The organism is Desulfobaculum sp. SPO524 (assembly GCF_044987625.1).
Lineage (GTDB): Bacteria > Desulfobacterota > Desulfovibrionia > Desulfovibrionales > Desulfovibrionaceae > Desulfobaculum.
In genome coordinates, this window is record NZ_JBJDSB010000004.1 from 115,344 (window position 1) to 287,745 (window position 172,402).

At 62.6% G+C, this 172,402-nt stretch carries 147 protein-coding genes; 59 read left to right on the top strand and 88 right to left on the bottom strand.

Annotation, left to right across the window (positions count from 1 at the left end):
• Positions 1-465: 465 nt before the first annotated feature.
• Complete coding sequence (locus ACI3L3_RS13585; RefSeq protein ID WP_404845681.1) at positions 466-1,671, bottom strand: PhoH family protein; 1,206 nt, start codon at positions 1,669-1,671, stop codon at positions 466-468.
• Positions 1,672-1,894: 223 nt separating this feature from the next.
• Positions 1,895-3,493 (bottom strand): DNA repair protein RecN, encoded by a 1,599-nt coding sequence (locus ACI3L3_RS13590; protein WP_404845682.1) that lies wholly within the window; start codon positions 3,491-3,493, stop codon positions 1,895-1,897.
• 239 nt (positions 3,494-3,732) lie between these two features.
• Between ACI3L3_RS13590 and ACI3L3_RS13595 the strand changes: the two genes are divergently transcribed.
• The 3 genes from ACI3L3_RS13595 (at position 3,733) to rbr (ending at position 7,799) form a co-directional block, all read left to right on the top strand.
• Complete coding sequence (locus ACI3L3_RS13595) at positions 3,733-5,385, top strand: FAD-dependent oxidoreductase (protein ID WP_404845683.1); 1,653 nt, start codon at positions 3,733-3,735, stop codon at positions 5,383-5,385.
• A 1,309-nt stretch (positions 5,386-6,694) separates the two neighbouring features.
• Positions 6,695-7,141, top strand: a complete 447-nt coding sequence (locus ACI3L3_RS13600; RefSeq protein WP_404845684.1) for a transcriptional repressor — start codon at positions 6,695-6,697, stop codon at positions 7,139-7,141.
• Positions 7,142-7,223: 82 nt separating this feature from the next.
• Positions 7,224-7,799, top strand: a complete 576-nt coding sequence (gene rbr / locus ACI3L3_RS13605) for a rubrerythrin (RefSeq protein ID WP_404845685.1) — start codon at positions 7,224-7,226, stop codon at positions 7,797-7,799.
• A gap of 99 nt (positions 7,800-7,898) precedes the next feature.
• Here the strand turns inward: rbr and ACI3L3_RS13610 are convergent, their stop codons facing one another.
• Entirely contained in the window at positions 7,899-8,303 is a 405-nt protein-coding gene (locus tag ACI3L3_RS13610) for a hypothetical protein (protein ID WP_404845686.1), read from the bottom strand.
• A 277-nt stretch (positions 8,304-8,580) separates the two neighbouring features.
• Here ACI3L3_RS13610 and ACI3L3_RS13615 point away from each other — a divergent pair, with 277 nt between their 5' ends.
• Positions 8,581-8,931: a hypothetical protein gene (locus tag ACI3L3_RS13615; protein ID WP_404845687.1), complete on the top strand. Its 351-nt coding sequence runs from the start codon at positions 8,581-8,583 to the stop codon at positions 8,929-8,931.
• A gap of 120 nt (positions 8,932-9,051) precedes the next feature.
• Here the strand turns inward: ACI3L3_RS13615 and ACI3L3_RS13620 are convergent, their stop codons facing one another.
• Both ACI3L3_RS13620 and ACI3L3_RS13625 read right to left on the bottom strand, forming a co-directional pair.
• Positions 9,052-9,711: a precorrin-8X methylmutase gene (locus tag ACI3L3_RS13620; RefSeq protein WP_404845688.1), complete on the bottom strand. Its 660-nt coding sequence runs from the start codon at positions 9,709-9,711 to the stop codon at positions 9,052-9,054.
• Positions 9,708-11,459 carry a radical SAM protein gene (locus ACI3L3_RS13625; RefSeq protein ID WP_404845689.1) on the bottom strand — a complete coding sequence of 584 codons (1,752 nt, stop codon included), beginning with the start codon at positions 11,457-11,459 and terminating at the stop codon, positions 9,708-9,710. Before ACI3L3_RS13625 ends, ACI3L3_RS13620 begins: the two co-directional genes overlap by 4 nt.
• 357 nt (positions 11,460-11,816) lie before the next feature.
• On the opposite strand from ACI3L3_RS13625, the gene ACI3L3_RS13630 reads away from it, so the two are divergent.
• The 8 genes from ACI3L3_RS13630 (at position 11,817) to ACI3L3_RS13665 (ending at position 21,868) form a co-directional block, all read left to right on the top strand.
• Positions 11,817-12,389, top strand: a complete 573-nt coding sequence (locus ACI3L3_RS13630; protein ID WP_404845690.1) for an RsbRD N-terminal domain-containing protein — start codon at positions 11,817-11,819, stop codon at positions 12,387-12,389.
• Between the two features lie 33 nt (positions 12,390-12,422).
• Complete coding sequence (gene dsrM, locus ACI3L3_RS13635) at positions 12,423-13,466, top strand: sulfate reduction electron transfer complex DsrMKJOP subunit DsrM (protein WP_404845691.1); 1,044 nt, start codon at positions 12,423-12,425, stop codon at positions 13,464-13,466.
• A gap of 15 nt (positions 13,467-13,481) precedes the next feature.
• Positions 13,482-15,098: a sulfate reduction electron transfer complex DsrMKJOP subunit DsrK gene (gene dsrK, locus ACI3L3_RS13640; RefSeq protein ID WP_404845825.1), complete on the top strand. Its 1,617-nt coding sequence runs from the start codon at positions 13,482-13,484 to the stop codon at positions 15,096-15,098.
• Positions 15,099-15,112: 14 nt separating this feature from the next.
• On the top strand, positions 15,113-15,496 hold the full coding sequence (gene dsrJ / locus ACI3L3_RS13645) for a sulfate reduction electron transfer complex DsrMKJOP subunit DsrJ (RefSeq protein WP_404845692.1): 384 nt from the start codon (positions 15,113-15,115) through the stop codon (positions 15,494-15,496).
• A 1-nt stretch (position 15,497) separates the two neighbouring features.
• On the top strand, positions 15,498-16,271 hold the full coding sequence (gene dsrO / locus ACI3L3_RS13650; protein WP_404845693.1) for a sulfate reduction electron transfer complex DsrMKJOP subunit DsrO: 774 nt from the start codon (positions 15,498-15,500) through the stop codon (positions 16,269-16,271).
• Positions 16,272-16,282: 11 nt separating this feature from the next.
• Complete coding sequence (dsrP, locus tag ACI3L3_RS13655; RefSeq protein WP_404845694.1) at positions 16,283-17,440, top strand: sulfate reduction electron transfer complex DsrMKJOP subunit DsrP; 1,158 nt, start codon at positions 16,283-16,285, stop codon at positions 17,438-17,440.
• Positions 17,441-18,299: 859 nt separating this feature from the next.
• Positions 18,300-20,636, top strand: coding sequence for a glycosyltransferase (locus ACI3L3_RS13660; protein WP_404845695.1), 2,337 nt, complete (start codon positions 18,300-18,302; stop codon positions 20,634-20,636).
• Positions 20,633-21,868: a glycosyltransferase family 2 protein gene (locus ACI3L3_RS13665; RefSeq protein ID WP_404845696.1), complete on the top strand. Its 1,236-nt coding sequence runs from the start codon at positions 20,633-20,635 to the stop codon at positions 21,866-21,868. Before ACI3L3_RS13660 ends, ACI3L3_RS13665 begins: the two co-directional genes overlap by 4 nt.
• A 63-nt stretch (positions 21,869-21,931) precedes the next feature.
• On the opposite strand, the gene uxx1 is transcribed toward ACI3L3_RS13665, so the two are convergent.
• Both uxx1 and ACI3L3_RS13675 read right to left on the bottom strand, forming a co-directional pair.
• Positions 21,932-22,129, bottom strand: a complete 198-nt coding sequence (gene uxx1, locus ACI3L3_RS13670; RefSeq protein WP_404845697.1) for a UXX-star selenoprotein family 1 — start codon at positions 22,127-22,129, stop codon at positions 21,932-21,934.
• A 55-nt stretch (positions 22,130-22,184) separates the two neighbouring features.
• Positions 22,185-25,130, bottom strand: a complete 2,946-nt coding sequence (locus ACI3L3_RS13675) for an EAL domain-containing protein (protein WP_404845698.1) — start codon at positions 25,128-25,130, stop codon at positions 22,185-22,187.
• Positions 25,131-25,443: 313 nt separating this feature from the next.
• Here ACI3L3_RS13675 and ACI3L3_RS13680 point away from each other — a divergent pair, with 313 nt between their 5' ends.
• Together ACI3L3_RS13680 and ACI3L3_RS13685 are read left to right on the top strand one after the other, a co-directional pair.
• Positions 25,444-26,535, top strand: a complete 1,092-nt coding sequence (locus ACI3L3_RS13680) for a hypothetical protein (RefSeq protein WP_404845699.1) — start codon at positions 25,444-25,446, stop codon at positions 26,533-26,535.
• A 27-nt stretch (positions 26,536-26,562) separates the two neighbouring features.
• Positions 26,563-27,537, top strand: coding sequence for a D-2-hydroxyacid dehydrogenase (locus ACI3L3_RS13685; RefSeq protein ID WP_404845700.1), 975 nt, complete (start codon positions 26,563-26,565; stop codon positions 27,535-27,537).
• Between the two features lie 120 nt (positions 27,538-27,657).
• Here the strand turns inward: ACI3L3_RS13685 and ACI3L3_RS13690 are convergent, their stop codons facing one another.
• The 10 genes from ACI3L3_RS13690 to ACI3L3_RS13735 form a co-directional block, all read right to left on the bottom strand.
• Positions 27,658-28,080: a VanZ family protein gene (locus tag ACI3L3_RS13690; RefSeq protein WP_404845701.1), complete on the bottom strand. Its 423-nt coding sequence runs from the start codon at positions 28,078-28,080 to the stop codon at positions 27,658-27,660.
• Positions 28,081-28,087: 7 nt separating this feature from the next.
• Complete coding sequence (locus ACI3L3_RS13695) at positions 28,088-28,252, bottom strand: hypothetical protein (protein ID WP_404845702.1); 165 nt, start codon at positions 28,250-28,252, stop codon at positions 28,088-28,090.
• A gap of 113 nt (positions 28,253-28,365) precedes the next feature.
• Positions 28,366-29,502 carry a DUF3179 domain-containing protein gene (locus tag ACI3L3_RS13700; protein WP_404845703.1) on the bottom strand — a complete coding sequence of 379 codons (1,137 nt, stop codon included), beginning with the start codon at positions 29,500-29,502 and terminating at the stop codon, positions 28,366-28,368.
• A 200-nt stretch (positions 29,503-29,702) separates the two neighbouring features.
• Positions 29,703-30,278 carry a hypothetical protein gene (locus ACI3L3_RS13705; protein ID WP_404845704.1) on the bottom strand — a complete coding sequence of 192 codons (576 nt, stop codon included), beginning with the start codon at positions 30,276-30,278 and terminating at the stop codon, positions 29,703-29,705.
• A 150-nt stretch (positions 30,279-30,428) separates the two neighbouring features.
• Positions 30,429-32,138: a Na+/H+ antiporter NhaC family protein gene (locus tag ACI3L3_RS13710; protein WP_404845705.1), complete on the bottom strand. Its 1,710-nt coding sequence runs from the start codon at positions 32,136-32,138 to the stop codon at positions 30,429-30,431.
• A gap of 214 nt (positions 32,139-32,352) precedes the next feature.
• Positions 32,353-33,663, bottom strand: a complete 1,311-nt coding sequence (locus ACI3L3_RS13715) for a Na+/H+ antiporter NhaC family protein (RefSeq protein WP_404845706.1) — start codon at positions 33,661-33,663, stop codon at positions 32,353-32,355.
• Positions 33,664-33,948: 285 nt separating this feature from the next.
• On the bottom strand, positions 33,949-35,484 hold the full coding sequence (locus tag ACI3L3_RS13720) for a BCCT family transporter (protein ID WP_404845707.1): 1,536 nt from the start codon (positions 35,482-35,484) through the stop codon (positions 33,949-33,951).
• Positions 35,481-36,350, bottom strand: a complete 870-nt coding sequence (locus ACI3L3_RS13725) for a universal stress protein (protein WP_404845708.1) — start codon at positions 36,348-36,350, stop codon at positions 35,481-35,483. The genes ACI3L3_RS13720 and ACI3L3_RS13725 overlap by 4 nt, the downstream gene beginning before the upstream one ends.
• Before the next feature lie 210 nt (positions 36,351-36,560).
• Positions 36,561-37,025: a hypothetical protein gene (locus tag ACI3L3_RS13730; RefSeq protein WP_404845709.1), complete on the bottom strand. Its 465-nt coding sequence runs from the start codon at positions 37,023-37,025 to the stop codon at positions 36,561-36,563.
• Positions 37,026-37,027: 2 nt separating this feature from the next.
• Positions 37,028-37,990 (bottom strand): ABC transporter ATP-binding protein, encoded by a 963-nt coding sequence (locus tag ACI3L3_RS13735; protein ID WP_404845710.1) that lies wholly within the window; start codon positions 37,988-37,990, stop codon positions 37,028-37,030.
• A gap of 230 nt (positions 37,991-38,220) precedes the next feature.
• Here ACI3L3_RS13735 and trmFO point away from each other — a divergent pair, with 230 nt between their 5' ends.
• Genes trmFO through ACI3L3_RS13750 form a run of 3 tightly spaced genes read left to right on the top strand, consistent with a single transcriptional unit; the run spans position 38,221 to position 40,353 of the window.
• The gene (gene trmFO, locus ACI3L3_RS13740; RefSeq protein WP_404845711.1) at positions 38,221-39,567 is read left to right on the top strand and encodes a methylenetetrahydrofolate--tRNA-(uracil(54)-C(5))-methyltransferase (FADH(2)-oxidizing) TrmFO; all 1,347 of its coding nucleotides are present in this window, start codon (positions 38,221-38,223) and stop codon (positions 39,565-39,567) included.
• Between the two features lie 40 nt (positions 39,568-39,607).
• Positions 39,608-40,096 carry an EVE domain-containing protein gene (locus ACI3L3_RS13745; protein WP_404845712.1) on the top strand — a complete coding sequence of 163 codons (489 nt, stop codon included), beginning with the start codon at positions 39,608-39,610 and terminating at the stop codon, positions 40,094-40,096.
• Positions 40,097-40,137: 41 nt separating this feature from the next.
• On the top strand, positions 40,138-40,353 hold the full coding sequence (locus ACI3L3_RS13750) for a SlyX family protein (RefSeq protein WP_404845713.1): 216 nt from the start codon (positions 40,138-40,140) through the stop codon (positions 40,351-40,353).
• A gap of 1 nt (position 40,354) precedes the next feature.
• Here ACI3L3_RS13750 and ACI3L3_RS13755 read toward each other — a convergent pair whose 3' ends face one another.
• Entirely contained in the window at positions 40,355-42,601 is a 2,247-nt protein-coding gene (locus ACI3L3_RS13755; protein ID WP_404845714.1) for a DUF3536 domain-containing protein, read from the bottom strand.
• A gap of 160 nt (positions 42,602-42,761) precedes the next feature.
• Between ACI3L3_RS13755 and ACI3L3_RS13760 the strand changes: the two genes are divergently transcribed.
• On the top strand, positions 42,762-43,028 hold the full coding sequence (locus tag ACI3L3_RS13760; protein WP_404845715.1) for a hypothetical protein: 267 nt from the start codon (positions 42,762-42,764) through the stop codon (positions 43,026-43,028).
• A gap of 136 nt (positions 43,029-43,164) precedes the next feature.
• On the opposite strand, the gene lon is transcribed toward ACI3L3_RS13760, so the two are convergent.
• The 21 genes from lon to ACI3L3_RS13865 form a co-directional block, all read right to left on the bottom strand.
• Positions 43,165-45,594: an endopeptidase La gene (gene lon / locus ACI3L3_RS13765; RefSeq protein WP_404845716.1), complete on the bottom strand. Its 2,430-nt coding sequence runs from the start codon at positions 45,592-45,594 to the stop codon at positions 43,165-43,167.
• A gap of 134 nt (positions 45,595-45,728) precedes the next feature.
• The gene (locus ACI3L3_RS13770; protein WP_404845717.1) at positions 45,729-46,004 is read right to left on the bottom strand and encodes an acylphosphatase; all 276 of its coding nucleotides are present in this window, start codon (positions 46,002-46,004) and stop codon (positions 45,729-45,731) included.
• Between the two features lie 44 nt (positions 46,005-46,048).
• Positions 46,049-46,726, bottom strand: coding sequence for a DNA repair protein RadC (radC, locus tag ACI3L3_RS13775; RefSeq protein WP_404845718.1), 678 nt, complete (start codon positions 46,724-46,726; stop codon positions 46,049-46,051).
• A 100-nt stretch (positions 46,727-46,826) separates the two neighbouring features.
• Entirely contained in the window at positions 46,827-47,828 is a 1,002-nt protein-coding gene (gene holA, locus ACI3L3_RS13780) for a DNA polymerase III subunit delta (RefSeq protein WP_404845719.1), read from the bottom strand.
• An 87-nt stretch (positions 47,829-47,915) separates the two neighbouring features.
• Positions 47,916-48,413, bottom strand: coding sequence for an LPS assembly lipoprotein LptE (gene lptE / locus ACI3L3_RS13785; RefSeq protein WP_404845720.1), 498 nt, complete (start codon positions 48,411-48,413; stop codon positions 47,916-47,918).
• The gene (gene leuS, locus ACI3L3_RS13790) at positions 48,414-50,894 is read right to left on the bottom strand and encodes a leucine--tRNA ligase (RefSeq protein ID WP_404845721.1); all 2,481 of its coding nucleotides are present in this window, start codon (positions 50,892-50,894) and stop codon (positions 48,414-48,416) included.
• A 10-nt stretch (positions 50,895-50,904) separates the two neighbouring features.
• The gene (locus ACI3L3_RS13795) at positions 50,905-51,447 is read right to left on the bottom strand and encodes a hypothetical protein (RefSeq protein WP_404845722.1); all 543 of its coding nucleotides are present in this window, start codon (positions 51,445-51,447) and stop codon (positions 50,905-50,907) included.
• Positions 51,425-51,892, bottom strand: coding sequence for a transcription antitermination factor NusB (gene nusB, locus ACI3L3_RS13800; RefSeq protein WP_404845723.1), 468 nt, complete (start codon positions 51,890-51,892; stop codon positions 51,425-51,427). Before nusB ends, ACI3L3_RS13795 begins: the two co-directional genes overlap by 23 nt.
• Positions 51,893-51,895: 3 nt before the next feature.
• On the bottom strand, positions 51,896-52,366 hold the full coding sequence (gene ribE, locus ACI3L3_RS13805; RefSeq protein WP_404845724.1) for a 6,7-dimethyl-8-ribityllumazine synthase: 471 nt from the start codon (positions 52,364-52,366) through the stop codon (positions 51,896-51,898).
• 63 nt (positions 52,367-52,429) lie between these two features.
• Complete coding sequence (locus tag ACI3L3_RS13810) at positions 52,430-53,647, bottom strand: bifunctional 3,4-dihydroxy-2-butanone-4-phosphate synthase/GTP cyclohydrolase II (RefSeq protein ID WP_404845725.1); 1,218 nt, start codon at positions 53,645-53,647, stop codon at positions 52,430-52,432.
• Positions 53,648-53,739: 92 nt separating this feature from the next.
• On the bottom strand, positions 53,740-54,405 hold the full coding sequence (locus ACI3L3_RS13815; protein WP_404845726.1) for a riboflavin synthase: 666 nt from the start codon (positions 54,403-54,405) through the stop codon (positions 53,740-53,742).
• A 1-nt stretch (position 54,406) separates the two neighbouring features.
• Entirely contained in the window at positions 54,407-55,507 is a 1,101-nt protein-coding gene (gene ribD / locus ACI3L3_RS13820; RefSeq protein WP_404845826.1) for a bifunctional diaminohydroxyphosphoribosylaminopyrimidine deaminase/5-amino-6-(5-phosphoribosylamino)uracil reductase RibD, read from the bottom strand.
• A 16-nt stretch (positions 55,508-55,523) separates the two neighbouring features.
• The gene (locus ACI3L3_RS13825) at positions 55,524-55,979 is read right to left on the bottom strand and encodes a deoxycytidylate deaminase (RefSeq protein ID WP_404845727.1); all 456 of its coding nucleotides are present in this window, start codon (positions 55,977-55,979) and stop codon (positions 55,524-55,526) included.
• Between the two features lie 145 nt (positions 55,980-56,124).
• Positions 56,125-57,363 carry a serine hydroxymethyltransferase gene (gene glyA, locus ACI3L3_RS13830; protein WP_404845728.1) on the bottom strand — a complete coding sequence of 413 codons (1,239 nt, stop codon included), beginning with the start codon at positions 57,361-57,363 and terminating at the stop codon, positions 56,125-56,127.
• Between the two features lie 68 nt (positions 57,364-57,431).
• A complete protein-coding gene (fabF, locus tag ACI3L3_RS13835; protein ID WP_404845729.1) occupies positions 57,432-58,676 on the bottom strand; it encodes a beta-ketoacyl-ACP synthase II in 1,245 nt (414 codons plus the stop codon).
• A 127-nt stretch (positions 58,677-58,803) separates the two neighbouring features.
• A complete protein-coding gene (gene acpP, locus ACI3L3_RS13840) occupies positions 58,804-59,034 on the bottom strand; it encodes an acyl carrier protein (protein ID WP_404845730.1) in 231 nt (76 codons plus the stop codon).
• Positions 59,035-59,105: 71 nt separating this feature from the next.
• Positions 59,106-59,849, bottom strand: a complete 744-nt coding sequence (gene fabG / locus ACI3L3_RS13845) for a 3-oxoacyl-[acyl-carrier-protein] reductase (protein ID WP_404845731.1) — start codon at positions 59,847-59,849, stop codon at positions 59,106-59,108.
• A 161-nt stretch (positions 59,850-60,010) separates the two neighbouring features.
• Positions 60,011-61,000, bottom strand: coding sequence for a beta-ketoacyl-ACP synthase III (locus tag ACI3L3_RS13850; protein ID WP_404845732.1), 990 nt, complete (start codon positions 60,998-61,000; stop codon positions 60,011-60,013).
• Positions 61,001-61,078: 78 nt separating this feature from the next.
• Positions 61,079-62,107, bottom strand: a complete 1,029-nt coding sequence (gene plsX, locus ACI3L3_RS13855; protein WP_404845733.1) for a phosphate acyltransferase PlsX — start codon at positions 62,105-62,107, stop codon at positions 61,079-61,081.
• The gene (gene rpmF, locus ACI3L3_RS13860) at positions 62,097-62,276 is read right to left on the bottom strand and encodes a 50S ribosomal protein L32 (RefSeq protein ID WP_404845734.1); all 180 of its coding nucleotides are present in this window, start codon (positions 62,274-62,276) and stop codon (positions 62,097-62,099) included. Before rpmF ends, plsX begins: the two co-directional genes overlap by 11 nt.
• Before the next feature lie 65 nt (positions 62,277-62,341).
• Positions 62,342-62,863 carry a YceD family protein gene (locus tag ACI3L3_RS13865; protein ID WP_404845735.1) on the bottom strand — a complete coding sequence of 174 codons (522 nt, stop codon included), beginning with the start codon at positions 62,861-62,863 and terminating at the stop codon, positions 62,342-62,344.
• A gap of 223 nt (positions 62,864-63,086) precedes the next feature.
• Here ACI3L3_RS13865 and rpmB point away from each other — a divergent pair, with 223 nt between their 5' ends.
• Entirely contained in the window at positions 63,087-63,284 is a 198-nt protein-coding gene (gene rpmB / locus ACI3L3_RS13870) for a 50S ribosomal protein L28 (RefSeq protein ID WP_404845736.1), read from the top strand.
• A gap of 237 nt (positions 63,285-63,521) precedes the next feature.
• Here the strand turns inward: rpmB and ACI3L3_RS13875 are convergent, their stop codons facing one another.
• The 3 genes from ACI3L3_RS13875 to ACI3L3_RS13885 all read right to left on the bottom strand — a co-directional run bounded on the left by ACI3L3_RS13875 (position 63,522) and on the right by ACI3L3_RS13885 (position 66,099).
• Positions 63,522-64,115, bottom strand: a complete 594-nt coding sequence (locus ACI3L3_RS13875) for a CbrC family protein (protein ID WP_404845737.1) — start codon at positions 64,113-64,115, stop codon at positions 63,522-63,524.
• A 239-nt stretch (positions 64,116-64,354) separates the two neighbouring features.
• Complete coding sequence (gene gltX / locus ACI3L3_RS13880) at positions 64,355-65,746, bottom strand: glutamate--tRNA ligase (protein ID WP_404845738.1); 1,392 nt, start codon at positions 65,744-65,746, stop codon at positions 64,355-64,357.
• A 131-nt stretch (positions 65,747-65,877) separates the two neighbouring features.
• Positions 65,878-66,099 (bottom strand): NifU family protein, encoded by a 222-nt coding sequence (locus ACI3L3_RS13885; RefSeq protein WP_404845739.1) that lies wholly within the window; start codon positions 66,097-66,099, stop codon positions 65,878-65,880.
• Positions 66,100-66,308: 209 nt separating this feature from the next.
• Between ACI3L3_RS13885 and ACI3L3_RS13890 the strand changes: the two genes are divergently transcribed.
• The 3 genes from ACI3L3_RS13890 to ACI3L3_RS13900 all read left to right on the top strand — a co-directional run bounded on the left by ACI3L3_RS13890 (position 66,309) and on the right by ACI3L3_RS13900 (position 70,214).
• A complete protein-coding gene (locus ACI3L3_RS13890; RefSeq protein ID WP_404845740.1) occupies positions 66,309-67,487 on the top strand; it encodes a UDP-N-acetyl glucosamine 2-epimerase in 1,179 nt (392 codons plus the stop codon).
• 217 nt (positions 67,488-67,704) lie between these two features.
• Positions 67,705-68,859 (top strand): AI-2E family transporter, encoded by a 1,155-nt coding sequence (locus ACI3L3_RS13895; RefSeq protein ID WP_404845741.1) that lies wholly within the window; start codon positions 67,705-67,707, stop codon positions 68,857-68,859.
• Positions 68,860-68,915: 56 nt separating this feature from the next.
• A complete protein-coding gene (locus tag ACI3L3_RS13900) occupies positions 68,916-70,214 on the top strand; it encodes a glycosyltransferase (protein WP_404845742.1) in 1,299 nt (432 codons plus the stop codon).
• 93 nt (positions 70,215-70,307) lie between these two features.
• Here ACI3L3_RS13900 and ACI3L3_RS13905 read toward each other — a convergent pair whose 3' ends face one another.
• Positions 70,308-72,074, bottom strand: a complete 1,767-nt coding sequence (locus ACI3L3_RS13905; protein ID WP_404845743.1) for an SLC13 family permease — start codon at positions 72,072-72,074, stop codon at positions 70,308-70,310.
• 290 nt (positions 72,075-72,364) lie between these two features.
• Positions 72,365-72,958 (bottom strand): VOC family protein, encoded by a 594-nt coding sequence (locus tag ACI3L3_RS13910; protein WP_404845744.1) that lies wholly within the window; start codon positions 72,956-72,958, stop codon positions 72,365-72,367.
• Positions 72,959-73,162: 204 nt separating this feature from the next.
• Between ACI3L3_RS13910 and rdgC the strand changes: the two genes are divergently transcribed.
• The 3 genes from rdgC (at position 73,163) to lgt (ending at position 75,200) form a co-directional block, all read left to right on the top strand.
• Positions 73,163-73,777, top strand: a complete 615-nt coding sequence (rdgC, locus tag ACI3L3_RS13915; RefSeq protein WP_404845745.1) for a recombination-associated protein RdgC — start codon at positions 73,163-73,165, stop codon at positions 73,775-73,777.
• A gap of 15 nt (positions 73,778-73,792) precedes the next feature.
• Entirely contained in the window at positions 73,793-74,323 is a 531-nt protein-coding gene (locus ACI3L3_RS13920) for a hypothetical protein (RefSeq protein ID WP_404845746.1), read from the top strand.
• An 82-nt stretch (positions 74,324-74,405) separates the two neighbouring features.
• Complete coding sequence (gene lgt / locus ACI3L3_RS13925) at positions 74,406-75,200, top strand: prolipoprotein diacylglyceryl transferase (RefSeq protein WP_404845747.1); 795 nt, start codon at positions 74,406-74,408, stop codon at positions 75,198-75,200.
• A 94-nt stretch (positions 75,201-75,294) separates the two neighbouring features.
• Here the strand turns inward: lgt and tsaA are convergent, their stop codons facing one another.
• Positions 75,295-76,287, bottom strand: a complete 993-nt coding sequence (gene tsaA, locus ACI3L3_RS13930; protein WP_404845748.1) for a tRNA (N6-threonylcarbamoyladenosine(37)-N6)-methyltransferase TrmO — start codon at positions 76,285-76,287, stop codon at positions 75,295-75,297.
• A gap of 11 nt (positions 76,288-76,298) precedes the next feature.
• Positions 76,299-77,288: a thiamine-phosphate kinase gene (gene thiL, locus ACI3L3_RS13935; protein WP_404845749.1), complete on the bottom strand. Its 990-nt coding sequence runs from the start codon at positions 77,286-77,288 to the stop codon at positions 76,299-76,301.
• A 218-nt stretch (positions 77,289-77,506) separates the two neighbouring features.
• On the opposite strand from thiL, the gene ACI3L3_RS13940 reads away from it, so the two are divergent.
• From ACI3L3_RS13940 to ACI3L3_RS13965, 6 genes are all read left to right on the top strand, one after another.
• A complete protein-coding gene (locus ACI3L3_RS13940) occupies positions 77,507-78,847 on the top strand; it encodes a tetratricopeptide repeat protein (protein ID WP_404845827.1) in 1,341 nt (446 codons plus the stop codon).
• A gap of 115 nt (positions 78,848-78,962) precedes the next feature.
• On the top strand, positions 78,963-80,885 hold the full coding sequence (gene glgB / locus ACI3L3_RS13945; RefSeq protein ID WP_404845750.1) for a 1,4-alpha-glucan branching protein GlgB: 1,923 nt from the start codon (positions 78,963-78,965) through the stop codon (positions 80,883-80,885).
• A gap of 21 nt (positions 80,886-80,906) precedes the next feature.
• Positions 80,907-82,421, top strand: a complete 1,515-nt coding sequence (malQ, locus tag ACI3L3_RS13950) for a 4-alpha-glucanotransferase (RefSeq protein WP_404845751.1) — start codon at positions 80,907-80,909, stop codon at positions 82,419-82,421.
• A 145-nt stretch (positions 82,422-82,566) separates the two neighbouring features.
• On the top strand, positions 82,567-83,892 hold the full coding sequence (locus ACI3L3_RS13955; protein ID WP_404845752.1) for a TolC family protein: 1,326 nt from the start codon (positions 82,567-82,569) through the stop codon (positions 83,890-83,892).
• Between the two features lie 422 nt (positions 83,893-84,314).
• Positions 84,315-86,003: a Gfo/Idh/MocA family oxidoreductase gene (locus tag ACI3L3_RS13960; protein ID WP_404845753.1), complete on the top strand. Its 1,689-nt coding sequence runs from the start codon at positions 84,315-84,317 to the stop codon at positions 86,001-86,003.
• A complete protein-coding gene (locus ACI3L3_RS13965; RefSeq protein ID WP_404845754.1) occupies positions 86,000-87,160 on the top strand; it encodes a DegT/DnrJ/EryC1/StrS family aminotransferase in 1,161 nt (386 codons plus the stop codon). Before ACI3L3_RS13960 ends, ACI3L3_RS13965 begins: the two co-directional genes overlap by 4 nt.
• Positions 87,161-87,225: 65 nt before the next feature.
• Here ACI3L3_RS13965 and ACI3L3_RS13970 read toward each other — a convergent pair whose 3' ends face one another.
• The 3 genes from ACI3L3_RS13970 to ACI3L3_RS13980 all read right to left on the bottom strand — a co-directional run bounded on the left by ACI3L3_RS13970 (position 87,226) and on the right by ACI3L3_RS13980 (position 93,204).
• The gene (locus ACI3L3_RS13970) at positions 87,226-91,083 is read right to left on the bottom strand and encodes a class I adenylate cyclase (RefSeq protein WP_404845755.1); all 3,858 of its coding nucleotides are present in this window, start codon (positions 91,081-91,083) and stop codon (positions 87,226-87,228) included.
• 16 nt (positions 91,084-91,099) lie between these two features.
• Positions 91,100-92,374 carry an HD-GYP domain-containing protein gene (locus tag ACI3L3_RS13975; RefSeq protein ID WP_404845756.1) on the bottom strand — a complete coding sequence of 425 codons (1,275 nt, stop codon included), beginning with the start codon at positions 92,372-92,374 and terminating at the stop codon, positions 91,100-91,102.
• Positions 92,375-92,802: 428 nt separating this feature from the next.
• Entirely contained in the window at positions 92,803-93,204 is a 402-nt protein-coding gene (locus ACI3L3_RS13980) for a winged helix-turn-helix transcriptional regulator (RefSeq protein WP_404845757.1), read from the bottom strand.
• Positions 93,205-93,331: 127 nt separating this feature from the next.
• Here ACI3L3_RS13980 and ACI3L3_RS13985 point away from each other — a divergent pair, with 127 nt between their 5' ends.
• The 5 genes from ACI3L3_RS13985 to ACI3L3_RS14005 all read left to right on the top strand — a co-directional run bounded on the left by ACI3L3_RS13985 (position 93,332) and on the right by ACI3L3_RS14005 (position 97,966).
• A complete protein-coding gene (locus ACI3L3_RS13985) occupies positions 93,332-93,844 on the top strand; it encodes a nitroreductase family protein (RefSeq protein WP_404845758.1) in 513 nt (170 codons plus the stop codon).
• A gap of 94 nt (positions 93,845-93,938) precedes the next feature.
• A complete protein-coding gene (locus ACI3L3_RS13990; RefSeq protein WP_404845759.1) occupies positions 93,939-95,084 on the top strand; it encodes an NADH:flavin oxidoreductase in 1,146 nt (381 codons plus the stop codon).
• A gap of 33 nt (positions 95,085-95,117) precedes the next feature.
• A complete protein-coding gene (locus tag ACI3L3_RS13995) occupies positions 95,118-95,687 on the top strand; it encodes a flavin reductase family protein (RefSeq protein WP_404845760.1) in 570 nt (189 codons plus the stop codon).
• A 38-nt stretch (positions 95,688-95,725) separates the two neighbouring features.
• Positions 95,726-96,295, top strand: coding sequence for a flavin reductase family protein (locus tag ACI3L3_RS14000; RefSeq protein WP_404845761.1), 570 nt, complete (start codon positions 95,726-95,728; stop codon positions 96,293-96,295).
• Between the two features lie 213 nt (positions 96,296-96,508).
• On the top strand, positions 96,509-97,966 hold the full coding sequence (locus tag ACI3L3_RS14005) for an SH3 domain-containing protein (RefSeq protein ID WP_404845762.1): 1,458 nt from the start codon (positions 96,509-96,511) through the stop codon (positions 97,964-97,966).
• A gap of 367 nt (positions 97,967-98,333) precedes the next feature.
• On the opposite strand, the gene jag is transcribed toward ACI3L3_RS14005, so the two are convergent.
• The 5 genes from jag to rpmH form a co-directional block, all read right to left on the bottom strand.
• The gene (jag, locus tag ACI3L3_RS14010) at positions 98,334-99,431 is read right to left on the bottom strand and encodes an RNA-binding cell elongation regulator Jag/EloR (protein WP_404845763.1); all 1,098 of its coding nucleotides are present in this window, start codon (positions 99,429-99,431) and stop codon (positions 98,334-98,336) included.
• A gap of 93 nt (positions 99,432-99,524) precedes the next feature.
• Entirely contained in the window at positions 99,525-101,141 is a 1,617-nt protein-coding gene (gene yidC / locus ACI3L3_RS14015; protein WP_404845764.1) for a membrane protein insertase YidC, read from the bottom strand.
• Complete coding sequence (yidD, locus tag ACI3L3_RS14020) at positions 101,134-101,409, bottom strand: membrane protein insertion efficiency factor YidD (protein ID WP_404845765.1); 276 nt, start codon at positions 101,407-101,409, stop codon at positions 101,134-101,136. Before yidD ends, yidC begins: the two co-directional genes overlap by 8 nt.
• Positions 101,410-101,413: 4 nt before the next feature.
• A complete protein-coding gene (rnpA, locus tag ACI3L3_RS14025; RefSeq protein ID WP_404845828.1) occupies positions 101,414-101,809 on the bottom strand; it encodes a ribonuclease P protein component in 396 nt (131 codons plus the stop codon).
• Positions 101,797-101,931 (bottom strand): 50S ribosomal protein L34, encoded by a 135-nt coding sequence (gene rpmH, locus ACI3L3_RS14030; protein ID WP_404845829.1) that lies wholly within the window; start codon positions 101,929-101,931, stop codon positions 101,797-101,799. Before rpmH ends, rnpA begins: the two co-directional genes overlap by 13 nt.
• A 1,153-nt stretch (positions 101,932-103,084) precedes the next feature.
• Here rpmH and ACI3L3_RS14035 point away from each other — a divergent pair.
• Both ACI3L3_RS14035 and ACI3L3_RS14040 read left to right on the top strand, forming a co-directional pair.
• A complete protein-coding gene (locus tag ACI3L3_RS14035; RefSeq protein WP_404845766.1) occupies positions 103,085-103,744 on the top strand; it encodes a lactate utilization protein in 660 nt (219 codons plus the stop codon).
• 12 nt (positions 103,745-103,756) lie between these two features.
• Positions 103,757-104,401 carry a phosphatase PAP2 family protein gene (locus ACI3L3_RS14040; protein WP_404845767.1) on the top strand — a complete coding sequence of 215 codons (645 nt, stop codon included), beginning with the start codon at positions 103,757-103,759 and terminating at the stop codon, positions 104,399-104,401.
• Between the two features lie 93 nt (positions 104,402-104,494).
• On the opposite strand, the gene ACI3L3_RS14045 is transcribed toward ACI3L3_RS14040, so the two are convergent.
• From ACI3L3_RS14045 to ACI3L3_RS14065, 5 genes are all read right to left on the bottom strand, one after another.
• The gene (locus ACI3L3_RS14045) at positions 104,495-107,086 is read right to left on the bottom strand and encodes a M16 family metallopeptidase (RefSeq protein ID WP_404845768.1); all 2,592 of its coding nucleotides are present in this window, start codon (positions 107,084-107,086) and stop codon (positions 104,495-104,497) included.
• 293 nt (positions 107,087-107,379) lie between these two features.
• Positions 107,380-107,649, bottom strand: a complete 270-nt coding sequence (locus ACI3L3_RS14050) for a hypothetical protein (protein WP_404845769.1) — start codon at positions 107,647-107,649, stop codon at positions 107,380-107,382.
• Positions 107,650-107,752: 103 nt separating this feature from the next.
• Positions 107,753-108,337, bottom strand: coding sequence for a DUF1318 domain-containing protein (locus ACI3L3_RS14055; protein WP_404845770.1), 585 nt, complete (start codon positions 108,335-108,337; stop codon positions 107,753-107,755).
• On the bottom strand, positions 108,334-111,555 hold the full coding sequence (locus ACI3L3_RS14060) for a hypothetical protein (RefSeq protein ID WP_404845771.1): 3,222 nt from the start codon (positions 111,553-111,555) through the stop codon (positions 108,334-108,336). Before ACI3L3_RS14060 ends, ACI3L3_RS14055 begins: the two co-directional genes overlap by 4 nt.
• 152 nt (positions 111,556-111,707) lie before the next feature.
• Complete coding sequence (locus tag ACI3L3_RS14065; RefSeq protein ID WP_404845772.1) at positions 111,708-111,947, bottom strand: hypothetical protein; 240 nt, start codon at positions 111,945-111,947, stop codon at positions 111,708-111,710.
• 495 nt (positions 111,948-112,442) lie between these two features.
• Here ACI3L3_RS14065 and ACI3L3_RS14070 point away from each other — a divergent pair, with 495 nt between their 5' ends.
• Positions 112,443-112,859 carry a MucR family transcriptional regulator gene (locus ACI3L3_RS14070; protein WP_404845830.1) on the top strand — a complete coding sequence of 139 codons (417 nt, stop codon included), beginning with the start codon at positions 112,443-112,445 and terminating at the stop codon, positions 112,857-112,859.
• 451 nt (positions 112,860-113,310) lie between these two features.
• Here the strand turns inward: ACI3L3_RS14070 and ACI3L3_RS14075 are convergent, their stop codons facing one another.
• The 10 genes from ACI3L3_RS14075 to ACI3L3_RS14120 form a co-directional block, all read right to left on the bottom strand.
• On the bottom strand, positions 113,311-114,249 hold the full coding sequence (locus ACI3L3_RS14075) for a GDP-L-fucose synthase family protein (RefSeq protein WP_404845773.1): 939 nt from the start codon (positions 114,247-114,249) through the stop codon (positions 113,311-113,313).
• A 96-nt stretch (positions 114,250-114,345) separates the two neighbouring features.
• Positions 114,346-114,603 carry a DUF6899 family protein gene (locus tag ACI3L3_RS14080; protein ID WP_404845774.1) on the bottom strand — a complete coding sequence of 86 codons (258 nt, stop codon included), beginning with the start codon at positions 114,601-114,603 and terminating at the stop codon, positions 114,346-114,348.
• A gap of 8 nt (positions 114,604-114,611) precedes the next feature.
• A complete protein-coding gene (locus ACI3L3_RS14085; RefSeq protein WP_404845775.1) occupies positions 114,612-118,112 on the bottom strand; it encodes an AAA family ATPase in 3,501 nt (1,166 codons plus the stop codon).
• On the bottom strand, positions 118,112-119,377 hold the full coding sequence (locus ACI3L3_RS14090; protein ID WP_404845776.1) for an exonuclease SbcCD subunit D: 1,266 nt from the start codon (positions 119,375-119,377) through the stop codon (positions 118,112-118,114). The genes ACI3L3_RS14085 and ACI3L3_RS14090 overlap by 1 nt, the downstream gene beginning before the upstream one ends.
• A 614-nt stretch (positions 119,378-119,991) precedes the next feature.
• Positions 119,992-121,095: an SO_0444 family Cu/Zn efflux transporter gene (locus tag ACI3L3_RS14095; protein ID WP_404845777.1), complete on the bottom strand. Its 1,104-nt coding sequence runs from the start codon at positions 121,093-121,095 to the stop codon at positions 119,992-119,994.
• A 77-nt stretch (positions 121,096-121,172) separates the two neighbouring features.
• Complete coding sequence (locus ACI3L3_RS14100) at positions 121,173-121,538, bottom strand: ArsR/SmtB family transcription factor (RefSeq protein WP_404845778.1); 366 nt, start codon at positions 121,536-121,538, stop codon at positions 121,173-121,175.
• Positions 121,539-121,983: 445 nt separating this feature from the next.
• Positions 121,984-122,955: a deoxyhypusine synthase family protein gene (locus tag ACI3L3_RS14105; RefSeq protein WP_404845779.1), complete on the bottom strand. Its 972-nt coding sequence runs from the start codon at positions 122,953-122,955 to the stop codon at positions 121,984-121,986.
• Positions 122,956-123,005: 50 nt separating this feature from the next.
• Positions 123,006-123,905 (bottom strand): DMT family transporter, encoded by a 900-nt coding sequence (locus ACI3L3_RS14110; RefSeq protein WP_404845780.1) that lies wholly within the window; start codon positions 123,903-123,905, stop codon positions 123,006-123,008.
• Positions 123,906-124,108: 203 nt separating this feature from the next.
• Positions 124,109-124,513, bottom strand: a complete 405-nt coding sequence (locus ACI3L3_RS14115) for a hypothetical protein (protein ID WP_404845781.1) — start codon at positions 124,511-124,513, stop codon at positions 124,109-124,111.
• Positions 124,514-124,525: 12 nt separating this feature from the next.
• The gene (locus ACI3L3_RS14120; protein WP_404845782.1) at positions 124,526-124,708 is read right to left on the bottom strand and encodes a hypothetical protein; all 183 of its coding nucleotides are present in this window, start codon (positions 124,706-124,708) and stop codon (positions 124,526-124,528) included.
• A gap of 374 nt (positions 124,709-125,082) precedes the next feature.
• Here ACI3L3_RS14120 and ACI3L3_RS14125 point away from each other — a divergent pair, with 374 nt between their 5' ends.
• Positions 125,083-127,473, top strand: a complete 2,391-nt coding sequence (locus ACI3L3_RS14125; RefSeq protein WP_404845783.1) for a diguanylate cyclase — start codon at positions 125,083-125,085, stop codon at positions 127,471-127,473.
• 86 nt (positions 127,474-127,559) lie between these two features.
• Here the strand turns inward: ACI3L3_RS14125 and ACI3L3_RS14130 are convergent, their stop codons facing one another.
• The 10 genes from ACI3L3_RS14130 to ACI3L3_RS14175 all read right to left on the bottom strand — a co-directional run bounded on the left by ACI3L3_RS14130 (position 127,560) and on the right by ACI3L3_RS14175 (position 140,386).
• A complete protein-coding gene (locus ACI3L3_RS14130; protein ID WP_404845784.1) occupies positions 127,560-128,441 on the bottom strand; it encodes a serine O-acetyltransferase in 882 nt (293 codons plus the stop codon).
• Positions 128,442-128,454: 13 nt separating this feature from the next.
• The gene (gene cysK / locus ACI3L3_RS14135) at positions 128,455-129,393 is read right to left on the bottom strand and encodes a cysteine synthase A (protein ID WP_404845785.1); all 939 of its coding nucleotides are present in this window, start codon (positions 129,391-129,393) and stop codon (positions 128,455-128,457) included.
• Between the two features lie 122 nt (positions 129,394-129,515).
• Positions 129,516-130,706, bottom strand: a complete 1,191-nt coding sequence (nifS, locus tag ACI3L3_RS14140) for a cysteine desulfurase NifS (RefSeq protein WP_404845786.1) — start codon at positions 130,704-130,706, stop codon at positions 129,516-129,518.
• A complete protein-coding gene (nifU, locus tag ACI3L3_RS14145; protein ID WP_404845787.1) occupies positions 130,703-131,548 on the bottom strand; it encodes a Fe-S cluster assembly protein NifU in 846 nt (281 codons plus the stop codon). The genes nifS and nifU overlap by 4 nt, the downstream gene beginning before the upstream one ends.
• A gap of 135 nt (positions 131,549-131,683) precedes the next feature.
• The gene (locus ACI3L3_RS14150; RefSeq protein WP_404845831.1) at positions 131,684-132,841 is read right to left on the bottom strand and encodes a glycosyltransferase; all 1,158 of its coding nucleotides are present in this window, start codon (positions 132,839-132,841) and stop codon (positions 131,684-131,686) included.
• Positions 132,841-134,739: an asparagine synthase (glutamine-hydrolyzing) gene (asnB, locus tag ACI3L3_RS14155; protein WP_404845788.1), complete on the bottom strand. Its 1,899-nt coding sequence runs from the start codon at positions 134,737-134,739 to the stop codon at positions 132,841-132,843. The genes ACI3L3_RS14150 and asnB overlap by 1 nt, the downstream gene beginning before the upstream one ends.
• A 4-nt stretch (positions 134,740-134,743) precedes the next feature.
• Positions 134,744-135,460 (bottom strand): class I SAM-dependent methyltransferase, encoded by a 717-nt coding sequence (locus ACI3L3_RS14160; RefSeq protein ID WP_404845789.1) that lies wholly within the window; start codon positions 135,458-135,460, stop codon positions 134,744-134,746.
• Complete coding sequence (murJ, locus tag ACI3L3_RS14165) at positions 135,457-136,791, bottom strand: murein biosynthesis integral membrane protein MurJ (RefSeq protein ID WP_404845790.1); 1,335 nt, start codon at positions 136,789-136,791, stop codon at positions 135,457-135,459. Before murJ ends, ACI3L3_RS14160 begins: the two co-directional genes overlap by 4 nt.
• Before the next feature lie 228 nt (positions 136,792-137,019).
• On the bottom strand, positions 137,020-138,918 hold the full coding sequence (gene htpG, locus ACI3L3_RS14170; RefSeq protein WP_404845792.1) for a molecular chaperone HtpG: 1,899 nt from the start codon (positions 138,916-138,918) through the stop codon (positions 137,020-137,022).
• 220 nt (positions 138,919-139,138) lie between these two features.
• Positions 139,139-140,386 carry a glycosyltransferase family 2 protein gene (locus tag ACI3L3_RS14175; RefSeq protein WP_404845793.1) on the bottom strand — a complete coding sequence of 416 codons (1,248 nt, stop codon included), beginning with the start codon at positions 140,384-140,386 and terminating at the stop codon, positions 139,139-139,141.
• Positions 140,387-140,689: 303 nt separating this feature from the next.
• Between ACI3L3_RS14175 and ACI3L3_RS14180 the strand changes: the two genes are divergently transcribed.
• The 3 genes from ACI3L3_RS14180 to ACI3L3_RS14190 are packed head-to-tail and all read left to right on the top strand — an operon-like array spanning position 140,690 to position 145,518.
• Entirely contained in the window at positions 140,690-141,154 is a 465-nt protein-coding gene (locus ACI3L3_RS14180) for a MarR family winged helix-turn-helix transcriptional regulator (protein ID WP_404845794.1), read from the top strand.
• Between the two features lie 35 nt (positions 141,155-141,189).
• Positions 141,190-142,272 (top strand): efflux RND transporter periplasmic adaptor subunit, encoded by a 1,083-nt coding sequence (locus tag ACI3L3_RS14185; RefSeq protein WP_404845795.1) that lies wholly within the window; start codon positions 141,190-141,192, stop codon positions 142,270-142,272.
• Between the two features lie 54 nt (positions 142,273-142,326).
• Positions 142,327-145,518 (top strand): efflux RND transporter permease subunit, encoded by a 3,192-nt coding sequence (locus ACI3L3_RS14190; protein WP_404845796.1) that lies wholly within the window; start codon positions 142,327-142,329, stop codon positions 145,516-145,518.
• A gap of 79 nt (positions 145,519-145,597) precedes the next feature.
• On the opposite strand, the gene ACI3L3_RS14195 is transcribed toward ACI3L3_RS14190, so the two are convergent.
• The gene (locus ACI3L3_RS14195) at positions 145,598-147,595 is read right to left on the bottom strand and encodes a methyl-accepting chemotaxis protein (RefSeq protein WP_404845797.1); all 1,998 of its coding nucleotides are present in this window, start codon (positions 147,593-147,595) and stop codon (positions 145,598-145,600) included.
• A gap of 440 nt (positions 147,596-148,035) precedes the next feature.
• On the opposite strand from ACI3L3_RS14195, the gene ACI3L3_RS14200 reads away from it, so the two are divergent.
• The 3 genes from ACI3L3_RS14200 (at position 148,036) to ACI3L3_RS14210 (ending at position 152,243) form a co-directional block, all read left to right on the top strand.
• A complete protein-coding gene (locus tag ACI3L3_RS14200) occupies positions 148,036-148,845 on the top strand; it encodes a hypothetical protein (RefSeq protein ID WP_404845798.1) in 810 nt (269 codons plus the stop codon).
• 239 nt (positions 148,846-149,084) lie between these two features.
• Positions 149,085-149,432, top strand: coding sequence for a hypothetical protein (locus tag ACI3L3_RS14205; RefSeq protein ID WP_404845799.1), 348 nt, complete (start codon positions 149,085-149,087; stop codon positions 149,430-149,432).
• 138 nt (positions 149,433-149,570) lie between these two features.
• On the top strand, positions 149,571-152,243 hold the full coding sequence (locus ACI3L3_RS14210; protein ID WP_404845800.1) for a TIGR03960 family B12-binding radical SAM protein: 2,673 nt from the start codon (positions 149,571-149,573) through the stop codon (positions 152,241-152,243).
• Between the two features lie 115 nt (positions 152,244-152,358).
• Here the strand turns inward: ACI3L3_RS14210 and ACI3L3_RS14215 are convergent, their stop codons facing one another.
• Both ACI3L3_RS14215 and ACI3L3_RS14220 read right to left on the bottom strand, forming a co-directional pair.
• On the bottom strand, positions 152,359-154,719 hold the full coding sequence (locus ACI3L3_RS14215; protein WP_404845801.1) for a tetratricopeptide repeat protein: 2,361 nt from the start codon (positions 154,717-154,719) through the stop codon (positions 152,359-152,361).
• Between the two features lie 66 nt (positions 154,720-154,785).
• A complete protein-coding gene (locus tag ACI3L3_RS14220) occupies positions 154,786-155,496 on the bottom strand; it encodes a molybdopterin-dependent oxidoreductase (protein WP_404845802.1) in 711 nt (236 codons plus the stop codon).
• 159 nt (positions 155,497-155,655) lie between these two features.
• On the opposite strand from ACI3L3_RS14220, the gene ACI3L3_RS14225 reads away from it, so the two are divergent.
• From ACI3L3_RS14225 to proB, 9 genes are all read left to right on the top strand, one after another.
• Positions 155,656-156,177: a nitroreductase family protein gene (locus ACI3L3_RS14225; protein ID WP_404845803.1), complete on the top strand. Its 522-nt coding sequence runs from the start codon at positions 155,656-155,658 to the stop codon at positions 156,175-156,177.
• Entirely contained in the window at positions 156,177-156,815 is a 639-nt protein-coding gene (locus ACI3L3_RS14230) for an MBL fold metallo-hydrolase (protein ID WP_404845804.1), read from the top strand. The genes ACI3L3_RS14225 and ACI3L3_RS14230 overlap by 1 nt, the downstream gene beginning before the upstream one ends.
• Positions 156,816-157,120: 305 nt before the next feature.
• Complete coding sequence (locus ACI3L3_RS14235; protein ID WP_404845805.1) at positions 157,121-157,759, top strand: flavodoxin family protein; 639 nt, start codon at positions 157,121-157,123, stop codon at positions 157,757-157,759.
• Complete coding sequence (locus tag ACI3L3_RS14240) at positions 157,760-158,488, top strand: ComF family protein (protein WP_404845806.1); 729 nt, start codon at positions 157,760-157,762, stop codon at positions 158,486-158,488.
• Between the two features lie 138 nt (positions 158,489-158,626).
• Entirely contained in the window at positions 158,627-159,646 is a 1,020-nt protein-coding gene (locus ACI3L3_RS14245; RefSeq protein ID WP_404845807.1) for a GGDEF domain-containing protein, read from the top strand.
• An 80-nt stretch (positions 159,647-159,726) separates the two neighbouring features.
• Positions 159,727-160,038, top strand: a complete 312-nt coding sequence (rplU, locus tag ACI3L3_RS14250) for a 50S ribosomal protein L21 (protein ID WP_404845808.1) — start codon at positions 159,727-159,729, stop codon at positions 160,036-160,038.
• Between the two features lie 21 nt (positions 160,039-160,059).
• The gene (gene rpmA, locus ACI3L3_RS14255) at positions 160,060-160,329 is read left to right on the top strand and encodes a 50S ribosomal protein L27 (protein ID WP_404845809.1); all 270 of its coding nucleotides are present in this window, start codon (positions 160,060-160,062) and stop codon (positions 160,327-160,329) included.
• A gap of 93 nt (positions 160,330-160,422) precedes the next feature.
• The gene (gene obgE, locus ACI3L3_RS14260) at positions 160,423-161,439 is read left to right on the top strand and encodes a GTPase ObgE (RefSeq protein ID WP_404845810.1); all 1,017 of its coding nucleotides are present in this window, start codon (positions 160,423-160,425) and stop codon (positions 161,437-161,439) included.
• A gap of 47 nt (positions 161,440-161,486) precedes the next feature.
• The gene (proB, locus tag ACI3L3_RS14265; RefSeq protein ID WP_404845811.1) at positions 161,487-162,629 is read left to right on the top strand and encodes a glutamate 5-kinase; all 1,143 of its coding nucleotides are present in this window, start codon (positions 161,487-161,489) and stop codon (positions 162,627-162,629) included.
• A gap of 224 nt (positions 162,630-162,853) precedes the next feature.
• Here the strand turns inward: proB and ACI3L3_RS14270 are convergent, their stop codons facing one another.
• Positions 162,854-163,441 carry a dienelactone hydrolase family protein gene (locus ACI3L3_RS14270; protein ID WP_404845812.1) on the bottom strand — a complete coding sequence of 196 codons (588 nt, stop codon included), beginning with the start codon at positions 163,439-163,441 and terminating at the stop codon, positions 162,854-162,856.
• 267 nt (positions 163,442-163,708) lie between these two features.
• Here ACI3L3_RS14270 and ACI3L3_RS14275 point away from each other — a divergent pair, with 267 nt between their 5' ends.
• Both ACI3L3_RS14275 and ACI3L3_RS14280 read left to right on the top strand, forming a co-directional pair.
• Positions 163,709-164,665, top strand: coding sequence for a chemotaxis protein (locus ACI3L3_RS14275; protein WP_404845813.1), 957 nt, complete (start codon positions 163,709-163,711; stop codon positions 164,663-164,665).
• Positions 164,666-164,668: 3 nt separating this feature from the next.
• Positions 164,669-165,082, top strand: coding sequence for an Hpt domain-containing protein (locus ACI3L3_RS14280; RefSeq protein WP_404845814.1), 414 nt, complete (start codon positions 164,669-164,671; stop codon positions 165,080-165,082).
• Here ACI3L3_RS14280 and ACI3L3_RS14285 read toward each other — a convergent pair.
• The 4 genes from ACI3L3_RS14285 to ACI3L3_RS14300 all read right to left on the bottom strand — a co-directional run bounded on the left by ACI3L3_RS14285 (position 165,079) and on the right by ACI3L3_RS14300 (position 168,649).
• The gene (locus ACI3L3_RS14285; protein ID WP_404845815.1) at positions 165,079-166,512 is read right to left on the bottom strand and encodes a DNA integrity scanning protein DisA nucleotide-binding domain protein; all 1,434 of its coding nucleotides are present in this window, start codon (positions 166,510-166,512) and stop codon (positions 165,079-165,081) included. The two genes, ACI3L3_RS14280 and ACI3L3_RS14285, sit on opposite strands and share 4 nt — an antisense overlap.
• Positions 166,513-166,636: 124 nt before the next feature.
• Positions 166,637-167,050: a peptide-methionine (R)-S-oxide reductase MsrB gene (msrB, locus tag ACI3L3_RS14290; RefSeq protein WP_404845816.1), complete on the bottom strand. Its 414-nt coding sequence runs from the start codon at positions 167,048-167,050 to the stop codon at positions 166,637-166,639.
• 79 nt (positions 167,051-167,129) lie between these two features.
• Positions 167,130-167,633 (bottom strand): GNAT family N-acetyltransferase, encoded by a 504-nt coding sequence (locus ACI3L3_RS14295; RefSeq protein WP_404845817.1) that lies wholly within the window; start codon positions 167,631-167,633, stop codon positions 167,130-167,132.
• Positions 167,634-167,662: 29 nt separating this feature from the next.
• Positions 167,663-168,649: a YheT family hydrolase gene (locus ACI3L3_RS14300; RefSeq protein ID WP_404845818.1), complete on the bottom strand. Its 987-nt coding sequence runs from the start codon at positions 168,647-168,649 to the stop codon at positions 167,663-167,665.
• 205 nt (positions 168,650-168,854) lie between these two features.
• Between ACI3L3_RS14300 and ACI3L3_RS14305 the strand changes: the two genes are divergently transcribed.
• Positions 168,855-169,337, top strand: coding sequence for an adenosine-specific kinase (locus ACI3L3_RS14305; RefSeq protein WP_404845819.1), 483 nt, complete (start codon positions 168,855-168,857; stop codon positions 169,335-169,337).
• A 175-nt stretch (positions 169,338-169,512) separates the two neighbouring features.
• On the opposite strand, the gene ACI3L3_RS14310 is transcribed toward ACI3L3_RS14305, so the two are convergent.
• Positions 169,513-170,115: a YceI family protein gene (locus tag ACI3L3_RS14310; protein WP_404845820.1), complete on the bottom strand. Its 603-nt coding sequence runs from the start codon at positions 170,113-170,115 to the stop codon at positions 169,513-169,515.
• A 175-nt stretch (positions 170,116-170,290) separates the two neighbouring features.
• Between ACI3L3_RS14310 and ACI3L3_RS14315 the strand changes: the two genes are divergently transcribed.
• Positions 170,291-171,958: a YcaO-like family protein gene (locus ACI3L3_RS14315; protein WP_404845821.1), complete on the top strand. Its 1,668-nt coding sequence runs from the start codon at positions 170,291-170,293 to the stop codon at positions 171,956-171,958.
• The last annotated feature ends 444 nt before the right edge of the window (positions 171,959-172,402 follow it).

Genomic DNA, 172,402 nt, shown 5'->3' on the forward strand with positions numbered 1-172,402 from the left:
GGACTTCGTTCTAATCGGCTGGGATCGTGGACTTTTTTGCCTGCGGCGCAGGAGTGGAAGAGGGCCTCCGGCGGGTTAAGGGAATGATTCCCTTAACAATCCCCAGGATTTTTCGGGCGGAAACCGCCCGAAAAATAGGGGTGGGTGGGCGGGTTCTTCTGCCTTCTCTCTTCGTATTCTTGCGCATTCCGAACAGGGATTCTCACCGCCCTTCACGCACCACCAACGCCCCCAAAAAAAATCTCTCCACATAAACACGGACGAGAGCAGTCAGGGGTGACGACTGTGCCCACCAAGAGCACCCGGTCTGTGCGCACATGGGATTCCAAAGGGCCCGCGGCCCTTTGGCCTGCGGAGCAAAAAAGCATCGGCCCACTCTCCCGCCGCATCTCCCCACAACGAAAAGGCCGCCGCAATCTGCGACGGCCGCTGTGGTGCCTGCGCGCTGGCGCGCGGGCGCCCGTGTTAGAGCTTGGCTTTCAGCACGAGGTCGGTGATGGGGCCTCTGGAGCGTTCGCCTTTAAGGACGAGATGGGCGTAGTTGTCGGCGCCTTTGCACTTGCGCACGACCCAGTTGAGACCGTTGTTGGCGACGCTGAGATAGGGGTTATCGACCTGGCTTGTATCGCCGAGGCAGATGCACTTGACGTTTTCCCCCATGCGGGTGAGCAGGGCGCGGATTTCCACGCGCGAGAGATTTTGTGTTTCGTCGATGATGACGCAGGCGTTTTCGATGTTCATGCCGCGGATGTAGGCGAGGGGGAGGATTTCGAATTTTTTGGGATTGAAGCGCAGGGGTTCGGCTTTGGGGTCGATGAACAGGCGGTTTGCCGGGCGTGCGGTGTGCAGCTTGAGCAACAGGTCCTTGATGTAGCGGACGTAGGGCTGCATTTTTTCTTCGATGTCGCCGGGCAGAAAGCCCATCTTGGCGCCGAGTTCGATGGTTGGTTTAAGGAGAATGATGCGGTTGAAGCGTTTTTGTTCCAGCACTTGGTAGAGGCTGGCGGCGAGGGCGAGATAGGTCTTGCCGAATCCGGCTTCGCCTTGGACGGAGACGAGGTCGATGTCGGCGTTGAGCATGAGTTCCAGCGCGAGGTTCTGATACACGGAGCGGGGGCGGGTGTTCCAGACGTCGTGCTGGTAGGTGATGGGCTTGTCGCCTTTTGGGGAGTGCAGCACGGGTTTGCCGTCCTGCCATGTAAAGCTGTTGGGGAGCGGGGCGTCGGCGTCGGAGAAGCCGGTGTAGAGCTGTGATTCGGATTCGAAGGGCTTTGAGTCCCGAAACTCCTCGCTGGCGATATCCAGCATGGAGGCTTGCAGGCGGAGGATGCGGTCGTTGGTGACGAGGATGGGGTCTTTGATGTCCGTGGAGGACTGAATTTCCTTGAGGATGTAGTTGTCGACGAGCTCGTCCGTAAAGCGGGAGGTGCTGGAGCCGTTGCGGATGAAGCGGATGTTGTCCTTGTGCTCCAGCAGTTGGTCTATGACCTTGGCGATGATGTGCCGCAGGCGCGGGTTGGTCTTGAGTTGGTTCAGTTCAATGAGGACGTGATAGGGAATGTAGATGTTGTTGTCGCTGCCGTTTCGCAGGTTAATGATGGATTGGGGATTTTCGATGAGGACGTTCGTATCAACCACATAGTTCTTGGGCGCGCTGTGCTGTGTGGACACGTCCTTTCCTTTGGGCTGGGGGTTCAGGCCCGGGCGCGGGCCTTTGTGACAGGCCTCGACCACATGCAACGATCCGGGGGACGATGGGCCCGGATTTGCTAAAAGGATATGACAGCGGAGGAATTGTGTAAACAGAGTCCAGAAAGAGACTGGACTTTTTCATAGTCCCGTCACCAGATTGTCATACAAAACATGACGCACTGGTGACGGAAGGCAAAGATGCTTAGGAGGAGGTGAGTTGGCGCGCCATGGCTTCGCCTTGTGCGCCGCCGCCCGCCATGCGGACGAGTTCGGCAAAGACTTCGGCGTCGTCAAGGCGCTGGCAGGTGACGTGCGTGGCGCCGTCCATGATGTGCTTGGAGACCTGAAAATGCCGCGCGGCGCGGGATGCGAGCTGCGGCCAGTGCGTGATGAGAATGACCTGCCGGTTGCCGGCAAGGGCGGCGATGCGGTCGGCCACGGCGTTGAGGGTCAGGCCGCCGATGCCGGCGTCTACTTCATCAAAGATGAGTGTGGGGATGCGCTCGCGCGTCATGAGGCCTACAAGGGCGAGCAAAAAGCGCGAAAGCTCACCGCCGGAGGCGATTTTGTCCAGCGGCTGTGGATGCTGGCCGGGGTTGGGAATCCACAGCAGGCGCGGGCGGTCCTCAAACAGGCCGGGGGCGACTTCCGTGGGCACAAATTCAAACTCCACGTCAACGGCTTCGTTGAAACCGAGGCCGCGCAGGTCCGTGGCGAGGGCTGCCGCAAGCTCCACGGCCGCGCTTCGGCGCGCGCTGTTCAGCTTTTCCAGCACGCCGCCGAGTTCAGCGGACAGTTCGTCCTGCTTCTTTTCCAGCTGCTTGAGGTCCAGCGTGCAGGAGTCGAGAAAAGAAATGTTGTTGTCGATTTCGGTTCTGAAGTCGACGATCTCTTCAAGGGTGCGGTTGAGCTTGCGCTTAAGCTGGGCGATTTCGAACAGGCGCGCCTCAATCTGCTCAATGTCGGCGTCCCCGCCATTCCCCCGGTCTGCGCCGCGTAGGCGGTTTTCCAGGTCCCTGAGGCGCAGGCGGATTTCCTCGGCGGATTCGGCGTCTTCGCGCCAGTCTTCGTCAAGGTCCGCAAGGTGCTCCAGCTCGCGCGAGAGAAAGGCGATGCGGTCCACAAGGCCGCCGTCCTCGCCGTAGAAGACGGACAGCGCGCCCTCAATGGCTTGCTCGGCCTGTGCGGATTCCTGATGCGACTGCTTGCTGGCGAGAAGCTCGTCCTCTTCGCCGGGCTGCGGGTCCACCTTCTCGATTTCCGCCAGTTGAAATTCCAGAAATTCGCGCTTGTCGGACAGCTCGCGGATGCGCTGCGTGAGGTGCTCGCGCTCCTTGATGAGGGCGGTCATTGCGCCAAGCAGGCGGTCTTTTTCCTCCACAAGGGAGCGGTCGGGCAGGAAGGTGTCCAGCACCTTGCCCTGATAGGACGGGGCCAGCAGGCGCTGCTGGCCGTGCTGGCTGGTGTGCAGCAGCAGGCTGGGGCGCAGTTCGCGAACCACGGACTGCGAGCTGAGTTTGTCGTCCACAAACTGGCGGCTGCGGCCCGTTTCGGCGGAAAGCTCGCGGCGCAGGATGCGTTCCTCGCCGTCCACATTAAAGACGGCTTCCACCACGGCTTTGTCCTTGCCGGGGCGCACCATGTCGCGGCCCAGCTTGTCGCCGGTAAGGAAGTTGATGGCGCGCAGGATGAAACTTTTGCCAGCGCCAGTCTCACCCGTGAGCACGTTCAGCCCGCGGGAAAAGTCCAACTCAAGATCATCTATGAGTGCAAGATGTTGTATGCGAAGGTATTCTAGCATGATTTCACCCGGAGCGGACTGTACCTTGGGGATGTGATTTTGCCAATCCCTATTCCCCGGGTAGCCGTGCCCGGCGAAAACAAAAGTGCGCCTGCGAGTGGCGCCGCAGTCAGCCGGAAAGGCTTGTGCGGTCCTGTGCCGGGTGATAGTCTGGGGAGGATATGGGGTTTACGCCCCGGCATGTGGAGATTTCGTGAACTCCCAGAAGAACCGGCCACTTATGCAAAGGGAGAATGCTAATGACTGCACCAGAAGACTACTCCGCCGACTCCGGCGATTGGTTCATTCCCGAGGAAAGCCGCAAGCACCTTGAAGAAGCCTTTGCCGACCTGAAGGGCGACGTGGCCATCGAGGTCTTTACCCGCAAAGGCGAGAACGATCCCTATAATGACGCCACAATCGGCTTTTGCCGCGACCTTGGACGGCTCTCAGACAAAATTGCCGTCACCTTTCACGATTGCGATTCCGACCATGCGAAAGAGCGCGACGTCATGCGTTCCCCCACCGTGGTCATGCAGCCGGACGCTGTGCGCCTGCGCTACATCGGCGCGCCCCTTGGTGAGGAGGCCCGCACGTTCATCGAAGCGGTCATGCTGCTGTCTTTTGGCGAGAGCCGCCTCTCGGATGTGTCCGCCGACCTTATGAAAGAGTTGGACGAAGAGCGCGCGGTGAAGGTGTTCGTCAGCCCCACGTGCCCGTACTGTCCCGGACAGGTGAGTAATGCCTTCCGCGCCGCCATGCACCGTCCGGACCTCGTCTCCGCTGAGTGCATAGAGACAGGCGAGAACCCAGACCTCGCCGAAAAATATAGCGCCAACGCCCTGCCCAAGACCATCATCAACGAAACTTTCGAGCAGCGTGGGCTTTACCCCGAGGAGCGATTCGTTGCCGAGCTGGTGGCCCTGAAGGCCGCTGATGAGTTGCAACAGGCCATGGCCGAGCCAAAGGACGACAACGTCAAGAAGGTGGACGTGGTCATTGTCGGCGGGGGACCGGCGGGACTCACCGCAGCCATCTACGCCGAGCGCGCGGGGCTCTCCAGTGTTGTGCTGGAGAAGGGCGTGGTCGGCGGGCAGGTTGCCCTCACGCCGGAGGTGGAGAACTATCCCGGTTTCAAGAAAGTGGGCGGCATTCAGCTTATGGACCTCATCGGCGAGCAGGCACGTGAATACGGCCTCGTCAAAGAGGGCGAAGAGGCGCGCGAGGTCAAGGTCGGACGCGATATTGAAGTGTTCACGGACCGCACTCACTACGTGGCCAGAGCGCTCATTCTCGCCACGGGCGCGTCCTCAAAGCGCCTTGGCGTCCCCGGCGAGGACGAACTGTTCGGGCGCGGCGTCTCGGTGTGCGCCAGCTGCGACGGCTGGGCCTACAAGGGCAAAGAGGTGCTCATGATCGGCGGCGGCTCCTCCGCCCTCACCGAAGCTCTGCACCTGCACAACATGGGCATAGGCGTCACCATCGTCCATCGCCGCGACAGCTTCCGCGCCGAGAAGCATCTGCAGCAAAGCGTGGAGCGCGAGGGCATCCCTGTGCTGTGGAACACCGTGGTGGAGGAATTTGTCGGTGACGACAACGGCCTCAAGACCGTGCGCTTGAAGAATATTCAAGATGGCACCCAAACCGAAGTCGATGTCCCCGGCGCATTCGTCGCCATCGGCTGGCGCCCCGAAACCACCATCGCCCAGATGCTCGGCGTCAAAACCGACGACTACGGCTACATCGTCGCCGACCGCCACATGCGTACGAACATCCCAAGGATTTACGCCTGCGGCGACGTCATCGGCGGCGTCCAGCAAATCGTCACCGCCGTCGGCGAAGGCTCCACCGCAGCCCTCTCCGTCTTCGAAGACATCGCCAACCCCTACTGGAAAAAGCCAGAAGGCGAGTAGAGCAGTCGCGAGGAGGGATGTCGGCGGCACCATCCTGCATGAAAGAGCGCCCCGGAGACGGGGCGCTTTTTTTGTGTGGCGGTGGAAGGGGGGCAGGACAGAGGGGCGATGAGAAGAAGAGCGAGGCAGGGAGGAGGGAAGAGAAGAAGTGCCTCCGGCGGTTTAAGGGCCATCGGCCCTTAAAAATCCCAAGTGCGCACATGCCGGGTGCGCGTGGATGGGACTGTCGTCACCCCTGTGTGGCTCCCGTTTGTGTTGACGGGGAAATGATTTTTTTTGGGGTGTTGGCGTGTCCGGATGGTCGGTGAGAATCCCTGTCGAATGAGGATTTAAACGGGCGAAGCTCCCTTGGGGGCGTTGATAAGGATAAGCCCCGTCATGCCTTGAGGTCTCGGGTCTGCCTTCTTCGTTCGTGTCCATCGACCATAACCACAACCCAAACTTCCCGCGCGAAGCACAGAAGCACCAAAGCATTCGGACGCTTTGAAGCGTCCAGAGCGGCCCAGCACGTGCCGTGCGCCCACACCCGTCCACCACCAACGCCCGCGCACAGCACCCGGCCAGCCCGCCACTATTCACCCCCTTTCCCAACCTCAGTCCCACCCCTCCCCAACCACCAACCTCAGCGCGAAGCAAGGAATCCCAAAGCATTCGGACGCTTCTAAGCGTCCAGAGCGGCCTCGCCCGTGCCGCGCGCCCACACCCGCCCACCACCAACACCCGCGCATAGCACCCGGCCAGCCCGCCAGCCAAAGCCTAAAAACCACGCCCGAGACCGCCCCGCGGACGCCTCCATCATTCATCCGGCTCCGGCTGGAGGGGGGCGGGTGTCCAGAGGGTGCGGGGGGAATCCTGCAAGGTTCCCCCATCACCCTTTGGCCGTCGGAGACACGGCGACAACATACAGAAATACCACCGAAAGCATATCTCGGCCCCGCCAACATGGCGCACCTCTACCAAAGGTGCTTTCGCTATAACAGCTAAAGCATCTCTCGGCCCCGCCACCACAACGTACCACCACCAAGGCCTCTTTCTCCCCACCACCAATGCCGCATTGTCCTCGACACCGAAAGCACCTCTTGGCCCACGCCAACAAAATGCACCGCCACCGCCATCATCCCTCTCTTCTCTTCCCGTCCCCCTCTCCCCTCCACACACCCAACCCCACACTCCGCAACCTTTCCAACACGAAACCCAACATCGCGCTCTCCCCATCCACCCCTTGCCATTCCGACAAAAAAACGCAAAATTCCTCTTGACGAAAACGCTTAACGATAATAGTTCCTATTTGTGTAAGGAGGGTGTCGATATGGAAGCAAAGAGTCCCAAGAGGATGACGAAGCAACGGCGAATCATCCTGGAGGAGCTCCGCAAGCTCACAAGTCATCCAACTGCTGACGAGTTGTATGAAATTGTGCGGGAGCGGCTCCCAAGGGTGAGTCTTGGAACTGTTTACCGCAACTTGGAGGTCCTCTCCGAGAGCGGAGAGATACTGAAGCTGGAATCGGCCGGAAGCCAGAAGCGCTTTGACGGCAATCCTATGGATCACCACCACGTGCGGTGCATGGGATGTGGCCGTGTGGGCGATGTTGAGGTGGTCGGCGACGCAACGCTGCCCGCCCTAGAAAATTTTCGGTGCGACGGGTTTTCCATTACGCGGGGCACGCTTGAGTTTACGGGCCTGTGCGACGCGTGCAAGGACAAGCTGGACGAAGAGGGCGCCATGCCCGAAGCCGCAACCCAGACCAGACAGTAGTCTCCCCCTCTTGACTGAGAAGACTTCTGACATATCCTCTACAATAACGAACTGTTAAACATACTCGAACGGAGAATCCCACATGAAATCCATCAAGGGTACGCAGACTGAAAAGAACATTCTCACTGCTTTTGCTGGCGAATCTCAGGCACGCAACCGCTACACCTACTGGGCCAGCGTTGCCAAGAAGGAAGGCTACGTTCAGATTTCCGCCATCTTCACCGAGACCGCTGATCAGGAAAAGGAACACGCAAAGCGCCTGTTCAAGCTCCTTGAGGGCGGCGAGGTCGAGATTGGTGCGGCGTTCCCGGCCGGCACCATCGGTTCCACCCTTGAGAACCTGAAGGCCGCTGCCGCTGGCGAGCAGGAAGAGCACGAGCACATGTACCCCTCTTTCGCCAAGGTCGCCCGCGAGGAAGGCTTTGACGAAATCGCCGCTATTTTCGAGGCCATTGCCAAGGCCGAGCAGTTCCACGACGAGCGCTACCGCGACCTCGCCGCGAACATCGAAAACGGCACCGTGTTCAAGAAGGGTGACACCATCGTGTGGCGTTGCCGCAACTGTGGCTACATCCACGAGGGCACCGAAGCTGTGAAGCTGTGTCCCGCTTGCGCGCACCCTCAGGCGCACTTCGAAGTGCTGACCAAGAACTGGTAGCCCCTGAGTGGTCGCGGCCAGCCGCGATATGAGAAAAGACAGCCCCCGGCGCATGCGTCGGGGGCTGTTGTTTTTTGGGATGGTGCCGCTTGGGGCGGACTAGATGTCTGGCGCGGACGACCGGGCCGGGGACTTCTCCACCAAGTCGCACAGGAGCAGGGCCGCGGTCAGGTCGCTGGCGTTGTCCTGCGTCATGGACGTCATGATGTATTCTTTGAGGGCGTGGCAGGTCTCCACCAGGAGCTGGCTTTTGGCGGCCTCGAAATGGTAGGCCACGTCCAGCAGACAGAGCAGGTGATACTGCCATTCCTCATTGTCCTTCACGTGGTAGCGCAAAATCTCGCGAATTTTCAAAACGGCGAAGACCACGCTTTCCAGTTGTGAATAGTTCCGTGCGAATATCTGCCCGTCGTTGATGACGGGCGGTGGGTACGGTGTGAGCGGTGGTGATGCGACCGCCGCCTTGCGCGCCCTGAAGGCGTCAAGGGATACGACCTGCGGCATGCTCGGCCTCCATCTGTTGCAAATTCACGTGGGCCAGAGACGTCCAAAAGCGTCTCCGCTACACCTCTTTTCGGCGGCGGGGGCCAAAACATTAGGCCCCACCGTCAATTTCCCGCCTTGCTGCATCCGTGAGTCATGGCCGCAGGCCCTGCGCGGCGTGCACAGGCGCGGCGCCGCGGGACCTTCCACGGTATGGACTGCTTTTTGCTTTTGCCCTTGAAGCGCATCCCGCGCGAGCGAAACCCGTCGCCGATGGCGGCACAGGAGCAGGGCAGCCATGAAATACGACTTCGGATTTGGCGAAAAAGGTGCGGCGCTTCGGGCAAACACCGCAGAACAGACCATGCGGGTGGCCTTTCTTGAGGACATGCGCGAAGGCGGCATCTGTGACAGAATGATTCGCGAATACGGCGAGCTGGCATCGGCCATGAGCCAGATGCTGGGAATGCTGAATGAAAAAGGCTTTGAAGACGGCCTGCGCGGCGCGGACCGCGAGCGCTACCAGCGCATCATGGCGCGGATGACCACCTCCGCCAAACGCGCGCGGGGCGTCATTGACGAATCGTCCGAGCTGGAGATGGAATCCCATCTCGTCCTGAGTGGCACTGAAAGCACAATGATGAATTAGCCGCCGCCCGCGGCCTCCGGTTGAGGCAGCGGCGGTGTTTTGACGCAGAGACAGGCACAGGGCCGATTCCGCGAGGGATCGGCCCTGTGCCTGTTTTTGATGGATGGGGGGCGCGGTGGACTATTCGCCTGCGGCGGCGAGGGCGATGTCCGCCAAGGCGTTGACGCATGCCGCCGCAAGGGGGGAGCCGCCTTTGCGGCCCGCAATGGTAATAAAAGGAACATCCGTGCGCTGGGCCAGCAGAGCTTTGGATTCTGCGGCGTTCACGAATCCGACGGGCATGCCCACCACAAGGGCGGGGCGGATGGCCCCGGCGTCGATGTGCTCCATAAGGCGGAGCAGGGCGGTAGGCGCGTTGCCGATGACGAAAATGGCGGGCTGGAGGCGCGCCACGGCGGTGTCCACGGCCATGCGGGCACGGGTGTGGCCGGTGGCCTTGGCCTGGGCCATAACGTCCGGGTCATTCATGAGACAGGCGACGCTGCACCCAAGGGGCGTCATGCGCCGCATAGGGATGCCCATGCGCGCCATTTCGGTGTCCGTGACAATGGCGCACCCCGCAGACAGGGCGGCCACGCCGGAACGCACAGCGCCGGGGGAAAAGCGCACAAGGTCCAGCATCTCAAAGTCCGCGCTGGTGTGGATGAGACGGCGGACAACGTTCCACCTGTGGCCGGTAAAGGGGCGCGGCTCGGGCACTTCCGCGTCGATGATGGCCATGGACGAGGCTTCTATGCCGTGCGGCGAAAAGGCGGTGTGGAGTTTTGGGGTGTCGCTCATGCGGACTGCTCCGTCAGGTTGGCAAGCTGGAAGCGCAGGGTTTCGGCGTCCATGTGGTTGCCGAGGTTCTGGTGGCAAACCATGCGCAGATGCAGGGCCTGTGGCGTTTCGGTAAACGGTTCGGCCAGCGCGAGGGCCTTTTCAAAGTCGCCGCAGTTCATGAGGCTGACGGCAAGGGCAAGGCTGATGCGCTCATGCCCTGGGTTGCCGGTCAGCCCAAGGGCGAGAACGCGGATGGACTCGGGGTATTCCCGGCGCTTTTGCAGCATCATGCCAAGGCCAAGGGCCGCTGTGGCGTCAGGATGGTAGGCGAGGGCGCGACGGAACAGCTTCTCCGCGATGTCCGGCGAGTCCAGCACGTGCAGATTGGACGCGTAGTCGCCGTGGGCGAAGGTCATGCCAAGGCGCGCGAGGAAGTCCGCGTGCAGCGGCGCGAATTCGGGGTCGTCCACCAGTTCGATGGCGTCCACGAATTCCGGCAGCCACGAATAGTAGGTCTCCCGCAGGCGCGCGCCGTAGGCCTCGACCGTGGCGAGGTCCAGAGTGTCGTCCATTTCAAAGTATTTGATGTCCTCAACCGGGGCGTTCCAGACGTCGTCGGTGGCGCCAGTCTTCTCTTTGTACATCTCGTAGAGCTTTGTGCCCGGAAAGATGGACAGAATAAAGAAATGCACAATAAGGGGGCGAATGTCGCGGATGAGGTCAAGGGACGCGGTAATGGTCTCTTCGGTCTCGCCGGGGCTGCCGTAGATGAAATAGGCGCGGGCAAGGATGCCGTAGCGCGTGGTGAGGTCAAAGGCGCGTTTGATGTCCTCTGTGCGGACATTTTTGTTCAGAAACTCGCGGATGTCCTCGCTGCCGGATTCCACGCCGTAGCTGATTTGGATGCAGCCAGCCCGGCGCATCCACGAGAGGATGTCCTCGTCCACGCGGTCCACACGCGAGATGGCCGCCCACTCGATGTTCAGCCCCCGGCGCAGGATTTCCTGACACACGGCGATGACGCGTTTTTTGTCCATGGTGAACGTGTCGTCGGAAACATAAAAGAATGTTTCGCCGCGCTTGGTGAGCAGTTCCAGTTCATCCACAAAATGTTCCGGGCTGCGGAAGCGGACCTTGGCGCCCCACAGGGAGGGGGAACCGCAAAAAGTGCAGCGCCCCGGGCATCCGCGCGAAAGGGCAACGTGCTGGTACGAGAAGTGCCGTGCAGGAATAGGCAGGGCGTCCAGGTCTCGGATGCGTTCGCGCTGCGGGGTGTGGATGATGTTTCCGGCCTTGTCGCGTCGTGCAAGCCCGTGTATGTGGGAGAAGTCTGTTTCAGTATTGGCAAGGGCTTGGGCGATCTCCAGCATGGTGTATTCGCCTTCGCCAATGACGCAGCAGTCCACATTGTCCGATGAGGCAAGGAAAAAGTCCGAAAGAGTCGTGGAGCCGACACCTCCGAAAACATTTATAACTTTGGGGTTCACCTGTTTGGCGATTTCGGCTATTTCAAGCGCGCCGAACCTGTTGGCCTGGAGCACGGAAAAACCGATGAGATCGGGCTTCTTTGCTTCCAGCTCGGCGCGGATGTCATCACCGCAGCCGACTTTGTCGTGCCAGTTGCAGACCTCCACATCAAAGCCGTGCTCCTTGAGCATGGCGGCGATCCAGTAGACCCCGATGGGAACACTGACAACGTCTTCGGTGTGGGTGCGCTCTTCGAGCCAATAGGGATAGATGAGCAGAATGCTGAGTCTGTGAGGCATGGTCGTTGTGTTACGTCCTTGACGGTTGGCAATTGGTTGCGGACCGTTCCGCTCCAGCGGGTGTACCCGAAGCGGAGGTCGACTTCCAGGGAAAACCGGGTAGGCTGCCCGAGGCAGATCTTCACGGTCGTGAAAAAATGAACGATAGGTTTGACGAAGTGGCCTAACATTCATTATATGCTGACCAAGTTTCAACCATGAGCGGATGTCTGAATAAGGGGGGCATCCGCCTGTCCGTGCATGGTTGAAATTGATTATCACGTGTTTACAAAATCTGCGGGATATTTCAGTAAAACGCGAAACATCCTGCAGACCAAGCACGCAAATCTCCCTTCTTCCAACAGAGTGTTGTCTTCCATGAAGCTAGCAGAACTGCTTACGACCCGGCGCGACGATATTCTCGAACGGTGGTTCGACCTCATCGTGAAGACCTATCCCGGTCTGAGCTCCATCTTTTTGAAAAAGGACCACCCCTGGGGCAACCCGGTTGGGGTGAACATCAAGACAGCCATCTCTGGCATCTACGACGAACTTCTTCAGGACGAGGCCTCCGACCGCCTTGCTCCGCTTATCGACACCGTGGTCCGCATCCGTGCGGTGCAGGAGTATTCTCCCTCCGAAGCCACGGCCATATTCATGCTTCTCAAACATGTCGTGCGCGAGGCCGCATCGAAAGAGGTTGAGGAATCCGGCGAAGCGCTTTCGCAGGAATGCATCCAAGACCTGTGGGACTTCGAGTCCAATGTGGACACCGTGGTACTCATTGCGTTCGACATTTATACCAAATGCCGCGAAAAACTCTTTGAGCTTCGGCTGAATGACTCAAAGCAGCGTTTTTCTGGTCTCTTGAGGAGAGCCGGCTTGGTTTGTGACTTCTCGGAGTGGGCCGAAAAAAAGGACGATGATGCTCCGGAGTCCGGTGACGGGTAACTGGCACTGCAACTTTAATCGAGGTAGGGGCTTATGAACGCTTTGTATTCACTGTTCACAGTCTTCGCACTCATCCTGATCGCTCTGTTGGGTGCGGGGGCGCTGGGAATGCATACCCTTTTTGGGATCGTCATTCCCTATTTGGCGATCGCTCTGTTCTTTGTGGGCGTCGTCATGAAGGTGATCGGATGGGCCAAATCGCCCGTCCCGTTTCGCATTCCAACAACTGCGGGACAGCAGCTTTCCCATAGCTGGATCAAACATGACAAGTACGACAACCCCGCCACTGGCTGGCAGGTGTTCGTACGCATGGCAATGGAAGTGCTGTTCTTCCGTTCCCTGTTCCGCAATCTGGCTGTGCAGCGCTTTGGAAGCACCGAGGACGGAGTGGACATGAAGGTCCGCTATGCTTCCGCCAAGTGGCTGTGGCTGTTTGCGCTGATTTTCCATTATTCTTTCCTGATTGTGTTTGTGCGGCACTTCCGTCTGTTTACGAACCCCGTTCCCGCCTTCCTTACCGGCATTGAGTGGGTGGACGGATTCCTGCAGATTGGCGCGCCCACCTTGTACATCACGGACGTCACCTTGGTGCTCGGCGTTACGCTGCTCCTGCTGCGCCGTATCCTGCTGCCGCAGGTTCGCTACATCTCCATGGTGAATGATTTCTTCCCGCTGTTCCTCATCATGGCTGTCGCCTGTTCCGGCATCCTGCTGCGCTTCTTTGCCAAGACGGACGTCATGGGCATTAAGGAGATCACCATGGGCCTGTTCAGCTTCGCGCCCCCGGCGCAGCTGCCTGAGGTTGGCGTGGTGTTCTATGTCCATCTCTTCTTGGTCTGTGTGCTGATCGCGTATTTCCCGTTCAGCAAGCTGATGCACATGGGCGGTGTTTTCCTGTGCCCCACCAGGAACCTGGCCAACAACAGCAGGGCGAAGCGGCACGTGAATCCCTGGAACGATCCTTCCATCAAGGCGCACAGCTACGCCGCCTACGAGGACGAGTTCCGCGAAAAGATGATCGATGCCGGTCTGCCCGTGGAAAAGACCGTCGAACAGGCCGAAACCGAGGCCCAGTAGCCCAAGGAGATAATGATGGCTTGGAATGTGAAACCAGAAGAACTTTTGCAGTACGACTACAAAGTTCCTTCAAAGAATTGGATGGATGTTCCGCCCGAGTTCCATCCGGGCAACTGGTGCTACCCCGGCAAGCCCGATGTGGTGAACTATCTCAATGACGCCACCAAGGGCCAGTTCCCCCATGCCAGGGAGTGGACCCCCACCGATGAAGACTGGAAGCTGCCCGAGAACTGGCGCGAAATCGTCAAGAACGCTTTCCGCGAGCGCCTCGATAAGTATCGCTCCTTCAAGGTCTTCATGGACATCTGTGTGCGTTGCGGCGCCTGCGCCGACAAGTGCCACTTCTACATCGGTGGCGGCGACCCCAAGAACATGCCCGTGCTCCGCGCCGAGCTGCTGCGCTCCATCTACCGCGGCGAGTTTACGCTGGCCGGGAAGATTCTTGGCAAGCTCGCCGGCGCCCGGAAGCTGGAAGAGGACGTCATCAAGGAATGGTTCCTCTACTTCTACCAGTGTACTGAGTGCCGCCGCTGCTCGCTGTTTTGCCCCTACGGCATCGACACAGCGGAAATCACCATGATGGCGCGTGAAATCCTCCATGAGCTGGGCCTGAACATCAACTGGATCCTTGAGCCTGCGGCCAACTCGAACCGCACCGGCAACCACATGGGTATCCAGCCTCATGCCTATTACGACATGATGGAGTTCATGGTTGAGGATATCGAGGACATCACCGGTGTGAAGGTGAACTGCCCCGTGAACGAAAAGGGCCACGAAGTCCTCTTCATCACTCCCTCCGGCGACATCTTCGCCGACCCGGGCACCTACACCTACATGGGCTACCTCATGCTCTTCCATGAGATTGGCCTCGACTACACCTGGTCCACCTACGCTTCGGAAGGCGGCAACTTCGGTCTGTTCACCTCCGATTCCATGATGAAAAAGCTCAACGCCAAAATGTACGCCGAAGCCCAGCGACTGGGCGTGAAGTACATCATCGGCGGTGAGTGCGGCCACATGTGGCGCGTCATCAACCAGTACATGGACACCATGAACGGTCCCTCCGGTCTGGAAACCCCGGTCAGCCCCATCACGGGAACGCGCTTCGAGAACTCCGCGTCTACCGGCATGATCCACATCACCGAGTTCACCTCGGACCTGATCAAGCACGACAAGCTGAACCTGGACCCCAGCCGTAACGACCATCTGCGGGTTACCTTCCATGACTCGTGCAACCCGGCTCGCGCCATGGGTCTGCTCGACGAGCCTCGGGAAATCATCAAGAGTGTGTGTAACAACTTCTATGAGATGCCCGAGGATACCATCCGCGAGAAGACTTTCTGCTGCGCTGGCGGCTCCGGTCTGAACACGGACGAGTTCATGGAGATGCGCATGCGTGGCGGTCTGCCCCGAGGCAACGCCCTGCGCCACGTGCAGGAAAAGCACGACGTGAACATGCTCGCCACCATCTGCGCCATCGACCGTGCGACCCTGCCGCCGCTGGCGAACTACTGGGCACCCGGTGTTGACGTAACCGGTGTGCACGAGCTTGTGGCCAATGCCCTTGTTATGAAGGGTGAAGGAAAGCGCGAGACTGACCTGCGCGGTGAAGACCTGCCCAACGTGGAGTAATGGAGGGTACCTAAATGTATGACGGTGGAAAAATCATAGCCGGAATCATTGTGTTCCTCGGCTTGATGACGTTCCCGTTCTGGTACAACGTGGGCCAGGCGGCGTATGAAACGCCCGAGCTGCAGAAGCCCACGAAGGCCAAGGAATGCATCGAGGATGCACAGTGGATGAAGGCAGAACATATGCATCTGCTCAACGAATGGCGCGATGAAGTCGTTCGTATGAACAATCGTATCTACACCAGCAAGAAGACCGGCAAGCACTTCGAGATGAGCCTGCAGAAAACCTGCATGGACTGCCACTCCTCCAAGGAGAAGTTCTGCGACAAGTGCCATGACGCCGCTGCAGTCAGCCCGTACTGCTGGGACTGCCATATCGCTCCCAAGGAGGGTATGTAGGATGAAAAACACTCGACGCAACTTCCTGAAGGTCGCGGGCATCACGGCGCTTGGTGTGGCCGCTGGTGCAGGTAAGGCTGCTGCCAGCTACCTGCCCCATTACGACCACATGACCCCCAGCCCCGAGGCGCGCACCGCGAAGCGTTGGGGTATGGTCATCGATACCCGCAAGTTCCACTCTGCGGACGACTACAAGCCCCTCATCGAGGCCTGCCACAGCTACCACAACGTTCCTGAGTTCGACGGACCGCAGGAAATCAAGTGGATGTGGCTGGAGAGCTTCCACCACACCTTCCCCAATTCTCATGCTGAGTACTTGTCCGAAGATGTGGAGCATCGTCCCTTCCCGCTGCTGTGCAACCACTGCGAAGAGCCGCCCTGCGTGCGCGTTTGTCCTACGCAGGCCACCTTCAAGCGTGAAGAAGACGGCATCGTGATGATGGACATGCACCGCTGCATCGGCTGTCGTTTCTGCATGGCTGGCTGCCCCTACGGCTCGCGTAGCTTCAACTTCCAGGATCCCCGCAAGGGCCTGAAAAAAGAGAATCCCGAGTACCCCACACGCACCAAGGGTGTGGTGGAAAAATGCGACTTCTGCGTTGAACGTCTGGCTCAGGGCAAAATGCCCGCCTGCGTCGAAGCAGCAGAAGGCAAGATCCTCTTTGGCGACCTGGAAGACAAGAACTCCGAGGTCAGGCGAGCCCTGGCGGAAAACTACACCATCCGCCGCAAACCGGACCTGGGCACGAGCCCCAGCGTCTTCTACATCATCTAAGGTGGTGAGCCATGCTGGAAAAAGCGCTTACTGGAGATAAGAGATACTGGAGCTGGATAGGCTTCCTGCTGGTTCTCATCGCCATAGGCTTCGGCGCCTATGTGGTGCAGTTCCAGGAGGGACTGGCTGTCACCGGCATGAGCCGTGACGTGTCTTGGGCATTCTACATTGCCCAGTTGACCTATCTGGTTGGTGTGGCAGCCTCCGGCGTTATGCTGGTGCTGCCCTATTACCTGCACGATTATAAAAAGTTCGGCAATTTGGTCGTCTTCGGCGAGTTTATGGCTATCGGCGCTATCATCATGTGCCTGCTGTTCGTCATCGTCGACCTTGGCCAGCCCCAGAGGCTGTTCAACCTGCTGATCCACCCCACGCCGAACTCCATCCTGTTCTGGGACGCCATGGTTCTGAATGGATACATGCTCCTGAACATCATCGTGGGCTGGGCCTCCCTTGAAGCCCAGAAAAAAGGCGTCCCCTACGCGAACTGGGTGCGCGCGCTGGCAATCCTCTCGATTCCCTTCGCGTTCTCCATCCATACCGTGACGGCGTTCCTGTACGCCGGTATTCCGGGCCGCCACTTCTGGCTGACCGCTATCATGGCTGCACGCTTTCTGGCCTCTGCGTTCTGCGCTGGTCCGGCCATCATGCTGCTGCTGCTCATGATCGTGGAGAAGGTCGCGGACTTCAAGATCGGCAAAGAAGCCGTGCGCACCCTGGCGAAGATCATTACCTACGCCATGGCCGCCAACGTGTTCTTCTTCATGCTCGAGCTGTTCACCGCGTTCTACTCCAACATTCCGGGACACAAGGCGTCCATCGTCTACCTGTTCTCCGGTCTGGAAGGTCACACCGAGATGGTGCCCTACTTCTGGACGGCGGCCGTGTTCGCCATCCTGTCGCTGGTGCTGCTCATCCCGTCCAAGACCCGTAACTGCAAGCCGGTGCTCATCTTCGCCCTCATCATCCTCGTTATCGCAACCTGGATCGACAAGGGCCTCGGCCTCGTCGTGGCTGGTTTCATCCCGAATATGTTCGAGGGTGTTACCCCATACATGCCCACCGGCATCGAGCTGACCATCTCCATGGGCATCTACGCCCTCGGCGCGCTCATCGTGACCGTGCTGTGGAAGATCGCCGTCAGCGTCAAGAAGGAAGCCGCCTCCTAAACGCGCGCTCCGCTTCATGACACCATAAGGCCCGCTCCCCAAAAGGAGCGGGCCTTTTTTGTCGCGCCCGCCGCGGCGTCGGGAAGAGAAAAAGCATGCCTCCGGCGGCTCAAGGAAATGATTTCCTTGAGAATCCTCATAATTTTCGGGGCGGAAGCCGCCCCGAAAATAAGGATGGGTAGGGTCGTCTGTCTCTTTTTTGCTTCACACACTCCCACAGGGATTCTCACCGCCCAGCCACACCCTCCAAGCCCCCCAAAAAAGTCCACACGCCCGAGAGCCATACAGGGGTGACGACCGCCCAATCCACACGCACCCGGCCTGTGCGCACGCAGGATTCTTAAGGACGGTAGTCCTTAAGCCGCCGGAGGCACAATAAGCCCGCGCACAAGCACCACCCCCCAGCCAAAAGGCACCCCAAAGAAACCCGAGAGCCATACAGGGGTGACGACTGCCCAATCTACACGCACCCGGCCTGTGCGCACGTAGGATTCTTAAGGACGGTAGTCCTTAAGCCGCCGGAGGCCAACTAAGCCAGCGCACAAGCACCACCCGTCAGCCAAAGAGCGACCAAAAGAAATATCTCCCACGGTTCCAATCTGTTGTGCTTTGAGCTGTGTGGTGAGCTGTGCTGTTGGCAGGGGAGTTGCTTGTTTTGGTTGTGAATACTGCATTTTCTTGTCGTGTTCTCCTGCGCTTTTGCGTTCGTAATCCATTCCAATGATTTGCGCAGATGCAGTTGTCTGACCGTGGCATGACGCGCCGTGTCGAAAGACTGACACGGGCATTTGTCGTTGCAGCGTGTATCGACGGCTGGGGCTGATGCCTTGGCTGGTGGAAGCGTGAATTGGAGGGGACGATGACGCATTGGGATGATGTTGGGCTTGGGTGCGTGTTGGTTGTGGATGAGCGAACGCTGGTCCAGTCGTTGGTGACGCTGGAGTCGGTGCGCTGGAGGGGGCGTGCTGGGTTGGTGTGCGTGTTCGGCATTGGCGACAGCGTGACGGCGGTGCTGGGGGCGCTGCACTTTCCGGGGATGCGGGTGGTGAACTGCGCTGATGTGCTGGAGAATATTCCGGATGGGGCGACTCCGGCGGACCTTGCCCCGGCGTGTGCGCTGTGGCTGCTGAAGGCGGCCCCGCAGCTTCTGGGAGTGGCGATGCTGTCGCACGAGACGGTGCTGTGCCGCCCGGTGGATGAGCTGTACGCGTCGGCGGCGGAGGACGCGGCGCTGTTTACGTTGCGTGGTGGGCGCGCTCCGGGAACAGGCGCTGATGGCGCGCCGCCGTTTGTGGGCGTGCCCCGATGCCGCGCGGGCTACCAGACGCTGACGCGCTGGACGCGTGCGGCGTTGGAGGGCCGCGCTGACGATGTGGATGACATTATGCGCGGCATTGCGAAACGCGGGGATTGTGCTGTGGTTGCGCCGTGGACTATGGACGCGCCGTTGTCAGGGAAGCTGGATGGCGAGGAGCCGTTGCTGCTGGATGAATGCCTTGTTGGCCTGTGCTGGTTTTGGAAACCGGTGATTATGGAACCGAACACGTTTGTGCCGTGCTTTGATGAATCGTGGCAGCCGGGCCTTGAGGCGCTGGAGCGGGTGGTGCTGCCCATGGTGCGCCGCCTTGCGGCGCTGACGGCGTTGGTGCGCAGTGTGGCGCCGGACTTTGACTGGCGGGTGCCAGTGTCGGCCAAAGCGGTTGGGGCGCGGCATGTGCTGGTGACGTGGCACGAGCCGGGAATGCCGCGCCTGCGGGCGCCGCACCTGCCTGTGCGCTTTGACGGCGATATCGTGGTGTACCTGCCGCCGGAGATGGTGGCGGCCAGCCCGGTGCTGCGCCCTGCGGAAGGGGGCGAGTGCCTGTGGCATATGGATGACCTGCGCGGCGCGCCCCATGACGAGGCGGTGCACGCGGTGGAACATTTGTGCAGCGGGGCGACGGTGCTTGCGGAATTTGCGCAGAATCTGCGCGAGCAGCGCGAGACATTCCCGCGTCATGGGGAGCTTCTTGGGCGCGAGGCCGCATTGCTGGCGGCGTCCGGACAGGGCGAGGCCGCCTGCGAGCGATACCTTGAGGCGTGCGCGGCGGACCCCTTTGATGAAGATATGACGCGAAAGGCGGCGGGGTGCCTGCTGGAATTCGGGCGCGAACAAGAGGCCTTTGCCCTGCTTGGAAACTGGCTGGATGCGTCGCCGGATTCCACAGAACTCTTTGCCCTGCACCAGCGGCTGATGCGGGCACGCATCGCACGATGCATTCAGGAGTGCGACGTGGACGAGACATGGTACGAGCGGCGGCAGTATACGCTGAGCGTTCTGGTGTCCTCCTACGCGGCTGAGGCCTTTATGCGGGAGTGTCTGAGTGATGTGATGAACCAGACCGTGGCCGATGAGCTGGAGGTGCTGGTGGTTGATGCGGCGTCGCCGGAGAATGAAGGGGCGATTGTCCGCGAATTTGCGCAGAAGTATGGAAACATCAGATACATCCGCGCCCCGCGCCGCATTACGGTGTACGAGGCGTGGAACGTGGCGGTGATGCTGGCGCGCGGGCAATTTCTGACGCCGTTTAGCACCAACGACCGCTTGCACAGCGCGGCGTATGAGCGCCTGCTTGCGGCCATCCGCGAAGACCCGGCCATTATGCTGGTCTTTGGCAACACGCGCCTGACGGATGCGCCGCACGGCACGTTTGAGCACCATTCGCCAAGCCCGGAGAGCGGCGGCTATTGGGAATGGCCGGACTATAGCTTTGCGTACAATCTGGATAAACCGACCGTTGGGCCGCACCCGGTGTGGCGGGCCAGCGTGCATGATTCGGTGGGGTACTTTGATGAGCGGTACGAGCGGGTTGGCGATCAGGATTTCTTCCTGCGTGTGGGGCGCGCGCACCGCGTGGTGAACATCCCGGACTTTACGGGGCTGGCGTGGCTGGACCCGGACGCGGTGTCGCGAAATATCGCGGCTGTGCGGGAATTTGGGAGCATCCAGCGTCGGTATAAGCGCCGCGCGTATGCGGACATTGTGGAGAACGTCATTGCGCAGAATGCGGTGTCGCTGGCCGAGGATACCCTGCGCGCGGGCGGCAGGGGCGCTGGAGTACCTTTGGCGGGGCGCTTGGTGCATGGCTTGCCGGATACGGCGCTGGTGCGCGGCATGCGCAAGCTCATAGCCCGCATGGAGGAGCGCGCCCTATGAGTGCTGTCAGCGTGTGCATCCCCGTGTACGGACGGCAGGAGCTGACCCTGCGGTGCCTTGAGGCGCTGTGCCGCCATAGTCCGGCGCGGGCGCTGGAGGTTGTGGTGGTGGATAATGGCTCGCTGGATGGGACGCCCCAGCGTGTGCCGCAGCGCGGGGCGGAACTCTTTGGGGAGCGGTTCCTGTACGTGCGCCGGGAGCGCAACGACGGGTTTGCCATTGCCTGCAACGAGGCCGCGCGGCATGCCACAACGCCCATGCTGTTCTTTTTGAATAACGACGCGGAGGTCTGCGAGGGGTGGCTTGAGCCGCTGCTCAAGGTGTTCCGCGAGGAGCGGCGCATTGGCGCGGCTGGGCCTGTGCTGACGTACCCGGAGACGGGGCGCGTGCAGCACTGCGGCATTGCCTTTGATCCGTTTTTGCATCCTGTGCACCTGTACGAGCACTTTCCGCCGGACCATCCGGTGGTGCGGCATCGCCGGCGGGTGCAGGCCTTGACCGCGGCGGCGCTGATGGTACCGGGACAGGTTTTTGCAGATGTTGGTGGCTTTGATGAGGGATACGTCAACGGGTATGAGGATATGGACCTGTGCCTGCGGCTTCGCGGTGCGGGGTGGCGGCTTGTGTGTGTGCCGGAAAGCCGCGCCGAGCATGCCACCAGCTGTACCCCAGGACGGTTTGCCAACGAGGACGCCAACGTCCGGCGCTTTCGCGAGCGCTGCGGAGAGGCCCTTGTGCCCGACGCGCACCGTATCTACGAGGCGGACGGCTTTTTGCCGCGGTTTAACGACTGGCTGTCGCTGTATGTGGCAATGCCGGGGGAGACGCGTGTGGCGCTGGACGCGGGAGTGTGGACGGAGCGCAAGGCTGTGGAACAGACCCTGAAGCGCCACCCGTTGTGGGAGAACGGCTACCTGTTCTGGCACGACATTGCGGAGCGTGAAGGGTGCGCAGACACGGCATTTCTCGCGCGGTTCTTGCGGGCGGCGCTGTTTCCGGGCCGGGAGAGTTTTATTGATTTTGCGCAGGCGGCGGGAAATACGGGTGATGTGATCACCCAGCGCATTGCCATGGCCCGCCTGAAGCAGGCCGAGGCGCGCCAGCGCGACGGCGAGGGGCTTCGGGCGCGCGCCGATGCCATTGCCGACGCCGCCGAACGCAGCGGCGACGACGTGGCCCTGCGGATGTGCGTGCAGTGGTTCCGGGGCGAGGGGCGCGGCGGGGCGCGCTGAAAGGGTGGCAGCCTGTGTGACCGCTAAAAGGGGTGCTGGCGCACGGCCAGCGTGCTAAACGCCTCAGGTCCCGCCGTAGCCGACAGTGACGGCGCCGTCCTGCACTATGACCGGGACAAGGCGCTTGCCGCTGGAATGCTCCAGCATCTCGCGCATTTTGTCCGGGTTCTGTTTGACGTCATGGTATGCTGCGCCGGGGTGGGCCGACCTGGCCTTTTCCGTATAGGGTCAACCAGCTTTGCCGTAGATGATGATGCTCATGGCGTCTCCTCGGATAGGTGGTTTCGATAGATAGTCCGTGAAGACGCGGTGGTTGTCAATGTGTGCGTAGGTTCGCGGCGGCGAGGAGGCTTTCGGCCTCCCGCGCGGGCACGGGCTGGGAGAAGTAGAAGCCCTGCGCGCAGGGGCAATCGTACCCGCGCAATTTGTCCGCCTGCTCGGGAATTTCCACACCTTCGGCCACGGCGCTAAAGCCAAGATTCTGCGCCAACCCAACAATGGAGCGGACAATGGTGCCGCAGTCCGCGTCCGTGCAAATGCGCGAGACAAGGCTGCGGTCGATTTTTATGACATCAATGGGGAATTCCACCAGATAGCTGAACAGCGAATACCCGGTGCCGAAGTCGTCCATGCTAATGAGAATGCCCATTTCCCGCAGGCGGCCCAGTGTTTCCACGGCCACGGGGGCGTTTTGCATCAGCACGGTTTCGGTGATTTCAAACTTTAAGAGATGCGGCGGCGCGCCGGTGTCGCGCAGAATGTCGCGCACGTCCCCCAGCAGGGTGGGCATCATGAATTGCCGCGCGGAGAGATTGACGCTGACGGGGATGCTGAGGCCGCAGGCGTCGTGCCACTGGCGGACCTGACGGCAGACTTCGGTGAGCACCCATGCCCCAAGGGGAATGATGAGGCCGGTGTCCTCGGCAATGGGGATGAAGTCGTCGGGAGAGATGCGCCCAAGCTCCGGGTGATTCCAGCGGATGAGCGCCTCCAGCCCGGACATGTGCCCGGTGCCGAGGTCCACGATGGGCTGGTAGTATAGCTCAAAGTCCTGCTGGTCGAGGGAGCGGCGCAGGTCGGTCTCCAGCTTGAGTTGCCGTACGGCGTGGCAGTGCATTTTGTTGTTGAAGACCTTGAAGCGGCCACGTCCTTGCTCCTTGGCGCGGTACATGGCGGTGTCCGCGTCGCGCAGGATGGATTCCGCGTCCGCGTAGTCCTCGGAGATGAAGACAATGCCGATGCTGGCGGCGGTGAAGACCTCGCACCCGCCAAGGCGAGTGGGGCGGGTGATGGTGTGCAGAATGCGTTTGGCTACCTTGATGCTTTCGCGCGGGGCGCTTACGTCGTCCAGCAGTACGGCGAATTCGTCGCCGCCGAAGCGGGCGACGGTGTCCACGTCGCGTACGCAGGTGGTCAGGGTCTTGGCCACATGCGTCAGCAGCAGGTCGCCCACGGTGTGCCCGAGGCTGTCGTTGATGACTTTAAAGCGGTCAAGGTCCAGATACAGCACGGCGAACAGCGTTTCGGGCGAGCGCTTTTTGCGCCGCATGGACATGTCCAGATGATTGAGGAACAGACTGCGGTTGGGCAGGCTGGTCAGGGGATCGTGAAAGGCTTGGTGCTTGAGCTGGGCCTCGTATTCCTTGCGGCGGGTGATGTCGTCCACCGAGCCTTCAAAGTGCAGAATCTCGCCGCGCTTGTTGCGCACACACCGCGCATTGAAAGCCACCCAGATGATTTGTCCATCCCGGCGGCGGGCGCGGGTTTCGTGGTTGGAGACACTCCAGTTGGTGAGCAGTTTGCGCATGAAGGGGCGGTCGTCGCCTTCCTCAAGCAGCGGCGACGCGCCAAGGGCGCTGAAGGCCGTGAGCAGCTCCGCTGGCGTGTCGTAGCCAAAGATGCGCGCCATGGCGGGGTTGGCGTCGGTGTAGGTACCGTTTGGCGCAATGCGGAAGATGCCCTCCGTGGCGTTTTCGAAAATGCTGCGGTAGTCGGCTTCGGCCTCGCGCAGGGCATTTTCGGCAATTTCGCGCTCCAGAATTTCCGCCTTGAGCTTGGCGTTGGCCTGCTCCAGTTCGGCGGTGCGCTCGCAGACGCGGCGTTCCAACCTGTCGTGGGCCTCGCGCAGTTGTTCTTCCACGAATTTGCGTTCCGTGATGTCGCGGATGATGAAGACGACGTCCGCGTCTGCTCCGCGCGGAATGACGGAGACCGAAAGCTCTATAGGGAATTCCAAATCGCCGAGAACGGTTTCGAACTCCGCCGTGCCCCGGCGAGTGGCGGCTGGGGCGTCGGCGCGGGCGGAGAGGGAGATGCCCGTCAGCGTGGCAATGTCGTCCATGGACTTATGGAGCAGGTCGCAGATGGTTCGGCTGCGCAGTTCCTGTTCGGACAGGAGGAACATATCCAGCAGCGCGGGGTTGGAGGAACGGATGACGCCCATGCGGTTGGTAACCACAATGCCATCCGCCGTGGTGTTCATGATGGCGGTGAATGTGGACTGCGTGTCGGACAGTCGCGTTGTGGCGTCGTCCGCGGACTTTTTGAGCGAGGCGATGGACCCTGCAAGCTCGCGGGTGGTGGAGCGGATGGCGCGGGCGGCGTCGCCTACTTCATCGTCGGAGGTGATGCGCAGGTCGGCGGTAAAGTCGTGCCCGCGAACTTTGCGCGCATACTCTGCCAGATGCCGCAGCGGACGTGTTAGCCTGTTGGTGTAGACCCATGCGGCAAGGGCAAACAGCGCGAAGAAAGCCAGCGCAAGAATTTGGTGGTCCAGAATGGAGCTGTGCAGGGCGCTTTGGACCGGGCGGTGGTCCATGCCCACGTGCACGGTTAGGTCCGTGCCTGCCACAGGGCAGGAGCCGTCAAGGTAGCTCTGGGACTGTGCGGCGGAGATGCGGCGGATGCCGGTGGCGCTGGCCTGCATGGTGGCGGTCAGGAGCGGCTGTGGCACCTCGCCTGTAAAGGTATGGGCCACAGGGCGGCCCGCACTGTCGGTGACGAGCACATAGGACACGCCGTCAATAGTATCGATATGGCCCAAAAGCCCATCCAACGGCTCGGCCGCGCCGTTGGCCTGCGTGACGTCGCGCGCGAGGTTGGCGGCAAGGGTTTGGGCGATGGCGAGGGCTTTGCCCTCGTGCTCTGTGGTGAGGCGGGTGGACAGGCGCCACGCGGAGTATCCGCCGGAGGCGAGAGCCAGCGCGCCGAAAGCAATGATGAGAAAGACGAGAACGCGGAGAAAGATGCGCGGTGATGGCATGTTACATTCCTCCGGGGGGCAGGGCGGACATGACGCCGCGTCCGGGGCGTAGGGGCGCAGAAGCGACGCGCGGGAAAAAGGCACGATGGCCGGTGTGCACAGTGACGGAGCGTGGTGGCGGCAACGGGAAAGGAGATGTGAGCGTCATGCAGGCTCCGGATATGCGTTATGGTGTGGAATGTATTGACGGTGCATATCACTTTATCTATTGCTGTTCAATGCTTGTGCAATAGTCTGTTTTTCTTGTGCGTGGTGTTGGCTGTTTGTTGCGCCGTTTTTGTTGACGCAATGTATGCTTTTGCAGCGGGAGTGCATGCAGGTGAAGAGACGCCAATTTCTGCAGATGGCAGGGCTTATCCCGGCTTTGACGCTGGCGCGGCCTCGGCAGGTTCTTGGGGCGGTCGCAGGGCGGACGCGTTGGCGCATGGGTGTGCAGTGGACGGCGGACATGCCGCTTTTGACGCGCGGGGCCTTTGCCTTTGCGCGCGAGGTTGCCCTTGTGTCCGAATCGCGCCTGGCCATTGATGTGAACGTGGCGGGCGAGGGAGCACCGCCCGGAGGCATCCTTGCGCAGGTGGCGGCGGGCGAGTTGGACTGCGGGCACGTGCTTTTTAGCCACCAGCAGGGCACTGGCGCGGCGCTGGAGGTGTTTGCTTCGGTCCCCTTTGGGCTGGATGCAGCGGGCATGAATGCGTGGCTGTATCATGGCGGCGGGCTGCCACTGCTGCGCGAGGCGGCGCTGGAGCGCGGCGTTTTTGCCCTCCCCATGGGCGATACTGGCGGCGGACCCTTTGCATGGACGCGTGGCGTCGATGTCGCCACGGATGGCGTGAGCGGGCTGCGACTGCCGGCGCGCGGGCTCGGCGCCCGTGTGCTGGCCGCCGCCGGGGCGCAAGTGCCGGAGGGGCTGCCCGCAACCGGTGCGGCGATGAAGGCGGCATTTGCCTCACAGCACCTTGATGGGGCATGGTGGCATGGGCTCGCCTGCGAAATGGCCCTTGGTCTGGACGCGGCGGCGGACGCCGTGCTGTTGCCGGGATGGCTGCGGCCCTCGGAGCGCCTTGTCTTGATACTGAATAAGGCCGCGTATGAGGCGCTTCCCGCCGTGGTGCGGCATATGCTGGACGTGTGCGCCGCGCAGGCGGACCTGCGCATTCAGGCCGCGTGCCGCCACGCCGCCGCGGCGGGCTGGGCGGACCTGTTGCGGCGCAGGCCCGATATGCCACGATATTTCCCGGCGCGGCAGCTTCGGAGGTTGCATGACGCGGCGGATGATGTTTTACAGACTGTGGCGGCCGGGGACGGATTGGCGTCCAAGGTGCTTGGGCAGTACCGTGCGGCGCTCCCGCGCGCGGGGCGTGGTGGCCGGTGGCCAGGAAACGGCGGGACCCGTGGGACCGCATGACTCGAATTCTTACAAGGATGACAACAGATGAAGATCGTCGTTTTGGATGGACAGACGCTGAATCCGGGTGACAACCCGTGGCTTCCCATAGAAGAGTTGGGTGATGTGACCGTCTACCCCCGCACCGAGCCGGAGGACATCGTGGAGCGCGCTCAGGGCGCGCGCATGGTGCTCACCAACAAATCGGCGCTGACGGCGGATGTTATCGCCCAACTGCCGGACATGCGCTACATCGGCGTACTGGCCACAGGCTTTGACATGGTGGACCTTGAGGCCGCCGGACGGCGCGGCATACCCGTGTGCAACGTCCCCGGCTACGGCACCAACGCCGTGGCGCAGTTTGTGTTTGCCATGATTTTGGAGCTGAACCACCGCGTGCGCGACCATGACCTCAGCGTCAAGGACGGCGACTGGGCGCGCAGTGAGGACTGGTGCTACTGGCGCTCGCCGCAGGTGGAATTGACGGGCCAGACCATGGGCGTTGTGGGCTTTGGCGCCATCGGCAGCCGCGTGTGCGAGCTTGCCCACGCCTTCGGCATGCGCGTGCTGGTGAATACCCGCACCCCCAAGCCCGTGCCGGACTACGCGCCCTTCAGCTACGCCTCCATCGAGCAGGTGTTTGAGCAGTCCGACGTGGTCAGCCTGCACTGCCCGCTGACGCCGGAGAATGAAGGCTTTGTGGATGAGGCGCTGCTTTCGCGCATGCGTCCGGACGCGCTGCTGGTGAATACCTCGCGCGGGCGGCTTATCAATGAACCTGACCTTGCCGCCGCACTGCATGCGCACAACCTTCGCGGCGCGGCGCTGGACGTGGTCTCCCACGAGCCCATCGCCCCGGACAATCCGCTCCTCACCGCGCCGGGCTGCCTGTTGACCCCGCACATCGCGTGGGCGTCGCTGACCGCGCGGCAGAACCTGATGCGTCAGGCCGCCGCCAATATTCACGCCTTTCAGCAGGGCCGCCCCATTAACGTGGTCAACGGCGACCTGCTTGTGGGCTAGTTCGCTCCCACGCGTTTTCAGCTCTTCCCGAGGGCAAGTGATACGAAAAAAGCCCCCGCATATGCGGGGGCTTTTTTCGTGGGCATCTGGCGCCGGCCACCTCGTTTGGGGCAGACCGGCTTAGTGCGCGGGGCTGCGCCGCGGCGCTTTGGCCGGGAGCGGCTCCACAAAGCGCAGGCGCAGGAAAAATCCAAAGCCGCCGCCAAGGGCGATGCCCAGCATATTGGCCGCTGCATCCGCCAGCGTGCACCGGCGGTTTGGCAAAAAATTCTGCCAAAATTCAAGGGAAAAGCCGAGGAGCAACAGCACCAGAAGGGCGGCAAGGGCCACAGTGCGGGTGCGGAAGGCTGGCGCAGCCACGGTTGCCAGCATGGCGAAGGCCATGAAGTGGAGGACGTTGTCAAGCGAAACAGAGAAGAACAGCGTCTTGTACGGCGGCATAAACCCGGAAAACAGGCTCACGGCCACCAGCGTGCAGATGCCAAGCACAAAAAGCAGGAAAAAGGCGCGCCGCAACAGCTCGCCATTGTGGGTATCATCCATGCGGGAGTTAGCGGTCCTTTCTGCGTGTGATGAGGTAGCGCGTCAGACCGGCCAGCAGGCCGCCGGTCACGCCAAGGAAAAATGCCCGGGGCGGGTCGAAGTGGAAGGCGAATGTGGCGATGACCCCAAGGGCTCCGCCAATGAGCACGCCGCGAAACAAGGCTTCCTTCATGAGTCGTCCTGTGGCTTTTGAGGTTTTTGGTGCAAGGCACCATACCTGTTTGTCCCGGCTTACGGAAGGGGGAAAGTTGGCGCTCCATCCCCCGGATTGGCGGCCGGCGGGGGCTAATAGGGGTAAAGGGTTTCGCCGTCCCAGTACTGGGTGTGGTTGTGGAAGGCTTTCCACGCAAACCACATGCAGTCCATGCCGGGCATGGGCGCAAGGCGCGTTTCCCGCAGGCGGCCCTGCACGGCCACGCCGTGGTGGTTCCACTGGGTGTGAGTTTCTGTGTCGCGGATAACGCCGTCCACCAGCTCGAAATGCAGGGGCCTGTCATTTACTGTGGCGGCAAAGGTGCGCACCGTGTCCAGTTGCGGGTCGTAGAAGGCGGCGACGGGATTGAGGCCGAACCCGAGGGTGACGGCCGTGGCGGCTTTCACGGCGTCCTTGTTGATGGCAAGGGCGGAGCCGCCATGGTCGGCAAGGCCTATGACGCGCGTTTTGGGGTGCACGCGGGTGTCCGTGTGCAGCAGGGGATAGTACGACCCCCCGGTGTCGTAGTAGGTGCCGCTGCGGCGGTAGGAGCCATACGGGTCGCGGCTGTAATTGACGTTCGGTCCGGAGCGAGGGCGCGAGAGCACCTGCGCGTCGGGGTAGACTTCCCGCGCGCGTTCCCATGTGGTCCACAGCAGGCCGAACCGCTGAAGGAATTCGCCCTTTACCGGGCCGTCGATGGCTTGGCCCAGAATCTGCGGCCAGCGCGCGCCGGTGGAGCGGTCGTAGAGGATGCGGTTGGAGTTGAGGAGCTGGTTGGTGGTGCCAAGGCTGGTGGCGTCGCCTTCAATGCGGCCAATGTAGCCGATGAGGCTGCCCGTGAAGGGGCAGTAGGTAACGCAGCGGAACTGCTCATCGCCCGCAATGTTGACCACCTCGTGCCGCAGCAGGACGAGGCGGGGATAGATGCGGACCTCGCCGTCCGGGGCTTCCTCCACAAAGACGACTTCGTCGCGCTCCAGCACCAGCGAGGCGTTGGCTACGGAGATAAAGCGCGGACGGTCTACAGGACGGACAAGGTCGCGGGCTTGGTCGTCGCCGACGGTGTAGGCCTCAAAGGCCTTGAGGCGTTCCTCGGTGAGGGGGCGTGCGGTGGCGCAGGCGGGGTACAGCACCGCCGCCACGGCGAGTGCGGCAAGGGCGGCTGGGAAAAAACGCAGCATTGCAAGGGGGATGAGTCTGTTTCGCATGGTGTTCTCTTCGGCCATAACAGACTCCGACTTTAGCCGTGGGCGGCGTTTCGCGCAAGGCGCAGGGCAAAAATCGCCGCGCAGAGGGCAGATGCGGCACAGGCGACCCCCGCAGGGCGTACGCGGCGGGGCGTTATGTGCACGAGGCGGCGCGGCTCCGCCACCGGGGCGCGGATGGATGCATCAGGGCCAACGCCGGGCTGGCCCTGATACATAGGCTAGTTCCAGAACGTCTGCATGGACGTGGCGGAACCGGACAGCAGCATCTGGAAGGAGCCGCCGAACATATCGTCGCCGGTCTGGGCAAGGTAGGCGGCAAGGCCCGTGCGGGCGCGCATCACCTGCGGATTGTGGGCGGTCTTGAAGCCCATTTCCGTCATCTCGGCAATCTGGTTGTAGGCCTTAACCAACTGCGGATCGTCCTTGAAGAGCTGTTCGATGGCGTCGGCGTGCTCGTGGTCGCCGGCCACGACAATATTGCCCTCTTCATCCTGGCGCAGGGAAAAATCTTCAATCTCCGAAAGGCCTTCGTCTTCCAGCCGCTTGTTCACGGTGTTCAGGAACACCTCGCGCATGCTCTGCATCTGGGCCTGCAGGTCGTCGAGCACGTTGGTGGTGGGGCTGGTGCGGACCATGGCGCTGAGACGGTCACCCATGGAGGAGAAGGTCACGTCGTCAAGAGTGCGTTCCTCTTTGCCGCTCTGTTTGCGCGCGGCGGCTTCCTTGGATTCCTCGTCGCCGATTTTAACGGACATTTGGTTGGTCAGGCTGTTGTAGACGCCACTGATGGCCATATGCGTATCTCCTTCTTCTTTTGGTGGTAAAAGTTGCCGCTGTGGCGGCTTAAGGGGGTGAAATGCATAAGGCGGGCCAATGTGCGCCGCCCATAAAAAAGGCCACCCCCGAAGGGGTGGCCAAAGAGCCTGTGGTGTTTGCGGAGCGGGTTAGGCTTCGACCCGTTTACCAGCCACCCGCACCAACACAACGATGGCGACAAGGCCGGCAGGCAGCACGATCTCGATAGGCAGGCCAAGGCCAGCCGGGATGTAGCCAAAGAGGATGGTCACGGAGGCGACGGAAAGCGCGTAGACAATCTGCGTTCTGACGTGGTCCAGATGGTCGCACGCCGAACCCATGGAGGACAGGATGGTGGTGTCCGAGATGGGCGAGCAGTGGTCGCCGAAGATGGCGCCGGTCAGCACCGCGCCAATGTTCATGATGACGTAGCTGTGTTCGGGGTTGATGGCGTAGGCCAGCGGAATGGCCAGCGGCATCAGAATGCCCATGGTGCCGTAGGACGTGCCCGTGGCAAAGGAGATGAACGACCCCAAGATGAAGATGATGGACGAGAGCAAAAACGCCGGAATGGCGTCCGACAGCACCTGCACAAGGTAGGTGGCGGTGCCCAGCTCCTTGATGATGGCGGACAGCGACCACGCCAGCAGCAGGATAACGGCGGTGATGTTTAGCGACTTCACGCCCTGCACCCAAATGGACACGGCCTGTTCCAGCTTCAGGATGCCCCGGCAGATGCCGATAAGCACGGCAAGAATGCCCGCGATGAGCGCCGCCTGGAAGAGCACCACAGAGGCGTCGGATGCGCCGAAGCACTCCTGAATCACGCGGAAGGACAGGGGCGACTCCTTCACCATGGCGATGATTGCGGCGTCGCTCCCGGCCATGATGACATCGCGGCCGTTGAAGTAGAAGCCAAGGAAGGCTGCCACGATAAGCGTGCCAATGGGGATGATGGCGTACCAGATGCTGGGCGTGATGTTGGGGTCGGGCTCCAGTCCGGTGGCTTCATCGGCAACCATGGGCTTGGCGTCGTCGCCGAGCACCTTGCCGGATGTGCGGGCGCGCATCTCGGCCTTGCGCATGGGACCAAACTCGCGCAGCAGGAAGATGGTGGCGATGATAAAGCACAGGATGAAGATATTGTAGAAGCGGTAGGGGATGGTCTCCACAAACGCGCCGTAGGCGTTGGCTTCAATGCCAACGGCCTGGAAGCCGTCGCGGATGAGGCCAATCTCGTAGGCCACCCAGGTGGAAATGAGGGCAATGCCCGCGATGGGCGCGGCGGTGGCGTCGATGATAAAGGCCAGCTTCTCGCGCGAGACCTTCATCTTGTCCGTAACCGGACGCATGATGGGGCCAACGGTCAGGGAGTTGGCGTAGTCGTCAAAGAAGATGAGGATGCCAAGAATCCACGTCACAAACTGCGAGCTGCGCGGGGAGTTGGCGCGGCGGGCGAGGGCTTCGGCAATGGCCTTGGCGCCGCCCATTTTGGACACAACGGCAATCATGCCGCCGATGGCAAGGCACTGCAGGACGATGCCCGCGTTCCACGGGTCCGCCAGCGAGGCAAGAATCTCGTTGGACAGGCGCAGGAAGCCATGAACAATGCCGTTGTAGATGTTAAATCCCTTGCTCTCCAGCATGAAACAGCCGGAAAAGACGCCAATGAACAGGGAGAAGATGACGTTCTTCGTCATGAAGGCCAACACGATGGCGACAAACGGGGGGATAAGCGTCCACGCCCCGTAGTATTTCGCGTTGACCGGGCCGAGGCTGGCGTCAGCGGCGAAGGCGTATCCGGAAAGCAGTGTGACAAGTGCCACGGCCAGCGCCATGACGGTGGGAATCCTGTGCATCAGTCTTTGTCCCATTGGAAATGAACCTCTCTTAAGCTCTTGAGCGTGCTGTGCGCGTATGTGCGCGGTCATAATGAAACCATTGTGCAAACACCACGGGGCAATAGCCCAAAAGCGCGGCCCGGAGGGGTACTCCGGACCACGCTGATCGGCTGGCTCTTCTTAGCGGGGCGCCGCGCGTGTCAGACGCGGCGCAGTACGCATAGCCTTTCGGCTACCGTTTTCGAGATTTGGGAAAGCCGAGCAGGATGCTCAGCACGGCTGCTGCTGCGAGAATGAAGCAGTAGTACATGTTCCCCACGATATCGAGGGGAGAGATGGCGGCGATGGAGCCGGCGAGGAGGATCTGCGCGCTGTAGGGAATAAGCCCCTGAACCACGCAGGAGAAGATGTCGAGAAGGCTGGCGCTGCGGCGCACGTCAAGGTCCGTCTTGGTGGCGATTTCCTTGGCGACACCGCCGGTGACAATGATAGCCACGGTGTTGTTGGCGGTGCAGCAGTTCACAAGGGAGACCAGAGCGCTGATGGACAGCTCTCCGGCGCGCTTGCTGCGGCTGCCCTTGGTCAGGCGCTCGATAAAGTTCAAGATGGCCGTAATGCCGCCACCCTTCTTGATGAGCGCGCTCAGGCCGCCAATCATCAGCGACAGCACAAGAATCTCATGCATGCCGGTAAAGCCGCTGTAAATGTCCTTGGACAGCTGCAGCAGGGAGTAGGCGTCCATGTACAGCAGGCCCACACCACCAGCCAGCGCAATGCCAACGGACAGAACGATAAAGACGTTCATGCCGCTCAGCGCAAGGCCAAGCACCGCAATGTAGGGCAGGACCTTGACGAGCTCATAGCTGCCCTCGGAGTGCACGTGGCCGCTCACGCCAAGCACAGCGAAGATGATAACGCTGATGATGGCGGCGGGCAGGGCGATGAGGAAGTTCATCTTGAACTTGTCCTGCATGTTGCAGCCCTGTGTGCGGGTGGCGGCGATGGTGGTGTCGGATATCATGGAAAGGTTGTCGCCGAACATGGCGCCGCCAACAACGGCGCCCATCAGCATAGCAAGGGAGATGTCTGTTTTGGCGGCCACGCCAACGGCGATGGGTGCTACGGCCGCAATGGTCCCCATGGATGTGCCCATGGCGGTTGAAATAAACGCGCCAATAACGAAAAGACCGGGCAGAACCATGGTAGCCGGAACGATGGAAAGACCAAGATTCACCGTGGACTCAACGCCGCCAACAGCGCTGGCGACGGAGGCGAAGGCACCCGCAAGCAGGTAGATCATGCACATGGTGACGATGCTGTACTCGCCTGCGCCTTCGATGAATGTGCCGATACTTTCGGACGTCTTTTCCCGAGCCAACAGGACCGCGAGAACAATGGCCGGTAAAATGGCCACCGTCGCAGACACCTGATAAAAGGCCATCTCCGTACCCGAAATGGTCAACCAGACCCCGGTACCGATGAAGATGACCAGAAATACCGCCAGCGGTAGCAGCGCCAGCGCATTCCCCTTGCCTGAATTCATTGGAAAAACCTTCCCTTGATGCAGACCCCGCATGCGCGGGGGCTAAACGTGAAAATTGCTGTGTCAAGACCCAAAAGACGACATGAGTACGCCGAGATTCTGTAAAATGCAAGTGCGCTCCGTTGCAGAAAGCGCGGTGGCACTGTCGGCAGTCGCGAGGTGCGGGCGTAGTGCATTTCTGCCGGGTCGTGCGGGCAAATCCGGGCCGTGGATGCAAAAGCGCGCCGGATGCAACGGCAGTTGCCATCCGGCGCGCTGTGTTTTGCGTGGTTTTCCTCCGCCGCGTCAGCTGGCGTCGCGCTCCGCGTCCGTGCCGGGCAGGGGCGTCTTATTCCGCTCGTAGCGGAACTCGTAGCGCAGGCCGGAGAGCAGGCACAGGCATAGGAGGAGCATAATGGCCGAGAACGGCAGCGCCGCGGCAATAGCCATGCGCTGCAGTCCCTCAAGCCCGCCCGTAAAGAGCAGAACGCTGGCCGTGGCCGACACCGTCAGGCCCCAGATAATCTTTTTGCTGGTGGGCGGATTGTCCTGCCCGCCGGATGTCATCATGGCCAGCACGAAGGTGGCGGAGTCCGCCGAGGTGATAAAGAACACCACCAGCAGGACAATGGTCAGCACCGTGAGCACGCCGCTGAGGGGGTAGTGGGCATAGAGCTGAAACAGGCCGGTGGAGACGTCCTCGGCGACGGCGGCGGCAATGCCTGCGCCCTGATGCAGTTCCAGTTCAAAGGCCGCGCCGCCAAAGACGCTGAACCAGACAAAGGTCAGCAGGGTGGGCACCAACAGCGCGCCGGTGACGAACTCGCGGATGGTCCGCCCGCGCGAGATGGACGCCACAAACAGCCCCACAAAGGGCGACCAGGAAATCCACCACGCCCAGTAGAACAGCGTCCAGCTTTGGGTCCACTCCAGTCCGCGGAAGGGGTTGGTGGACAGGCTCATGGTGAACAGCGATGAGGCGTAGTCCGCCAGCGTGCTGATGAAGATGTTCATAATCATGGTGCTGGGTCCGACCACCAGCATAAAGGCGAGGATGGTGATGGCCAGCATGACGTTGGCCTTGCTGAGCAGTTGGATGCCCTTGTCCAGCCCGGTCATGCTGGAGATGATGAACAGCACCGTCACCACGCCGATGATGGCAAGGGTGCTGGTGAACGTCGCCTCAAAGGGCAGCACGCTGGCAAGGCCGGTATTGATCTGCATGGCGCCAAGGCCCAGCGAGGTCACAATACCGAACACCGTGGCGAAGACGGCGAGGATGTCGATGGTGTAGCCCGCAGGGCCGAAGATGCGCTTGCCCAGCAGCGGGTAGAAGCAACTGGAGAGCAGCGGGCGCATGCCGCGCCGGAAGGAAAAGTAGGCGATGGACATGCTCATGACGATGTAGATGGCCCACGGGTGCACGCCCCAGTGGAAAAAGCTGTAGCGCATGGCGAACTTGGCGGCCTCGGGCGAGGCATCGTCAATGTAGGCCGGCGGGTTCAGGTAGTGGCTCATGGGTTCGGCCACGCCCCAGAAGATGAGGCCAATGCCCATGCCTGCGGCAAAGAGCATGCTGAACCAGCCAAAATAGGAAAAGCGCGGTTTTTCGTGGTCGTGCCCCAGCTTGATGTCGCCGTAGCGGCTGAAGGCCATAAAGATGCAAAACGCCAGAAACAAAAAGGCCGAGAGCAAATACGTCCAGCCAAAGTGGGTGATGATGTTGGTGTGCATGAGGGCGGTCCACCCATCAAGGCGCTCCGGCGCCACAATGCCCACAAGCACGAGAATGAGGACGATAAGCAGGGATATGCTGAAAACAATGTTTTTGTCGTGTCTCACGCTGAGGATCCTTCTTCCTTGGCAATCTGGCGGGCCACCGGGTGCTGGTCCGGCAGAAGGCACAGGTTCGGAATGATGAAGACGCTGCACGGGGCCTTGTGCAGCAGCATCTCCGCCGTGGACCCCACGATGCGCGTCATGGCGTCGGGGTCATCGGACTTGCCTACCACGATGAGGTTTGCGCCCTTGGCGCGCGCCTGCTTGACGATGGTCTTGGTCACCATGCCGATGGATTCTATGACCTCCAGCGTGTCGTAGGCGTGGGCGCATTCGGCCGCAAGGCGCTGCAGACCGGCGCGCAGGGTTTCGCGCCGTTGCTGTTCCGTCTCCGGGTCCGGGGCGCGGCGGCCGACGTGCAGCAGATAGAGCGTATGCGCGCGGAAGCGGCTGTCGCGCAGGTAGGGCATCACCGTGGCGTCGGTGTGCTGCAGGTCGGTGGCGTACATCACGCGTTCAATTTTGGGGGATTCGCCGATGAGGGCGGGCTTGTAGAGGAACGTCGGCATATTGCTCAGGCGCAGGATGTCCGAGTCAATGCTGCCCAGCAGGGCCTGGCGCAGCAGGGCTTTCGGCTCCCACAGGATGGCGATGTACGCCGCGCCCGTCTCCTCCGCCACGCGGATGATTTCCGTTGGCGCGTGGCCGTTGCGGATGGAGTAGTCCACCGCCAGTCCCATGTCCTCAATAGCCGGGACCAGCCGGTCCATCTGCTCCTCCGCCGATTCCCGGTCGCGGTAGCTGGAACGGGTGCGTATGTGTACGAGGTGGACGTGCGTGGTGCCGAAGTGCTTGAGCTGGGCAATCATCTCAAGCAGTTTTCGGCGTGGTTCGTTCAGGCTTGTTTTGACCGCCGCTTTGTGCAGCACTCTTGGCTCCTTGGGTCTGTTGTGTTCGCGTTGCGCCGTGTTGTTGACGGGCACGCGTTATGCGATTGAATTTCTTATGATGCACACTCTAGAGTCTGTCGTGAATGTGACACCACTGTTTCGCAGTGGGTATATGGTGCACGGCTACAGATATAGTGCCTATCATTAGAGCGCGCCGCACGCAAATACAGCAGAGGGGCGCGCTGGGAGCTAGCGGCGCAGGGCGCGGGGCAGGGAGGGCAGCCAGCCTAGATGGTGGACGGCCCACAGCCCCACGAGGATGGCTTCGGCGGCGTCATGGCGCAGGGAGGTGGGGCGTTTGGCCCCAAAGTGGTCGATGACCGCGCGGGCGAGGGTGCCCGCGGCGAGTTTGGCCTGTTTGGCGTTGCGCAGCAGGCTTGGCCGCAGAAAGTCCGCGCGCCATGTTTCGGCGGCCAGCATGGTAACGGCAAGGCCTTGGCGCTGGGCCTGCTTGCTCCAGATGTCCGCGATGGACCCGCCGCCCTCAAGGGCGATGTCGGTGAGGCCTTCGCAGCGGTGCAGGATGCCGGGCGCGCCGCGCCGCAGGCGGGTGTGGGAGCCAAAGTTGTGCGAGCGGTACCAGATGAGGCGACCGCTCACGTCATAGAAGGCAAGCCCCGTGCGGATGCCAAGGTCCACGGCAAGCAGCGACACGGTCAGCCACCATGCAGCCAGCAGCGCACGCGGCGGCCCTGTCCCATATCCAAAAGGGGCGGGTGCTCCGCGCGGCAGCGGTCAAAGGCGTGGGGACAGCGCGGGGAGAAATGGCACCCCTGGGGCAGGTCGTACAGGCTGGGAACAATGCCGGAGATGGGGACCAGCCGCTCTGTGGCGTCAATGCGCGGCACCGAGCGCATAAGGCCCATGGTGTAGGGGTGCAGCGGCTCGCGGTACAGCTCGCGCACCGGGGATTCCTCCACGATTTTACCGGCGTACATCACGGCCACGCGCGAGCAGGTTTGGGCAACCACGCCAAGGTCATGCGTAATGAACACAATGGCCGCATCGCGCCGTTTTTTCAGGTCCAGCATCAGGTCCAGAATTTGCGCCTGAATGGTGACGTCGAGGGCTGTTGTCGGCTCATCGGCAAGGACGAGGCGCGGGTCGCAGGCAAGGGCCATGGCAATGACCACGCGCTGGCGCATGCCGCCGCTCATCTCGTGCGGATAGCTGCGGGCGCGGCGCGCTGGTTCGGGGATGCCGACCTGATGCAGGGCCTCCACGGCGGCGTCCATGGCGGCCTTGGCGTCCAGATGCTGGTGCAGGCGCACGGCCTCGGCAATCTGTTCGCCCACGCGGAAGACCGGGTTCAGGCTGGTCATAGGCTCCTGAAAAATCATGGAGATGTCGTTGCCGCGTATGGCGCGCATGCGCTCCTCGGGCAGGGCCAGCAGGTCCGTGCCGTCAAAATGGATGCTGCCGGCGGCAATACGTCCGGGGGGCGACGGCACCAGCCGCAGAACGGACAGGGCGAGCATGGTTTTGCCACAGCCGGATTCGCCGACGACGGCCACGGTTTCGCCGCGCGCAACGTCAAGGTCCACGGCGTCCACGGCGTGCGCGGTGCCCTGTGCGGTGTCAAAGGAGGTTTGCAGGCCCCGGATGCTGAGCAAGTGCATGAAGAGTTTGCCTCGTGGTGGGAATTGTGAAAGATACCGTTGCCAAGCTGCATTGTGCGGCGCGGGAGGAAGAAATGTCAACGTGCGTGGCTGGCGCGGAACGTGTGGGGGCTTGCCCCGGAGCGCGTCCGTGCCTATCCTCGGACAAGACAAGGGCGCATGGCGCGCCATGCATGACATGAAGGCGGCGATCCGCAGGGCGGGGCCGTACAAACATATACGAGGACAGTGTGAGCAAACCAAGAGTAGCCATCATCGGCGGCGGACTGGCCGGATGTGAATGCGCGTGGCGCCTTGCCAGTGCCGGTGTGCCGTGCGTGATATTTGAGATGAAGCCCGAAAAGTATTCCCCGGCGCATGTGGAGCCGGGGCTGGCGGAGCTGGTGTGTTCCAATTCCCTGCGCAGTGACGAGCCGACCACCGCCGTGGGTCAGCTCAAGCGCGAAATGCGCGACGCGGGCAGCCTTGTGCTGGCGACCGCGGACGACACCTGCGTGCCCGCAGGCAAGGCCCTTGCCGTGGACCGCGAGCGCTTCTCCAAGGCCATCACCGAGCGCATTGAAGGCCACGAGCTTATCACCGTGGAGCGCCGCGAGATTACCAGCATCGACGCGCCGGACCTTGCGGACTACGAGGTTGTGGTCGTCTCCGCCGGTCCGCTGGCCAGCGACGAGCTTGCCGTCAGCCTTGCCAGCGCCGTTGGCGAGGAGCGCCTGTATTTCTATGACGCCATCGCCCCTATCATCGCCGCGGACTCTGTGGATATGAACAAGGCGTTTTGGGGTTCGCGCTGGCGGCCCGAGGATGACGACTACCTCAACTGCCCCATGACCGAAGACGAGTACATGACCCTGTACAACGAGCTTTTGGCGGCAGATAAGGTGAAGCCCCACGACTTTGAGACGGAAATCCACTTCGAGGGCTGCCTGCCCGTGGAGGCCATGGCCGAGCGTGGCCCGCAGACCCTGACCTTTGGCCCGCTCAAGCCCGTAGGCCTGACGGACCCGCGCACCGGCGAACGCCCCTTCGCCGTGGTGCAGCTGCGCGCCGAGAACAAGGAAAAGACCCGCTTCAATATGGTGGGCTTTCAGACCAAGCTCACCTACCCCGAGCAGAAGCGCGTGTTCCGGATGATTCCGGGGCTGGAGAACGCCGAGTTTGAGCGTATGGGCAGCATCCACCGCAACACCTACGTGAATGCCCCCCACGCCCTGACCCCGAACCTGCGTCTGAAAACGCGCGAGAATGTCTACCTTGCGGGGCAGATTACGGGCGTTGAGGGCTATGTGGAGTCCGCCGCGTGCGGCCTGTGGCTGGGCATGCACCTTGCCGCGCGCCTGACGGGCGGCGAGCTGTCCCTGCCCCCGCGCGACACGGCCCTTGGCGCGCTCCTTGGGCATCTGCAGGAGGAGAGCAAGGACTTTCAGCCCTCCAATGTGCAGTTTGGCCTGATGCCGCCGCTTAACGTGCGCGCGGGCAAAAAGCGCCGCAAGGAACTCTACGCCCAGCGCGCCGAGAAAAGCTGGGCCGCATGGCGCGGGCAGGACGCCCCAGAAGCCCCGGACGCCGACGCATAGCAGAGCGGACCACCACCGCCACACACCATAAGGAGCCACTATGTCCACGCAGTATTGGCTGATGAAGACGGAACCCGGAGCCTATTCCATCGACGACCTTGCGGCGGAAGCTGACCAGAGAACAAGCTGGGACGGGGTGCGGAATTATCAGGCCCGGAACTTCATGCGCGACGACATGCGCGTGGGGGACAAGGTGCTCTTTTATCACAGCGTGAAGAATCCGGGCGTGGTGGGCGTTGCCGAGGTGGTGCGCGAGTCCTACCCCGACCACACCGCCTGGGACCCGGAAAGCCGCTACTACGACAGCCGCAGCACGCCGGACAAGCCGCTGTGGTTTATGGTGGACATTCGCCTTGAACGCATATTCGATGTGCCTTTGTCCCTGAAGTACTTGCGAACGGTGGCGGGACTTGAGAACATGGAACTGCTCCGGAAAGGCTCCCGGCTGTCCGTCCAGCCCGTACGTCCCGAGGAGTTCCGGATCATATTGGACCACGCCGGGGAACGTTCCCCGGAACACGACGCGTAGCGCGGCTTTCGCCGCGCCCGCGCCATACAAAGGAGGGTGCCATGCCGAAGACTATGGAAGATCGGGTGATCAGACTGGAAAGTGACGTGGCCCTGAACCTGAAGGTCATCGACGACTTGAACGACGTCATCACGGATCAGCAGAAGCAGATTGACCGCCTTGAGCGGCGTCTGGACCTTATGGCCGGCAAGCTGGCCGCACTGGACGTGCAGTCCGGAAACGGCCTGTCCGACGATCCGCCGCCGCCCCACTACTAGGTTATGATACAGCGCCCGGTGCAAAGCCAAGAAGCTCTACAAGAGACTCCGAGGCCGCGTACCGGGCGCTCTGGTTCCATACGCTGTTTTGGATGGACCACAGGTCCAGCTCCGGATCAAGCTCCACCGCGCGCTGGATGATGCCGATAATGGTGTCTTCTGGCGCGTTGTCGTCCATAAGGCGCAGTACCTCGGCCCGAACGCGGTGCGAGAAGGCCGCGCGTTCGGGCTGGCCTGCGGGCTGGGCCTGCAAAAAGTCCATGAGGTTCTGCGGGGCGTTTGGCTCTATGGCCACGGTCCACGCCAGCGGCGCCCAGAAGCGCCCCCAGTGCCACGCCATATTCTGTGTGGCCTGCGATTCCGTCCACGGTTGGATGAGATGCAGGCCCGACTGCACCCCCACCAGTTGCCGGTTCCACACGGCGTCTTCGCTGGCTGCGGCCCATTCAAGGGCGATGGCTTGACGCTTGTTCCACGGCAGGTCGCGCGGCAGGAAGCTGGCTTCCTCATCCTCAAAATGCACCGTGACGGTGCTCTCCAGCGGATTTTCCGTGGTGGAGCGCTGCCACGTCCATGTGTAGCGCTGGTCGCGTCCGCGTCCTCGGTGAATGGTGGCCGTGCCTTGAAGCGTGCCGCTGCCGGGGACACTCTCAAAGGTGAAGTCGATGCTGGCTCCGGGCCAGCCCATGCGCGTCTCCTGCGGCATATTGTGGCGCAGGCCGCGCGCCCACAGGATAACCAGCCCCTGCGCAATGAGGCTCTGGGGCGTTTCGCTTTTTGGGCGTACGCGCTGGATGTACAGCTCCCGCCCCGAGGACTGCGGCGGCTGGTTCGCCACGGCTTCGGCAAGGATGGCTTGATAGTCCCGCGCAAGGGCCGTGGTCTCCATTCCCGTGTCGCGGGCAAGTTCCAGCGCGCGGCGGGTGTAGGTCATGGCTCCGAGCGGTTCAATGCGGTCAAGGTCGTCAAAGAACCACGCGCAACTGGCCATGGAGGCCAGCGACCACTGTTCCATTTCCAGCAGGTCCCACGCGGTGGTGGCGTCCTCGTCCGAGAGGTGTGCGGCAAAGTGTGTGGCGCGGAAGGCCTCGGGGTCTGCGCCGCCAAAGCGCACCGAGCCGTAGGCCAACAGGGCGTCCGCGGGCTGCGGAAAATACTGCGGGGCCGTGGCGGTGAAGTGCTTATGCACGGCGCTGCGGGCGTGGTCCTGCGCGCGCCGCAAAGGATCGCGCCAGCGCTGGGTCCAGTGGGGATGCCCGCCCGTGTTGCAGCCGCAGTCCGCCTTCCAGCGCTCCACGCCGTGGGCGCAGCTCCACGAGGACGGCTCGTGCAGGCGCACGCGGTGGGTGGGCGGATGCGCGGCAAGGTAGGCCGCGTAGTTGGTCAGCGACAGGTCCGGGGCGTCCTCGGCCTGCATGAGCATATAGGCCAGCGCCATTTCACCGAAGGTGAAGTGGTGCCCGTAGGTTTCGCCGTCCGTTGCCAGAGATAAAAGCCCCGGCGTGGTGGCGTCCTTGACGCGGGACCAGAACGCGCCGCCGTCGCGCAGGAGCTGCTCAAAGGCGACGGCTTGCGAGAGCGCGCCGTGGTAGAAAAAGACACTGATGGTGCGCCCGGAGGGCAATTCCACAAGGTAGGGCTGCGTGATGTCCAGCCCGCCTTCGTCCACGTTGTGCCAGTCGTCGCGGCCCGTGGGGGCGACGGCGGCGGCTTGGCGCGGGGCCAGAATGGTAAAGGCGATGCCCGCCTCGGCAAGGGCCTCAAGGGAAGCGCTGTCCACGGCGGTCTCGGACAGCCACATGCCGTCGGGTTGGCGGCCGAAGCGCGCCTCAAAGTCCTGCATGGCCCAGGCGGTTTCGATTTTCTTGTCCTCTTCGCTGGCAAGGGGCATGATGACGTGGTGACATATCTGGCCGAGGGCGTTGCCGAAACCAAGGCGCGAGCGCGAAGCCTTGTCCGCATCCAGAATGCGGTGGTAGGTTTCGGGATCGCTCTTTTCCATCCACGAGAAGAGCGTTGGCCCAAAGTTGAAGCTGAGGTATTCATACACGTTGACGATGCGGGCGATGCGCCCTTTGTCGTCAAGCAGGCGCGCCCACGCGAGGGGGGCGTAGCTTTCGCGGGCGATGCGTTCGTTCCAGTTGAGGCCCGGTGCGGCGCTGCCCTCGGGCAGGACGGTGCGCAGCCACGGGTCCTCGCGCGGCGGCTGGTAGAAGTGGCCGTGAATGCAAAGGTGCTTCTCCATCATATCCCCCATGGTTTGCCGGAGTGCGGCGCTTGGTGGTGGTCCCTCGTCTGGTTTTAACAGATTCCGCCGCGCATGCGATAGTCCAAGTTGTAGACAGACGGGCTGGTGATATGTACAGAGGGCGGCACAACGCAGGTGCGCAGGCACAAGGAGACACGTTATGGCACATGATGAACGCGCCGAGCTTGAGGCGCTGTCGCATGAAGAGCTGCTCGACTGCTTCGAGGGGGCGCTTTTCGAGCATGTAACCGAGGGCAAGGAATTCCCGGAGATGGTGGAGATGACCATCGCGCTGGGGATCCGTAATTTTGTGGCAACGCGGCTGGCACCGCAGAAGGATGCCGACATTATCGACCTGTTCCTTGACGGCGACCGCGCCGTGGTGGAACTGGTGGACCACGCCGCCGAGCTTGGCCTTTTGGAATAAAAGGCCGCACGACACCGCAAAAGGCGCGTCGGCAGGCATTGCGCCCTGCCGACGCGTAGAAAAAAGGCCCGCATCATCGTGAGATGATGCGGGCCTTTCGTTGTGTGTGATGGCAACCCGTGGGCTGCGGTGGACGTTAGTCCTTCTTCACGCAGACCTGCGGCCAGATTTCGTCGATGAGCTCAACGGGCGTCACCGTAATCTTGCGGCGCAGTTCGGCGGGCACGTCCACAAGGTCGCGCTCGTTCTGCTTGGGGATGAAGACCTGCCGCATGCCGTTGGCCACGGCGGCGAGGATTTTTTCCTTGATGCCGCCAACGGGCAGTACGCGGCCGCGCAGGGATATTTCACCCGTCATGCACACGTCGGCGCACACCGGGGTGTCCGTGAGTGCGGAGATGACGGCGGTCACCAGCGTCACGCCGGCCGAGGGGCCGTCCTTGGGCGTTGCGCCTGCGGGCACATGGACGTGCAGGTCCACGTTTTCCGTGAACTCGGGGTCCAGCCCAAAGACGTCGGCGCGGCTGCGGGCGTAGGACAGGGCCGCCTGTGCGGACTCCTTCATCACGTCGCCCAGCTTGCCGGTGAGGGTCAGCTTGCCCTTGCCCTTCATGGGCGTCACCTCAATATGGAGGATTTCGCCACCAAAGGGCGTCCAGGCCAGACCAAGTGCCACGCCGGGGGGCAGGGTCTTTTCCATCTCGTCGTCGCGGTAGTACGCGGGGCCAAGGAACTTCTCCAGCACCTTGGGCGTGACCCTGTAAGGGCCTTTGTCGCCCTCGGCCTTTCTGCGCGCCAGCTTGCGGCAGATGGAGCCGATTTGGCGTTCCAGATTACGCAGGCCGGCCTCGCGGGTGTACTCGCGCACGGTCTGGCCGATGACGGCGTCGGAAATCTGCATTTCCTTCAGCTTGATGCCGTTGTCCTCGGCCTGACGCGGCAGCAGGTAGCGGCGCGCGATTTTGACCTTTTCATGCTCCGTGTAGCCGGGGATGCGGATGGTCTCCATGCGGTCAAGCAGCGGCGCGGGTACGGTGTCCAGCGTGTTGGCCGTGCAGATGAACATGATTTTGGACAGGTCAAAGGGCACGTTGAGGTAGTGGTCCGAGAAGGAGTTGTTCTGCTCGGGGTCCAGCACCTCAAGAAGGGCAGACGACGGGTCGCCGCGGAAGTCCGCGCCCAGCTTGTCGATTTCGTCCATCATGAACACGGGGTTGTTGGTGCCCACCTGCTTGAGGCCCTGAATGATGCGGCCGGGCATGGCGCCGATATAGGTGCGGCGGTGGCCGCGGATTTCGGCCTCGTCACGCATGCCGCCAAGGGAAATGCGCATAAACTTGCGGCCAAGGGCGCGCGCGATGGACCGCCCGAGGGAGGTCTTGCCAACGCCCGGAGGGCCAACAAAGCACAGAATCGGTCCCTTCATCTTGGGATTGAGCTTGCGCACGGAGAGGTACTCAAGGATGCGTTCCTTGACCTTCTCCAGATTGTAGTGGTCCTCGTTGAGAATTTTCTGCGCCTTGCGGATGTCCAGCCTGTCGCGCGAGGCCTTGTTCCACGGCAGTTCGGAAATCCAGTCCAGATAGGTGCGGATGACCGTTGCCTCGGAGGAATCCGGGTGCATGCTGGCGAGGCGCTTGAGCTGCTTGTCGGCTTCCTTGCGCACGTCCTTGGGCGGGTTGGCCTTGTCCAGCGCGGTGGCGATTTCTTCCAACTCTTCATTCTGCTCGTCGGCTTCGCCAAGCTCGCGGCGGATGGCCTTGAGCTGTTCGCGCAGGAAGAAGTCGCGCTGGGCCTTATCCATGCCTTCCTTGGCCATGGACTGGATTTTCACCTGCATGGAGGCCACTTCGATTTCGCGGGCCAGCAGGGTGTTGATCAGTTCCAGCCGTTCGATGGGGTCGAAGGTTTCAAGGATGGACTGGGCGTCCTCCACGCGCAGGCGCAGGTTGGACGCGATAAGGTCGGCAAGGCGGCCGGGCTCGTCCACGCTGTTGAGCACGCCCATGATGTCCTGCGAGGAGATGCCCTTCAGGCTCATGAGTTTTTCGCTCTGGTCCTTGGCCGCGCGGATCATGGCCTCGGTGGTGGGGGTGAGTTCGGTGGTGTCCTCGTCCTTGATCAGCTCCACGGTGGCGGTGTGGTAGGGCGAGTCGCCGGTGAAGTCCTTGACCCGCGCGCGGGAAACGCCCTGTACCAGCACCTTCAGGCGGCCGTCGGGCATTTTGAGCATACGCATGATCATGCCCACGGTGCCGATGGTGTACAGGTCCTCTGCGCTGGGGTCGTCCACCTTTTCGTCGCGCTGGGACAGGATGAGGATGTGGCGCTTGTCGGCCAGTGCGGCTTCCACGGCGGCCACGGATTTTTCCCGGCCCACAAAGAGCGGGAGGATCATGTAATTGAAGACCACAATATCGCGGACCGGCAGAACGGGCAGTTCTTCCGGAATTTCGGGCGCGGTGGCCTGTTCATCGTCGGAGGGAAGCTCCGTGATGGTTCCGGCGGACGCTGGGTCGTCACTATCTGCGATGACGAGAAGGGAGTCGAGAAGCTCGTCCGTCATAAGTATTCCTTTGGCGTACAGTTGTGCGAATCGGACGGCGCGGGGCATCATGCCCGGGGGCAGATGCACGGCGTCTGTCTAGGCTCTTTGGTCCGCCGTTGCGGACGAAAGGCATCCTGTCGGTGCAGGGTGCGTCAGGACCGGATATGGAACTCGTCGTGTTCCGTATCGTAGTCGATCCATTTGCACTGCACATTTTCAACCTTAGCGAGCGAAGGGCCGGCCAAAAGCCGCCGCTTGAGCGTATTCACCGCTTCGTCATCGCCTTGCGCCAAGACCTCGACGGTGCCGTCGGCAAGATTGCGAATCCAGCCGGTAACACCAAGGTTATGAGCCTGGTCGTGGGTCCATACTCGAAATGCGACCCCTTGAACCGTTCCAGTGATAAGGCACTGAAGGCTTCGAACCATGACCGCCTCCTAGGTTGAGGTTGGCGCGCTGGGGAAAATCTGTTCTACAGCATCCCCCTGGACTGGAAGCTGAAATATTCGCCGCCGCTCACGACCAAGTGGTCAAGCACACGCATGCCAAGGTCGCGCGCGGCGCGGCAAATGCGGGCGGTCACTTCCTCATCCTGCGCCGATGGCCGAAGGTTGCCCCCCGGATGGTTGTGGATGAGGATAATGGAACTCGCCTCGCGTTCCAGCGCTAGGGAGAGCACTTCGCGGACGTAGACCGGAGACTGGTCGACCGTCCCCTGACTGAGTTGCTCCCAGCTCAGCAGCCTGTTGCGCGTGTCGAGCAGGGCAACCCAGAACTCTTCCTTCACGGCATGCCCCAGACGGGAAATGGCCATTTGCGCCACGGCCTGCGGGGTGCCAAGCACCTCGCGTTCACGCACGCGTGATTCCCCCATGCGGGCCCACGTTTCGCGCCACAGGTGCCAGAACTCCTCCAGCTTGGGGCCAAACCCCTTTACCTGACGCAATTCCGCGGGACGGGCCGCAAACACACCATACAGGGAACCAAAGCGCGACAAGAGGTCCTTGGCGAGGGGCTTGGTATCCTGCCGGACTATGACCTGACCGAGAAGCAGCTCCAGGACTTCATAATCGGCCAGCTCGCGCGGGTTGTGTTTCAGGCGGTTTCGCAGGCGTTGCCTGTGGCCCAGATAATGCCGGTTATCGCTCATAATAGGTCTTCGTCGCGAGGCGGGCAAGGGGGCCGCCCGGATTTTTTGGGGTGGCCGTGCGTGGAGGCGGTGAATGCATCCTGCCGGATTCAAGGAAGATTTATCGCATTCCGGCGGGTTTTGCATCCTGAAAAACGGTGTACAGGCCGCCGACAATGGCTTCAAAAGCCTGTTCCGGCGTGCGCTCACCGCTCTTGATGCCGAATTCCGCCTCCATGGTGAGGTCCCAGATGCGGGACAGGCGGGCCGGACCAAGACGCTTGGCCGTGGTGGTCATGGCGCGCTGGCGGGATTGGGGCACCCATGCGGAGGGTTTCTCGCCGTGGGCAAGCTCCCACATGATGCGTGCGTCGCGCTGGAGCAGCGCGAGGAAGGAGAACAAAATATTGTCCGACGAGCTGACCATGCGGTTGTCGAAAACCTTTTTCCACACGCGCTCGGGCGTTGCGCCGGACTGGAGCATGGAGATGAATTCAAAGACGTCCATGTCCGCCTCGGCGGCGATGACGGTGAGATGGTCGCGTGTGACGGTGCCTGCGTCCCCGGCGGCAAGGGCCAGCTTGTCCAGCTCGCTGCGCGCGCCAAGGGCGTCGGTGGGCAGGGCGTCGGTCAGGGCGCGCAGGACGTCCGGGGAAATGTCCATGCCGTTTCGCTTGGCGTAGCTGCGGACAAAGTCCGGCAGGGTGCGGCGCGTCAGACCGGGGGACGACCAGACCCAACCGCGTTTTTCGGCCACGGCCCAGTATTTTTGCTTGGTCAGTGTCTTGGGAACCTTGGGGCTGCCCTTTTTGTCCAGAGCGCCCTCAAGGCAGAAGATGGGCCAGATGGTGCTGCCCGCGCTGGCGAGGGCGGTTTCCAGCTTGTTCCACGTATCCACCAGAAAGGTGTTGGCGCGCCGAATGATAACAAGGCGCGAGGTGCCCATAAGGTCCGGGATAGTCAGGTCCTGCCAGAACGAGCCGGGCAGGTCGCCGTCGTCGGCCCAGTAGACGCGGCGCACCCATGTGGCGCCGTCGCCGTAGGTGGCGACGAGGTGGTCCATCTCCTGCCGCAGCAGTTCGACGTCGGGGCAGATGAGGAATGAAAATCCGGGACGGGACATGGTTCTCCTTACCGTGGCGTTGATGCATGAAGCCGCACCGGCGCGCTCTGCGCGCCGGTGCGGCTTGAATCCGTCTGGCAATAGGGCCTAGTAGGCCTGGGACAGCCTGTCTGCAAGGCGGCGGACGGCCAAGGAGACCACCCGGCGCTCTGCGGCGTCCCTGTTGGTGGTGAAGGACTGGCTGGCGCTGACGGTACCGGAGTTCCACAGCTCCGAGCCATCGGCCCTGCTCACGATTCGTGCCTGCATGTTGATGTTGGCGCTGGACTTCACGGTCTCATCGTCGGAGTCCGTCAGCGATGCATCGGAACGGAAGGACGAGACAGTGATGTGCATGTCTGCCGTGGCGTCCTTGGCGGACGTCCACACGATGCTGCCGCGGCGGGTCAGTTCGTCGCGCACTTCTGCGCGGAGCAGGCTTTCCAGCCACGGTTTCAGCGTGGGGTTCTCCACACTGCGGATGCACAGGGCGCGGTGCGAGGCATCAAGCACAAGGGGCGCCTCGTCATCGGGCAGGCGGTAGCCGCAGCCCGAAAGGACGAGAGCCAGAACAACAGCCGGGAGAATCGCGCGCAGGTATCGCATTTATCCCACCACAATGTTGACCAGTTTACCGGGCACCACAATCACCTTGCGCACGGTTTTACCCTCAATGTGCTTGGCGACGTTTTGCTCGGCGAGGGCGGCCTTTTCCACTTCGTCCTTGGGGGCGGAGGTGGACACCGTCAGGCGGCCGCGGAGCTTGCCGTTGACCTGAACCACGACGGTGACTTCGTCGCGGGCCAGTGCCTTTTCATCGTGCTCGGGCCAGGGCTGGACGGCAAGGTGCGTGGTGTAGCCCATCTGCTGCCACAGTTCCTCGCACACGTGCGGGGCAACAGGGGAGAGCAGGGTCAGGGCGGTGCTCACGGCGGAGGAAAGCGCTTTTGCGCCCTCTTCGGTGCCGACCAGCTCGTCCCGGAGCTGATACATGGTGTTCACCAGCTCCATCACAGCGGCGATGGCGGTGTTGAACTGGAAGTGCGTCACCACGTCGTGGGTGACCTTCTTGACGGTCTCGTGTTCCTTGCGGCGCAGCTCCTTGGCCTTGCCGGACACGTCCAGCGCGGCGCAGGGACCAACCGGGGAGAGGGACCCGCCAAGGTCTTCCACCAGACGCCACACGCGCTTGATGAAGCGGGCGGAGCCTTCAATGCCGGTGTCGCTCCATTCCAGATCCTTTTCCGGCGGCGCGGCAAACAGGCAGAACAGGCGCACGGTGTCCGCACCGTACTTGGCGATCATCTCGTCGGGGTCCACGATGTTGCCCTTGGACTTGGACATCTTGGACCCATCAAGGAGCACCATGCCCTGCGTCAGCAGGTTGTCAAAAGGCTCGTCGATGTCGATGAGGTTTTCATCGCGCAGCGCCTTCACGTAGAAGCGCGAGTAGAGCAGATGCAAAATGGCGTGCTCAATGCCGCCGATGTACTGGTCCACGGGCAGCCAGTATTTGACGGCCTCGCGGTCCAGACCCTGCTCGTCGTCGCGGGGGCAGGCGTAGCGCAGGAAGTACCACGACGATTCCATGAAGGTATCCATGGTGTCGGTTTCGCGGTGCGCCTTGCCGCCGCATACGGGGCAGGTGGTGTCGAAGAATTCGGGCGTCTCGGGCAGCGGGCTGCGGCCGTCGGGGCGCGTTTGCACGTCCTCGGGCAGGGTCACCGGCAGCTGGTCCTCGGGAACGGGGACAATGCCGCAGGTGTCGCAGTAAATCATGGGGATGGGGGCGCCCCAGAAGCGCTGACGCGAGATGTTCCAGTCGCGCAGGCGGTAGTTCACGGTCTTGCGGCCGCGGCCCGTCTCCGCGAGGTAATCGGTAATGGCCAGCTTGGCGTCCTCGTTGGGCATGCCGTCGAAGCGCTCGGAGTTCACAAGGAGTCCGGGCTCGGTGTACGCCTCGGTCATGGCGGCCGGGTCGAGGGTTTCGCCCTCGGGCTGGATGACCACGGTCATGGGCAGGTCGTACTTGCGGGCAAACTCAAAGTCGCGCTGGTCGTGGGCGGGCACGGCCATAACCGCGCCGGTGCCGTAGTCCATGAGCACGAAGTTGGCCACGTAGATGGGCACGCGCTTGCCGGTGACCGGATTCACGCAGTATGCGCCGGTGAAGACGCCTTCCTTTTCGAGGTCGTCGGAGCCGCGGTGGATTTTGTCCATGCCGCGGACCTTTTCCACAAAGGCGCGCACGGCGTCCGCTTCGGGCTTGCCCTCGATGAGCTGCTCCACCATGGGATGCTCGGCGGCAAGGCTCATGAAGGTGGAGCCGTAGAGGGTGTCGGGGCGGGTGGTGAACACGGCGATGCGTTCCTCCAGGCCCTCCACCTCAAACTCCAGCTCGGAGCCGTAGCTCTTGCCGATCCAGTTGCGCTGCATGGTCTTGACGCGCTCGGGCCAGCCGGGGAGCTTTTCCAGGTATTCCAGCAGCTCGTCGGCGTAGTCCGTAATCTTGAGGAACCACTGGGACAGCTCGCGGTTTTCCACCACGGAGTCGCAGCGCCAGCACAGGCCTTCTTCCACCTGCTCGTTGGCGAGCACGGTGTTGCAGGTGGGGCACCAGTTGACGGGCGCCTTTTTGCGGTAGACGAGGCCCTTTTCAAACAGCTTGATGAAGAACTGCTGTTCCCACTTGTAGTACTTGGGATGACAGGTGGCCACCTCGCGGTCCCAGTCGTAGGAATAGCCCAGCCGTTTCAGCTGGGTGCGCATGGTGGCGATGTTCTCATAGGTCCACTTGGCGGGGTGGGTGCCGTGCTTCATGGCCGCGTTTTCAGCGGGCAGGCCAAAGGCGTCCCAGCCCATGGGGTGCAGCACGTTAAAGCCCTGCATGCGCTTGAAGCGGGCAACCACGTCGCCGATGGAGTAGTTGCGCACGTGCCCCATATGGATGCGGCCGGACGGGTAGGGGAACATCTCAAGGCAGTAGTACTTCGGCTTGTCGTGGTCGATGTCGGTCTTGAAGATGTTCTCGTCGGCCCAGAGCTTTTGCCATTTGGACTCGATGGATTCCGGAGCGTAGTCAGCCATTGAATTTCCTTTACAATCTTTCGCGGATGCGGGTGAACAGGCCGGCCATGCGCTCGGGCAACGTGGCGTTGCGCCGGGCTTCGGCCTCTTGCCGTTCCCGCAGGTCGATGTCGTAGCTGCTGTCAAAGACAACATGGGGGAACGCCTTTTGCCATGCGCGCACGCTCTCGTAGGCGGTTTCGCGCATGGTGTCGCCTATCTTGATGTAGACGACGCTGTCCGCCGTGTAGTGCGGCCAGAAGGCCTTGCCCCAAAGGACAAGGGCATCCGTGACGGAGTGGCCGAGGGCGGTGGAAAAGGACCCGGGGTCCAGCCACCACTCGTTCCAGCCAAGGTCGCGGATGGAGTCCGCCATGCTTTTGCTCCAATCGGCCACGCGCTCGGCGCTTGCCGGAACCTCCCAGCACAGCTCATAGCGCTGCGTGGCGCGGTCCGACCATGCACAGATGGTTGGGCGTGCCTCATGAAGCGATGCGCCCGCGCGCCTGAGGTAGACGCGCGGCGTATCGGCAGGGCGCTGTTTGGCGTCCCTAATGAACCCTAAGTTGACCATTTTCAACAGCTTTGGCAACGGCGTCGAGGATGCCGTTGACGAAGTTCTTGGAATTGTCGTCACCGAAGCGTTTGGCCAGCTCTACGGCCTCGTTGATGGCCACCTTGAGGGGCACATCGGCAAGGTAGAGCATTTCGTACATGGCCAGACGCAGGATCGTCAGTTCGATCCGGGCAATCCGCGATAGCTTCCAGTGCTGGGAATACTCGTCAATGCGCTTGTCGATGTCTTCTTTATTCTTCCAGACACCGGAGACGAGCTCCCATGCAAATTCCTTCCTGCCGGTCGCGTTGCGTTCGGCTGCTTCTTCAGAGGGCGCCGGGGCCAGGGTGAAGGCGCGTTCCAATTGGTCCATGGCCGTCACTTCATTGAAGTTGAGGCTATAGAGGACTTCAAACGCGCGCCTGCGGCCACCCCGCCGGCTGCCTTTTTTGGTATCGGACATGGATTAAATCTGCTCCAGAACGCGGACCATCTCGAGGGTGGCGGAAGCGGCTTCCACGCCCTTGTTGCCAGCTTTGCTGCCGGCACGTTCGATGGCCTGTTCGAGGGTATCGGTGGTCAGGAGGCCGAAGCCGATGGGCACGTTGGTCTCCAGGGAAGCCTGGGCCACGCCCTTGGCGCATTCGGCGCACACGTAGTCAAAGTGGGGCGTTGCGCCGCGGATGACAGCGCCAAGACAGATCACGCCGTCATACTTGCCGGACGCCGCCAGCTTGCGGGCCACGAGGGGCATCTCGTAGGCGCCGGGCACCTTGACGAGGGTCAGGTCGTCCTTGGATCCGCCGTTGCGGCCGATGTAGTCCACCGCGCCGCCGATGAGGCGGTCCACGATGAAGTCGTTGAAGCGGCTGGCCACGATGGCGAACTTGAGGCCCTGTGCCTGATACTGCCCTTCAATGGTCTTGATGTGGTACATGTGCATCTCCTTGCGAAATGGAAAATATGATGGAGGGTGGCCCCGCTGGGGGGCCACCGGCCGTTATTCCTCGTCGTCGAGATGGAGCATGTGCCCCATCTTCTGCTTTTTGGTCTCCAGATAGTGGTAGTTCCACTGGCAGGACTTCATCTCGATGGGCACACGGTCCACAACCTCAAGCCCGTAGCCTTCAAGGCCCACGATCTTTTTGGGGTTGTTGGTCATGAGCTTCATCTTGGTCACGCCAAGGCTTACCAGAATCTGCGCGCCGATGCCGTAGTCCCGAAGGTCGGGCTTAAAGCCCAGCTTCTGGTTGGCTTCGACGGTGTCATAGCCTTCGTCCTGCAGGGCGTAGGCTTTGATTTTATTGCACAGGCCGATACCGCGGCCCTCCTGACGCATGTACAGCAGCACGCCCTTGCCCTCTTCGGCGATCATATTCATCGCCGTTTGGAGCTGGCCGCCGCAGTCGCAGCGCATGGAGCCGAGGGTATCGCCGGTGAGGCATTCGGAGTGCACGCGCACAAGCACGGGCTCGCCGGGTTCGATGTCGCCCTTCACCAGTGCCAGATGCTCCTTCTTGTCCACTTCGGAGTAGAAGGCCACGGCGCGGAATTCCCCGCCGAAGCAGGTGGGCATTTTGGCCTCGGCCACGCGGTCTACGGCAAGGTTGCCGAACTTCATGCGGTATTCGATGAGGTCGCGGATGGTGGCGATTTTGAGGTCGTGTTTTTTGGCGAATTCCTTGAGGTCGGGCATGCGGGCCATGTTGCCGTCCTCGCGCATGATTTCGCAAATCACGCCAGCGGGCTTAAGGCCGGCAAGGCGGGCGAGGTCCACACTGCCTTCGGTCTGTCCGGCACGCACCAGCACCCCACCGGGGTTGGCGCGCAGGGGGAAGACGTGGCCGGGGGTGACGATGTCGCCGGGGGTGACGTCGTCGCGGATGGCCGTCAGGATGGTGGTGGAGCGGTCATATGCGGAGATGCCGGTGGTCACGCCTTGGCGGGCTTCGATGGACACCGTGAAGGGCGTCTCAAAGCCGGACTCGTTTTTCTGGGTCATCATGGGCAGGTCCAGACGGTCCACCATCTCTTCGGCCATGGACAGGCAGATGAGACCACGGCCATGGGTGGCCATGAAGTTGATGACTTCGGGCGTGGCAAATTCGGCGGCGATGGTCAGGTCGCCTTCATTCTCGCGGTCCTCGTCGTCGACGAGGATGATCATTTTGCCTTTTCGGATTTCTTCAATGGCTTCTTCAGCCGTGCAAATGGGCATGGTTCCTACCTCTTTGGAATATATCGCGGGACGCCGTGGCGTCTCGGCAGACGGGCACACATGGACGCCATGCGGCACCGTGGGTGGTGTCGCTAAAAGCCGTTCATGCGGAGGAATTCCTCTGTGATGCCCCCGTCAGCGGAATCCGGGGGCGTGTCATCGCCGGTCCAGGGGGCGACCATACGACGCACGTACTTGCCTATCAAGTCCGTTTCCATGTTGACACTATAGCCGGATTTCCATTTGGCAATGGTTGTGGCGCGCTGGGTTTCAGGAATGATGTTCACTTCCAGCCAGTCCGCGCCGCAGGCATTCACCGTCAGGCTGATGCCGTCGAGGGTCACGGAGCCTTTTTCGATAACGTAGACGCCATGTTCCGAAGGGAAGGAGAGGCGGTAGATGCGCGACTGGCCTGCGGGGGTGACGGCTGACACGCTGGCAAGGCAATCCACATGCCCGCTGACGAGATGGCCGCCCAGCCGGTCGCCGAGGGCGAGGGCGCGTTCGAGATTGGCGATGCTGCCTGTGGTCAGCTCGCCGAGATTGGTGCGAGAGAGGGTTTCGGCGGAAGCGTAAGCCGTAAACCAGTTCTGCCCAAAGGTCTCCACGGTGAGGCATGCGCCGTTGACGGCAATGCTTTCGCCAAGGACCAAGTTGGGCAGCGAGTCGGCGGGAATCTCAACGCGAAGGCGCGATTCGCCGCCCCGCGCTTCGATGGAGCGGATGGTTCCAGTGGTCTGGACAAGTCCGGTAAACATGTCAGTCCGCCTCCCGACGGTAAATAATGAGCGTGTCCGCGCCGCAAGGGCGGGATTCGGCCGTGCGCAGGGTGATGGCTTCATCCATGGTCTGCGGGCTGCGGCCGGTGAACAGGTGCCGCGCCTCTGCGTCGCCCAGAATCTTGGGCGCGAGGAAGAGGCGGAACTCGTCAATACGGTCAGACGCGAGGAAACTCAAGGCCAAACCTCCGCCGCCTTCGCACAGCACCCGCAAACAGCGGGCTTCGCTGCGCAGGCGGACGAGCCCGGCGTCCACGTTGATGCCGCTGTCGTCCGTGGGCAATCCCCAGACGCGAGCGCCCCTTGCGCGCAGGTCGTCGGCGGCGCTGGACGCTGCGGCGGCCTCGGTGGTCCAGAAAATCGTCTCGGATGCGCGCCGTGTGGTGAGGGAAAATTTTTCTGGGTCAGCGGGCAGGGTTCGCGTCACAACCACGGCCAGCGGCTGGCGCAGTCCCTCCGGGGCGTCGTCCAGGCGCACGTCGAGGCCCGGGTTGTCCTCGCGGAAGGTGCCGCCGCCCACGATGACGGCGTCCACGCGCGAGCGCAGCTCATGCACGGCGCGGCGCGACTCCGGGCCGCTCACCCACTGGGAGTGCCCGGTGCGGGTTGCGATTTTACCGTCGATGGTGGCGGCCATCTTGAGGATGACGTAGGGGCGGAGCGTGGTCTGCCAGGTGCGGAAGTCTGCGATAAGGTCCTCGCAGGCGCGGGTTTCAATGCCGGTGTGCACGTCAAGGCCGTGCTCGCGCAGCAGGGCGGCGCCGCCCTTGGCGATGGGGTTGGGGTCCAGCGCGCCAACAAACAGCGTGCGGATACCCGCCTCAAGGATGGCGTCGGAGCAGGGCGGGGTTTTGCCGTGATGGGTGCACGGCTCCAGCGTGACGAACATGGCGCACTGGGCCGGGTCCACGCCCTTGGCGCGGGCGTCGGCAAGGCACTCGCGCTCGGCATGCAGGCCGCCGAATTTCCGGTGCCAGCCCTCGGCCACAATGCGGCCGTCTTGAACCAGCACGGCGCCGACGGTGGGGTTGGGGGCGGTGTGCCGCCGCCCGCGCTTGGCGCAGGCGATGGCGCGGCGCATAAAGCGCGCCGCGTCTTTAGCGGTGATAGTCGAGACGCTCAAGGCGCACCCCCGCTTCGGCAAACATATTTTCGGACAGTTCGTCCGGGTAGCCTTCGGCAAAGAAGATGGTCTTTACGCCGCAGTTGATGAGCATTTTGGCGCAAATGAGGCAGGGCTGGGTGGTGCAGTAAATGTCCGCACCGGCGATGCTGACGCCGTGGATGGCGGCCTGGACGATAACGTTCTGCTCCGCATGCAGGCCGCGGCAGATTTCGTGGCGCTGGCCGGAGGGAACGCCGAGTTCCTCGCGCAGGCAGCCCACGTCGAGACAATGGGAGATGTTTGCGGGCGCACCGTTGTATCCGGTGGCAAGGATGCGCTTGTCCCGCACGGCAATGGCGCCGACTTTGCGGCGGGTGCAGGTGGAGCGTTCGGCAACCATGTAGGTTATTCCCATGAAATATTCGGGCCAGGGGATTCGGTTTTCCATGCGCGCATCCGGATGGCGGCGGTGTGCCGCCGAGTCGAGTTTTCAAATTGGGCGTCAGTCGCCCACGCGTGCCGCAGGGCGGCAGTGGTGTCGGGTCAAATTCAAGAGGGCGGGAGACTGGCTCCCGCCCGGAATGCCGTCGGTGTTACCACGCGTAAAGCGGGAACTGGCGGGAGAAGGTCTCCACGTCCTTGCGGATTTCGTCAAGGCGCGTGTCGTTCTCAATGTTCTGCAGAACGTCCACAATCCAGCCGCCCACCTTGGCGATGTCGGCTTCCTTCATGCCTCGGGTGGTCAAGGCGGGGGTGCCCAGACGGATGCCGGAGGTCACGAAGGGAGAGCGGGTCTCGAACGGGACGGTGTTCTTGTTGCAGGTGATGCCTGCCTTGTCCAGCGCGATTTCCGCGTCCTTGCCGGTGATGTCCTTGCTGGTGAGGTCCACGAGGATGAGGTGGTTGTCCGTGCCGCCGGAGACAAGGTCGTACCCGGCGTCCATCAGCGTGGTGCCGAGGGCGGCGCAGTTTTTCAGCGTCTGGGCCTGATAGTCCTTGAAGCCGGGCTTCAGGGCTTCGGCAAAGGCCACAGCCTTGGCCGCGATGACGTGCATTAGCGGGCCGCCCTGAATGCCGGGGAAAATCTGGGAGTTGAGCTTTTTGCCGTACTCCTCGGTGGAGAGGATCATGCCGCCACGGGGACCGCGCAGGGTCTTGTGCGTGGTCGTGGTGGTGATGTGCGCATGGCCGATGGGCGAGGGGTGCAGACCGGCGGCAATGGGACCGGCAATGTGGGCCATGTCCACCATGAGCTTGGCACCGACGGCATCGGCAATGGCGCGGAAGCGGGCAAAGTCGATGACGCGGGGGTAGGCGCTGGCACCGGCGATGATGAGCTTGGGGGAGTTTTCGCGGGCGATGCGCTCCACCTCGTCATAATTGATGGTGCCGGTTTCCTTGTCCACGCCGTAGGAGACGACCTTGTACAGCTTGCCGGAGAAGCTGACCGGGGAACCGTGGGTCAGGTGACCGCCGTGGGAGAGGTCCATGCCCATGATGGTGTCGCCGGGTTCGAGAAAACCGAAATAGGCCGCCATGTTGGCCTGAGAGCCGGAGTGCGGCTGCACGTTGGCATATTCCGCCCCAAAGATTTCCTTGGCGCGGTCGCGGGCGAGGTCTTCGACCATGTCGACGAATTCGCAGCCGCCGTAGTAGCGCTTGCCGGGGTAGCCCTCAGCGTACTTGTGCGTGAGGACGCTGCCCATGGCCTGTCGGACTGCCGGGGAGGTGAAGTTCTCGGAGGCGATGAGTTCCAGCTTGCTGGTCTGACGATCGATTTCCAGGTTAAGCGCCTTGGCGATTTCCCGGTCCTGAAGCAGCAGTTCTTCCATTGGGACGACCCTTCCGGTTTATGGTGGTGTGGCGGGCCGGGGGCAGGTGCCGCCCGGCCAGCGCCATATTAATCGGTGAACTTCTTGAAGATGATGCTGGCGTTGGTGCCGCCGAAGCCGAAGGAGTTGGACATGGCGTATTCGCACTGCCGCTCCACGGAGCCGTTGGCGGTGTAGTCCAGATCGCACTCTTCACCGGGGTTCTCGAGGTTGGTGGTGCCGGGCACCACGCCGTGATGCAGGGCCAGCACCGAGAACACGCCCTCAACGCCGCCAGCGGCACCCAGCAGGTGGCCGATCATGGACTTGTTGGCGGAGATGGCGATGTTTTTGGCGTGCTCGCCAAAGGTCTGCTTGATGGCGCGGGTTTCGCACAGGTCGTTCAAGTGCGTGGAGGTGCCGTGGGCGTTGATGTGGTCCACGTCCTCGGGGGCGATCCCTGCGTCGTCCAGCGCGGCCCGCATGGCGATGGCCATGCCGGAGCCGTCCTCTTCCGGGGCGGTCATGTGGAAGGCATCGCCGGAGGCGCCAAAGCCGACGATTTCGGCGTAGATCTTGGCGCCACGCGCCTTGGCGTGGTCGTAGTCTTCCAGCAGCAGCATGCCGCAGCCCTCACCCATGACAAAGCCGTCGCGGTCCGCGTCGAAGGGACGGGAGGCTTTTTCCGGCTCGTCGTTGCGGGTGCTCAGCGCCTTGAGGGAGCAGAAGCCGCCAAAGCCCAAACGGGTGATGGTGGATTCCACGCCGCCGCAGATCATGGCGTCCGCGCGGCCCAGCAGAATTTCGCTGAAGGCGTAGCCGATGCCGTGCGTGCCGGAGGCGCATGCGGAAGTGGACGCAAGGTTGGGGCCCTTTGCGCCGACTTCGATGGACACCATGCCCGGAGCCATGTTGGCGATGACAATGGGGATGAAGAAGGGGGAAACCTTGCGGGGGCCGCCCTTCAGCAACTTTTCATGAGTGGTCTCGATGGTGTGCAGACCGCCAAGGCCACAGCCGAGATTGACGCCAACCCTGTGGGCCTCGTCCTCGGGGATGCTCCAATCGGCGTCCTGCAGCAGCTGCTGGGAAGCAGCCACGGCAAACTGCGTGAACCGCTCCATCCGGCGCGCCTGCTTCGCGGGCATGAACTCTTTGGGATCGAATCCCTTCACTTCGCCAGCGATGCGCGTGGCGTAGTCCGTGGCGTCAAACTGGGTGACGGGGCAGATGCCCGACACGCCGGCCACGAGGTTCTCCCAGCTGGAGTGGACGTCGTTGCCGATGGGAGTAATGGCCGACAGGCCAGTTACGACAACTCTTTTTCTTTTCATTGCTCCTCGCCTCATATCGGTCGGGGATGCGCCGATGGCGCGCTTGTGGGAAAAGCCAAAGCGCCTTGAGGCCCACAAGGAGCCGCAAGACGCTTCGGTGTCGATATCGGAAGCAGCAGGGCAGGGCCTACTGATGCTTGGAGATGTAGTCGATGGCGTCCTGCACCTTGACGAGCTTCTGGGCTTCGTCGTCGTCGATCTCGGTGCCGAATTCCTCTTCCATGGCCATGATGAGCTCGGTGAGGTCGAGGGAGTCGGCGCCCAGGTCTTCCACGAAGGAAGCTTCGTTCTTTACTTCGTCGGCGGAAACGCCCAGCTGGTCAACGATGATTTCTTTGATCTTTGCTTCAACGGACATATTGCCCTCCAATGAGTTTGTTTGCCCGATGGGCAGTGAGTTCGTGTTTGGGGTAGCTGTGTATCAGCCAACTACATGTGCATTCCGCCGTTCACGGACAGAACCTGACCCGTGATGTAAGACGCATCGTCCGACACCAGGAAGGCGACAGCGCCAGCGATGTCCTCGGCGGAGCCGGGACGCTGCATGGGAATCTGCGTCTTGAAGGATTCGAGGACCTGTTCGGGAAGGTCGGCCGTCATATCCGTGGTGACAAAACCGGGGGCGACGGCGTTGACCGTCACACCGCGGGGGGCCAGCTCCTGTGCGGCGGTTTTGGTCAGGCCAATGAGGCCCGCCTTGGACGCCACATAGTTGGCCTGCCCGGCATTACCGGCAAGGCCTACCACGGAAGCCATGTTGACGATACGGCCAGAGCGCTGGCGGACCATGATTTTGGCCGCTTCGCGCAGGCAGGTGAATGCACCGGTGAGATTGACGTCCAGCACGCGGTCCCAGTCCGCATCCTTCATGCGGATGAGCAGACCGTCGCGGGTGAGACCGGCGTTGTTCACCAGCGCCGCAAGGTCCACCTGGCCTTTGATGTTCTCTTTAAAGAACGCGGCCACGGCGTCGCGGTCGGAGCTGTCGAGCTGGAACGCCCGGGCGGAGGAGCCGCCCGCCTTGATCTCGCTGACGACGGCTTCGGCTTCTTCAGGACGGCTGACGTACGTCAGGTACACCTGATAGCCTTCGCGGGCCAGACGCAAGGCGCAGGCCTTGCCAATTCCGCGCGAGCCGCCGGTGACGAGCGCTGTTTTTATGAGATCGCTCATGCTTTCAATCTTCCTCTTGTTCCGGGTTGGGAACCGAACCTGAGTATGTAGCTCAATTCCGTCTGGACTTCAACCTTGAGGCTCTCGAAGAAAGCCCCGCGATTCAAGGGGGTTGGCTTCCGAATTGCGTACGCACTCTTTTGTAGGAAAAAAAGTGCGGCCTAGAACCGCAACAGGAATGCCGCCCAAGTAAAACCGCCGCCAAAGGTGGTGACGAGCACGGTTTGCCCTGGGGTGATATCGCCGTTGTCCACGGCTTCGGCAAGGGCGATGCCCACACTGGCTGCGGACGTATTGCCGTAGTTTTGGACGTTGAAGTACACGCGCTCGCGCTCGATGCCCAGCTTTTTGCCCACGGCTTCGATGATGCGGCTGTTGGCCTGGTGGGGCACAAGCAGGTCCACGTCGTCGGTGGTGAGGTCATTCTGGGCCAAGAGGCGCTGGCAGACGTCCGTCATGCTGCGCACGGCAACCTTGAACACTTCGCGGCCCTGCATGCGGATGAAATGGCTGTCATCCACCGTGTGGCCGAGGGTGTACGGGTTGCTGGAGCCGCCGCCGGAGATGGTGAGCAGGTCACCATACTGGCCGTCGGACTCAAGCAGTGCGTCCACAAGTTCGACGCCGTCGTCGCCCTTGTCGGCAGTGATGACCGCCGCGCCCGCACCGTCGCCGAACAGCACACAGGTGGTGCGGTCCTGCCAGTTGACGCGCGAGGTCATGACCTCGGCGGCGCAGGCAAGCACCTTGGCCTCGGGGTCGAGGGCCAGCATGGCGCGGGAGGTTTGCAGGGCGTACAGAAAGCCGGAGCAGGCCGCGTTGACGTCAAAGGCCATGCAGCCTGCCGCGCCAATTTTGTGCTCCAGTTGGGTGGCCGCGCTGGGGCAGTAGGCGTCGGGGGTGCAGGAGGCGCAGATAACGTGGGTGAGGTCTTCGGCGGCAACGCCGGCCTTGGCCAGCGCCGTGCGCGAAGCCTCGGCGGCAAGGTCGGATGCGCACTCGCCTTCGGCAACGACGTGGCGCTGCCGGATGCCGGTGCGCGAAGTGATCCATTCGTCGGATGTATCGACGATGTGTTCCATGTCCGCGTTGGTTAGAACCTTTTCGGGGACGTGGAAGCCGAGTCCGTGGATATATGCTTTGGTGGTCATTGCTCTATCAATCGTTGAGTGTGCCGCGTGATCGCCGCAATACCGGGCCATGGCCGGGTGCTGCGAGGAAGGGGGATGCTAGGCGCAGGCGCCAAAGTCGCTATTGGACTGCAATTCTTCCTTGATATGGTCGTTGGCGCCGCTGGAGACGAACTGGCCGGCCATCTTTACCGCATTGGTGATGGCCTTTTCGTTGGAGGCGCCGTGGCAGACGATGACGATGCCGTTGAGCCCAAGGATGGGGGCACCGCCATATTCGGCGTAGTCCACGAACTTGGCGAAGCGGCGCAGGCGGCCCTTGGCCAAAAAGGCGCCAAGGCGGCCCAGCCAGCTGCCGAGCAGTTCGCGTTTGAGGACTTTGCCAAGGCTTATGGCAAGCCCTTCCGAAAGCTTCAGCGCAACATTGCCGACGAAGCCGTCGCAAACCACGACGTCCACGTCGCCGGTGAAGACGTCGCGTCCTTCCACATTGCCCTGAAAGGCCATGGAAGTGGCCTTGAGCATGTCGTAGGTCTCTTTGACCTGCGTGTTGCCTTTGCCTTCCTCCTCGCCAATGGACATCAGGCCCACCCGCGGCTTGCCGTAGCCCAGCACGTCGCGGGCGAAGACTTCGCCCATGATGCCAAACTGGAACAGGTGCAGCGGTTTGGAGTCCACATTTGCCCCAACGTCCAGCAGGACCATGGGCTTTTTGACGGTGGGAAGGACGCTGGCGAAGGCCGGACGCTTCACGCCCCGCACACGCCCAATGACAAACATGCCGCAGGCGGAGGTGGCGCCGGAATGTCCGGCACTGACTACGCCATCGGCTTCGCCATCCTTGACGAGGCGGCAGGCCACCTGAATGGAGGTGTCCTTCTTGCGTCGGAGGATTTCGGAGGGCTTTTCATGCATCTCAGCGACGTCCCCGGCGTGGACGACGGTAACGTCCAGTCCGGAGGTATCGAGTCGGTACAGCTCATTGCTGATGGTCGACTCGTCGCCAACGAGGATGACGGCAAGGTCATGTTCCCTCGCGGCCCGGACAGCGCCGGGGACGACGATGCTGGGTCCGTTGTCGCCGCCCATGGCGTCAACGGCGATGCGCGGCTTGATGTTAGGCTTCATCCTTAAAGAGCATCTGCTTGCCTTTGTAGGCGCCGCACTTGTTGCATGCACGGTGGGGCAGAGCCGGCTCACCGCACTCGCAGTAAATTACGTTAGGAACGGAAACCTTGTCGTGAGAGCGACGCATGCCGCGCTTGGACTTGGACGTTTTCTTTTTGGGGACTGCCATTTTCGTCTACCTCGTTTTGTGTGATGTATGTTCGCCGCCCTGAAGGGGGCGGTGACATCCGTGTATTATTGCTTGTTCCGGTCCGGGACCTTCAGGCCGCGCAGGGCAGCCATGCGGGGGTCGCCGCTTTCGCTTTCGCAGGTGCACTCGCCGGTGTTGAGGTTTATGCCGCACTGGGGGCACAGACCTTGGCACTCGGGCGAGCACAGGGGCTTGACCGGAAGGGCAAGCACGAATTGTTCCCAGAGGATGGCCCCCGCGTCAAGGACAACGATGCCGCCCTCCTCGCGCATGCGGGGTTCGTCCGTTTCGTCCGTGTCGCCGATTTCTTCATAGATGTCGAAATCCTGCTCCACGTCCACCACGGCTTGCTCCATGCAGCGGTCGCACGGGATGGATACCCGGCCGGTAACGCTGCCCTGAATGACACAGGACTTGGGACCTTGCGGGAGAACCCGCAGCCGACCTTCCAAAGGCTCCACCACGGCAACCTTCATGCCGCAGGCTTCCCATTGCCCGGACCACAGTGTAGGGTCCGTGAAAGTAAATTCCCGGCCCTCGGCCGGGATGTCGACTGTATTGATCATAAACTTGCTCATGTATTCCTCACAAGGGGCATTCTCTATATGTGAATATTTCACGTTGTCAAGGCTAAAGCGCTTGCATTTTGCCACGGGAAGGGATAAAGGGGCAAATTCCGTGTGAGTGAATCGTACTCGCTCCTGCGGTAGAAATCGAGTAAGATCACTTGGGCGGTGCGAATTATCTGCGCTAACCGCCGAGAAATAGTGGATTTTGAGGAGGTCTCCCATGAGTCAGTTTTGTGAAGTCTGCGGCAAGAAGCCCCAGGTTGGAAACAATGTGAGCCACGCGCACAACAAGACCAAGCGTCGCTTCAATCCCAACCTGCAGAAAGTCCGTGTCCAGCTCGACAGCGGCGAAGTCAAGCGCGCCAACGTGTGCACCCGTTGCATCCGTTCCGGCAAAGTGACCAAGCCCGTGAAGTAGCGCGGATTGCCTGGTGCGTGCCGCGCACAGGAATTTTGCGGAAAAGCCCCGGCAGTGTGCCGGGGCTTTTTGTTTTGGTGCAGACCGGAAAGGCCCGCCAACGCTCCGGCGCGCCGGAGCATTCAATTGGGCCACCGCGCGCCCATGCCAGCGCCGCACCACGCAGGCCGCAGCGCCAACGAACCCGCCCCCGCAGGACGTGTCCTGCGGGGGCGGGTTTTGTGTGCTGGGCAATCGTTACGTGAAATCCATGTAGTACAAGAGTTTTCCGCATTTGCGGCACTTGAACTTATAGACAGCAGGATCCATGACCGGTTGGTAGACGGAAACATATCCTGCCCAGTCTTCGTGGCTCATGCAGTAGGTTTTGAGGAATGTTTCGAGGTCTTCGCCGTTAAAGGCGAGCAGGTCCTCACGTGTGGCATCGCCGTAGCATTCACATGCATCCGCGCAATGGTAGAGCCAGTCGTTGTCCTGCCATGTTTCCAAGTGGGGTGTCCGTTCCTCAACGTGGCGAAGAACCTCGGGTGGCACGTCCTCGGGGATGTCGGTCCCGCAGGAATTGAAGGTGCCTTTATACTTTTGCGCCGCGGAGCCGTCAGCGATGCACCATGGGCAAAACTGAACCCCATCTGGTGCAATTGCGGAGTATATAACGCCGCTGTGCCGATAGTCGCTGTGTTTGCCACAGCAGTCGCAGATGCCGGGGTTCAATTCGATGGATTTGGTGTGGATGGGGTCGGGGTAGTAGGGGAAGTAGGGAAATTCGATGCCGTATTTCTCTTTGATGAAGGCGCTGATTTGGACGCCCTGTCGCTGGTCTGTACTCATTGTGCTTTTCCTCTGGTTTATAGAACCGGGCACATCGCACATAGAGGAAAAGGCGTATCGTTTCAACTGCGCCAAATTTTTGGCGATAATGGATGGATCGGCCCAGCGCTATGCTGGGCAGGGCGTCTGAACTGCGGCGTCTGGTTTCAGCCGCGTTATGAAAGCCGGGAAACGAACCCGCCCCCGCAGGACGTGTCCTGCGGGGGCGGGTTTTTGTGTGCTGAAAGGCGGGGGAGGGGCTACAGGGCCAGGGCGCGGTCCATGCGGGCCAGCGTCTTGTCCTTGCCGAGCACGAAGAGGGTTTCGTGCAGGCCCGGGCTGAAGGTGCGGCCGGTGACGGCCACGCGGATGGGCTGGGCGATTTTGCCGAACTTGATTTCCTTCTGCTCCACGAAGCCATTCAGGGCGGCGTCGAGAGCCTCTTCGGTGAATTCGGGCAGGTCGGCCAGCATGGCGCGGACTTCGGCCAGCAGCTCGCGCGCGGCGGGCTTCAGGTGCTTTTTCACGGCCTTTTCGTCGTACTCCAGCGTGTCGTCATCCACGAGGAAGAAGGCGCACTGTTCGGCCATGTCGGCCATGGTGACGGCGCGCGGCTGGTACAGGGGCACGATTTGGGCCAGCGTGTCGTGGCTTGCCGTGATGCCGAGGTCCTTGAGGTGGCGGTCCAGAAGGCCCACCAGACGCTCTACGTCCGCTTCCTTGATGTAGTGGGCGTTGACGCTTTCCAGCTTCTTCACGTCGAACATGGCGGGGGAGCTGTTCAGGCCGTCGGTGGAGAAGACCTTGAGCAGTTCGTCCATGGTGAAGAATTCGTCGTCGCCGTGGCCCCAGCCGAGGCGCACCAGATAGTTGCGCACGGCCTCGGGCAGAAAGCCCATCTTTTCGTATTCCATGACGCTCATGGCGCCGTGGCGCTTGGAGAGCTTCTTCTTGTCGTTGCCGAAGATCATGGGCACGTGGCCAAAGCGCGGCACGGTAAAGCCCAGCGCCTCGTACAGGGCAATCTGCTTGGGCGTGTTGGACAGGTGGTCCTCGCCGCGCAGAATGTGGGTCATGCCCATGTCGGCGTCGTCAACGACCACGGCAAGGTTGTACATGGGGGAGCCGTCGGCGCGGCGAATGATGAAGTCGTCCACCATTTCCTCGTACTCCATAGCCATGTCACCCTTGACCATATCCTTCCACGCGCAGGTGCCGGAGGGCGCCTTGAAGCGCACCACGCGGCCTTCGCCGGGGGCGAGGTTCTTGGCGCGGCACGAGCCGTCGTACTTGGGCTTGCGGCCTTCCTGACGGGCCTTTTCGCGCATGGCGTCCACCTCTTCGGTGGAGCATTCGCAGTAGTAGGCGCGGCCGGAAGCGATGAGCTGTTCAATGGCCTCGTTGTAGCGCTCCGTGCGCTGGCTCTGGAAGTAGGGGCCTTCGTCCCAATCCAGACCGAGCCACGTCATGCCGTCGAGGATGGCCTGGGTCATCTCCTCGGTGGAGCGGGCCTTGTCGGTATCCTCAATGCGCAGGACAAAGTGCCCGCCGTTGGCACGGGCGAGCAGCCAGTTGAACAGGGCGGTGCGGGCGCCGCCGATGTGCAGAAATCCCGTAGGACTCGGGGGAAAACGTGTAACCATTGCGCTCATTGGTTTCTCCTGAAATGCGAATATATTGGGCGGCGTCCGTGGAGCGCCGTGAGAAATAATGCTATACGACAAATGCCCCGCAGCCGTCACGGAGGCGGCGCGGGGCGGGAACGGCGAATGGGGCGGGCCTGTTAAACAGCCTCAACGCCCTTGATTTCGGGGACTTCCTTGAGGATGAACCGTTCGATGCCGTGCTTGAGGGTCATCTGGGACATGGGACAGCCCTTGCAGGCGCCCTGAAGGCGGACCTTGACGATGCCGTCGTCGGTGACTTCGACGAGTTCCACGTCGCCGCCGTCGGCTTGGAGTGCGGGCCGGACTTGTTCCAGCGCCGCTTCAATCTTTTCCCGCATGGCAATCCTCCTTGCGCGGTGGTTTGCCTTGGGCGTGTAGCGCCAACGCCCCGCGCTTGTCAATTTCCCAGCCCACGATGGACCGGGCGTGTTCTTGACAAGACTGTACGCGAAACCGTAGGCCCGTGCATCCATTATACACCTGCCCGGCCCGGCGTGCCGGGCGGCATGATAACCGCCAACCACCGTTATTTATGGAGTCTCAGCCCATGCGTGTCACCCTTGTGGTCGGAGCCCGGCCCCAGTTCGTCAAGGCCGCTGTTTTGGAGCGCGCCCTTGTGGCCGCCGGAATCGAGGTCCGGCTTCTGCACACCGGTCAGCACTACGATGACCTGATGTCGTCCATATTTTTTAAGGAATTGGGCCTGTCCGAGCCGCAGGTGAACCTTGGCGCAGGCTCCGGCAGCCATGGCGAGCAGACCGCCGCCATGCTGGCGGGCATTGAGGCGGACCTGATGGACCAGCGGCCGGACGCCGTCATTGTTCCGGGCGATACGAATTCCACTCTGGCGGGGGCCCTTGCCGCCGCCAAGCTGGGCATTCCGGTTATGCATGTGGAGGCGGGGCTGCGTTCCTTTAACCGCGCCATGCCCGAGGAGCACAACCGCGTGCTCACGGACCATCTGGCCGATGTGCTCTTCGCCACCACGCCCACCGCCGTGGCGAACCTGCGCCGCGAGGGCAAGGACAATGTGGCGGCGGACGGCGCGCTGGTGCAGGCAGGCGATGTGGCGGACCTGCCCCTTGGCGGCGGCGCGCCGCTGGTGGTGAACGTTGGCGACGTGATGTTTGACGCGGCGACCCGCTACGGCGCACAGGCCGAGGAGCAGGGCCGCACGCTGGACAGGCTGGCCCTGAAGCCGGGCGAATACGTGCTGGCAACGGTGCACCGGGCCGAGAATACGGGCGTTGGCCGCAGGCTGTCCTTTATTTTCCGCGGCCTTGCGGAGATTGCGCGCCGGGTGCCTGTGGTGCTGCCCCTGCATCCGCGCACGGGCAATGCCATCAACTCCGCCATTACCGGGCGCTGGCCCATCCCAATGGCTGGCATGACCGTGATTGAGCCGCAGGGCTACATGGATATGCTCCAGTTGGTGAAAAATGCCCGCGCCGTGTGCACGGACTCCGGCGGCCTGCAAAAGGAGGCCTACTTCTTCGGCAAGCCCTGCGTAACCCTGCGCGATGAAACCGAATGGACGGAGCTGGTGGACTGCGGCGCCAATGTGGTGGCCGGGGCCGACCCCGACACCATCCCCGAAGCCTACGAGGCTGTGCGCGATGCCGTCATTGAGCCGTCCGGCGGCGTCTTCGGCACCGGCAAGGCTGGCGAAGCCGTGGCCGCTGTGGTACGTCAATTTTTGGAAAAGCAGGCATCCCAAAAGGGATAAGCGCTTGCGGCGGCGCGCGGATTGACCGCGTTGCCCCGCCCCACGGTGCTTTTTCGCGGCGCGGACAGTTGTCTGCGCCGCTTGCGCAAGAAGGCCCGGACGGGTTGTGACCGCCTGCGCCTTTTCAGCGCGCGGCTTTTCCGTCATCATACAATCAAGCTGGAACCGCTCCGCATGGGGCGGCCCATGGCGGAGACCACTTCCGCCGGAGGACGATATGACGCAGGACTCTCGGCCCGGGATTTCATGGCCCGCGCCTCGGGGCAGCCGCTACTATTCGCTGTTCCTGTTCACCCTCATCCTTTTCGCCCTGTATCTGGCGTACAGGGTATTTAGCCCATTTCTTCATCCCATCATTTTTTCCGGCGTGTTGGCGGCCATTTGTACGCCCATGTTCACCCGCATCTCCAGCCGCCTTGGCGGGCACGAGAATGTCGCCGCTGGTATTGTGGTCTTGTTGGTGACGGTGTGCGTGTTCATCCCCGCGTTCTTTTTTCTGACGGGGCTGGCCACTCAGGGCGCGCAGTCCATTGCCGCCGTGACCGACTGGATACGGCATACGGACTTTGACGCGCTGCTGGGGCAAAGCCGCTTTGACGCCGTGAGCGCGTGGCTGAGCGACAAGCTCCCCTACATCCATCTGGAGGACATCGACATCCAGTCCGGTCTGCTGCGCTTTTCGCGGCAGGTGGGCGAAACGTCCATCCAACTGGGCACGGGCCTGCTGACGGATGCGTTCAGCGTGCTGCTGGACTTTTTCATCATGCTGTTCATCCTGTTCTTTTTGTTGCGCGATGGACGGCGCATTGTCGCCACGGTGAAGTATCTCTCTCCTCTGCGTGAGGAGCAGGAGGACTCTATCATCTACAGCCTGCGCCGCGTGTCGCGCTCCGTGCTTGTGGGGGGCCTGCTGGTGGCGATGCTGCAGGGTTTGGCCGGCGGCGTTGGTCTGGCGGCCGTGGACATCCCCGCGCTGTTTTGGGGCACGATGATGGGCTTTTCCTCGCTTATTCCGGTGCTGGGCACGGGCCTTGTGTGGGTGCCGGCCTCGGGATACCTGCTCATTGTGGGCAAGTGGAAGGCCGCGGTGTTTCTGATGCTGTGGTGCGGGTTGTTGGTGACCAGCATTGATACGTTCCTGCGGCCGTACTTTATGCGCGGTGCGTCGGGGATGCCGCTGATTTATATTTTCCTTTCCGTTATTGGCGGGCTTCAGGCCTTTGGCCCGCCCGGCCTCCTGTACGGGCCGCTCATTCTCTCCTTTGCCATGGTGATGCTGCGCATCTACGGCGAGGAGTACCGGGACGTGCTGATGGAAAAGGAATTCATCGGGCCGAAGCCCGAGGATTCCACCACGACACACGACGACTAAACAGCGCGCCGCACCGGCAGGACCGGGGCGGCGCGTTTTTTCTGGCAGGAGGCGCTGTGAAGGTTGTGCATATCATCACCGGGCTCGGCGTTGGCGGGGCAGAGACCAGCCTTGCGCGTCTGGCCCCGCGCCTTGCGCGGCGCGGGGTGGTGCAGCAGGTGGTGAGTCTGCTGCCGCCCGGTCCCCTTGCCGCGCCCCTTGAGGCGGCGGGCGTTCCCGTTGCCAGCCTGCATCTGCGGCGCGGTGCGCCGTCCCCCGCCGCGCTGTGGCGGCTTGTCCGGCTGCTGCGGCGCGAGAATCCGGACGTGGTGCAGACGTGGCTCTACCACGCGGACCTGCTGGGCCTTGTGGCCGCAGGGCTTGCGCGCCGGGGGCAGGTGGTGTGGAACATCCGCTGCGCGGACATGGACCTGTCGCGCTACGCCCGGACCACGGCGTGGACCGTGGCGGCCTGCGCACGGCTGTCCGGCCGCCCCGCCGCTGTGGTGACCAACTCCGGCCGCGCCGCGTGGTACCACACGCACAAGCTGGGCTACCACCCGCGCCGGGTGGAGGTCATCCCCAACGGTTTTGACGGCGAGGTCTTCCGCCCCGAGTCGCCCCCAACCTCTCCCCCCAGCCATTCGTCAGAGCATTCCCCGGAGCATCTGCCACAACAGTCCTCAGACCTGCCCCAAAACCAATTTATCAATCCGTCCCTGGAGTCTTCCTTAAAGCAAGCTCCGGAGGGCCATGTGGAGCATGCGCAGGACGGCGGCCTCGCACCGGGCGCGCGCCGTCGGCGCGAGGCGTGGGGTATTGGGCCGGAGGCGTTCGTCATCGGCATGGCCGCCCGCTTTGACCCCATGAAGGGGCACGACGTCCTTGCGCAGGCGCTGGGCCGCCTTGGGCCGGAATCCGGCGTGGTGTGCGTGCTGTGCGGTGAGGGCATGGAGGCGTCGAACGCGGAGCTTGTGGCCCTGCTGGACAGCGCAGGTGCATCGGCCATGGTGCGCCTTGTGGGGCGGCAGGAGGATATGCCGGGCTTCTATACGGCGCTGGATGTGGCCGTGACGGCCTCGCACACCGAGAGTTTTCCCAATGCCGTGGGCGAGGCCATGGCCTGCGGCGTGCCCTGTGTGGTGACCGATGTTGGCGATGCGGCGGAGATTGTGGCGGAAACGGGGCTGGTGGTGGCCCCCGGTGCGCCGGAGGATCTGGCCCGCGCCATCCGCGCCATGCGCGACATGCCCCGGCAGGATCGCCAGCGCCGCGGAGCCGTGGCGCGCGAGCGCGTGCTCCTGTGCTACGGCGTGGACGTGATGACCGAAAAGTACATGCGCCTGTACCAGAGCCTTGTGGCCCCCGAGGGCTGATGGTGTCCCGTCTCGCCGCCCTCGGCCGCGCCGTTTCTCGCCACTGTTGGGCCCGCGAATCCGCGCACGAGCCGCGCTGTAGCGTCCGTGGGGCTAGAAGGGCCAAAACGTGGGAATAAACAAGGCGGCCCCGCCGCAGGAGATGATGACCATGGGCAGGCCGAGCCGGAGAAAGTCCAGGAAGGTGTATCCGCCGGGACCGTAGACGATGAGGTTGGTTTGATAGCCGATGGGTGTGGCGAAACAGGCCGAAGCGCCAAAGGCGATGCCGATGATGAATGGCCGGGCGTCCACCCCGAGGGAGGCCGCCGTGGCGATGCCTACCGGAACGAGAAGGACAGCCGTGGAGTTGTTGGACAGAAAGTGGGAAAGAAGACTGGTCAGCACAATGAATCCGGCCAGAATCACCTGCGGGCTTGCCCCGCCGAACAGCCCGAGAAAGGCCTTGGCGTACACCATGTCCGCACCGGAGGTCTGCATGGCCAGCCCTAGGGCGATTGTGCCGATGATGAGCATAAGGATTTTAACGTCCACCGCCCTGTAGGCCTCTTTAAGGCTCAGGCAGCCTGTCAGGATCATGGCGAAGGCTCCGGCAAACGCGCCGGTGAGGATGTTGGCCAGCCCCGAGACCACGGCGGCAATCATCAACACAAAGATGCCAATGGCAAGGGGCGCCCGGCGGCGGTTGACAATGTCTTTGACCACGTTGTCGTTGAGGACGATGAAGTTTTCTTCCTTGCGGATGCGGTCCAATGCGTGGGGTTTGAGTTGGACCAAAATAACGTCGCCCACCCGCAGTTTCATGGAGTGAGCCTTTGTCCAGGAGTAATGGGAGTGGCGCCGCAGCAAGCCGATGATGCAGTTTTCCTGATCGTCGGCCAGAAAGAGATCGTCCAGCGTAACGCCGCGCGCGTCGGAGCCTGACGGGACAAGCAGCTCCACGAGCTGGGTGTCGCTGAGGTGGGGGCACGCGAAACCGGGGTTGCCGGCATCCTCGCTGTTCAGGATGGCTGTCAGGTCGTCGGCTGAACCTTTTGCCAGAATGCGGTCGTCGGCCTGCAGCACGACGTTGTCGGTATTGACGTCGTAGATTTCTTCCCCGCGGAACACCTCGTATATTGTGAGGGATTCATATTTTTGGGGCATGCCCTGCGCTGGGTTGATGCCCACAAGGCTACTGTTCGGATAGACCGTAAGCTCCGACAAATACAGGTCTGCCGCCGAGTTTTCGTGCGAGAAGGGAAAGGCGTGCTCCGGGAGGAGGACGTCCGCAAAAAAATACATGAACACCGCGCCGCAAATGGCAATGGGCACGCCCAGTACCGAAAGCTCAAACATGCCGATGGGACTGGCCCCCAAGCTGAACGCCGTATCACTCACCAAAATGTTGGTCGAGGTGCCGATGAGGGTACAGGTGCCCGCCAGAATGGAGATGTAGGACAGGGGGATAAGCAGTTTGGACGGCGCGAACCCGAACCGGCTGCACGCGGCCATGATGATGGACATAAACAGGATGACCACAGGGGTGTTGTTGAGGAAGGCCGATAAGGTGCCCACCAGCAACAAGCTGACAAGAAGAAGCCGCTTGCGGCTGCCTGCTGTAAATTTGATGGTGGTTCTGGTGATGAAGTTCAGAGCGCCTGTGCGGACCAGCCCACGGCTGACCACAAAGAGCGCCCCCACCGCAAGGGGAGCCGGATTGGCAAAGCCCGATACGGCCTGAACCGGGGTGAGTTGACCGGCCACCATCAATACGACCACAAGGCCCAGACCGGTCAGGTCGACCGGGAGCTTTTCGGTGACCAGCAAAACGATGGCAATGACGAGAATGGAGCTGACGATAATGATGTCTGGAGTCATGTGAGATCCTTTGGGATGCTGTCACACTGGTTCTCTTATTCATCAAGAATCAGGAAGCCATGCAAAAAAGTCAAGATGATGTATGCACGACAGAGCGCCATCCTCATGGCGTCCTTACGCAAGACGTGCGATGCCGCCCCCGTGCTTTTTCGCAGGCTCGAAAGGTGATTGCCCACGGCCGAAACGCGCCACGGTGTGCCGCTGTGGTATGGCGCAAACGCCAGCGGCGCGGCCGGGGTGAGAAGCGGCCAAGGCGCCAGAGCCGGAGCGTTCCGGCGCCCGGAGGCGGCCTACTTCCGCCACTTGTTGCGGTGCGGCTCCTGCAATTCTTGCCCCTCGCCGGGGTATTCGGCGCGTTGGTCCTGCGGGGTGGGCACGGGGCGCGGCCAGTGCCCGGGCTGCGGCTCCGGGCCTTCCAGCGCCACATCCGAGGGCCGCGAATCCGCAAGGGCGGGGTGCGTACGCGGGTCTGCATCCGCAACGGGCAGGGAGAATTCAATGGGGATGCCGTTGGGGTCGAAGCAGTACACGGACTTGATGAACCCGTGGTCCACAACCTCCGAAGGCATGCAGCCCATGGCGTCCAGCTTGTCCTTGACCTCCCACAGGTCCTCCATGGTTGCCACGCCAAAGGAGACATGATCGAAGATAAAAGGGCCCTTGACGGGGTAGCCGTGGTCCTTTTCGGCGACGGGCTTGGTCTCCGGCCACTCGAAAAAGGCAATCATGTCGTCATCGGAAATTTGGAAAAAGTAGTGCCGGTAGCCCGGATGCCCCAGCCCCGCGACAAGGCGCATGCCAAGCAGGTCGCGCCAGAAGCGGATGGTGGCGTCCATGTCGCCCGTGGCCATGGCGAGGTGATTGATGCCGGTGTATGTGGGCATGGCGTCCTCCGGTGGTGCGCAGTTGCGGTGTCGGAAAATGGAGCGTTCTGGACGCTTGGGCTGGAGCATACCTGAGGCCGCGCGCCGCTTCAACAGCCCGGAGGAAGCGGGTTACCCCTTGCCCCCGATGGCGGTGGGCGTTATCAAGTGCCCTTGATGTTCGGCGGCATGCGCCGCTGCCCCTACAGCGATAAGGAGAACACAGTGGGATTTATATCCGCCAGTGCGACGTTTACGCGATACCGCCTGCTTGAGGAGGTGCCGGAGTCTCTGTGGGCAGAGATACCGGACCGCCTGAAGCGCAACGCGTTTATGGACATAGACGATACCGCCGACGAGCGGTCTTTTGGTTGGGTGTGCTTTGACGATATGCTCGATACTCAGTGGGCCACTGCGCCGCCGGAAAAGGGCCATTATCTGACCTTTGGCCTGCGCCTCGACACCCGCCGCATGAGCGCGGCCGTGGTGAAAAAGCACTTCCAGATTGCGCTCAATCAGGAGATGGACCGCATCCGCGAGCAGGGCAAAAAGTTTGTCTCGCGCGACAGGAAGAAGGAGCTTAAGGAGCAGGTCACCCTGCGCCTTCGCGCCCGTACGCTGCCGGTTCCCGCGCAGTTTGACGTGGTGTGGAACATTCAGGACAACATTGTGTACCTCGCGTCCACGCAGTCCAAGCTGCGCAGCCTGTTCGAGGACATGTTCACCCTGACCTTCGACCTGCATCTGGAACCGCTGACGCCGTACTACAAGGCCGTTGAGCTCCTCGGCGAGGACAGGGCCAAGGCGTTGGATGACATCGAAGCCGAGCACTTCGCCTAGCCAAAGGACAAGCATATGGAAGACGCATATCTCGGACAGGCCAAGGATATCGTCCTTGGTCAGGATTTTCTGACGTGGCTCTGGTACAAGAGCGAAGCCACCGGCGGCATCTTCACCATGCCGGACGGCGAAAACTTTGCCCTGTTCATGGAACAGCGCATCTCCGTGCAGGGCGGCGAAGGGGATTCCAAGGAGACCACCTCCGTCACCGGCCTGATGAGCGAAATGCGCGAGGCCAAGCTCGGCCTTGCCATGGGCAAAAAGGTCACCAAGGCCCAGTTCCGCGTGGAGGTCGACTCCGACGCGTGGCAGTTCACCATCAAGGCCGAGGACTTCGCCTTCAACGGCTTCAAAACCCCCAAAGTGGACACCAAGCGCGACGATGACGACGACCCGGATGGCATCTTCCTTGAGAAGATGTACCTCATTGAACGCGGGCTGTCCTTTGTGGACCACCTGTACTTTGAGTTCCTGAAGCTGCGCATGTCTCCCGACTGGGAGGAGGAGCGCATGAGCGTTGGCGTGTGGCTGAGCAAGCAGTCCTAACGCGGGGCGACGCAGCGCGGCGGCCCCTCGGGAGAGACCGGCGCGTGGTGCTTTTCGTCCTCTCCCGGCTGAGGAGCCGTACATGATCACCTATCCGCATATCGACCCTGTGGCGCTGCACCTTGGTCCGCTGTCCGTGCGCTGGTACGGGCTGATGTATCTGGTGGGCTTTTGCGCCGCGTGGGGGCTGGGGCGTCTTCGCGCCTCGCGCCCCGGGTCCGGCTGGACCGGCGAAGAGGTGGACGACCTCATCGCGTGGGGCATGCTCGGGGTCATCCTTGGCGCGCGCCTTGGGTACATCCTGTTCTACGACTTTGGCGCCTACCTCGATAACCCTCTGGAGATGCTTAAAATCTGGAAGGGCGGGATGTCCTTCCATGGCGGGCTGGTGGGCGTTTTGACCTGCGTGTTCATCTTTGCCCGCAGAACCGGGAAGACCTTTTTTCAGGTCACGGACTTCATTGCCCCCTTTGCGCCCATTGGCCTGTGCGCCGGGCGCATCGGTAACTTTATCAATGGCGAGTTGTGGGGCCGCGTCAGCGACGTGCCGTGGGCAATGATTTTCCCCGGTTACGAGGCCGGACCGTTCCCCCGCCACCCCTCACAGCTCTACGAGGCCGCCCTTGAGGGCGTTGTGCTCTTTATTGTGCTGTTTTGGTTCTCGTCCCGGCCCCGTCCGCGCCGTGCGGTATCCGGGCTGTTTGCCCTTGGGTACGCGTGCGCGCGCATTTTCGTGGAGTTTTTCCGTGAGCCGGACGCGCAGCTAGGCTTCCTGTTTGGCGACTGGTTGACCATGGGCATGCTGCTCTCCTTGCCCCTTGGCGTGCTGGGCATATGGCTCATCTGGAGCGCCTACCGGGGCGAGGCCGCGCGTTAGCGGCGGCATTCTCCCCCTGTGTTGAAAAAGAAAAAGCCCCCGGCGAGATGCTCGCCGGGGGCTTTTTGCGTGCAGTGGGTGGGCGTTTGGGGCGTTATTTCGCGCCGCCAGCCAGCAGGGCAAGGCGGGCGAGGGTGTCGATTTCCTCATTGAGGGCCAGGGCGTGGGTGAGGTCGCTCCCCCACGTGACAAGGCCGTGGTTGGTCATGAAGATGGCCTTGTGCGTGCGCGCGGCGTCGCCAACGGCCACGCCAAGCTCCGGGGTTCCCGGCTGCATGGCGGCGACGGTGGTCAGCATCTCCTGATACACGCCGGCTTCAAACAGCGGCAGGCCTGTGTCCACGTTGCCTGTGGCGATGCCGTAGGCCAACAGGTGCGGCGGATGCGTGTGCACCACGGCGCGCGCCTCGGGCTGGTTGCGGTAGATTTCCAGATGCACTGGCGCTTCGGTGGACGCCGCGCCAGCGCCGGTCACTTTGCCGGTGTCGAGGTCCAGCGTGGTCAGGTCGCCGGGGCGCAGAAAGCCCTTGGCCGAACCGGACCGGGTGATGACCACGCTCCCGCCGATGCGCACGGAAACGTTGCCGTTAAGGCCGGAGAGCAGGCCCCGCTCCCAGCCCGCGCGGCAGATGGCTTGCAGTTCGTGCCCAACGGCCGGGGTGATGCCGGAGCCCCAGTTTTCCCGCCCCGGCGTCTCGTTGGCAATGGGTTTGATGTCCACAATGGGGGTGCCGTCCAGCACCTCCAGCCGGTCCACGGTGAGGGTCAGGCCGTCAATGGCCAGCAGCCGGACGTGGTGCAGGCCAATGGGGTTTGGCCTGTCGGGGGAGCGGGTGTTGAAGACGCCCTTCTTGGGAATGTCGCGGTTGCCGCGCGGGTGCACCTTGAGCACGCGGCGTGTGGACTGGTGCAGCCATGTAAAGAGCAACAGGTCCTGTCCCGGAGTGAGTGTGGACAGGCCTTCGGCGTATTCCGGCGCAATGGTGACCTGCGCCTGCGGCGCGCCCTCGGAATACTGCTTGGGGCAGGAGGAAAGGTCCTTGAGCGGGGACGAAACGGTGCCGATGATGGAAAGCGTGGTGTCCATGGCGCGTCTCCTTAGGATGAGGTGGAGAAATGGTCGAAACCGGCGTGGCCAAAGGGCGTTTGCCCAAGGAAGAGGCCCGGGGATTCAGTGACGGTACCGATGATGGTGGCGTCCGGTACGGCTTGCGTCAGGGCCGGGACCTGTTCCGGGGCCACGGCGCCAAGCAGGGCGTAGTCTTCGCCGCCGAGGATGGCGAATTCTTCCGGCGACAGCCCCTCGCGCTGGCAATAGGCCGTGACGTCGCGGTGCAGGTGCTGCGGGGCTAGGGCAAGCCGCGCGCCACGTTGCGGCCCGGTCAGGCGTGGCAGGTCGCGGGCAAGGCCGTCGGAAAGGTCCATGAGTGCGGTTACGCCCGGCAGTCCCGCAAGGGCCAGTCCCTCGGCGACGCGCGGGCGTGGGCGCAGGTGCGCGGCAACAGCGTCAGGGTAGCGCGCGGGCGCGTCGCCGGGGTCGGCCTCAAGGGCCAGCAGTCCCGCCCGCGCCAGACCAATGCCGCCGCTGATGAAGATGGCGTCGCCAGGGGCGCAGGTCTCGCGCGTGAGGATGCGCCCCGTGGGACCGGGGGCGCCCCATATGGTCACGGAAAAGCCGAGGCAGGGGCCTTTGGACAGGTCGCCCCCCGTGAGGGGGATGCCGTGCTCCTCGGCCAGGGCGCTCATGCCGGAAAAGAGACCGTCCCAAAAGGAAGCCTCAAGGGCGGGGGACGCACTGTGCGGAATGATGAGGCCGAGGCTGAAGCCCTCGGGGCGGCAGCCCATGCCCGCGATGTCGGAAATATTGACGGCAAGGGCCTTGTGGCCGATGTCCGCCGCGCTGAAGTAACTGCGCCGGAAGTGGACATCCTCCAGAAAGAGGTCCGTGGTCATGACGGTTTCCGGGCCGTCCATGGTCAGGATGGCGCAGTCGTCACCGCGGCCAAGGCGCATGTGCGGATGCGCGGTGGGAAAATGGGCGTCTATCAGGTGCAGGAAATCCTGCTCGGAAGCTGGGGTTTTGGGCATTGGTCCTCATGTGTCCGGCAACGGCCGGGCTGGTGTGGCGTTGGCGCCGCAAGGGCCCGGAAACGATAGAACAAAAGCCAGCCAAAAGGAAGAAGCCCCCACAGCCACGGTGGCTCGCGGAGAATCCCTTGCCGGAGGGCGGCACATCCGGCATACTCGGGGTTGACTCGGGGAGAGTGTCAACACATTAGAACACGGCGAGGAAGTGACGCGTGTCCATGAAAAATGCCATACGTATGAAGCAATACGAGCGTGCCATTGTTGACTTTGTGGCCAAAGAGGATGGCTGCTTTTTCATACTGAGTCATGACAATACGTTCCTCAAAATGGTGCGGACCACCCTGAATAAGGAACTGGTCATCGGCACCGACCGCATCCGGACGCTGGCCGAGGAGGCGCATGTCCTGCGCGAGCTCAAAACCCCGGCCTTCAAGGACAAGCGGGTGGTCCTGCTGGTGGAGCGGCTGCTCAATAACCGCAACACCCTGCCCTTCATTAAAGACCTCAAGACCCTGTTCCCGGAAATGTACATCGTTGTCCTCACCGCCGAGGTGGAGCGGCAGGTGCTTATCCTGCTGCACGAGATTGGCGTGGGCAACTTTATTACCAAGCCGGTGTCCATGGCGACCCTCATCGAGAAGATTGCCTTCACCATCAAGCCGCAGGGCAAGATTGGCCAGTATATCGACCGCGCCAAGGCCTATCTGGAGAAGGGTAAGTACGAGGAAGCCACCGCCATTGCCGACAAAATTTTGGAGATGAAGCCCGGCAGCGCCGCCGCGCTGATGATCAAGGGCGACGCTTTTAAGGCCACGGGGGACTTGGACGCCGCAGGCAGCGCCTACGAGGAAGCCCACGACGGCGCAACCTTGTATCTGGAGCCGCTCAAGAAGCTGGCGGAGCTGTACAAGGAAAGTGGCGACATGGAAAAGCAGCTGGAATACCTTGAAAAGCTGGACCGCCTGTCGCCGCTGAATGTGGAGCGTAAAATTGCCATGGGCGAAATCCACATGGAGTCCGGCAATGCCGAAAAGGCGACGGAGCTTTTTGAGCAGGCCGTGGAAAACGCCCGCAAGGAAGCCATGAGCATGATTGAAGAGGTCAAACGCTCCATCGCGGAAAAGTGTATCGAGAGCGCGCCCGACCTTTCCGAAAAATTCTTCCGCTCCATCCTCGACTCCAAGGCTGGCGGACTCAAAAAGTCCGACATTGAGACCTTCAACCGCCTTGGCATGGCGCTGCGGCGGCAGGGCCGCTGGAAGGACGCCATCGGCGAGTATGAGCAGGCGCTCAAGATCAATCCCAAGGACGAGAACCTCTACTTCAACGTCGCCATCGCCTACTCCGAAGGCCGGGACCATAAAAAGGCCGTGGAGAACGTGGAAAAGGCGCTGCAGCAGAATCCGGACCTGTGCCTCCTCTCCAGCGTGCTCTGCTTCAACATCGCGGTGATGTACTCCAACGCGGGCCAGCGCAGTAAGGCCATCACCTATCTGAAAAAGACGCTGGAAGTGGACCCCGATCATCAGGGAGCCAAAAAGCTGCTGTCCGCCATGTAGCCGGATGCGGGATGCCGGAAACGTCCGGGCGGATGCTTTACACACCGCCCCGGGCGTGTAGTATGCGAGAGGAGAGTCCGACCACGTAATCCGCATCCTCGGGGAGTAGTCGCACATGGCTTCAGCATCCACGGTTCGCTACGGCGTCAGTAAATTTACCGACCACGATATCTATCTGTTCCGCGAGGGACGGCATTTTCGCCTGTATGAGAAGCTCGGCGCGCACGTCATGACACATGACGGCGAGCCGGGCGTTCTTTTTGCCGTCTGGGCGCCAAACGCCACCAGCGTGTCCGTCATTGGGACTTTTAACGACTGGGACCCCACGGCGCACTATCTGTCTGCCCGGCATGACAGTTCCGGCATTTGGGAGGGGTTCATTCCCGGCGCCGCCGAAGGGGCGTTGTACAAATATCACATCCGCTCCGCGGCCGGAGGCGGCTTTGAGGGCAACAAGAGCGACCCCTTTGCCCTGCACGGCGAGGCCCCGCCCCAGTCCGCGTCCATCGTCCGCGACCTTGACTACGGCTGGAGCGATGGCGAATGGATGACCGGGCGTGGCGCGCGTAATGCGCTGGACGCGCCCATGTCCGTGTATGAGGTACACCTCGGCTCGTGGATGCGCTCCGAGGAGGGCTACACCCTCAACTATACCGACCTTGCCCGCGACCTGCCCGGCTACCTCAGCGACCTTGGCTTCACCCATGTGGAATTCCTGCCGGTGATGGAGCATCCGTTTTTCGGGTCGTGGGGGTATCAGACCACGGGGTATTTTTGCCCGTCGTCACGCCTTGGATCGCCGCAGGAATTCATGGATCTTGTCAACGCCCTGCACCGCGCGGGTATTGGCGTTATTCTCGACTGGGTGCCCTCGCACTTTCCCGGCGATGAGCACGCGCTGTTCCGCTTTGACGGCACGCACCTGTACGAACACGCCGACCCCCGGCAGGGCTTCCACCCGGATTGGGATTCGTACATTTTCAATCTGGGCCGCTATGAGGTGTGCTCGTTTCTTATCTCCAGCGCGCTGTTTTGGCTGGACCGCTATCATATTGACGGCCTGCGCGTGGACGCCGTGGCCTCTATGCTCTACCTCGACTACTCGCGCGAGGGCGGGGAGTGGATGCCCAACAAGTACGGCGGCAATGAGAACATTGAGTCCATTGAGTTTCTGCGCGCCCTGAACGAGACGGTCTACCGCGAGTATCCGGACGTGCAGACCATTGCCGAGGAGTCCACATCGTGGCCCATGGTGTCGCGGCCCGCGTACCTTGGCGGCCTTGGCTTCGGCATGAAGTGGAACATGGGCTGGATGCACGACACGCTGGAGTATTTTAGCCACGACCCGGTGTACCGCAAATACCATCACGACAAGCTGACTTTTAACCTGTGGTACGCCTTTACCGAAAATTTCATGTTGCCCCTGTCCCATGACGAGGTGGTGCACGGCAAAGGCTCGCTGTATGGCAAAATGCCCGGTGACGACTGGCAAAAGCGCGCGGAGCTGCGGCTTTTGTACGCCTACATGTACGCCATGCCGGGCAAGAAATTGTTGTTTATGGGGGCGGAGATTGGCCAGCACGGCGAATGGAGCCACGACGGACAGGTGCAGTGGGACCTGCTCCAAACCGAGGGCGGCGCAGGCCTGCACCGCTTTATGAAGGACTTAAACCGCGTGATGGTCGAAACCCCGGCCCTGTACGAGCGCGACTTTTCGCCCGAAGGCTTCGAGTGGGTGGACTTTCACGATGCGGAGTCCAGCATTATCTCCTTCCTGCGTAAGGACGGCGCAGGCCGCCCGGTGCTGGCGGTGTTCAATTTCACCCCGGTCCCGCGCGAGGGTTACGCCGTTGGCGTACCCAGCGGCGGCTACTGGCAGGAGCTTCTCAACAGCGACGCCGAGTGGTACGGCGGCAGCGGGTGGGGCAATTATGGCGGACTGCCCACGCAAAACGTAGTATCCCATGGCCGGCCCCAGAGCCTGTGCATCAATCTGCCGCCCCTTGGCATGGTGCTCTTCCGTCCGCTGGATGAGTAGATGCGGTAAGGAGACTGCGCGATGATGGAGCAGATGAAACAGCGCGGAAGCGGCGTGCTCTTGCACGTGACGTCCTTGCCGTCGTCCTACGGCATTGGCGATATGGGCTCCGGCGCGCGGGCGTTCATCAACTTTTTGGCGCAGGCGGGGCAGCGCTATTGGCAGATTTTGCCCCTGACGCCGACATCAACCTTCCTCGGCAATTCGCCGTATTCCAGCTTTTCCGCCTTTGCGGGCAATCCGCTGCTCATCAGCCCGGAGCGCCTTGCGGCGGACGGGTGGGTGCGGCTGGCGGACATCCAGCAGGGCGCCAGCCCCACCTTGGACCGCGTGGACTACGAGGCCGCAGAGGCCTTGAAGCGGCGGCTGCTTGATGTGGCGTGGGAGCGCTCCAAGGATGCGCTGGACGGGGACGCGGGGTTTGCGGCCTTTGTGCGGCGGCACGGGGAGGCGTGGCTGAACGCCTTTGCGGCGTTTAGCGTCCTGAAGGAGCGCTTTGGCGGCGCGGCGTGGAATACGTGGCCCCGCGAGTACCGCGACCGCGAGGGGGACGCGCTTCGCGCCCTGCGCGCTGAGGCCGGCCCGGCCCTGCGCAAGGTGTGCTTTGAGCAGTATGTGTTCTTTTCGCAGTGGGACGCCCTGCGGGAGTATTGCCGGGGCAAGGGCGTCTCCATCATTGGCGACCTGCCGTTCTATCCCACCTACGATTCCGCCGATGTGTGGGAGCACCGCGACATTTTCCAACTGGATGAACGGGGGGAGCCGCTCAAGGTGGCGGGGGTGCCGCCGGATTATTTCAGCGAAACCGGGCAGCGCTGGGGCAACCCGGTGTACGACTGGGGCGTTTTGATGCGTAGCGGCTACGCGTGGTGGGTGGAGCGCATCCGCCATAACCTGCTGCTGGCGGATATTGTGCGGCTGGACCACTTCCGGGCCTTTGCCGGGTACTGGGTGGTGCCGCCCGAGGAGGAGACCGCCATGAACGGGGAGTGGGAAACCGGCCCCGGCGAGTCGTTTTTCTCCGTCCTTCGTGAGAGCCTGCACGACTTGCCCATCATTGCCGAGGACCTTGGTCTCATCACGCAGGACGTCATCGACCTGCGCCTTGCCTTTGATATGCCGGGCATGCGCGTGCTGCAATTTTCCTTTGGGCCGGATACCGGCGAGAGCGTGAATTCGCTGCATAACCACTGCGTGAACAGCGTGGTCTACACCGGGACCCACGATAACAACACCACCCTGGGCTGGTACGAGGATGACCTTGGCGACGAGGGGCGTGCGCGGCTTGGCGAGTATGCCGGGCACCCTGTTGGCGCGCGGGATGTGGTGCGGCAGATGATGCGCCTTGCCCTGATGTCGCCCGCGCGCATTTGCATTATGCCCATGCAGGACGTCCTTGGCCTTGGCGCGGCGGCGCGCATGAATACTCCCTCCATGCCGCAGGGAAACTGGGGCTGGCGGGTGCCGCCACGGAAACTTTCGCCCCGCGTCGCCGATGGACTGCGGCGCATGTGCGCCCTGTATGGCAGATGCTGAGCCGCACGCGTTGTGCAGTGGCCGGAAACCCGCCTGCACTATTGACTGTTCTGGGGTTTCGGGGCAATGTGCAGCCTTGATGCCGTGGGGGCATCTTTCCTTTTATGAGGGGAATGGTGGTAACAGGATACAAAGGACGATTCATATGAGAACGCCGAACCTGAAATTGACTTTCGCCCTTGTCATGGTCGCCCTTTTGGCGGCTGTTCCGGCAATGGCGGAAACCACCGTTTACAACATGGAACAGGCTGTCGAGCGCGCCTTGACGGCCAATCCCAGCGTCCAGTCGGCCATGCATTCGCAGCAGGGCGCCGAAGAGGGACGCAAGTCCGCACGTGGGTCCTTTGGACCGTCCGTGTCCGGCAGCTACGGCTACACCAGCCGTGACCATGCCAAGCCCACCGAGGACAACCCGACCAGCGAGAAGGACCTCTTCTCCGCTGGCGTGACTGTGCATCAGGACCTGTTTACGGGCTGGAATATCCTGTCCACGTACCAGAAGGCCGCCCTGTCCAAGGACAAGGCCGACGCCTCCCTGCGCAACGTGGAGCTTACCGTCACCGGACTGGTGCAGGAAAACTTCCTCAAGCTCCTTCAGGCGCGTGAAAATGTCCGCGCCGCTAAGGATTCCTTGGCCCGTTTGCAGGAACAGCTCAAGGTCACCACGGCCTTTTATGATGTGGGCCTCAAGCCCCGTCTGGACGTGTTGCAGGCCGAAGTGGACCTTGCCAAGGCAGAGGACGGCCTCATTGAGGCGCAGAACTTTGTCGCCACGCAGGAAGCGCGCCTCAATACGCTGCTGAACCTGCCGCTGGACGCGGATGTGGACTACGCGGGAACCCTCGACTACGTGCCGTTCTCCCTGTCCATAGACGAGGTCATGAAGCGCGCCTACAAGGGCCGCCCGGACCTCGACATTGCCGCCAAGAGTGTGGACATCGCCATCAAGGACGAGGACATCGTCAAGAGTGCCTTCTACCCGCAGGTGGGAGCCGACTTTAAGTGGACCTCCACCGGCGACGATATGTCCGCCTCCGGCAGTGACCTTATGGACACCGAATTCAGCGAGTGGTCCGTGGGCGTCAGCGCCAACTGGACCCTGTGGGAGTGGGGCAAGACCTACTACGCCGTCAAGCAGGCCAAGCAGAACGTTCGCAGCCTCATTGCCGAGGCCGAGAACACCAAGCAGGAAGCCACCTTTGACGTGAAGTCCAGCCACCTGAGCATCCGCAAGGCCGCGGAAAGCATCAAGGTGAATCGCAAGGCCGTTGAGGCGGCGCAGGAAGGCTACCGCATGGCCGTGGCGCGCTATCAGGCGCAGGTGGGTACCAACACCGACGTGCTGGACGCGCAGGAGCGTTTGACCACCGCCGAGGCCGGGCTCATCACCGCGCTGGCGGATTACCGCATTGCGCTGTCCAAGATGTTTGTTGCCATGGGCGAGCAAAACCCCGCCCTCAAGAGCTTCTAAGGCGTTACCAAGCCAATCAAGGCCGCAACCCACCGGGTTGCGGCCTTTTTCATGCGCAGGCGGCGGGCGGATGTGCCCGTCAGGGGCTGAATTCCTCCTCTCCGCTGCGGTCCTGTCGCCGCGGTGGGCGCGCAGAAAGGGTTGACACGGCGCGCCACTGGCAGGAAGACAGACCGGTGCCGCCGTGTCTTTTTCGGTGTTTCCCTAGCGTGCGGAGTAGGCTCGCCCTCGCGGGCGCGGGTGATTTCTGTTAGGGTTTCCGGGGGACTGAGGCAGAGTGTTCTTTGATTTGTGCCCGGCGCATCCGGCGCGGGCTGCCTGCCCCCTCCTCTCGTTATCTTGGAATCCCTCGCGCCGCGGATGCGGCGCGGCATCGACAGTGCGTGCGCGCCAGCGCCCCAGCCGCTGGCAAAGGAGATGACATGAGCCACACGCCCCGCCATGGCGTCGCGGTTGTCGGGTCCGGCTATTGGGGACGCAACCTTGTCCGCAACTTCCACGCCCTTGGCGCGCTGGAGCGCATTTGCGATACGGACGCGGAGGTGTTGCGGCGGTTTCGGGAGCAGTATCCGGGCGTGCGGACCTGTATGTCCCTGACGGATGTGCTGGCGGACGACGGAGTGCGGGGGGTGGTTATCGCCACGCCGGCGGAAAAGCATTTTACGCAAGCGCGCGAGGCGCTTTTGTCCGGACGGGACGTGTACGTGGAAAAGCCCCTTGCCCTTGCGGCGGCGGAGGGGCGCGAGCTGGTCCGCCTTGCGCAGGCCGAGGGGCGGGTGCTGATGGTGGGGCACCTGCTGCACTATCATCCGGCGTTCTTGGAACTGATGCGGCTGGTGGAATCCGGCGAGCTGGGGCGCATCAACTATATGTACTCCCAGCGCCTGAACCTGGGCAAAATCCGGCGCGAGGAGAACTCCCTGTGGTCCTTCGCGCCGCACGATATTTCCATACTGCTGGCCCTTGCCGGGGAGACGCCGGAGCGCGTGCGCGCCGTTGGCGGCAACTATCTGCACCAGCGCATCGCGGATGTGACCGTGACGCATTTGGACTTTCCGTCCGGGCTTAAGGCGCATATCTTCGTCTCGTGGCTGCACCCCTTTAAGGAGCAGCGGCTGGTGGTGGTGGGCGACCGCAAGATGGCCGTCCTTGATGACACGCGCCCGTGGCCGGAAAAGCTGGCCACCTACGCCCACCGCATTGACTGGGAGGGGCATATGCCCATCCCCACCCGCGCGGATGAGGCGTTTCATCCCGTAGCGGAGGACGAACCTCTGCGGCGCGAGTGCCAGCACTTTCTGGAGTGCATGGACCAGCGCAGCGCCCCCCGCACCGGCGGGGAAGAGGGTGTGCGTGTGCTGGACGTTCTTGGCGCGGCCCAGCGCTCGCTGGAGAGCGGGGGCGCGCCGCAGTGCGCCGCTTCTGGCCGCGAGACTGCGCCAACTGCTGCGCCCGAAAGCGAACCCGGCGGGGCGGCGGGCCATGCGCCAGACGCAGGCTCCATTCCCGGCGTCAGCGTGCACGAGAGCGCCTACGTGGACGACGGCGTGCGCATCGGGCAGGGAACGAAAATTTGGCATTTTTCGCACATCATGCGAGGCTCGGACATCGGCCGCGACTGCCGCATTGGGCAAAGCGTGGTCATCGGGCCGGATGTGCGCATTGGAGACGGGTGCAAAGTGCAAAACAACGTCAGCATCTACAGCGGCGTCACGCTGGAGGATGGCGTGTTTTGTGGCCCGTCCATGGTGTTCACCAACGTCCGCAATCCGCGGTGCCACATACCGCGCATGCACGAAGCGCTGCCCACGCTGGTGCGCGCCGGGGCCACCCTTGGCGCCAACTGCACCATCGTCTGCGGGCACACCATTGGCCGCTCCGCCTTTGTTGGCGCGGGCGCTGTGGTTACGAAGGACGTCCCGGACCACGCCCTTGTGTTGGGCAATCCGGCGCGGCGCACCGGGTGGATGTGCGCCTGCGGCGAACAACTTGACGATACCTTGACCTGCCCCGTTTGCGGCGCGCACCACGAAATGCGCGGCCCCGGGCTGGTCAGTCTGGACCAGACGAATCCCCGCGCAGAGCGCGGTACATATGGAGATGAAGTATGAAGATTCCCTTTATTGACCTGAAAGCGCAGTACCGCACTATTGAAGACGATGTGCGCAGCCGCATCAATGCCGTGCTGGAGCATGGGCAGTACGTTATGGGCCCCGAGGTCCACGAGCTGAATGAAAAGCTGGCGGAATTCGCCGGAACCAAGCACGCCATTGCCTGTTCCAGCGGCACGGATGCCCTGCTGATGGCGCTGATGGCCCACGGCGTCGGCCCCGGTGACGCCATCTTCACCACGCCCTTTACCTTTGTGGCCACGGCGGAAGTCATCGCCCTCACCGGCGCGACTCCGGTGTTCGTGGATATTGACCCCGTGACCTTCAACATCGACGTGGAGTCCCTGCGCCGCGCCATCGCCGCCATGAAGTCCGGCGAACGCACCGGCTGCCGCCTGCCCCGCTGCGCCAAGGACTTGAAGCCCCGCGGCATCATCCCTGTGGACCTCTTTGGCCTGCCCGCCGACTACGACCCCATCATGGACGTGGCGCAGAAGCACGGCCTGTTTGTGCTGTCCGACACCGCGCAGGGTTTTGGCAGCGTGTACAAGGGCAAGCGCTCCGGCTCCCTCGGCCATGTGGCCGCCACCAGCTTCTTCCCGGCCAAGCCGCTGGGCTGCTATGGCGACGGCGGCGCCGTGTTCACCGATGATGATGAACTCAGCGAACTCATGCAGTCCGTGATGATCCACGGCATGGGCGAAAACCGCTACGAGAACGTGCGCATCGGCATCAATGGCCGCCTTGATTCCATGCAGGCCGCTGTGCTCCTTGCCAAGCTGAATATCTTCCCCGGCGAACTGGAACAGCGCCAGCGCGTGGCCGATGCCTACACCGAGCAACTGGCCGGCATCCCCGGTCTGGTGACGCCCACCATCCCCGAGGGCTACAAGAGCGCGTGGGCGCAGTACTCCGTGCTGGCCGACGACCGCAACCTCATCCAGAAGGCTCTGCGCGACGCGGAAATTCCCACCGCCATCTACTACCCCCTGCCCCTGCACCTGCAGAAGGCCTTTGCCTCGCTGGGCTACAAGGAAGGGGACATGCCTGTCTCCGAGGACTGCGCAGGCCGCATCTTCAGCCTGCCCATGCATCCCTACCTCACCAACGAGCAGGTGGCCGAGATTACCGGCGTCATCCGCGACGCTGTCAGCTAACGCGCCCCGTGCCTTCCAGCATATTCAGGCCGCTCCGCTTTTGCGGGGCGGCCTTTTTTTGCGCGCTATGAGGGGGCAGGTGCGGCGGATGGGCCGCGAAGATTGGGCTTTGGCGCAAGGGCCTTTTTGGGGAGCCAGCAGGCAAGGGTTGTGGCGCTGTCCACGGCGGCGGTGGTGTTGGCGGCCACAAAGTCACGCGGGGCGGTTTGGAGGAGGTTTATGCGCTTTGGCGTGGTGGTGCAGAACAGCTCGCCCCAATTGTTGGTGTAGGCCAGCACCACGTCGCGGTAGGCGGGGTCGTCGCGCTCGGTCATCAGGTTCACCACAATGGCCGCGTGGGTGACGCGCTCAGCGGTCATGGTTTCCTCAATGCTGGTTTCGAAGACGTTGGCCTTGCGGAAGGCGCGGTGCAACGTATCCAGCAGGTCCACGATATTGGGCTGGCTGACCGGGGCCAGCAGGTCACTGCCGCTCACGCTCATGCCCGGTGTGTATAGCCCGTTGGCCACCAGCCACAGGAGCAGGTGGGCAAGGCTTTTGTGCCGCCGGATTTCCTCGGTCTGCTTCTTTTTGCTCCCCGGCTGGGCGGGCAGTTCGCCGGTGGCAATCCAATCCACCGGGGTGCCGGGGATGCCCACGGAGGAGATATGCACGCCCGTGAAAATCCCGTGGGGAGAATTCATGAAGGGGATGTGCAGAATCTTGTCCTGCCGGGGCTGGAAGTGGGCAAAAATCTTCCGGCCAAGGCGCGTTACATCGTCCTGCGTGATGAGCACGCCTTGCGCGCCCGCGCTTTTTTGAATGTTCTCATAGGTGGAAAAGAGAAAGGACGCCACGCGCTTCCCCAGCTGCATCTGCTGCGCAAAGCTGGCGGCGTTGTCGTCACGGCTTATGTGCTCCAGCCCGGCGCCGGAGGGGAGCTGGGACGAGACGTAGGGGTAGACGAATTCCAGCCCTGTGTAGCCGCGCGTTTGCCCTTCCAGCACGGAGAGCCCCTCGCGCCGGGTAAAGCCGGTGCGGCTGTCAAAGGCCAGGTCCAAGAGGTGCAGGGCGTCCATGCGTCCTGTGGCGCGAAAGTGCTCATGCGCGCATTTGTAGAGCAGGGCGTATGGGTCCAGCCGCCAAAAGTCCTGCGTGTGGGTGGTGACGCTGGCCTTGACGGTTTCGCACAGCAGGGTGCGTTTGGCGGTGGGGCCGGTGTAGGTATCCAGCAGGGCAAACTTGAGGATGGACTTGAACGGACTCTTGAGCGCCTTGACGATTTGCCACAGCGACGCGCCAAAAAATTCCTCCGGCGGAATCTGTGGCAGGTGCCCAAGATCGATAAAATGCCCGCGCGGCAAGATGCCCGAGGCCGCAACGCGGGCGAGGGCGGCGTCCGTTTCGTCTGCGCCTGCGCCGGGCGGCGCGCACCACCATGCCGGGGGCCGTCCGGCCAGCACAACGGCGGTGCGGTAGAATTCCTCCTTGAGCAGCAGTGCCTGACTGGACCCCACGCTTTCCGCGTCGCTAAAGCCAAAGTTGTTGTTTTGGATAGCAGTGTGGTCCATGACAAAGAAGTGCACTTCCAGCCCATGGGCGTCGTCCGCCCATTCTTCAATGGCGCGGAGCTTGGCCCGGAAGGCGTCGGCTTTTTCCGCCTCGGCCGCGTCTTCCTTCCAGCAGACCCAGATGTCGATGTCCGAGCGTCCGGTTTGCACAATGGTGCCGATGCTGCCGATGGAGCACACGGATTCGACGGCGATGGGCGCGGCGTCGCGGTCCGTGGCGGCCAGGGTTTCTTCGCCCAGGATTTCACGGGCGCGGTGCAGGGCGGCCAGGGTCGGTACAAAACCGCTGATGCGCGCTCCCGGAGCCGGTGAGCCGTCCGCAGGCAGGGCCGGGGCTTCCATGAGGATGGGGATGAGGGCTTCAATATCCGGCGCGGTGGAGCCGAGTTTGACGCCGGACCAGTCGAGCCGCAGGCGGTTGGCGTGCAGCCAGCCCCGCATGGCGCATGCGGCGTCGCGCTGGGTGGCGGCGCGCTCCAGCGCGGCAAGCAGGACCTTGGGCGCGGCCTTCGGAGCGGGGGCGACGTCATCGTTCGTTGCGGCAACGGCCTCAATGCGCCGCAGCGTCCAGTCGTCCTGCGCCGCAAGCAGGGCGGCTTCGTCGGAGGTGACGCCGCGCACTGCGGTGCCCAAAACGCGCAGGCCGTGGCAGGGACAAAGCATAAAGCTACCGCCGGTTATGGCCGCGCGGGCGAGCAGCACGTCCCGAAACGCCGTCCCTGCGCAGTCTGCATTGGTCCACACGGAGAGCGTAGCGTCCACATGCAGCAGCGTACAGGAGCGCATGCGGCAGTCTGTGAACTGCGTTCCGGCAAGGCTGGTGCGCGCCAGGGTGGAGACGCCAAAGCCGCAGCCGTCACAGCGCGCGCCATCAAACAGGCATCCCGTAAATGTGCAGTCCACAAAGGTGCAGGCCTTAAGGCGCGAAAAAGAAAACCGCACTCCCCGGAAGGTACAGCCAGAGAAGGTCACCTTGGTCATGGCGGCCCAGGTGATGTCCGTGTTGTGGAACTGGCAGTCCGTGAAGCTGGTTTTTCGGACCGAGGCCGCGATGAGGGTGACGTTTTTGATGGTGCACCCTTTGACGGTGACGCTCTGCAGGCGCGCGGCGCGGGCAACGCCGCCTTGAATGGTCTGGCCCTCCAGCGTCCTCCCCTTGCCCAGCGCGGCGAGAGGGTGGGGTGGCGCAGCGGTCTTTGCCGTACTCTTGCCGCCCATAAGGTCCTTCATGCGGCCCATGAGGCCGCTTGAAGGCTCGGGTGGCGGCGTTTGGTCCGGGTCGGGCTTGGGCTGAGGCACGGGCGGGATGGCGACTTCCGGCGGGTTGGGCGCGGGCACGCGCGGCGCAACACCCGCTTTGGCGAAAATTTTGGGCGCGGCGTGGGCCGCGAGTTGGGCCAGCACGCCAAGGGCCGCCACCCGCTCAGCCGGGGCCAGATGGCGTAGCGCGTTCTTTTGCGCCGCCCATGGACTGCTAAGGAGGACGACGGCAATGTCCGCGCGCTGCTCGCCCGCTTCGGTGAACAGGCGTGCGGCCTCGGCGGGAAATTCTGGCGCATCAATGCGGCGCAGTAGGCGCAGGGCGGCAAGGCGTACGGCGGGCGAGGAATGGTGCACCGCGCGTAGGGCGGTCTTGTGGGCGGCGGGGTTGTCCCCGGTATTGGGGGCCAGCGCGCCAAGGCTGCCCAGCAAGGGCACAATAACGCTGACGGACGCGCCAGCCAGCAGACGGGCCAACTTGGGCGCCAGCTCAGGCGCATGCAAGCGGCTGATGGTGCGCGCCATGTAGCGCCGCTGCTGCTCGTCAAGGTCCATGGCCAGGAGTTCCTCCAGCCACAGGCGAAAGCGCCCCCGCAGCAGAGCATGTTGGATGGGAAAGGCCACGGGGGCGTCCGCGGCGGTTTGCGTCGCCAAAAACATGAGCACTGCGTCCGGGTCGGTCTTTTGGATGGCGGCGAGGCGCTCGTCCATCACGGCGGTGATGGCGCGCGGCAAGCGCCGGGGAAACATGAAGTAGAGATTGATCTGGGCGAGCTGGCGGTGGTGGGGCAGATGCTCCAGAAGCGTGCGCAGCTTTTCCGGGTGCAGTCCTTCGCGCAGGAGCAGGCCGGAAAGGGCGTTTTCCCCAGCGGCGCCAAGCTCGGACAGGGCGCTCAGGAGCGGCTGCGCGTCCTCTGGCGAGGCGTCTTCGGCTATGAGAGCGATGAAGCGGGCGGCGGCACTGGCCGCGCGCTGGATGTCCGGGTCGTCAAGGTCTGCGCCGCGAAAGTGCCCCATGGCTTCGGCCACGGCGGTGTCCACTCCGCTCCGGGCGGAGCGCAGGGCGGCAAGTTGGTCAACAACGCCGCAAAGCAGGACAGCAGTGGCATCCATGAGCGCTTCGTCCCCCCTAGGGCGCGCCTGTGGCGGCTTCGGCAAAGTAGTTGGTCTGCGGGCTGGGGCTGAGGTAGGCGAAGACGTCGCGCGGCAGATTTTCGGGCTTGCGCGTACCGAGAATGTCCAGCCCGTCCTCAATGCCAAGGTCCACCATCAGGGCTTCCGCTTTGGGGATGTCCGGGTGGTGCATGAGCACAACGGGCCGCGCCGCCGTGGCCGGCGTGGAGGACAGCACCATGGCAAAGTGGCCGTTGGACAGCTCCACAATGGTGCCGGGTGGATAGACGCCCATGTTGTGGATGAAGCTGGACAGAATGCGGGCGTCGAACTGGTGGCGCATGACGGCGTACATGTGCTTGAGGGCCTCGTGCGGGGTTTGGCGCGTTGCGCCGTCGTTGATGAGGTTTTCAAAGGCGTTGACCACGGCCACAATGCGCGCCAGCGCGGAAATGGTGTTGCCGGAGCGTCCCTCGGGATAGCCGGAGCCGTTCATGGCCTCGTGGTGTTGGCGGACGACATCCACGGCGGCTTGAGGATAGTCGGCAAAGTCCTCCACCAGCCGTGCGCCGAGGATGGGGTGCTCGCGTTGAAATTTGGCGATGGCGCGGTTCATGGAGGTGCCGCCCTTGCCGCTGGCGATGTGCATGGGCAGGCGGCCCTTGCCGATGTCGTGAAACAGGGCGCCCATGCCAAGGGCGGTCATGGCCTTGTGCGGCAGGCCGATGTCCTTGCCCACCATCAGGGCCAGTACGGTGACATTGAGGGCGTGGTAGTTTTTTGTTTCCTCACGCGGGGGGTCGCCCATTAGGGTGAGCATGGTCTCGCGCTGGTCCAAAAAGGTATCCACAAGGCTGGCGACAATGGCCCCGGCCTGTTCGGCCGCATCGCTGGAGCGGGCCGAGGCGCGGCGAATAAGGGCCACCACACCGGACATGGTGGTCTCGTAGCGCTTTTCGCATTGCTTGTAGGAGCGCCGGCGCTCGCGGTTGCGCTCCACGGTTTGCTGGCGCAGGCCAAGAAGCTCCGCAGAGACGGGAGTGGGCGGCGTGGGCTGGGCCTTGTGGGGCGGGGCCGCAGTCTCATCCGCCTGCGGCAGGGGCATCCGGTCTGAGCGCTCAAGGATGCAGATAATGGTTTCCACCCCGGCGGCGCGGATGGCGGCAATGTCCGACTCCCCGGCAATCTTGAACTCCTGCCTTTTCCAAAGCCCCTTGCCGACCTTGCGGTCGAGACGCACGTACAGCCCTGCAACGAGCTGATCGGGGGATATGATGTATTGCGTCTCCACGGCTCTGTCCTCCGGCGCGGGAGTGGGTCATACGTACGGCGAAAAGACGGGGCATATCACTATTTGAGTACGTTGTGGCGGTGGTGGTGTCAATGTGGGCGCGACTGCGGGCAGGGCGTCGCCGCGGACCGTGAAGTCGGATTTTTTCTTGTGAGGCAGGGGCTTATGGTGAGCGGGGACGGCGCTGGAATGCGCGAGAGGCTGGCGCGCGGTGGGCTGGAGGGGCGGTTCGCCCAGCCTCTGGCCGTTGTCGCAGGGAGCGCACTGGCGCTTTGGGAGCGGGGAGGGGACGTCACCTTAGTGCGGCGTTGGACTGGGCCTGAGGCGGCGAGGCAGGGACGCGGTGTAAAGTGGCAGCACGCCGTCGCGCATAGCGTGACCGCTGGGTGAGAAACGGCCCGGTTGGCGCGGCGGTGCGCGGCGGCGGGTTAGCCCTCCGCCGCGGCGGCCATGTCTGTGTCGTGTGAGGGAAAGGCGTTTTCGTACACTTTGCCCCATTCGTACAGCTGTTCAAGGATGGGGATAATGCTGCGGCCAAGGTCTGTCAGAGAGTATTCCACGCGCGGGGGCACCTGCGGGTAGACCTTGCGGTGCAGCATGCCGTCGGCTTCCAGCTCGCGCAGCTGGCGGGTGAGCATTTTTTGCGTGATGGAGGGCATGCTCCGGCGCAACTCGCCAAAGCGCATGACGCCGCCGTCCTGCTGATGCAGGTGATAGAGGATAATGGGCTTCCACTTGCCGCCGATGACTTGGAGCGACAGCTCAAAGTGGCAGTAGTATTCCTTGTCGCCAAGGCGGCGCAGGGGGCACTGGGGGGAGTCCGTAGGCATGGGCGCTCCGGTGTGGGTTACAGTATCAAAAAGGGTACTACATGACATATGGGTACCTACTTGCCTTTTGGAAACTTTTAGCCGACAAGATGACATCTGTAAATCACAACCACAAAGGAGAACCACAATGGATATCATGGAAGCCATGCACACCCGCCGCAGCATCCGCAAGTTTACCGACGCCCCCGTCACGGACGAGCAGCTGGAGACCATCCTCAAGGCCGCCATGGTCGCCCCCAGCGCGGGCAATGCCCAGCCATGGCAATTCATCGTGGTGACCGACCGTGAGATGCTGGACGCCATCCCCGAGTGGCAGCAGTACGCCAAAGCCTGCCACACCGCGCAGGCCGCCATTGTCGTGTGCGGCGACTTGTCCCTTGAAAAGTACGAGGGCTTCTGGGTGCAGGACTGCTCCGCCGCCACCATGAACATTCTGCACGCTGTGCACGGCCTTGGCCTTGGCGCGGTGTGGTGCGGCATTGCCCCGGTTCAGGAGCGCGTGGCCGCAGCGCAGAAGCAGTTTGGTCTGCCGGACAACGTTATCCCTCTGTCCGTTATCCCCATTGGCGTGCCGGACCAGAAAGCCGGAACCGTTGACCGCTACCGCGAGGACCGCATCCACCGCAACACGTGGAAGTAGGTGGCTGAAAAAACGGGCATTTCCCTTGAAAAAAATGCGCACTCAGAGCAATGTACCGTGAAAATTGGATGGCGTATAACCGTAAGGAGACAATATGGCAGATGTGTTTGATACGGCGCAGATAGGCTCACTCACGGTACCCAACCGCTTTGTCCGCTCTGCAACCTATGAAGGTATTGCAGCGCCGGACGGCGCAACCACCCACGGCCTGAATGCCATGATGCGGCATCTGGCGACTGGTGGTGTAGGCCTTATCATCACCGGGCACGCCTTTGTGCATCCGCAGGGGCGCGCTGGTGGACGCCAGCTTGGCATCCATGACGACGCCATGATTCCCGGCCTGAAGGAGATGACGGACGGTGTGCACGAAGCTGGCGGCACCATCTGTCTGCAGCTCGCCCATGCCGGTCTGCACGCGCTTACCTCGGTGACGGGGCAGCCCGCTCTCGGGCCGTCATCCCACGACGAAAAGGGCACGGAGCGCGGCACTGCCATGACCGAGGCCGACATCGCCGAGGTGGTGCGCTGCTTTGGCGAGGGCGCGGCACGGGCCAAGGCCGCGGGCTTTGACGCGGTGCAGATTCACGCCGCCCACGGCTACCTGCTGTCGCAGTTCCTCTCCCCGTTCTTTAACCGGCGTCAGGACGCTTGGGGCGGCAGCCGCGAAGGGCGCGAGCGCATCGTGATGGATGTGTACGCCGCTGTGCGCGAGGCTGTGGGGCCGGACTATCCCGTGCTCATCAAAATCAACGCCCATGATTATATGATGGCCGCCAAAGAGTGCTACGAGGACGACGACATGCTCCACGTATGCGGGCGTCTGCAGGAAGCGGGCATCACCGCTGTGGAACTCTCCGGCGGCACCATTTACGACTCCGGCAAATACGGCCCCTCGCGCATGGGTATGATACGCGAGGCGCGCGAGGGCTACTTCCGCGCCCCGGCCCAGCGCTTTAAGGAGCAACTGAGCCTGCCGCTTATCCTCGTTGGCGGCATCCGTTCCCTTGAGCGCGCCGAGCACTTTGTGGACACCGGCCTGTGCGACTTTATCTCCATGTGTCGGCCCTTCATCTGCGAACCAGATCTCGTGAACCGATGGAAATCAGGAAACAGGGAGAAATCCGCGTGTTTTTCTGATAATATGTGCCGCCGTCCCCTGATGGAAGGGGAGGGAGTGTACTGCGTGCTGAAAAAAAAGCGCAATCGCAACGCGAGAGAAAACGCGGAAGAAGTGAGCTAGAACGGAAGAGAACATCGCGAAGGAGGCCGTCGCATGAGAGAATCGCTTGGACCCCTGAATGCCCTGTACCCGTCCTTGACCGTTTTGGTCGGGGCCGTCGTGGATGGACGTGAGAACTTTATCACCGTGGCCCACGTCGGCATCATGAACCATGGCAAGGTGCCCTATCTGTCCATAAGTCTGTCCAAGGACCACTACACCACCAAGGGGATACACGCGCACAACGCGTTCAGTATCAACATCCCCTCGGAGGACATGGTGGACAAGGTGGACTACTGCGGGCTGGTCAGCGGCAAATCAACGGACAAGAAGGACCTCTTCGACGTCTTCTACGGCGATACGGACTTTGCCCCCATGGCGCGGCTGTGCCCGGTGTGCATGGAATGCCGCGTGTATCAGGTGGTGGATTTTAAAACGCATGATGTGTTCATCGGCGAGGTGGTGCGCACCCATGCGGATGACGCCTGCCTTGTGGATGGCAAGATTGATATTACCAAGGTCCGGCCACTGCTGTTTGACATGGCCTCAAAAAAGTACTGGGGACTGGGCCGCCCCGTGGCGGACTGCTGGAAGGTCGGCAAGACCCTCAAGCAGGAAGCCTGAAGGAGCCGCACACGCGGCGTAAGTAAGGAGTTGAATCGATGAAGAAGTCCCTCGGGGCGAAAGTTTTGGCATTTCCCACGCCCGCATGGGCTGTGGGCACGTATGATAAGGACGGCAAGCCCAACGCCATGCTGGCCGCATGGGCTGGCCTGTGCTGCTCCAAGCCGCCGTGCGTTTCCGTTTCGCTGCGCGCGGCCACGTATTCCCATGCCGCCATCGTGGAGCGGCAGGCATTTACCGTCAATGTGCCCTCCGAGGCGCAGGTGAAGGTGGCGGACTATCTGGGCATCGCCTCCGGTCGCAACGTGGACAAGCTGGCCAAAGCCGGACTGACCACCACCGCCAGCGAGCTGGTGGACGCGCCCATCATCAATGAATTCCCCATGGTGCTGGAGTGCAAGCTGGTCCACACGGCCGAGCTTGGCCTGCATACCCAGTTCGTGGGTGAGATTCTGGACGTGAAGGTTGCCGAAGAGGCCCTGAACGAGCGCGGCGAGCTGGATACCGACAAGCTGCGCCCCGTGGTCTTTGGTCCCGGAACGCGCCATTACTACGGCGTTGGCGACGTGCTGGGCAAGGCCTTCTCCATCGGCAAGGACATCGGCTAACGTTCTTTTTCCCCGCGTGGGCGGTCCGCTGTGCGTGGCGCGGTGGACCGACCGCGTGGTGTCTTCTTTTTCGCCGGGCTGCCAGCGGACCGGGGAGGCTTCCCCTGCGCTGGCAGTTTCCTTTTCTGCCCTGTCAGACTGCGCCCCGCGTGCGGTGCGGGCGCGTTCGCGTGGCGGTTGCCTTTTGCCGGGACGCCGCGTAACCATCTTTTCATGCAGGTATTTCAGAACATCATCTCGCGCGGGTGCTGGCGTCAGCAGTGCGCCGCGTTGCTCGTGCTTGCCGCCATGCTGTGCGGCGGGTGCGCGTCTATGGTTTCGCCCCCGGCAGCGCCGGGCGGTCCCGCCATCCGCGATGAGGCGGCCCTTGTGCAGCGCGCGAGCGCCTACGTGGACGCGGCACGCGCTGGGGCGCCGCTCATGCCGCCGGATGTGGCCAAGAAGCAGGCCGCGTATTTTCTGGAGCGCTGGTTTGCGCCGTGGCACCGCAGCGCGCCGGAGACCCCGGCGGAGAAGGTGTTTGCCTATCTCCACAGCGCCGATCCGGGCGCGCTGTACGGCGAGGACACCCGCGTGCGCGGGGCGCGCTGGCTGAGCGCCATGCGCCACCGGAGCGCCGTGGAGGAGTATCCCAACGCCGGATACGCGGCCATTATGGTCCGCGCGGCGTCCATGCGCGTGCTGCCCACGGCCCGGCCCGCTTACCATAACCCCGCGCAGGCCGGGCAGGGCTGGCCCTTTGACACCTTGCAGAACAGCGCGGTGTGGGCGCAGACCCCGGTGTACGTGAGCCATATTTCCCGCAACGGCGCGTGGGTGTTTGTGGAAGCGCCCTTTGCCTACGGCTGGGTGCCGGCGTCCTCGGTGGTGCCTGTGGACGGGGCGACGTGCGAGGGCATTGAAAATGGCCCGCATATGGCCATTGTGCGCGACGAGGTACCCATTCGCGGCACGGGCGGGCTGGCGTCCATGATGGGGCGCATTGGGATGATACTCCCCGTGGTGCACGACGCTGAGGGCCGCGCTATTTTGGGCATTATCCGTTCCGGCGCGGTGGGGCAGGGCGTGCTGACATGGGGCGTGGTGGATGCGGACGCCATAGCGCCGTTTCCGCTCACGGCCACCCCGCAGGCTGTGGCCCGCATTGCGGACCAGATGCTGGGCGACGCCTACGGCTGGGGCGGCGTGTACGCCAACCGCGACTGCTCGTCCACGATGATGGATCTTTTCGCGCCCTTTGGCCTCCGCTTGCCGCGCAATTCGTTGCGGCAGGCGGAGGCCGGGCGTTTTGTCTCCTTTGAGGGACTGGACCGGGCCGGCAAGCGCCGGCGCATTGCCGAGACCGCGCGCCCATGGATGACTCTGCTGTGGCAGCCCGGACATATCATGCTCTACATCGGCACGGCGGAAAATGGCGAGGCCGTGATGCTCCATAATATGTGGGGCCTTCGCACCCGCGAGGCTTCCGGCGCTGAGGGCCGCCACGTGGTGGGGCGCTGTGTGATCACCACCCTCACTCCCGGAGCCGAGGTGCCGGGGCTGGTGACGCCGCAGGGTCTGCTTTTGGAGCGCATGGGCGGCATGAGCCTGTTGCCGACGGTTGTGCCGGAGCCGCGTGAGGATGTGGCCGAGGGAGCACCTGCTTGCGGCCACAGGGCCAGCACGCAGTAAGGGCCTCGCCGCGTCCTGCACAGTAAGGCTGGTGGTGCGCCAGTTCGGGGGGGACTCGGATTGATGTTGGGCTGGTGTGTGGCTGGCCCTGAGGAATCTGTCTCCACGGCAGGGAGCGGGTGCACGCGGGCTGGGCCTCAGCGTATATGCCATAGCGCCGCAGGATGAACTCTCCCGCGAATCCCGGAAGTCATCGCGTTTGCGAGAGTCTTTTCGCCCAGAATAACGCCGCATACGCCACCGCACATGTGAGCCGTATGTCCACATGACGCGGGGCCGGATACGAAAAGCCCGGCATCCTTACTGAGGATGCCGGGCTTTGTGTGTCGAGACTTCTCCGCCCCATGGGCGGGTGCTGGCGCTGGGGCTAGCGGTCGCGCCGGGGGAAGATGAGCACGCGTTTGAGCGGGCCGTCTCCCTTGGAGCGGGTCTGGATGGTGTCGTCGTCCTGCAGGGCAAGGTGGACGAGGCGGCGGTGATAGGACGAGAGCGGTTTTGTGCTCTGGGTGCGTCCCTGCGCCTTGGCCTTGTCCGCCAGATGCAGGGCCATACGGCGGAGGTTGTCGTCCTGCTTGTCGCGGTAGTCCCCGGCATCCAGGTGGATGCGGATGGCGGACTCGAACCGGCGCGATACGATGCGGTTGGCAAGGTACTGCAGGGCGGAAATGGTTTGGCCTTCGCGGCCGATGATAAGCCCGGAGTTGGCGTCGTCCTCAATGCGGACCTTCACGCGGCCGGGTTCATGGGACAGCGTCAGGGTAGGCTGGTCGCCCGCGATGGGCTTCAGAAGCTCGGCCATGACTTCACGGACCACGGCGTCCAGCTCGTCCTGCGGGGGCGCGGGGCGGGAGGACTGTTCGGCGCGGGCGGGCTGGCGCGCGGGGCCACCGCCACGCTGGGGCGTGTGGGGCTGCTGCGCGGGCTTGCTGCGCGGTGCTTCCGGACGGCGCTCGGGACGCGGGGCTGATTTCTCGGGCTGTTTTGCGGCGTCCTGTGCGGGCTGCTCTGGCGCACTGGTTTGGGGCGCGGGCTTGGCCGGGGCACTGTGCGGTTTTTGAGGCTGGTCCGTCGGGGTTTTGGGCTGGGCCTTGGGCTGTGCCTTTGGTGCGGCCTGTGGGGCGCTCTTGGGGGAGGCATCCCTCGGCGCACTTGGGGCTGCGCTGGCGCTGTCAGTTGGCGCGGCGGAGGCAGAAGAATCGGAAGAAGGGGACGGCTCGCCCTGCTTGTGGCTGGGGCGGCGCAGTTCCTTTTTGAAGAAGTCGTCTTCAAGGATGCCGCGCTCGGGGGTGAAGGAGCGGCGGCGGGCCGAAATGCGGGCCTGTTTTTTGCCAAGCCCAAAGATGCCACGGGTTCCGCCGTGGAGGATTTCGACCTCGAGTTTTTCGCGTTCTACGCCGAAATGGCGGCAGGCCACGGCAATGGCCTCGTCTACAGTATTACCCTCAAACTCCTTAAAATCCGTCATGTGGTCTCCTGGTATGGGCGACCGGTCGCATCAGCGTAAGCCGCGCCGGAAGGAGGCGTTGGTGCTCCCTTCCGGCGCGGAGTGCAGGCTGATTTAGGCTTTGCGCAACATCATCCACTGCTGGGCAATGGAGAGAACGTTGTTCACGAGCCAGTAGACGACCAGTCCAGCGGGGAAGTTCAGGAACAGGAACGTGAAGATCACCGGCATGAAGAGCATCATCTTCGCCTGGGTGGGATCACCCGGAGAAGGCGTCATCTTCTGCTGGAGGAACATGGTCGCGCCCATGATCACGGGAGTCACGTAGAACGGGTCTTTGGCCGAAAGGTCGGCCAGCCAGATCAGGTCCGTGAAGGGAACATGGGCAATAAACGGCGCGTGGCGGAGCTCAATGGCACCCAGCAGCGCCTGGTACAGACCGAGGAAGACAGGAATCTGGAGGAGCATGGGCAGACAGCCGCCCGCAGGATTCACCTTGTACGTTTTGTACAGGCGCATCATCTCCTCGTTCATCTTCTGGCGGTCGTCCTTGTACTGCTCGCGGACTTTGGCCATCAGGGGCTGAATCTTCTTCATCTGGTTCATGGACTTGTAGCTCTTGTGCGACAGCGGCCAGAACACAATTTTGATGACGATGGTCAGCAGGATGATGGCGAGGCCCCAGTTGCCCACGAAGCCGTGGAACAGGTGCAGCAGCTTGAGCAGCGGCTTGGACAGGACGTCAAAGAAGCCGTAGGTGACAAGCTGGTCCAGATTATTGGGGGCCGTTTCAAGATATTGGTCCATCACCGGGCCAAAGTAGTAGCTGGTGGCGACCTTCTGCATTGTATCGGGGGCGATGTTGATGGCTTGTTTGTCCATCTGCAGGCGGAAGAGGCCGTCCTGATAGTTGGTACGCAGCGCCACGTCGCCCGCTTCAGGCGCGATGGCCAGAGCGAAATAGTTGTTCTGAATAGCGCCCCACTGCACGCCGTTATTCAGCTGCATGCCCTTGCCGAGGTCGTCGCGGTCGTTTTCGTCGTCCACGCCGTCTGCGGTGAGGTAGGACACGCGCATAGGGTTATAGCGGCTTTCCTTGGTGGTCAGGTCGCCGGAAGCGATGGACACGCCAAGGCGGCCGGAAATCGGAAGTCCGCCCATATTGAGAAGTTCGACGGACTCGTCGATGCGGTACGTCTCGGGGTGGAAGGTGAGCGTGCGCTTGATGAGGAGGTCGCCCATGGCACCAAGGAAGGTGAGGCTGTCCTCGCCGCCTTCATTGGTCACGATGACGTCCTTCGTGGTGGGCACGTTCCAGGTATCGCTGCGCCACGTTCCCTGTCCATTCCAGATGAGGCCGAGGGGACCACGGTTCATGCTCTGCTGGGGAATCAGGTTCACGCGGGCGGAATCGCGCTGGATGGTTTCGTGGTACTCCTTCAGCTCAAAAGAGGTGAGGATGCCGCCGGCGGAGTTGAAGACGGCTTTGTAGAGCGGAGTCTCCACAACAATGTCACGTCCGGCCCCTGCCTTGAATGCAGGCGCTGCGGGTGCGGAAGCCTGCTCCATGGTGGTGTTGGCGGCCTGAGACTGTGTCTGCTGCTGGGCCGTTTGGGTCTGGTTTGTCTGGCTGGGCTGCTGCTGCGGCTGTTGGGGAGCAAAGAAATAGCTCCAACCCAAGAGCACGAGCATGGACAGGCCCACGGCAAGGATGACTCGCTTGTTATCCATGAGAAGTACCTGCTAATCGGTGTCGTTTGAGTGAAAGGGGTCCAGACTGCTTTTTCTTGGGCGGGACGGGGTCGTAACCGCCCTTGCAGAAGGGATGACAGCGCAGGATGCGCCAAAGGGCAAGGAGAGAACCTTTGAAAATGCCGTGTCGGCGCAGGGCCTCAATGGCATACGAAGAGCATGTGGGCACGAACCTGCAAGTCGGGGGGAAAAGCGGGGAAATAAGGCGCTGATACGCGCGGATGAGCAAAATAAGGAGGTTGCGCATGCTCTTATTGTTTACGGGGCTTCCTCCCCGCCACGGAACCTGAGGCTTTCTGGGCTTTGACCAGCAGCGCGAGCAGTTCGTCCTGAACAGTAGACATGGACAGCGTGTTGGCGTCCACGTGCCGTTTGGGAACGACGACATAATCGTGTGCGGTCAGGATCCGGTCCTGATGCAGACGAAAGAACTCGCGCAGCAAGCGCTTGATGCGATTACGCCTGACGGCAGAGCCCACTTTCTTGCTTACGGCGAAGCCGGCGCGCCATACCCCATCGGCAGAGCCGGTGGGTAGCGCGAAAAGTAAAAAGTGCCGGGAATGGTATCGCCGGCCTCGCTCGTAGCAAGCCAGGAATTCCGGGCGCCTGGTCAGGCGGTGCGTACGCGGGAAACTTAGACTGCTAATCTTTTGCGTCCCTTGGCACGTCTGCGGCGCAGCACGGCACGGCCGTTCTTGGTGCGGGAACGGACGAGAAAGCCGTGGGTTCTTTTCCTGCGGGTGTTGCTCGGCTGATATGTTCTCTTCATGGTGAATTCTCCTTGGCAAAGCTAAACGATAGTAAGTACCCCCAAGGTCATCAAAAGTCAAGGACGCACGGCAACCGCGCGCCCTCGGACCGTCTCGCTCCAGCGCTGGGGATGCGGTCTGGAGCGGTAAGCGCATCGCTGCATGACGCAGGATGCAAGAGGCGCTATGTGCCTCAACGCGAAGGTGATGTCAAGGGGATGCAACAGGTGTGGGTCATGTACGGCTTAAGAGCAGGAAAAGGGCCATGGAGGGGAGCGCGCTGTTTGACAGCGGCGCGGCGACTGCATCGGTGACTGCGATATTGGGGGTGATGCACGGCCCGCCGGGGCATCCGGGAAAAGGTGTTGAGTCCGCGCCATGTTTCGTGCCGGGATACTCTTTTGAGAGGCTGTCAGTAAAAAGATGTGCCGCCTGATGGTGGTGGCGCGCGCATCCGGAGCAGGTGCGGCCCGCCGGGCCTTGGGGCGCAGCGTGTGGGGCGCCGGGCGCTGGCGGCGCAAGGGGGTGCGGTTTGCTCTGGAGTTCCTGTGTTTCGGTGTGTTGTGGGCGGTGGGGCAATTCCGACCAAATAACACAGGATTCCTTGACGCCGCCGCATGGCGTTACTACCTCAGGTTCTAGCGAAGTGAGCCCTGCGTCGCCTTCATCCAGTCCGGCGCGGGCGCATGTTGCCGCGCCGCACAGCCGCTCAAGCATGGCGTGCGCTGCGCCGCATGTTGGCTGGCCCGCCGCAAGGCACCGCAGGGCGTCAGTATGCCCGCGTAGCCGCAGGGAGATGAGGGCAATATCGCACGGGGTGAGGTGACATGGAGCCGTTAGCTGCGCGCTGTCTGTAAAAATGCTTATCCCGCTGGCAAGACGCGCCGAGGAATTGACCACGGCGGCGAATGCTGCGCCGATGGTGCATGATGGTGGGGCGTGGAAAATTGTCTGTTCATCCGAAGGCATGCGTCCTCCCGGACTGCTGTGCTTCGCGCCGTTGCCATGGTATGCGTGATGCTTACCTTGTCTTATCGGCATTCTGCACCTGCGTCTTGAGGCGTCTGCGGCGGAAAAACATCAGGGATATCCTGCCGTGGCGGGCGTTAAGAGCGTTTCGTCCGTAAAGCTGGCAGGTTGCATTCATACCGAAAACACCAAGGAGAGTCGGAAATGTCCGAACCCGTCGACCAGTACTATGAACTGCGTCTGGAACAGACCAGAAAGGCCCTTGAGAAGAACGGATTCGCCGCCCATGTGGTCAAGGATAAGGACGCGGCCCGCCAGCTTGTGATGGACGAGATTATCCCCGGCCTTATCGAGGAAAAGGGCGCCAAGGTCGTTGGTCTTGGTGGCTCCATGACCATTACGGCCAGCGGCATTTATGACGCGGTGAAGGCCGACGGACGCCTTGAGCTTATCGACTCCTACGGCGGCGACCCGGCGCAGTCCCTTGAACTGCGCCGCAAGGCCCTGCTCTCCGATATTTTCCTCACCGGCACCAACGCCGTTGTGGAAGACGGCTGTTTGGTGAATCTGGACGGACTGGGCAACCGCGTGGCGGCCATGGCCTTTGGTCCGGAAAATGTCATCGTGGTTGTGGGCCGCAATAAGCTGTGCCCCGATGTGGACACCGCCATGTCCCGCATCAAGGAATTTGCCGCGCCGGCCAACTCCATCCGGCTGGACCGCAAAACCCCCTGTACCAAGACCGGCTCCTGCGCCGACTGTAGCGCGCCGGGCCGCATCTGCAATTCGTGGCTCATCACTGAAAAGTCCGCGCCGAAGCACCGCATCCATGTTGTGCTTATCGGCGAGGACCTCGGCCTGTAGGCGGGAGGAGCGATGCCCTTTGCAACTCCGGCTTGGGATTTGGCCCTGTTTAATGCGCTGCATTTCGGCCTGCGGGGTACCGTCCTTGATGTGCTGATGCCGCTGGTTTCGTCGCCGCTGCTCTTGTGGGCGGTGGTGGGCGGCGGTTTGGTCCTTGGTCTGCGCCATGTGTCGTGGCAGCGGCGGGCCGTTGTGCTCATCGCCTTGCTGGCGACGCTGGGGCTGACCGACGGTGGGACCAATATCGTGAAGCACAGCGTGGGCCGGGTGCGTCCGCTCAACGCCCTTGCCGGGGTGCATTACCACGAGGATGGCGCATGGCAACAGCGCCCCGCCGACTATGTGCAGACCAAGGAGCGCGGCAATTCCTATCCCTCGGCCCATGCGGCAAGTTCCATGGCCGTGGCGTGCCTGCTGGCGTTCTTTTGGCCGCGCGTGCGGCGCAGCATTTGGCTGCTGCCCCTTGTGGTGGGCTTCTCGCGCGTGTATCTCGCCAAGCATTATCCCCTCGACGTCGGCATGGGGTGGCTCTTTGGCATTGGCGCGGCCCTCGCGACCTGCGCTGTGCTCCTTGCCCTCGGTCACGGCGCGTCCGTTGGCGCGGACCCGTCCCATGACGAGACGTCACCCGAAGACGGGGCGGCGCCGGGCGCGTAATCCGGCCACGCTCCAAACGGCGCCCTATATCATCAAAAAGCCCCCGGCAGAATGTTTTGCCGGGGGCTTTCGTTTGTGCATGCGCGGGGCGGGTTATGGCTCCACGGTGAGGATGTAGGCCTTGTCCCAGTTGAGGTAGGTCTTGGCGACGTTTTGAATGTCCTTGCCCGTCAGGTGCTGGGCCTTTTCGATGATGTCCTGCTCGTAGTGCAGTGGCTCATCGAGCATGACGTTATGCGCAGCCTCACGCGCGCGGGCGGACAGGCTTTGGTTCTGGCGGTAGTAGGAGCCGCGCATCAGGTTCTGGGCGCGGCTGATGGTGGCCTCAGGCAGGGGCGCTTCCTTGAGCTGGGCCACGGTGTTGTGGAAGCCCTGCAGGGCCTTTTCCAGCTTGTTTTTGTTGGTGCCGATGTAAAAGGCGAGGAAGCCGGTTTTCGGAGCCTGCCACAACAGGGCGGTGACGGAGTAGCCCAGCCCCTGCTTGTCGCGCAGGTCGCTGAAAAGCAGTCCGCTCTGCCCGGCGAGGATGTCGCGCAGCAGGTCCAACTCGGCCCGGTGTTCACCGAGTTCGCCGGGAACGGGGAAGATGGCGAGCAGGTGCGCCTGATTGCGCTCGGCAAGGTTCAGTTTCAGCTCGCGGTCCGTGTTCCAGTCCGGCGTGTTGTAGCCAAAGGGTTCGCCGGGCTGGGCCTTGGCGAAGGACTCCGCCATGTCGATGATGGCGTCTCGGTCGTACGTGCCGCAGACGGCCAGCGTCCAGCGCTGCTTGCGCTGGCGCTCCCAGTAGGACAGCACGTCGTCCCGCGTGATCTCGGCTACATCTTCCACGGTGCCAAGCTGCGAGAGGCGGTAGGGCGTGTTCGCATACAGGAAGGGGAACATGTGCTGCAGGGCAAGGCCAAGGGGCTGGTCCTGCAACTGCTTTACCTGCGCAATTTGCTCCTTGCGGGCGCGGTCGATTTCCTTTTCGGCAAAGGCTGGGGACTGCAACGTCTCGCGGAAGAGCGGCAGCATCTCGTCCTCGTACCGGGTGGGATACCGCGTGGACAAGACGAAGAAGTCGCTCCCCGCACTGGCGGAGATGGACGCCGCGCGTCCGGAGAGAGCCTTGCGGAATTCCGGCGCGCTCAGGCGTGTGGTGCCCTTGGTCAGGGCTTTGGCCGTAAGCGAGGAAACGCCTTCTTCGCCGGGGAAGATGAGCGCGTTGCCGCCACGGAAGGCCATGGTCATGGCCGTGTAGGGCAGGGTATCGTCGGGCTGGAGCACCAGCGAATGGCCGCCGGGCAGGTCGATAACTTCCGTTGTGGCGTCATCCTGCGCGGTGCGCTCGACGGATTGCGTCTCCTGCGCGGGCCAGACGTCCTGCATGGTGCTCTTCATGGCCGCGGTGACGGCTTCCGGCTCATCTGAGGATTTATCAAGCTCCACGGCAACGCGTGCGGCGCCGGGCTGGATGTAGGTATCAATCAGGCGCTGGAGTTCCTTGGCATTCACGGCGTCCAGGCGCGAGGCGTAGCGGTCTTCGGCCTTGGTGCTGCCTTCAAAGAACTGGAAGTAGCCCAGCTTGGAGGTCAGCCCGCCGATGGTTTCGCGGCTGGAATAGAGCGAGTCCTGAATGTTCAAGACGGCACTCTCGTAGTCCTTGTCCGTGAAGGAGTCGCCCGAGAGTCCGGCAAGGGTGGATTGCAGTTCCTTCCAGAAGGCGGGGAGCTTGTCGCCGTCCAGCGTGGCGCTGATGTACAGCATGCCGACCTGATCCAGGGTCATGCTGTACGCGGAGATTTGGTCCACAAGGCCCTTGTCGTATTTGAGGTGGCGGTACAGCAGCGAGGTGTTGTCGCCGCCCAGCATGTGGGCCAAAAGGTCCAGCCCTGCGATGTCGTCGGAATGCAGGCTGGGGATGGGGAAGGCCACGGCCAGATAGGTTTTGTTCCATGGGCCCTTGGATACGGCAAAGTGCGGACCGTCGGCTTCGGGCAGCGGCAGGGGGCGTTTGGGCTTCAGGGTACGGGTGTTGGTCAGGGAGCCGAAGTGCTTCTGCACCAGCGCTGTGGCCTCGTCCATGTCCACATCGCCGCACACCACGGCCAGCATGGACTGCGGCTGGTAGTAGGTGTCGATGTAGTCCTTGATGTCCTGTCTGGTGATGTTTGTGACCGTTTCTCGGTTGCCGATGATGGGCCACTGGTAGGGCGTACCGCCCCACAGCATGGGCTGCATGGCTTTAAACACGCGGCTGGCGGCGGCGTCCTCGCCGCGTTCCAGTTCGGAGATGACGACCTTTTTCTCGCGCTCAAGTTCCTCGGGGTCGAGGGTGGCGCCAAAGGCCATGTCTTTAATAACGTCGACGCCAAGGGCAAGATGCTCGGCGGGGACGTCTACCTTGTAGACGGTATAGTCAAAGCTGGTGGCGGCGTTCAGCGAGCCGCCAACGCTCTCCACGTCCGCGGCGATGTCGCCGGCGGCGCGGGAGTCGGACCCCTTGAAGACCATGTGCTCCAGCAGGTGGCTGATGCCCGCCTGCTCGCGCGTTTCGTAGGCCGAACCGGCGTGCACGTAGAGGCGCAGGGAGACAAGGGGAAAACGCGTGTCGCGCTGGACAAGAACGTTCAGCCCGTTGGGCAGGACGGTCAGGCTCTGGTCTGCCGCGGCAAAGGCTGGCGCGGCATTAAGCGAAGTGGCCATACCGAGCACTCCGATGAAAAAAAGTAATTTGCGCAGCATAGTGCACTCCATGTTTCTCCTTCGTATGAACCGCCTTGCGGCGTGTGGCCGGGCAAGGCGGCATGACAGGGGCGGCATTGGGTCGCGTCCGGACGGGCGAAAAAAAGCGCGTCCGTCCGGAAGATGGTAGTTCCGAATGGAAAAAAAACAAGGGGGAAGACGCAGATGGCGCGTGTGGTAAGCCCCGGCCCGGAAGAGCGTCATGGGCGGAACCCGCGCGGCGCGCGGGATGGCGCGCCGCGCGGGGGGCGTATTCAGGTGAGGCAGGCTCCGCCGCCAAGGCAGTAGTTCTCCACAAAGGTGCCGATCTGCACGCCAAGGTGAACGCATTTGGTGCCGTCAATGCAGTCGGCGGCGTCCTGCTCGCTGATGTGCGTGCTGAGGCTGTGTTCGCCGTTGTCTATGGAGATGAGCCAGTCGCCGGTCTGTTTGTCCTTGGTCACGGTTACACCAAGGCTGTGCTTGCCAATTTCCGGGTACAGCGTGCGGATTTTCTCTTCAAGACTGCGTGCATCAATCGTCATGGGCGGACCTCCTCGTGGTCTTGCCTGTGTAGTTCATTGCACTTGCATTACGCTAGCATATGGCGCGCGGCGTCGCAAAAGGTAGCCGCAGCCGTCTCTTCTTTTACTTTTTGCGCCATGCGCCCGATGGGTCCTGAATCCACCAGCCTCCGGGCGCTTTGCTTTGCCATGTGCGGGCAAAGACGTCCTGCACCTTGTGGGTTTCTGATGTCTCCAGCGCTTTGGCCACCTCGGCATAGAGGGTGTGGCGCAGTTCATTGTCCGCGCGGACCAGCCGTTTGAGGTCGGCAAAGCTCTTCATGGACAGCCCGCCCTTGTCGCGGATGACCACATCGCCGTTTTTGGCAATGCCGATAACGCCCGAGGCGTAGTGCGGGGCAAGGCGGGCGTGGTTCTGCTCAAGCTGGGCCTTGATGCCACGGATGGCGGCGTTGCTGACTGTGGCCGCACTTTGGGCGTGGGCCGTGGACGGGCCAAGGGCGGCAAGGAAGGTGCGGAGCATGCTCTCGCCGTTGGTGGCGGGCTGTTGCTCCTGCTCGCCGCCATCAGGGGTGTAGATGTCCTCCACAAGGGTGTCGGCGGCCTGCCGGACCTCGGCGGCGGGGAAATAGATATTCACCGTGACGCATGCGCCAAGCATGGTCAGGGCGGTGAGCCAAAACAGGGTGCGTGTGACGCGGCGGGTCATGGAGCCTCCTTGCCGGATTGCGGCGATGTTGTGGTGACGCGCTGAATGCGCTGCATCATGTCCGAAAAGGCAATCCTGTTCTGCGGCGTGCGGTTGATGACATTGATGCCGAAGAGCAGGGGCTTCTTGATCAAATACTCTATCCCGCCTTCGCGGAGCAAGCCCCGCACGGAAAAGATGTCATCGTCCAGGTGGCAGTGGATGCCGATGCTGTCGTACCCAAATTCCTTAAACATGGACGCAAAAGCCCCCGCTCCAAGCCCGGCCAACCCCTGCCCCGTACCGATAACGGAGATGGTGTTCACCGCCTTGAGGCTGACGCGCTTTGACACGCCCGGTGCGTTTGTGGAGCGCAGGGTGAGGTCCATGCCGACGGGCTGGCCGTAGGCCACCAGCACGCCCTGCGCCGTCAGGTTGAGCCGTCCGGTGATGCGGCCAACCTCCAGCGCGGCGCTGAGGGGTTCAAGATCAATGTCCGAAATGGTGATGGCGTCCACGCCCGCCACCCGAGCGCCGGAGAAGGGATGCCGCATGCCGATGCCGCGTATGTCCCCCGTGCCGCCAAAGAATGCGACGCCAAGGGTGCCCGTGGTCGTCAGGGCGTCTTCATTGAGGACGATGTGCCCGAGGGAGCCGGAAATGCTCCCCTCAAGCGGAACGCCTGTGTCCAGCGCCGCAAGGTCCACGCCGTCCACCCGGCCGGTGCAGCGCAGGGTGGCAGCCGGGGAAAACGGCGCGTCCACGAGGATGCCGCGCAGGGTAAGGGTGCCGCCGTAGAGGGACAGGGGGAGGTCGCCGCGCGTGCGGCAATGGTTCGGCTCCAGCCGGACCCGAAGGCCGATGTCCGGAGTGGTTCCCGTCGGCAGGGTGAGGGTGCGCGCCGTAAGGCGTCCCCAGTCTGCGGGAACCGGGAAGCGCCGTGGCGGACGGGCTTCGGCGATGGAAAAGGGCAGAGTCAGCGACAGGTCCGTGGCGGCTATCTCCAGCTGGGGCGCGGTAGCTGTGAGGGTTGGAACGCGGAGTGTGCCGGTGGCGGCAAAGCCCGCCCGCGACGCCGCAATGTCCGCGCGCAGGCTGGCGCGGCCCGTGAGCGTGGCGTCCGCAATGGATGGGACGATCGGCGCCAGCGGCTCCCTGATGAAGCGGGAAAAGAGCGGGCCGAGGGCGGCGATGTCAATGCGTGTGGCCCCGGCAAGGCGCGGGCTGGTGCGCAGTGCGTCCACGCGCCCTTGCGTCAGGGCAAAGGTGGCGGCGCTACCCACGGTCAGGGTGCCGTTAAGATTACGCAGGCGGTCCGCGCTGGGGCGCTGGCAAGCGGCATCCAAGACAAAAGGCATGTCTGCAAAGTTCATATACAGCGTGGTGTAGAGGAGTTCGCCGCTCTCGCAGACCACAGTGCCCCGCAGTTCTTGCCCGGCGCTTTCTGCCGCAAGTTGGAGGTGCATGCCATCAACGAGCAGGCTGTCGTCCTGTGAGGCCATGGCGATATCGCGTAGGTCCGCATTCAGGCGGTAGCGCGGGCCGCGCGGGGTGTGGTCCAGCATGAGCGCAATGTCTGCCGCGCCCGTCGCGGGCGGCATAACCTGCGGGAGCATATCAAAGGCGCGGAAGAACCCCAGCGCGCCGGAAAGCGTGGCATCCGGAGCGCGCAGACGCAGGGAAAAGCGATTCGGGGTGTCCAGCGGGATGGCGGCGGAGCCTGTGATGCGCCCAAGGGGCGCGGTGGCGGCGCTGAAGGATTCAATGGTCACGGCGTTGTTCTCCTGCCTCACAATGGCCTGCGCCGTGATGGGGCCAAAGGGCAAGGGGCTGCCGGCAACACGCAGGGCATCCTTGGGAATGCGCAGGTCATGGATGGATGCCACAGGCGCGAGCGGTGTTCCGGACAGGGCAATTTCCGCCTGCGCTTCTGCGAGGGAGAATGGCGCGTCTGCGTCCACCGCTGCGTAGCGCAGGCCAAGATGCATTTTGCCATCGAGGTTAATCTCTTCAAGGGAATCCGGTGGGAGCAGGAGCGTCGCGCCCATGGTTCCGGACCAGTCAAGGCGTGTTGGGCCTTGCGGCCAAGTGACGGAGAGCCCTTCTGTGGTGATGGCGGCGCGCACTGGGGCCGTACCTGTGTCTCCGGGCGGGCGGTCCAGCGCGCAGGTGAAGTGCACAGCGCCGTCAAGCTGTGGGCGCGCGCCCTGCGGCAACAGCATCCCGAAAAACGGGGCAAGGCGCTTTGTCTCGGGGATGATGCCCCGCAGGTCCAGCGCCTGGACGCCCTTTGGGGTGAGCGTTCCCGAGCCTTCGGTGTGCAGAACGTTGTCCACCGTTATGGACAGGGACTGCACACGCAGAGTGTCGTCGGCAGTGAGCAATGCGCCGGTCCCCCGCACATCGACGGATGATATTGGAATCAACCGTTGGCGCTCTGGCAGGATGAGCGAGCGGGCCGTCAGTTCAACGGAGCGGACATGCAGGGTTGCCGCGTCCCACAGCACCTGCGCCGTGAAGGCCGCATCACCCGTGAGTTTGGAGCTGGTGAAATGGATATTCGGCATGGTGACAAGGCCGTCCACAGCGCCGTCCGGCAGGATGCTGCCGGATGAACGCAGTGTGGCCGTGGCGGTCGCCGACCCGTGTTTCTCACGGGCGAAGGAGAGGGTCGCGTCGGAAATCCACCGCATGGCTTGCCCGTCACGCGCTGCCGTTACGGACAGATGCCGCAGCAGCGCATTGCCCTGCGGTGAGGTGATGCGCAGTTGCCCATCATGGATGCTCAAGTGCTCCGCAAGGATTGGCAGAGGCGTCGGAGTCGGGGCGGTGTGCGCGTCTTGTGCTGCGGTGTCCGGGCCCTTGCCCGCCGCGAGCACAAGCAGCGGGCGATCGATTTCAATGCGGGAGAGAACAGGGCCGGGGCCAAATATGCCGCCCGGTGCAAAGGTGACGGTGCCTTTTGGAAGGCTGATGGTCATCCCCGGCGCGGAGGCCTTGGCGCGAAGCACCGTCAGGCGCGGCGGAGTGAGCGATAGGGCAATATGGTCGATATGCAGGGCGATATCCGCCGCAGTGGCCGCGCGCTGTGCAAGGGGGATGAGCAGGCGGGGAGAGGTGACAAGCGCCGTGGCCAGCGCAATGACCACAAGGAGTCCGGCCGCGCAGGCAAGCCCCGTACGGCGCAGGAAAAGCCGCCGCCGTTTTGGGGGCGGCTGCGGGGAGGTGTGGACCTTCATGTGGGTGGCTCCAATGACATGAGCCAATCATAGCAGAACAGCCGCCTTGTGCCGAGAGCCATTCCCGCCGTGCAGGCCGCAGCCACGGAACGACAAAACGCCCCCCGGAGTGGTCCGGAGGGCGTTTCTCTCTCTTTCCCGAAGGAGTGCGGTCAGCCTTCAGCGGGGTTCAAATTTTGCTGGATGATGGCGGCATCGCCTTCCTCGGCCTGAGCGCCAAGGGCTTTGGATGCGCCGTGACAGATGATGGTTTCCCCCGTCATCTCAACGTATCCGGCGGAAAGCACCGTGGAATAGGGCAGCTGCTCCCGCATCTCCTCGTGGCGAATCTTGTCGGAGAAGAGCACGGGGCTCGGCTGGCCGGAGAAATCTTCAAAAAGGATGTACTTCATGGGTCCTCCTGCTGGCAAAAGCCGGACGTGCGCCGTCCAGTCGTGGTGGATGTATAAAGCCAATCGTCCGCCTTGTAAATCCGTAACATGCCGGACAGGAAGAGGAAAGCCGCAAGGCCCCCCAGCAGCGCGCCTGCGACTGTGACAGCAGGCGAAAAGACGCGCACAAAACGTCCAGTGCCGCGATGAAGTTGCAGTGTCCGGGAAAACGCCAACACAGGTGGTCGACACCGATGTAAAGAAGCAGACAGAAAAAGAAAAGAGGCAGAACTTATGGAAACTGATGCACGGGTGTGAAACATCAGTTCCGTGGTGTGGCTATTTTGATGATGTGGTGAAGTTTGTTGGCAAAGGGGGTTGATTCAATGTGATAATTGTGCAAGATACTATGTACAGTCTACTCGAATGTTGTGAGCGGGAGTTTCCACATTCAGTTCTGGCGGAGTGCATGGAACGAAAGGATTCCTCGCCGGGAGTAAAAAAGGAGATGCTATGATGGACGATTACTTGAAAGAAGCACTTGAGATCGTCAAGGCACAGGCGAGTGTCCGCACATTGACGGAAGAAGAGATAACGTCAATGGTCCAGAAGTTGGCTACCGGCATTAAGGGTATCGCCGAAGGCACCCCCCGCGCCGAAGAAAAGCAAGAACCACCCGTCGATCCCAAGAAAGCCATCCGTGAGAAGTCCATCATCAACCTTGAAGATGGCAAGCCTTATAAGATCCTCACCAAGAAAAACCTCGCCAAGTTTGACCTGACTCCCGACGAATACCGCGAGAAATGGGGCTACAAAAAGGGCACCCCCCTTATCTGTAAAGCACTGCAGCGTGAACGCCGCAAAAAGATGAAAGACATGCGCCTGTGGGAAAAAAGAAAAGAAGCCCGCAAAAAAGCCAAACAAAAGAAATAGCCTCCCACAATCGCGTCCTCCCTGTACGACCACAAAAGCCCCGCCAACCGCGGGGCTTTTTGGTGTCGTGTGGGGTGGAGCTGGGCGTAGGATTATTTATATGCTCCGCAGGTTTAAGGGCCGCGGGCCCTTAAAAATCCCAAGTGCGCACAAGCCGGTTGCCCTTGTATGACACTGCCGTCACCCCTGACGGCTCTCGTCCGTGAGAATTCTTTTTGGGGCGTTGGCGCGTTGGATGGGCGGAGAGCATCCCTGCCAAGCTAGGCGAAAAGAATACGAAAGCCCCCCACACACGACACCTCACACCACCTCACTTTTCTGGGCGGCCCCCGCCCAGAAAAGTATAAGGATTCTTAAGGAAATTATTTCCTTAAGTCGCCGAAGGCCCTCTTCCCTTCTCTTCTCAAAGACACCGGCCGGGCATAAAAAATGCCCGGCCGGTGTTGGTGTTTTACATCCGTCTATCTTCTGTAGACAGGTACCACTGGTAGGTTTCGGCGAGGCCTTGGCGCAGGGTGCGGGTTGGGGTCCAGCCGAGGGCGGTGAGGCGGGTGGTGTCCAGCAGTTTTTGGGGCGTTCCGTCGGGGCGGGAGGTATCGAAGGTGATGTCGCCGGAGTAGCCCACGGTGTCGCGGATGCATTCGGCGAGTTCACGGATGGTCATATCCTTGCCGACGCCGACGTTGACGATGTCTTCGCCGGTGTAGTGTTGCATCAGGTGCAGGCTGGCGTCGGCCATGTCGTCCACGTGCAGGAATTCACGGCGTGGGGAGCCGGAGCCCCAGACGGTGACGCTGGGCGCGCCGTCGAGTTTGGCCTCGTGAAACTTGCGCAGCAGGGCGGGGACGACGTGGGAGGATTCCAGATCGAAGTTGTCGCCGGGGCCGTAGAGGTTGGTGGGCATGAGGCTGATGGCGTCAAACCCGTGCTGACGGCGGTAGGCTTGGCACATCTTGATGCCCGCAATCTTGGCGATGGCGTACCACTCATTGGTGGGTTCCAGTCCGCCGGTGAGGAGGTGTTCTTCCTTCATGGGCTGGGGCGCAAACTTGGGATAGATGCACGAGGAGCCGAGGAACAGGAATTTTGTGACGCCGGAGCGCCACGCCTCATGAATGATGTTGGTCTGCATGGCGAGGTTGTCGCGGATGAAATCCGCAGGGCGCGAGGCATTGGCAAGGATGCCGCCGACGCGCGCTGCGGCCATGAAAATGTAGTCCGGCTTGCGCTCTGCCATAAAGTCGCGCACGGCCTGTTGTTCGGTGAGGTCGCAGTCCTTGTGCGTGGCGGTGATGATGTTCGTAAAACCGGCGCGCTGGAGGCTGCGGACGATGGCGGAGCCGACAAGGCCGCGGTGACCGGCGACGTAGATGCGGGAATCAGGATGCATGTTCAGTCTCGTATGGTTGCTGAGAGAAGGCGCACGCAGACGCCGCCGCAGGGTGCTGGGCGGCGCGTTGTGCGTCATGAAATATGTGCGAAAGGCTTATTCTATATCGCCGTTTTCGGCAATCTTCACATCCTCATAGGGCGCGAGGCGTTTGCGGTACCACTCAAGCTTGGCGTGCTCCATGGCGCTGGAGCACATGGCCAGCTTGGCATAGCTCTCGCCGGTGCGCTCCACAACAAGGGTTGCCAGCTTGTAGATGCAGTAGTTGAGCTCCCCTTCGTTGGTGACGTTGTCTGCCAAGGTGCGCAGGGCGTCGTCGAAACTGTCGCGTCGGTCCTGAGTAATGTAGGGCATGGCGTCTCCTACCGCGGGAGGCGGATGGTGTTGAGAAGGTCCTGTGGCACGGCGTCTGCGGCGATTTCGCACAGGCGCTCGTGGTGGGTGAAGAAGATGACCTGCGTGCGCCGGGCAAGCTCGGCCAGAACGCCAAGGGTGGCGGCGGAGCGCTCGTCGTCAAAGTGCACGAGGATGTCGTCCACAACAAAGGGCAGCGGGGCGTTGGCGTCCAGATACCGCTCCAGCGCGGCAAGGCGCAGGCTCAGATAAAGCTGGTCGCGCGTGCCATCGCTCATGCCGGTGACGGGGACGGTGTCCTCGCCGTTTCGAACGCCCACGATGACGGGCGTGTCGCGCTCGTCAATGTCCTGTTGCAGACCGCTGAAGGACTCCAGAGTCAGGCGCGAGAACAGTTCGCTGGCGCGGGTGAGGACGGGTGTTTGATGCGCCTTGCGGTAGCGCTCAATGGCGTGGGCGAGCACGGTGTGGGCGAGGCGCAGGCGGATGTAGCGGTCCACGTCCGTTTGAATGGCGGCAAGGGTCTGCTCGGCAAGTTCGGCGCTGCGGGCCGCGCGGGAGGTGCCGTCCATGGCCTCGCGGCGGGACTGGAGGCTGCCGATGGCGCGTTCCAATTCGCTACGCTGGGCTTCTGCATCGGCCTTGCGGCGTTCCTGCTCGGCCAGTTCGGCCGCGGCGGCGTCGGGGTCCGTGGAAAGGACATCCTTAATAAAGGCTTCGGCGTCTTCTCCGCCGCGGAAGGTGCGCAGTTGTTCTTCGGCCTCGCGCAGTCCGGTTTCGGCGCGGCGGCGGGTACGCGAGCGTTCCTCGGCTTGCGGCAGTTCGTCGGTGCTGGCGACGCCAGCTTCGGCGCGCAGGGTTTCCAGCACGCCGGCGGCTTCCTGCGCGGCGGCGGTGACGGTGGCGAGTTCGTCGCGCTTGGCGTGAAGCTGGTCCGTGAGGAGGACTGACCGCTGATTGTTGGCCTCGGCAGTGGCGAGGCGGTCCCCAAGGCGGGGGACGGCGTCCAGCGCGTCGAGGCCGTCAAGGTCTGGCGCAAGGTCGGCGATGGCGGCTTGGACGTCCCTTGCGTAGGCGTCGTAGTCGGCGGTGATATCTGTGATGCGGCGTTCCGTGCGGGCGCGGGCATCAAGGGTGGTGAAGAGCTTGGTCAGTGTGCCGGTGATGGTCTCCGCCATGTCGGGCTTGGCGTCGCTGGGCATGGCGAGGGGCGCAAGGGCGCTCTCCCATGCGTCGCGGGCGTCGCGGGCGGCGGCCTGTGCGTCGGCAAGGGCGGCCTCTGCGTCCTTGGCGGCTCGTTCAAGGCGGCGGAGCTCGGCGTCCGCGTCCTCGCGGGTGCGGCGCGCGGCCTCGGCGGCGCGGACTACGTCATCACCGGCGGCAACAGCGTGCTGGAGCTTGGTGTCCGGCGGCAGGTCGGTGCCAAGGTCGCGCAGACAGGCGAGGATATCGTCGCGACAGGCGCAGACGGTGCTGGCAATGCTTTCCGTAATGCCGCGCTGATCGCGGATTTCTGCGGCGTCCACAGTGCGCAGGGTGGTCAGGTCCTTGAGCCAACTGAGCATGCCTTCGGGGTCGTGCGGGGTGATGCCTGCAGGTTTCCACAGGGCGGTCCAGTTGTCCTCCAATGTTGCGCGCTGCTCGCTGAGGGCGGCGGATTCCGTCTCAAGGCGGGCGATGTCGGCTTCAAGGCGGGCACTCTCTTGGCGCGCGGCGTCGGTGCGGGTGACGCGCTTTGCGTCGCGGAACAGGGCGTCGGCGGCGTTGTCGGCTTCGCTCATGGCGGACTGGAACGCGTCGGCGAGGGCGTCCGGCGTGGGGTAGCTGTCGCGGAAAGTTTCGTCCCCGGCGGTCCACGCCTGCCGGACAAGCTGCCATGCCCCGTCGCGGTGCTGGCGCAGGGCGGTGAGGGTGTCGCGGCTTGGGACCTCGCCACCGGAGCGCAACTGGTCCAGCTCGGCCTGCCTGTCGCGCAGGGCGGCGCGGGCTTGGTCGAGGGCGGTGTGCGTGGCGGCCTCACGGTCCTTTTGGGCGCGGAATTCCTTCTCCATATTGCGGACGGTTTCCACTGGTGGCACGGGCAGTTGCTCGGCGGTATCCAGTGTGGCGTCCGGCAAGTCCATACGGCTCAGGGCACTGGAGGCCTTTTCTTGAAGGGCGCTCAGGCGTGTGCAGGCGTCGGTGTACTGCTTGCGTAGATCGCCGTGGGCGCGGGTTTGCTCCAGAATATTGGCAAGGGCCGTGACGTCGGCAGGCTGGGGCAGTGCGCCGAGGGTCTCGCGCTGGTGGGCGAGGGCCTGCCGGGCCTGTGCGTGGGCGCGGCTGGCGCGGTCCTCGCGGTCCTGCATGAGGGTCAGCTGTTTGGCGGCGTGTGTGATGGCCGCCATCTGGTGGTCCGACAGGCGGATGGTTTCGGCGTCCGCAAGGGTGAGGTCCGGGCGCAGGTCGTGGAGCAGACGCTCCGCCTGTTCCGCGTGCTCGCGGCTTTCGCGGGTGAGGGCGGTGCGGTCGGTCAGGGCTTTGCGGTGGGTTTCCTCCGTGCGGGTCAGGCTTTCGATGCGCGACTTGGCGTGGAGGAGGGCCTGCGGAATATCAAGGGCGGCAATGTCGGCCTCAAGGGCGTCGATGGCCTTGGTGAGGTCTGCCGTGCGGCTGTCCGCGCTCTTGAGCGCGGCAAGGGCGTCGTGACGACGGGTGGGAAAATCATCTGGCAGCAGCGGCGCGTCGGCCACGTCGGTAAGTTCGTCACGCAGGGAGTGCTGGCGGCTGACAACGGGGCGCGCGTCCCCGAGGCGCTGGAGGCGGCTCATGGCGCGGGTGAGGTCGCCAATGGTCTGCTGCAGGGCGTCACGCCGCTTTTCGTGGGCGGTGAGTTCCTGCTCCAGCTCCGTATATTCTTCGGGGGTGGTGGCGGCGTCGCGTTCGTCTTGGCGGTGCTGCTTCAGGTTTGCGAGGGCGCTGTTGATGCGCGGGTTGCTGCCGCGGGCCTTGAACAGGGCGTCTTGCTCCGCGCCAAGGGCGCTGAGGGTGTCGCGCAGATGGGCGATGCCGGAGCCTGCGGCAAAGAGGCTTTCGCCAAGGCTGCCGCCCGCGCTGAGGATGTCGCGCCCGCCTTGGGCGAGGGTCTCGTGGCTGATGCCAAAGAGTGCCTCGAACATGTCGCGGTCCACGCCGGAGAGCAGGCGCGCGAGGACGGCCTCGTCCATGGGCGCGCCGCTGTCGTCCTGCAGGGTGTTTTTGCGGCCCTTGCGGCGGGTGAGGCGGATGCTTTCGCCCGAGCCGTTCATAAGCTCCGCGCCGATGCGCAGGGCTTTGTTGGGATGCAGAAAATTGTCCTGCGTGGCGTGGGGGATGCCGTAGAAGAGGTTCGTCACCGCGCGCAGGGCGGAGCTTTTGCCAGCTTCGTTGGGGCCGAACACCACGTGCAGGCCGCCGGTCTGGGCGGGAAAGTCCAGTGTGGCGTCGGTGAAGGGACCGTAGGCGGCAAGGTGCAGGGCGCGAAGCAGCATTAGGACGCCTCCCCGGCCCCGCTGATGCGCGGCAGCACAAGTTCGCGCACGTCGCGTAGGAGCGCGGCGCGCTGGGCGGGGTCGTCAAGGTCCGGCAGGGTGATATCCGCTGCGCCGTTGCGGGAAAGGGCGGCGCGCAGGTCCTTGAAGTCGACGCCCAGTTCGGCAAAGGCTTCGCCGCTCACTTCCAGCTCATCCAAAAAGCGCACAAGGTCGCCTTGTGGGGTGTCGGAATCGCGCAGGGCGTCGATGTCGATGGGGGTGGTGGTCTCGTCGATGACCTTTTCCACCCATGCGGAGCCGCCGCTGGCATCCGTTGCCGCCGTGCGGAGCAGGCTTTGCGCGGCTTCGGGGTCGGCGGCAAGGGCGCTGTGGGCCGGGCAGGCGCCGGAAAGCTGAATGCGCATGGCGAGGGGGCGGCCCTCGGCCTCGGCAAGGTGGCGCTCCATGGCGGCAAGGAAGCGGTCGCAGATGGCGGCGGTGTCCGGCGTATCCGTGGCGTCCACGGCTACGCGGGCAAAGCGCATGACGTCCAGCGGCATGAAGCGGTAGGCGGTGTGGCCGGTTTCGTCCACATCCACACGCACGCAGCCCTTGGGGCCGGTTTCGCGGATATTGCGGCCCTGAAGCACGCCGCTGTAGATGACGGGCGGCGTCTCCACCAGCACCTTGTGGTCATGTACGTGGCCGAGTGCCCAGTAGTCGTAGCCGTGGGCGGCAAGGTCCGTCTGCGAGCAGGGGGCGTAGTTGGCGTGGCCGTCTACGCCCGCCACCGCCGTATGCAACAGGCCAATATTATACAGCCCCGGAACGGGGGGAGGATAGCTTGCGGCTAGGTTCTCCGTCACTGTGGCCCCGGCAAAACTCTGGCCGTGTACGGCAACGCCGATGTCGTCAAAGCGCACGGTCTCGGGCCGGTTGGCGCTGAGGATGTGCACGTTGGCGGGTAGCGTGAGGGAGCGCGTCATTTTATTCTGGGCGTCGTGGTTGCCCCGGATGAGCACAACATGGGTCCCGGCCTCGCGCAGGCGCGTCATTTGGCTGGCGAAGAACAGTCCGGTCTGAAAGTCCTTCCAGTCGCCGTCGTAGACGTCTCCGGCAAGGACGAGGAGAGGGATATTTTCGTCGATGATGGTGTCCACGAGGGACGTCAGCGCGCGCCGCGATGCGCCGCGGACGTCGTCCACGGGCGCGCCGTCGTAGCGTTCAAGGCCTTTGAGCGGACTATCAAGATGGATGTCCGCGGCATGGATAAACGTGAGCATATGGTGTGTGTGGTCCCGCTTTGTGTGATGTCGTTGTCGTCAGGTCGTTAGGTACACGAAATCGGGAGGGGAATCCACAGGGGCGGACAGGCTGGGTGCGCTGCGCGGGGGACTGCCGCGATGGGCGGCAGGGCGGCGCCACAGTGGGCGGAAACGTCGCGGAAAAAGGAGGGAAAAGGGCAAAAAAAGAACCCGCCAGATGCGCTGTATCGGTTATCCGACAGACTCCCGGGCCAGTCACTGGCTGTCAGCCCTTGGGAATAGTCATGCGCGGCAGGTTCCCTGCAGGGGCGTCTCTACACGCCCGGTATGGAGCTGGGGCTCTTGTCGCACATTACCTCCTGTTAAAGTGACACACATGCTGTGTGTATCGGATCAGGACAATTCCTGTTGACTCAACTGTAAAACGTGTGGCGCGTATGTCAAGGCTTTTTGAAGTGCGAAATGTGTGTTTTGCAGTGCCGGTGTCGTGGCGCAAGAGTGTTGTGCAGTTCTTGCAGCGTGTTGTGGCATGGTTGTGCAGGCAATGAGTTTTTCCACTTTTTTGGGAGAAAAATGAAAAGCCGCCAGTGCCCGAGATTTTGGGCGCTGGCGGCGTGGTTTTTGGTGGGCGGTTAGTGGCAGCAGTCGCTGGCGTGGTTGTGCGCGTGGTCATGGGCGTGGGTGGCCCGGCTCTGCCGCTTGCTGAGGAGAACCAGCACAACGAGGGCGATGGCGCAGACCATGGTGAAGGGGGTGACGGATTCCACTTCCGCGCGGTTCATCCATGCGGAGATGTCCGTGCCGAGGGCGGCGTAGAGGCGGTTGGTGAGCCAGCCAAGGCCAAGGGCGCACAGGGCGATGGCGCCGATGTAGACCGCCACGGCCTTGCGCCCAAGGATGCGCGCCACAACGGCGATGGTGGCCGTGTTGGTGGCGGGACCCGCCAGTAGGAAGACCAGCGCCGCGCCCGGGGACAGTCCCTTCAGCGCCATGGACGCCGCAATGGGCGTGGAGGAGGTGGCGCAGACGTACAGCGGCACGCCCACAACCATCATGATGACGAGGGAGGCAAATTCGCCGCCGAGGTAGTCTTCAAAGAATCCGGCGGGCACCAGCGCGCCGATGAACCCGGCGGCCAGAACGCCAATGAGCAGCCACATGCCGATGTCAGAGAGCATCTCGCCAAAGGCGTAGCGCAGGGCGTCCTTGAGGCGGGTGAGAAACGGGGGCTTGTGGGCGCTGGCGGAGCCGGTTTCGCAGCATCCGCCGCCGCAACCGCAGGAGGAGGCCATGGGCAGCTCCGCCCCGCGGGAGGCTTCCGGCTCGTCGGGCAGGATGTTTACCAGCAGGCCCGCTACTGTGGCGGTGATGAAGGCGGCTAGCGGGCGCAGAACCGTCATAATGGGATCAAGCAGTGCCCACGTGACGGCGATGGAATCCGCCCCGGTCTCGGGTGTGGAGATAAGAAAAGACGTGGTCGCCCCGCGGCTGGCGCCCTGTTTGCGCAGGCCGGCCGCCGTGGGGATGACGCCGCAGGAGCACAGCGGCAGGGGAATGCCAAGGAGCGCGGCCTTGAACACGGACCCGGACGACGAGCGCCCAAGATGCCGCGCGACAAAGTCGTCGGGCACCAAGGCCTTGACGAGGGCGGATACAAGAAAGCCGAACAGCACAAAGGGCGCGGCTTCGTTGAGGACAATCCACGTTTCGCTGGCGAATGTGGCGAGAAAATTCATATCGTCTCCTGTATGCCGGGGCCAATGTGGGCGACCCGGCAGGGCGTTGGAGTGTGGCGCGATGTGGCCGGGCCGGGTTAGGTGGCGCTGCGGTCCTCAAGCACGTGGGCAAGGCCCTGTCCCATGAGCAGGCGCACATGGTCGTCATCAAGGGCGTAAAAGACGGATTTGCCGACCTTGCGGTTTCGCACCAGTTTGGCCTGCCGCAGCAGACGCAGCTGGTGGGAGACGGCGGACGAGGACATGGAGAGCAGCGCGGCAATATCGCAGACGCACAGCTCCTCAACGGAAAGGGCATGCAGGATGCGCACGCGCGTTGGGTCGCCAAGCACCTTAAAGATGTCGGCCAGCCCGGTAACGGTGGAGTCGTCCAGCATCCGCTGGCCAACGCGGGCGATGGCGTCGTCGTGTTCGCAGTGCACTTCGCAGGTGGTGGGTGTCATATGGTCTCCTGAATATGTGAGCAGTTGTTCATATGTTTAACTGTTCAATAATGACCACAGCGCGCGCCGTCAACCCCGGCGTGGGGGGATTGGGCGCGGTGGCGAAGAAGTCATTGAAAGCAATGGAGGATTTTTTTGACGGCAACGTGTGGAGTGAGGGGGGAGGGGCGACGCCGCAGGAAAGGGCGACACAGAGGCAGGCGACAAAGTGGCGGGGAGCTGGCATGAGGCGCCAGCCTTGAGGGATGGCGTCGACGGCGAGGGGGCGCATCGCCGGGGCACGGGCAGGTGCTGCGGTGGTTTGTGCGGTGGCGGGCGCAGACTGAACAGGATGCGCGCACTGATACGGAGAAAGGCGAAGGCGGCCGCTATTGCCTGCGGCGGCCTGCCGCCTTACTCCGGCACGCAAAACGGCCCGGCAGAGGCCGGGCCGTGGACAGGGCGTTTAGTTGCCGAGGACGTACATGAAGATGAGCGGCGCGACGATGGTGGCGTCGGAATTGATCATGAAGCGCGGGGTGTCCGGGGCCAGCTTGTGCCAGGTGATTTTTTCGTTTGGCGGCGCGCCGGAGTAGGAGCCGTAGGACGTGGTGGAGTCGCCGATCTGGCAGAAGTAGGCCCAGAAGGGGGTGTCGTCCTCGTAGCAGTCCTGAATCAGCATGGGCACCACACAGATGCTGAAATCGCCGGAGATGCCGCCGCCAATCTGGAAGAAGCCCACCGGGGTGCCTTCCTGCGCCTGCTGGCGGTACCAACAGGCCAGATGCTCCAGCTGCTGGGTGCCGGTCTTGATGGCCCCATGATTGGGGATGACCCCGCGCATGACGTTGGCGCAGTAGACGTTGCCGAGAGTGGAATCCTCCCAGCCCGGAGTGTAGATGGGGATGCCCATCTCCTTGGCGGCCAGCAGCCACGAATGCTCGCGCGGGATATGGAAGTGCTCTTCAAGGCCGGGGGTGTCCAGCACCTCGTAGAGGTATTCGTAGGGGAAGCGCGCCGTGCCCGAGGCGGCGGCTTCGGCCCAGACGTCGTTCAGCTCGTGCTCAATGTGGACCATGATGGTTTCGGGGATGCAGGTATCCGTTACGCGGTTCATGCCCCTGTTGCGCAGGTCTTCCTCCTGCTGCGGCGTCAGGTCCCTGTAGTTGGGCAGGATTTCATAGTCCCGGTTGGAGAGCAGGTTGAAGACGTCTTCCTCAAGGTTCGCGCCGGTGCAGCAGATGCCATGGACCTTGCCCGCGCGGATCATTGCGGCAAGGGATATGCCCAGTTCGGCGGTGCTCATGGCGCCGCCCATGGACAGGAACATCTTTCCCCCACCGTCAAGAAGCTCGCGCCATGCCTTGGCGGCATCCAGCGTCTCGCGGGCGTTGAAGTGTTTGAAGTGCTGTTCCATGAACGAGCTTATGGCCGTCATTCTGCAAGGCTCCTTGGTTAAGGCTGAGGTGGCGCGGGGCGCCGGAAAGATTAGGCGGTTGCGGCGGCTTTTTTGTCCGGCCACAGCTGGGCCGCAAGCATGCCGGTGAGCATCAGCGCGCAGCCGACCATGCCGCGCGGGGTCAGCGTCTCATCAAGGATGAGCCATCCGCCAATGGCGGCGAACAGGGCTTCCATGCTGAGGATAATGGCCGCGTGGGTGGCCGGGGCGTCCTTTTGGGCGATGACCTGCAGGGTAAAGGCGACGCCCACGGGCATAATGCCGCCGTAGACGATGGGCAGCCACCCGGCGCTGAGGCTGGCAACGGTGATGTCCTCAAAGAGAAAGGCGCAGACAAAGCACAAGAGCGACACCACGCTAAATTGTCCAAAGGCGAGGCGCACGCCGTCCAGCTTGGGCGAAAGCCAACTCAGCACATGCACATGGCAGGCCCAGATGACCGCGCCCGCGATGACGAAGGCGTCGCCCGGGGCAAGGGTAAAGTCTTTGGTGACGGAAAGCAGATACAGCCCAATGGCCGCGAAAAAGGTGCCCACAAAGCCGCCGACGCCGGGGCGCTGGCGCAGGATGAGGCCGATGAACGGCACAATGACCACATACAGCCCGGTAATGAATCCGGCCTTGGCCGCCGTGGTGTACATAAGGCCGATTTGTTGCAGTGACACGCCGCCGAACAGCGCCGCACCGGCGATGCAGGGGCCAAGCAGGGCAAAGCGGCGGGAAACGCCGGGACTGATGGCGGCAACGCCGCGCTGGTGATGCCAGATGACCAGCGGCACAAGGGACAGCGCCCCAAGGGCAAAGCGGAAGGCGTTGAAGGTCATGGGGCCGACGTAGTCCATGCCGGAGCGCTGGGCAACGAATCCGGACCCCCAAATGGCCGCAGTCAAAAGAAGAAGTATGTTCGCGCGGAGAGTTCGTGTGTGCATAGCCGTAACGCAATATCGCGCTTTGTGATCAAGCGCAATGGATAGCGTGCGGCGCATGTCAGCCGTGTGGCGTGGGAGATGAAGAGGGCCTGCGTGCCCCATGCGTTGCGGTGGCGCCCGTTGCGGCGTGATGCGCCCGTGCCCCGCAGTGGTGCGGGGAAAGAGGGGGCCGCGAAGGCGGCGGCGCATGCGGGGGCGGGGTGCTACAGGGCCGGGGCCTCCTCGGGGCTGGAATCGCCGCATGCGGCGCGCTGCTGTTCATGGTCAATGCCGCACAGCGCGTCCACCAGAACGTTCAGCAGTGACGTGGACATGGCAATGGTGAGTGCACCGTCGGAGAGGGTGCATTCTTCGCCAGTGTGCCCAATACGGTAGGCCCGGCGCAACCGGCAGGATTCGTTGATGGAGGTGATGGCGATGGCGTGGTCGCCGCATGCTGCGCGGTAGAGGTGCTGGCGGGTCAGGGTGACGGCGTCGTCCTCAAAAAACGAAGTGGCGGCGTACTGGATGCCGGGGAAGGTGATGGCCGGGCCGGTGTCGCTTTCCAGCGTGATGGTGGGCCGGGCCGTGGGCCTGCCGGATGCGGCGTGTGTGGTTTTGCCCTTCATGTGTGCCTCCTTTTAGGTTGGCAGCTTGAGCTGCACTGGTCCTTTGTGGCGGTTTTCGCGCTCGTAGGCGTCATCCACAAGGGTGATGAAGTATTCGGTCATGGTCGTGTCGTAAACGGCGGCAAGGATGCGCAGTTTTTTGTGTGTTTCTGCCGGTATGCGGAGGGTGAGTTGTTTTCTGTCGCCAGCCGCCATGCACTGTGCTCCTGCGCCGCCTGCGTGAAGAGGCGAACATGCTGAGGGTGGATAACAAGACAAGATTAGCATCAAGTATGCACTGGTGCAAAGAGAAAGCGCGGCTTTCTTGACAGCTGCGCCGTCTTGTATGGCATGCAGAGGCGGGGGCGGACTGCGGCGCGCCGCGCGTGACCGGCCAAGGGAATGGCGCGGAGTTGTGCGCTAACCGTGAGGGCGGCGGAATCCTCTAGCAGTTTTGTCGGAATAACGTCCCGAAAGGCCTGAAAACTGTTGGCGCGCGGCAAACGTTGACTTTCGGGCCTAATACACACATTGTGGATAAAATACCGCTGGTGGAACCAGCACCCTGCACGATACATCCGGGAGAGTTCATGGCCCAAGCACCTGTCCAGCAGGAGCCGTTGTTGCGACGCCTCGCCCCCATTGCGTGGCATTTTCTGCGCGTGTTTTTGCCGCTGGCCGTTATTCTGACGGCTGGCTCCATCCTCTTGTATATCAAGGACGCCGAGCGCATTACCGAGTCCCTCAAGGCCATGGAGGAAAACCGTATGGCCATGGAGCGCGTGGACGTGGTGCGCGACCTGCGCGATGTGGTGTCCGACCTTGTGTTTCTGCGCGGGGTGTTTGCCACGGTTAAGAAGGACGCCCTGCCCGTCATCTTTTCCGAAAATCATGACGAAAGCGATACGTCCTCCCTGCATGCCATGCTCAAGAGCTTTGCCGTGGTGCGCGGGCGGTATGATCAGATTCGCTTTTTGGATATCAACGGGGACGAACGTCTGCGCGTGCAGTACGACATGGGCGCGGCGCACATCGTCCCCGAGGCGCAGCTACAAAGTAAGGGCGAGCGGTACTACTTTAAACACGCGGTACCCCTTCGCCGCAACGAGCTGTTCGTTTCGCCCTTTGACCTCAACGTGGAGCAGGGCACCTTGGAACTGCCGTACAAGCCCATGCTCCGCATTGTGACCCCGGTGCATAATGCCGAGGGCGCGCGCCTTGGATTTTTGGTGTTGAATTTTGAGGGGCGGCGGATGCTCAACGAGTTGAAGCGCCAGCACGTGAATTCTCCCGGCGATTTGATGATGCTCAATGCGCAGGGGTACTGGATGCTTGCCCCGTCGCCCAGCAAGGAATGGGGCTTTATGTTCGAGAACAAGCGCTCCATGACCTTCGCCAAGGAATATCCGGCACTGTGGGAACGTCTGTTGACCGGGAGCGAGGTGGGACAGTTCCACACCCACAGCGGCATTACGAGTTATGGCATCATCCATCCGCTCTCCGTGGTGGAGCAGGAGGCCCGCCGCGTTATGCGCACCGCACGGGTGCGGGCGCTGGGCGTGGGAGATGTCCCCTATCGCTGGACCATTATTTCGCACATTACGCCGCAGACTCTGCACAAGGAGCAGGCGTCCTCACGGCGGCTGTACGGGATGATGTATGGCGTGCTGATGCTGCTGGTGTTCGGTGGATCGTGGATTGTGGCGCGGGCAACGCGCCTGAGCGCCCTTGCCAATACCAAACTTTCGGCCATCAACCGCGACCTGAATAACGCCGTGGAGCGCCTTGAGCGGCGCAACCGGGCCACGGTGCGCATTAATACCATGGTGGACTTTCTGCAGGCCTGCCGGACGGAGAAGGAAATCTACCGTATTGTGGCCTCCAACGCCTCCAGCCTGCTTCCCGGCACGGCGGGGTCTTTGAATATCTATGACGATGAATCCAGCTTGCTGGAGTGTGTGGCGTCGTGGGGCGGGGACCAGTGCAGCCGTCCGCTCTTCTCGCGCGAGGGGTGCTGGGCGCTTCGGCGCGGGCAGGTGCATGTGGTGGAGCGTCCGGGTGAAGGCCCGGTGTGTCCGCACTTTGCCAACGAGCCGGAGACGGGATTCATCTGTGTGCCCCTCATTGCCCACGGCAAGGTCACTGGTCTGCTGACCTCGCGCTTTGCCTTTGACACCACCTCCATGGAGCCGGAGCGCCTGCACCGTTACGCCACGGGCATGGAGCAGCACCTTGTGGCTATTTCCGAACACGTGGCGCTGACCCTCTCCAACCTGCGCCTGCGCGAATCCCTGCGCGAGCAGTCCATTCGCGACCAGCTCACCGGTCTGTACAACCGCCGGCACATGGAAGAATCCCTTGCCCGCGAGTTCAGCCGTGCCCAGCGCCATGAGCAGCCGCTGAGCGTTATTATGCTGGACGTGGACCACTTTAAGAATTTCAACGACACCTACGGGCATGAACTGGGCGACGAGGTGTTGCGCAAACTCGGCGAAACCCTGCGCCTGTTCAGCCGCCATGAGGACATTGCCTGCCGCTTTGGCGGGGAGGAGTTTGTGCTCATCCTGCCCGGCGCCGCTGCCGATGATGCCCGCCGCCGCGCCGAGGAATTGCGCACGACCGTGGCCGAACGTATGGCCGTGCGCCATGGCGAGGAAAAGCTCACCGTGACTATCTCTCTTGGCGTCAGCGAGTATCCCGCCTACGCCACAAGTACGGAAACGCTTATCGCCACATCGGACGCGGCGCTGTATGCGGCCAAGGAGGGTGGACGGAATCAGGTGCAGCTGGCCAAGCCCGTCACCGCCGTGGCCAATGGCGAAGGCGGGCGCACGCAGCGCGCCGCGCAGGACGGCGCAGCGCCGGATTCCGGCGACAACGCGGACCGCACGCCGCCGGACAGCGCAGCCTCTGAGGACATGAGTAAAGAGGATTCGAAGGAAGGGAATGACGCGCCGGAGGGCGAACGCGGTGAGTCCTAAACGCGTTGCCACGCGCGGAATAAAGTAACAAAACGGGCCGGATGCCATGGCATCCGGCCCGTTTTGTTATGCGTTAGGGGGCTGGACTATTCTTCGCCCGCCGGGGTCTGCAGGACGCGCGTTCCGGCCGGGACGTCGCGGGTGAGCCAGACATTACCACCAATGACCGCGTCCTTGCCTATGGTGACGCGGCCAAGAATGGTGGCGCCGGAGTAGACCACAACACCATCCTCCACCACGGGGTGACGGGGGATGCCCTTGATGAGCTTGCCGTCGTCGCCCTTGGGGAAGCTCTTCGCGCCGAGGGTAACGCCCTGATACAGGCGCACCTTGCGGCCGATGACACAGGTTTCGCCAATGACGGTGCCGGTGCCATGGTCGATGAAGAAATGCTCGCCAATGGTTGCGCCGGGATGGATGTCTATACCGGTGGCGGAGTGCGCCATTTCCGTGATGATGCGCGGAATGAGCGGCACGCCCAACGTGTGCAGCCGGTTGGCAATGCGGTAGTTGGTGACGGCGAGGATGCTGGGGTAGCAGAAAATCGTCTCGCCGGGGCCAACGGCTGCGGGGTCGCCCTCGTAGGCGGCCATGACGTCCGTCACCAGCAGGCGGCGCAGTTCGGGCAGGGATTCGATGAACGCTCGACAGGTCTCCTCGGCTTCATCCTCGCACTTGGTACAGTCGCGGTTCTCCGCCACACAGACAAAACACTTGCCACGGTTAATCTGGTCCGTGAGCAGGCGGCGGATTTTATCGAGGTTGGTGCCGATGTGATAGCGCATGCTCTCGGCTTCCACTTCGGAGTGGCCGAAGTAGCCGGGAAACAGCACGGCGCGCAGCCGACTCACGACCTCGGTGAGAACCTCCACCGAGGGCATGGGCGCGTGCCGTTTGGGGCTGTGGTAGACGGATTCGTAGGAACCCGGCTCGCACAGTCTGTCGATGACGTCGTCCATGAAACCCATGTGATTCCTCTCTTTAGCCCTGCTGTTCATCCTGAGTGAACAGGGGCGTGCTCAGATACCGTTCGCCGGTATCGGGGATGATTGTGACGATGAGCTTTCCTGCGTTTTCGGGGCGTTTTGCCTGCTCCACGGCGGCGTGCACTGCCGCACCGGCGGAGATGCCGCACATGATGCCCTCTTCGCGCATCAGGCGGCGCGCCATGGCGAGGGCGTCGTCCGTGGGGACGGGCGTCACCTCGTCCACAAGGCTCACGTCAAGGTTCTTGGGGATGAAGCCCGCGCCAATGCCCTGAATCCCGTGCGGACCGGATGCTCCGCCTGAGATAACCGGGGATTCGGCAGGCTCCACTGCCACGATTTTTACGCCGGGCTTTTCGCCCTTCAGCGTTTTGGCAACGCCGCTGAGGGTGCCGCCGGTGCCGACCCCGGCAACAAAGATATCCACGCCGCCGTCCGTGTCGTCCCATATTTCATGGGCGGTGGTGCAGGAGTGGATGGCCGGGTTGGCCGGATTGTCAAACTGCAGCGGCATGAACGCGCCGGGCGTTTCGTCCACAATGCGCCGGGCAGTGGCGATGGAGCCGGACATTCCCTCCGCAGCCGGAGTCAGGCGGATTTCCGCGCCAAATCCGGCAAGCAGCTTGCGCCGCTCTATGCTCATGCTTTCGGGCATGGTCAGAATAAGGCGGTAGCCGCGTACGGCGCACATCAGGGCAAGGCCGATGCCGGTGTTGCCGCTGGTGGGTTCTACCACCGTTGCGCCGGGCTTCAAGATGCCCTGCTGCTCGGCGGTGAGAAGCATGTTCACCCCTACGCGGTCTTTGACGGAGCCGCAGGGGTTGAAAAATTCCAATTTGGCGGCAACGGTTGCGGTGCAGCCTTGTGTCACTGCATTCAGGTACACCAGAGGCGTCTTGCCTACAAGTTCCGTCATATCCCTAGCAATGTTCATGGCCGGATGTGTCCTTTGGTCGGCTGTTGCGGGGGCCGGGGTGCGGCCTCCGAAAGACGGTATTGTCCGGGATGGAAAGAAGGCCCGGAAACGCCGCGGCGCGTCCGGGCCGGAAGGTCATATCAACAGGTACAGGGCGGCAGCTCGGAGTCGTCGCCGCGGAAGGGGCTGATTTCGCGAAGGCGCGTGATGATGGCGGGCATTTCCTTGACCACAAGGTCCACATCTTCCTGCGTGGTGTAGCGCGACAGGGAGAAGCGGATGGACCCGTGGGCAAAGGTGAAGGGCACGCCCATGGCGCGCAGCACGTGCGACGGCTCAAGGCTGCCGGACGTGCAGGCCGAGCCGGAGCTGGCGCAGATGTGCAGGCGGTCCATAAGCAGCAGAATGGCCTCGCCCTCAACGTACTTGAAGGAGATATTGGTGGTGTTGGGCAGGCGGTTATCCGGGTCGCCGTTGATGCGGGCGTCGTCTATGGCGGCCAGTAGGCCCTTTTCGAGGCTGTCACGCAGGGCTTTCACCGTGGTGTTTTCTTCCTCGATGTGCTGGGTGGCCAGTTCCACGGCCTTGCCAAGGGCGATGATGCCGGCGGTGTTTTCCGTACCGGCGCGGCGGCCGCGTTCCTGATGCCCGCCCAGCATAAAGGGGCGGAAGGGCGTGCCGCGGCGCACGAACAGCGCGCCAATGCCCTTGGGCGCGTGCAGCTTGTGGCCGGAGAGCACCAAAAAGTCCACGGGCAGGGTCTTCAGGTCAATCTCAACTTTGCCCACGGCCTGCACGGCGTCGGTATGCATGAGCGCGCCATGCTCCTTCACGATGCGGGCAATCTCCGGGATGGGGAAGATGTTCCCCACTTCGTTATTGGCGTACATCACGGAGACGAGGGCCGTGTCCGGGCGCAGGCTGGCCCTCAGTTCCTCAAGGTCCAGATTGCCCTTTTCGTCCACGCCCAGGTAGGTGACGTCGTAGCCTTTCTTTTCCAGCTTTTGCACCACATTGAGCACGGCGGGGTGCTCCACCTTGGTGGTGATGATGTGGCGCTTGTCCGGCTGGGCGGCAAGGGCGGAGTGGATGGCGGTATTGTCGCCTTCCGTTCCGCATGCGGTGAAGATGATTTCTCCCGGCTCGCAGCCAAGGCCTGTGGCCACGCGCTGGCGGGCTTCATCGAGCTTGGCGCCAACCTGTCCGCCAAAGGTGTGCATGGAGGACGGGTTGCCGTACAGCTCGGAGAAATAGGGCATCATCTCGTCAAGGACTTCCGGCGCGACCTGCGTGGTGGCGTTGTTGTCGAGGTAGATGGCGCGCTGGCTCATGCGGAGACCTCCTTGACCACGATTTCAGGATCAACCTGATCGCGGAGGGTTTTCTGGACGAAGTCCGTCAGCGTCAGCTGGCTGGATGGGCAGTTGGTGCAGGAGCCGCGCAGGGCCACCTGAACCACGGTGCCGGTGATGTCCACAAGTTCTATATCGCCGCCGTCCTGTTGCAGGCGGGGGCGGATTTCTTCGTCAACGGCCTTCATGACCAGCTGCATGCGCTGGATGTTGCTGAGGGGCTTTGCGTCCTCAGTGGCGGCAGGGGCGGGTGCCTTTTCGCCGCGCACTTCGTGCAGCAGTTCTTCCAGCTGGGGGACACAGTCGCCGCAGCCGCCACCGGCCTTGGTGAAGTTGGTGATTTCTTCAACGGTTTTGAGGTCGTTTTCGCGGATGGCGCGGCGGATGGCTTCGTCCGTAACGCCGAAGCAGTGGCAGACCAGCTCGCCTTCCAGCTCGACCTTTTCGACCTTTTCGCCGCGGAAGTTCTTAATGGCGGCTTCCAGCGCTTCTTGCCCCATGACGGAGCAGTGCATCTTTTCCTTCGGCAGGCCGCCAAGGAATTCCGCGATGTCCTTATTTGTGATGGACTGTGCCTCGTCCACGGTCTTGCCCTTGAGCAGTTCCGTGAGGGCGGAGCTGGAGGCAATGGCGCTGGCGCAGCCAAATGTCTGGAACGTGGCGTCCGTGATGACGCCGTTGTCGTCAATCTTGAGGAAGAGCTTGAGCGCGTCGCCGCAGGCAAGGCTGCCTACCTCGCCGATGGCGTTGGCGTCCTCAAGGGCACCGACGTTCTTCGGCTCCAGAAAAAATTCCTTCACTTTATCGGTATATTCCCACATGGGATTGCCTCCTGGCGTTTCGCCCGGCCGGTTTATTCCTCTCCGGGCTGAAGCATTGTTGAGAGTATAAGTCCGAATTCTTCCAGAGGGAAGTGATGCATGTCAAATTTTCAGAAATTGGTTCCGCAGTGCCCGTCATGACCGGGAATGTACCTGTTTTGAGCGCGCTGCGCACGTGTCTTTGGCGCAGCGGAGGTGCGTTTGGGTTGTGGTCAGCATGGCCTTGACGGAAAAGACGTCGATGATGCGCTGTCTCGCGGCGTGCCCGAGGCGGCGGCGTTCATCACGAGGCAGGCTGAGCAGGGCGTGGATGGCGGCGGCGATGGCCGTTGGGTTTTCGGGGGGAACCACCCGTCCGGCTTCCCCGACAACATGTGCGGCGTCGCCAACGTCGGTCACCACACAGGGAACGCCGCAGGCCATGGCTTCACCCACAACATTGGGAAAGCCTTCACCCCACGCCGAGGTGAGGCACAGCACATCAAGGGCGGGGTAGAGGCGCGGCATGTCGCGCTCTGGCCCGTGCCAGATGATGTGCTGCGTGAGACCGAGTGCGGCGGCCTGCTCCGTCAGCCGTGTGCGCAGGGCGTTGTCTCCGTCCCCGACGATGACCACACGCAGATTGGGTACGTTAGGGACGAGCTTTGCCGCAGCGCGGAGGAACGTGGCGTGGTCCTTCATAGGGTCGATGCGTCCGACAAGGGCGATGACCGGGGCGTCATTGTCGGCCTTCCATGCATGGCGGCGCTGGGCGATTTCTTGTGGGGAGGATGCCTTTGGGGAGAATGCGTCAGTATCTATGCCGTTTGGAACAACGCACAGTGCGCCTGCGGGCATGCCCCGCTGGCGGGCCACAGCGGCCCCGGCATGGGAGTTGGCGATGATGCAGGAGGCAAAACGGGAAAGGCGCGCTTCAATGAAGTGGGAGGCCGCGTGCATCCAGTCGTATTGGGACAAATCCATGTCAGAGGCTCGTATCCCCCACACTCGGCACGAGACGGGACAGAACACGCTAAGGATATTGGGCGGTGTCATGAAGCTGTACAGCACGTCCGGGGCGAAGCCGCGGACCGCGCTGCGAAGGCGTATGAGGAAGCCGAACAGGTCCCAGCGCCCGGTCTTGCCTAGTGGCAGGAGGGAGACGCCGCGCAGGTCTTCTTCAAACCCCCCGCCCGAGTAAAAAACCGCAATGCCCACATCATGCCCAAGTGCGGCAAGGCCGTTGGCAAGGCACATGATTTGGCGCTCCGCGCCGCCAGTTTCCAGTGAACGGGCAAGGAAAAGGATGCGCATCACGTCCCCCGCTCCCACGCATCAAGCCACGCCTGAAACATGAGCACGTCCCAGAGGTAGTAGTACCAGTTGGATTCCCCGTCGCGGTACTCGGTCCACATGCGGCGGACCGTGGCCACATCAAGGTAGCCGTCCTGCCGCAGGCGGTTTTCGTCAAGCAGGCTTTCGCACCAGTCGCGCAGGTCCGTGCGCAGCCAGTGTTCGATGGGCACGGCAAAGCCCATCTTGGGGCGCTCCACAAGGCGCGATGGAACATAACGGTGCAGGACGCGGCGCAGGACGTGCTTTCCGGCGCCGCCTTGAATCTTGTGCGCTGTGGGCAGGCGCGCGGCAAATTCTGCGACCCGGTGATCAAGGATGGGAACCCGCGCTTCAAGGGCGACGGCCATGGAGGCGCGGTCCACTTTGGTCAGGATGTCGTCATGGAGGTAGCCTTCAATGTCCGTCAGGCTCATGGCCCGCCACAGGTCGTCGTCCGCCGGCGGTGTTGGGGGCTGTGGTTCCGTGCCGCCAAGGACAAGGCGGTCTGGATGTTTGAAGTGCGACACAAGAAACCGGTACAGCGCGGCATGGTTTGGCGAGGCCAGTCCGTCCAGCCGCCAGCGCAGGCGCTGGCCGCGCGGCCCGAGGACGTTCCACGCACGAGGCGGAAGCAGGCGCGCTAGCGACGGCAGCGCAGCGCGGACGGGGCGCGGTATCGTGCGAAGAATGGACCACAAACGGTGGGTCCAGAAGTAGCGGGAATAGCCGTTAAAGAGTTCGTCGCCGCCGTCGCCGGAGAGGCACACCGTCACATGCTGTCGCGCCATGCGGTTTACGAGGAGGGTGGGCAGTTGCGAGGAGTCCGCAAAGGGCTCGTCCCAATGCCGGGGGAGTTCCGGTATGGCACGGAGCATGTCCTGTGGCGTGAGAATGGCCTCGGTATGGGCGGTGCCGAGGTGGCGGGCGATGGCTGCGGCGTAGGGCGCTTCGTTGTAGGCGGCCTCTGAAAAGCCGATGGAAAAGGTTTGCACCGGGGTGGAACTGGCCTTTTGCATCAGTGCGGCCACGGTAGAGGAGTCGATGCCGCCCGACAAAAACGCCCCAAGGGGGACATCCGAGAGGAGGCGGCAGGATACGGCATTGGAAAGCAGCGCGTCCAGTTCGTCCTCGGCGTCATCAAGGCTGCCGGAAAAGGGATTCTGCGCCCCGTGTTGCCAGATGCGGCGCGCGCTCCAGTAGGTGGTTTCCTGCGGTGGTGCCTCGGGAGCACGGAAGGTGAGGATGGTGCCGGGGCGCTGTTTGGCGATGCCTTCGTAGACGGTATATGGGGCCGGGATGGCATTGTGGCGGAAGTAGAGCGTCAGCGCGTTGCGGTCCATGGGTGCGGCGCAATCCGGGTGCGCGCGCAGGGCCGCAAGCTGGGAGCCGAAAAGTAGAGTATGCCCCGCCAGCCCATAGACAACGGGCTTGATGCCCAGCCTGTCGCGGACCAACGAGAGGGTGTGCGTCTGCGTATCCCACAGGGCAAAGGCGAACATGCCGACGAACCGGGGGACAGCGGCTTCCATCCCCCAATGCTCAATGGCGGCGAGGATTGTTTCGGTATCCGAGGTGCCCTTGAAGGCTGGGGCGTGGCTACCGAGTTCTGCGCGCAGGTCAAGGTGGTTGTACACTTCGCCATTGTAGGTGATGACGTAGCGTCCTGTCGCCGAGTGCATGGGCTGGGCCCCACGCGGCGACAGGTCGAGGATGGACAGCCTGCGGTGGGCGAGGGCGATTCCGCTGTCATCGGGGCACCAGAACCCCTCGGCGTCCGGCCCCCGGTGGGCAAGGGCGTCCGCCATGCGTTTGGCGGCGGCGCGCCGTGTGGTCTGGGGGGCTGGCGCTGTGGTCCAAAATCCTGCAATGCCGCACATGGGGTTAGGGCTCCTTGGCGGTGCTGTGTGGGGCGGGCTGGGCGGTGAACACAATATTGGCGTAGCCGTATGCAATACCAGTCTTTCTGAGCAGGGTCCGCGCCCAGTGCACCAGCATGCTGCGCAGGCCGTATGGGTAGCGGGAGCTGTAGAACTGTACCCCCGTGTGCCGGGGCAGGAACTCCGGCGTCAGGCACTGCCGTAGGCGTTGGACGGTAAAGCTCTGCTGGTGGCCCCAGCGGTGAAAGCGCACACCGCAGTCGGGGCAGACTACGATGGAGTCCGCGAGGTTTTCCTCGTGGGGCACCGTGCCGAGAAGGAGTCCTTCCGGCTTGAGGACGCGGGCGAGTTCTGTGATGGCCGCGGCAAGGTCGGCGTCGCCCAGGTGCTCCAGCACCTCGGAGCAGAACACAGCGTCAAGGCTTGCGCTGGCAAAGGGCATGTCGGTGATGGACCCGCAGTGTGCCTCAACGCCGGGTATGTCCAGTGCCGCGACGGCTTCTGGGCTGATGTCCAGTGCCTTCATGGTCCAGCCGCGTTTCGCTGCGGCGCGTTCAATGTAGGCGTTGCCGATGCCGATGTTGAGCATGACGGGAGTGGCTGGCAGGTTTCGGGTATGGGCGGCGGCAAGGCGTACAAGATGTTCCAACCGGGTGCGGCTGTGCGCGAAGGAGGCGACGCCGCTGGTTTGAAAATAGGTCCAGATGGCTTCCTGATTCATGATGCGGCCTCCGGTGGGGTGGAGCGTGCGATGCGCCGCAGGGCAAGGGCGACATAGCAGAAGGAAAAGGCGTAAACGCACGATGTGGACAGTGCGATGCCTGCAACGCCAAAAATGCGCATGAACACGGCGTTGAGGATGATGTTGAGCACAAGGTTATAGAGCGCGGCGCGGGCGACAAGGGTATTGCGCCTGAGCGCCGCAATCAGCCGGATGAGCATAATGGACGCGATGTAAAAGGGCAGTTGCAGAGCGGCCAGAGAGAAGACGCGGGCCACGGCCTGCGCATCGTCCACGGCAAAGGCCCCGCGCTGGAACACAATGGTGATGGCTGGTTCCGCCACAAGAATGAGCAGGCCGACCGCCGGAATGGCTACAAGGAAAATGCGCCGAACTGTGGTCCGTACAACGGTAAAGGCTTCGGGGGTTTTGTCCTCCGCCACCAGCTGGGCAAGGTAGGGGATGGCCGCGTTGCCAAGGGCCATGGCCGTGAGGCCCATGGGCAGGAGGATGAGACGGTTGGCATAGTTGAGTGTGGCGACGCTTCCGGCGGGAAGGTGGGCGGCCATGGCGTTATCCACCACAAGCGTACTGCTCATAAGTACCGCGCCACCAAGGGCGGGGGCGTATTGGGTGATGGCATCCACCAAGGGGGCGCGCGGAAAGGTTAACCGGGGCCGCAGGGACAGCCCCCTGCGGCGCAGGACAACGAGTAGCACAAGAATTTCCGAGGCTGCGCCGGCCACTTGTCCGCCCACAAGGCACATGACGCCCCACTGTGGATACAGAAGCAGCAGCATGATGGTGGCTGTGGGGGTGGTGATGGGGGAAAGCGCGGCGGCGGCAAAGCGCTGCTGGGCATTGAGAATGCTGGCGGCAAGCATGACGAGGCCATTGAGGAAGGTCCATGGGGCCAGCACCTGAACGGCGCGGACGACGGCCGCTGTTTTGGCGGCATCAAAGCCGCCGGCAAGAAGGGGGACATACAGGGGCGCGCATACAGCCAGCAGTACTGATGCCGTCAGGAGCGCCGCGCCGCCAAGCAGACTGATGCCGCCAAGAAGAGCTTGGCCTGCATCGCGTCCCAGCCGTGTGGTGGTGCGTAAGTATGCGGGAATGACGGCGGAGCCAAAAGAGCCGCTAAGAATGCCCACGGCAAAAACAGGAAGCACCATAGCCATGGAGAAAACGTCCATGGCTTCGCCGGTGCCAAAGCGCTGGGCCGCAATGATGTCGCGGCCAAGCACGCCGAGTTTAACCACGGCGGTCAGGGCCGCAATAAGCGTCGCGGAGCCGAGAATGCTGGCAAAGGCGGATCGGGATTGCGGCACAGGGGACTCCCGTTGATCAGAGACCGGGCGCAGACGGAGAACGCATCAGTGTAAGGTAGCCGTAGGGGGAAAGTTCTGTCAACGCGAAGGGGCGGTTAGGCGGTGTGGCCGACACAACAAAACCGCCCCGGCCAATCGTGGTCCGGGGCGGCTTGTTATATGGGGGAAGGAGTCCCTGCGCGCAGGGGCCAGCCGGCCGGTCGCGGCAAGCTGGAAGAGCGCAGAGCGCTAGTAGTTTTTGATTTCGGCGTACCAGCCGCTGGACTTTTCAAGCAGCTCGTTGATGCGCGCCACAAGGGCGTGCGGGTCGTTCAGGTAGCCTTCCTGCAGCAGCGCGCCTTCGTACAGATGCTCCACACTGGTGCGGAAGAACGGGTCCTCGGCGTCGCCCTTGTAGATTTTCAGCAGGTTGCGGGCCAGCGCGTGGTCGCGGTTCAGCTCCAGAATCTTGACCGGGGGCGTGGTGTCCTTGGACATAATCTGCATCATTTTCTGCATCTGGGAGCTGGTGCCGTCCGCGCTGACGAGGCAGGCGGGGCTGTCTTTGAGGCGGCGGGAGACGCGCACATCTTCCACGCGCTCGCCAAGGATGCTCTTGATGGCGGCCAGCACGTCGTCAAAGGTCTTTTCGTCCTCTTCGGACAGGGTCTCGGTGGCGGCGGGACCGTCCTCGGTGTCCTTGAAGGCCTCAAGGGCGGCCATGTCGGCCTGCTCTGCGGCCACAAGGCGGAATTCCTTGTACTCGCGCAGGGCCTCCATGATGAACTCGTCAATAGGCTCGTAGAGGTAGAGCACTTCAATGCCCTTGCGGCGGAAGATTTCGCCGTGAGGGTTCAGGCGGATGGCCTCGCGGCTGTTGCCGGAGATGTAGTAGATCTCCTTCTGGCCGTCCTTCATGCGCTCGGCGTACTCGGCGAGGGAGGTCAGGCCGTCGGCGTCCTCGTTGGCGGAGGAGTTAAAGCGCAGCAGCTCGGCAAAGCGGTCCTTGTTCATGAAGTCGCTGTAGCCCAGCTTGAACACCTTGTGGTGGTTCTTCCAGAAGGAGGCGTACTTTTCCGCGTCGTCCTCGGCCAGTTTGGCCAGGCGCGTGAGCACCTGCTTGGTGACGGTGTTGCGGATTTTGTCGATGAGGATGTTTTCCTGCAACGTCTCGCGGGAGATGTTAAGGGGCAGGTCCTCGGTATCCACCACGCCGCGCATAAAGCCGAGATACTGCGGGATGAGGTCCTTGTGGCGGCGGTCGATGAGCACGCGGCGCACGTACAGGTCCAGCCCGTAGGTTTCGGGATCGTTGAAGAAGCCGCCGGAGGACATATCCGGCACAAAGAGCAGGGCGTTGAACTGCACGGGCGCGTCAACCGCGATGTGCAGGGTGTCCAGCGGGGCGTTGGTGTCGTAGGTGAGGAACTTGTAGAACTCGTCGTACTGGTCCTGCTTAATCTGGAACTTGGGCTCGCGCCACAGGGCGGGCTGGGTGTTCACATGCTCGCCGTCCACCTTGATTGGGAAGGAGATAAAGTTGGAGTGCTCGCGGATGATGCCCTTCAGGCGCTCGGTGTCCGCAAAGTCGGCGGCGTCTTCCTTCAGGTGGATGGAGATGGTGGTGCCGCGGGGCACGTCGCCTTCGGCGTCCTCAATGGTGTAGCTGCCCGTTCCGCCGGAGGTCCAGACCACGGGGGTGGCATCCTGCATGGCGGAGCGGCTGGTGATGGTGACGTTGTCCGCCACCATGAACACGGAGTAGAAGCCAACGCCAAAGCGCCCGATGATGGAATCGGCCTGCGTGCCGTTTTTGGCGGCCTCTTCCATGAAGGAGGCAGAACCGGAGTGGGCGATGGTGCCGATGTTGTCGATGAGCTCATCGCGCGTGAGGCCGATGCCGGTATCCGTCACCGTGATGGTCCGTGCGTCCTTGTCCGTGGTGATGGTGATGGCGAGTTCGGCGTCGGAGTCCACCACGTCGGTGCCGCTGGAGGTCAGAAAGCGGACCTTGTCCATGGCGTCAGACGCGTTGGAGATAAGCTCGCGCAGGAAAATGTCGCGGTTGGTGTAGATGGAGTTGGTGATGATGTCGAGAAGCTGGGTGATCTCGGCCTTAAATGTATGTTCGCTGTGCTGTGCAGCCATGTGGGATTCCTCCTCTTTCAGACAAAATTTTTCTTCTTGCACATAATTTCGTGGTGCGGATTGTCAAGGGGGCGGGTGGCAGAAACCCTGCGAGGTGGGCTGGGGACGTGCCGTGCGGGCGGGGCTTTGGGGCCGTGCGGCGCGCCGCAGACGCTGGTCAGCGTCCACACCTGTTGGTTGGAGACATGTGGTGGCCCCGTGGGACGTGGAGCATCCCCACCTAGTGGGCGGACGGAGTCGCAGGCTCCAGCCAGCGGCGGTAGAGCGCGGCGTGGCGTTCGTCCCCGCGCGCGGCAAACAGGTCCGCGTAGCGGCGGGCGGTCTGGGTGAGGGCGGCGGTGTCCCGCTCCCGCGAGAGGAGGGTGTCGCAGGTGGCGGACACGGCGCGGGCAAGGTCCGTGTGCCCGCAGCGGGCGGCCAGACCCGCAAGGGCGGCGGCATTGGCCGCGTGGGGCATGAACAGCGACTGCGTATACCGAACGCCCAGCGCGCCGCTCAGGTCCCCGGCGGCCTCCAGCCGGGAGATGGCAAGGTGGTAGCCTTCCTCCCAGAAGAGTTCGCGGGCGAGGGTGTCCATGATGACGCTCAGGGGCTTGTCCGCCGCGCGGCGCGCCAGTTCCTCACCGCGTTCACACGGCAGGGCGGGGTATGGGTCAAGGGCGCGGGTGAGGCGGACCTCAAAGCCGTCGCGCGTGACAAGGGCGTGGAAGTCCGGCTCGAAGCAGTCCGGGCAGCGCTCGCGCAGCAGGCGGCCGTTGTGGATGTCGCTTGCAAAGCGTCCTTCTGTGCTGCCCCCCACATGCAGCACCGTGCTGGAGGGCACAACCCGGACGCTGCGCCCGGCCTGACGCAGGCGGCAGCACAGTTCAAGATCTTCGAATCCGTTGCGGTAGCCCTCATAGAACGCGCCCATGTCATAAAAGAGGGGGCGCGGTATGAGCATGGCCGCTCCGGTGATGGCCTGCACCGGGCGGCGCACCTGACACAGGGGGTGCGTGCCGGGAACGTGGGAGTAGATGTGCTCCGGTCCCATGTCCGGGTGGAAGGCCACGCCAAGGTGCTGCACGGTGCGCGTTTCCGGGAAGAGCAGCAGCGGCCCTGCGGCGCCAAGGTCCGGCGTGTCGTCAAAGGCGGCAAGAAGCGGGGGCAGCCAGCCGTCTTCGCACAGGGTGTCGTTGTTGAGCAGAAAGAGAAAATCACTGTCAACGGCCTGTCCGGCGCGGGTGCAGGCGACGCCGAAGGGCGTACCCGCCGGGTTCTGGAGCAGAACGCCGTTTTCCGGAAAGGTGGCCGCAAGGTGTTTTTTCACCATGTGCAGGCTGTCGGCCTCGGAGCCATTGTCCGCCACCACCACGGCGATGCTGTGCCCCTGCGTGGTGGCTTTGATGGAGGTGAGGCAGTCGGAGGTCAGGGCGGGATTATTGAGTGCGGGGATGATGATGGCGACGCGAAAATGTGGCGTTTTCATGGCGTTTCCCCTGGTGTTTTGGAACTAGTTCCCTGATTTATCATGCAAAAAAAGATCAGGTGGAAGACTGTTGTTCCCGCAATAATCATCTGTTATAGGTGACCACTGTTGCAGACAATCGATGGGGCGCAGGCGCGAGTGGCGCCTGACGGATTGCAGTCTCGCTCCATCGTACAAAGATAACGCAATCTTGTGCCAAGGGAAATGTAAATTGGCCGGGACCCCGGCTGATTGTCGAAAAGCATTGACACACAAGACTTGCGGGGATAGTGGGTGAGCACTCACTATAGGGGATGTTGCACTATGATTACAGAAGAGAAATATTTTCTGACCAATTACCCAGGTTACGTCATTGCCCGTACGGGCAAGGCCATCAAGTTTGAGCTGCGCCGCTACCTGCGCGAAGCCGGAATCGAAGTGACAAGCGAGCAGTGGGCGCTGTTGTGCCACCTGTGGGAGCAGGAAGGGCGCTCCCAGAAGGAGCTGGCCGAGTTGTCCTTCAAGGATACGGCGAACATCACGCGGATGATAGACGTCCTTGAAGGGAAAGGTATAGTCTACCGCGAGAAGGACCCCTCGGACAGGCGGACCTACAAAATCTACCTGACGTCCAAAGGCCGCGAGCTGCGCGGCGAAGTCATGCCTTTTGTCATGGACCTCGCCAGCAAGGCGTTCTCCTGCCTGAGTGATGACGAACAGAAGGAACTGGTCCGCATGCTCAACACGCTGTGTAACCACATCGTTGATATGCGCGAAACCACGAGTTAAATCGAGCCGCCATGAGGGCGGCCGGAGGTCTGCTTATGTCGCGTCTGCCTGCTGCTGTTGTCTTGTCCGCCCTCATCCTTCTTATGTGCGCCTTCCCTGCGGGCGCGCAGGAGGATTCCTCGCAAAACAAGCAGGGACCACCTCCCGCCAAGGTTATCGTGACCAAGGCCGTCTCCGGTTCGGTGACGCCTCGGTCTGTGTACGTTGGCACGGTCTATTTCCCAGAGGTTGCCGATGTGGCCGCTGAAGTCAGCGGCCGCGTGGTGCGTGTAAGCTTTGAGGAAGGCGACCGCATTTCCCGGGGCACAAGTCTTGTGGCCCTTGATACCAGCCTGACCAAAGAGCGCCTTGCCGCATCCAAAGCGGCATTGGCCGAATCTCGTGCGTCCCTTGAGCGGGAGCGTATAGAGTTTGGCCGCCTGAGCCGCCTGTATACCAGCAGAACCATTTCCGAGCAGGATTTCGACGACTCCCGCTACAGCGTTATTGAACTGGAGCGCCGCGTGGACGCCCTGCAGGCCGAGGTGGCGGAAATGACCATCGAACTGGCCAAGGCCCGCGTGCCCGCACCGTTTACGGGCGTTGTGCTCTCGCGCGAGGTGGAGCGGGGCGAATGGCTGTCTCCGGGATCCACTGTGGCCGTTTTGGCCCGTGACGACGCCGTGGACGTACACGTCAACGTGCCCGCCAGCGTACTGCGCACGGTGCAGAAAGGGGCGACCGTTCCCGTCCGCGTCGGCGGCGAGGAGTACGAGGGCGTTGTGTTCGCCGTTATTCCGCGTGGCGACGTAACCACCCGCACCTTCCCGGTGAAGGTCCGCATCAAGGATGCCCCCGGCCTTGCGCAGGGGATGGACGCGGAGGTCCGCCTGCCCATTGGCGCGCCTGTGCAGTCGCTCATTGTTCCGCGCGACGCGGTGGTCACATCGCCGCAGGGCACGGTTATCTTTACCATTGCCGATGGCGCGGCCCAGCCTGTGCCCATCCGGGTCAGCGACTATATGGGGCTGGACGCCGCCATATCCGGCGACGGCCTGTCGCCTGGCATGGACGTGGTGGTCAAGGGCAACGAGCGTCTGCGCCCGGGCCAGTCCGTCATCGTTTCCGACAGAATCTAGTTCGACCGCAATTCGCTTCCGCGCCGGGATTGGTGCGACTACCGGGGAGAGTTGATGGATTTCATCCAGTATTCCATTAAGAAGCCCGTGACCGTGCTTGTGGGCATTATTCTTGTGGTGCTCTTTGGCCTTATTGGCCTGTTTGGCATGCCCTACCAGCTGACGCCCACCGTGACGGAGCCGGAAATCACCGTCTCCACCACGTGGACGGGCGCCACCCCCTACGAGGTGGAACGCGACATCATCGAGGAACAGGAGAAAGTGCTCAAGGGCGTCTCCGGCCTTGTGGAGATGGAAAGCCGTTCCCAGACCGGACGGGGTAGAATTTCCCTCAAGTTCAAAATCGGCACCGACGCCGACGACGCGCTGCTGCGCGTCTCCAATAAGCTGAACGAGGTTCCCTCCTACCCGTTGACGGCGGATAAGCCCGTCATCAGCGCCACGGGCGAGTCCACCAACCCCATCATCTGGATGATGCTCAAGAACCTGCCGGAGAACGATAAGGACATCGACACCTACCGGACGTTCTTTGAGAACGAGGTGCGGCAGTATCTGGAGCGTGTGGACGGCGTGGCCGAACTCTTTGTGGGCGGCGGCACCGAGCGCGAGATGCATGTCATTGTGGACCCGGTGAAAATGGCCGCCCACCGCCTGACCATCGACAAGCTCATCGCCGTACTCAAGGCCGAGAACATGAGCATTTCCGCTGGCAACATGGAGCTTGGCCGCCGTGAGTACCGCATTCGGTCCATTGGCGAGTTCAAGTCCCCGGCGGAGATTGAAGACATGGTCATCAGCTCCTCGGGGGAGCGGCGGGTGCACCTGCGCGACGTGGGCTTTGCCGAATTCGGCTACGAAAAGCGCGAAGCCTCCATCATGCATAACCGCGACCCCGGCATCGCCGTGGGTGTGAAGCCCGAACCCGGCGCCAACGTTTTGCAGGTCACCGACGACGTGTGGAACGAGGTGCAAAAGCTCAACGACGGCAAGTTGAAAAACCGGGGCGTGTTCCTCGACTGGTCCTACGACCAACGCCCCTACATCAACGGCGCCATCGACCTTGTGAAGCGCAATATCATCATCGGCGGCGTGCTGGCGGTGTGCGTGCTGCTCATCTTCCTGCGCAGCTTCTCCTCCACGGTTATCGTAGCTGTGGCGATTCCCATTAGTATCATCGGCGCGTTCATCTTTATGAGCGGCTTTGGCCGCAACCTGAACGTGGTGTCCCTTGCGGGCATATCCTTTGCCGTGGGCATGCTGGTGGATAACGCTATCGTTGTTCTGGAGAACATCGACAGGCACCGGAAACAACTGGGCAAGTCGCCCTTCCGCGCCGCCTATGACGGCACGCGAGAGGTCTGGGGCGCGGTGCTGGCCTCCACCCTCACCACTGTGGCGGTCTTCCTGCCCGTGGTGTTTATGGAGGAGGAAGCGGGCCAGCTCTTTAAGGACATCGCCATCGCCGTGACCTGCGCCGTGGCGCTTTCCCTGTTTGTGTCCGTGTCCGTCATCCCCATGCTGTGCAACCAGTTTTTCACCTTTACGGAGAAGCGCCTTGGCCGCCGCAAAGGGGGCAAAGGCAAGGGCGAGGACGACGCCGCGTGCACCCGAGGATGCAACCCCGTCACCCGCGCCTTTGACAGGTTTGGTGAGACCGTGACCGGCCTCATGATGGGACTGAGCGAACTGGCGCTGTCCTCGCGCGTGTCGCGGCTTGTGACAGTGGTGTCGCTGACGGTGTTTGCCGTTGGCATGTCGTGGCTGTTTCTGCCCAAGATGGAATACCTGCCGCAGGGCAACAGAAACCTGCTGGTGAATATTCTTATCCCGCCGCCGGGGCTGTCCGTGTCCGAAAAGGACGCCATGGGCGAGCAGATTTTCAAGGAGACCGGACCGCTTCTGGATAACGACGAGTGGGAAGGCCTGCCCGGTATTCAGAATATGTTCTACGTGGGCGCGCCGGGGTTCAATATCTTTGGCGTGGTGTCCCGGCACGAGCAGCGGGCCGGCGAGCTTTTGGGCAAGATGTCGCAGGTGGCGAACTCCATCCCCGGCACCTTTGGCGTCAGCCTGCAGGCGGGCATTTTTCAGGACCGCCTTGGCGGCGGCCGCGCCATTGACCTTGACCTGTCCGGTGATAGTCTGGAGCAGCTCACCGCCGCCGGCGGCGCGCTGTTTGGGGCCATCAACGGCGCTGTACCCGGCGCGCAGATTCGCCCCAAGCCGTCCCTTGAACTCTCCTTCCCCGAAGTGCGCATGACGCCGAACCGCGACCGCGTGCGCGCCGCGGGCATGACTGCCGGCGAAGTGGGCGTTGCCCTCGACGTACTCATGGACGGCCGCAAGGTGGGCGAGTTTAAGGAAGAGGGGAAAAAGAAGATTGACCTTGTGCTCAAGGCCTCGCGTGAGGATATCTCGACGCCGGAGGCCTTGTATGATGCGCAGCTTGCCACCCCGGCCACGGGGCTGGTCCCGGTCTCCCTGCTGACGGACCTTGAGCGCGCCAACGGTATTACGGAAATCCGTCACCTTGAGCGCCGCCGTACCATCACCCTGCAGGTGACGCCGCCCGAGACCCTGCCGCTGGAGCAGGCCATGGAGACCATCCAAAACGGCATCATTCCTGATGTGCAGAAATCCGGCCTGCTGGAGAATATTGACGTGCGCCTTGCCGGTGCGGCGGACAAGCTGACCGTGACGCGTCAGGCCCTGCAGTGGAACTTTGTGCTGGCTATCGTCATCATTTATCTGCTGATGTCGTCGCTGTTCTCGAACTTCCTGTATCCGTTCGTTATCCTGTTCACGGTGCCCCTTGCGGCGGCGGGCGGGTTCCTTGGCCTGAAGCTGGAGAACCTGCTGATTACCTACCAGCCCCTCGACGTGGTGACGATGCTCGGCTTCGTTATCCTCATCGGCGTGGTGGTGAATAACGCCATCCTCATCGTGCACCAGAGCTTGAACAATATCCGCGACCACGGCATGGCCTACAAGGAGGCTGTGCTGGAGTCCGTGCGCACGCGTCTGCGTCCCATCTACATGAGCGCGCTGACGTCCATCTTCGGCATGCTGCCGCTGGCCGTGGCCCCCGGTCCCGGTTCCGAACTGTACCGCGGCCTTGGCTCCGTGATTCTGGGCGGACTTGCCCTGTCCACCATCTTCACGGTGTTTGTGATTCCTAGCCTGCTGATGTTTTTCCTTGGCTGGGAGCGCCGCCGCAGCGAGGCCGAAGCCGCGTACGACGCCTAACAGCGCCGCGCATTGAAACGAAAAAACGCCCCCGCCGGATTGTCCGGCGGGGGCGTTTTGCGTGTGCGGGAGTGGGGAGCTAGCCCTTGAAATGGATCTCCGCGCGGGCAGTTTCCGCATCAAGGGGCTTGAGTTTGACGTCCACCTTCTCCTTAAAGAATGTGGCCGCGCCTTCAAGGATGCCTTGGAAGTAGGCAAACAGGGCGCGCTTGGAGTGGTAGTTCATGAACAGCACCTTGCCCTTGTCCTCAATGGTGAAGCTGGGCGGCACCATGCCGGGCATATTTTTGATGACGTCGGCGTGGGTGTCGTTCATACGCAGGAGGAAGTCCTTGAGGTTGTCGGCCTTGAAGTAGCGCTTGTACATCCTGTGGAAGCCGCCAATGGTGTAGTGGCCCAGCTCGCGGAAGATGGTGTCGCGGCTTTTGCCGGTGACACCGGCGGCGATGTCCGCCATCTGCGTCAGCACGTGATCGGGGTAGCTTTCCGTCGGCAGGAAGGTCGGCTCGCCCAGTTCTTCCTGCACGGCGTTGAAGGCTTCGCTGCCGAGCTTTTGCTCAATGAATTCATGCATGAGCTGGGGCAGAACGCCCTTCATCATGCCTTCGCCTTCCTTCAGCATAAAGCCGGAGCTTGCGCCATCTTCGCCCGTGGCCTTGGCCAGGGTAAGCAGTTCGCTGGAGAGCTTGGCAAGGTCGCGGGTGGCATAGGCCTGCTGGGATGCGCCTTCGTCGGCGTCGCGGGCAATGTCGGCGATTTCGTCGATGCTGCCGGAAATCTGTTCGGCGTGGCCGGACTGGGCGTCCGCGGCGGAGGCGATTTGCGCCACGCGGTCCACCATGTCGTCAATGCGCTCCATGACCTTTTCCAGCGACTCGCCGGCGCTGTTGGACAGCTCGGTGCTTTGTTCCACCTGTTTGCCGGTGACGTCCATGGACTCCACGGCGTCCTTGGCGGAGCTTTGCACGGTGTGGATGGCGCTCTCCACTTCTTTGGTGGCGACCATGGTCTTTTCCGCCAGCTTGCGGACTTCGTCAGCCACAACGGCAAAGCCGCGCCCGGCGTCGCCAGCGCGGGCGGCCTCGATGGCGGCGTTGAGGGCCAGCAGGTTGGTCTGGTCCGCAATGTCGTTGATGACGCCGATGATGCGGCCAATTTCGCCGGTGCGGTTATCCAGTTCGGCCAACTGTTCGGCAAGGCCCTTGGCAGACTGGGACAGGGCGTTGATGTGGTCCACGGCCTGTCGCACCAGTTGCACGCCGTCGGCGGCTTCGGAGCGGGCGGACTCGGCGGCCTGTGAGGTGCCGGTGGCGTTCTCGGCCACTTCCATCACCGCTTCCATGAGCTTTTCCACGGCTTCGGCGACGGCCTGCGTCTGCTCCTTCTGACGGCGGGAGCCTTGCGCCTGCTCGTCGGCGTGGGCGCTCATGAGCTCCGAGGAACTGGCAAGGCGCTGGGCGAGCTTGTTCACCGAGGCAAAGGCGTTTTTGAACTGCTGGCGCTGTTGTTCGGATTCCGTGCAGTAATTGTCAATTTCCGTGGTGTCGCTCATTTGCAGGGCAAAAACGCCGGTGTCCATGTCGCGCCCAATATGCACGCGGACCTGTTTTCCGGTGGTGTGCAGGGTGCCGTCAACGCTCCCGGCGCGTCCCTCGCGCGCGAGGGACAGGGCAAGCTCTTCGCCCAGCACGTCGCGCAGGGGCAGGCCCTTGAGCTCGGACGGGTCGTCCGCGCCCACAAGTTCGGCCATGGCCATGCTGGCGCCCCAGACGGTTTCGGCGTCCGCGCAGACGATAATGGGCAGTTGCGCCGCGGCAAGTGCGCGGGAAAGCAGGCCCGCCTCCTCGCGGTAGGATTCAATATCGCGCTGGGCCAGGTCGGCCTGTGCGGCGGCCTCGCGCTGCGTCTTGGCCGCGCCAAGGTATAAAACTGCGGTGAGGATAAGGCCGATGACGGCCGCTCCGATTCCCGCCCACAACGAGGCCAGCGCTCCTGCGGCAAGGCACAGGACAGAGAGAACGCCGCCAAGAATCAGAAGGGGAGTTGTGCGGGAAGAAGAGGAAGACGTGTTGGCCATTGGGTGATCTCCTGTGCAGGAGGCAACTGCACTGTTCTGGGTGAACTGGTCATGGAAAACCGGAGATGCCACCATATGCGTCAGCCGCAGGGCCGGGGCGGGGCCTCGGCGTGCGGCGCCGTGGTGGTGCGTCGCCGGTGAAGCCATGCGCGTGCGCGTTGCACGCGGGCGGGATTGTCCGAATCTCGCTTTGACGTTTATACCATAGTGCAGGACCTTTTGTCCCGAATGGATTCCCCCCTGTGGTGGGCGGTCTGCCCTGCGCCAAACCTGCGCAGCACAGACGCGGCGCGGCGTGGATGCGGTTTTGCGCTTCGCGGGGGGCGCGTTATGGAATATCTTCAAAAAGTGCCCCGAAATTGCTAGGATAGTCCGACGCGGCGCCCGCCGATGCGTGGGACCGCTCCATCACAAGAGATATTCAAGCAAAAAGGACGCATATGCCCAAGGCAGCCCAGATTGTCGAACAGCATCTCAACCGGTGCCGCGCCGCGTACCGCAAGGGTGAGGAACTCAAAAGCCTGATTGCCCTTGCGGAAGCGCTGAAGCTGATGATTCAGCACAAGATACACTCCATGGATATGCAGCGCATTGGCAACCTCGTGCGTGAAAACCTCGGCAATGTCACCGGCATCGCCAAGGTCAAGGAAATGTCCGCCCAGCCGCTTTCGTGGAGCAAGGGGCAGGAGAAAAAGCTCCTTGCCGCATTGGTGCCCATCATCAAGGCCATGCAGGAGGACCAGCGGCGGGAGAGCATGGAGGCCATGCGCGAGCGCAAGCTCAAGATTGACCGCGCCTTGCTTGGCGGCACCCGCTATCTGGAGCGCGGCATGATTAAGGAAGCCCAGCAATCCTTCCGCGAGGCCGTGGACGTCCACGTGGATGAGGACGCGCTGTTTTTGATGATTGCCGAGAGGCTGCAGGCCGCCGGGTTCTATTCCGAATCCTTCGAGCACCTGCGCAAAGCCCTTGAGGTGGACCCCAACAGCCGCCGCGCGTGCGAGATGCTCTACGAAGCCGCCGTGAAGACCAAGGACCTCAAGCGTGGCATGGAGTACTTCCAGCGTGCGCAGAAAAAAAGCGGTGACACCGCCCATGTGCTCTTTGGCCTTGCGCGGCTTTCCGCCGCCGGAAAGCGCTATGATCAGGCGCTGACCCTTGGCCGCCGCGCCCTTGAGCTGGGTCCGGACATCGTGCAGTTGAAAAAGTTTCTGCGCACCGTGGAGCAAAAGGGCGGGGAAGCCGCCTAGTTGGCGTCCGCCTGCGCGGGAGCGCCCGCAGCCGCGCCAGTGGTGGTGATAAGCCCGCCTTCGTCGGCCGCGCGTCCCCCGAGTGTGCAACATCGCCGCCTCGCCCGGAGGCAGAGGCGGCGTTTTTTCGTGTATTGTCAATATTTTCAGAGGAATGCATCCTGATCGGGCCACTGCTTGACAGGGTGGGGTGGAGACTCTACTTTCCACGTGAAACCCGAGTAAGGAGACATACCATTATGGCATACGATATTCGCCTGGTGAAGCTCATCAACGGTGAGATGGTCATCGGCAAGTACGACGAAGAAGCAAAGCAGCTCAAAGACGCCGCCATCCTGCAGACCGTTCCTGCCCAGCAGGGCGTGCAGATGATGCTGCTGCCTTTCGGTTACCCCTTTGATAACGAGATTGACGCTGAAATTTCCTACGAATACGTCATCTACGAATACAAAAACTGCCCCGATGACTTGAAGAACAAGTACATTGAGGCGGCTTCCAACCTCACCCTCGCCAAGCCGGGCGACCTGAACAATCTCGGTGGCCAGGGCGGCAACGTTTCCGACCTGTCCCAGCTTCTCAAGAAGTAGCGACTGGCGGTCCGGCGATGTTTTGGGGCGGCCTGCGGGCCGCCCTTTTTTTGCCACCCCAGTGGCTTTGCCCCTACGGGCTTTTCCACCAGTCACGACGACACAGGCGGATGCGCCAGCACCGCCGGAGGCGCACGAATGCGTTCACTACTTCCGCTTTTTAACGGTCCCAGCAAATATATGGGCACCGAACCCGGCACCGTGCACAAGGACCCGGCAACCGTGTCCGTGCGGATGGCGCTGGCTTTCCCCGACCTGTACGAGGTCGGCATGGCCTACCTTGGCCAGAAAATCCTCTACGGCATCATCAACGAGCGCGACGCGTTCTGGGCGGAGCGCGTCTTCACTCCGGGCGAGGACGTGGCGGCCATCCTGACCGAGCGCGGCGAGCCGCTGTGTACGCTGGAGTCCGACACCCCGCTGGCGCAGATGGATCTGGTGGGTTTTCACGTCACGCACGAGCTGTGCTACACCAATATTCTGCATATGCTGGACCTTGGCGGCATTCCCCGCCGCACCGAGGACCGCATGGACCTGCCCCTTGGCGAGGCGCCCCTCATCATGGCGGGCGGTGGATGCACCTTCAATGCCGAGCCTATTGCGCCGTTTATGGACTTTATGGTCCTTGGCGACGGCGAAGAGGTGCAGATGCGCATTCTGGAGCACATCGACGCCGCCAAAAAGGCCGGGCACTCGCGCCGCGAGACGCTTGAGTCCATGCGCCACATGCCCGGTGTGTACATCCCTTCGCTGTTCGACAGCCCCGGTGCGGCGCAGCCGCCGCGCCCCCTGCGTGAGGACTACCCCCACGTGGAGAAGGCCATTGTCGAGAGCATGGAGGAGACGCCGTTCCCCACCAATCACATTGTGCCCTTTGCCCAGCCCGTGCACGACAGGCTGGCTGTGGAGATTGCGCGCGGGTGTACGCGTGGGTGCCGGTTCTGTCAGGCGGGCATGATTTACCGTCCCGCCCGCGAGCGCGACCCCAACACACTCGACGCCCTCATTGCCGATGGGCTTGAGAAGACCGGCTACGAGGACCTGTCCTTCCTGTCCCTGTCCACGGGCGACTATTCCGGCCTGGAGCATTTGTTTGAGCAGAGCTTTAGCCGCTGCCGCAAGGAGCAGGTGGCTATTTCCCTGCCGTCCCTGCGTGTTGGGTCCGTGAGCGAGCGCATCATGGAGCTTATGGCCTCCATCCGCCGCACCGGCGCGACCATTGCTCCGGAGGCGGGCAGCCAGCGCCTGCGCGACGTCATCAACAAGGGCGTCACCGAAGAAGGCCTCATCGCCCACGTCCGCAAGCTCTACGACCGCGGCTGGCAGCAGGTGAAGCTGTACTTCATGCTGGGTCTGCCTACGGAAACCTTCGAGGATATGGACGCCATTGTGGACCTGTGCCTCAAGGTGCGCGACTGCGCGGGCAAGTACGAAAAGCGCTTTCAGGTCACGGCGGCGGTGTCGCCCTTTGTGCCCAAGCCGCACACCCCCTTCCAGTGGGAGCGCCAGCTCACCATGGACGAGGTGCGCGAGCGCGTGAACTACCTGCGTGAGAAGCTGAAGCCCCACAAACGCATCAAACTGCGCTGGCATATGCCGGAGATGAGCTTTCTGGAAGGCATCTTTTCGCGCGGTGACCGCCGCCTTGCTCCGGTTGTGGAGCGTGCGGCGGCCAAGGGAGCGCTGTTTGCCAGCTGGATAGACCATATGAAGCTGGAGCCGTGGCTTGAGGCCATGGCGGAAGAGGGGCTGGACCCCATGGAATTCCTCGCCGCCCGTGACCTTGAAGGTCCCCTGCCGTGGGATCACCTGCATCCGGGCGTGCGCAAGTCCTTCCTGCTCACGGAGCGCCGCCGCGCTGTTGAGGAGCGCCTGACCCCGGACTGCCGCTACCACACCTGCCGCAACTGCGGCGTGTGCAACATGGACGGACGGCAGACCGAACTGGAACAGCAGGGCAAGGACATGGACATCCGCCCGCGCGTGATTTTTGAGCACCGCGACCAGTGTGACGCCACCGAGGAGTCCAACACCCACGCCACCACCGCTCCCGAGGTGCAGCCCGTCCAGCCTGAGCCGCAGGCCGAGGCCGCTACGCCTGTGGAGGAGGCTCCGGCCAAGCCCGCGAACCCGCGCGCCAAGCCCAAGCCGCCGTCCCTCGGACCGCTGGCGGAGAAGGCCGCGCACTACCGCATTTGGCACGCCAAGAGCGGTCTGGCCCGGTTCGTCTCGCAGGTGGAGATGCAGGTGATGCTGGAGCGTGTGCTCCGCCGCGCCCGTATCCCCGTGAGCTTTTCGCAGGGCTTCCACCCCTTGCCGCGCATGTCCTTTGGCATGGCGTTGCCCGTTGGGGTGGAGAGCGAGCAGGAGTGGTTCAACCTCTACCTGCGCGAAGCCATGCCCATTGATGAATTCTCGCGCCGCATCGCGTCGCAGCTCCCCATCGGCTTTGACCTTGTGCGGGTGGAGACCCTGTCGTTGGCGAAAAAGCAGCCCCAGCCCGTGGCTGAGGACTATGTGCTGACCTTCCTCGACGACGGCGCGGATGCGTGGATGCAGGCGTGGGAGACCGCTATGGAGCAGGATGAGATTCCGTGGACGCGCCAGACCAAAAAAGGCCCGCGCACCATGGACATCCGCCCCCGCGTCAAGCATTTCTCCCGCGAGGGGGACCGGACGCTGGCCATCCGTTTTGACTGGAGCGAAAAATACGTCAATCCGCTGCGGCTCATCCTTGCCGTGCTGCCGGACCTGACGCAGGACCGCTTTGTCCTGCGCAAGCTGCGCCAGTGGATGGAGATGCCGGACTAGGCACCAGAATCAGACGACACGACGCAAAGCGCCGGAACGGGAGACCGTTCCGGCGCTTTCTTTGTTGTATATGGCAGTGGGGGCAAAGGGCACGGGACCGAGAGCGGCACGGTGGCTAGACGCTTTCCGCGCGGACAAGGGCGTTGTGGGCGTCCTCGGCCTTGCCCTGCGCGGTGAGGGCGCGGGCGAGTTCCTTCCAGAATTGCGGCTGGCGCGGGGCAAGGGCGGCGGACTGGCGGGCCAGTACCTCCGCGATGTGCGGGTCCTCGCCGTTGTCGAGGTACAGCTTCGCCATCAGGTGCAGGGACACGGCGTCCTTGGGGTCGTGCAGGATGGCTTGGTGCAGGTGCTCGCGCGCTTCGTCAGGATTTTTTTGGGCCAGGGCGAGGCGGGCGAGGAAGCGGTGGGTCAGCTTTTCGCCGCCGCTAATGGCCGCCGCGCGGGTGTAGTAGCCGCGCGCGGCATCAAAGTCGCCGTCGCGCTGGGCCAACTCGCCAAGGCGGATAAGGCTGAACACGTGGTCCGGGTCAATGGCGAGGCAGTCGTTGTATGCGGCGCGTGCGTTGTCATACTGCGCCATTTTCTGGCAGGCAAAGGCGTGGTTGTAGCGGGCAAAAAGGTTGCCGCTGTCGCGGTCGATAACGGTTTGAAAGTGCTGTTTGGCCTTGGACAACTGCCCCGTTCGCGCAAGGCAAATGCCAAGGGAGTTGCGGGCCACGGTGTTGCCTTCGTCCGCCAGCAGGGAGAGCTGGTATTCCTCAATGGCGTCGTAGATGCGCCCCTGCGCAAACAGCCGGTCCGCGCTGATGTTGAGGGCCACGGAATCCAGTACGCCAATGCGCGGCGCCGGGAGCATCTGCGCGTAGGCAAGGGCCTTGCGGGCGTTATCCAGTGCGTCCGCGCGGGAGAAGCCAAGGTGCGGGAAGGGCGCGATGCCAAAGGCGGGCGGCGTGGTCAACACAGGCTCAAGGCGGCGCTGGACGGCGGCGCACAAGTCTGTCGCGTCATCCCCCGTGCATCCGGGCAGGAACCAAATCAGGCTGCCAATGCTGAAGCGTCCACCCACGGCGCTGTCGCCAAACAGGTCCGAGCAGATGGCGGACACGTCGCGCAGGTGCATTTCCGTCTGCACGGGCGTGTCGTTTTCCCCGGCGTCCGGCAGGCGTGCCAGCACCATGCTGAAGCTGTCGCAGGCGTCGCGCTCCTGCGCGAAGTGGTCCAAAAAGTCGCGGTAGAGCAGCAGTCCCGTGAGCAGGTCGCGCCGGGGGGCGTCGCCGCGCGCGCCAGAGGCCGGGGCCTCTTCGGACTGCTGGGCAAGGGACAGGCGGTCCCCCGGAGTGATGGTCCATGAGGTGTCGGCAAGGTAGAGCACATCCGCCGTGGATGTCGTGGCACGGACCTCCATGAGGACGATTTCCCCCTTGTACATGGGGGGCGTGTCCGGCCCGCCGCCGTGGTCGTCGGACCACACAAGATAGCGCTGGCCCTCGGCCGCGCCAACGGTACGTCCAAGGCTGACGGTGATGCGGTTCAGCGGCAGAATCTCTGTGACCGTGCCGCCTTCCTGCACAATTTGCCCAAAGCTGAACGCCGCGCCGTGGGTGGCGTAGCCTGCGGCGCGCGCGGCCTTGGCAAGGACGGCTCCGGCCTGTTCGCGTACGGACTGGCGCAGGGTGCGTGCGGGCATGTCCGTTGGGTAGTGGGTCAGGCCAACGGTGGCGTCCAGCGCCATTTCCATACCCAGCATGATGTCCGGGACGGCGACGGTTTGCAGGCCCGATGCAATGTGGTCCGCCAGTTCGCGGCAGTCCACGGGCGTGGCTCCGGGCCAGAAGACGCCAAGGGCGTCACCGTCAAGGCGCGCGGCCACGGCCTGCTCCGGGAGCAGGTCGCGCAGGGCGGCGGCGGCGCTGCACAGGGCGCGGTCGCCAAAGGTGTAGCCGTAGCGGTCCTGCCATTCGGGCATGCTTGGCAGGGCGATATGCACAAGGCCAAAGGAGGACGCCCCCTCGGTGCCGGGTGCGGCCAAGCAGTCCCCGGCCGGGGACATCAGGCCGTCCTGCGCGCCGGCAATGTCGCCGGAGACCACGCGCAGAAAATGCGGGGCCGTGGCCAGCCCGGTGAGCGGGTCCGTCATTGCGGCCTTGTACAGCAGCAGTTTTTCCATGCTTTTCCACGCCATGGCCGCAAGGTAGGTGGGCAGCGACGGGGTGGGGTCCACCTCCACGCCGCGCGCGGCAAATACGCCAAGCAGCTGCCCGTGCAGGGCCAGCGGCAAGAGCGCCTTGCCTTCTTCCGGCAGGATGACGGCGCGCCCTTCGCGCAGGTCCGCCCACGTGCCGGCCCCGTCCACGGAGCGCGGGAAAAAGAGGCTGTACGAGGTAAACGACAGGTACGAAGCGATCTCCTCCCGCAGGATGTCCTCAAAGGAGATCAGGTCGCGCCGCGACAGGGTCAGGCCAGTATCGGGTAGCAAGGAGGTGTTTTCGCTCATAGAAGCGGTGCATACCCCGGCGCGGCGAGGAGTTCAAGACGCATGCGCCTATGGCGCGCGCAGGCGCCGCTTGGGCACGGGCGCATTCCGTGGGTAGATGGGGTTGGCCGCGGTCCACCAGCCGTCGCGGGCCTCGCGCGTGACCTCCAGCCTGTGCACAAATTTGATGCTTTTGTAGGCGAGCTGATAGGGCGCAACAAGCCGTGCGGGGGCGCCCCGGTCATGCGGCAGTGGAGCGCCGCCGATGCGTAGGGCCAGCAGGCAGTCCTGCGCTGGGTCCGTCAGGTCCGCAATGGACATGCACTCCACATAGGCCCGCAGACCATCCGGACCGCGTGGCGTGGCCCCAAGGGCGTGAAAGACCACATACCGCGCCGCCTCTTCGGCCTGAGCAAGCTCCAGCAGCGTCTTCAGGCGTACGCCGCCCCACATGATATTCTGGACGGACCACCCCTCCACGCAGTGCATGTCCGAGGTCTGCTCCACCTGCGGCAGGGCGGTGAGGTCCGCGTAGGCAAGGGCGGCTGGCGCCCGTACCAGCCCGTCAATGCGGAGCACAAAGGGCGCGTCCGTGCCGTCCGGAAATTCCAGCATGCCGGTGCGCGCGGAAAAGGCGGGCAGGTCCTGCTCTACGGTGCGGGTGGGAAAGGCCCGGCGCATGGCCGCGCGCGCTGGGGCGGGCAGGGCAATGCTCACCGGCAGCGTGAGCGCGCCAAGGAGCAGCGCGCGGCGCAGGGGCGAAAAGGGCAGATGCGGCATAGAACCTCCTGGGCTGGGCGTGACGGGGGCACCTCACTGTAGGATATGACGGTTGCTGGTGCAATGTTGTGTATCGAAACATGTCTGGGGGTGGACATTGTTTGGTATTTCGACAATGTTGTTCACCGTGGCAAAGCAGAAATTGCAAAGGAGAAGCGTATGGAACTCAGCGATAATCCAGTATTTAAGGCGCTTTTTGAGCGCCGCAGCGTAAGGAAATTCACCGATGCTCCTGTAACGCGCGACGAGGCTCTTGCCATTTTGGAGGCCGGACGCTGGGCCCCCAGTGGACTGAACAATCAGCCGTGGCGGTTTATGTGTCTGTGGCCGGACGATCCGCGCTTTGAAGCCCTTGCGGGGTGCACCAAATACGCCGCCGTTGTGCGCGCGTGCGGTTTGCTCGTGGGCGTTTTTCTCGATAAGGACGCCATGTATTCGCCGCTGAAGGACCATCAAACCGCCGGGGCCTGCATACAGAATATGCTGCTTGGCGTGCACGCCCTTGGCCTTGGCGGCGTGTGGCTTGGAGAAATTATTAATCAACCGCAACAGGTGCTCGACGCCCTGAAGCTGGACGCGGAGCGGTATGAGGTGATGGCCTTTATTGCCGTCGGCCATCCCGCGCATCCGGGTGCCAGCTCGCGCGAGCCGCTTGAAAAGCTGCTTATTGAGGAGTTTTGATGCAGATTCGGACCTACGCCCTCGGCCCCCTGCAAACCAACGGCTATCTGCTCTCCAGCGGAGGCCAGGCCGTGTTTATCGATCCCGGGGGTGACCCTGCCAGCGTGCTGGACGTCATCCGGCAGGAGAACCTGACCCTGACGCATGTGCTCATCACGCATCTGCACTTTGACCATATCTACGGCGCGGCCAAGCTGGCGCGCGAGACCGGCGCCACCATCGCCGCCAACACCGAGGACGGTTTTCTGCTGGAAACTGAGGTCGGCGCGGGCGGCGCCATGGGCCTGCCCAAGGTAGAGCTGTTTGACTTTGACCCCATCGCTCCGGGCACCGCGACCTTTGTTGGCGAAGAGTGCCAAATTGTGGCGACGCCGGGGCATACGCCCGGAAGCCTGACCTTTGTGTTCCCCGGCGAGGGTGCGGCCTTTGTGGGCGACCTGATTTTTGCGCGCTCCATTGGCCGCACGGACTTTCCCGGCGGCAGCACGCCTACGTTGGTGCGTTCCGTGGAGCAGGGCATCTTTACCCTGCCGGAGAACACCACGCTGTATCCGGGCCACGGTCCGGCCACCAGCGTTGGCGACGAAAAGGCGCACAATCCGTTCTTTCAGCCCGGCGCGCCTGGGATGGATTTGTAGCGACACCGCTCCGCCGCCGGATGCCCCGCGCGTCCGGCGGCGCGTGCGGCGTGGAGCCTGTGGCACATGACCAGCGATAACGAAACGGTTTTTCTGGACCTGCGAGGCAAGTGCTGAGGCGTTGGGCTTGAGGTGGGGTGGTACCTTCGCCTGTCCCGCGCTTCGGTCATAGAAGTGCTTGTCCGTAAGGACGTGCTGGCCTCTTTGGAAGACCAGCGCGCCACAAACGACAGCTGGCGGCTTGAGGCCGCCGACGAGGGCGACCATGTTCGTGCACGGTTCGTCCACACACTGAGGGAGAAATCATGACGGTGCACAATGCACACAAGGGCGGCAGACCGTTTGTCATGTCGTGCAGCCCGCGGCCGGGCGGCAATAGTGACAAGGCCGCGCTCCTCTTCGCCCAAGGCGCGGGAGACATCGCCGTAGATTTTTTGCGGCGCTACCGGGTGGAGCCGTGCGTCTCTTGCTATCGGTGCAAGCATGATCCGAAGCGGGCCTGCTACCTGACGGACATGGACCACAGCGGGCGGCTGTTTCAGGAGATGCTGACTGCACCGTATCTGTTCCTGTCCTCGCCCATCTATTATTATCACGTTCCGGCCCAGCTCAAGGCGTGGATAGACCGCAGCCAGTGTCATTACCTGCGCAAACTGGACGGCGACGAGAGCATGCGCGCTCTGCCGCGCCGCAAGGCCTATGTTTCCCTGCTGGCCGGGCGCAAGCACGGCGACAAGCTCTTTGAAGGCAGCCTGCTCACGCTGAAATATTTCCTTGATGTCTTCAATTTTGAGATGCAGGAGCCGCTGCTGTTTAAGGGCATTGACGAAAGCGGCGACCTGGAGGCCGATGTCTCCGGCTCTGCCCAGCTTATTGAGCTTGGCCGCGCTGCGGCCGCCGAGCACGCCCCTGCCGCAATTCCCGTGGAGGAGCGGAGGGGCTAAGTGCTGCGGCGGCTTGTCCGGACGGTATGCGGCGCACGCTGCGGCGCGTGCGGTGTGGCCCTTGCGCCGGGCGAACGCGGGCTGTGTTCCGGTTGCGCGCGCGAGCTGGCCCCGCGTACCACGGGCTACTGTCCTGCCTGTGGCGCGCTGTATCCTGCCCCGTCCGGCGGCATCTACCTGTGCGGCGCATGCCGCCGTGAGCCGCGCCCGTGGGACAGTTTGTATTTTTCCGGCGTCTATGACGGCCTGCTGCGGCGGCTGGTGCTGGACTACAAGTTCACCGGCCGCATAGGTCGCGGGCGTCTGCTCCAGCGGCTGCTGCGCGAGGCCTGCCAGCGCGGCGGGTGGCAGGGCAGCGACCCTGCCGATGCGCCGTCGTGGAGTGTGGTCCCCATCCCGCTGCATCCCGCCCGCCTGCGCGAGCGCGGCTTTAATCAGAGCTTAGAGGTGGCGCGCGGGCTTGGCAGGAGCGGGGCCTGTGTGGACGCCCACGCCCTTGTCCGCCATGCCGCCACCCGCCCGCAGGTGGGGCTGAGCGCCGCGGTGCGGCGCGAGAATGTGCGCGGCGCATTTGCTGCGGATGCGGGCCGCGTGGCCGGACGCAATATTTTGCTTGTGGATGATATTATGACGACGGGCGGCACGCTGGAGGCCGCAACGCGCGCCCTTGAGCGCGCCGGGGCGGCGCGCGTGGATGTGGCCGTGCTGGCCAGAACGCCGGAGGCGTGAAAATGCTGGTCGGCGTGGGCAGAGTCCGCTACCATGGCCGAAGATGAACGGAGCGTGCCCGGCCTAAAACAGCCGGGATGCGGCTCTATCGGCGGCTTGTCCGTACGAGGAACCATCAACCCGCAGTGTCGTCTATCCATGAGTAAACAGGATACCACCCCCTGCACCGCGCCGGAACAACAGCACCTGTGCCGGCTTTTGTCCAAGGCGGGAGTCCCCTCGGAGCCGAGGTGGTACTCGCTTATCCTCTATATGCGGAGCCTTGAGTACAACGATACGTTGTCCGACGGACAAAAGGCCGCCATCCACGAGCTGTTTCTTGACCTCATCCGCCGCCGCGATTTTAGCGACGAGCGCTATGACGAAGTGGCGCGCAAGCAGGAAGAAATCCTGACTACGGACTACCGCGAGCGCCTCAAGGCCGCCTTGGAGGAATCCTCGGCGCTGCTGGAGGAGTTTGGGCAGCTGTTTTCCCGCCGCACGGGCGAGGTGCAAAACCTCGGCGAGGAAACGGTGCAGACCGTCCAAAGCGGTATGCCACCGGAAGAGATGGTGAAGTCGCTGCGCCGTTCGTTTAAGCAGTTGGTGGACGCCATGGGGCAGGACGCAATAGACCTGCACCGCGCGGCCAATACCGACGCCCTGACCGGGCTGGCCAACCGCAGGCGCTTTGACGATGAGCTTCGCCGCCAGTGCGGCGAGGAGCGTGACGGGCCGCTGAGCCTGCTCATGCTGGATATTGATCTCTTTAAGCGCATTAACGACGCCTATGGCCACCAGATTGGCGATCAGGCGCTGAAGCTTGTGGCGCACCTTATTACCCAAGGGGTGAAGGGGCGCGCGGACGGCAAATGCCTGCCAGCGCGGTATGGCGGCGAAGAATTTGTGGTGATTGCGCCCGGCATGACGCTGGAGCAAGCCATTGACATGGCAGAGCATATCCGTGCCAGCATTGAGAAGTACCGCTTTGAGATCAAAAGCGTGGACGGCGATGTTTTGGAGCGGAATGTTGCGTTGACCATATCTATTGGTGTTGCGCAGTTTGATGAAAAATGGGAAGACAGCCACGCCGAGCGGTTAGTGCAAGGGGCGGACGCCGCTCTTTATGATGCAAAGAGGAGCGGACGGAACCGCGTGTCCGCTTATGAGGCAAATTAAAAAACTCAAGCGTGAGGGGTTGACTTTTTCTGCATTTGTCGGATATCTACCCCTCTCTCTTTCTTTGGAGGTAATAGGTCATGTATGCAATAGTTGAGTCCGGCGGCAAGCAGTTCCGTGTTGAGGAAGGCCGCACGATTGACATTCAGAAGATTCAGGCAGAGGCCGGTTCCGAGCTGGTTCTGGACAAGGTTCTGCTGGTGGATAAGTCTGGCGAAGTGACCGTGGGCGAGCCCTACGTCGAAAACGCCAAGGTTTCTTGCGAAGTGGTCGAGCACGGCCGCGAAAAGAAGATTATCGTCTTCCACAAGCGCCGCCGCCAGGATTCCCAGAAGAAGCAGGGCCACAGGCAGGACTTCACCACTATCAAGATCAAGGCCATCGAGGCCTAAGGTCAGTAAAGGAGTACTGAAATGGCTCATAAAAAAGCGGGCGGTAGCTCGAGAAACGGTCGCGATTCTATCGGTCAGAGACGAGGCGTTAAGCGCTTCGGTGGCCAGCAGGTCCTCGCGGGCAACATCCTCGTTCGTCAGCTGGGCACCAAGTACCACGCTGGCGAGAACGTTGGTGTTGGCAGGGATTACACCCTGTTCGCCCTCACCGACGGCGAAGTCAAATTTGAAAAGTTCACGCGCCGGAAGAAAGTTAAGACCCGGGTTTGCGTGGTTCCCTCTGAGGCATAGTCTCAGCGGTCGAGCACTTTCCGGGGCGGATGGCGCAGCTTTGCGCTATCCGCCCGTTTTTTATGCGCGAGTATCTCGCGCGGGGAGTTACCTATGCGCTTCGTAGATGAAGCACGGATTACAGTGCGTTCCGGCAAGGGCGGGCATGGCTGCGTGTCGTTTCGGCGCGAGGCCCATGTGCCCAAAGGCGGACCCGATGGCGGCGACGGCGGCAAAGGCGGCGACGTCATCTTCCGTGCGTCCGATAAGCTGCTGACGTTGTACGACTTTCGCCTAAAGCGCCTGTACGAGGCCAAAAACGGCCAGCCCGGTATGGGCAAGCAGCGCTTTGGCAGAAACGCCGAAGACCTCATCATTGATGTCCCCGTTGGCACCTTGCTCTATGAGATTGACGAGGAAGGCAACGAAAGCCTCCTCGCCGACCTGACGGACGCGGACATGCAGGTTGCGGTCTGCAAAGGCGGACGCGGCGGCTTTGGCAACGAGCGCTTCAAGTCCTCCACCATGCGCACGCCGCGTTTTGCCCAGCCCGGCGGCGAAAATGAGGAAAGGACCCTGCGCCTTGAGCTGAAAATCCTCGCGGACGCGGGGCTTTTGGGCCTGCCCAACGCGGGCAAGTCCACCTTCATCTCCACGATTTCTGCGGCGCGTCCCAAGATTGCTCCCTATCCCTTCACCACCCTCACCCCGAACCTTGGCGTGCTGATTAACGACGTGGGCGACCACTTTGTTGTGGCCGACATTCCGGGGCTGATCGAGGGCGCGCACGAAGGGCAGGGCCTTGGCCACACCTTCCTCAAGCATGTGGAGCGCACACGCTTCCTCGTTCATATCCTCAGCGCCGAGGACCTTGACGTGGAATCGCCGTGGGAAGGCTTCGACATGCTCAATGACGAGTTGGCCCGCTATAATGACGAGTTGGCACACCGGCACCAGCTGGCGGTCATCAACAAGATAGACCTGCTTAGCGAGGACGACCTTGCCGCGCTCCGCCAGCGCGCCGAGGATGACGGCCGGAAGGTCTTTTTCATATCCGCCCTCAATGGCGACGGAGTGGAAGGGCTTGTGAATGAAATGTGGCGGTTGTACCATACGGACACGGAGAGCTGAGCGGTTTGGACCGGATGGAAGGTTACACACGACCCGGAAGGCCTGAAATGGACTGGAAAGAGCAAAAACAGCACGTCATCAAGGACGCCAAGCGTGTGGTCATCAAGGTCGGCAGCGCCGTCCTGACCGGACCGGACGGCCTGGACATGCGCGTTGTGAACCGGCTGGCGGACCAGATGGCCGCCATGCACGACAGGGGACTGGACGTTGTTCTTATCTCCTCCGGCGCTGTTGCCGCCGGACGCCGCGTTTTGGACACCGCTATCACGGGCGTTCCCGAGCGGCAGGCTGCTTCGGCCATTGGTCAGAGCCGCCTCATGCACGCCTATGACGAAGCCTTCGGGCGCTATGGCAAGGTCTCCGCGCAGATTCTGCTGACGCGTGACGACCTGCGCAACCGTGGCCGTTTCCTGAACGCATGGAACACCTTCCATAAGCTCCTTGACTGGAAGGCCATCCCCATCGTCAACGAAAACGACACCATCGCCGACGCCGTCAAGGAACTGAAATTCGGTGACAACGACGCGCTGGCGAGCCTTGTGGTCAACCTTGTCCACGCGGATCTGCTCATCAATATGACGTCCGCCTCCGGTGTGTACGACTCCAACCCGGATCAGAATCCGGATGCCGAGTGCCTGCAGTGCATTGAGGACATCTCGTGCATGGATATCGACTCCACCTGCGACGGCAAAACCTCCGCCGGGACGGGCGGCATGTATTCCAAGCTGCTTGCCGCGCGCCGTGTGGCCCAGCTGGGCGTGCCCACACTCATTGTTTCCGGCGCGGAGCGCTACGTGCTGGAGCGTGTGTTCTCGGGCGAGGACATCGGCACATGGGTGGTTCCGGAGCACGAAACCATCTCGCGCAGAAAGTTCTGGCTGGCCTACAACAAGGTTCCGGACGGCAGCGTCAAGGTGGACGCCGGAGCGGCCAAGGCGCTGGTGTGGCACGGCAAAAGCCTGCTTCCTGCCGGAATCGTGGCCGTTGAAGGCTCCTTTGGTCATGGCGCGTTGGTGCGTGTGCTGGATGGGTCCGGCGACGTTATCGGCGTTGGTCTCTCCAACTACTCCGACGAGGACCTGCGGGAAATCATGGGCCGCCGGAGCAGCGAGATTGAACAGGTGCTCGGCGCGTGCCCGTACCCCGAAGCCATCCACCGCGACAACATGCTGCTGGACGCCGCCATTTGATGTGGCGCACCAGCGAGTCATTTTTCATCCCCCGTTCCCTGTGGACGGGGGATTTTTTTTGGGCTTTGGGCTTTGGTCCGGCGGCTGGGCGGCGGAGGGGGAGCGCGCCAAGGGGCATGCCCCGCAGGAGTGGGCCGGGGCGTGTCGCAGGCTGGGCCGGTGATGTTGGCGCGCGGCATGAGGGGCACGACGCTGCAGCGCATGTGCCCCGGCGTGGGCCGAATTTAGAGGGCTTCGGCGTTTTTCGCCACGGTGGTCAGGCGTGTTTGCGCCCAGACCAGCCACTTGGCCGCAGCGCTTGGGGCGTAGTTGACGGACAGCGGATTCATAAAGCCGTGCCCGTGGGGCGTGGTGTGGCAATGGACGTGCGGCGCGCGGTTGAGCACGCAAATCACATCGTCCACGCAGTAATGCGGTTCGTGCGCGGGGAAGATGGCGTCCGTCGGCACCTGCGGGGGCGTGTCCATCATGGTCCGGATGGCCGAGCCGTAAAAACACAGGACCGCGAGGAGAGGGACCGGAGGCGTTTCCCGCGAGACAGCCCACACCGCTCCCGCTCCGGCGCTGAATCCAACGAGCGCCACCGGGCCGTGCAGTGTCGCCAGCATGTCCCGGACGCGGTTGGTGTAGGCCTCCAGCCCACCAGTTTCAACGTAGCGCGCGTAGGCTTCCCCTTCACTGACAAAGCCTTGGTCCGCTCCACCGTACGGGTCCACCACCGTCACCGAAGCGGCAACGCGCCGGAACGTGTCGGCCATCATATCCACATGCGGGGTTCGTCCCCAGATTTCCGTTGCAAGAAGTATCTGCATTGACGTCTACCTTGTGCTTGCGGTCGTTGCTTCGCCCCTAGCCATTCCTTAAATTTCGATGTTTGTCACCTGTTTCGTCCGGAATGCGTGCCCCGCACCTGCGCCGTGCGTTCCTTCCGGCGCGCACGAGGCTCCTTCAGGCGGGGAAAAGCGGGCGACACGCCGCACAATCCGCCATCGTATATTGCGTAAAGGCTATTGCAAGGGTAGAAAGGACAGTGGAGTGGTGCAGAGTAGGGCCGTGAAGACCGTCTATGGGAGGCTGGTATGGCGAAGACCGATATTCTGCTGGAAACCGGAACCAACGAGTTGGAAATACTGGAGCTGTTCATTAACGAGCAGGTCCCCGGGGGCGGACGTCCGGCGCCGAGCTTTTTTGGCGTCAACGTCGCCAAGGTGATGCAGGTCATCGAAAGTCCGGACCTTGATCCACCGGAATCGGCATCCAATCCGTGCTATATGGGAACCATTTCCCTGCGCAAGCACATCGTCCCGGTGCTGGACCTTGCGGTGTGGCTGGGCATTGAGCGCGAACCGCACGAGTACGAAGTGGTCATGGTGACGGAATTTTCCAAGGCCGTGACCGGATTCCTTGTCTCTGGCGTGACGGAAATCCACCGTGTGGGCTGGCGCGACGTGGCCCCGCCGCACAAGTACGTCAACCGCATGGGCACATCCAGCATCATCGGCATGGTGCGGCGCGAGGACAGGTTCATCCAGCTACTGGACCTGGAGCAGATTATTTCCGCCCTTGAGCCAAAAAGCATGAAGGACGACGAAGCGCCAAGCGTTATTGCCTCCAAGCGCTACCGCGCCGTGGTGGCGGACGACTCCCCAACCATCCGCCTGATGCTGCGCAAGAATTTGGAGGCCGCAAACTTTGACCTGCAAATCGTCAACAACGGGCAGGAGGCGCTGGACCTTGTGGAAAGCATCTCCGAGCGTGCCAAGGGCGAAGGCCGTCCCATCGGCGACTTTTTGGACATTGTCATCGCGGATATTGAGATGCCATTGATGGATGGATTTACGTTGACGAAAAACATCAAGGACAACGAGATGTCCAAGGATATCCCGGTGATTTTGTATTCATCGCTCATTACGCAGGAACTGCGGCACAAGGGCGAATCCGTGGGTGCGGCGGAGCAGATTTCCAAGCCGGACATGGATTCCATGGCGGAGCGAGCCATTGCCATACTAGAAGGCCAGCCAGCTGGGGGCGAGTAGTCCATGATGGATTTTTCGCAGGATAAGGAAGTGCTCGACGCGTTCATTGAAGAATCGCGCGAGCGGCTCTCGGAGCTTGAGTCGGGCGTGTTGGAGTTGGAGGAACACACCGCTGCGGACGAGGCCGAACTGCTCAACAGCGTGTTCCGGGCCGCGCATTCCGTCAAGGCGGGAGCCGGACTGCTCAAACTGCACAGCATTGAGCGGGTCTCGCACTGGTTGGAGAACTTGCTCGGCCGTGTGCGCACGGGGGAGATTCAGGCCGATAGCGACCTTGTCACCGCGCTTTTGGAAGGCGTGGACGCCCTGCGTGAACTCATTGACGACGTGCCCGATTGTGCGGACCGGGACGTGACGGAGCAGCTTGCGGACCTGCGCAGCGCCCTCGACTTTGCCCGCGTCCGCCAACGGGATTAAGCGTCCGCTATCCAGTCCTCAAGGTGGGGCGGGGTGCCACAGCTTCCAGCCAGCGGGGGCAGGGGGCACGCCGCCGTCACTTCCACGCCGCCTTGAATAATGGACATGGGACGGTCCGACGACACCACAATGACCACAAGGTCATCGTGCCCCGCCGTGAAACGCAGCGCGGAATTGTACCGCGCCCCGCGCGAGCGGTCCTCGGCGACAACACGTTCGCCATCCAACAGACAGCCAAAACCGTGCAGGGTTCCATCCGCGCAGATGTGCAGGGCGCCGTCCACCTTGGCCAGCGCCTTGGCCACATGCAGCATGTGCGGGTTATGCAGACTGATGGGGTTCTCCAGATGCTGGCCCGCGATGGGAATGTGCGGGCAGGAGAAATCAAGCACCAGTGTGCAGCCGTGTTTGCGCTCCTGCGTGCTGTGAACAATGTCCGACACAATGGTGAACAGCGCGTGGCGCTGGGTGGCGTCGAGACGGCTTTCCAGCAGCAGTTCCTCCAGTTGCACAAGGTTCGCCCGGCGCGTGGTGGAATGAAACGCGCCGTCAAAGAAACTGCATACCTTTTCCTCTCCCAGCCGCACAAAGCCATAATTGCCGCGGAACTCCGCCAGAACACATGCGCCGGGATAGGGCGGCATGCCAATGCCCACAATGCTCGCGCCGTCGGAGACCAAGGCGTAGGGCGAATCCTCAACCGAGAGCAGCAGCTTGCGCACGTGCTTGTGGTTTTGCAGTACCGGGCGCTCATCGCGCGTGAATTTGGCCAGATAGGTCACGCTGTCGATATCCCCCGGTTCCACAAAGCACAGCCGCCCGCGCGCCCATGCGCCTTCCTCCAGCGTTTTGGATATGCTGAGGATGGCGTCCAGTGTGGGATAGATGCGCAGTTTCGTATCCATGCCCATGGCCTCGGCGCGCTGGTCCACAATGAAATTGCGCACGGCGTGGGTGGCCCAGCCCTGAAGCACGGCTCCCGCAAGGTCCAGATGCAGGACGTTGTCCGAGGCAAACGCCTGCGACAGCATCCACGACGCATGCTCCAGCCAGCGTTCGGTTGGGCCGGTGGAGCACAGGTCCGGGTGGTGCTCCGTAAACCATGTTTGGTGAAAGATAGCCCGCGAGCGCGCGCCAACGTTGATGAGGCCGGAAACAGGCAGAGGGTCGCACAAAATCTGCTCAAAGGGCGGGATGGAGGCGACCTTGCCGGGGCATTGCCGCCATGTGGCGTCCTTGAGGAAGACCTTTTCCAGCATGGGTTCGTGTCCGCGCAAGAGGTTTTGCGGGTCGTGAATGCGCGGGGCGCTGTGCGGCGTTTCCGCGTAGATAAGCGCGGCGCGGCTGGATTGGGAAAAGTGCGACAGGCCGTCCCGGAGGCCGTCGTGAATGTGATAGATGCACAGGTTACGGTAGGCGTCGTCGAGCATCGGTTCTCCGTTTTGTGTTGCAGGCTGACCAATGATTGCCACAAAACGGAAGGAATTCAAGCTCGGCGGCGTTTTTCCTGTATGGCATGATGGGGGCGGGGCGTGCTCCACACCGCCAATGGCGCTAGGATGGCGCGTTTTTTCCTGCGCGGACAAACTCCAGACACACGGAATTAATGCAGTAGCGCATGCCCGTTGGCGGTGGTCCATCCGGGAACACATGCCCAAGGTGGGCGTCGCAGCGGGCGCAGACGACCTCCGTGCGTATCATGCCGTGGGACGTGTCATGTTTTTCCTCAACGGCGTGGGGTGCGGCAGGGGCCATAAAGCTGGGCCAGCCCGTTCCGGAGTCGAATTTGTCCGCGGAGCGGAACAGTGTGTTGCCGCAGCACACGCAGGTGTACTCCCCGTCGCCCTTAAAGGACGCGAATTCGCCGGAAAATGCAGGCTCTGTCCCGCGCTTGCGGCAGATGTTGAACTGCTCCGGCGTCAACTGGGCGCGCCATTCTTCGTCGGTTTTGCGAATTTTGTCCGTCACGCTTGGCCTCCTGCGCTTGAGGAAAGGGCGCGCCGTCACCGTTTTTGGGGGCGGCGCGCCTTTGGCTTTCGTGAATGTATCAGGCCTTGAGGTCTTTCAAAAGCAGGGAAACGGCAACCGTGCCGTTCTTTGTCTCCTGCGCGCCCACTTCGTGGAAGCCGTAGCGGTGGTGGAAGGCGAGGGAATCGTCATTGCGGGGGCGGGTGTTCACCTCGCAGGTGACGGCGGGGCAGTCCAGCCGCTGCGCCACGGTGGAGACGGCGTCGTACAGCGCGGTGCCGACGCCCATGCGTTTGGCGCGTGGCGCGACAACGATGCGGTCCACATACACAAAGGAGGGATAGTGCGCGCAAAACCACTGAAAGTTTTCACTGGCGTAGGTGACGCCCGGTGTATGGCCAATCATAAAGCCGAGAATGTCGTCCTGAACCGAGGTGCAGGCCACCTGAAAGAAGGCGGCTTCGCGGATGGACCACGCCATGAAGTCGTGGTCCACGCTGTTCACGGCGGGGACGGCGGCTTCGTTGAGGGCGAGAATGGCGGGAATGTCTTCTGGCCGTGCGGGGCGGAGTAGTGTCTGCATGCGGATATGGTGGTTGAGGTGAAGGGGCGCTACGCGCCGTGCGTGGTAAGAAAGGCCGCGCAGCGCGCCTCGGACCAAAAGGTGCCGTCGTGGTCTAGCTGAATGAACCCGACATGGCCTCCGGCGCGGGGCGTTTCCAAATACAGGTTGGGATTGTCGCGTGCTTCGCGCTCGGGAAAGCTGTCTTCCCCAAGAAAGGGGTCGTCCTGCGCGTTGATCATCAGCGTGGGCACGGCAATGTTTGGCAGCACAGGGCGCGAGCTGGCGCGGGTCCAGTAGTCCTCGGCGCTGGCAAAGCCAAACAGCGGCGCGGTGAAGCGCTCGTCAAAATGGCGGAACGTGGTCACGCGGCCAAGGTCCGAAATATCAAAAACATCCGGGAACAGCTTGTGCTTCTGGCGGATTTTGTCCCGCAGGCTGCGCAGCAGGTATTCCGTATAAAAGCGCCCGGAGTGGCGGGCCTCCAGGGCGTGGACGGAGTCCACAAGGTCGCATGGGGCGGAGACGGCAACTGCGGCGCTGATTTCCTTCGGCACGCGGGAGGGCGCTTCACCCAGATATTTCAGGGTCTGGTTGCCGCCCATGCTAAAGCCCACAAGGGCAATGGAGCTGTAGCGGTCAAAGGACAGCGCGTGGGTGACGGTGGTGTGCAGGTCGTCGGTTTCGCCGCTGTGGTAAAAGCGCGGGGTCGCGTTCATTTCACCGCCGCAGCCACGGCAGTTGCGCGCCAGCACGTCCCAGCCTGCGGCATTGAGGACGCGGGCCATGCCGCGGACGTATTTGCGGCGGGAGTGGCCTTCCAGCCCGTGGGTGATAATGGCAAGGCGGCTGGTGGTGGCGGTGTGCTCCGTGAAGCTCCAGTCCAGCAGCAAAAAGTCGCCGTCCGGGGTGGGGATGCGTTCGCGGACATAGTCCACCTTCGGCGTGGGACGCATCAGGGACGGGGCAACGCTTTGCACATGCGCATTGGCCAAGAGCGTTGGCGGTGCATAGTCGGGTATGGGCAATACTGGCATTGTTTCGGCTCCTTGAAGTCAGGCAGGGTAGCCATGTCGGCCTGCGCGGGCAAGTGATGAATCGCTCCCACTGCGCCAGCGCCCCACCACGCCCCGTAGAATGACGATTGCCCTGCGGGGCGAGGTTTCGTACTATGCCCGGGCATCCTACTTCCAGGAAGTTCAATCAACTCTGATACATGCCCTAGGGGCGGAGGACTGCATCATGCAACTGACCACTGTGCGTATCGACAAGCCCGAAGAGATGAACTTCATCCTCGGCCAGTCCCATTTCATTAAGACGGTGGAAGACATCCATGAGGCTGTGGTCTCCACGGTACCCTTTGCCAAGTTCGGCCTCGCCTTTTGCGAGGCGTCCGACAAGCGCCTTATCCGTCTGACCGGAACCGACGAAGAATGCGTGGAACTGGCGCGAAAGAACGCCAAGGCCCTGTCCTGCGGCCATGCCTTTATCCTGTTCATGAAGGATATGTTCCCAATCAACATCGTCAATACCATCCAGAACGTGCCCGAAGTGGTGCGCCTGTTCTGCGCTACGGCTAACCCCACAGAGGTTATCGTGGCCGAAACCGAGCAGGGGCGCGGCATTATGGGCGTTATCGACGGCTATGCCTCCGCAGGCGTGGAGCGCGAAGACGACGTGGCCGCGCGCAAGCAGTTCCTGCGTACCATCGGCTACAAGGCCTAACCCGGCGCCACCCGCGCGGGAGTGCGTTGTGGACCTGGGCGGCAGGCGGCTCACAGCCCGTCGCCGGACCGTGGCGCGGGCAGGGGATTTCCGGCTTCTGCATACCGAAAACGAAAAAACGCGGCGCATCCCTTTGGGGACGCGCCGCGTTTGCATGTGTCTGCCGCGTTTGCCTTTAATCGGCGGGCAAAAGCTCCGTATACAGCGTTACCGCCACCATGTTGTCCACCAGTCCCATTTTGTGGAAGGTGCCTGAGCCGACGCCGTAGGCAAGGCGGTCGAGGTCAAAGCGCCCCTGAAAGCCCAGCACGGGCTTGCCCTCAAAGTCGGGCACCGGGTGCGGCTTTTGCCCCAGCACCGTAAACGGCAGCGTGATGTCATTGCTGGTTTCCTTCAGGGTGAAGGTGCCGCGCGCTTCAAACCAGCCATCGCCACGGGCGACAATGTCGTCACTGACAAAGCTCATGCGCGGGTACTTGGCGGTGTCAAAAAAGTCCGCCGTCTTTAGGTGTGCGTCGCGCTTGGCAATGCCGGTGTTGATGGAGTCAATACCAATGGAAATGTCGATGACGCCCGCTTCGGGATGCTTGGGGTCGAAATTGATGGTCCCCGTAATGTCATTGAAGAACCCCGTCACCTTGCCCACGATGTGCGTGATGGTGAAAACGGCCTGCGAATGGTCCGTATCCACGCTCCAGTCCCGGGCAAAGGCGGGGCTGGCGAACAGAACGCACAGGGCGATGGTCAGGCAGGCGAAACCGCGCCGAATATGAGGCATAGTGCTTCTCCTTGTGGAATGCGGTTGATGGACCTTCCGCCAGTATACCTCAAAGCCAGCCCCGTGGACCAGCCCAATCGGCAGCGGCGGCCATGCACTGGTTGTTGTTTCATGGCGGGCTTTTGGCTATGTCTTACGTCCCCATGATGGAATTTCAGCAAGGAGACCACAGCCCATGACCATGGAGTACGCATTCACACTCCTCGAAACCCACGCCACAGTTGGCTTTTGCGCCTGCCTGCCCAAGGAGGAGATGACGCTGGACGCCATGCTTGCGCATCTGCGCGCCGCGCCCATGGACGACGCTATGCGCCGCGCCGCGTTGCGCCATGTTGCGGCCTCTGATGCAGCCGAATTGGCGGCCCTTCTGGAGCAGATGAGCGCTGACCCCGTGGTGACGGGGCTTCTCCGCGAAGCCGTGCAGGGGAGGTCCGATGTCGCTCAGCGTCTCGGGCTGTCTGGTCCCGCCACGCCAGAGGAGCAGGCGGTGTCTCCCCTGGTGGACCTGCGCGCCGGCCAAGGGCCGGAGGCCGACCTGCACCGCAAGTGGGCCATGGCGTTTCAGGCGAATATTGCTGACCACGCGCCGCTGGAGGATATCCGCCGGCAGGGGCTGGACGTGCCGTACGCCGCCGAAGTCGTGGCAACAGCGGGGGACGAATTCGCCCATGTGGCGGATGTGCGCCAGGCGCTCGCCCTGCGCCCCGCCGAGGAGCGCTATCCCTCGGCGGCGGAGACCGCGCGACGCGCCGAAGCCGCGCTGGAGCAGGCCGGGGTGCCCCTTGGCGCACAGGCGCGGCATATGGATTCGCTGTCTCCCGTAGGGCTGGTGCGGAGCTGGGAAACGTCTATCCGTGTCCGCAATGGCGCGCTGAACTACGCTGTGTCCGGCCAGCATATGTCCTATGGACGGGGCCTCGCCTTTGACGCCGCACAGGCCGCGCTGCTTATGGAGATTGTGGAGCGCTATTCCAGTTGGGTGAGCGTGGAGAACCTCGCGCTTCCGGACTGCGCTTCGGGGCGGGAGCTGGTCCGCGCGCGCCGCTCGGACCTTCTGGATCAGGGCCGCGCCGCGCTGGACCCGAACGATCTCCCCCTTGATGCTTCTTATAGTAATGAGCCGCTGCACTGGCTCCCGTGCGAGGACGCGGGCGGGGCCACGGTGTATGTTCCGGCGCAGTTCATCGCGCTATTTGTGAACCTTGACGAGCAGGGATTCTTCGGCGGACTTGGCTCAACCGGGCTGGCGTCGGGGAATACTGTCGAGCAGGCGCGCCTTGGGGCGCTTCTTGAAATTATCGAGCGCGATGCGGAAACCACCACGCCTGTGGACTCGCGCACGTGGTTGCGCGTGCGGTCGGATGACAAGGACATCGCGGCCTTGCTGGCGAAGTACGCCCGCCGCGGTGTGGACGTCCTCCTGCAGGAATGTACCAGCGAACTGGGTATCCCGTGCTACAAGGCTTTTGCCATCGGCCCGCAGGGGCAGGTGGTGAAAGGGGCCTCGGCCAAACTCTCGGGCGCACGCGCGGCGCTGTCGGCCATTCTTGAAGTGCCGTATCCCTTTCCCTTTGGGCCGCCCTCAACGCCGGGCCCGGAGGAGCTTGAGGTGGTCACATTGGAGTCCCTGCCGGATTTGTCCACCGGCAGCATCGCCACGGACCTCAAGCTGGTGGAGGAGACACTTCTCCGCAGTGGACGGACGCCGCTCTATGCCGATCTGACGCGCAAGGACCTCGCTTTGCCCGTCACGCGGGCCATTGTGCCGAGGATGGAACTGCTCCCCGATTTCGACCGCTATTCGCGCATAAGCACCCGTCTTCTCAGGAAGTTTCTCGCGTAACACGTGGAGGCGTAAGCGGGCCACACAGAGAAAAGTGCAACAATTTGCCCAAAAAGAGGGAAAAGCAGTTGACGCGGGGAGGGCAATCACCTAGAAACGCTCTCCGCCGCGAGGGAAAACCTCAGGGGCCTTTGAAAAGCCAGAATTGACCGGGATGCGTAAGCATACCGGGTGTGTGTTCACAAAGCGGTCGAAAGAACGCTAACACATTGAAATTTTGGAAAATGTTGAGAAAGTGCTTGACGGGCCGCTCGGGTCCGCCTATACCGCCTCAACACGCTGACGGCAACGCCGACAGCGACTTTGAAAAAAGACGAAATGAGGGGTTGACGAAGCGAATCGCTTCCGATAGTAACTGCCCTTCGCGACTGACGGAAACGTCAATTGCAAAATGGATGTTGACGCAGCGGGCAACGCTCGCTATGTTTACATTTCGCCGAATGA

What these genes read in the sequence shown, in the direction of transcription:
- gltX (WP_404845738.1), bottom strand. Translation starts at nt 65,746, where the DNA reads ATGAGCGCAATGGTTACACGTTTTCCCCCGAGTCCTACGGGATTTCTG.
- ACI3L3_RS14080 (WP_404845774.1), bottom strand. Translation starts at nt 114,603, where the DNA reads ATGCCCTACATTACTCAGGACCGACGCGACAGTTTCGACGACGCCCTG.
- jag (WP_404845763.1), bottom strand. Translation starts at nt 99,431, where the DNA reads ATGACGGATTTTAAGGAGTTTGAGGGTAATACTGTAGACGAGGCCATT.
- ACI3L3_RS13795 (WP_404845722.1), bottom strand. Translation starts at nt 51,447, where the DNA reads ATGGTCAACTTAGGGTTCATTAGGGACGCCAAACAGCGCCCTGCCGAT.
- ACI3L3_RS13885 (WP_404845739.1), bottom strand. Translation starts at nt 66,099, where the DNA reads ATGCGGGAAAAGATTGAAGCGGCGCTGGAACAAGTCCGGCCCGCACTC.
- rplU (WP_404845808.1), top strand. Translation starts at nt 159,727, where the DNA reads ATGTATGCAATAGTTGAGTCCGGCGGCAAGCAGTTCCGTGTTGAGGAA.
- ACI3L3_RS14130 (WP_404845784.1), bottom strand. Translation starts at nt 128,441, where the DNA reads ATGGGTTTCATGGACGACGTCATCGACAGACTGTGCGAGCCGGGTTCC.
- ACI3L3_RS13690 (WP_404845701.1), bottom strand. Translation starts at nt 28,080, where the DNA reads ATGGATGATACCCACAATGGCGAGCTGTTGCGGCGCGCCTTTTTCCTG.
- cysK (WP_404845785.1), bottom strand. Translation starts at nt 129,393, where the DNA reads ATGAACATTGCTAGGGATATGACGGAACTTGTAGGCAAGACGCCTCTG.
- nifS (WP_404845786.1), bottom strand. Translation starts at nt 130,706, where the DNA reads ATGAGCCAGCGCGCCATCTACCTCGACAACAACGCCACCACGCAGGTC.
- ACI3L3_RS13875 (WP_404845737.1), bottom strand. Translation starts at nt 64,115, where the DNA reads ATGAGTACAGACCAGCGACAGGGCGTCCAAATCAGCGCCTTCATCAAA.
- dsrK (WP_404845825.1), top strand. Translation starts at nt 13,482, where the DNA reads ATGGCTTGGAATGTGAAACCAGAAGAACTTTTGCAGTACGACTACAAA.
- glyA (WP_404845728.1), bottom strand. Translation starts at nt 57,363, where the DNA reads ATGGAAGAACTGCTGCTTCAGGACCGGGAAATCGCCAAGGCGCTTAAC.
- ACI3L3_RS13610 (WP_404845686.1), bottom strand. Translation starts at nt 8,303, where the DNA reads ATGCCGCAGGTCGTATCCCTTGACGCCTTCAGGGCGCGCAAGGCGGCG.
- ACI3L3_RS13890 (WP_404845740.1), top strand. Translation starts at nt 66,309, where the DNA reads ATGCGTGTCACCCTTGTGGTCGGAGCCCGGCCCCAGTTCGTCAAGGCC.
- ACI3L3_RS13955 (WP_404845752.1), top strand. Translation starts at nt 82,567, where the DNA reads ATGAGAACGCCGAACCTGAAATTGACTTTCGCCCTTGTCATGGTCGCC.
- ACI3L3_RS14200 (WP_404845798.1), top strand. Translation starts at nt 148,036, where the DNA reads ATGCCCAAGGCAGCCCAGATTGTCGAACAGCATCTCAACCGGTGCCGC.
- ACI3L3_RS13980 (WP_404845757.1), bottom strand. Translation starts at nt 93,204, where the DNA reads ATGCCTACGGACTCCCCCCAGTGCCCCCTGCGCCGCCTTGGCGACAAG.
- ACI3L3_RS13970 (WP_404845755.1), bottom strand. Translation starts at nt 91,083, where the DNA reads ATGGATGCCACTGCTGTCCTGCTTTGCGGCGTTGTTGACCAACTTGCC.
- ACI3L3_RS13760 (WP_404845715.1), top strand. Translation starts at nt 42,762, where the DNA reads ATGGCACATGATGAACGCGCCGAGCTTGAGGCGCTGTCGCATGAAGAG.
- ACI3L3_RS14125 (WP_404845783.1), top strand. Translation starts at nt 125,083, where the DNA reads ATGGCCCAAGCACCTGTCCAGCAGGAGCCGTTGTTGCGACGCCTCGCC.
- ACI3L3_RS14100 (WP_404845778.1), bottom strand. Translation starts at nt 121,538, where the DNA reads ATGACACCCACCACCTGCGAAGTGCACTGCGAACACGACGACGCCATC.
- ACI3L3_RS14095 (WP_404845777.1), bottom strand. Translation starts at nt 121,095, where the DNA reads ATGAATTTTCTCGCCACATTCGCCAGCGAAACGTGGATTGTCCTCAAC.
- ACI3L3_RS14065 (WP_404845772.1), bottom strand. Translation starts at nt 111,947, where the DNA reads ATGAAGTACATCCTTTTTGAAGATTTCTCCGGCCAGCCGAGCCCCGTG.
- ACI3L3_RS13865 (WP_404845735.1), bottom strand. Translation starts at nt 62,863, where the DNA reads ATGATCAATACAGTCGACATCCCGGCCGAGGGCCGGGAATTTACTTTC.
- yidC (WP_404845764.1), bottom strand. Translation starts at nt 101,141, where the DNA reads ATGGATAACAAGCGAGTCATCCTTGCCGTGGGCCTGTCCATGCTCGTG.
- nusB (WP_404845723.1), bottom strand. Translation starts at nt 51,892, where the DNA reads ATGTCCGATACCAAAAAAGGCAGCCGGCGGGGTGGCCGCAGGCGCGCG.
- rpmB (WP_404845736.1), top strand. Translation starts at nt 63,087, where the DNA reads ATGAGTCAGTTTTGTGAAGTCTGCGGCAAGAAGCCCCAGGTTGGAAAC.
- ACI3L3_RS14190 (WP_404845796.1), top strand. Translation starts at nt 142,327, where the DNA reads ATGGATTTCATCCAGTATTCCATTAAGAAGCCCGTGACCGTGCTTGTG.
- ACI3L3_RS13595 (WP_404845683.1), top strand. Translation starts at nt 3,733, where the DNA reads ATGACTGCACCAGAAGACTACTCCGCCGACTCCGGCGATTGGTTCATT.
- ACI3L3_RS13825 (WP_404845727.1), bottom strand. Translation starts at nt 55,979, where the DNA reads ATGGAAAACCGAATCCCCTGGCCCGAATATTTCATGGGAATAACCTAC.
- ACI3L3_RS13710 (WP_404845705.1), bottom strand. Translation starts at nt 32,138, where the DNA reads ATGCACAGGATTCCCACCGTCATGGCGCTGGCCGTGGCACTTGTCACA.
- obgE (WP_404845810.1), top strand. Translation starts at nt 160,423, where the DNA reads ATGCGCTTCGTAGATGAAGCACGGATTACAGTGCGTTCCGGCAAGGGC.
- ACI3L3_RS14270 (WP_404845812.1), bottom strand. Translation starts at nt 163,441, where the DNA reads ATGCAGATACTTCTTGCAACGGAAATCTGGGGACGAACCCCGCATGTG.
- ACI3L3_RS14045 (WP_404845768.1), bottom strand. Translation starts at nt 107,086, where the DNA reads ATGGCCACTTCGCTTAATGCCGCGCCAGCCTTTGCCGCGGCAGACCAG.
- ACI3L3_RS14225 (WP_404845803.1), top strand. Translation starts at nt 155,656, where the DNA reads ATGGAACTCAGCGATAATCCAGTATTTAAGGCGCTTTTTGAGCGCCGC.
- ACI3L3_RS13810 (WP_404845725.1), bottom strand. Translation starts at nt 53,647, where the DNA reads ATGCCCATTTGCACGGCTGAAGAAGCCATTGAAGAAATCCGAAAAGGC.
- dsrP (WP_404845694.1), top strand. Translation starts at nt 16,283, where the DNA reads ATGCTGGAAAAAGCGCTTACTGGAGATAAGAGATACTGGAGCTGGATA.
- ACI3L3_RS14285 (WP_404845815.1), bottom strand. Translation starts at nt 166,512, where the DNA reads ATGCTCGACGACGCCTACCGTAACCTGTGCATCTATCACATTCACGAC.
- ACI3L3_RS13675 (WP_404845698.1), bottom strand. Translation starts at nt 25,130, where the DNA reads ATGCCATCACCGCGCATCTTTCTCCGCGTTCTCGTCTTTCTCATCATT.
- ACI3L3_RS14150 (WP_404845831.1), bottom strand. Translation starts at nt 132,841, where the DNA reads ATGCGCATCCTTTTCCTTGCCCGTTCACTGGAAACTGGCGGCGCGGAG.
- proB (WP_404845811.1), top strand. Translation starts at nt 161,487, where the DNA reads ATGGACTGGAAAGAGCAAAAACAGCACGTCATCAAGGACGCCAAGCGT.
- ACI3L3_RS13920 (WP_404845746.1), top strand. Translation starts at nt 73,793, where the DNA reads ATGGAAGACGCATATCTCGGACAGGCCAAGGATATCGTCCTTGGTCAG.
- rpmH (WP_404845829.1), bottom strand. Translation starts at nt 101,931, where the DNA reads ATGAAGAGAACATATCAGCCGAGCAACACCCGCAGGAAAAGAACCCAC.
- ACI3L3_RS13590 (WP_404845682.1), bottom strand. Translation starts at nt 3,493, where the DNA reads ATGCTAGAATACCTTCGCATACAACATCTTGCACTCATAGATGATCTT.
- ACI3L3_RS13895 (WP_404845741.1), top strand. Translation starts at nt 67,705, where the DNA reads ATGACGCAGGACTCTCGGCCCGGGATTTCATGGCCCGCGCCTCGGGGC.
- ACI3L3_RS14305 (WP_404845819.1), top strand. Translation starts at nt 168,855, where the DNA reads ATGCAACTGACCACTGTGCGTATCGACAAGCCCGAAGAGATGAACTTC.
- ACI3L3_RS13665 (WP_404845696.1), top strand. Translation starts at nt 20,633, where the DNA reads ATGAGTGCTGTCAGCGTGTGCATCCCCGTGTACGGACGGCAGGAGCTG.
- ACI3L3_RS13750 (WP_404845713.1), top strand. Translation starts at nt 40,138, where the DNA reads ATGCCGAAGACTATGGAAGATCGGGTGATCAGACTGGAAAGTGACGTG.
- yidD (WP_404845765.1), bottom strand. Translation starts at nt 101,409, where the DNA reads ATGCGCAACCTCCTTATTTTGCTCATCCGCGCGTATCAGCGCCTTATT.
- glgB (WP_404845750.1), top strand. Translation starts at nt 78,963, where the DNA reads ATGGCTTCAGCATCCACGGTTCGCTACGGCGTCAGTAAATTTACCGAC.
- nifU (WP_404845787.1), bottom strand. Translation starts at nt 131,548, where the DNA reads ATGTGGGAATATACCGATAAAGTGAAGGAATTTTTTCTGGAGCCGAAG.
- acpP (WP_404845730.1), bottom strand. Translation starts at nt 59,034, where the DNA reads ATGTCCGTTGAAGCAAAGATCAAAGAAATCATCGTTGACCAGCTGGGC.
- malQ (WP_404845751.1), top strand. Translation starts at nt 80,907, where the DNA reads ATGATGGAGCAGATGAAACAGCGCGGAAGCGGCGTGCTCTTGCACGTG.
- rbr (WP_404845685.1), top strand. Translation starts at nt 7,224, where the DNA reads ATGAAATCCATCAAGGGTACGCAGACTGAAAAGAACATTCTCACTGCT.
- ACI3L3_RS14175 (WP_404845793.1), bottom strand. Translation starts at nt 140,386, where the DNA reads ATGAAAACGCCACATTTTCGCGTCGCCATCATCATCCCCGCACTCAAT.
- ACI3L3_RS14160 (WP_404845789.1), bottom strand. Translation starts at nt 135,460, where the DNA reads ATGAATCAGGAAGCCATCTGGACCTATTTTCAAACCAGCGGCGTCGCC.
- ACI3L3_RS14040 (WP_404845767.1), top strand. Translation starts at nt 103,757, where the DNA reads ATGCCCTTTGCAACTCCGGCTTGGGATTTGGCCCTGTTTAATGCGCTG.
- thiL (WP_404845749.1), bottom strand. Translation starts at nt 77,288, where the DNA reads ATGCCCAAAACCCCAGCTTCCGAGCAGGATTTCCTGCACCTGATAGAC.
- ribD (WP_404845826.1), bottom strand. Translation starts at nt 55,507, where the DNA reads ATGCGCCGCGCCATCGCCTGCGCCAAGCGCGGGCGGCGGCACACCGCC.
- ACI3L3_RS13715 (WP_404845706.1), bottom strand. Translation starts at nt 33,663, where the DNA reads ATGAATTCAGGCAAGGGGAATGCGCTGGCGCTGCTACCGCTGGCGGTA.
- asnB (WP_404845788.1), bottom strand. Translation starts at nt 134,739, where the DNA reads ATGTGCGGCATTGCAGGATTTTGGACCACAGCGCCAGCCCCCCAGACC.
- ACI3L3_RS13990 (WP_404845759.1), top strand. Translation starts at nt 93,939, where the DNA reads ATGGCAGATGTGTTTGATACGGCGCAGATAGGCTCACTCACGGTACCC.
- htpG (WP_404845792.1), bottom strand. Translation starts at nt 138,918, where the DNA reads ATGGCTGCACAGCACAGCGAACATACATTTAAGGCCGAGATCACCCAG.
- ACI3L3_RS14110 (WP_404845780.1), bottom strand. Translation starts at nt 123,905, where the DNA reads ATGCACACACGAACTCTCCGCGCGAACATACTTCTTCTTTTGACTGCG.
- ACI3L3_RS13905 (WP_404845743.1), bottom strand. Translation starts at nt 72,074, where the DNA reads ATGACTCCAGACATCATTATCGTCAGCTCCATTCTCGTCATTGCCATC.
- ACI3L3_RS14310 (WP_404845820.1), bottom strand. Translation starts at nt 170,115, where the DNA reads ATGCCTCATATTCGGCGCGGTTTCGCCTGCCTGACCATCGCCCTGTGC.
- ACI3L3_RS14275 (WP_404845813.1), top strand. Translation starts at nt 163,709, where the DNA reads ATGGCGAAGACCGATATTCTGCTGGAAACCGGAACCAACGAGTTGGAA.
- ACI3L3_RS14195 (WP_404845797.1), bottom strand. Translation starts at nt 147,595, where the DNA reads ATGGCCAACACGTCTTCCTCTTCTTCCCGCACAACTCCCCTTCTGATT.
- ACI3L3_RS14280 (WP_404845814.1), top strand. Translation starts at nt 164,669, where the DNA reads ATGATGGATTTTTCGCAGGATAAGGAAGTGCTCGACGCGTTCATTGAA.
- ACI3L3_RS14245 (WP_404845807.1), top strand. Translation starts at nt 158,627, where the DNA reads ATGAGTAAACAGGATACCACCCCCTGCACCGCGCCGGAACAACAGCAC.
- ACI3L3_RS13700 (WP_404845703.1), bottom strand. Translation starts at nt 29,502, where the DNA reads ATGGCCGAAGAGAACACCATGCGAAACAGACTCATCCCCCTTGCAATG.
- ACI3L3_RS13815 (WP_404845726.1), bottom strand. Translation starts at nt 54,405, where the DNA reads ATGTTTACCGGACTTGTCCAGACCACTGGAACCATCCGCTCCATCGAA.
- ACI3L3_RS14235 (WP_404845805.1), top strand. Translation starts at nt 157,121, where the DNA reads ATGACGGTGCACAATGCACACAAGGGCGGCAGACCGTTTGTCATGTCG.
- radC (WP_404845718.1), bottom strand. Translation starts at nt 46,726, where the DNA reads ATGAGCGATAACCGGCATTATCTGGGCCACAGGCAACGCCTGCGAAAC.
- ACI3L3_RS13940 (WP_404845827.1), top strand. Translation starts at nt 77,507, where the DNA reads ATGAAAAATGCCATACGTATGAAGCAATACGAGCGTGCCATTGTTGAC.
- ACI3L3_RS14210 (WP_404845800.1), top strand. Translation starts at nt 149,571, where the DNA reads ATGCGTTCACTACTTCCGCTTTTTAACGGTCCCAGCAAATATATGGGC.
- ACI3L3_RS13625 (WP_404845689.1), bottom strand. Translation starts at nt 11,459, where the DNA reads ATGCCTCACAGACTCAGCATTCTGCTCATCTATCCCTATTGGCTCGAA.
- fabF (WP_404845729.1), bottom strand. Translation starts at nt 58,676, where the DNA reads ATGAAAAGAAAAAGAGTTGTCGTAACTGGCCTGTCGGCCATTACTCCC.
- rpmF (WP_404845734.1), bottom strand. Translation starts at nt 62,276, where the DNA reads ATGGCAGTCCCCAAAAAGAAAACGTCCAAGTCCAAGCGCGGCATGCGT.
- ACI3L3_RS14060 (WP_404845771.1), bottom strand. Translation starts at nt 111,555, where the DNA reads ATGAAGGTCCACACCTCCCCGCAGCCGCCCCCAAAACGGCGGCGGCTT.
- holA (WP_404845719.1), bottom strand. Translation starts at nt 47,828, where the DNA reads ATGTCCCGTCCCGGATTTTCATTCCTCATCTGCCCCGACGTCGAACTG.
- ACI3L3_RS13695 (WP_404845702.1), bottom strand. Translation starts at nt 28,252, where the DNA reads ATGAAGGAAGCCTTGTTTCGCGGCGTGCTCATTGGCGGAGCCCTTGGG.
- ACI3L3_RS14185 (WP_404845795.1), top strand. Translation starts at nt 141,190, where the DNA reads ATGTCGCGTCTGCCTGCTGCTGTTGTCTTGTCCGCCCTCATCCTTCTT.
- lptE (WP_404845720.1), bottom strand. Translation starts at nt 48,413, where the DNA reads ATGCGATACCTGCGCGCGATTCTCCCGGCTGTTGTTCTGGCTCTCGTC.
- ACI3L3_RS13995 (WP_404845760.1), top strand. Translation starts at nt 95,118, where the DNA reads ATGAGAGAATCGCTTGGACCCCTGAATGCCCTGTACCCGTCCTTGACC.
- ACI3L3_RS14220 (WP_404845802.1), bottom strand. Translation starts at nt 155,496, where the DNA reads ATGCCGCATCTGCCCTTTTCGCCCCTGCGCCGCGCGCTGCTCCTTGGC.
- ACI3L3_RS13770 (WP_404845717.1), bottom strand. Translation starts at nt 46,004, where the DNA reads ATGGTTCGAAGCCTTCAGTGCCTTATCACTGGAACGGTTCAAGGGGTC.
- ACI3L3_RS14005 (WP_404845762.1), top strand. Translation starts at nt 96,509, where the DNA reads ATGCAGGTATTTCAGAACATCATCTCGCGCGGGTGCTGGCGTCAGCAG.
- ACI3L3_RS13960 (WP_404845753.1), top strand. Translation starts at nt 84,315, where the DNA reads ATGAGCCACACGCCCCGCCATGGCGTCGCGGTTGTCGGGTCCGGCTAT.
- dsrO (WP_404845693.1), top strand. Translation starts at nt 15,498, where the DNA reads ATGAAAAACACTCGACGCAACTTCCTGAAGGTCGCGGGCATCACGGCG.
- rpmA (WP_404845809.1), top strand. Translation starts at nt 160,060, where the DNA reads ATGGCTCATAAAAAAGCGGGCGGTAGCTCGAGAAACGGTCGCGATTCT.
- plsX (WP_404845733.1), bottom strand. Translation starts at nt 62,107, where the DNA reads ATGAAGCCTAACATCAAGCCGCGCATCGCCGTTGACGCCATGGGCGGC.
- ACI3L3_RS13705 (WP_404845704.1), bottom strand. Translation starts at nt 30,278, where the DNA reads ATGGCCATCAGTGGCGTCTACAACAGCCTGACCAACCAAATGTCCGTT.
- ACI3L3_RS14105 (WP_404845779.1), bottom strand. Translation starts at nt 122,955, where the DNA reads ATGACGGCCATAAGCTCGTTCATGGAACAGCACTTCAAACACTTCAAC.
- tsaA (WP_404845748.1), bottom strand. Translation starts at nt 76,287, where the DNA reads ATGGACACCACGCTTTCCATCATCGGCACCGTTTCGTCCCCGCTCAAG.
- ACI3L3_RS14295 (WP_404845817.1), bottom strand. Translation starts at nt 167,633, where the DNA reads ATGCAGACACTACTCCGCCCCGCACGGCCAGAAGACATTCCCGCCATT.
- ACI3L3_RS14315 (WP_404845821.1), top strand. Translation starts at nt 170,291, where the DNA reads ATGACCATGGAGTACGCATTCACACTCCTCGAAACCCACGCCACAGTT.
- ACI3L3_RS13660 (WP_404845695.1), top strand. Translation starts at nt 18,300, where the DNA reads ATGACGCATTGGGATGATGTTGGGCTTGGGTGCGTGTTGGTTGTGGAT.
- ACI3L3_RS13685 (WP_404845700.1), top strand. Translation starts at nt 26,563, where the DNA reads ATGAAGATCGTCGTTTTGGATGGACAGACGCTGAATCCGGGTGACAAC.
- ACI3L3_RS13630 (WP_404845690.1), top strand. Translation starts at nt 11,817, where the DNA reads ATGAAGCTAGCAGAACTGCTTACGACCCGGCGCGACGATATTCTCGAA.
- ACI3L3_RS14075 (WP_404845773.1), bottom strand. Translation starts at nt 114,249, where the DNA reads ATGCATCCTGATTCCCGCATCTACGTCGCCGGTCACCGCGGCCTTGTC.
- ACI3L3_RS13620 (WP_404845688.1), bottom strand. Translation starts at nt 9,711, where the DNA reads ATGAGCGACACCCCAAAACTCCACACCGCCTTTTCGCCGCACGGCATA.
- ACI3L3_RS14000 (WP_404845761.1), top strand. Translation starts at nt 95,726, where the DNA reads ATGAAGAAGTCCCTCGGGGCGAAAGTTTTGGCATTTCCCACGCCCGCA.
- ACI3L3_RS14035 (WP_404845766.1), top strand. Translation starts at nt 103,085, where the DNA reads ATGTCCGAACCCGTCGACCAGTACTATGAACTGCGTCTGGAACAGACC.
- leuS (WP_404845721.1), bottom strand. Translation starts at nt 50,894, where the DNA reads ATGGCTGACTACGCTCCGGAATCCATCGAGTCCAAATGGCAAAAGCTC.
- dsrJ (WP_404845692.1), top strand. Translation starts at nt 15,113, where the DNA reads ATGTATGACGGTGGAAAAATCATAGCCGGAATCATTGTGTTCCTCGGC.
- ACI3L3_RS13615 (WP_404845687.1), top strand. Translation starts at nt 8,581, where the DNA reads ATGAAATACGACTTCGGATTTGGCGAAAAAGGTGCGGCGCTTCGGGCA.
- ACI3L3_RS14050 (WP_404845769.1), bottom strand. Translation starts at nt 107,649, where the DNA reads ATGACGATTGATGCACGCAGTCTTGAAGAGAAAATCCGCACGCTGTAC.
- ACI3L3_RS14115 (WP_404845781.1), bottom strand. Translation starts at nt 124,513, where the DNA reads ATGAAGGGCAAAACCACACACGCCGCATCCGGCAGGCCCACGGCCCGG.
- ACI3L3_RS14180 (WP_404845794.1), top strand. Translation starts at nt 140,690, where the DNA reads ATGATTACAGAAGAGAAATATTTTCTGACCAATTACCCAGGTTACGTC.
- lgt (WP_404845747.1), top strand. Translation starts at nt 74,406, where the DNA reads ATGATCACCTATCCGCATATCGACCCTGTGGCGCTGCACCTTGGTCCG.
- ACI3L3_RS14230 (WP_404845804.1), top strand. Translation starts at nt 156,177, where the DNA reads ATGCAGATTCGGACCTACGCCCTCGGCCCCCTGCAAACCAACGGCTAT.
- ACI3L3_RS13910 (WP_404845744.1), bottom strand. Translation starts at nt 72,958, where the DNA reads ATGCCCACATACACCGGCATCAATCACCTCGCCATGGCCACGGGCGAC.
- lon (WP_404845716.1), bottom strand. Translation starts at nt 45,594, where the DNA reads ATGACGGACGAGCTTCTCGACTCCCTTCTCGTCATCGCAGATAGTGAC.
- ACI3L3_RS13600 (WP_404845684.1), top strand. Translation starts at nt 6,695, where the DNA reads ATGGAAGCAAAGAGTCCCAAGAGGATGACGAAGCAACGGCGAATCATC.
- ACI3L3_RS14205 (WP_404845799.1), top strand. Translation starts at nt 149,085, where the DNA reads ATGGCATACGATATTCGCCTGGTGAAGCTCATCAACGGTGAGATGGTC.
- ACI3L3_RS14070 (WP_404845830.1), top strand. Translation starts at nt 112,443, where the DNA reads ATGGACGATTACTTGAAAGAAGCACTTGAGATCGTCAAGGCACAGGCG.
- ACI3L3_RS14300 (WP_404845818.1), bottom strand. Translation starts at nt 168,649, where the DNA reads ATGCCAGTATTGCCCATACCCGACTATGCACCGCCAACGCTCTTGGCC.
- ACI3L3_RS14085 (WP_404845775.1), bottom strand. Translation starts at nt 118,112, where the DNA reads ATGCTGCTTCGCGCCCTGCACCTTGCCGCCTACGGTCCCTTCACCGAC.
- ACI3L3_RS14120 (WP_404845782.1), bottom strand. Translation starts at nt 124,708, where the DNA reads ATGGCGGCTGGCGACAGAAAACAACTCACCCTCCGCATACCGGCAGAA.
- dsrM (WP_404845691.1), top strand. Translation starts at nt 12,423, where the DNA reads ATGAACGCTTTGTATTCACTGTTCACAGTCTTCGCACTCATCCTGATC.
- ACI3L3_RS13735 (WP_404845710.1), bottom strand. Translation starts at nt 37,990, where the DNA reads ATGCACTTGCTCAGCATCCGGGGCCTGCAAACCTCCTTTGACACCGCA.
- ACI3L3_RS13755 (WP_404845714.1), bottom strand. Translation starts at nt 42,601, where the DNA reads ATGATGGAGAAGCACCTTTGCATTCACGGCCACTTCTACCAGCCGCCG.
- fabG (WP_404845731.1), bottom strand. Translation starts at nt 59,849, where the DNA reads ATGAGCGATCTCATAAAAACAGCGCTCGTCACCGGCGGCTCGCGCGGA.
- ACI3L3_RS13985 (WP_404845758.1), top strand. Translation starts at nt 93,332, where the DNA reads ATGGATATCATGGAAGCCATGCACACCCGCCGCAGCATCCGCAAGTTT.
- ACI3L3_RS13965 (WP_404845754.1), top strand. Translation starts at nt 86,000, where the DNA reads ATGAAGATTCCCTTTATTGACCTGAAAGCGCAGTACCGCACTATTGAA.
- ribE (WP_404845724.1), bottom strand. Translation starts at nt 52,366, where the DNA reads ATGTACCACATCAAGACCATTGAAGGGCAGTATCAGGCACAGGGCCTC.
- ACI3L3_RS14055 (WP_404845770.1), bottom strand. Translation starts at nt 108,337, where the DNA reads ATGACCCGCCGCGTCACACGCACCCTGTTTTGGCTCACCGCCCTGACC.
- ACI3L3_RS13680 (WP_404845699.1), top strand. Translation starts at nt 25,444, where the DNA reads ATGCAGGTGAAGAGACGCCAATTTCTGCAGATGGCAGGGCTTATCCCG.
- ACI3L3_RS14090 (WP_404845776.1), bottom strand. Translation starts at nt 119,377, where the DNA reads ATGCTCACGTTTATCCATGCCGCGGACATCCATCTTGATAGTCCGCTC.
- ACI3L3_RS13850 (WP_404845732.1), bottom strand. Translation starts at nt 61,000, where the DNA reads ATGACCACCAAAGCATATATCCACGGACTCGGCTTCCACGTCCCCGAA.
- ACI3L3_RS13745 (WP_404845712.1), top strand. Translation starts at nt 39,608, where the DNA reads ATGTCCACGCAGTATTGGCTGATGAAGACGGAACCCGGAGCCTATTCC.